We start from the raw sequence: 230,686 nt of genomic DNA, 5'->3' as shown, positions 1-230,686 counted from the left end.
TCTGAAGTCACAGGAATAATCAGGGCGCCACCCGGATGACGAATACATTCCCATTCTCCAACAGCGCCGTTAGGAATGCGAAGACGGTTGACTTCGTAGCTAAAGCGACGTCCCTGATAAAAAAGACGTCGTTGGAGAATTTCGGGGGGTTCAGATCCAAGTGTCATAGGATTGAAGATTAAAAATTTTAGATTGAACAGTGAGTCATCTCTAGAATATCCTACACGATTTGGAGAATTCACGATTTTTAGTTCTTCGCAAAATTTCATCTCTTAAAATTGTGTACGGGTTAGATTTCAAGCGATAGAATAAATTATTAGAGACTAATGAGCTGGAACTGATGAGACAATATCTGAATAAATTAACTTTAAACTGGGGTCAATCTTCTGGGGTTTTAGCTTTGCTTTTGGGTGTATTTTCCACTCTTATTACTGCTTTTCCCCTGAACGCCGCAGATGAAATTAATTTTGTGTTTGCGACAGCTCGGGTATCGGTTCCCGTTCGTTCTTTAGAAAACTTTGCTCGCACAGGAGAAATTGATCGTCATCTCAGAACTTATTTTAATTTAGCCAGTGCAACACCCGCAGAAAAAGCTGAATTTCAGGAAACTCTAAGTCGGCGAATCGATGTAAATACGATTCAACTCTCTCGCCTTTTAAACACAGCCATTGGTCAAGATATTCTGACCACTCTTGGGCGGTATATTACCGTTCAAAGTGGAAAAGATAAACAATCTGCTCTAAAGACAGCCCTAATTGAATCTGCATCGGATTCTCAAGGATTAACCGTATTAAATTTTCTCGATCATCTTCCCAGTAACCTACAGATTAATCTGGATCAAATTCTTAGGTTAAGAAATACTATCCAACTGGTCATTAATGCAACTCGTGTTCTTAATGAAGAAGTGGCAAATTTATCGAGGGAAGCAACTCTTTTAGATCAAACAGATTTTTCATCTTTACTCGATCTTCGTCAGCCCGGAACTTACGGCGTGAAGGAAGTTCAACGGTTATTTTTGTATGATGCTCAACGCAACCGCAAATTTTATGTCGATCTTTATCAACCGCAAATCTGGCGAACAGGCAAAACTCCGGTTGTGATTATCTCTCATGGTTTGGCTTCTCGGCCAGAAGATTTTGCGAGACGGGCTAGACATTTGACCTCTTACGGCTATGTGGTTGCGCTTCCTCAACATCCCGGTAGCGATCTCCGTCACGCGGAAGACTTGTTAGCAGGTCGAAATCAGGAAGTTTTTGAGGTGCAAGAATTTATTAATCGTCCTCAAGATATTAGTTTTGTTTTAGATGAGTTGGAACGAAGAAATTCCGCTGATTTTGAATCCCGACTTCAACTAGATCGCGTGGGAGTGTATGGTCATTCTTTTGGGGGATATACAGCTTTAGCAGTGGGAGGTGCAGAAATTGATTTAGAAAATTTACAGCAGGAATGTGAAGCAGAATTTAGCCACTTAAATACATCATTACTTTTGCAATGTCGCGCTCTTTCTTTACCCAATTTACCGACTCAATTTCGGGATTCGAGAGTTCAAGCGGTTCTTGGGGCTAATCCGGTTAATCGGAGTATTTTTGGTGAAAACGGTTTAGGGGCTGTCGATATTCCGGTTTTGTTGGGGGCGGGTCTTTATGATCCTGCTACTCCGGCGATTTTTGAACAGGCGGGTTCTTTTCTTTGGTTACAATCTCCGCAGAAGTATTTGATGATTATTGAAGGACAAGCCCATGTTGATTTTTCTCAACTCGATGCTGGAATCACCAATGCGGTTAATTCCGTTGAACGGTTGATACTTCCGAGTCCGGAGTTAATTGATAGTTATGCCAATGGTGCCGTTGTTGCCTTTTTTGAGATTTATATTGCTAACAATCGTGAGCTAATCCCTTATCTATCTTCGGCTTACTTTGACTATATTAGTCAAGGACAGATATTCAAAAGTTTTTTAATTGATGGTTCGGGGGCAGAACCGTTAAAACAAAAGTTGCTTCCTTTCAAACAAGAATTCCTCAGACTGCAATCGACTCCCGACTGAGCCAATGGCCAAAATGACTCGGCATCTGTCCCCATCGAGAGCCTTTTTTTTGAACCGGGAGACAGATTTTGTAAATTCGTGTAAAATACTGTAAAGTTATCTAAATTCCTTTCTGGTCTAGGATAGAAGCATATTCAAAAGGCTCTTGAGCTTGGGTTAATCACTCCTATCAGGACAACTAATGTAACATATCTTAATATTGCCGCTATAATGATTTGTGTGAGCAAGCGAGCAAAGGAATGGTACAAGCTTTGTTTGGAAGCACTCCTTTTCAGACCCAAGGTGGCGATCGCATCGTCAGCAAAGCTGTTGGTGCGGCAATCGCTGCACTATTCAAGCGTTCTGAAAAAGTTGAGGCAAACGTCCGTGCTGAACCCGTAGCCAAGCTGTTACAGGGCAGTGTAGATGGCTTTGACTTCATCGGCCAAGGAATGCTGATGTATAACGGGCTTCGTATTGCGGTGATGGAACTTTACCTAGAAGCGGTATCGATTGATTTCGGTGCAATCTTCGCAGGTAATGTGAAGTTACGGCAACCCACGCAAGCCACGATGCGAGTCGTTTTAACAGAGGAGGATTTAACGTCTTCGTTCAATACTCCTTTTATTATCGATAAGCTACAACGACTGCAATATCAAGGACAGCCGTTAAAGTTTAGCGATACCGAGATGCGGATTACGCCCGAGAAAAAGCTGCATCTGCAATCTCAGGTACGAGTTGGTGATTCTAATCAGCCCATTTCGCTTAACTTTACAAGTCAAGTTGACATTGAGGAACGTCGTAAGATTCAGTTTACCGATGTCTCCTACGAAGGGGACTCAGAAGCAGTGAGTCTCGGTAAAGCATTGATTGATCATGTTAACAACTTGCTGGACTTAGATAAATTCGCGCTCGATGGCACAAGTTTGCGGATAGACCGATTGCGAATCCAGAATGAATCTTTGATCTTTTATGGAGCAGCTCAAATCAACCGATTTCCGCAAATGAAAAAACGTTAGTTAAGGATTTTAACGGAATTGAAATTTATCGCTCTTACTCGGTTTCCTCGTTCAAGTGTAATTTTTTGCGGGTTATACTCGGCAGTACACATAATCCTCCTGCTATTGCCAAAGCGAGGAATATCGAGAAGCGATCACTTCCTTCTATTGCCTGTTTTCCGCTAACGCCTAGCCAAGTGTAAGTAAACGTTCCCGGAATAATTCCCAAAAAAGTTCCGACAGTATAAGATTTCAACTCAATTGCGGTGAGTCCAAACAAAAAGTTGGATAAGTTAAAAGGAAAAATCGGAGCCAACCGCACAAATAACACAAACTGTAAGGGTTTTTGAGCCGTAGCTCGATTAAATTTTCTGAATATTCGCTCGCTACCAAAGGTTTTTTGTGACCAATTTCGCAGTAAATATCGAGAGACTCCAAAGGCTGCGATCGCTCCAATTGTAGCAGCAATCACTGACCAAAATATTCCCCAAACTAGACCAAAAAAGATTCCTCCTGCCATTGTTAACGGAATTGCTGGAATGCCGACAATAGTGAGGAGGATGTAGAGTAGAACATATCCAAAAATTGCCCAATTTCCCCATTGTTTGATCGAATCAGTTAGCAAAACTGGATCGAGATGATTTAGTTTCCAAGGACTGAAATCAACCATCCAGAGAAGGCTAATCAGACTCAGAGTTAACCAAAAACGCCGACTTTTGAGTAACTGTTCGGGGAAAATAGGCATCATTTTTTAGCCTTGTTTTTCTGATATTTTTTCATTTAATGCTTGACGAGCAATTTTTGTGACATAAACGGTCACAGCAACAGTAGCGACTAAACCCACACCATAAAGAATCCATTCTCCTGTGGTTTTCGAGCGTTCTTCCAAGGCTAAAGTTGCCAATTCTCCGGCTAGAGAACCGATATAAACATACATAATTGTTCCCGGAATCATACCAATCCAAGACGCAACGACATAATCCCGGAGAGAAACTTTAGTTAATCCAAAAGAATAATTGAGTAAGTTAAAAGGGAAAATAGGAGACAGTCGGGTTAACCCCACAATTTTCCAACCTTCTCGGGCTACAGCTTCATCAATCGCCTTAAATTTCTGGTTTCCCGCAATTTTTTTAGCCACCCAACCTCGGGCTAAATATCGACCGACTAAAAAGGCACAAGTTGCCCCGGCGACAGAACCGATTGAAACATAAATTGAACCGCTAAAAACACCGAAGATTGCACCGCCTCCCAAAGTTAAAATGGAACCGGGAAGAAATAACACCGTTGCCAGAATATACACGACAATAAATGCGACTGGCCCCCAATATCCCAGATTAGCAATCCAGTCTAAAGTCTCTCGCAGATAATCTTGGATAGAGGCGAAAGAATCGGAGAGATTGAACAATTTTGCCGCTAAAATAACCAACATTGTGACTCCAATACCTAACAGTATTAATTTTAAAGGTTTGGAGGTTTTTTTTCGTGAGGTAAGAGATTTTTCTGAAGAATTCATCTGACAGGTTTTTACTCCGCAATTTTATATTCAGTCCTCTGAAATTAAGGCACCACCACAACTTGAACCACATCCCGCAGTACACCCATAACAAAAGGATGCGGTTTGGATTTCTCGAATCACATCTAAGCTATCAAACTCAAGTAATCTTTTGACGGTTAAAAGTTCACCTGTTGAGGTCTGAGCCGGAATATTTTCCATTTGATTGAAGTCACAATCATAAATATTTCCGAGATAATCAATCGAGAGTTGATCACGACACATTAAATGTTCAGTGGTCTTTGAGTTATAGTTTTCTTCGAGAAATTGAAGATAAGGTTGATGAATATTGTGATTTTTTAAATAAAACTTAGTGCGACCAATCGGTAAGTTAGTAATCGTAAAAAGTTGATTAAAATCCAGATCGAAATGTTGTTTGAGATAGTGTTTATAGGCTGGCTCAAGCTGTTGTTGTTCTGGGGGTAAAGAAAAAGATTGGGGCTGAGGCAAAGCAGGATTATACACCAAGTCGAGTACCAGATTTTGTTGTCTACCATACCCAAGCTGATTCAGCCTTTGAATAGCGGCAATGGAATCTTGATAAACACCTTTACCTCTCATTTTGTTAACGTTATCTTCCAAATAACAAGGCAAAGATGCTATAATTCTGAGCTGATGTCGAGCGCAATACTCTGGAATCTCTTGAAATCCATCAACAAAATAAATCGTGAGATTGGAGCGTACAATGACTTCTTTTTCCTGTAAACGAGCAGCTTCTACAAGAGGTTTAAACCCATAATTCATCTCGGGCGCACCTCCAGTCAAATCAACGGTTTTAATTTGGGGAAAACGATGAATGAGTTCGATCAATTGATCGCAGATTTCGGCAGAAAGTTCTTCTGTTCGTTTGGGGCTAGCTTCGACATGACAGTGGGTACAAGCCAAATTACATCGCTTACCCAAATTAATCTGTAAAACAGAGATGGGCTGCTTAGTTAGAGGAGAACCTAATTTATGATCAAAGGGTGTCAAAGTTGTTTTCAGCATGATTTATCCCGGTTTGGAGTTAGAAGTTATGAATGATGGTAACAATAAACTTCCATTAGCTTCAAGCTGAACGCTTTGATCTCGATTGCTTTTCAGGTAATGTTCGATCCTATAGGTGTTTCCCATTGCTATTGATCTTGTTTATGTCCTGTCTAGTTGTTTCTATTCTTATTCAAAGCCAGTCAACTGAATTTATCCTGAGAAAAAGCTGAGTATTCGATCATATAGAGTGAGATCAGATGTCAAAATCTAAAAATAATAAATTATAACAAGCATGGATAGTATTGACTTTTTTCAGTATTATGCTGCTTGTCATTGATTTTATATCTCTTTTGAATCTATGGCTTTTAAAATGATAGTAAATTTTTGTTATTAAGTGCCATTTGTTGTTGACTTTAAATATGAAAATTATCCATCCAGAATCAAAAGTTGTCATCATTTGGGAATCTCTAATTGTTTTAGTTACTCTCTACAATTATCTGGCGATTCCATTTCGGATTGCTTTTCAAACAAGTAGTGGTGGCGTTTGGCTGATCTTAGATATTTTAAGTGACTCTATATTAATTACTGATATTTTTCTGCGGTTTCATATGGGATATATTGATCAGGGAGCATTTATTAATGATAAACAAAAAATCCACCAACATTACCGTGCTAACGATTTTAAAATCAATTTAATTGCAAGTTTTCCCATTGATATCCTGATCAGATTTTTGTTTCCTAGTCTTCCTGGCTATGTCATTGGTATTGCCAGACTTATTCGACTTTTACGAGGTTTTCAATGTTTAGCAATCTTCAGACGATGGGAGAATAATGTTAACGTTAATCCGGTGGTAATTCGGATGATTAACTTAGTTCTGATTATTTTTCTCATCGATCATTGGGTGGCTTGCTTATGGTTTTTTATTGGAAAAACAACAAAAATTTCCAATGAATCTTGGTTAACCACTGCTTCTTTAGAAAATGTGCGGACTACGACTCAATATATGAAATCATTGTATTGGTCAATTACCACTTTAACAACGGTTGGCTATGGAGATATTACCCCAACCAATGACTTAGAAATCGCCTTTACTTTAGTTATTATGTTTTTAGGGGTGTCAATGTATGCGTTTATTATTGGTAACGTTGCTTCTTTAATTGCGAATTTAGATGCAAATCAAGGACGTTTTCGAGAAAAACTGGATCAAATTCAAGCCTATATGCGTGAACGCCGAATTCCTTCACACTTACAACAGCAAGTCCGAGATTATTATCAATATATGTGGGAATATAGCCATGATGCTTCTATGGAATTAGACTTTCTAGATGAACTTCCCCACTCGATCAAAACTCGTATTTATCTTCATCTCCATCAAGAACTTTTAGAAAAAGTTCCTCTATTTAAAGAAGCAGATAAAGGCTTTATTGAAGACTTAGTAATTAAATTAAGACCTCGAATCTTACCTCCAGAGGACTATATTATCCGCGAAGAACAGTTGGGCCATGAAATGTATTTTATCAAGCGAGGAGAAGTGATTGCATTTTCTGAAAAAACAGGTCGAGTTTATCGGACAATGACAGCAGGGATGTTTTTTGGTGAAATTGCACTTTTATATTCTAGTCGGCGAACGGCTTCGGTGAAAACACAAACCTACTGTGAACTTTTTGTGTTGTACAAAGATGACTTTGATCAAGTCTTAGAAAACTATCCTCGCTTTTGGGAAAAAGTCAAAGAAATTGCTGAACAACGCTTTCAAACCAAGTAACTGTGTTTTGTGTTTTGTGTTTGATTTTTGAGTTTTATTTGACTTGTTCTATAGGCGTTTGAGACGGTTGACCTGTCAGATCAAATCGATTCATAAGATAGATCACTCCAGTTGCAACAATCGCTCCCAATAGTAACCCTAAAACGATTAAAAATAGAAAAGAGCGCCGGAGAACTTTAATCGTCTCTGGATGGGGTTCTCGATTTTGTACATCATCAATCGAGTCTAGATCTGGATGATGATTATTAAGTGTATTTAAAGAATCATCAGAACGATGACCATTCTCTGAATCAGGATTTGAATTAGAAAATAAATTCATTGTGATTTACTGTTTGTAATTGAGATTAAAAAAACAATCGATTAATCTAATTTTTTAAATTAACCAATTGTTTTAGGTTTGAGAACGCTCTAAACGCTCATCTATTAACGGTTAAGACGCAGAAGATTGACTGGCTTGTTTTTGTTGGATTTGGGGAGACAGACGATTGATGGCTTGTTTCACAAAAGATTGCAATAACGAAAGCTGTTGGTTTTGCTGAAACACGGTTTTCAAAGTTTGATTGAGCGCGTTAAGATTGAGAGCAAACTGACCCGACTCCTGCTCATCTATCTCTAACGTTTGAAAATATTCAACTAAACTTAAACCCGCAATTCGAGTTAAATAGGCGGCACTCACCCCTTGCACAACACCACCCGCTACAAAGGTCATTGTATTACTTTTTAACATCGACGTTAACGTTTGACTTGTCAATTCTACAAACCCCAACTTTAACATCTGAGTTCCGATAGTTTTCGCTACTTCTTGGGCTTGTTCTAGAGAAAACTTTTGCTGATAAATTCCACCCAAATCAATCACCAATTGAGCATTAATTGCCGCAGTTGCTAACACATCCAACGCCGGAACCGGATTGGCAAACGCCGTCGCTGCTGCAAACCATTGATATTGTTCAATAATCGGTAAAGCCCGCTCACGTCTAACTTGATTTAAACTGATTTTGACTTGAGTTTGTAAGGCTTTGGCTTGTCGATAAGTCGTCGCCCAAACTAAAGATTGCTGCTCTTGTTGTAAAATCTGACTGAGCCGTTGGGTCAACGGTAAAATTTCCGGTTGTTGCACTTCCATCCATTCTTTGACTGAACCATCGGCTTGATGTTGACGGACTTTCACCGGACTCGGAGAAGCTGCAACTGCAATCACATCCTCGGGTTGTAGTAGCCCCTGCGTCGTCTCTCGCAGACGTTGGAGAATCACAGGTTGTTGTTCTTGGGAATGTTGGTCTTGCTTGTTCCAGACGAAGATCACTCGCTGACTTTGTAGTAAGAGTTGAGAAATGGTTTGATATTGCGGATTGGTGACATCCCCACTGGTGAGAAACAGAACCAAATCACAATCTGTTAATCCATTTTGCTGTCCTTCGGGAATTTCCACCCAGTTTAACGGTTGGCTGTATTGGGGGATTCCATCAGCCGATAAGACTTGCATTAACAGGGTTTTCCCCACCGATTTTCCCCCCATTACCCCGATAGATAGGTTTTGACGTTCGAGTTGAGGGGTGAGTTCGGTTAGCTGTTGTTGGAATTGAGCAATATTGGCGGTAAAATCCTGTGGAGAGCGGTTTTGTTGAGCAACGGTGGTCAACTTTTCGATCATCGTTCCCGTTTGAGCGAGTGCTTGATCTACAGTTTGACGATCAACAATTTTGGGAGTGAGTGCGGGGGTTGCTTTGGGAAACTGTCGCTGTAGCCACCAGAGTCCGGCTCCGAGGGCCATTGTCCCCACTAATGCGGTTTCGCCAAATTCAGCGGCCGAATGCGCCATACTGTTAACTAACCAGAGTAAAAAAGAGAGTCCGATTCCCCCAACTAGAATGGGGCGTTGCAATTTAGCCGTCATAATAAAAAATTGTGATAACTGATTGAAATAACGTTACATTCCAGCTTAGATCAAAACTGAAGCTATGCTTAAGATTGTACCGGGATCAACGTCATACGCTGATAAGACTATGAGCTTAAATTTTCGATTTGCCATTGTTAGTGATCTTCATATTGCCCTTTCTCACACGATTTGGGATCATCCGACACGGTTTCATCTGGTTGAAGCCAGTATTCCGGCGTTAGAACTTGTTCTTGAACATTTAGCCGAATCTGACTTAGACTTTTTACTCTTACCCGGTGATTTAACCCAAGACGGGGAGATTGATAATCATGTTTGGTTGAGTAAACGTTTGGCTAAACTTCCCTATCCGGTTTATGTTGTTCCGGGAAACCATGATGTACCGCTTGCGGTGGGAAATGACAAGGTAACAGGTTTGAGTGATTTTCCTCGGTATTATCATCAGTTTGGCTATGAAAACATTGATCAGTTGTACTATACCCATGAGATTCTACCGGGAGTGCGGTTGATCGGGTTGAATTCTAACATTTTTGATCAAACGGGAAGACAAATCGGTTATCTTGATCAACAGCAACTTGACTGGTTACAAGCAGTGTTAGCAACGACTGAGGATGAGTTGGTGATGGTGATGTTACATCATAATGTGATTGAACATCTTCCGGGTCAAGCGACTAATCCTTTAGGTCGTCGGTATATGTTAAAAAATGCACCGCAATTGTTAGAAATACTGGATCAAGCCGATGTAAAGCTGGTGTTTACGGGTCATTTGCACGTTCAAGATATTGCTCAATGGCAAAATATCTATGAGATTACAACAGGTTCTTTAGTGAGTTATCCTCACCCTTATCGGATTGTCAATTTCCGAACAGAATCGGATGGAAAACAGCAATTACAGATTGAGTCTCATCGTATCACTTCTGTTGCAGGTTGGCCGGATTTAACCGAACAGTCACGGGAGCGGATTGCCGATCACTCGTTTGCATTTATGACAAAATTGTTAACCAGTCCTCCTTTAAGTTTACCACAGGAACAAGCGGTTCAGTTTGCCCCGGATTTGCGTTATTTTTGGGCTGATGTTGCTGGAGGAGATGCGGAGTTACATTTTCCACAGTTACCGACTCCAGTTCGACATTATTTTGAGGCTTTTAGTAGTGAGTCTGCGATTGATAATCAGGCAACGTTATTGCTTAGTTAATGGGTTTGGCAACGAGATCTTCTGTAGCGGAGAAGATTGAATCGTTGGTGAATTGTTTGATCATACAGAGTGTACCGTCAAAAAACCAAGTGCGTGTCTCAACAGAATTATGGATGATGAATTATGGATGATGATCTGAAAGTTTGGACAAAATTATGAGTGATGAATGATCAAAGAGACAAACTCTTTTTTGAGCATTGATAATTTTAACAGTCATAAATTTCTTCCCCCATTCATAATTGAGTTCATAAATTTGTGAATGGTCTGGCTCTCTGACAGACTTCCCCTAACTTGCTTAAAATTCCTAATGAGCAACCCTAATTCTTTACTGGACAATTTACTCCCAAATTCTACACGAACAGACCTGCAAATCCAGGATTATTTTAAATCTTCTCTGACAGCTTTATCGCACGCGATCGAAGATTTAGTGTTAGCGAGATCAGATCAGCCTTTAGTGATTGCCAATTTTCAACAAGAGCGTTTTTATCGGCAAGAAATTCGTCGCTATCGTCAAATTGCTCAACAAAGTGATCAGGTTTATATTTTAGCAGTACCGGAAGTTTCATCTAATGTAAGTGTCAACACTGAGCCTTATGAAATCATTCCCCTAAAACCTGATGATCAACTCGCCCAAGAATGGCATTTAGTGATTGTTGCGGCAGATTACACCGCTTGTTTGATCTGTCGAGAACAACTGGAAGCCGGATATATTGTGGATCAAGCCCGACGATTTCAGGGATTGTGGACATTTGATCCTCAAGTCAGTCGCTCGGCGGCTCGCTGGCTCTTAGACTATATTGTGGCTGATTCTCCCCAACTGAAACCCAAAGTTGAACAGGCTTACCAACAATACCAACTGACAAGCGAGAAATCTGAATCTGTTTCTCTACAGAGCCAACAAGCCATTAATGCGGAAATCTTTGCAACTCGACTCGTCACCTATTTACAGACCAATCAGTATAAACTCCTCAAAGCTTACCGGGCGATCGCCGAAAAAGAACGTCGAGAACGTCTGATTAATGTGATGGCGACGGCAATTCGTAGTTCCCTCAACTCCAGTGAGATTTTCAGCATTGCAGTGCAGGAGATTGGCGAAACCTTTGAAAACTGTCGCTGTTTGCTCTATCGTCTCAGTCCTCGGGTGCGAGAAGCCGAAATTGAATATGAATTTCTCCCCTCGGGAATGGTGTCATTAAAAGGAGAATCTTGGTCTTTGATTGATAATCCCTTATTTGTGGCGGTTCAGTCTCAAGATCGGGCGTTAGCAGTCGATGATGTCTCCAAAAATTCCTACTTATTGGAAAATGAACTGTTGAGGACAAAGATCGAAAAAGCGAATATTCGGGCTTGGTTGCTGGTTCCCATTCGTTACCAAGGAACCTTGTTAGGGATGATCGAGTTGCATTATGGGGGATTAAAAGCCTATCATTGGCGGGTTCAAGATATTGCGTTACTCGAAGCGATCGCAACTCAAATCGGTGTGGCGCTTACTCAAGCCCAAGCCTATGCGAATTTGATCTCACTTAATGAACAACTCGAAGCCCTAGAACGGATTCAAAATAACTTAATTGCTATTGTCGGTCACGAATTGCGAACACCCCTTTCCACGATTCAAGTGTGTCTGGAAAGTCTAGCGAGTGAACCAGATATGCCGATTGAATTTCGCCAAACCATGCTGGATATGGCATTAACTGATTCGGAGCGACTGCGACGGTTGATCCAAGATATTCTCACTCTGTCTAAGTTGGAAAGTGGTCAAACTTCAAAACGTCCAGAACCGCTACAACTCCAAGAAGTGGTCGAGTTTGCTCTGGCGGGTTTGAGAACAATTTGGGGAAGTCAGGGCTTACCTACGATCAAGATCGAGTTATCCCCCCAATTGCCTTGTGTACGGGCAGATGGAGAAGGATTGGTGGAAGTGTTAACGAAATTGTTGGATAATGCCTGTAAGTTTACTGGAGCGGGTGGACAGGTGACGATTCAAGCGAGAATCATGCCGCCTATGGTTAATCAACAGCGTCCCCGACATTCACTCCCGATGTTAGAAGTGGTGGTTGCAGATACTGGGCGAGGCATTGAACCGAATCAGTTAGAAACAATTTTTGATCGCTTTTATCAAGAGGAAGATTCTCTTAAACGTTCGGTTGGGGGAACAGGTTTGGGTTTAGCAATTTGTCGTCAAATCGTCCAAGGCATGGGCGGACAGATCTGGGCAATTTCTGCTGGACGCGATCGCGGCAGTCAGTTTCATTTTACGGTTCCGGTTGAGTTATCAATCGGGGAGAAAGGCAGAGGAGAACGGGCGAGGAAGCCGAAGCGGGCTTAGGATTTGATGTGTTTGATCAAGAGTTGAGCGATCGCTTGCAATTGTTTTTTATTAAAGGTTTTCAGCAAGACTTTCACGACTTCTTTGGGATCGGCCGGAATCGTAATTTCTTGGGCCGTGGGGGTGGTTGCGGTTCGGCCCGTGAGTTGTAATAAGGCTGGACTGGGTGCGATTTCGTTTGCTTTTCCGACTTCGAGAAACTCCGATCCCTGCTTTAATTCTTTGATGACGGTGTTCGCTAAGTCTTTGTAGGAATTTTTGGGGTTCGCGATCGCTTGGTAAACTGTTTTCACCAGGGTTTGCCAAGGCTCTACACCGGGGCCAACTTTGGTCAGACGTCCACATAACCCCGCAATTTGTTTGCGAGAAGCGGGAGATTCCGGCTGTTTTAAGCCCTGTAACATGGGTTTGAGAACGGTCATAACTTGAGCGGCAGCCTTGGGAACCTTTTGAGCGGTTGCAGCCGGGGGTTGAGCCGCAGGAGCCGCTTTGCCGCTAACCAGGGCAAGTAGGTGAGCTTCGAGTTTCTCAAATAGCGGTGTCGAGGCGGTGACAATTTTTTCGCCCATTTGCGGGGACAATCCTGCCGGACTCTGAGCGCGGGTGATCAGATTTTTTAAGACTTCATAGGCTTTATTGGCCAGAGAGTGGGCAGTAGCATCGACTTTAAAGGGGGTGTCTTTGATGGGTTTAAAGCAGTCTTCGAGACTTTTGGCGACTTTGTTAATACTGACTAAATTGGGACTTTGATTCATGAGCATCGCCGCACCTCCCTTGATGGTATGAGCAGCACGGTAGATGGCGATCGCCTCTTCGCGATCCGGGTTTGCCATGACAGCGCTCAGGCGTTTTAGCCCTTGCTCCATGATTTCTAGGTGTTCTCCGGCTTCTTCCATGAAGGCGACGAAAATTTTCTGGTACTGCTGTTGATCTGGGGGCACGGCTATCCTCCTAATCTATTCAAATGCCAAGCCGAGTTGACTGTTCGAGCGAGGTGATCCCGCGACCAAAGAAAAGGGCTAGGCTTTTATCAAAACCGACATCACAGGCAACGGACTGATCATTCAAAACAACTTTAACGCATCAATTGTAGGTTGCCCAGATCTAAATCAATTCTTTTCAGTCACCCTCTCTGCTGCTTCCTGGTTTCCCTGCTTCCCCTATCTTCCGATCTCCGGCTCTCCTGAAATACTGATTTTATGCCAGGTTAAGGGGACTTTTAATCCTAAAGTTAATACTCGGGTTCCCATGAATAAGGATAAGGCTAGCCACAATAAATGAGAACTGTGAAACTGCCACGCATTGATCGCCATCGCAATACAACCAACGAGAGTGGCAATTAGAGCGCAATCTCGTAAAATTCGCCCTTCTGTTAATCCTAAGAAATAACCGTCGAGCATAAAGGCAATTGAACCCAAGCCTAACACGGGGAGTAACCAAAATACATAATGATCAATTCCAGAAATGACATCACTATGATTGGTTAATAAACCAAATACAAATCCGGGAATGAGTACGAAGATAATGGCAAGTCCGAGTCCAATACTTAAGCTTAAACTTCCTGACAATTTGACCAAACGAATTAATTGTTGTTTTGAACCTTCACCTTTATAACTTCCGGCTAAACTTTCAGTCGCAAACGCGAGTCCGTCTAGAAAGTAAACAGAAAGTGTTACCGCTTGCATTAATAAGGTATTGGTTGTCAGAACCATTATTCCAAAAGCTGAACTCAAGTTTGTAAATAAGGCAAAGGTAGAAATCAAGGCAAAAGTGCGGATTAAAATATTAGTATTGAGGAGAAAAGAGGCTTTTAAAGCTTCTCGGTTTAGAATTCTTCCCGCTAGAATTTTGATCTGTGGAAAGGGTTTTTCCCAAACGACTAATAATAAACCGATCAGTAGCATCAGGTATTGACTCAAAGCAGTTGCGGCACCCGCACCCGCACTTTCCCACCCCCATTGTCGAATAAAAAAATAGTCTAAAATTACGTTACTGCCATTGCTAACGGCTGAAAGTAAAAAGACTTTTCCGCCCTGTTCACGCCCTAAAAACCAACCCATTAATACAAAGTTTAACAGGGTCGCTGGCGCACTCCAGATTAAGGTATTATAGTAGTCTTGTCCAGCAATTTTGACCTCGTTTGTCGCACTGAGGAGAGTAAAACCGAGTTCACGGAGAGGATACTGCAAGAGAAGAATTGCGAGTCCAACGATTAAGGCAATTAAACCATTTCGGAGTAAGATTAACAAGGCTCCATCATAATCTTTTGCTCCTAATGCTTGAGCGGTGGTGCCTGTTGTTCCCATGCGGAGAAAACCGAATGTCCAATAGATATATTTGAACAGTACAGTCGATAAAGCAACCCCAGCTAAATGACGAATTTCGGTTAAATGTCCTAAGAAAGCAATATCGACTAAACTGGCGAGGGGAACCATTAAATTAGAGAGGATATTGACCGTTGCAAGCTGTAGGAAACGATGGTGTAACTGATCAAATTGAGGTTTGAACATTGAGAAGAATTTACTCTGAATGAGAGATAACTTAAAATCTCTTAACATTTTGATCAGTATAGCTTAACAACAGTTCCTCGATCAAGGGAGTTAGAATTTTGCGGGGAATGATTTTATTTTGAGATTATGAATTAAAATCAAACAGGGAAGTCTTCAAAATGATTATTTTTGGAGTCGAGGATTAATAGACAATTATCTAAACAAGATAGGAGGAGATTATGCCACTGGGAATGTTAGTGGATGGAAAATGGACAACAGAATGGAAAGAACAAGATAACCAGGGTAAGTTTAACCGAATGCCGACTCAGTTTCGCAACTGGATTAAACAAGACGGTTCGAGTGCATTTACAGTTGAACAAAGTCGTTATCATCTTTATGTGAGTTTAGCTTGTCCCTGGGCGCATCGAACGTTAATGATGCGGAATTTAAAAGGGTTACAAGATGTGATTTCGGTTTCAATTGTTGATCCTGAAATGGGGGAAAATGGCTGGAATTTTTCTGAAGAACCGGGATGTATTCCTGATATTGTTAATAGCTGTAACTATTTACGCGAATTGTATTTAAAAGCGAATCCTCAATATACGGGGCGGGTAACGGTTCCGGTACTCTGGGATAAACCGAATCAGCATATGATCAATAATGAGTCTCGGGAAATTATTCGGATGTTGGATGTTGAATTTGAAGCCTATTCCAAATCCGGTTTTAATCTATATCCCGAAGAACTGCAAGAACAAATTGATCAAACAATTGATGCCATTTATCAGCCCATTAATAACGGGGTTTATCGTTCAGGATTTGCTTCAACTCAAACCGCTTATGAAGAAGCTGTGACTGAATTATTTAAACATCTTGATCATTGGGAACAGGTGCTAGAAAGTCAACGATATTTGTGTGGAAATAAATTAACGGAAGCGGATGTTTGTATGTTTACAACGCTATTTCGTTTTGACCCAGTTTATCACGGCCATTTTAAATGTAATTTACGGCGAATTGTAGATTATCCAAATTTATGGAATTATGTCAAAGATATCTATCAAACACCAGGAGTTAAAGAAACGTGTAATTTAGACCATATCAAGCGTCACTACTACAAAAGTCACACTCAAATTAATCCGACGCGAGTGGTTCCAATCGGGCCAATGATTAACTTTGATGAACCTCATGATCGCGAAAAGTTAAGTTAGTGATCAGTGAGTCAGTTCTGAAATTTCTATCTAAAGAGAGGGGAAAATATCCCCTTTCTATGTTAGAAAATAATCAGTTCTAGGTAAAATTAGTCCTTTGTTATAGCATTCATCGAGTATTGATCATCATTTGAATTTTGCTCAGGAACAGAATAGAGTATAATGAATAACACTGGATTTAGAGTTGTTCGAGAGTAAACTTACTCAAAATAAAAATAAAAATACTAATTGATCATTCTAATTTAGTCGGTTTGTCGGTGATGTCTCTCGGCGAAAATAATAATGTTTAAGAGTCAAAAATTAAAAGATTGGTTGAAAAATCATCAATTGCCTGACTTGATTTTATCATTTGTTGCTTTAGTGTGGAGTCGGCGAGTGTTTCGTGGAATTGGATTAGTAGTTGTAACACTTTTCAGTATTGGGCTGTTCAGTCATTTTCCCTCTTTTTCTCAAGATCCTGTTACCGTCAGATTTTTAGTGCAAGCTGGAGAAGCAGCACAATTACAATCTTTTGCTGAAGATTTTAACCAAAAAAACCCGAATATTACCCTAGAAATTGTTAAAGGGCCGAATAATACAAACCTAGTAGAAGATCTTTATACTTCGGCTTTTTTATTAGGAGATTCACCCTATGATATTGTTTATATGGATATCGTTTGGGTGCAAAAATTTGCAGCAGCAGGTTGGTTAGCCGATTTATCCGAGTGGGTTGATGCAGATTTACTCACTCCCTATTTAGAAGGCATAACAGAGGGAGGACGTTATCAAGAAAAATTGTATAGAATGCCTTTGCGGGCTGATGGTGGAATGCTGTATTATCGTACAGATTTCTTAAAACAAGTGGGTGCTGAACCCCCAGAAACGTTTGAAGAATTAGTCAAAATTTCTCAAGAAATTCAAGACCAAGGATTAGCACAATGGGGATTTATTTGGCAGGGAAAACAATATGAAGGATTGTCTGCTTTATTTACCGAAATCTTAGCAGGATTTGGGGGATTTTGGGTTGATCCAGAAACAAATGAAGTCGGACTTGATCGCCCTGAAGCAATCGCCGCCGCCGAATTTTTGCGTCAAACGATTACAAAAGGGATTTCTCCCAAAGATGTAACCACTTATTCTGAAGAAGAAACTCGACTATTATTTCAAAGTGGAAATACAGCTTTTTTACGCAATTGGCCTTATGTTGTTCCGTTAGCAAATCAATCTAAAATAGCGAATCAATTTGAGATCAAACCGATGGTTCATGCTCCAAGTTTCAAGAGTGGATCGTGTTTAGGGGGTTGGGGATTTGGAATTTCTAGTCGTTCTCCTCATCAACAAGAAGCTTGGAAAGTGATTGAATATTTTAATAATATTGATGTGCAGCGTCAGTATTTTCTAAAAACAGGCTTTGTTCCCGGACGACGTTCGCTTTTTTTAGATCCAGAATTAGTCTCAAAATATCCTCATTATCCCCAACTTTTAGATGTTATTAAGAACTCAGTTCTACGTCCACCCATTGCTCAATATGCTCAAACGTCTGATATTTTGCAGCGTTATCTCAGTGCAGCATTAACAGGTTCCCAAACTCCCAAAGCGGCTCTAGAAGCTGCTGCTACAGAAACCCGTACTTTACTCGGAAGACAACAGCGCGTCAGAAGTTGGGAACGGTAGTTTCAACTATCAATGAATCAGTTAAAATTTAACCCTTTAGATGAATGAAACAAAAAGACATTGCACAACAAGAAAAACAGACAGGATGGTTACTGATTTTACCTGCTTTATTGGTTTTAGCATTGGTGTTTATTTATCCCATTGCGAGAGCCTTTTGGTTGAGTTTTTTCAGCGAAAACTTAGGAACTCAGTTGGAACCCATTTTTTCGGGATTTTATAATTATTATCGACTGTTAGGAGATGGTCGCTTTTGGCAAAGTTTGTGGAATACAAGCGTTTTTACAGTCATTTCAATTACCATCGAATTAGTTCTGGGAATGGGAATTGCTTTAGTTCTCAATCAAAGCTTTCGTGGACGGGGATTTGTGAGAACTTCGGCGTTAATTCCTTGGGCGTTACCAACGGCTGTGATGGGGTTAGCTTGGGCGTGGATTTTTAACGGTCAATATGGTGTCGTCAATGACCTTTTACAACGGTTAGGATTAATGGAAACCAGTATTACTTGGTTAGGTGATCCGACGCGAGCTATGTTTGCTTTAATTGTTGCAGAAGTTTGGAAAACAACGCCTTTTATTTCTATTCTTTTATTGGCAGGATTGCAATCAATTTCTGTTGATTTATATGAAGCTCATTCTATTGATGGAGCCACACCCATTCAGAGTTTTCGTCAAATTACTTTACCCTTATTAATGCCGCAAATTATTATCGCTTTACTGTTTAGATTTGCTCAGGCTTTTGGAGTATTTGACCTCATTCAAGTGATGACCGGAGGAGGGCCAGGCGGATCTACAGAAACCGTTTCTATCTATATTTATGCAACCGTTAGACGATACTTAGATTTTGGCTATGGGGCGGCGTTAGTTGTGGTCACTTTTTTGCTTTTAGTAACTGCTGTAGTGATTGCAGCATTTTTACTTTCAAAAAGTCGTGTTAATTTAACCGGAGGACAATAAATTATGGAAAATATTTCCAAAGTTAAAACCGCTCCCAAACAGACTTATAGAAGTTTAAAACCCATTTTTCTATTTATTGGTGTCTGTTTCACGATTATCTTTTGTTTAGCGCCCATTTTATGGCAAATTCTCACTTCATTTAAAACCAATGAAGCTATTGCTGCAATTCCGAGTATTTATTTTCCTAACTTCAATCAACTCACGCTCGAACATTATGTGAGTTTAGGTTTACCTTTTTTTGGGTATGTTCTCAATAGTGCTTTTGTTTCTTTGACTTCAACCCTGTTTTGTTTAGCGATTGGTGCGCCTGCGGCTTATACATTAGCACGACTCAGAATTCCAGGTGAGAATATTATTCTAGGTTTCATTTTAATTGTGACCTTATTTCCCTATGTCTTATTATTTTTAGGACTCCTCGAAGTCGTCAAATTTTTCGGACTGGGAAATAACTATCTCGCTTTGATTATTCCCTACACGGCGATTAACTTACCCTTAACAATTTTAGTTTTGCGGAGTTTCTTCCAACAACTCCCCAAAGATTTAGAAGACTCGGCCAAAGTTGATGGTTATAATACCGTATCGATGTTATTAAAAATTGTCCTGCCGATGACAACTCCCGCTTTAGTAACAACTGGAATTCTCACCTTTATTTTTGCATGGAATGAGTTTATTTTTGCCCTGACTTTTATTACCCGAGAAAACTTGTATACTATACCCGTTGCGGTGGCTCAACTTGGAGGTGCTTCTGTCTATGAAATCCCTTATGGGCCGATTGCTGCGGCAACCATTGCAGGAACATTACCCTTAATTATTTTAGTGTTGTTGTTTCAAAAACGCATTGTTCAAGGGATTACCGCAGGGGCTGTTAAAGGTTGATTGTTTAATTTCTGACTCAAATTATTACATTACTCAAAATAGGAGTTATTTAAACTATGGCTCAACTCGAACTTCAAAATCTCCGTAAACAATTTGCTCCCTCTGTTGTTCCGGTTAAAGATATTAGTTTAGAGGTTAAAGATGGTGAATTTCTTACCTTACTTGGCCCTTCTGGATGTGGAAAATCAACATTACTCAGATTAATTGCTGGACTCGAACAACCGACGCAAGGAAAAGTAACAATTGGGGGAAAAAATGTGACTTCTATTCCACCGGGAAAACGCAATATTTCAATGGTTTTTCAAAGTTATGCACTGTATCCTCATATGAGTGTCTTTGAAAATATTTCAGCCGCTTTGAAATTGCGTAAAACTCCCCGAGAGGAGATAGAAAAACGAGTTAATGATGTCACGCAACGACTAGGTTTAGAACAGTTGTTAAATCGTAAACCCGGTCAACTTTCCGGGGGTCAACGTCAACGAGTTGCATTGGCTCGTTCTTTAGTCAGAAATCCAGATATCTTTTTATTAGATGAACCTCTAAGTAATTTAGATGCGCTATTACGAGAACAGGTTCGGGCGGATTTAAAACAATTATTTGAATCACAAAATAAGCCTGTTGTTTATGTTACTCACGATCAAATTGAGGCGATGACATTATCCGATAAAATTGCCGTTTTATGTGAGGGTTATTTACAACAATTGGCTTCACCTCGGGAGATTTATACGGCTCCAGCTAATAAGTTTGTCGCTGGTTTTGTTGGCAGTCCTCAAATGAATTTACTAACCCTAGACTGTCAGGAAAACACTGCTATTTTAGGAGATTATAAAATCACTTTACCTCAGTTACAAACTCAAAAACCTAAGATTATTTTAGGGATTCGTCCTGAAGATATTAGTTTGAGAACCACTGAAATAGGTCAGATGATAGCAGGCTATATTTTTCTTGTTGAAGATTTTGGGAAAGAAAAATTGCTGAGTGTGCGGATCAATGGTTCGGATCAAACGTTACGGGTTATGATTCCTGCTGATCAGACTTGGGAAGGAGAAAATATCACACTTTCTCTGATTAAAAAACAACTGCACTGGTTTGATGTAGAAACAGGCGATCGCTTAAATTAATTGATTTTAACTAATAGTTATAAACTATTTTTTAAGATTGTCTGTTAAACGGTATTCAAAAACGAATCCTATGTCTACTCAAATTGTTCACTCTCAAGCTGAAATTCAACCATCCGAATCAATTTAGTTAATTCTACTATTTTGATCTGAACTCACTTGTTGCAAAAATTCGGCAACGATTTGATTAAAATTCTCTGGTTGAACCAGAAAAGGCCAGTGATTTCCGGGAACTTGTTGGATTTTGAGGTGAGTCAAATATTTCTGATAGGGCTTGAGTTGCCAGTCCATCCGGTTAACCCCTTTTTCTGGCTGTATAAATAATGTGGGAATTTTTATTTTTGTGGTTAAACCTGCGACTTTCATCACTTCTGAAAAAATCTGATTTCGGGCGGGGATTGTGAATTTACTCCCCCATTTTTGATCGGGTTTTTGTTCGATTCCGTCTTGAAAAATCTGCTGTTGTAGATCACTCCAGCCTTGATATTGACTAAGTTGACGGGCGAGTTCTTCGGCTTCTTCGTAACTGGAAAACGGCCCCATTCCTTTTAAACAGTCTAATTTACGATAGACAATGGGTAAGGTTAATTTAAAAATACTGGGCATTTTAGTAATAAAAATTGGGTCTACTAAAATCATGCTGCGAAAAAATTTAGGATTTTGTTTTGCCCAAATTGGCAGCAATTTACCTGTCCAAGAATGACCCAAAATATGAGCATTTGACCAATTTAGATGCTGCATTAAGGCTTCTAAATCTCTGATAACTTCAGAAAAGCTATAACCTTGATTGGGTTTGCTACTGTTGCCATGACCTCGCATATCAGGCGCAACAATATGATAGTGATCGGCTAAAAAGTTCCCTAAATTGTTCCAGACTAAAGCATGATCAGCTAACCCATGTAAAAGTAGTAAGGGTTGAGTATTCTCGAAAGTTTTAGGGGAGTTCCATTCTAAATAGGAAATTTTGATTTGATCAGATTCTAGTGTTTTGCGGATGGGATTCATAGAAAAATTTCAAATAAAAGTTCAGAAAATTATGACAAAAAATTAATCTTTGTTAGAATGATCATATAAAAAACCAGGGAACTCTGTCAACTCCAATGAATACAAAAGATTCTCACTCGCTCTCTTGGGAACGGGTCAAAGCGGAATTTCAGCGCATTTGGGGATATAAAGACTTTCGACCCCCGCAAGGAGAAATCATTCGCAGTTTACTCTCCCGACAAGATGCACTCGTTGTCATGCCGACGGGAGGGGGAAAGTCGATTTGTTTTCAACTTCCGGCATTGTTACAAACGGGTTTAACGCTAGTCGTTTCGCCATTAATTGCATTGATGGAAAACCAAGTCCAGGAACTCCGAGAAAAAAACCTTCCAGCGGCTTTATTACATAGTCAACTTCCTTCTCAACAGCAACGAAAAACTTTAAGATTACTGGAACAAAATCGCTTAAGATTGCTGTATCTTTCTCCCGAAACTTTACTGAGTTCCTCGGTGTGGAGTTTGGTTTCTCATCCTCGTATTTTAGTGAATGGTTTAATCTTAGATGAAGCACATTGTTTGGTACAGTGGGGAGATACTTTTAGACCTGCTTATCGGCGTTTAGGGATAGTTCGATCTACACTTTTGAAACTAAAACCCACTCAAAAAAAGTTTGCAATTGCTGCGTTTACAGCTACGGCAAATCCAGCGGCGCAACAAACGATTCAAACGGTTTTAAATCTAAACAATCCTCAATTTTTTGTCGTCAATCCCTATCGCCCTAACTTAAATTTAAACGTTAAAACTGTTTGGACACCTAAAGGAAGACAACAACAACTTTTAAAGTTTATTCAAACTCGTGCTAAACAAACAGGCTTAGTCTATGTTCGGACTCGTAAAGATAGCGAAGAATTAGCCAATAGCCTGAAACAACAGGGTTATCAAACCTCAGCTTATCATGCAGGTTTAAGCGGAGAGGAACGTCGAGAAATCGAACAAGCTTGGTTAAAAGGTGTGCTGAAGTTTGTGGTGTGTACTTCGGCTTTTGGGATGGGAATTAATAAACCAAATGTTCGCTGGATTTTGCATTTTCAAGCCCCATTTTTGCTGTCTGAATATCTTCAAGAAGTCGGACGGGCGGGGCGAGATGGGAAGCCTGCAATGGCTTTAACATTAGTGAGTGAACCGACAGGTTGGCTGTATCCCGAAGATAAAAAACGCCGTGAATATTTGCAAGAAAATTGGCGAAAACAATATCAACAAGCCAATCAACTGATCAAAAAATTACCGAAACAGGGAGAGATAAAAGAGATATCAGATCAGTTTCGTAATGGTGCTATCACGCTTTCTTTGTTACATAGTTCGGGACAGTTGACTTGGCAAGATCCATTTCATTATGTGATTAATTCAAGTTCTGTTTCTTTCCCAGATCATAATACTCAAGCGATTCAAAAAATGACTCAATATCTGAATACTAATCAATGTCGTTGGCGGTTTTTATTAGAGGCGTTTGGTTTTAATCAAGCAGCTAATTCAATGCGTTGTGGTCATTGTGATAATTGTCTTAAATAGGCTTAACTTCAACTTTTTGTATGGTGTTTAGAGGATTCTAATTTACGAGCAATGGAGAGAATTAAACGCGGAATTTTAATAATAAATTCAGTTCCTTGATTGGGTTCTGAAGAACACCAGATTTTTCCTTTGTGCTTTTCGATAATAATTTTATAACTAATTGATAATCCTAAACCTGTACCTTTCCCAACAGGTTTTGTGGTAAAGAACGGATCAAAGAGCTTTGATTTTACTTCTTTTGACATTCCTGGCCCATTATCAGCAATATGAATTTCAACCCACTGATTATCGACTAATAAAGTCTGAATTTTAATTTGGTACTGTTGAGATTTAATTCCTTTAGAAATTTGCTTAAAGCTGTATTCTTCCAGAGCATCAATTGCATTACTAATAATATTCATAAAAACTTGATTAAGCTGACTCGGATAACATTCAACTAGAGGAAGTTTATCAAAGTCTTTTACAATTTTAATTTCAGGATGATCACCGCTAGGTTTGAGGCGACTTTGTAATATTAACAGGGTACTTTCTATTCCTTCATGGAGATCAACCGCTTTAATCTCAGCTTCGTCTAAACGTGAAAAATTTCGCAAACTACTCACAATATCTCGAATGCGTTCAGCCCCAACACCCATTGACTTTAAGAGTTGCAGATAATCAGATTTCAAAAATTCAATATCAATTTCATCAGCATAATCAGTAATTTCGGCTTGAGGTTGAGGATAATGATTTTGATAAAGTTCGAGAAGTTGGAGTAAATCTTGAGTATAACTTAAAGCGGGTTGAATATTTCCATAAATAAAACTCACCGGATTATTAATTTCATGGGCAATTCCTGCAACCATTTGTCCTAAACTAGACATTTTTTCGGATTGAATTAAGTGGCTTTGTGCCTGTTGTAGTTCTTGTAATGCCTGTTCAAGTTCTTGATTTTTTTGCTTGAGTCGGGTTTTTGATTGTCGTAATGCTTCTTCTGCCTGTTTGCGCTGACTAATATCTTGAAAAGTTGCGGTATAAAAGGAAAGTGATCCTGACTTGGCTTGGGTAACGGTTGCTTCTAGGGCAAATTGGGAACCATCTCCTCGACATCCAACTAACTCATGTCGTCCAGTTTTTAATAATTCGTGTAAAATTTTATCTTGATCTTCAATTTTATCGTCCTGCAATTTCCAAAGATCATGAATAGACATCCCGATTAACTGCTCTGTTTTATAACTAAAAATAGTCGCGGCTGAAGGATTGGCGGTTGTAATTTCTAAATTTTTTCCGTTAAAGGTTACAATGCCATTCATTGCCGTTTTAACAATCGCTTCGGTGCGAGTTACAGCTTCTTCTAAAGCATCCATCACTGCATTGTAACGTTCTGCAATTAAACCCACTTCGGTAAAGGGTTCTATCGGAGCGCGTAAACTCAAGTCATAGACTTGGGCTTGTTTTTCCATCACTTGAAATAAGTCATAAATCTCGGTTTTTGCTCGATGTTCGGAAATATTTAGACCGATCTTTTCTTCTGAGATAGAAACCCGCAATGGCAAGATCCGATTGACTAAAAAGAGCAGTAAATAAGCCAAGCCAAATCCCCAGCCAAATCCCACAAAAATTCCGAGTAATTGCACACCAATTTGGGCGTATCGCTCCAACCCTGTTCCTAATAATTCTAGTTGACCGAACAATCCTACCGCCAAGGTTCCCCACACTCCCGCTCCCCCATGTACCGCCACCGCTCCGACTGCATCATCAATGCGTAAGTTTTCTAAAAGTATTTCAGTTAAAAGCATCACAGCCGCTCCAGTCGCCCCAATAATCACAGCAATCGGTGTTGTGACAGCATGACAAGAGGCTGTAATTGCCACAAGTCCGGCGAGTGTACCATTAATCAAAGTTTCGACTTCGGGCGCTTTGCGTTTTCTCCAATTGAGGCCACCTGCTAACACCATTCCCCCTGCTCCTGCGAGTACAGTATTGGCCATAATATGGGGAACTTGTTCGTTGAAAGCGAGGGTACTTCCTCCGTTAAAGCCGAGCCACCCAAACCAGAGCAACATGGTTCCTAAAACAGAAAATTGTAGGTTAGAACTATGAATTTTTTGGGGAGGTTTGGTTTTGGGGAAGCGGCCAGAACGAGAGCCAATGAGTAATAAGGCGGCCAAGGACACCCAGGCACCAATGCTGTGAACAACAGTTGAACCTGCAAAATCAACAAAGCCGAGAAAGCCTAAACGACCGGCCAGGACACCATGGTCAACTCCATTCCATGCCCAATGACCAAAAATCGGGTAAATCAAACCAGAGACTAGGGCGACCAGTACCAGGTATGCACTGAATTTCATGCGTTCGGCGACGGCTCCCGAGACAATGGTTGTTGCGGTACTACAAAACATCACTTGAAACAGGAAAAAAGCCGTGAGCTTTGCTTTGTCTAGGTTGAGCCAAAAATCAGTGATGCCAAACCAACCGAGATGAGATGAACCAAACATTAAACCGAAACCAATTCCCCAAAATAAAAGGGCTGAAATAGCAAAGTCTCCTAAGTTTTTTGCCGCAACATTAATACTGTTTTTTGAACGGGTTAGTCCTGATTCTAAGCACATAAATCCAGCTTGCATTAGGAAAACTAAGCAAGAGCAGAGTAAGAGCCAGAGTGTATCAATCATTACTTGTTATCAATGGAAATAAAGGTTTATCAGGAAATGCTTGTAACAATTATTCAACTTAAGAATATAAAAATCCGAAAAATTACGGAGATTTTAAATTTTATATGTTACAAGCTTGGCATTCACTTATATTCTGCGTCAAGTATTAATTTTTTTTGTTGAATTTAAACTAAACGTTTGTATAAGTTAAAATTTTAGGTAATCTAGAAAATTATACATTGATTATATTTTAGTTTTAACCCGGTCAATCAAAAGTTTACTTTTGAACTAAACTTGATCGGAATTGTAATGATAAATTCGGTTCCTTTGCCCAGGGGAGAATCACATTCTAATTCTCCTTTGTGCTTTTCTACAATAATTTGATAACTGACTGCTAGTCCGAGTCCGGTTCCCTTACCAACCGGTTTAGTGGTGAAAAAGGGATCAAAAATTTTATTCTGAATGACTTCACTAATACCGGGGCCGTTATCTAGGATGTGAATTGAAACCCAATGTCGATCTTTAACTCTAGTTTTGATTTCAATCCGAGGATATTCTGGGTTTTCATCAGTGGCTTTTTTTTGATAAAAATACTCGTGTAAAGCATCAATAGCGTTGTTAATAATATTCATCAAGACCTGATTGATTTGACCCGAATAACACTCGACTAAAGGCAAGTTTTCATGGATTGTAATGATCTCAATATCTGGATATCCAGGTTGTCCTTTTAATCGGTGTTGTAGAAGCATTAATGTGCTATCAATTCCGGTTTTAAGATCTACAGGCTTGAGTTCGGATTCATCAAGGCGAGAAAAAATACGCAATGATTGTACAATTTCTCGAATTCGACTACTTCCTCCGTGCATGGATTTGAGTAATTTATCAAGATCTTCTTTGATAAAGTCAAGTTCAATATCTTCTATTTTTTGTATAATTTCAATTGGGGATTGAGTTTCATTTTTTTGATAAAGTTCAATGAGTTCGAGTAAATCTTGGGTGTATCGTCTCAGATGAACTAAGTTTCCATGAATAAAGTTAACGGGATTATTAATTTCGTGAGCAACTCCAGCAACCATTTGACCTAAACTAGACATTTTTTCAGTTTGGATCAATTGACTTTGTGCTTGTTGTAATTTTTGGAGAGATTGTTCTAAAGCAATGGCTTTTTCACGTTCTCTTATTTCTGAGGCTTGTAAATTCTCATTCATTTCAGTTAAACGAGAAAAAGATTCTTTTAAGGCTTTTGCCATCCGGTTAAAAGTTTGCGCTAAAATTGCTAATTCATCTTGACCTCGAACCTGAACTTTTCGATGCCATTTTCCCTGGCTAATTTGAGCTACAGCTTCGGTTAAATCACTGATCGGTTGAATTAGGTGATGAGCAAGTAACGCCATTACAATTACAATTACAACTGTCGAAAATATCGCAATTGTGATCGCAAGTTGCCAAAACTCTCGAACTTGCAGAAATACTTCTGATTGCTTCTTGAGTACAATAGCTCCCCATTTATTGTCTAGGTGAATACTATAAGATAGCCAGCGGACTCCCTGATCATCGGTAAAATAGAAAAGACCTTGATGATGATTTAAAAGATGTTTTACAGGAGGATATAAACTGAGATCTTTGAGTTTTTCTCCCGAGGTTAGTTGAGAATTTGGATGAGCGATTAATTGACCTTGATGATCGACTAAAATTGCAAATCCTGTCTCTCCTATTGTTTTTGCGCCGACCGCTTCAGCAAGTTCATTGAGAAGTATTCCTAGACGGATAACACCAATGATTTTTTCCGAGGAAGAAGCAGAGGATTGTTCAGAAGATATGAGGGAGTTTTGCTCTCGAATCGGTGCAGAAAAAATAGCTGCGGGTTCTCCTGTTCGACGAGAAATAATGATTTCACGAGTGATATAATTTCCTGATATTGCCCCTTGAAACCATTCGCGATCGCTGTAGTTTATGGGTTCAATTTTATCACTTTCACTGAGAGCAATAAAGTTTCCTTCTAGGTTAGCAACTCCTACACTCCACAAGTAATCTTGATAACTATTTTGCAGAATCACTAAACTTGATTTAAGCTGAGTCGAGTTGGTGTTGATTAGACTCAGATTTTTGCTGAGGTTTTGTAAAACTAAAGTATTCATTTTATCCCATTGGGAAACTTGCATTGCCAACGCTTGAGCTTGTGAGGCTAAATCTTTTTCTGCTTCCTTATGAAGAATAATAGCCGCTCGATAGCTAGTCAATCCCATTGCGGTGAGCATTGCAGGAATTACACCTAATAATACAAGTAGCGGAATTTTAAACTTGAGGCTGTTTAATCCAGGTTTATTCATTCATATTCCTTCCTGTTATTAAGCTCAGTTAATTTATGAAAATCTCCTTAATATTTAGAGGCTTGAACTGGAATTGCAATTACAAATTCTGTTCCTTGTCCATCTCTAGAATAGCACTCTAGTTTTCCCTGATGTTTGTCTACAACAATTTGATAACTAATCGATAATCCCAGTCCAGTCCCTTTTCCCACAGGCTTAGTTGTAAAAAAGGGATTGAACAATTGAGAACAAATTTCTTCAGGGATTCCCGTACCGTTATCTGCAATCCGAATTAAAACTTGAGTTTGATCGGGTGTTAGTTCAGTAGAAATGGTAATTTGATTAGGACTAGCTATAATTTCTGCATAGGTTTTACCTTGGTTTGATTCTTCTAAGGCATCGATAGCATTAGCAATAATATTCATAAAAACCTGATTTAGCTGTCCAGGAAAACATTCAATTTCTGGTATTTTTCCATACTTTTTAATCACTTGAATTTCTGGATAATTTTCATTAGCTTTAAGTCGATGGTTTAAAATCAATAAAGTGCTATTTATACCATCGTGAATATTGAATGAAACTTGATTTTTACCATCAATTCTAGCAATGATTCGCATTGAAGTGCTAATCTCTCTAATTAGCATTGATCCCTGTTTAATGGATGCTATCATTTCGGGTAAATCCGCTATTAAAAAGCCAATATCAATTTCTTCAGCATGATTTTGAATAGGTAAAGCAGGATTTGGATAAAATTTTTGGTAAAGTTGTAAATGAGTTAATAGGTCTTGCAGAAATTCCTCAACTTGGTTGGCATTCCCAATCACAAAACTTAAAGGATTATTAATCTCGTGGGTAATTCCTGCCATCATTTGACCCATTGACGACAACTTATCTGCTTCTTGAAGCTGAATATCTTTTTCAAGGACTAAATGCTTGAGTTTATGATTGAGCTGATCGAGTAAAAGATTTTTTTCAAGTAAGGATTGAGTTAAATCTTTGATCTGAAGGTGTACTTTTATCCGTGCTAAAACTTCTTCTTGTTGAAAAGGTTTTGTTAAATAGTCAACAGCACCCGCTTTCAATCCTTTAATTTTACTGGATGTATCCGCGAGAGCTGTCATAAAAATAATAGGAACAGCTTGAGTTGAAGGATGGGCTTTTAATTGGTGACAAGTTTCAAATCCATCCATTCCTGGCATTTGAATATCAAGTAAAATTAGGTCAGGAGGATCGTAAAGAGCTTGTTTTAGTGCTGTTTCACCATTAATCGCGACGGCGACTTCATATCCGGCATTCACTAAACTCTCAGATAGCACTTTCAGATGAACTGGGCTATCATCAACAATCAAAATAACATTGGTATTGGGAGTATTTATGGACATTTTATTCGGTTATACGATTTGTCAATGTTTTTAATCATCGAAGTCGTTTTTTAGTTCATTGAGTAATGATTTAAGTATAATAGGGATAGAAAATTTTGTGATCAGGAAATTATTCACTCCAGCTTGATGTTCTCTAACCCAGTCTATCAACTTGAGATGATCTCCACAGTTAACACCTCTCGGGTACAGAGGATAACGAGTTTCATCAATTAACCTTGCCATTCTCAACATCATTCATCGATCTCTCTTTTATCTTAAATTTAGTTAAAACTTGCAAAAAAATGCGTGATAGAAATCACACTGATGAAAATTTTAAAAATATCTTAGTGATTAGCGAATCGGAATCTGGATTCTAAATTCCGTTCCCTGTCCTAAAATAGAGTCACATTCAATGTTTCCTTTATGTTTTTCAATAATAACTTGATAGCTAATTGACAGTCCTAATCCTGTTCCTTTACCAATGGGTTTTGTTGTGAAGAATGGATCGAATAAACGAGTGCGAACTTCTTCACTCATTCCTTGCCCATTATCAGCAATCAAAATTTGTATCCAGTTTGGTGCTATTTGTTGAGTTTTGATGCGAATACAGCCAGGATTATGCTGAATTTCTTCAGGAGATTGAAAAGATTGAGCATCTTCAATTGCATCAATTGCATTACTGAGAATATTCATAAAGACTTGATTGAGATGTCCAGAATAACAGGTTATACGAGGGATTTTATCATATTCTTTGATGACTTTTATCCCTGGGTAAATGGATTTAGCTTTAAAGCGATTATGTAAAATCATTAACGTGCTTTCCAGTCCTTCATGCAGATCAACTTCTTTGATTTCAGATTCATCCAAACGAGAAAAGATTCGTAGCGATTTGACAATTTCTCGGATACGTTCTGTGCCAACCTGCATAGACTTGAGGAGTTTTTTAATATCTTCTTGGAGAAAATCAAGTTCAATCGCTTCAATTTCTATTTCAATGTCTGGATGGGGATGGGGATAATACTGTTGATAGAGTTGAATTAAACTAAGCAAGTCGCGAATATAATCTGCGGCGTGAACGATATTTCCATGAATAAAGTTAACCGGATTGTTAATTTCATGAGCAATTCCAGCGACCATTTGACCTAAGCTCGACATTTTTTCATTTTGAATCATCTGAGCTTGAGTTCGTTGAAGTTCTTTTAAAGTTTGCTGAAGCTGTTGTTTTTGTTCTCTTAATTGAGCTTCTGATTCTCGGAGAGCGTTTTCAGCTTGTTTGCGTTCGGTAATATCAGTTGCAATTCCAGTCACTCGATCTATTTTTCCTTGATCATTTTTAATAGGAAAACCCCGATCATAAATCCAGCGAATTTCACCATTCGGTTTAACAATTCGATATTCTTCTTCATATCCACCAGATACCTGTTTAGTCAAAGCCAAAATTACTCCTTCGCGATCTTCTGAATGAATTGATTCAAGAAAAGATTGGGGTTGCTCATAAACTTGACGACAAGGACGACCCCAAACTCTTTCATAAGCAGGAGAAACATAGTATATTTCTTTTCCATCAGGATCACTAATCCAAAATACACTATCAATGCTTTCTGCTAGCTGACGAAACATTCTTTCACTTTCTTGCAATGCAATTTCAGCTTTTTGGTGATTTCTCGCTTCAATTGCTAAAGAGATAATATTTCCAATTGAACGCACAAAAATTTCATCTTCTGGAGTCCAATTTTGAATTTGATTACACTGCTCTATACAGATCACACCGACTATTTTTCCACCAATCCGAATTGTGCTATCAAGCAAGGAAAAAATATTATTAGGAATGAAGTAGTTCGAGAGAAATTCACACGTTCTTGGATCATTTCGTGCATCCGATGCTGCAATACTATCTTGTATATTAATTGCGTCAAAATAAGCGGGATAATCATTGTGTCTAATCACTCCTTCTCTCTCATGTTTATTGAGTTTTTTTTGGTACAAATCAAAACATTTAAGATGTGTTTTATCTTCATTATACAACCAAACTCCGACCCGATCTACCTCTAATATTTTTGCTGTAGCTTCGGTAATTGCTTGCGCTGCGGTTAACAAATCTCCTTGATTTACAGCTCGCTGTTGAGCAATTCCTATTAAAACAGTATTATGATTTCGCAGTTGTTCAGCTCGTTTTTGGAGTTCGGTTTGGGCGAATTTGCGATCACGAATTTCTAAGAGTAGTTGTTCTTGAGTATAATTTAACTCACGTAAAGTCAGGCTTTTTTCTTGAAGTTGTTTTTCAAGTTCATCGGTTTGAATAATGGCTCTACCTGCTAAGGGACGCAATAGCAAAACCATTCCGCCTGCACCTAAAAGGCTAAAAATAATTGTGACCATTCCAATGGTCATAAGCTGACGATTTACTGGCGCATACAATTCTTGACGATCTATTTTAATAACAAGTCCCCAATTAAATTCTGATAGGGGTTCAAAGATAATAACTTGAGCATGATTCCAGAACTTACCTTTGACAACAGTGAATCCAGACTCTTGAGAAACTACTGTTTTTTCTAGAGCTTCTATAATGGGTTTTAATAAGGTTTCATTTTCATTATTTGAGGACAATAATAACTTGACTTTTTGATCTTCTAATGTCCCTAAAAAAACTTGTTCAGCCTTGCCTAAACCCGTATAATCTGTTACTATAATTTCTTTTAAACGATCCATTTCAAACAAAACCAAATCCGTACCAATTTGCTCCTGTTTCAAGTCAAAAATTGGTTGGATAACAATTAGATAAAATTTATCATTAAGGCGAATTGGATTACTAATTTGGGTGTCTTGAGAGTTGACAGCAGAAAATTTCCAAAAACTTTTCGGAATAGATAAACCGACTTGAGCCATGAATTGATTGTTTTGATCAAGGCGAGTAATTCCCGCTAAATATTCAGTTTGATTGAGAGCATCAGTTAGAAAAAGTGTGACATTAGTAGCGGCAGATTTACGATCATTTGGATTCTGATTATAAATTTCTAATAGTTGTTTTGCTTGGGTACTACTAGCAATTTGTGCTGTGATATCTTTTACACCTGAAAGAAATTCTTCAACGGCTAACTTGCGAGTTTTTAAAGCTGATTGCAAGTTGCGTTCTTCGCTTTTTCTAAGTTGTTGATAGAGGGGGAATATACTTAATACTGCCACCAATACACTAATCGTAAAGATTCCTATCGCAGAATAAAAAATTAATAATCGTTGTAATTGTTTAGAATTCATAGGTGATTCATTTTAGAGATTAAGTAGGTTTTATGAGATCAGATAGCAGTTTTGACTAAGCAGTTCACCCTTATCCTAAAATCAAATAAAATACAAGAGAATCCGTACTTTTAGATTCTTGATCGCTATCTAATCTAGCATTGAAATCAATAGCGTAGTTGACAATCAGTGAATGTAAACATAATTATCGTTTTCAGATAATCGAATAGATGTACCATATCAATACACTCTTTTCATCCGAGTAGCTATATCTAAGTTACTCTATAATATCGGGGAAATGATAGCAGTAGAATTAAATTGTACAAACCCAAGTATCATTTGATTGCGATAGTGATGCTCAAGTTCCATCACTGATATTTCCCGAGGCTATTATCGGATACTATTTGCTGCTTCTTAACTGGGTTCTCAATTCTTGGGTTTGTGACATTGGAATGGGCGTTTGTTGATCACTTGTGCTACAAGCAGGGGTGATAGTAGCTTTTTTTGAGCAATGCTGTAGTATCAATTTCGCAAGGATCGAACTAAAATTTACTAAAGCTTTACATAGATATTACATAACCCTCTTTTTTTCCGGCTGACCACCCGGATAGAATGAACCTATGAAAGATGAGAGAAGACTCATCTGATGAAGTAACCGGAGAAAAAAGCGAATATATTGTCAAGAAGAATAGTTAGCTCGATGATTTCGGTTTGATTATCAGATGTAAATCTCTAATAAAATTAACAAAAGTTTACATTTTAGACTTTTGAATTTGTAAAAAAAGATCAGGTTGACATTCTAGTTCATCTCTGAATACGGAAACTGTCCCTCACACTCTGACTCTCACTGAAATCACCACCTTCTATTGCGATTCACAGTCTGAATTTCCAAACCTGTAGCCAAAAAAAATTATACATTTGTAGAGAAATCAGGAATCATGCGCTTAACAATTGAGAAAGTTTCAAATTCCGTTATTATCTCATCCCAAGTCAAAGACAATAGCAATAATCTTCCCCCTGTATGGATCAAGCAAGTTGGATTAGAGTGGTTTTATTTTGCAGTTTGTAAAATTCTTTTTACTTTAGAATGACAAGATATTGTTAAATAGGTTGGGCTGAATTTTGATCAAACCCAACCTCTGATTTTAGAGTTGCTGAGATTGAGATTCTAACCAGTTATACCAAGTTTCTAAACCCTCTCCTGTAGAAGCAGAAACTTGAAAAATCTGCATTTGAGGATTAACTTGATGAGCGTAGTCTAGACAGCGCTGAACATCAAACTGAACGTAGGGGAGTAAGTCAATTTTTGTAAGAATCATCACTTGACTCGCTCGGAACATATGAGGGTATTTTATCGGTTTATCTTCTCCTTCAGTAACTGAAAGAATAGCAACTTTTGCTTGTTCACCTAAATCAAATAAGGCGGGACAGACTAAATTTCCAACGTTTTCAATCATCACAATCGAGTTGAGAGGCGGATTCAGTTCGCTACAGCCTCTTTCAATCATTGCAGCTTCCAGGTGACATCCGGTTCCAGTGTTAATTTGAACAACATTGCAGCCAGTAGATCGAATTTTTTCAGCATCATTGACGGTTTCTTGATCACCTTCAATTACGCTAAAGGTTAACTTAGATTTTAAATCATTAATCGTGCGGGTTAATAATGTCGTTTTTCCCGAACCTGGCGAACTGACTAGATTTAAGGCTAAAATATTTCGCCCTTTAAACCAACCCCGATTTTGAGCAGCAATTAAATTATTTTTTCCTAAAATTGCCTGTTCTAATTCTATCGTATTGCCGTGTATTTTAGCATGAATTTCAGAGTCTTTGGTTTCAACCTCAGAAACTGTAGAAGTGTTTTGATGAGAATGAGTCACAACTGTTCCATCTGCTAAGGTATGGGTATGAGTCTGTTGTTCAGAGGAAGAATTCGGATGTTCGTGATGATGAGAATGAGGGTGAGAATGTTCAACAACCGTTCTATCTGCTAAGGTATGAGTATGATCATGGGGTTGATGAACATGGGTTTTTATCTGGGTTTTTTCTCCGGTTTGAGAATTGGTGATCGTGGTTTCACTCTCATCAGAACAGCCACAAGTTACACACATAATTGTTCAACCTCCATTTCTTTAATTTTAAGTTCTTCGCCTTGAATAATATCGAGTTCAAGACTATTACAAGTGTGACAAACTCCAAAAGGTTGATCGAGAGGAACTTCAGTTCCACATTGACGACATTTTCCCAAACCCGCCACTTCAATAATTTCTAAAGTTGCCTCTTCTAAAGCAGTTCCTTGAGTACAAACATCAAAACAAAATTGAATCGCATCCGGCATAATTGCCGAAAGTTTACCAATTTCTAACGTAACTCGTTTAACGGGTGCGCCTCTAGCGTGTTCGTTGACAATTGCGACAATATTTTGAGTAATTCCGAGTTCGTGCATAATTTTAAATCCTCTTAATGTTTGTAAAAAAATTAACAAATTCGGGGTAATTGATCCCCAACTAACATATCAACAATACGTTCAGTTCCAAACGCCGTTTGCAGCAAAACAACCCCAGGCGGAGAAGCAATTACCTCCCCAACAATACAACTATTTTCACCCGCAGGATGAGATTTCATCGCCTCTAAAACCGTTTCTGCATCCTCTTTCGGAACAACCACAACCAACTTACCTTCATTGGCTAAATATAGCGGATCAAGCCCTAAAATTTCACACACCCCCTGCACTTCTTCTCGCAGGGGTAATTCTGGTTCAAACAGGCGAATTCCCACTTCTGAACTCATCGCAAATTCATTAACGACTGTTGCGACTCCGCCTCGGGTTGCATCTCGTAAAGCCCGAACTTCTGGACAAATTTCTATGATTTTATCGATTAAATCATTCAACGGTTGACAGTCACTTTCGATAGTTGTTTCTAAGGCTAATTCACCTCTGGCAATCAAAATTGCAGTTCCATGATCGCCGAGATAACCATTCACTAAAATAACATCTCCGGGTTGTAAATTTTGAGCGGAAATATTAATTCCCGAACGAATAACACCGACACCTGCTGTATTAATAAACACTTTGTCTGCACAGCCCCGATGAACAACTTTCGTGTCTCCCGTCACAATTTTTACGCCCGCGTGATCGGCAGCTATTTTCATACTTTGAACAATTTGCCGCAACGTCTCTATCGGTAGCCCTTCTTCGAGGATAAAACCACAGGAAAGATAAAGTGGTTTTGCACCACTAACCGCCAAATCATTAACGGTTCCATTAACAGCAAGTTCCCCAATATTACTCCCTGGAAAAAAGATCGGATCAACAACATAAGAGTCTGTTGTAAAGGCTAACCGATCTCCGAGTGTTGCTAATTCAGCTATGTTAAAACTGGCTTGATCTTCGAGTTGAGAAAGAATCGGATTATCAAAAGTTTTAACAAAAATATCATCAATTAAATCCCGCATCGCTTTCCCGCCACTTCCATGGGCGAGTGTTACGGTTGTATCTCGAACTTTGGCGGGGCGACGACGAACTTTTTCGAGTTTTTGAAAGAGGGGATGTTGTTCTGCTTTTTGATCTAAAGAATGAGTCATGTATTTTAACCTTGATTTGTTGTTAATAACTGTGTTTCAAATTCTTCTAAAGTTTGACTTATTCCTATCTTATTTGCTCGTTTTATGGCTTGGGGAATTATTTCACAAATGGGTAAGTCTGGAAAGACTAAACTGGTTTGAGATTCAATATATTGACTCCCTTGAAATAGATGAATAGTTAAAACATCCTGGGCATAAATCCAAACTTCGGAAACTTTTAAAGCTTCATAGGCACTAATTTCTGTAAATGAGGTAACATCGGTTTCAATAGCTAAGTCTGGAGGCGGATCGATATCCAAGTCTAACCTATCTTTACCAATAACAGCTTGATAGTTTTTGATATAAAAACAGTCATCAGGTTCAACTCCAACCGCCATTGTTTTGCGCTTTAATGTTGTCGAACGGAGTGACTCCCAAGGCTGTTTTTGAACTCTCAAAATGACTTTCACCAAGTCAGAAATCACGACAGTTGAACGTTCATGTTCGGGCAGGGGTGACATGATTTCTAAGGTTCCCTGATAGTAAGCTATGCGAATATCTCGCCGTTCTCCAAACTCATCGATCAGCCCTTCAAACTCCTGCCAGTTTATATCATAAACTTTTATTTTACTACCGGGATTGAGTTCTATTTTACTAAGCGGTTTAGCAACCAATGGCTGAGTCATGGTTCATTCATCATTTAATAAAAATTAGTCAGGAAGTAATAGTTTAAATCGTTCGATTATTTTAACAATTCAATCCTATTACTCCCCAAAAATAAAGCTTATTTCTCAGCGTGACGTCCGGGATGTTTGTCGGAGTGTAATTCACCACCCACAGCCCAATTATCGCGGTTAAATTCATCAATATGAATTGTCACCCATTCCCGTTTAGTTCCCAAAGTTTCAACTAAAGTATCGGTTATTGCTTTCGCCAATTCCCGTTTCTTCTCAATAGAATGACCTTCTCCAATTTGAATTGTGACAAATGGCATACAGTTTTCCTCCTCATTTTTTGCTATAAAAAAGATAGAAAGCTTTAGACTTTTGCTTTAGAACGTTGGGGTTTGTTAGCTTTTATAACGGTTGAAAGGCGACCATATTTGTAATAAGCTGCACAAGCCCCTTCTGAAGAAACCATGCAAGTTCCGATGGGTGTTTCTGGCGTGCAAGCGGTTCCGAATACTTTACATTGCCAGGGTTTTAATACTCCTTTGAGAATTTCTCCACATTGACAAGCTGCCGCATCAGGAACTTTCACATCAGAAACATCAAATTTTATTTCTGCATCAAATTGGGCATAATTTGAATTAATTTTAAGTCCAGATTGGGCAATATCTCCGAGTCCTCGCCATTCAAATTCTTCTCGCACTTCAAACACTTTAGAAATCGCCTCTAACGCCATCGGATTTCCGTCCGGTTGAACAAGGCGTTTATATTGATTTTCGACCTCACAACGTCGGTCTACTAACTGTTGCAGTAACATCCATACTGACTGCACAATATCTAAAGGTTCAAAGCCGGAAACAACGACAGGTTTGTAATATTTTTCAGCGATAATTTGATAGGGATTTGAACCAATAACCATGCTAACATGACCAGGGCCAATAAATCCATCTAGTTCTAAATCTGGGTTATCTAGTAATGCTTCTAATGCCGGAACTACAATCACATGATTGCAAAAAATGCTGAAGTTTGTGATATTTTCTGCTTCAGCTTGTAGAATAGTAAAGGCGGTACTTGGGGCTGTAGTTTCAAAGCCCAAACCAAAGAAAATTACTTCTTTATCTGGGTTTTGTTTGGCAATGGGTAAGGCATCCAAGGGTGAATAAACCATGCGAATATCTGCACCTTGGGCTTTGGCTTGTAGCAAACTTTTTTGTGAACCTGGCACCCGCATCGCATCGCCAAAGGTGGTAAAAATAACATTAGGAATGTCGGCTAAAGCAATAGCAGCATCGAGTCTTCCTCGTGGCATGACACAAACGGGACAACCGGGGCCATGAATCAGTTCAATACTATCAGGAAGAAGTTCTTCAATGCCATATTTAAAGATAGAATGGGTGTGACCTCCGCAAACTTCCATGATTTTTAACGGGTGTTCGGGTGTCCGTTCTAGGATTAACGTTAAGCGGTTAATTTCTCCCATTAAGGCTTGCAATTTTTGCGGATCTCTAAATTCATCAACATATTTCATTGGTTGTGTTCTCCTGGCTTAAATTCAGGTTTAAATTCTCTTTGAATGATCGTTAAATTATTCTTCGTCTTCTTCCGGTACTCGCGTTAACACTTCAAAAACAGTCGTCGCACTTGATTCTCGCTTGGTATCTATTTCTTGAACTCGTTCAGTGATTTGTTTGGCTTGTTCAATTTCACCTAAACGTGCGAGAATATAACCCGTTGCTGCATAAGCATTCAAGTATAATCTGATTTTGGGCTGTTCTTTGTCTTGAATTAATCGAGGTTTTTGGTCTTCCCAACGTTCGGGTAATTGTTCCTCTATTTTAATTTTATCTAGAACAATTTGGGCAATTTTTAACGCCATTTTTTGCTGATTTTTGTAGAAAAAATAACGATAAACCCCAATTAAAACCTCATAATTGTCCCCGGCTTTTTCTAAGGCTTGATGAATATACTGTTCTGATTTTGCCGTATCTTCCCACTGTTCGACCGCTTGCATTAACAAATCTTTAACCTCGGTGGGAATATCAGACCAAGACAGTTTTTCGGGGGCGGTTTGCATCCGGCTTTCTCCTAAATGGGAAATGGCTGGTTAATTATTTACTGAATGGCGGCTAATTGCTGTAAAATTTCTAACGTTTCTGCTGCTTCTGCTTCATCAATTCGGTTCATGGCAAAACCTACATGAACTAATACCCAATCTCCGACACAAGACTTAATCGGATGAGTTTCATCAACGATACAAGCAATATTAACCTGTCGTTTTACACCCGCAATATTAACCATTGCTAACTTGTTGGTGATATCGGTAATTTCAGTAATCTGACCGGGAATTCCTAAACACATTTTTTTGGTAATCTCTACAATAGGGTTAAAAAACGTTTATTCTTTTTCTAGTTTAGCAGCCGCAATCACCGCTTGTCCGAGAGAGAGTCCGCCATCATTCGCCGGAACTTGGCTATGAGTTAAAACTTCTAGATTTTTTCTCAGAAGATGATCACGAACTTGAGTGAGTAAAATTTGATTTTGAAATACACCTCCTGTTAGAATAACTTGATGAAATTTTGTTTCAAAACTTAACCGTTCAACCATTGTTGATATTGCTTCAGCCAGCCCAAAATGAAACTTCGCCGCCATTATATCCGTAGGGAGATTTTGTCGCAAATCTGCTAACAAAGCTAACCACATCGGACGAGGTTCGATAGATAATAACGAGCATTCTAATTGTCTCACAATAAATGGATAAGGCTCAATTTCTTCAGAGTGATTTAACAGATAGTTTTCAGCGATGGCTTCTAGGGTAATCGCAGCTTGTCCTTCATAACTGCAACTTTCGCGACAAATTCCGATTGCACCCGCCACCGCATCAAACAACCGCCCACAAGAAGAAGCCAGAGGAGAATTAATCTGTTTCTCAATTAATTGATCGAGTAGTTTTAAGGGTTGTTGGGCTAAAAACTCACCTAATCTTAAACCCATAATTTGTGAGGATAAATCTTTTCCAAATGCCGCTTTTAAATGGGCATAAGTATTCCGCCAGGGTTGATAAATTGCCTGTTCTCCTCCAATCATTTCTACGGGTTTAAAAGTTCCTAAGCGTTGAAAGCCGCGATAATTTGCTAACAAAAATTCCCCACCCCAAATCGTTCCATCTTCCCCATATCCCAAGCCATCTAAGGCAATTCCCAAAACGGGTTCTGTATCTATAGACAACCCATTTTCAGCCATACAAGCAGCAATATGGGCGTGATGATGTTGAATAGAATAAACGGGGATATTATTACTTTCTGCTAGTTCTTTACCCAGCTTTGTTGATAAATATTCGGGATGTAAATCTAGGGCGATCGCATTCGGTTGATGTTCGAGTAAACCCAAATAAAGATTCAGTGTTTTTTGATAAGCTTCAGCAGCTAAAGCATTTTCTAAATCCCCGATATGTTGCGATAAAATCGCCTGACCTTCTCGCAACAAACAGAAAGTATTTTTGAGTTCACTCCCCATTGCTAAAATAGCAGGTTGATCTTGAAATCCTGGTGGTAAATTAATCGGGGTTGGGGCGTATCCTCTCGCCCGACGCAGAATTTGTAAACGGTGATTATTGATTCTTACAACCGAATCATCAACCCGGTTGACAATCTCTCGATTATGGAATATAAAATAATCAGCAACATTAGAAAGTTTGCTTCTCACTTCTGCGTTATCAATACATTGCGGATCATCGGAAAAATTAGCACTGGTCAGAACAATTGGAACTTCTAATCTTCTCAACGCTAAATGATGTAAAGGCGTGTAGGGTAACATAAACCCTAAATAGTTTTGAGCCGGTGCAATAGAAGGGGCAATTTGATTTTTACTTAAAGAAATATCGCTTTGTTTGAAACTTGTTTTCCGACGCAATAAGACAATGGGTGCGGCTGAACTTTCCAACAATTCTCGTTCTTCCGGTGTCACAAAACAATATTTTTCAATAATATTAATATCTGCCATCAACGCCAAAGGTTTATCGGGGCGATGCTTGCGTTGACGTAATTTCTGCACGATTTCTTCGTTAGTTGCATCACAAGCCAGATGAAATCCACCTAACCCTTTAATCGCGATAATTTGTCCTCGTTGAAGTAGCGTACAAACCGCATCAACTTCATCTAACATCGAGAACATATGGGCGGTGACAGCATTACCATCTGCCCGTTCTAATATTACTTTGGGGCCACAAATATGACAAGCTACAGGTTGGGCGTGAAAGCGTCTATTGAGAGGATCTTCGTAGTTTTGTTGACATTCTATACACAATTCAAACCCTGCCATACTGGTATTTTCTCGGTCATAGGGCAACTTTTTGATAATACTTAAACGAGGGCCACAGTGAGTACAATTGGTAAAGGGATAGCGATAAAAGCGACTTAACGGATCAAAAATATCTTGTTTACACGCTGGACAAGTTGCCGCATCCGGCGCTATTTTTGTTCTAATTTTGTTGCTTTTACTGGAAACAATGGTAAAATTAGAAAAAGACTGTTCACCTGTGTAGGGATAGCGATGAATGGACTCAATTTTTGCTAAAGGAGGCGGTTCAGTTTCCAAACGATGAACAAATGTATTGATAGCATTGTGATCACCCACCACTCGAATTAAAACGCCTTCACCGTCATTACAAACTTCTCCACACAAGCCACAGTCTAGGGCGAGGTGGTAAACGGTTGGACGAAACCCCACCCCTTGAACGATACCGCAGACGCGAATTTCTTCAGCTATGTGATCCGTGATCGTCGCCATTATTCACTCATTTAGATCCTATACCTTTATTGTGAAACTTAATTATGCGATCGTGGGAATTTCTTTGGTCTTTCTTCAGGCTTTTTCGATTATCCTCGTGTTATCCTGGGTTGCAAATTTTCCCCAACAATCAATCTCGTGAAAACAGATACTCTATTTTATCGCTTATTTGAAGCCTTTCCGGGGATTTTCTTTGAACTAATTAACCGTTCACCCGAAGAAGCAGAATCCTATCAATTTTCATCAGTAGAAGTTAAACAACTGTCTTTTAGAATTGATGGTGTTTTTGTCTCCAATATTAATGCAATTCATCCGCCAATTTATTTTGCTGAAGTTCAGTTTCAGTCTGATTCTCGCTTTTATTCCCGTTTTTTTGCCGAAATTTTCCTTTATCTTAATAAAACAGAACTCATTAACGACTGGCGAGGCGTTGTTCTTTATCCTAGCCGCAATATTGATCCCGGTGAAACTCCTCGATATCAGGAATTACTTCATTCTGGGCGAGTGAGTCGAATTTATCTAGATGAGTTGGGAGAAATTGCGGAAAACTCTGTCGGGATTGCCACCATTCAACTAATTGTAGCACAGCAAGAACAAGCCATTCCCCTAGCCCAGAATTTAATCGAACGGGTGAGGGCAGAAACTTTTCAGCAACAATCTCAAGCAGATCTTCTACAATTGATAGAAGCCATCTTAGTCTACAAGTTACCTCAACTCAGTCGGGAGGAAATCGAAGCCATGTTTAGTTTAGATGATTTGAAACAAACCCGTGTTTATCAAGAAGCGTTAGAAGAAGGGCGACAAGAAGGGCGACAAGAAGGGCGACAAGAAGGGCGACAAGAAGGGCGACAAGAAGGGCGACAAGAAGCAAAATTAGAATTAATTCCTTTTCTAATTAGTGTGGGAATTAGTTTAGAAGAAATAGCCGTCAGATTAGGACTAGAATTAGAACAAGTCCAACAAGCCGCCCAATCCTCAACCGAAAATCAAAATGAGGGATAATTTATGTTATTTATGATTAGTTTAATGATCGATTTAACTCATTGACCACAATAACACCCGATTATTCCCAGAATCTGCAATCATCGCCGTATTTCCATAAACTTGAATTCCATAGGGCCAACACAAACTATTGCGAGTTGCATTCCCATAAGAACGGTTTTCACTTTTACTCTTAAAGTTAGATTGACCTGTTAACATTTCCGCAGATTTTCCCGTTGAAACTTCACCTTTCCATCCAATTAACCTTGAGTTTGCAGTATCAGCAGCAATCAACCATTCTGATGTTGCAGCGACCCCATAGGGCATACTTAAACAGGAGTCAGACGGGAAATAAACCCCTTGATTCAATTCAACCGTATCAAAACCCTTTTGACCCAAAACTAACGCACAAGGTTGATTCATTTCTGTGGGAATATTATCCCAAATCATTATCCGATTATTCCCCGCATCGCTAACAACAAAACGATGATTCCAAACCGTTAACGCATGAGGCCAACGCAGACTAGAAGCCGTTGGACTTCCGCCACCATTTTCATCCCGAGAAACCAAATCAGACTGTCCTAAAACAAAGTCCGCAGGTTGACCATTTTCTATCGGAAATTCTCGCCAAACTAACACCCGTCTATTTCCCGTATCCGCCACAAAAAACTGCCCATTATAATACAAAACACCATAGGGCCAGTGCATTCGATTCGCAGCCGTTTCAAACTCACCTCGGTTCGGTTCATTGGCGTTAAAATTTGCTTGTCCGAGAACAATATCTGCCGGAATATTGCTATCTTGAGGAACTTTTTTCCAAATTAAAACCCGATGATTCCACGCATCCGCCACCGCCAAACTTTCGCCACAAACACATATTCCTGTGGGAACACTCACCGTTGCAGCCGTTGGGGAACCGTTGGCGTTTTGTCCTTCTTGGTTAAAGTTCGGTTGTCCAATCACCCAGTCCGCCGCCTGTCCGTCAACTTCTGGACGTTGGCGCCATCCCAACAAACGATGATGTCCGGTATCCGCAACCCACAATGGCCCATTTTCCACCCAACACAAGCCACGCGGCCCAAACATGGTTGTAGCAGTGGGTTCGAGGGGAACTGCCAAAATATCAGAGGGTTGCTGTCCGAGAATAATTTCAGCGCCTTTTGGGGCAAAAATATCTTGAATAGAAGAAGATTGAGAATTAATTGGGGTATTCATTCAACTATTAATTAAATTCGGACTAACACTCGTTCCCCAACTCGTTTAATGGGATAGGGTTGTAAGGGCATTTCGGGGGCGGTGAGACATTCTCCTGTTGTTAAATTGTATTGGAAATGATGAAACGGACAGGTGAGAATTCCGTCTTGAATTTTGCCTTTATCTAATGGCATTGCCAGATGAGTACAACTATTACGATAGGCTTGAATTTTATCCGCAAATTGGGTTATAATTAACTTTAACCCATCCAGTTCTACCGCTAAAATTCCCCCATCTGGAATTTCTTCTATTGTTGTTATCGCCACCCAACCGACTTCCTGATTTGCCGCAAAAGGGCTAGTAATTGAATCAGAATTGTTAGCCGAAACGGGAGTATTAACCGAGATAACGTGGTTGATTTCAGGACAATGATTTTTAATTGCTTGTTCAACGCCTTGTTTTAGAGTTAACGTAGAAGCCGGACAATTGCTACAAGTTCCAACTAATTTAACTTCTACTGTATCGGGGAGTTTAATCGCAACTAATTCCACATCACCGCTATGACTTTTTAACCCCGGACGCACTTCTTCTAACGCTTGTTGAATGCGGTTTTCTAAGGGAGGTTGGGGCGGTTTGATGAGTTCGTGATAGCGTAGCAGTCCATAAACAACTTCATCTTCAACCGCATGACGTAACGCCGAGAGAGACTCTTGTTTAACACTGCGAATTAAACGAGTTAGGGCTTCTTTGTGTAATGCTTCAATTGATTGTTTTAAGCCTTCGACAACCAATAACTTTTCCGGGTCATGCCATTCTAAAACAGTATTTTCAAAAAACTTTATTTCTTTAACCAAATCTTCTAACGTTACCCCATCTTCGGGAGAAATCTGGGTTGAAGTCATAATATTTTATTTTTTATTGTTATTTTTATTTTAAATTAACTGTAGGGGCGCAAGGCTTGCGCCCATTTTTGCTTGCGCCCATTTTTACTTATCCCCAAAATTGGGGGTTATTTCATTTTGATATCTTTCAACAGAAACGGCATGGCAATTCCTGTTAACAAACTCGATAAAACAATCGGCAACCACAAAGTCACACCCACTTTATCCAAGCCCACAAACAAGAGTAAACCCAAACCCAAGCCGATAGAACTTTGACGAATAAAATAGCCCGGATTTCGCAACAATTTACCTTTTAACAGTAACTTGGTACTGAACCAACCGACCTCTAACATAAAAATTTCTCCTCAATTCTAAACAAACTTCAAGACAATCAATCCAATTGCAATTGCAGGTAAAACACCCACTGGCCCAAACAAACCCCCAATGGAGGCTGCTAGACCAAAACCTAAATCTTTTCTAGCTAATAAAACGCCCCCAATTGCACCGCCCAAAATAGACACTGAACCTGCAACAGCCAACCAAACAATCCCTGTTAATAGTGTGATTTCACCCGTAATAAAATTCGCCCAAAACGTCTGTATTACTGGAGTATTCAACACTTCTAACAGTTCTTGATTTAACTCATTCATGCCTTTCTCCTTGTTTAATTTACAGAAGACAACGCTTGTAATTCGACATCCAAATCTTGCAACGCCTGACCGACCATTTCCGCCCGTTCTGACTCCCCATATTGAGTAAAAATTAATTGGGCTTCTTCGTAGAGAGTCTTTGCAGTTTTGAGATGATTGGGATTTCCAGCTTCTGGATTTTCGACATCATCTGGAAGATTAAATAAAATATTAGCTTTGTTGGCAATTGTATTAGCATACTCAACTGGCGTATCTTTAGCTGTCCGCACTTTTAACGCTTCGTTATAAGCCTCTAAAGCCCGCAAATTATTCTCAACCGGATGAACACTCGGCAGATATTGCAACGCATTTCCCAGATTATTTTGTAACATCGCATATTCAGACGGATGATCGGTTAAAATAATCCAATTCAACGCTTCTTCAAACGACTGAACCGCCAACGCCTGACGCATATCTTCGCCATCTCCTGACATCGACATTGACAAATAAGCGATCGCAATATTATTGTGTAGGATAGCGTATTCTTGGGGATATTCCTTCGGCGTAAATACTTCTAACGCCTGTTGATACGCTTGTACCGCATCTTTAGTTTGGGCGAGATTAAACGGAACCAACGCCTGAAAAACTAGCCCCAAATTCATCTGCAATTCGGCAACTTCTTCCGGGGAAGCTTGTTGTTGTAAAATCGGTAATGCCGTTTCAAAAACTTTTTTGGCTGCAACTAACCCGTCTGAACTTTCACCAGGATAAGTTCGCAGAGCAATACCTAAACCAACAGTCGCCCGTGCTTTTAAAAGAGGATATTCGGTACCGCACAACTCAATCGCTTGACGGTATAATAACACCGCCGCTTCAATCTGTTCAATGCCTTTTGGCTTTTGCAGCAACCCCCGTGAAATTTCACTCAACATTTGCACTTTTTCAGCAACGGTAGCGGCTTCAGACTCAACCGCAGCAGTAGCGGCTTTAACAGCAGAATCAGTAAAACTTTGTGTCACAACTATTCTAGGGGTGAAGGGTTTAACAAATGGTTTTTGAGGTTGACGCGATTAGCAAATACTCAACACAATCGTTAACGTCAATCTCAGCAATTAACAACAATTTAAGCAAAAATAGTCACTCTTGTTGCCTTAAACTAATCCTTATTTGCCGGAAATAACTGTATTATCTGATACCGTTGCTTAGTTGAATTGCATCTCTGTCAAGATAAGCTCAATTTAAGGCTTTTTTAAGGTTCTTGAATCTCGCTATGTTCGTGCTTTTGAGCAATTTTTCGTCAAAAAACCCCTCAAAAAAATTTCTGCAAATCTAACGATAAACTCAAACTTTGTCAATTTTGTTTCATCAATAACAATCAACGACTCAAAACTTTTGTTAATCTAATCCTCATAAATCTAAAAAAATTCGCCATGATGATCAAAATCTAAAGTTTTGCACTACATAATTGTTAAAAGTCATCATCTAATATCCAAACTGTTTGTCCGAATTGCAAAAGGAGAATTATTGTGGCTAACGTCCTCTGGCTACAAGGTGGCGCCTGTTCAGGAAACACCATGTCATTTCTCAACGCCGAAGAACCAAGCGTCTGTGACCTAATAACCGACTTTAACATCAACCTCCTCTGGCATCCCTCCCTGGGACTCGAACTCGGAGAAAGCCTGAAAAAACTACTGCGAGACTGCATCAACGGAATTATCCCGGTTGATATCCTCGTCTTTGAAGGTAGCGTCGTCAACGCCCCCAAAGGCACAGGAGAATGGAACCGTTTCGCAGACCGTCCAATGAAAGACTGGTTATCCGACCTCTCCCAAGTCGCTAAATTCGTCGTCGCTATCGGAGACTGTGCCACCTATGGCGGTATTCCCGCGATGTCACCCAACCCTAGCGAGTCCGAAGGGTTACAATTTCTCAAACGGCAAAAAGGCGGCTTTCTCGGCCCCGACTACCTCAGTCAAGCTGGATTTCCCGTTATCAATATTCCCGGTTGTCCCGCCCATCCCGACTGGATAACTCAAATTTTAGTCGCCGTTTCCACCGGAAGGCTAGATGATATCACCCTAGACGAATTTCATCGCCCCGAAACCTTCTTCAAGAGTTTCACCCAAACCGGATGTACTCGCAACATTCACTTTGCCTACAAAGCCTCAACCTCCGACTTCGGACAACGGGGCGGTTGTCTCTTTTACGACTTAGGGTGTCGCGGACCGATGACTCATTCTTCCTGTAACCGGATTTTGTGGAACCGCGTTTCTTCTAAAACCCGCGCTGGAATGCCTTGTCTGGGCTGTACCGAACCTGAATTTCCGTTCCATGACCTGCAACCCGGCACCGTCTTTAAAACCCAAACCGTGATGGGAGTTCCCAAAGAATTACCCACAGGTGTCAACCGCAAAGACTACGCCCTATTAACCGTTGTCGCCAAAGATTCAACCCCGAAATGGGCAGAAGAAGACATTTTCACTGTTTAACAAACGGCTTTGAAATAGATACCAATAAAGAGGAAACACAGGTAACAGGGAAGATTCATCATTCATCTTTGTCCTCTGTTACCTGTCCTCTATCCCCTAAATTAATAGAGAAAACAACATGGTTGCACAACGAACATCTGTCGAAACTTTAGATATATCTCCCGTTGGCCGAGTCGAAGGAGACTTAGATGTCCGAGTCGATATCCAAGACGGCCAGGTCGTTAATGCTTGGACACAAGCCCAACTATTTCGCGGGTTTGAAGTCATCCTCCGAGGCAAAGACCCCCAAGCCGGATTAATTGTTACGCCCAGAATTTGTGGAATTTGTGGAGCCTCTCACCTGACTTGTGCATCTTGGGCGTTGGATACCGCTTGGGAAACCGAAGTTCCTCGCAATGCGATTTTAGCAAGAAATTTAGGTCAGTTAGTCGAAACCATTCAAAGCCATCCTCGTTATTTTTACGGCTTGTTTGCTATCGACCTAACCAATAAAAAATATCAAAATAGCCCTTTTTACGAAGAAGCTTGTCGTCGGTTTTCAGCTTATACCGGAAAATCCTATGAAATTGGCGTCACCATTTCCGCAAAACCCGTTGAAATTTATGCGTTGTTTGGCGGGCAATGGCCCCATTCTAGCTTTATGGTTCCCGGTGGCGTGATGTGTGCGCCCACTTTAACCGATATTACTCGGGCTTGGTCGATTTTAGAATATTTCCGCACGAACTGGTTAGAACCCGTTTGGTTAGGGTGTTCGTTGGAACGTTATGAAGAAATTCAGTCCTATGATGATTTTATGGACTGGTTGAATGAAAGTCCCAATCATCTCAACTCCGACTTAGGCTTTTATTGGCGAATGGGGTTAGATATTGGTTTGGATAAATTCGGGATGGGAACGGGTAAATACATGACTTGGGGTTATCTTCCCCACGAAGATAAATATCAACGCCCAACAATTGCCGGACGCAATGGGGCGGTGATTATGAAAAGTGGGGTTTATGATAGTTTTAGCGACACCCATCAACTGATGGAACATCATTTCACTCGCGAGAATACCACCCATGCTTGGTACGAGGAAGGCAACGAAGATGTGCATCCTTTTGACCGTTTTACGGTTCCCCAACAAAATAACGATGTCAATTTCCAAGACGGGGCCTATACCTGGGGAACTGCGGTTAAACATCAAGATTTTGGACGGATGGAAGTCGGTTCACTTTCTCGTCAACTCGTTGCAGGCGGACGTCATGGTGAGAGTTGGCAGCATTATGATGGCTTTATTCTCGATATGTTCAAGAAAATGGGAGGGCCGAGTGTGCATCTACGTCAGTTAGCCCGAATGCACGAACAAGTGAAATTATATCGAGAAGTCGAACGCTGTCTGCGCGAGTTTAAACTGCGTGACCCTTGGTATATCAAACCCACCCAAAAAGACGGACGGGGTTGGGGGGCGACAGAAGCCAGTCGCGGCGCCTTGTGTCATTGGGTGGAAGTCGAAGACGGTAAAATTAAGAACTATCAAGTTATCGCCCCTTCGACTTGGAATATCGGCCCTCGTGACGGTGAAGGAATTCGTGGCCCTATCGAAGAAGCGTTAATTGGGACTCCTATTGCTGATAAAAATGACCCTGTAGAAGTGGGTCATGTTGCCCGTTCTTTTGACTCTTGTTTAGTCTGTACTGTTCACGCCCATGATGCGAAAACAGGTGAAGAATTAGCCCGGTTCCGTACTGCTTAAAACGATTTGTAGGGTGGGCTATGCCCACTCTCTTAACTGAAACTATAATTGTCATCTTGGAACAAATTTTCCTGTCTTTCAAGTTTGTATGACTGCACCCACTCGTTTGGACTTTCCCCTTGCAAAAGCCCAATACCTGCTTAACCGTGCTAGTCAACCGGGTGTCGGTGGTGACAAACAAAAATTCTGGCGTCAAATCATGGGGTTTGAGTCTCCAGAAGTGCTTCGAGAGGTAATTCTTGCTCAACTCTCGTTGGAACAGTTACAATTAGTCGGACAGAATGATTATGGCGATCGCTATCAAGCTGTTATCCTAGTAACAGGTATATCTGGAGTATCTTGGCAAATCCGTACAATTTGGATTGTACGCTTTGGCGAAGACGTTGCTCGATTTGTCACCGCATTTCCAGAACGATATGGGAGGCAGCAATGAAACAATTTCAGTTATTTGATGCGGTTAGTTTAACAGAAGCGATTTCTCTTTCCGATGGCGGGATTGCACCCAAAGGAACAGCCGGAACTATTGTTGAGGTTTTCAATCACAATGAAGCCTATCTTGTTGAGTTATTTGGCGGATGGGTTAAAGCAGAAGCCGAAGGAAATTTTATTCCGGCGACAGAGAATGAACCCGATGTATTTATGGAAACAATTGGCGTGGAAACTGTTTATCCTCATCAGTTAAAGTTGGTCAAATCAGGTTCAGAAATAATGGCAGTTTGACCCGATAATTTTTTCCTGACTTTCGAGAATTTCAGCGAATTGTTGAAATTTAGATTCATTTTAAACAATACCTGCTTGTTGAAAAATTTGTTGGGGGTTAAATGTTATTCCTTCTAATAAATTATCATTCAAACTTGCTTCATTTCGTTTCGTTTGCGGGGGTGCGTCGGGATAAAAAATGGTAATCGTTTTTGCTTTCGCGTCAACCACCCAAACCCTCAATACTCCCGCATTGAGATAATCAATTGCTTTTTCGCTAATCTCCCCAAATGTTTGGTCGGGTGATATAATTTCAATGGCTAATTCTGGAGGAACCGGACAAGCTTCATCCTCAAATCGTTCTAACGGAAGACGAGTGTAGGAAATATAAAGTAAGTCGGGAATCGTCACCCAATCTCGATTATTTCTTTTGAGAACAACAGCCCATTCTATCCCCACTTCTCCTTGGTTTTTACACCATTCGGTTAGGAGGATATACAAAGTACCTGTCAGTCGAGAATGAAAACGTTTGGGTGCCATTTTAGGAACTGCTTCTCCATTCACTAATTCATAGTTTAAGTCGGTTTCGGTCAGGGCGAGAAATTCTTCTAGAGTGAGTTGAGATTTGGTTGTGATCATGTTGTACAACTATCGGTTACAATAATATTTAACGAATCAATGCTAACGATTATAGGATGTGGAAATCTCAATCGCTGTGATGATGCAGTCGGAGTAATTGTCGCTCAACGTTTACAACAATATCTCAGCCAAAACCCTCATCCAAACATACGAATATTTGACTGTGGAACGGCGGGAATGGAAGTCATGTTCCAAGCCAGAGGAAGCCAACAATTAATCATTATTGATGCGAGTTCAAGCGGTTCAGAAGCAGGTGCAGTTTTTGAAGTTCCCGGTACAGAACTTGAACAATTACCCGAAGCCAGTTACAATTTACATGATTTTCGATGGGATCATGCTTTAGCTGCGGGTCGTCGTATTTTTCAAGACAACTTCCCGCAGGATGTTAGCGTTTATTTAATCGAAGCTGAATGTTTAGAGTTTGGTTGGGAACTAAGTCCATCCGTTGAACAAGCAGCAGAAAAAGTCTTTCAAATGCTGTTAAATACGATTAATTCTACCGAGGTTCATCCGTCTCAGTTTCCGCCTGCAACTCCAAATCCAAATCCGTAAACTGTTCCGGTGGGTTCAGACAAATATTTAATAAGTCATCAACCGGAACATCTCGATTAACTTCTGCTAATCCCAGAACACAAAAAGAATGACGTTCGGGTAATAGACTTAATGCACAACTATTTAACACATTCAACGGTTCAACGCCGCGACCTTCTGTAACAATATCACTAACACAAATTCCTAATTCTTTCGGACGCCGCACACTCACACAACCCACCAGCGCTTCTTCACTGCTAATTTGTCCAGTATTGCCAATGCTGACGACACATTCCGATAAATCTCGAGGACGAATTACCCCCGCACAGGCTTGAGAGGAGAGTAGAGGGGTAATTCCGGCATCGCGTAAACCCTCAGCACACCTTCTGTAATCTTTATCATTGACTAAATTAAACGAGGGAAACGCAGTCACAGGAGCAGCCAGCAAACTCACCGTACCCATTGATAATACTATTCTCGACAACCAGCGCCAACCCTGCTGTCTATTGTCGGAAAATCTAAAAAAAGTCCAACGGGATAACAAAGAAGAAATCATAGCAAATTATAAATAAAAGGCGATCGAGAAGATTTTGCAGCAGTTATAGAATACTCAGCCTTCATTGCGGTCTGACCCCGCAAGTTGCAAGGGAACACGCACCACCACAGAACAGATTTTACTATAACCGTTAGTCAAAGTTCCCGATTATCATATCATTACTTTTTCGCTTCTGGCTCGACTTCAAATTAGGAGTTGATTGTTGGTGTGGTAGAAGACTAAAATAGAGGTTTGGTAATAAATATTATGGAGAGAGGAAGTTAAATGTCTCGATATAGAGGCCCCCGTCTAAGGATTGTTCGTCGTTTAGGAGACTTACCCGGATTAACTCGGAAAGTCGCTAGACGCGCTTATCCCCCAGGTCAACACGGTCAAGCCCGTCGCAAACGCTCTGAATATGCGATTCGTTTGGAAGAAAAGCAGAAACTCCGGTTCAACTACGGTCTTTCTGAAAAGCAATTGCTGCGTTATGTCAAAAAAGCACGTCGAGCCACAGGTTCAACGGGTCAAGTTTTGCTACAAATGTTAGAGATGCGTCTGGATAACACCATCTTCCGGTTAGGGATGGCTCCGACAATTCCCGGCGCTCGTCAGTTAGTCAATCATGGTCATGTTACCGTTAATGATCGGGTGGTCGATGTGGCTAGCTATCAGTGTCGTCCTGGAGATGTAGTTGGGATCAGAAACAAGGAAAAATCTCGCGAAATGGTGAAAGCCAACCTCCAGTATCCGGGTTTAGCGAATGTTCCCTCTCACCTGGAGTTAGACAAAGAAAAACTGCTCGCTAAGGTGAATAGTGTTATTGATCGCGAATGGGTCGCACTCCAAGTTAACGAACTGTTGGTGGTTGAGTATTACTCACGTCAAGCTTAATTATGGTTTGTGGGTTGGTTGTTAGCGGAGGAAGGAAGAATTTGAGAAGGGAATCAAAACAATAACGCTGCTTTCTTCTCCTCTCCCCTCTCAACAACTAACCACCAATTTGTGACATGGTGCGACTATAACCGTCGGTTGTCCCTGCTTCTCGTTGTTTGAAGTTGATATCGGGTTTGATGCGAAGTAGGTATTCTACCCGTTCTCGCAACTCCTCAAAGGAAACACCTTGACGAAGCGGGGTTTTAAGGTCTATCTGACCCGTTTCATTGAGGAGACAGGGACGCAACCAACCATCAGCCGAGAACCGCATCCGGTTACAGCGATCGCAAAAACACTCCGACATCTGACTAATAAAGCCCAGTGTTCCTTTGGCGCCCGGAATTTGAAACACATCCGCAGGGCCGTTTCCCCGTACATCAGATTCGGTTAACCCCCAGCGATCGCGAATTTGTTGTCTGAGGTCAACTGATGCGATCCAACCGCAATCATCAAATAATTGACCATTCCCAATTGGCATAAACTCAATGAAACGAACGTGCCAATGTCGATCTATCGTTAAAGCAGCCAGGTCTAACACTTCTTGATCGTTTACCCCTGGAATTACCACCACATTCAACTTCAGGGGATCGAACCCAACTCGATAAGCGGCTTGAATACCGTCCCAAACCTGTTGCCAGCGATCGCGTCCTCGATTACCAATAATCTGATTAAACGTATCAGGATCGAGAGAATCTAAGCTAATATTAATCCGTCTTAACCCTGCATCATACAACGATTGCGCCCTGTTTGCAAGTAAAAAGGCGTTGGTGGTCATCGCCAAATCTTGAGTTTCGGGAAAAGCCGCAATTTCTTTGACTAAGTTTACCACCCCCGGACGCAACAACGGTTCACCGCCTGTTAGCCGAAAGCGAGTAAACCCCACCGGAATAAATACCTCTCGCAGCAGCGTTAACAGTTCATCGTTGGTGAGGAGGTTCTGCTGCAAAATATAGTCGATTTCCGCCCCTTCCGGCATACAATATTGACATCGGAAGTTACAACGGTCTATTAGGCTAATGCGGAGATAATCGACTGTATTCATAGAGAATTTGTGACCCTGGCTTCGTCTATTCTCCTATTATGTCGAATTTATGTGCGATCGTCACAAACTGAGTGAATTGCTATTTTCATTCATCAATTCACTTTTTTAATCCTTTAGCCCTTCATTCCCTAAGTCGAAATTTGGAATTGATAATTCTGTTGCTTGGGAAGTTGGAATTTTCAAGCTAAAAACAACAACTAACTGATGATTGTCAATATGAATATTATTAACATTAACAACGCTTTTTTCCGGTAATAAACTCTCCAGTGAAACTTCAGAAGGAGGTTGACATTTATATCCTGCATCATCCAACCATTCTGCAACATTTCTCCAGTTTTCGATCCGCTCATCACACTTATCGAGTAAACTTTTCACGTATCTATATAAAGTCGCACATAGGTCAGTCTCAACCCCTTTAGGATTTTTACCGAGTTTTTCAGCAATTTCGCTAGGACTATAACCACACAACAACCCTCGCAGATGTAGCTTCTCCATCGGAGTTAGACGTTTACCCTTCGCAGAGGCGAGGTCAATATACAAAGTTTCTAAGTCCCAATCTCGTGCAGCCTGGTTGAACTGTTCGTCAGTGGACATCGGAAAGTCCTATTAAATTCCTGATGTAATCCTACCATGTTTCCTGACCTTCATCAGACAAACATTCAAGAAACCTGAAATATGATCGGAATATAGCAAGCTTACCAGGGTCAGAAATTAATCAGGCTATTGATAAGCGAACTCAAAGAACTTAACAAAACTCATGTTGGATATTGTACTGCAAGTTGCTGTTTCAGCGATCGCAGGTACTGTTGTTGGTGTTGCTGCAATCATTGAGGCTTTGTCAAAACCCTTTTCTAAGTTATGGAAAAGCTTAGTTGCAACAGGTAATTTTAGTAAGCTAAGTTTGTAGTAATTACATCTGGAGGAAATATTAATGGGATTTTTAAAAAAATCAGGTCGTTTATTCAATCAGTTAGTAAATTGGTTAGGAAAAGTTTTTAAAAAATTTATTCATAATCTGATCAATAATCTCAATAAAGTTTGGAAACAAGTAGAAACTGCTTTAATAAAAGCCTATGGCTTTGTACATGGATTGTATGTAATCTTCTACAAAGGTTATGAGACGATCATGGAAGTTTGGGATTCCAAGTTTCGTGGTAAGCCATCCCAAGTTTTTACAATCAAGGAAGCACCTCAAGATTCTCCACTACCAACTCGAGAGAATTCAAAACCCATGGTATTAGAAACCACCAAATAAGTTCTATAATCATTAATTAAAACAGCAGTAAAAAATGGAAATAAATTTAGAAAATAAAGTATATCTACAAATCGGTTTTCGTTCACCTGAACCTTCTAGTCAATTGAAAACTATTGAGTTATTCGGAGTGCCTGGTCAAAAAAACAAGAATGGTAATTGTACAATAAATGAGAAAATACAGCAATTTTTTGATGATTTAATAGTCAGAGATTTATTTCGCAGAAGTAGTCGTTTATCTAACTGTAGTTTTACAGATCTAAAAATATGGCTTTATGACGAAGATAATAAGATTAGACAAGAAAATGTTGGGTACAGAATTCCAACGATTGATCATTGTGATGTCCTGATCCCATCTCACAGTCCAGCTTCTAAGTTGAAAAAAATTTATGTATTGGATAATGAGCTAAAGGGTGAAGAACGTGAGGAGTGGCTGGACAATTCTAACAAACTCTTTAAGCCCTTATTTGGTAATTTTATCGTTCCACCGGAGAAGCTAGAAATAGTGACAAATGTAATTAAATCTGATCGCCCATTCAGTCAAGTTTTGGGTTCTTTTGTAGGTTTTGTAGATAAAGTAAGTAAAGCTGGAGATCCTTATGTAAAAATGAAGAAAGAATTGTTCTTTAATGCTTTGATTATCCAGATAGATTAATCCTTTGATGTAGTTAAAATTGTAAAGAGGAAAGACTAATGCCAAGACCCGATAAGCTAGAAGCATTTCGTCAGGCAGCAGGAGAAAATCGTTCTAGCTCTCAGAAAGACGATGCTCAAAAAACTGAAAATTCCAATAAAGAACAAGAATCAAAGATAGATTTTAGCCTTTATATCCGAGAGCCAAAGTACACACTCCAAGATGTCATTCTAACCGCAGAAACTCGACATCAGGTAGATTTAATGATGGCTGAACTTAAGCATCAGAAATTAATCTATGAAACATGGGGGATAGGAGAAAAGCATAAACTTGATAAATCTCTTTCCATTAACTTTTATGGCCCCCCTGGAACTGGAAAAACTCTTACAGCCGAAGTAATAGCTCATGCACTTAACCGAAAGATTCTCGTTGTTCCTTATCAGCAACTTGAATCAAAGTATGTTGGTGAAACACCGAAGAATATTTCAGATGTCTTTAAGTTTGCAACTGAAAAGAATGCTATCTTATTCTTTGACGAAGCTGATTCTTTTTTAGGTAAGCGTTTAGAGAATGTTACGCAAGCTGTTGATACAGCAGTGAACTTAACTCGTAGTGTAATGCTGACTGAGCTTTCTAAGTACGAAGGAGTTGTCATTTTTGCAACCAATTTATACAGTAACTACGATCCAGCTTTTGTCAGTCGAATTCGACGAACAATTAAGTTTGAGTTACCGGATGAAGAAGGACGTGTTAAAATTTGGGAAGCTCAAATTCCAGAAAAACTGCCGTTAGATAGTTCAGTAGATTTTAAATACCTTGCAAAACAGTTTGATCAAATCTCCGGGCGAGATATCAAAAATGCTGTTTTTCAAGCTGTTGTAGCTGCGGCGCATGAAGATAAACCCGACTCCGAAAAGAAGGTTACTCAGGAGCATTTTGATAAAGCAATTACTGAAATTATTGATGCGAACAAAGCAGCAGAAAAACCTCAACCTCAGTTAGTTCCTGTAAATGAGAAGGTAGACTTACCAAAAGAACAACCGAATGCACTATCTGAATCTACAAATGGGAAGGTAGAGAACCCCTCAGAACCGCTAGATACAGCATCTAACAATTAAATTTGCTGTTTTTAAACAAATAAGGCGATCGCATACCCTTTTCCCTTCAAAGTTGAGTGCGATCGCTTTTTTTATTAATTTTTAGAGATTACACTTTGTCTTCACTGATGTATAATAATAGCATTGCGACTCATCTCAATCAATGAATTTTGTTCAAAGAGTTCGACTATTTCAGATAGATGATTTGTAAATAAATTCATCAGTTCGTTATTGCTAATGTTACCTGTTGTAATCAGCAAAAGCTTATAAGGTTGTTGTCGAATTAAAAACGAATCCATAAAATCTCTATCTTTGGTGATAACAACTCGGCTTTCGTCGATTTAAATCAAATTAATTTCTGTATCTGGTGTTGCATTTTTTTGAGGTAAATCCAGGGTATGAACTGTATCATAACCTGCAATTTGTAAAATACGTGCAAGACGCATCGGTAATTGTGCATCAATTAAAAATTTCATTACACTATCTGATATATCCCCTTGATTTGAGTGAGTCGAGTTGCAAATTGTAAAGCAGCTAAGATATCATCGCGTTCTAAATCTTCATAATCTTCTAAAATTTCCTCCGGACTCATACCCGAACTCAATAACTCTAAAATAAACTCTACAGGATAACGCAATCCTCGAATACAGGGTTTACCATGACATATATCTGGATTTAAGGTAATTCTTTGAGAAATTAGATTTTCCATTTTTGAGTAATAATTAATGATTTGTGATGATTTGACATTCTAAATTGTAACATTTGATGTATAATATAACCTCTAAAGCTTGACAAAATCATAGAGGCTAAAGATGCAGGTTGAAACCGTTACCCTTCAAATACCAGAACCTCTGTATCAGCGTTTAGTGAATACCGCTCGTGCGACAGGACAGTCTATTGAACAAGTAATGCTTCATGCTTTACAAGTGGGTAGTCCTCCAACTTATGAGGATGTACCCGCAGAGTTTCAAACTGAACTAGCTGCTTTAGATCAATTAGATAATAATACACTTTTGCAAATTGCTAACAACCGAAAAACAACAGCAGAAATGGAGCGATACAATATTTTACTTGAGCGGAACCAAAGTAACAGTCTTACGGATACTGAACAACTTGAACTGATAAAATTACGACAAGAAGCAGACCTTTTTATGCTGCGAAAAGCTCAAGCATCAGCCTTACTTCGCTGGCGAGGATATAACCTAACTCTATCTTAAATCATGTCTGCTTATATTCCTAAAAATTTACGCACTCAAATTGAGCAAAGCGATCGTTGTCGTTGCTGTTACTGCCAAACGAGTGAAGCTAATAGCGGTATTCCCATGACATATGACCATATTTTACCTCGTTCTAAAGGGGGAGAAACAATCTTTGATAATGTTTGTTTAGCTTGTCGTACCTGTAATGAATTTAAAAGTGATATAACAGAAGCTATCGATCCTTTAACAGGAGAAACCGTTTTTTTGTTTAACCCCAGAAAACAACAATGGTCAGAGCATTTTCAATGGAGTTATGACGGAATTAGAGTAGAAGGTTTAACTAGCAGGGGTCGAGGTACAATTATTGCTCTACGGATGAATAATTCTGTAATTTTAGTCGCTCGAAGACGTTGGGTAATGAATGGCTGGCATCCTCCAAATGATAATTGAAAATTAATTTCTTATCCATTAAACAAGCTTTTAATTGTTAAAATAAATAATATTACTTCATGCTAAAATTAAATCAATGACCCCTTCTCAACCTCGTTCTGGATATACTTTACCCGTGTTTGCTTGTGCAGGAGCGATCGCAGCCTTGAAGTATTTACAGCAGTTTTCAATGAATGACTATGAAGGTTCTCCCCAAATTTGGGGGGTTAGGGGGGCAAAACTTCCTACATCTCAACAAAAGCATCCTCTCAATACTGTTGAAATTGATTTAATTGAACCCGCTCAAACGGTTGAAATTACCATCGAACAAATTGCTAAAATTAAACCCAACACCGCTTTAGCTATTACCCGTTCTGATCCGGGAGATAACATCGATTTAACTCGCAATACTCCGATTTGGGCGATGGTAGAACTCATCGAAAATACTGTTGAAATTCCCGATAATAAAACCAATATTATCGGAGAACAAAACGAACAAATCACCTTAATCGGAGGTGAAGGAATTGGTTATAATAAAAATAGTGGAAATCCAGCAATTTATAGTTATGCTCAACGGTTATTTCAAACAAACTTAGAACGACTCCTCAAACCCACAGACAGAATACAAATTACCATCATTTTACCCGAAGGTCGGCAACTGGCAAAACGAACCTCAAACGAAGCCTTTGGAGTCGTAGAAGGCTTATCCCTACTCGGTACAACAGGTATCTCCCAACCCCTCAGCGCACCCGGACAATTAGAAGCCTATTGCGAGGAACTCAACCAAAAAGCCACTCAGTATAAATCCTTAGTATTTTGTGTGGGAGAAAATGGTTTAGATCTCGCCCAAAAATTAGGAATTTCCCCCGAACAAACCGTCAAAACCGCCAATTGGTTAGGGCCAATGTTAGCCGCAGCCGGACTTGCTGGAATCGAGTCTATTCTATTATTTGGTTATCATGGAAAATTAATCAAGTTAGCCGGGGGAATCTTTCACACCCATCATCATCTCGCCGATGGACGTCTAGAAATATTAACCGCTCATTGCGCTAACTTAGGCTTATCCACCGAGCATTTACAGACAATTTTTCACTGCGAAACCACCGAAGCTGCATTAAACCACCTGCGAAGCCTCGATGAAAATTCCGAATCACAAAATTTGAGTTGGGTCAAGCAAATTTATGAATCGATCGCATCTACAATTGACCAAAGATCACAAGCGTATATCCGCGATCGTATACAGCGTCAGGTTATCGTGGGTTCAGTATTGTTTGATCGTAAGCGTAAAATAGTTATAAAAAGTGCAGCAGGCGATACACTTTTAACAGAAATTTGCTATTCTAGTCAAAATAATCACTTGCTCTAATCAGTCGGGAAATAGAGTTGTCACCCCAGCTCGAATCAGTCGGAAAAAAGTATTTGATTTTATCCCCAAACCCCGATGAAAGAGCAACTCGCAACTGGTCTTCTGGGATATTCCCAGACAAAGGTTTTGAATCTGTTCCTCACCTAGTCAGTAACAGAAAAAAACCCTCTCTATTGGCTAAATTCGGCAGAGATAGAGAGGGTCTGGTTATAGTTATCCAAGTTCTTATTTATTCATTAATCCCAACCTCGATATGGCTCCCCAGACCGAGACAGTAACTCAACCCCAATCAGACACCCCTATTGTTGGGTCCGTCAACCGACAAATGATTGTCATTATGGATTTCGGCTCACAATACTCAGAGCTAATTGCTCGCCGGATTCGAGAAACAGAAGTCTATTCAGAAGTTATTTCCTATCGCACCACTGCTGAACAACTTGCAACCTTAAATCCCCAAGGCATTATACTCTCTGGCGGCCCGAATTCAGTTTACGATCAAGGTGCGCCCCATTGCGATCCCAATATTTGGAATCTGGGTATTCCGATTTTAGGAGTCTGTTATGGGATGCAATTGATGGTACAACAGCTTGGCGGTCAAGTCGAACGCGCTCAACGGGCTGAATACGGAAAAGCCTCTCTACTCATTGATGATCCGACTGACTTACTCACCAACGTTGAAAATGGTTCAACCATGTGGATGAGTCACGCCGACTCTTGTACTCAGTTACCGACAGGCTTTGAAATTCTCGCCCATACTGAGAATACTCCTTGTGCGGCGATCGCAGAACACGAACGGAAACTCTACGGCGTTCAATTTCACCCCGAAGTCGTTCACTCAGTCGGGGGTTTAGCCCTAATTAGAAATTTCGTTTATCACATTTGTAACTGTCAACCCACCTGGACAACCGAAGCCTTTGTGGAAGAAGCAATTCGAGAAGTTCGGGCGAAAGTCGGTGACAAACGAGTTTTACTAGCGCTTTCCGGTGGTGTAGACTCCTCAACCCTGGCGTTTTTAATGCACCGAGCCATTGGTGATAATCTCACTTGTATGTTTATCGATCAAGGCTTCATGCGGAAATATGAACCCGAACGCCTGGTCAAGCTATTTGAGGAACAGTTTCACATTCCCGTACAATACGTTAACGCCCGCGAACGTTTTCTGACCAAACTCAATGGCGTAACTGATCCCGAAGAAAAACGTAAAATAATCGGTCACGAATTTATTGGAGTATTTGAAGAAGAATCGAGCCGACTCGGGCCATTTGATTATCTCGCTCAAGGCACCCTTTACCCAGATGTGATCGAGTCTGCTGATACCAACGTTGATCCGCAAACCGGGGAACGAGTCGCCGTAAAAATTAAAAGTCATCACAATGTCGGGGGTTTACCCAAAGATTTACGCTTTAAACTGATTGAACCTCTGCGAAAGTTGTTTAAAGATGAAGTTCGTAAAGTCGGACGTTCGATTGGTTTACCAGAAGAAATTGTTCGCCGTCATCCTTTCCCCGGGCCTGGACTCGCCATTCGGATTATCGGGGAAGTGACTCCTGAACGTCTACGAATTTTGCGAGATGCAGATTTTGTGGTTCGCGATGAAATTAGTAAACAGGGAATTTACCACGATTTTTGGCAAGCTTTTGCGGTGTTGCTTCCGGTTCGTAGTGTTGGAGTAATGGGAGATCAACGCACCTATGCTCATCCGGTCGTTCTGCGGTTTGTATCGAGTGAAGATGGGATGACAGCCGATTGGTCACGGGTTCCCTATGATTTATTGGAAATCATCTCAAACCGGATGGTCAATGAGGTCGAAGGGGTTAATCGGGTGGTTTATGACATTACCTCTAAGCCGCCTGGAACCATCGAATGGGAATAGATATCAGTGATTAGTGATCAGCGCGAACTGCGATCTTGGGGTCTCCTCCAGTAGAGCAACTTCGCGCTGAGAGTAACCAGTTAACAGTAAATAGTAGATAGAGAATATTGATAACTGATCACTGTAAAAGCTGGTTACTGGTTACTGTAAATTAGTTAGCCAGCAAGCGTCTTACTTGCAACACTGTTGTCATTACAGATGAAAACCCTTGAGAATTTCTACACCGATTTCAACTTCCCGGAAAATGTTAAGGAAAATTCACTAATAGCTTAAGAACAGGTTATATTTTGTGGAAAAGCTCAAAAAGTTTGTGGAAAAGTGGAAAAGTTTTGTGGAAAACCTAGTTCTAGTCTAGAGAATCAAGAGCTTAATGACTGACTAATTCGTGATCAAGTATTGAGAGTTCTATGGATTATAAAACAGCCCGCAACTTCGTGATCACTCAAGGAAAAGCCCTAGAAACCCAAAAAAACCCCGATGCTTTTCTGTTCCGCCTGAAACAAGGTCAGCCTCCGATACCCGGTCAACTCACGTCAATTTTGTTAGCGTTAAAAATAGTCTTTGATGCGGCGAAAGACAGTTCAGCCCTAGAACGAGAATTAGTTTCTGCCTTGTATCAATTATCAATAGAAAGTCACCTGCTATTTGAAGAAGGTCGGAGTCAGGGGGTTGAATGGCCACCGTTGTTAAAAGAAGATATCAAGCGAGTTCGTCTGGCGGTTGGAAGTATTTTTTCGGGTCAATGGTCTTGAAACTGGAAAATAGAGATCAAGAGGACTGAGTTTCAAATGACGGGTGCTTTTCAGCCCTCCAAGCTGTAAGTCGTTTTCAGTTTGTACAATAGGGCGTAATATCTTCCCCACAGACATCAGCTAGATAACACAATGCTCGAAACCGTAGGCTAACAACTTCTTCGTAAACCGGATTGAGTTTGCACAAGGGAGGAATATTGACAATGACTCGACCTCTAAACTGAATTGTACGCTCAAAAGGACATTGGGCTGGGATCAGTTGACATAAAAGTTTAGCAAATTTAGGATCTTTGACCTCAATTCCCTCAAGCGACTGTCGCAAGGGTTTTAGAGGAGCAAACTGAGGTTTTGAACCCAAGAACTGCTTTAAGCTTTTAGAGATGCCTTCAGAGGCATTTTGTCCGTGAGACTTGACCCAACTAGCAAGGGCTAGATGGGGCATTGTATAATATGCAATATTCATTAGTTAACTCATTCTATGCCGACAAAATGCAAAAGCATCCTACTATTAGGGTCTACAGCACTTTGTCGATCAGATCCGAATAGCTACGCAAAATCAACTGAGGAGTGAACTATCCAATTCTTGAGTCTGCTGAAGTTCCCGACCGAAAAACTGAGGTGGTGAACTAATAGCATGACAACTCCCATCAACCATCTTGCCCTATTTGAGAATAATTATGTCGAAATTTGAATCAGAACTATAAATAAAATATATATATTCCATAATTTATTTATATATTCTTGGGATTGACAGCGTGTTTAAAACGTGATATTTGCTATCTGCTCAAACAGACAATTTCAGAAACCAAAAGCTGCGGGAAAGTCTAAGTCGGGTGTGTGAGCGCAGCACAACGCACAGAGGAAACTCCATTCAAAAAAGAACGAAACCTTGTTCAGTCGGCAATTAAAATAGAAAAATAAAAAGTCAGCACTCAGAACTCAGAGGTGGCAAATGCCAGAAGAATTGACCTCCCTAGCTCTCCCCTTAAAATCTTCATCTCCTGCAAAACCAACTGCAACATCCCAGTCTGGACTGTTTGGTATCTTTAAAGCCTACCCCGAGTTTAGGCGTGGAAATCGCTTATACGCACTTGATCGCTTTGAAGCCGCATTTTATCACTATGACCAAGCCATTCAATACAAGTCAGACTGGTATGCAGGCTGGTTGCGACGGGGAAATTCCCTCAGAAAGTTACAACGCTACAAAGAAGCCTTAGCCTCCTACGATCGCGCCATCAAAATCAAACCCAAAGACTATTGGGGATGGACATTTCGGGGGATTACCCTATCCAAACTGGAACGATACCCAGAAGCGATCGCCTCCTTTGACAAAGCCATTAAAATCGAACCCAATAACTTTGAAGCCTGGTACGAAAGAGGACTTGCTTTAGAATCAACTTTTAAATTTTCCGCCGCCGCCGCCTCCTACAAAAGAGCCATTGAAATTAAACCCGATATGTCAGCCATTTGGTACCATCAAGGCAATGCGCTGATGAACGAAGAACGCTACGAGTCGGCTGTAGAATCTTACGATCGCGCCGTACAGTTGCAACCCGATAACTTTGAAGCCTGGTTTAATCGGGGTGAAATGCTGATGAATCAATATAAATATTCTGAAGCAGTAGCCTCCTATGATCGCGCCCTACAACTCCAACCCAAAAGTTACCAAGGTTGGTTTAATCGCGGGATCGCCCTGCAAAAACAACACAAATATGCTGAAGCCGTCGCTTCCTACGAACAGGTGATTCAGCTTCAACCCCAAGACTATGAAGCCTGGTTTTATAAGGGTATGGCGTTAAAGTCCCAATGGCCGGAAGCCGCTTTAAGCAGTATCGATCAAACCCTACAAATGAATCCTGACTCTCCGGCGGTTTGGATCAGTCGGGGTCAAATTCTCCTCGATCTCCAACAATATCATTCTGCGATCGCCGCATTTGATAAAGCCACCCAAATTAACACCAATTTTCCCGAAGCTTGGTTAGGTCGAGGGATTGCCTTGTGTGAATTGGGACAATACCAAGAAGCCATCATCGCCTATGATAACGCCTTACAAATTGAACCCGATTTTCTCGAAGTGTGGAACTGTCGAGGTGAAGCCTTAGAACAGTTAGATCGCTATGAAGAAGCGGTGATCGCTTACGATAAAGTGTTACTTCTGACGTCAGAAAATCAAACCCTAGCAACACAAGCCGGATTACAACGAGGTGAAGCGTTAGAAAAGCTAGAGCGATATTCTGAAGCGATCGTTGCGTATAAAAAAGTTGTTCGACTCCGACCCGATAATTTTGAAGCTTGGATCAAACTCGGACAAGCTTGTGAACAGGTGCAGCAGTATTCTAGTGCATTTGAAGCCTACAGCCAAGCCATTCAAATTTGGCCCGATAATTATACTGTTCGGTTGATGTTGGGGAGAGTGTTAGAAGCGACTCACCAATATCAGCAAGCGATCAATACTTATGATCGGATCATCCAACGTCAGCCCGATTGTTGTGAAGCCTGGATCAGACGAGGACAAACCTTTGAACAGTTGCAGCGCTATCCAGAGGCGTTTGCTTCCTATGGAGTCGCCCTAGAACTCAAACCGAATCATTCCGAAGCGATCGCCAAGCGAAATCAACTCTTAGTTAAGTTGCAAGCAGGTAACGGTGCTTAAGAGATTCGCCATCTTCTGAGGCTCCTTTATGCAACAATATGGGGTTAGTATTTGGAACGCATGACTCCGCAACAGAAGGCTCGATTCTTCTCAAAGTTCGCGACTTTGCTCAACTCTGGCTTTAGTATCCAAGAGATCATCGACTTATTGGTTCAACAAAGTGATGATCGATTGGCTCGTTATCTCAATAAAGTCAGTACAGCCGTTGCTTTGGGAGACGATCTCGCCTCAGCACTTGCTCATGCGCCTCGGTACTTTGATCGCTGGACGATTAGCCTGATTCAAATTGCTGACTATAGTGGTGCATTGCCAGAAATGTGCTACCGTTTGTCACAAATCGCTCAACGGGAACATGATTGTCAGAGTCTTTACCGTTCTGTCAAAGTGGCTGCGATTACAACGATAGTGAGTGTTTCGGGGTTAATTATTACTCTGCTTTATACATCCAAAAGTCCGATTTGGGTTTGGGTATTGGTGGGAATTTTTCTTATGGCTTTGGGTTTTGTTGCTCCTAAAATTGCACCTCGTTTACCTTTAGTTCGACGAATTTTTACTGCCCGTTCGATGCTTGATCTCGCAGAACTGGAACTTCCTCTCAATTGTGGTATTCCAGTTTTAACCGCGATTGAACTGGTTCGCGATCGCATTCCTAAGTCTTCCAAAATGTCTGGAACACTGACAATTGCTTTAGGTCAAATTCCAGCCGGGTATACTTTTAGCCAAAGTGTGGAAGGTCGTTTACCCTCTATGGCTATTCAAATTCTGCGAACTGGAGAAGAAACAGGTCATCTCAATATTGCTCTACATAAACTCGCTAATTATTATAATAAACAGTTTGAGCAAACGATGTATTTATTGCAAGCTATTTTAATTCCGTTGAGTCTTTTGGCTGCGGGTGGTTTAGTGGCTGTTTTAGCAATGGAAGCCGTTAAATCTTTGTTTATTTTACTGCCCGATTACTAATTACAGCAATCTGTGAACAGCTAAAAAAACGGATCACTGATCACTGTAAATTGTAAACGATTTAATGTCCGGTTGCTGAACGTCCTTGTCTTCCGAGTTTGACCACGACAAAATAGCCAAAACAAATCAGATAAACCACTAAACCCGATAATCCAAAAAAGCCTAAGAATTGCGGTGTCAAATTGGGATGAAACATCTCTTTATACATCCAAGGAGTATCTAACCAAATGCGACAAGTTTGATCAGAAATCAACCCATTCGTATCCAAAAATGCACACCGTAAAAAAGGAATAAACAGCAATGCACCCAAGCCATTATAAACTGATACCGCCCATCGCCAGGATGTAAAGCTCAACTTCAATAGAGAAGGTTGTAGATCCTCAAGTTCTTCATTGAGATCAACCCAAAACCATAAACTGACCACAATCAAAATTCGAGCGAGGATCGAAGTGATAAAGCTAATCGGAAAAGCAGCAATCATCAAGTACAGCGTAATCACCAGTAAACTAGACACCCGCCAATAAATCACGAGTAAACGTTGGATCGCATCAATTTTTTGCAGAAAAGCCCAAAAGAGCAAAATTAACGGAGCAATAACTGTAAATAAAACAGCTAGTCTATAGTCCATCCAAACAAAAGATTCCAATACCGGAATGTTAGCGAATGGTAAGATATGCAACATTTTCTAACATTTAGAGCAACAGATTAAACATCAATCAAAAGGGAAGCAACTGGCTCGACACTCGTCAAGTCTCAGTTGCTCACATATACTACAGCCTTTAGTTAACTCGAAGACGTTTCAGCCTCAACAGCCTCTAGTCTTCGTAAACGCGACACTCAGCCGCATCAGGATTATCATCACAATAAACTTCAAAAGAAGACTTGGATTTCTTCTGTTTTTGATGAGCAGATTCAGCTTGTAACTCCTCAACAGCATCCCAAGCGGCTGCACATTCGGCAGAAGTAGAGCCTTGAGTATCGCAAGCAGAGCGAGCCTGTTGACGCTCCTGCTCAATCATTTCATCAATATTATTATTGGTCATTGTGGGTTCGCCTCAACTACATATTTCCTTACAAAGAATCAGCCTAACTGAAAACTAATGAGCTATCAAGTTCGGCTATTTCGCTAGACTGCCTTGCTTAATACTCTAACCACTACTGATCAGTGATAACTCAATCCCCAGCTTGAGCTAGGTATTCCTCTTGATTTTTTAAGGTTTGCCCCTTCACAACTGCGACAAATACAGCTTAAGCCACCAATCGTATATATTTTATCTAAACAAAGCGATCATGTCTCCCACCATAAGCGTGATTGATCAGTATCGGGAGATGGGGAGGTGGGAAGATAGGGAGATCTTGCCTTCTCACTTCTAACTTCTGCGGGACAAGCATGAATTTCTAGATAAGATGAGGCAATTGTGAGCAACTGAATCAATTCAATATCGGAGAGTTTAAGATGGTAGAACCAGCAACAGACCAAATTCAGTGGGTTAATGCCCTCTCAAAACGCCCTTCCCTAGAAGCTGCTATCGATGAAGTTGTAGAGCAAATTCAACAAGCACTACCCGCCTCGCCCAATTTTGGCTTAGTCTTTATCTCCTCTGCCTTTGCCAGTGAATATTCTCGACTGATGCCTCTTTTGCAAGAGCGACTCAACCTTTCAGCAATCATCGGCTGTGGTGGTGGGGGTATTGTCGGGGTCAATTCTAACCGTCAAGCCGAAGAAATCGAAGGAGAACCCGCCCTCAGTCTAAGTTTGGCTCATTTACCTGGTGTTCAAGTTCACCCCTTTCATTTGACGGCTGAAGGCTTACCTGATCTCGATAGTCCTCCCCAAGCGTGGATTGATTTGATCGGAGTTGATCCGAGCCAACAGCCTCAGTTTATTCTGCTAGTTGACCCGATGTACAATCGGATTAACGATTTACTCCAAGGACTCGATTATGCTTATCCCGGTTCAGTCAAGGTTGGAGGTTTAGCCAGTGGGGGTTTGAACAATATCACCGCCGTTTTTTACGATTCCCAACATTATCAAGGAGAAGTCGTAGGTATGGCTCTGTGCGGTAACATTGTCTTAGAAACTATCGTGGCTCAAGGTTGTCGTCCGGTAGGTCTGCCTTATCGAGTTACCAAAGGAGAGCGTAATATTATTCTCGCACTTGAGGAAGAGTTGAGCAGCGATGAGTTATCCTACGGTGGATCGGGAGAATCACTCTCACCCTTAGAAGCTTTGCAAGAATTGGTACAAGATTTGAGCGAACCTGATCGGCAACTTGCTCAAAATGCTCTCTTTGTGGGTGTTGTTCGAGATGAATTTAAACAAAAATTAGAACCCGGAGATTTTCTCATTCGCAACTTATTGGGGGTAGATCCGCGTATTGGGGCGATTGCTATTGGGGATCGGGTTCGCCCTGGACAACGAATTCAATTTCACCTCCGGGATGCTGAAACCTCCAAAGAAGACTTGCAAGCATTACTGACTCGTTATCAACAGCAACATCCAAATTCATCTCAACTGAGTGCAAATGCAGGGGCTTTGATGTTTTCCTGTTTAGGACGGGGAGAAGGTCTCTACGGCGAACCCAACTTTGACTCTAGCCAATTTCAACGTTATCTCAATATTCCGGTCAGTGGTTTATTCTGCAATGGGGAAATCGGCCCGGTAGGAGAAGGGACGTTTCTACACGGTTATACTTCTGTTTTTGGAATTGTCCGCCAACCCTGACTATTTTTTGAGTGAGGCTCAAAAGTCCTCTGTTTCTTTGTTTGGGTAGCAGTTAGCAATGGGGATCGGGTTGACAGACTGTATTCGCTAACTGCTCATTGCTCTAAAATTAACGTTAAGAACAATCTGTCGATTTATTCAAGCTAGAGCTGTTACTTGAGAACTTATGAACCCAAATGCCGAGTCACTTGCTCAACTCCAGCAAATTTTTAAAGTGGGCTTGGAAAGATCCGAGATGATGTTAGAAACAATTGCCAAGTCTCCGATTGAGTTAAAACTCAAAACTTTAGAGATTATTCCTCGTGAACAATTACTATCTCAACTCAAGTCTTCCCTAACTTTGACCGAAATTAGTGCGATGGAACTGATTTTTTCAGGAAATTATGAGGGCATGGCGCAATTGGTTTTTCCGGCTGAAAGTGCTAAATCATTAATTTATCTCATTGAAACACAAGAACGACGAAAATTGGATCAAGACCAAGTTGATCAGGGAATCTTAAGTGAGGTGGGTAATATTTTTTTTAATGGGGTTATGGGAGTGATGAGTACGCTCAGTAACTACGGCATTACTTACATGATTCCTAAATATAAAGTGGGCAATATTGGACAACTTCTATTGTCGAGTTGGTCGAAAAACTATTCTTCTGCCGTGATCGGTAGCATTGAATTTTCGAGTCAAAGAGAACTCTGGTTTTGGTTCCAGGTGAGTAGCTTAGAACCGTTGTTAGAACAAAGTCAAAAAATTTCCGATTATTTTGAAATATAACTCCCAAATTGAACAGCTTTTGCTCAGTTCGCTCTTGATTCGCTCAGATAAACGGGGCGAGGACTGGATAATGAAAGAGGAAGACCTGAAGAATTTCACAAGTCTTTGTACTCTTTGAATTAACTTCTAATTCAGAATTTATAATTGATCATTCATAATTATAACAGAAACCGGGGATTTGCACCTTCACTTTCCAATCATCAATTTATAATTGATCATTCATAATTCTGTTAAAATTATAATTTTGGTGACATCTCCAAGCTGAGATACTATTGATTACTAATCGCATCATAGCAGTTTAACCCACCCCCCATGATCGAAGTCGAAAATCTGTGTAAGATCTATGGTTCAACTCCCGCCCTTCAGGATGTCTCATTTTCAGTGGAAGCCGGAGAAATCTTAGGATTCTTGGGGCCAAACGGAGCCGGAAAAACCACCACACTGCGAATCCTCTCTGGCTACCTTCCCGCCACCAGTGGTACCGCCAAAATCGCAGGTTATGATGTCCATGAACAGTCAATAGCCGTTCGTCAACGCATTGGTTATCTGCCCGAAAACCCGCCATTGTACCCCGAAATGAGCGTGGAGAGCTTTTTGTACTTTGTAGCACGGATCAAACGAGTCGTTGCTGGCGATCGCAGACAAAACGTAGAAGCCGCCCTGAAAAAATGTGGACTGTGGGAACGGCGAAAATCCCTAATTCGCAAACTCTCCAAAGGCTACCGTCAACGGGTTGGCATTGCTCAAGCGTTGGTTCATGATCCCCCTGTAATTGTCCTTGATGAACCCACCGTCGGTTTAGATCCTCGTCAAATCATCGAAGTCCGTAACCTGATTAAAAGCCTTGCCGGAGACCATACAATTGTGTTGTCTACTCATATTCTGCCAGAAGTGAGCATGACCTGTAATCGGGTGACGATTATTAACCGAGGTCAAGTGGTGGCGACGGGAACCCCAGAAACCCTAATGGAAGAACTCACCGCCGGATCAGGATATGAACTCGAACTCGACAGCACGATAGACCCCGAAAAATTAACCCGATTTGAACACATTCCGGGCGTGCGATCGCTACAATATCTTCCAGAGAGTCTAGAAGATCGCCGAAAAATTCAAATCTTCTGTGAACCCAACACCGAACCCGGGCCTGAAATCGTCGCCGCCTGTGTCTCTTGCGGGTTTAACCTCTATGAAATGCGCCGGACTCGCGCTAGTCTAGAAGATGTCTTCCTCGAACTCACCACTCAACAAGTGACTCCAGAAGCTACAGAGATTGTCGAAGTCGAAGAAACTCAACCCGAAGTCCCCGAACCTCTAGACGAAAAACTCGATCCCGTAGACAATAATCAACAAGACATCGACGAACCCGACTCATCGCCAACCCCTTAACAAATTATTATGCTTGTCACCCTCAGCAGCCTTGTTGCGATTTATCGTAAAGAACTCCAAAGTTACTTTGCCTCTCCGCTGGCCTATGCGATCGCCGGAGTCTTTTGGGTGTTGACGGGATATTTCTTTGTTGCCGTTTTGTTAGGGCCAGATGGTTTAATTCAACAAGTCGCCCTTCTTGATCAGTCGGGAATTACTGACCCCCCCATTGACTTACCCTACGAATTTCTACAAGTCTTTTTGCGACTCATGGGTTCGATGTCGTTGTTTGTTTTGCCCATGCTGTCGATGGGACTCTACGCTGAAGAACGCAAACGGGGAACCCTAGAATTGCTCGCCACATCTCCGGTGACAAACTGGGTCGTCGCCACGGGTAAATTACTCGGCGTTCTCACGTTTTACGCCACAATGATTTTACCGTTAATGGCATTAGAAGCAGTTGCCCTGAGTGCGGCTGAACCCCCCATGTCTCCCGCAATTTTCCTAACTGCCCATGCCGGGTTAATATTACTCGCAGGTGGGGTTCTCTCACTGGGAATGTTCATCTCCTCTCTGACCGAAAGTACAATCTTATCGGCTATTTTGACCTTTGCCTTAGTTTTATTTTTGTGGGTGATCGATATCATCGGCAATAGCGTCGGGGGCAACTTTGGAAGTGCTTTAGCTCATCTATCGTTGATTTCCAACTATACCAACTTAATCAGAGGGGTTTTAGATACCAGTAGCCTAATTCTATTTGGGAGTTATATTATTTTAGGAGTATTTCTCACCGCCCAGTCCATTGATGCCCTGCGCTTCCAGCGTTACTAAATTTTATGAAACAGAAAACAGCACCCAGTTGGAAGTTTTTAAAGTATACCTTTTGGCTAGGCCCAGTTTTAATTATTATGGGCTTGTCCGCCGGGTTTGTTTCCGGTAGTTGGGAACCTGTTCCACTGGGGTTAATGATTGCTGGGGTGGTAATTATTGGGTTGTGGTTTTTGTTTCGAGTCTATTTTCGTCAAGGCGATAGTCTCAAACATCCTTATTGGAGTCGTCGTTCCACTCAAGCCGGAACAAATGCTTTTGCGGCGACGGTTTCTGTTTTTTTAATTGTGGGGTTGATTAACTTTTTGGCGGTTCGTCATGTAGTTCGTCTTGACTTAACTGAAAACCAACAATTTACCCTGGCACCTCAAACTCAAACGCTTTTAACCAATTTAGAACAACCGATTAAAGTTCTGGTTTTTGATCGGTCTGGAAACCCCCAAGCCAAAGAACTTTTAGATCAGTATCGTCGCATTGCTCCCGAACAGTTTAACTATGAATTTGTCGATCCGCAAGCCCAACCGGGAGTTGCTCAAGAGTACGGAGTGAGTGAATTTGGTGCAGTCTATTTGGAGTCAGGAGATCAACGCCAATCACTGCAAAAGGAAAGTTCACAAGCACTCACCGAAGCCCAACTGACTAACGGGATTGAACAACTTCTGAGTAACCGTATTCCCAAAATCTACTTTCTACAAGGTCACGGTGAACGTCCGTTAACTGATGGACAAGGCGGTTTACAAAATGCGGTTAATGCTTTAGGCGAGAAGAACTTTGTGATTGAACCTCTGACTCTAACTCAACAGTCTACGATTCCTGAAGATGCCGATGTGATTGTTGTTGCCGGGCCACAACGTCCGTTATTTGAAGGAGAAGTCGAAGCGTTAGACGAGTATTTGGAACAAGGCGGAAGTTTGTTTGTGATGATTGACCCCAAAACTGAACCGGGGTTAAATGAGTTATTAGACAAATGGGGTGTAAAAATTGATGATCGCCTGGCGATTGATGCAACTGGAAGCGGTCGGTTAGTTGGACTTGGGCCGACTGTTCCTATTGTACGAGAATATGGTGAACATCCGATTACTCAAGAGTTTAATAATGGCATTTCTTTTTATCCTTTAGCTCGTCCGGTGGAAACTCGCACTGTTGAGGGGATCACAGAAAGTCCTCTGATTTGGACAGAAGCAGAGAGTTGGGCGGAAACGAATTTAGCCAGTCGGGAGTTAGAGTTTAATCCAGATAGCGATCGCAAAGGGCCGTTATCATTAGGAGTGGCGTTAACAAAACCTGTAGAGGTAGAGGTTTCTCAAACTTCTTCTCCAACGTCTGAAGCCGCAGAAAACACCGCAGAAACTTCAGAAGAAGCAACCGCAGAAACTCCAGAAACTTCAGAAGAAACAACCGCAGAAACAACTGAAGCAACCCCAGAAACTCCAGAAAATTCAGAAGAAACAACCGCAGAAACAACCGCAGAAACTCCAGAAAATTCAGAAGAAACAACAGCAGAAACAACTGAAGAAACTCCAGAAAATTCAGAAGAAACAACAGCAGAAACAACCGCAGAAACTCCAGAAGAAACAACCGCAGAAACAACAGAAGAAACCCCAGAAACCACAGAAGCAAGGTTAGTGGTATTGGGAAATTCTCAATTTGCGACAAATGGTTGGTTTGAACAACAACTCAATGGAGATATGTTCATCAACACCGTGAGTTGGTTAAGTAAACCAGATCAAGCCACACTCTCTATCCGTCCGAAACCTGTGACTAACCGTCGCATCGCCATGACTCCAGTTTTAGGACGATCAATCAGTTGGGCTGCTTTAGTGATTTTACCCTTATTTGGATTCATCACCGCAGCAATTTTGTGGTGGCGACGAAGATAATCTTATTCTTCGGTGAGGATGTTCTATAATCACGCTTAGACACAACAAAATCATCAACAAATTAGCCGCTATAAACACACTCACACTCGTTCTGAAAAAAATTGATATTGATTTTTACCCTGTTGTTTAGCTAAATACATAGCTTTATCTGCATTTTTTAGCAGTTGGTGAGGATATTTCCCATCTTGAGGAATCAAAGCAATTCCCATACTGACTCCGACGTTAACTGTTGTGCCAAATAAGTTTATGGAAGCATTGATCGTCTCAACAATTCTATCAGCAATCTGTTGAACTGTATCGGTATCACTGAGATTGTGCAACAAAACCACAAATTCGTCACCCCCCAGTCGAGCAACAGTATCGACTTCCCTGACACAAGATCTCAGACGTTTCGCAACTTCGATCAAAACAAAATCCCCGGCTTCATGTCCGAATGTATCGTTAATGGGTTTAAAGCCATCGAGATCTAGATAAATGATCGCACTTTGAGTATTATAACGCTGAACGGTCGCTAAACTCTCCGCTAATTTTTCCATCAATAATAGACGGTTATCAAGTCCAGTTAATGAGTCATGTAAAGCCAGTTGTTCGAGGTAATGTTTAGCTGTTTTGAGTTCACCAATAGAAGCGGCTAAGACTAAACTAACAATTGCAGCAACGTTGACAAATAACCAGACTAAAATTAAAGTATTCAGCAGTGAAGGGGAGATAAAAGGGCCAACCTGATGAGTAACCCCAAACAAAGCAAATCCAGAAATGATAAAAATAGCCGTAGAAGCACCCCGAGTCTCGAACCGCAACGGCGCCCAAACTAAAAAAGGATAGACGAGAAAAGCAGGTAAAACGATACTCCGAGACAAAAACCAACCGTTAAAAACAATTCCACAACTCAAAGTTAGAGAAGAAAATAGAATTATCGCTTCGGTTTTGCGTTGAAAAGATAACTTGTGGTTACGCAGGGAAGCCCAAGTAATACAAACGGGAGTCATGACTAATACCCCCATAGCATCTCCCATAATAAACTGTAACCAAAATAAAGCCAGTTCTCCCTGTGGTGTGACTCCACTTAACCATAAACTCGGAACATCAATGAGTGAACTCAGGATGGGACTGAACCCGGCTCCGTATATAATTAGATTTAAAGCATCTTTGATGCGGTTAAGTTCGGGGTGAAAGTGTTGCTTTTTTAGCAAATAAGCCCCTACAACTCCTCCCAGTGATGAACCTGTCGCCATCGCCAGTATTGTCAAAATAGGTAAGGAAAAAGAGAGATTAGCAAGAATGACACCGCAGAAAATACCCAGCCATACACGATAACCATAAATTAATAAAGCTGCTAACCCAATACCCGCAGGAAGCCAAACAAGAGTAACACTTCCCCCAACAACCGAAAAAATCTGCCCAAACTTAGCAGCACTGGTGTAAAGTAGGGAGAGAACAATAATTCGGATAAGATCAATCCTGAGCTGAGAGTTGAGCATTGCACAAAAAAATGGTATTGCTCTTTAAAGAATGAGTTTAAACCCATCAGGGAATATTTAGATGATTTTTCTTCCCTTTGTTGACAAATTGTTATAACCTCTGCAATATAGATGAGATTAGTGGCTCAATTATGAATGAAAAGTAGTAACTTTATTTATATGATTCTAGCTCAACTGTCAATTCTGCAAATTCGGTTAAATAATCATCTGTATTGTCATCTATATTGGACAGACTAGAGGATTTAACTCATTCTTTGATTGACCTGATGATTTTAAATCTTGTAAAAATCCCATGAAGTTTCAGCGTTCTACTCTGATTTTAATGCTTGTTGCGCTCGGTTTAGCCGGATATGTTTATGTTTTTGAGGTTCAGCGAACATCTCAACAGCAAGAAATTCAAGCAATAGAGAAACAGATTTTTTCCTTCTCCCGAGATGATGTTCAGTCAGTCACCGTACAAACACCAGAACAAACGATAATAGTTGAACGGATTTCCAAAGAAGACAACCCAGAACAATCTCCCTGGAAACTGACTCAACCTGTTCAAACCTTAGCAAATCAAGCAACTGTAGACTTTTTATTAAATCAATTAGTCACTGATCAAAGTATCCCTGAAGAACCCAGTTTAGGTTTGCGTCGCCTCACTGTTTCCCCAGAAGAATTATCTCAATATGGTTTAGAGAATTCTCAACAAACTGTCGAAGTTAAACTCAAAAACGAAGAAACATATAAGCTAACAATAGGAACAAAAGACTTTAGTGGTCGTTCAGTTTATGGTCAAACAAACACACCCAAAACCGAAGAAGAACTCTCAATATTAGTCATTCCAGAAGGAATTATCTCAGCGATTAACCGCCCGTTAGAGGAGTGGGAACTTCCCCAAGCTGAACCCGAACAAGCCGAGACAGAAACTCCTCCTCAGCCCTCAGAAACAGTACCCGAAACTGAAAGTTCTGAACCTAATACTCAAAACCTACCTGAAACGGAAAATTCTCCTTCAGAACCCAGTATTGAACCGCCTCAAAATCCTGAACCTTCAGAACCCGAAAATACACCTTAATTAAGTCATTAATTAAACAATTCCACACATTGATTAAACCAATCTTGTGCGCCTTCACTGATTTGATTCGCCGTAAAAGTATGAGAATAGTCTTCTACATCTAAACTCTGATTAGACACATTCATTTCCCAACCCTTCACTTGTTCATCTCCCATAACCGGATAAGCATAGGTGAGATTTTCAATTTGACGAGTTGCTGACTGATAATTCCCTTGAAAACAAGCGCCAATATCAGAATTTTGGATATAAACCAAACCCCGAACTTGGTCATTTTTGTCCTGCATATAAACAATATATTCGGCTCCTGCTTCAGTTGCTGAGGGGGTTTGACCCCGAAAATTCACTTGGGAAGTTTCTCGTTGAAGGAGAGGCGTTTTTACAGGAGTAGCCAAAGACATCTCAGGAACAACAATCAAACTTAAGAGAGTTGTCGCCAGAGTCGCAAAGATGCTAGGAGAATAGAATTTTAACTTCATATTAATGTCCCCGATTAGTGGTGACCTCTCTATAACCACAACTCCGGAAAGTTCAATTCCTGAGAGTAATCAAAAAAGACTGTAAATCTATCCCTTCTGAGAGAGAGAGTATCTGTAACGTTTCACCTGTCCAACTCAGTCCAACTTAGTCCACGTCACTCAATATCCAGAAAAACCCATCTATCTAGATCAAGATTGAGATCTGATATTACCTGATATTTTCTCAACCCTCTGATTTTTTATCGACTTCCTATAGTGACTATCTTTGAGTCAATATGTTCTCAATGAAACCTCTAAAGTTCTGGGAATTCCCCTAAGTTTAACAACCCTATCTAAGCCTCAAATAAATAGTGAAAGGTCTTTTCAGGTGTTTGAAATAGTCGCTTGCTTCGGGGATGTTATTGGATCTACTTTGGAGATCAATAGACATCTAAAAATAAAGAGTTAATGAGATTCGTCTTGAACTCACTTGACATCCCTTAATATTGGAGTAAAAATCGAGTTACACCTGCACTTAGCAATGTCTGTCCTCAGCCCTCTATTTGACTCTGTGCATCTAACCTATGAAAACTATCTTAATTCTTTCGGCTAATCCCGCAGATACAACTCGTTTACGTTTGGATAAAGAAGTCAGGGAGATTCAACAAACTCTCAGAAAATCAAATCACAGAGACGAATTTACTGTGATTCAGGTGGGAGCAGTTCAGATTGATGATTTACAACAAACCCTCTATGATTATCATCCCACAATTGTACACTTTTCCGGTCATGGTTCGGGAAATGATGGGTTAATTTTAGAAGACAATTCGGGGCGAAGTGTATTGGTAAGCGAAGATGCGTTAGCCCGATTATTTCAAGCATTTCAAACGGAAGTTGAATGTGTATTACTAAACGCTTGTTATAGTGAAATTCAAGCGAAAGCCATTCATCAACATATTGATTGTGTTGTCGGGATGAATCAAGCCATAGGAGACGAAGCCGCGATTAAATTCGCAGTTGGGTTTTATCGGGCGTTAGGGGCGGGAGAACCCTACAACAATTGTTTTGAATCGGGTCGAACTTTAATTGATTTAAACGCTATTTCTGAAGTTGATAAACCCCAAATTAAATATAGACCGAGAAGTAAAACGTCAGCTATGAATTCGACCAACGAACCTAATAAAGCCATGACATCTCCTCAAGAAAATCCTCAATCGATCAATAAATCACAATCTATCGGCGACTTTAATTTTAGCGGTAGTAATAATTATGTTGCTCCGGCTAATGCTGGCGGTGATGTTAATATTGATCAAAGTCAGAACACGCAAACTCTCGGACAAAATCCCGAATTAGAAGCAGCATTAAATGAACTTAAAAAACTGAAACAGGAAATTTCTGCAACCAATGCGCTCAACTCAATTCAGAAAAAACAAGCAGAGTTTCCTGTTGAAATGATTGAAACAGAACTCAAAAAACCTCAACCTGACAAAAGTTTAATAGATGAAGCTGTTGAAGCACTTAAAAAAGGATTAGAAGGTGTTGAAACTCTTGCCGAACCCGTGATGAAAGTTGCGGCAATTTTAGCGAAAGTTTGGATTTAATGCCCCCCAACCCCCAACTTTAGGATAGCCCCCCAACCCCCAACTTTAGGATAGCCCCCCAACCCCCAACTTTGGGGGAGTATTAACTCAAAGTCCCCCAGAATTGGGGGATTTAGGGGGCTGATATTTAGGTTGAACAATAAACTGTATATCTGGAGTAAGTTATGAGTGAAGAAACTAACGATCAATCTTTATCTAATCAAAGTCAGGGTATTGGAAATAAGAATGTTTCGGGAGATGACAATGCCATAGCATCAGTGAATGCGATGGGGAATGCAAATATTAATCAATCTCGTATCATTACCATCTACAACTATCATTATCAACAACAAACCGTTACAACACTCACCGAAGACAATACCGAGGATAACTTAATCTGTCCCTATCAAGGATTATATCATTTTAGTTACGAGAATTCAGAATACTTCTTTGGGCGAGATGTCTTTGTCGAAGAACTGTACCAATATACCGAAACCCGCAATTTTATTCCGGTGTTGGGTGCGTCTGGGAGTGGGAAATCTTCGGTAATTTTAGCGGGATTGGTGCCGAAATTGGTTCAAGCTGGAAATTGGCAATTTACCCATTTTCGGCCGGGAAATGATCCATTTCATGCGCTTGCACAAGCATTAGTTCCCCTCTACGAACCCGATCTTGATAAAACAGACGGCATCGCACAAGCTCGTAAATTAGCGGGATATTTTCAAGATAATACGGTTCCTTTATCGGATGTTTTTTCAACCATTCAACGCAATCATCCCCATAACAGAATTTTACTGATAGCCGACCAATTTGAGGAACTTTACACCCTTTGTAACGATGAAAAAATCCGACGTCAATTTCTCGATACGCTCTTAAATACTTTTAAATCTTTCGCGGAACAATCTTCTTTATCAACCGTATTAGTCGGCACCATGCGGGCAGATTTTCTCGGAAATGCGCTTTCTTATCGACCTTTAGCTGATGTCTTGCAAAAAGGTAATATTATGCTGGGGCCGATGAATGAAAATGAACTGCGAGATATTATTGAAAAACCCGCGCAAAAATTAGGCGTGAGTTTTGAAAGCGGACTGGTTGAACGCATTCTTGATGATGTGGATAAACAACCGGGAAATTTACCGTTATTAGAATTTGCCTTAACGGAACTCTGGAAAGAACGAAAGGGTAAACAGTTAACCCATAACGCTTATAAAAACATTGGGGAAGTTTCCGGCGCATTAACTTGTTATGCTGACGACAAATTTAGTAAACTTAATGAACAGGAAAAACAACAAGTTCGGCGAATCTTTGTGCAGTTAGTTCGTCCCGGTGCGGGAACCGAAGACACCCGACGAGTCGCCACCAAAGCCGAATTAAACGACAGCAATTGGGATTTAGTTAAAAAATTAGCAGATTCGCGGTTAGTTGTCACCAGTCGGACTGTTATTACCCGTGAAATAACAGACAATTCCCAACCCCAACCGGACAATATAAAAGAACAGGAAACCGTCGAAGTCGTCCACGAAGCATTAATTAGAAACTGGGGTCAACTGAGGGAATGGATGGCAACAGACCGAGAATTTAGAACCTGGCAAGAACGACTGCGGGCTTCTATGGGTTATTGGCAGGAAAAAAACCGAGATAACGGACTATTATTGCGGGGGGCGGCACTGAGTCAAGCAGAGGAACAACTGAAAAATCGTCGGGATGAACTGTCTCCAGACGAACGAGAATTTATTCAAAAAAGTCAGCAATATAAACAGCGTAAACGTCAGCGCAACACAGGCTTTTTGACCGCAAGTTTTGTCGCAATTTCTGGAGTGGCAGCAGTAGCAGTATGGCAGTGGAACAATGCTCTTATGGGAGAACTAAAAGCAGAGATAAACCTTTTAGATACTCGCTTAGTTTCTGGAGAGGAAAACTTAGACGTACAGTTAGAAGTTATCAAACACGAAAAACGAGCAAATGGAACAATAGCACAGATACAGGCTACCAACGTCCTCGAAAAAATTGTTAACTGGTCAGGAGAGAAACAAATTAATAGCTTAGAGGGGCATGAAAAAGACATCTTCGGTATAGCATTCAGCCCCAAAGGGGATTTGCTCGCAACGGCTAGTGGTGACAAAACAGTGAAATTGTGGAAACCCGATGGCACTTTTGTTAAGACTTTGGAGGGGCATAAAGATTTTGTTCTCAATGTGGCATTCAGCCCCAAAGGGGATTTGCTCGCAACGGCTAGTTCTGACAAAACAGTGAAATTGTGGAAACCCGATGGCACTTTAATTACGACCCTCAAAGACCATGAGGGTGGGGTAAGGGGTGTGGCATTCCATCCTTTGGGGAATTTAATTGCAACAGCTAGTCATGACAAAACGGTGAAATTGTGGAAACCCGATGGCACTCTAATTACCACGCTCACAGAGCATGAGGGTGATGTCTTGAGTGTGGCATTCAGCCCCAAGGGGGATTTGCTTGCAACCGCCAGTGCTGACTATACAGTGAAACTGTGGAAATCAGATGGCACTTTAATTACAACTTTAAAGGGGCATGAAAATTGGGTCAGGGGTGTAACGTTCAGCCCAAAAGGGGACTTGCTCGCAACGGCTAGTTATGACAGTACAGTGAAACTGTGGAAACCTGATGGCACTTTAATTAGCACTTTAAAGGGGCATCAGAGTAAAGTCAACAGTGTGGCATTTAGCCCCAAAGGGGATTTGCTCGCAAGCGCTAGTTCTGACAACACGGTGAAACTGTGGGAAACTGATGGCACTCTAATTAGGATTTTAGAGGGGCATGAGGATTCGGTCTTAGATGTGGCATTCAGCCCCAAAGGGGATATGATTGCAAGCGCTAGTTCTGACAAGACGGTAAAACTGTGGAAACCCGATGACACTTTTATTAAAACGCTCAAAGGGCATAAAGAGGATGTCTTGAGTGTGGCATTCAGTCCAAAAGAAGATTTGCTTGCAACCGCCAGTGCTGACAATACAGTGAAACTGTGGAAATCAGATGGCACTTTAGTTAATACTTTGGAGGGGCATGAAAATTGGGTCAGGGGTGTAACGTTCAGCCCAAAAGGGGATTTGCTCGCAACCGCTAGTCGGGACAAGACCGTAAAACTGTGGAAAGCCGATGGCACTTTAATTACGACGCTCAGAGGGCATGAGGATCGGGTTATCAATGTCTCATTCAGCCAGAATGGGAATTTGCTCGCAACCGCGAGTGTTGACAAAACGGTGAAACTGTGGAAAGCCGATGGCACTCTAATTACAACGCTCACAGAGCATGAGGATGATGTCTTGGATGTGGCATTCAGCCCAAAAGAGGATTTGCTTGCAACCGCGAGTGTTGACAAGACGGTGAAACTCTGGAAATCTGATGGTACTCTAATTACGACGCTCAGAGGGCATGAAGAGGATGTCAACAGTGTGGCATTCAGCCCCGACGGGAAATTGATCGCTTCGGCGGATAAGACAGTAAAACTGTGGAAAGCCGATGGCACTTTGGTGGAGACTTTCGATGAGGAGCATAAGGGCATGGTTAAAGATGTTGCATTTAGCCCAGACGGGAAATTGATCGCAACCGCGAGTGTTGACGACACGGTAAAATTGTGGAAAGTTGATGGCACTCTAGTTTCAACTTTCAAAGGGCATGAGGGTGATGTCTGGGGTGTGGCATTCAGCCCCGATGGTAAATTGCTCGCTTCAGCGAGTCGTGACAACACGGTGAAATTGCGGCGCTTTAACCGAGATCAACTCCTCGATCACGCTTGCAATTGGATGAGTGATTACCTGAAGAATAACCCCAACCTCGAAGAAAAGGAACGAAATATTTGTGGTGAAGTAGAACCTTTGGCAACGGCTTTGTTTTTGCAGGGCGAACAGTCAGCAGCACAGGGGAAAATTGAGGAAGCGGTTTCTAAGTTTAAACAAGCCGTTAAACTTGACTCGAACTTCAGTTCTCTGTCAGCAGTAAGTTTAGTGAGGATTGGAAAGTCGTTCGTACAAGGCGATCAAATTGAAGAAGCAATTGCAGTTTTTAATCAAGCTCAAAATTTTGATTCTGATTTAGAAATTCAAGCCTCGGATTGGAATAAACTGTGTTGGCAAGGTAGCGTTAATAAACAGGCGGAGAAGGTAATGTTTGCTTGCAATAAAGCCGTTGAACTCGCGCCTGATAATGGATGGATTTATAATAGTCGGGGTGTTGCCCGTGCGTTAACGGGTAATTTTGACGGGGCTGTTAAGGATTTTGAAACGTTCGTTAAGTTGGCGGGAAATGAGGAGGAAAAAGCACAGCGAAACGGTTGGATAGAGTCTCTGAAAAAGGGTGAAAATCCGTTTCCTGAGGAGATGTTTGAGGGGAGGCGTTGACCTCTCCCCCAACCCCTCTCCTACGAGGCGAGGGGAGTTCAAAAGTGGCCTCCTCCTGCCTCCCTTTCTAAGGGAGGTGCCGCAGGGGTCGGGATGGGAGAGGTTGGTGGGGGTAATTGATCATCTCCTACAAAGCGAAGCGCTATAGAGAACGGGTCACTGGTGAGTGTTGACTGAAATATGGTATCCTCCAGTTCAGATTGCAAATTTGCTAACAACTATCCTTTTCCAGAAGATTTTAGATGAAACGCAAACATTTGATTTGGCAGGGAATGACCTTGTTAGTTGGTACAATGTTCTTCGGAACAGCGATCGCCCGAGAACTTTCTGAACAAGAAAAAACCGTCGTTTGCAGACTCAATGAGGTGGTGGCTGAAGCCGGGAGAGACGGTTATGAGTTGATCTTCTGGCCGGTTGTTCGCAAAGGGCCTCCTAGAATTAGTGCGCCTCTAACGATTAAACTCGATCCGTCGGTGGAGTATCTGTTTGTGGGGTATTGCGATGAAAATTGCAGTGATGTTCAACTCCGCATCGCCAACTTGTCTGGAGAGGAACTCGGCGCCGAAGAAGATGTTTTATCGGTGCTAACCTTTGAACCGCCCTACACCGATGACTATGAGTTAAGCTTGCGAATGGCAGACTGTACCAACGAAGAAGGATGTTTCTACGGTTTGGGTATTTTAGCCCCCAAAGGTGCGGCTGTTCCCTATGCGTCTCGTTTACCGAAAGAGTTGGCTCAGTTTGAGGTTTGTGACTCCTAGTTTCACGATCCTTGAAACAATAATACTATCCCTGCGATCGCAATGATTGCCCCGAAAATCGCTCTAAGGCTAACTCGATCTCCCAGACTCGCTGCAATGGGTAATACAAACAACGGACTGGTGGAATTAAGCGCCTGAGCAATACCCGCAGCCGTGAATTTCAAAGCCGTTTGTTGCAACAAAATTCCCAAGTATGTGCCTAAAAATGTTGCCAGTCCCAGCAGTGCAAATGTGCGTTTAGACTGCAAAGGTTTTAACAACAAATTCACATTTTCACGTTTAACAAACAGCCACAATAATAATACCACAGTTCCACCGGATAAGCGCAATAATGTACTCCATAACGGGCTAATTTCGGTTTGGGTGAGGGCAAGGTGAGATAAAAGAATTCCGACGGCCTGACACACTTCTGCAAGCAACCCAAAGAATAATCCTCGTCGTAAATGGGTTGAACCGAAGACACCCTCTCCGACTCGTTCTGTTACCACCCAAGCGACTCCCAAAACCGTTAAAATAATCCCCAACCAAGCTGAAAGCGGAAGTCGTTCTTGGAGGAAAATAAACGCTAATATTGCCGTCAGAGGGGGCGCTAAGGTTTCCATCAATAAGGCTCGTCTTGGCCCCAAACATTTCAACGTTGTCAAATAAGCACTATCTCCGATGGCAATTCCAATAATACCACTTAGCAGTAATAATCCGATGATTGTTAATTCGATATCGGGGAATATACTCCCTCGCAAAACAACCGTTAACAGTAATAAAGCGATCGCAATAATGCCTTTAATTAAGTTTAATCCAATGGCAGGAATTTTCTCTCCAACTTGACTATAAACTACCGAAGCCAGCGACCAAAAAAAAGCGGCGAGTAATGCTGCAAATTCACCCCGAAAGTTTGTTAGGATAGAAAGTTGCATGATGTTAAATACTCAAATCTCTGAATACAATCACCGCATGATAACAGGTTCAAAGAAAACTTGTGTTATAATTTAGAGCAAAGTTAATCAAAGCTTATGATCTCTGTCTTTTTATAGATGAGTTTAAAAAAAACTGAGTTCAGACTTAAAGTGTACTATTATTTTAGATTAAAAAAGGATGGTAAACTCGACCGAATTCAAACAGAAAGAAAACGTTGAACAGTTTCAAAAAACCTTAAAAGACATTTATTTTATTAGTGGTTTAGGTGCGGATAGACGGGTATTCAAACGATTACAAATTAAAGGATATCAGCCTGTTTATATTGATTGGTTAGATCCAGAAAAAGGAGAGTCAATCGAAGATTATGCCAAACGTTTAACCGCTCAAATTAAATCAGATCATCCGATTGTGGTTGGGCTTTCGTTTGGGGGAATTGTGGCGGTAGAAATTGCCAAACAGATTGAAGTCGAGAAAGTTATCCTGATTTCTAGCACCAAAAATCAGTTAGAAATTCCGCCTTATTTTAAGTTTTTTAGACGATTTCCGATTCATCGCATCTTTCCATTTAAAAGCTTGCTTTGGGCGGTTTATTGGATACTATTTTGGTTATTTAGTTTAGAAACAATTGATGAACGTCGGTTACTCAGAGCGATTTTGCGAGATACTGATGCGGGTTTTATTAAGTGGGCGATTGACAAAGTTGTGATGTGGAAAAATGATTCTATCCCAGACAAATTATATCATATTCATGGGTTGAATGATCGAATTTTCCCCGTTCGTTTCCTCAAATCTGACTTTTGGAGTGAACACGGGGGGCATTTTATTGTGTTAAATAAAGCGGAACAAATCTCCAAACAGTTAGACAGTCTGATTCACCCTAACAATATTCCAAAAGTTAAAATAGAGAGTCAAAATAGCTAGAATTAAAGGGGCTGAATTTCAATCCAAACTCCTGTTTCTTTTGTTCCCGAAACATATTCAACGGTTAACCGAGGAAGACAACTCAACCGATCATCCATTAACACTCCCGCCCCATTTAATGTCAGTGCATCTAAACACGCTCCCGCCATATTATCTAAGTCAGAATTAGTGCGATGGTTGCCAAAGAAACGAAGGGAAACTGCGACTTTTTGTAAGGGGAATTTATGAGTTGAGTGAAACTGAGACATTTGACGATAGAGTTCAATTTCTGCCCGATTTCGCCATTCTCGATAACGATTGGGCATATAAGTTCCATTGGAAGTCACGCGAGGACGTGCTTTGGGAACGACTGTTCCAGGAATACAAAATCTAACTAAATTTTCCGTAGAATTAGGTTCATAATTAGATTCAGACTTCCCAGAAATCGGCGTAAAATCAACATCAATAATGGGTTCTATAACCGATTCCTTGGGGGGATAAACAGGGCTAGGTTGCTGTTTTAGCGGCTCTGGAGAAGGTTTAGACTGAGGTTGAGTAGGTGGTGATGAAGTTGTTGTTTCTGCAACGACTTTAGATTCGGTTAACAAGCGAGGAGAATCCGGTTGACTCGGGTTTGGGGAAGGTAAGATTGAACGTTCAATATTGTCTTGAACTTGAGGATATTTCCCCGCCATCCGCATATACATTTGAGCGGTTTGTAAGGTGAGATTACACTGCGTTTTCAACCAATTTTCCCAGGCTTGAGTGAAAACCAAAGGTTGAGCTTTGAGTAACCACGCTCCCGCATTGCAAGCATGAATCAGGGAAGTTTTGGGAGATTTAATGCAAAGTTGATGTTCTTGATGAATGCGAATAGCAAGTTGATCAAGTTGCTCGTTTTCGAGTTTGGGGAGAGTAAAAATGGAATCTGTGATCACGTTTAGGGGGCTGTTCACATCTATCAACTTTGAGTTTTTGAATCGTTCATCCAATATTGCAACTTTTTAGTTTGGAGATCCGACTTCACCAAAACCCCCGGTTCACTTTGAATCGGTAGAATATCTAGCGTATCGGTTTGAGCGCAATATTTCAAGTCATCATAGCATTTTAATCCGACTAAACGTTGACCATGACTTGCACAGTTCATCAGTTGATAGAGTTGAGATTGCCACTGCAAATACAGTGAAATCGCCCCATAAACTTCATCATTCCCCGCCACATCCGCCAAAGGATAACCCATTTCCGTGACAAAACTCTCGGCAATGGCCCCTGCACAAACGGTATCTTCGAGAGAATAGCTTCCTTGCCAACCGGAACCCACTATCCAAACGGTTTCCGGCTGTTTAGTAATCAAATATTCGACTACAGCCTGTCGATTAACCAAAGCTGAAGTAATCACCACCGGCGCAGTTTGAACCCGTTGTAAAGCCCGAGTTCCGTTGGTGGTGGTCATAAATAACCGTTTTCCCTCGACAATATCAGAGGTGACGTTGAGGGGAGAATTGCCTAAGTCGCAGCCTTCAACCTTATTCCCGCCTCGTTCCCCAATTCGTACTCGTTTGTCAGCCGGCCATTTTTCGCTGACTTCCATCAATTCTTGAACATCGCTAAAAACTTGCACCGCTTCAGCCCCGGCGTTGAGTGCAGTGGCGATAGTGGTTGTTGCCCGCAGCACATCGACGACAATGGCGCATTCAGGCATATCAGTGGGGGTTAGTTCGGGAGTGTGATAAACAAACAGCTTCACAGTTAAGACCGTCGTAAGTAGCTTGGCGACTTTCTATCTTACACGAATTTCAGACCGAAAATCATAAGACTTTTTGCGCCAGCCTTTGCCCAAATTTTTCCCGGTTGCAATCACAATCTCCATCAGACTCAATAAACTGCTGGGATGAGCAATCGCCCAAATATTAGTTGCTAAACAAAATCCACCCAAAGACAGTAAAATATAGGTGGGCATCATCACGATCCCAACAGTAAACCAAGTATAAATGTGTAGCAGCATTAACACCGCATAAAAACTCGCAAATCCCACCATTAACTGTAATTTAACGGGAGAAGATTTCGCCTTCGTAAAAATGAGAGTTTGCAAAGTTGCTAGAATATTAGCCGGAACTAGAAACGCACAAATTGTTCCACAATTCGCACGGGAAAACTCTGCAATTGTATTGAAATCTAGCATTTTGTGGTTCTCACTGAAAGAGTGTACAGATATTTGACATTACAGATATTTGAGATTGAGTTCCGACTAGATGAAGTCAATATTTAGGCTTATTTGTCTTTGTGCAAACCACTTGTCCAGATATTGGTTAACATCATCAACATTCCGCCAATAAAAATGACAATCGCCAGTCCACCAACAATCACATTTTCCCAATCTATTGTTTCCATCGGACTCCTGTGAGATCTACACCGATTTACCGTAACACAAATACTTGGAATTTGTGACCGTCTCCTGGTGTAACTCAGTCTCAGGGATGAGAAGGGCGAAGGTTCTCAGAAATCAGCATTTCGACTAACTCACCCCGATCTCTCAACCGTCAGTTTGTAACGTATCTTAATATAGAAGACAGTAGAATTAACACAAGAGGCAGGGTAATCCAAATGTCAGAACAAACAAAAGCAAATTGGGATGCGGGGCGGCTTTTAAAAACCTTAAGTTACTTTGGTGTGGTTCCCTTTATTGGTAGTATAAGCTGGATTCAGGAGCTATTCGGTAACAAGAAAAACAAACCCCAACCGAAGCCAGAAGTGGTATTAGTCGCAGGTGCCACCGGAGGTGTAGGAAAACGAGTGGTGAAGCGGTTACAGCAACAGGGGATGAACGTTCGGGCTTTAGTTCGAGATGCAAAAAGAGCGAAAAAAGTCCTCGGAAATACAGTAGAAATAATTGAAGCTGACATTACCATTCCTGAAACATTAACCCCTCAAGTGATGAAAGATGTGACGGCAATTATTTGTTGTACCGGAACTAAAGTTCAACCGATAGAAGGAGATACCCCAACTCGGGAAAAATACTATCAAGGCATTAAATTTTATATGCCAGAAGTAGTTGATATTCCCGAAAAAGTGGAATATGAAGGAATGCAAAATTTAACCAATGTTGCGTTTCCCTATCTCAAAAATAGTAGTGAGAAACTCCTCTTTGATTTTAGCAAACCAACAGAAGATTTAAAAGAAACTTGGGGTGCGTTGGATGATGTCGTCATGGGGGGTGTAAGTGAAAGTTCTATTCGTTTAATTGGTGATGCGGCTTTCTTTACCGGGAATGTTTCGACGGCGAATTCGGGAGGGTTTGCTTCAGTGCGAACTCGCAATTTTGATCCCCCGATGAATTTGTCCGGTTATCAAGGCATTGAGATGCGGATTAAAGGAGATGGAAAGCGCTATAAATTTATTCTGCGGAATGATCCTAAATGGGATAGTATTGCCTACTGTTATTCGTTTGATACAGTATATAATATTCCCATAACTATTCGGATTCCGTTTGATCAATTAATTCCTGTATTTCGGGCAAAAACTGTTGAAAACGGTGATCCATTTGACTCCAATACGGTTTATTCTATTCAATTAATGTTGAGTAAGTTTGAATATGATAAAGCACTCAATCCTAAGTTTTCTCCCGGAAGTTTTCAACTTCAAATTGAAACAATCAAAGCTTATGGGGGTCAAAAATATCCTCGGTTTATTCAGATTAGTTCAGCCGGAGTCACTCGCCCCGGAAAACCCGGTTTAAACCTAGAAGAAGAACCGCCAGCCGTGCGTATGAATGATCAATTAGGGGGGATTTTAACCTGGAAACTAAAAGGAGAAGATGTCATTCGTTCTAGTGGAATTCCCTACACTATTATTCGACCTTGTGCGTTAACAGAAGAAGCGGGAGGTAAAGCATTAACCTTTGAACAAGGAGATACAATTAAAGGTAAAGTGAGTCGAGACGATATTGCTGAACTTTGTATTCAAGCATTAAATGAATCTCAAGCTTGTAATGTAACCTTTGAGGTCAAAGCCGAACAAAATAGTCAGCAAGCAGGAGACTGGAGGGGGTTATTTTCAAGTATCAAACCTGACTCTCAAAATTAAATCCCGCAGAGGTGAGTTCGACTAGATTTATTAATACCCGCCCTACCCTCAAAATTCTCCTAGAGGCGGGTTTATTTAAAGAGATAAATTTGGGTAGAATTCGCCCCAACAATATTCAATGAATTATGATCCTTTTTGATTTTTTTAAACCTATTGATGAAACTACAAATTAATCCAAAATTTACACCGTATTTATTTTTACTTCCCGCCCTTTTGATATTGGGCTTAACGGTATTTTGGCCAGCGTTACAGGCTTTTTATCTAAGTTTATTTAGTTATGATTTATTGCAACCTCCAGAATGGATAGGATTAAAAAACTTTCAACGGTTGTGGAGTGACGAGGTATTTTGGCAAACGATAAAAAATACATTTCTTTATATTACTTTTGTTGTCCCAATTTTAGCAATTTTTCCGTTAGGATTAGCGATTTTAGTCAATCAAAAAATCCGGGGGATTAATTGGTTTAGAACCGCTTATTATGTTCCGGTTATCATTTCAATGGTTGTCGCAGGATTAGCATGGAAATGGTTATATTCAGAAACAGGTTTACTCAATCAACTCCTCCAATACAGTTTATCTTTTGTTCTTCCTGAGTCTAAATTACCCACGATTCCTTGGTTAACCAGCCCTAATTTAGCCTTGTTTAGTGTGATGGCGGTAACGATTTGGAAAGGGTTAGGATATTATATGGTTATTTATTTAGCCGGATTACAATCTATTCCCGTAGAATTATATGAAGCAGCAAGTTTAGAGGGGTCTGAGGGTTGGCAAAAACATTGGGATATTACCCTTCCGTTGATGCGTCCTTATATTGTTTTAGTTGCGGTTATTTCGGCAATTTCAGCGACCAAAGTATTTGAAGAAGTTTATATTATGACTCAAGGTGGCCCGCTTAATAGTTCCAAAACAATTGTCTATTATCTCTATGAACAAGCGTTTCAAAATTTAGAGATTGGTTATGCTTGTACGATTGGATTAATGTTGTTTTTAATTGTTCTCGGATTATCGATTTTACGATTAGTTGTTACTCAATTTACCTCTAGTGATACTCCAACTTTATAACCATTTCCATGAATTGCCCTTAACAACAATGACAGACTTAATAACGCTTTTGTTGCTAATCTTTACCACTTTTTTGATTAGCTTTATTCTTTTCTATTGGTGGGCAAGTTCCAAGAGTTATTCTCAAGCAAAATATGCGGAAATTTTAACTTCTGATTTGCCACTACAACGCAAACCAAAAGAAACCTATACCGTCATTACTTATAATATTGGTTATCTTTCGGGTTTAACGAATAATCAAGCAGTCAAACGGGAAAAAGTGTTATTCGATGAAAATTTAGAACTAGCAATTGCAGCTTTAAAACCGTTCAATGCTGATTTTATTGCTTTGCAAGAAGTAGATTTTGCCTCTCAACGTTCTTATGATGTTAATCAAGTTCAAGAGTTAGCAACGGCGTTAAAGTTTCCTGTACAAGCAACTGCTATTAATTGGGATAATAATTATGTTCCTTTTCCAACATTTCCTATTTATGCACATTTTGGTAAAATGTTGTCAGGACAAGCCATTTTGAGTCGATATCCGATAGAGTTAAATGAACGCATTGTGTTAGAACAAGTTACGAATAAGCCTTTTTATGAAAATGCGTTTTATTTGGATAGACTCGCCCAAGTTAGCCGAATTAAAATTGCTAACCATATTCTGATTTTAATTAATGTTCATTTAGAAGCTTTTGATCAACCCACTCGCCTCAAACAATCTCAATTTGTACTAGAACTCTTTCTCAGTTTTTCTCAAAAATATCCTGTTCTTTTAATTGGTGATTTTAACAGCGAACCGCCTTCAGAAATAAATCTAGAACCCACTATTAATCTATTTCTCAATACACCCGGAATTCAGTCTGCTTTTCCCCCAAAAACTCTAAATCATCCCGAAAATGGGACTTATCCTTCTGATCAACCTCATCGAACTATTGATTATATCTTCTATAATCAAAATAAAATTGAAGCAATAGAATGGCAAGTCGTGACAGACATTTTAGCTTCCGATCATTTGCCTGTAGTGATGAAATTTAGATTCCGTTAATTTGTGATTCAATCATTAATTTTTGTGAAACTAGAGATGCAATAAACTCAAAAATGTTTCAAATAACGTTTGAAGTTCAACGCTCTCAACTGTTAGCTGGATGCCATGTCAAGCTTAGATAGCTATCAGGGAACCCAAATGGAACCCGAGAAAATTAAAGAAGTTTATTCCCACTTTTTAGACTTAGATTATTTTAAAAAAGTGGGATTATTAACTCTCTTTTAAGATTTTCAGCTTTTTTTGCTAAGTAACTTTTGCATTCATTTTCAATGGGCAAAAAGCATCTTCTTGAGAGAGTAAACGCTGCCCAACTTGTTTAAGAATCGCGATCACAGGTTGCAGTTCCCGCCCTTTTTCCGTGAGAGAATATTCAACGTGAGGCGGAATCTCAGGATATACCTTACGTTGAATTATACCATGCTTTTCTAGGGTTCTCAAGCGCAAAGTTAAGATTTTTGAGCTAATCCCCGGTAAGGCTTTAGTCAGTTGATGTGTACGGCGATTACCATTTAAAAGTTCTCGCAAAATACCAATCGACCACTTACTCCCGATCAGATCGATCGTATACTCAATCGGATAGTTTTGATCAAATTGTTGTTTCGGATGATTTGAATCGTGATTGCTGCAAGATTTGTTAATATTCATTTGCAAAAATTAGTAATTTTTATTAAACGTCTCCATCTCCAGGATTCATCTTTTTTAATAATACCCTCAACGGACGAATTGACGCTATTTCTTTACTTTTGGTAACTAAGGGAAAATAATGTATCTATATTGTAAATGATATCAAAAGTAATACTCTATGAGTAGAGGAGAATCAAATCTCCAAATCCAACAAAAGAGAAGGCACATAGAAGAATCAAGAGAATTCAATTGAGTATAGCTGACCAGAGATCGATAAAATTTGTATATTTATCAACCCATCTCGGTTAGTTAGACTGTTATTGAATAGTGACGACATTCTCAAGCACAAACCGTTAAAACTCAAACAATAAATCGAACTTGTACGAGACTATTTATAAAGTTTGGAGGACTTTAATATGGTTGCGACAACCCCATTGACCCTATCGACCGAAACCCCCAAAGAAAAAGCATTTGTTCTCTGGTTTGAAGAGGTCAGAATTTCTGATATTCCCTTAGTGGGCGGGAAAAACGCATCTTTGGGAGAAATGATTCAACAACTTAGTCCCAAAGGCGTGAACGTTCCTACTGGTTTCGCCACAACCGCTTATGCTTACCGTCACTTTATAGAATCAGCCGGATTGGAAATAAAACTACGCAAATTATTTGCAGATTTAGACGTAGAAGATGTTAAAAACTTACGGAAACGAGGTAAACAAGCCCGTTCATTAATTCTCGATACACCTTTCCCACCTGAAATCGAAACAGCAATCATTAATGCTTATCGTCAACTTTGTAAAAATCATACAAAATCAACCGAATTTACCGATCAATTTAGCCCCGAATATACAGCAGAATCTAAACGTTATATTGCTGATGTAGATGTTGCAGTTCGTTCTAGTGCAACCGCAGAAGATTTACCCGATGCTAGCTTTGCAGGTCAACAAGAAACCTACCTCAATGTTTATGGTGAAGAAGCTGTTTTAGAATCTTGTCATAAATGTTTTGCATCAATTTTCACTGACCGGGCTATTTCTTATCGTACCATCAAAAACTTCGATCATTTTACCGTTGCCTTGTCGGTTGGCGTACAGAAAATGGTGCGTTCTGACCTCGCTTCTTCTGGGGTAATGTTCTCCATTGATACGGAAACAGGCTTTAAAAATGCCGCCCTAGTTACCGCAGCTTATGGCTTAGGTGAAAACGTCGTTCAAGGTGCCGTTAACCCCGATGAATACTTTGTTTTTAAACCGACATTAAAACAAGGATTTCGCCCGATTCTCGAAAAACGTCTCGGCACCAAAGAAATGAAAATGGTGTACGATATTGGCGGTTCCAAACTGACCAAAAACGTCTCTGTTCCTGTTTATGAACGGGAAAGATACTGCTTAAGTGATGATGAAATTCTGCAACTGGCAGACTGGGCTTGTACCATTGAAAATCATTATTCACAAGTGCGGGGAACTTATACCCCGATGGATATTGAATGGGCAAAAGACGGTTTAACCGATCAATTATTCATTGTTCAAGCCCGTCCGGAAACCGTACAATCTCAAAAATCCGCCAGCATTTTAAGGAGTTATAAACTAACAGGAACAAGCGAAATTATCTCACGGGGTCGCGCCGTTGGCGAAATGATTGGTCAAGGAAAAGCACGGGTAATTTTAGATGTTCATCGCATCGATGAATTCCAAGCCGGAGAAGTTTTAGTAACCAATAAAACTGACCCTGACTGGGAACCGATTATGAAAAGATCCAGTGCAATTGTAACCAACCAAGGCGGGCGAACTTGTCACGCTGCAATTATTGCGCGAGAAATGGGAATTCCGGCAATTGTGGGCTGTGGCGATGCAACACAAGTAGTAAAAACAGGTGAAAATATTACTGTTTGTTGTGCAGAAGGCGAAGAAGGTCGGGTTTATCAAGGATTAGTTCCGTTTGAAGTTGAAGAAACCGTACTTGATAATTTACCACAAACTAAAACCCAAATTTTAATGAATGTGGGAAACCCTGAAGAAGCCTTTGGGTTGGCGTCTATTCCCTGCGATGGTGTGGGTTTAGCCCGGTTAGAATTTATTATCGCCAACCATATTAAAGCCCACCCATTAGCGTTGATTCATTACGATGAATTAGAAGATGAATTAACCAAACGAGAAGTTGCTGAATTGACCAAAATTTACGACTATAAACCCGATTTCTTTGTAGATAAATTGGCGCATGGTATTGGCATGATTGCGGCTGCGTTTTATCCCAATCCTGTGATTGTGCGGATGTCGGACTTCAAGAGTAATGAATACGCCAATTTGTTAGGGGGGCGTCAGTTTGAACCGAAAGAAGAAAACCCGATGATTGGTTGGCGGGGTGCATCTCGATATTATGACCCGAAATATCGCGAAGCTTACGCACTTGAATGTCAAGCTTTGAAGCGAGTTCGAGATGAAATGGGATTGACAAATGTGGTGCCAATGATTCCTTTCTGTCGAACTCCTGATGAGGGTCGAAAAGTGTTAGCTGAGATGGAGAAAAATGGCTTAAAACGAGGCGAAAATGGCTTACAAGTTTATGTGATGTGTGAGTTACCTAGTAACGTTATTTTTGCCGATGAATTTGCTCAAGTGTTTGATGGATTTTCGATTGGTTCTAATGATTTAACTCAGTTAACATTAGGATTAGATCGAGATTCAGCCTTAGTTGCTCATCTCTTTGATGAACGGAATGAAGCAGTGCGTCGGATGGTCAAAATTGCAATTAAAGCAGCGAAAAAATATGATCGCAAGATTGGAATTTGTGGTCAAGCCCCGAGTGATTATCCTGAATTTGCTCGTTTCCTCGTAGAGTTGGGAATTGATTCAATTAGTTTAAACCCAGACTCTGTAATTAAGACAATTCTCGATATTGGCAAGCTGGAAGAATCAGGAACTCTTTTAGATGACATTATGGAGGTTTCTAAAGCTCGATAGTTCTTGAAACACTCGGTAACTTTATCGAAACTGGGTTTTTTCAAAAAACGGGATTTTTGATGTTTAAGTAAAATTTATCTAAAGAAATAGCCAGATCTCAAACTAGGTGCTACCATGTAGACTGCTCACAATCTATTGTTAAATCTTTGACAACAGGGTGAGTAGCATTGAATTCCATTGAGATAGTTGCGCTGCTTTAGTCAGGTTTCAGGGCTAGAGCAGTTTATTTTAGGAGCAAATTGAGATTAATGAGAAACTCCGACTTGACGCGCTGCGACAAGATAACGGAAAATATATTCAGTTAACTCAATATAATTTTCGGCATCCCCAGGCGAGTTCGCCCAAACCGTAACACCATGATTTTTAATCAATAACGCCGGAACGTCAGGTTTTGATTGTTTAAAGCGATGGCTAATTTCTTTTGCTATTTTAGAGACATCTAAATGATTCTTAAACACGGGCATCACCACTTTCGGATGTTCCTCCCAAACCCCTAAACCTTTTAACATTTCAATTGGAGGTAAATTCAAGTGATCGCCTTCGGTAAAGTTCGTCACCAGTTTTGCTTCTACAGAGTGAACATGATAACAAGCATTTGCATCGGGAAATAGCGAATAAATGGCTTGATGAATACTCGTTTCAGCAGAGGGGCGATGAGCTAAATTGGGATTTTCTATCACTTCTCCTTGCAGAGAAATTCTCACAAAATCTTCTTCGCTTAACTTGCCTTTTTGTTTCCCACTCGCCGTAATCCAAAAACTCCCATCAGCGAGTCTAGCTGACAAATTGCCTGCCGTTCCCGCCATCCAACCGAGTTGATAAAATTGACGAGAAGCGGTGATTAAATCTTGACGTGGATCGGTATTCATCTCTGTTTTGATCTGATTAAATTCCCCATTTTTCCAGGGCTTGACGTAACGCTCCGGTTGGCACTTTTTCTAACTCAAAAGATTGTTGATTTTGATATCGCTCTAACGCCTCAAAAAAGGCTTTTACACCCGCCCCCGGATTCTCTGGATGATCCATAATTCCCGTTCCCGCATTTAAAATCACATCATTCCCATAATCTCTTAATGCTTGGGGAACAATACCCGGATGAATTCCCGCAGAAGGCACCGGAAAAACATTTCGCGATCGCAAAATATCTCTAATTCTACCTTCTTCTACCGCATCAAATGGTAAACTTCCATAATGCGCCGGATAAAGCACCGCATCCGCCCCACCATGCGCCATTAATGTTCCTAAAACCACTGAATAAGCTAACCCCGTATCTGCTGAAGCACACATCGCCCCCGCCAAAGCTGGATGAGCAAAAATCGGCACATTAATATCTGGATCTGCGGCTAAAGCTTCCAACACTGAAAACCCATAAGTGAGTACATTTAATAATAGAGCATTTGCCCCATTTTGAACTAAAGTTTTAGCTTTTTTTATTAATTTTTCGGCTGAACCTGTAACATTCACTGCATACAAAACGGTTCGCCCGGTTTCTTGTTTGACTCGTTCTAAAACCGGATAACAAGCTTCTAACCGTTTCAACGTCGGGGCGACATCTAAATCTGCCATAATTTCATCATCTTTAATGATATCCAACCCGGCAAAAGCCACCTGTTCTAAAATATTAGCATGATCGGCTGCTGATAACCCCAAAGCTGGCTTATAAATTGCCATAATTAAGGGGCGATCAAAGACATTCAATAGTTTTCTAATTCCCTGGATTCCAAAGCGGGGAAACTTGCCATAATTTTCATCTAAACGTAATCCGACAACCTTACCCACACCCGCCATTGAATACTTCCCAAAAATCATCGTCAGCAGGCTAGCAATATCATTTTCAACGTTGATTTCAGGAAAGCGAACTGTTGCAATATTATCGCCGTTTTCATGGGGTTGAATCCCGATCACTTCGCCCAAATGCGATCGGATAATTTCCTCCCGGTGGCTAAACCGTGCATCCCAAGTTCCGGCAGTTTGTCCAATCGCAATCACTTTTGCTTGACGTTCCGCATCAACACCCGCAGGAAAACGATAATCTACTTCTATTGTCATTCTTTTTCTAAAAAAAATCAATAAATAATCCCCCAATCTTTGAGAGAAGGGAGGATATTATTTTAACCGATTAATAACGAGTTTTTTTGAGAATCTATGCGAATTTTTGTTTCCGTATATTCAGGAACCCAACCCGCTGTAGTGATAAAGTAACGCACAGCTTTAATGCGTTTTTTATCGGTTAAATGAAACCAATGTTCTGTTCCAGCCGGGACATTAATATATTCTTCGGGTTGAATGGTTAATTCCATCTGTGAACCATCGGGACAAACAAACCCAAACACCCCTTCCCCTTCAATAATATAACGAACTTCATCATCCGCATGAGTGTGACAACTTTCAAACTTTGTCATTAATGAATCAAGATTGGGAATATCAGGATGTAACGCAATTAAATCTCGAGATTGATAACCATCCGTTTGTTTTAACTGTTCAAAATAATGATCTAATCCCTGAAGAACTTGTTCTTTTTCGGCATCATTTAAAGCGGGTTGATTTAACAACGCTTGAAATTCAGAATCTTCTCTAACAGGCCAATGATTTAAACGAACATTTAACGGTTCTAGTTGGCGAGAAATATCCTCGATTTGGGTGTAAGTTATGCCGTCTTCCAATTGTAAAATTGCCATAGTTCAAATCCTGATTTAAACAATACCTGATTAATAATTTAGCACTAAGGAACAGCAATGACATAATATCGTTCTCGTACCGATGGCCCCCGCACTGTCACCTGTAAACGCCGACTGACTGGTAAATGTCCGATAAAGTCAAAATTGCCCTCAGCATCCGTCTGAATGGGTTGACTATTAATATACACCAAATCCATCGGATCGACTTTTCCTCGTAATTGTACCGTTTCTAAACCCAATCTTGTTAAACTTCTCACCCGCAGTTGAGATATCGGGGGAATATTGTCAATTGGTGTCGGTTTTTCGGCGGGGTTAACGATAGCAACCTGACCCTTTTCTAGTCTGACTTCTTCCCCAGCGTTGACAACTCCAACTGTTCCTTCAATGGTGTGAATTGCTGTTTTTCCATCTGGGGAAACATTGACTCCAAAAGTTGTTCCTCTAACTCCGATTATTGTCGTTGGTGTTTCGATTCTAAAGGGAGAATTAGTAACTGAAGTTTGACGTTGATTTTCAGGAATTGTTTCACTCCAAAAAGGCGAACTGACAAACCGAGAAACAGATAATCTGACTTGTCCTGCTGTTACCGATAAAACGGTGATTTGATTGGGATTAATTCCCGCCTCACCGGAAAGTATTTTAACTTCAACGGTTGTATTTTCAGCAAGTTCAACCAACCCAATATAACTATCGACTCGTAAGTTTACAATAGTATTTTGACCTGTATTAATTTGATCACCAACTTGTAAAATATCCCCAACTTGGGCAGGTTTTCCATTCAGAGTAACAGAGTATCCGTTAATTTCTTCTATCGTTAATCCCCGACTTTGTAAGCGTTGAACGGTTTCTGTTATCGGATCAGCAACGGCGATATCTAAGCCCAAGAAAGGAATCAGTAATGCCAAGACTCCTCCAGTTATGCTTCTGTGTCGTCTGTTAGATAATAAATTCATTCTCAATCCTCAACACAATCCTTTTCAAATATTATAAACTAGGGTGACAGCTTACTGATGATTTTAAACTCTGTGAAAAATCTCTAATACCCTGCGTTTTACTTAAGATAATCAAAAAAAGTACAATAGGAGTTGAAAAACACTTGAGAATGAAAAAATGAAGATTAAACATCCTCAAACTTGGCCAGAAACCGTAGAAGAAGCAATCCCCATTCAAAACCAGTTAAAATCTCTTGTTGTCACCACAGATCAATTTGAATCTATCCAATATGTAGCCGGAGTTGATGTCGGATTTCTAGACAATTATACCATTTCTCAGGCGGCTGTAGCGGTGTTGAGTTTTCCCGATTTACAACTGCAAGAACAAGCGATTTCTCAACGTCAGACGACCTTTCCTTATATTCCCGGTTTTTTATCCTTTCGGGAAGTTCCAGTGATTTTAGATGCGTTAGAAAAACTGACGATAATTCCTGATATAATCATCTGTGATGGTCAAGGAATTGCTCATCCTCAACGTTTTGGTTTAGCTTGTCATTTAGGAGTATTAATTAATCTTCCCACAATTGGGGTAGCCAAATCAATATTTATCGGAACCCATCAAGAATTAGCCACAGAAAAGGGAAGTTGGGAACCGTTAATAGATCGGGGAGAAGTAATTGGGGCTGTGGTGCGATCGCGAACCAATGTCAAGCCATTGTATGTCTCTCCTGGTCATCGAATTAGCTTAGAAACGGCGATTGATTTTGTCTTGCAATGTACACCTAAATATCGTTTACCTGAAACCACTCGTTGGGCGGATTATTTAGCTTCAAAACCGGACTAAAAAAGTCTGATTTTAGCCTTTATAATTAAGACGAATACTATTCTTTGTTGATCAGATGTCAATTCAATCAAAAAAAGATCTAATCACCCATTTAAGTCAGTTTGTGACCGAGACACGTTCCCAAAAAATCGAGGCTGTTGTGCAGCAGCGAACCCGACAATTGACCGTGATTTTAGAAGATATTTATCAGCCTCACAATGCAAGTGCTTGTTTGAGAAACTGTGATAGTTTTGGAGTTCAGGATGTTCATATTATTGAAAACCGGAATGATTTTGATCTCAATCGCGAGGTGAGTTTAGGTTCACATCGATGGTTAACGATATCTCGCTACAATGAACCGAAGATTAACAATACCAAAATTTGTTTAGAAAAGCTGAAAAGTCAGGGCTATAAAATTGTCGCGACAACACCTCACGAAGAAGAAATAACTATCGAACAGATATCAGTCGAAGAAAAGTTAGGGTTAATGTTTGGAACCGAGTTAAATGGTTTATCCGATGATGCTGTGTCCCAAGCCGATTATTTAGTCAGAATTCCGATGGTTGGATTTAGTGAAAGTTTTAATATTTCCGTGAGTGTAGCCCTGTGTTTGTATGAAATCACGACAAAATTGAGAGCATCCAATCTAGATTGGAAACTCAGTGAATTAGAGCAAGCCGAAATTCAGCTTCAGTGGTTGCGTCAATCCATTCGTGGGGGTCAATTTATTGATAATCAGTTCATCAATCAATCCCCGGCTATTTAGAGAAATTGACTCGAACTGAACTCAATTCAATCCAATCATTCAATCTAATTTTGAAGACGAAGAAGAATAGGGATTTGAGCCAGGCGGAGCATTAACCGCATCCAATTCTCGCCGCAAAATTTCCTCATAAATTTTAGGTAAATAGGGAGTCATCACATTATCTTCAATCCCATAACCCAAACTGGTCCAAGTATCGGAGAGAGAACGTAAGACCTCACTGAGTTGACCCTCTCGCAAATCTTGAGCAATATCCATCTCCCAAAATTCAACATCGGTTAACCAACGGTAAATCACAATATCTTGATATTGGGCATCAAAATTGTAAGATTGACGAAACCAAGACTGATTAGGTTCAGGATGATAGCGATAAGCGATTTGTTCCCAAGTGTTAGTCAGGAGTTGATAACGACCTGCGGCCGTTGTACAGCGTCCTGTATTCGGGCCAACAACAATGGTTACACAACGGTCAGGATGATGACTCAGATCAGAAATATGACGCCCACCGTAGAGGACATGATAGGGCTTAGAGGAATTGGACTCACTGGCGGAGATCGTTCGCATCAAGGCACGCACAAAGGGATCACCGCCTTCCATGACCAAAGGCGGCCACTTGCGATCAATATCTCGATTGATTTCTTCGAGAACAATATCAAGCTGATCCCCTACATATTCGTCTAACTGAGCTTCCGGCCAATAAACGACAATTCCCGCCAAGACCAGACTCATCAAAATCAAGCGTTGGAAAACACGACCTCGGCCGACCGTCCGTCTTTGACGACGTTCTCTCAAAGCTAGGGCTGTCCTCTTTTGGGAAGCAGACGAAAAATTTTGAGGGTTCATAGGAGTTCCCGACGGAATATTCTGCGGTTGAACTCGGTTTTTTGTTCTTCTTGTTCGACTCATCAAAATGTTGGGTCTGAAACCCCGTCCTTTAGGACGGCTTTACGTGGTATAATTGAATTGGTCAATGACCCACCCGAGACGATGGATCAGACAGCCGAGCGCGAGCGAAGTCCAGGAAAAAGACTGGCGGCGCAGCAAAATCGGTAGACTCAGGAATTGAGGACGGGGCAATGGACAAGCACATCCCTTGAATCACAACAACAAGAGAATTCCTTTGAGGTTCTCGACACATAGAACCGCAGGGCTTGCGGGGATAGTCTGTGGAGCGAACGTAAGACCATAAAACTCAGAATCGGGTAGAGGCTGTTGCTATGAAGCAGAAACAGGGCATTGTGAAGTTTAGGAATCTTCTCCCTAAAGGGAGGAGAGGATGTCAAGAAGTTTTAAACGACACTAGCGAACAACTGCTCAAAAGAAGGTTGAGTTCCTTCCGGTTTGGCAATAATCTCAACAATTTTATTACGAGCCGCCGGGATAGACAACGCTTCAACACAAACCTCAGCCACCTTAGTCCGGGGAATACTCCCGTCAAACAGGGTATCGGCGGACTTCATCACAATCGCATCTTGATTGTCTTCATTCTTGAGACCTCCCGGACGAACAATGGTGTAGGTTAAACCACTTTGACGGATGTAGTCTTCAGCTTGCTTCTTCCAAACCAGAATCAACCAAAACAGATTGAGAGGGTGAAACAACTGCGAGACACACAACGAAGAAACCAAAACAAAATGTTCTATGCCCTGTTGTTTGGCCACGTCTACGAGATTTTTCGTACCTTCATAATCTATTTTATACGGCCCGGTCGGATCAAAGCTCGGGCTAGCTCCTGTGGCACAGAATAACACCGTACTGTCTGCGATCGCCGCTTTTAAACTTTGAGGCTGAAGAACGTCTCCTGTAACCAATTCAGCCTCACTCGGAAGAATTTTTCGAGCCGTTTCTAGGTCGCGAACTAAGGCTCGCACGGGAACATTTTGTTCCACCAGTTGTCTGACAATTCGGCGACCTGTTTGACCTGTTGCACCCGCTACAAATGCTTTCATCATTCGTTATCCTGTTCGGTAGATGAATATGCTGAGTATAGAAGTTAAACTGTATCAGGGTCAATTTCAAAAGTTCAGTATATTCATGGTAGCGGTCAGACGTTAACAAGAGGCATCCTAGAGTTAGGCAGATTAAATGGCAGGAGAACCCACGATGCACCAAAATTCAGTTAACCTACAATCTCACGCGATCTCTGAGGAATTTTTGAGTTTTCCTCAAGCTGAACCCATCGATAGAGTAGGATTAGAGCAAGTAGAACCGACATGGTTCTACACCCGCTTTGAAGATTGTATGGAAATGTATGCCAACCTAGATACGGTTGCGGAATATCTCAGCAATCATCGGGGTTGGTTTTGTCGCTGTGCGGAACCCATGCAAACTCAGCCCATTGGAGAGAATGCTTATGACTTACTCATTGGTCGTTTTGGCTCCTTTGGCTATCAGGTTGAGGCTCGGATTGGCTTAGAGTTACTTCCCCCTGATGAACAGGGAATCTATCGCATTCGCAGTGTTCCTGTTCCGGGCTATACTGCTCCAGGATATGAAATTGATTTTCAAGCCACAATGAAATTAGTGGAATTGCCGATTGATGAATTTTGTCGAGAACAGAAAATCAAGCCAAATCAACGTCCATCCGCAATTACTGGGGCGCAATGGACGCTAGATTTATATGTTGGGGTGAAGTTTCCCAAATTTGTTCGAGCAATGTCTGAGTCTCTGATTCAAAAAACAGGCGATGGACTTCTCGCTCAAATTGTTAAGCAAGTCTCCAGACGCTTAAGTTACAAAACCCAGATGGATTTTCATACGACTGAGAATATTCCCTTTCTAACTCAAGGAAAGCGTAAAAAAGGCGTAGGTTGAGATCCAGTGACAATCACACAGAAGAAGGCAAAAGGTAAAAGGCTCTTGAAACGTAGATTGTTCTTCGGTGTTCCTTTCCCTCTTTGCCTCTTACTGAAGATTAGCCGCAGTTTCAGTCAAAAATCAAAATCTACATTTTGCTGATAATCCGTTGAAGAATTTCAATTCCAGTTAGGGCTTGCCAGCTAAATAAAGCAAGTAATGTCACATTGAGAGCAATATGAGTATATCTGGCCCAATCAAATCCTTTTTGCATCCAGGGGGTTAGAGAGGCTGAAATGGCAATCATACCTGTCATTCCTAGCCCAGCGAGTAGATGAGGGCCGACGAATAATTTCTGATTGTTGATATAGGTAACTGCCATTCCTCCAATCGTACCGGACACCATAAATGCCAGTAACAGAGAGCCAACCTGATGGTGTTTGAGATTAAATTTACCTTTGATTAATTCTTTTTTGACCTCACCTTCGGCACTGCGGGTGCGGCGAATTTGAATCCCCAGATACAGCGCATAAACGGTCAGGGCGAGCAAAATAAACATTAAAACGGGATGAAAAAAGTTAAGCCAAGGTTTGACAGACTCGGGAATGGGTAACTCCATAGTATTATCTAGTTGCGTTAAGAAACTTCATAAAAGTTAGCATAACAGTCTTTACCGTGACCAGTCACCAGTGTTAAGGGGATTGACGGTTTTTGAGAGTTCCTGGGAATATGCAAGGTGTATATTAAATTGCGTAACTCTGCGATCGCGAGGGTATTTGTGCAGTCGGTCTTTAACGACGAGTGGGATGAGAGACATTCATGGGTTCTACAACACAAGACAGTACACTAATTCGAGCCGTTAAGACGGGAAACCTGATTCATACTCGCGCCTTACTCGCCAAAGGAGTCAACGCCAATGCTAAAGATCAAGATGGTGTTACGGTTTTGATGCTTGCGGCTCGTCAGGGTTATACCGACATCGTAGAAATTTTATTAGACAAAGGAGCATCTGTTAACTACACCAGCAAACGCTATGGCTTAACGGCTTTGATGTTGGCTGTTGCTCATGGCAAACTGGACACTGTGGAGTTGTTGTTAGCGCATGGCGCCAATGTGAATGCGACGAACCCCACCGGAAGTACACCGCTGATGGTGGCTTGCTTAAAGGGAAATGTCAACGTGATCCGGTTGCTCTTAAATGCGGGTGCTGATGTTCATCTGCGGGATAATCAACACCAAACTGCTTTTTCTCTGGCGTTGTCAGGCCAACATTGGCAGGGAATTAAAGCTTTACTCGAAAGCGGAGTCGGGAGTCGAGAATTTGTTTCTACTTTGTTGAGCGAAGCGATACAACAGCAAAATCTGCAACTTATTCAAGTGATTGCTAGTGTCGGGATTGATCTGAACCTCCCGAATGATCGCGGTGAAACTCCCCTGATGCAAGCGGTAGACTTGAATCATCTCGAAATTGTCAAAACTTTAATTCAATTGGGTGCAGAGGTCAACACCAGTACAGAGGAGGGATTTACAGCACTGATGGCTGCCGCTGCTTCGGGAAATGTGGCGATCGCTTCTCAACTTTTAGATGCGGGTGCTGATGTCGCAGCTCACGATCAAGATGGAGAAACGGCTTTACATTTAGCAGTAGTCGAAGAATATGCCTCGATGGTTGAGCTTCTCCTGAGTCGAGGAGCGGATGTTACGGTTGCTAATAAACTCGGGGATACGCCTGTTATGGTGGCGTTATTACAGGGTTATCGCTTGATTTGTACTGCTCTTTTACAACGGGTTTCCCCTGAAAATCTTTCCTCTCTCCTGACGACTAAAATTTTAGGGGAAACGGCTCTGACTCTGGCGACGCTGCACAATGATCTCGATACGGTGAAGGCGTTATTAAAGGCGGGTGCGGATGTGAATGTTTCGGGTGAGGGAGGAAAAACAGCATTGATGAAAGCAGCAGAACGGGGATATACTCAGGTTTTACGGGAGTTTGTGGCTTCAGGAGCGCTGGTTAACCAGCAAGATGAGGTGGGAGCAACGGCATTGATGTGGGCGGCTCACCGAGGGCATTTAGAGGCTGTACAGGCTTTAATTGAGGCGGGCGCTGAGGTGAATCTGAAAAATCAAGGCGGATGTACGGCTTTGATGTTGGCAGAATTTCAAGGTGATCAAGCGATCGCAAAACTGCTCAGAAAAGCAAAGGCTATAGACTAATTTTTATGATTTTAAGAGTGAATTAGGAGATGATCTGCGGATTTTTGCAGAAGAATTGGTTTTAAATAAACCTATAAAATCCGTAAATTTCCTGAGGGCATTTCTCCCCGGTATCGGTTATTAATAGAGATAGGACTCAAAAAGACAACCTAAACTCAGTTTAGGTGTTGATGGTGCACTTCTATGGTCAATCATTGAGTCGTGTAGGATTGACACTTTCTGATGGTGGCTGGGTGAAAGTGTCAACCTACTTATTTCTTAATTATTGCTCAGGGCGATCAAACGTTAGAACTTAATTTTCAGGGTTTCCAAGGGTGTATCTACCTTCAATTTGACTCTTGGAGACTTTTGAATGATGATTATTTGCTCTAAATTTAACTTCAAACCAAAGTAGATATTTTGTTTCTCTCTGCTGGAGGAGCGACAATAAGGTTGATCTTACCTGACTATTTACTGCTTAGGCTTATTTGTGTTTTTTTGTCAGAAAATTTATCTAAAAAATGGCTAAAATTTTAGCCTGAATTGATTACTCCAGGGACGTATCTACCAATACAAACCCTCTTGGAGTATCAACAATGTTCTCTTCATTTTGTGTTGATAAAATTGCCGACAACTATGACAATTATCAATCTGTAACACTGGTCTTTATCGATGCTAGTTTAGAATCTTATCACGATTTGGTAGCTGGAGTAAATAAAAATGCAACTGTTATTATTCTCGACTCTCAGCAAGATGGTATTCAGCAAATTACTGAAACACTAAAAAACCATCAACTTCAGTATCAGACAGAAATTGATGCCATACATATTCTATCTCATGGTCATCCGGGTTGCTTATTACTCGGTAACACCGAACTCAAACTTGAAACTATTACTCGGTATCAAAATCAGTTAAAAAATTGGCACATTTATCTTTCTAAAACCGCCAATATTCTACTTTACGGGTGTCAAGTCGCGGCGGGAATAGGTTCAGTTTTTGTTCAAAAACTCAGCCAACTGACTGGCGTTAATATTGCAGCTTCAACAGATATTATTGGTGATTTTAAGCAAGGAGGAAGCTGGAATTTAGACTATAAAATCGGAGAAATTCAGGCAAATTTACCGATTAACTCTGATACTTTAACCGCTTATCAGGGGATTTTAATCTCAACCGTTTTCACCGTTGACAATATTAATGATAGCGGAGTTGGTTCATTAAGGCAAGTCATTTCCCTCGCTCAACCCGGAGATATTATTCAATTTGACCCAAGTTTAGCTAACCAAAAAATCACGTTAACTAGCGGTGAATTAGAAATCAATAAAAATCTTATCATTGATGGTGTAAATGCTACAGGTTTAACTCTAAGTGGAAACAATATCTCCCGCATTTTTCATCAACAGCCTGACACCACATTTACCTTAAAAAATATCAAAATAGCCGATGGCAATGCAAATGACCAGAACGAACTTTTAGGCGACAGAGGGGGTGGTATTTTTGCAGAAAAACGGACAAATATTACCATTGAAAATGTTGAATTTGAAAATAATACAGCCGGAGAAGGGGGTGCATTAACCGTTTATCACTTAAGTAAAGCTATTGTTAAAAATAGTCGTTTTACCAATAATGATGGAACTCTCAGTTTAAGTGAACAGGGAGGCGGCGCTATTCATGTTCGAGATGTAGAACTAATTGTAGAAGACAGTATTTTTGAGAACAATAAAGGTATTAATGGTGGTGGAATTAACAGCCTCGCCAGTTGGTTAACGGTCAAAAATTCTCAATTTATTAATAATGATACTACAGCAGGAGGCCCAATTGGCCCCAACACAATGGGTTATGGAGGAGGTATCTATACCGATGGTTTAAAAGTGACCTATCCCGACGGAAGTCAAACAGGAGGTACAGCCTTAATTCAAAATAGTTACTTTCAGGGAAATATTGGTGCGGGTAGTGGTGGTGGTGCATTTTTGTTTGGTTATGATAATGACCAAATTTTGATTGACAATAGTCGTTTCTCTCAAAATACTGTTATCGCCGATAGTCGAGGAATTGGTAATGGTGGTGGACTGAGAACAGGAAATGTTGCTTTAGCTACGATTAAAAACACCACCTTTGATGACAATTTAGCTATTAGTGGAGGTGGGGTTTGGATTGATGTTAGGTCAACTCAATCTAACATTATTAATAGCACATTTTCAGGAAACAAAGCCGAACACCCGACTGGAGATGCTTATGGGGGTGCAATGACCATTCAGTCCCCGACTAATATTACCAATACCACCCTTGTCAATAATACATCACAAGGAATAGGCGGCGGAATTTTTAGTTGGGACCCCGATAATATTATTCCAATTACCGTTAGCAATACTATTTTTGTCGATAATTCTGCTAACGGAAATGATTTTACTCATCATAGCAGTCGTCAGCTAATTGATGGTGGAAATAACTTACAATTTCCAGGCTTAACAACTCATCCAAAATCAGAATTTGTTACACCAAATATTCTAGTTGCTGACCCTCAATTAGATACATTACAAGAAATTAATGGAATATGGGTTCATCCTTTACTGGCTGGAAGTTCAGCGATAGATGCGGGAACAAATACAAATGCACCAACCACAGACCAACTGGGTCAAACTCGTCCGTTAGATGGAGATAATAACGGTGTAGCAACTGTTGATATTGGGTCTTATGAATATCTGTTTCCCACTCCTGAAATAGACGTTGTTCAAAATACGACTAATATAATAGATAACACCTCGTTTGACTTCGGAACTTCGACGGTTGGAACTGCTGTTAGTAAAATATTCACTATCGAAAATAACGGAACTGCTGAGTTAACCCTTTCCGACTTAACACTTCCCACCGTGTTAACTTTAGTTGGAACTTTTCCAACAACTATTGCTGCGGGTTCTCAAGGAAGTTTTGAAGTTCAACTTGATACAACTATCGCTAATACTTTCAACGGAGAACTTTCTTTTACAACTAACGACACCGATGAAAACCCGTTTAACTTTATGGTTTCTGCGGTGGTTGCTCCCAACCCAATTCCTGAAATAGACGTTGTTCAAAATACGACTAATATAATAGATAACACCTCGTTTGACTTCGGAACTTCGACGGTTGGAACTGCTGTTAGTAAAATATTCACTATCGAAAATAACGGAACTGCTGAGTTAACCCTTTCCGACTTAACACTTCCCACCGTGTTAACTTTAGTTGGAACTTTTCCAACAACTATTGCTGCGGGTTCTCAAGGAAGTTTTGAAGTTCAACTTGATACAACTATCGCTAATACTTTCAACGGAGAACTTTCTTTTACAACTAACGACACCGATGAAAACCCGTTTAACTTTATGGTTTCTGCGGTGGTTGCTCCCAACCCAATTCCTGAAATAGACGTTGTTCAAAATACGACTAATATAATAGATAACACCTCGTTTGACTTCGGAACTTCGACGGTTGGAACTGCTGTTAGCAAAACCTTTACTATCCAAAATAACGGAACTGCGGAATTAACCTTTTCTAATTTAACACTTCCTACCGGGTTAACTTTACTGGGAAGTTTCCCAACAGTTATCGCTGCGGGTTCTCAAGGAACTTTTGAAGTTCAACTCGATACAACAGTTGCTAATAGCTTGAATGGTGAACTTTCTTTTACAACTAACGACACCGATGAAAACCCGTTTAACTTTGCGGTTGCTGGTGTTGTTGCTGTTAACCCAATTCCTGAAATAGACGTTGTTCAAAATACGACTAATATAATAGATAACACCTCGTTTGACTTCGGAACTTCGACGGTTGGAACTGCTGTTAGCAAAACGTTCACTGTACAAAATAACGGAACTGCGGAATTAACCTTTTCTAATTTAACACTTCCTACTGGGTTAAGTTTAGTGGGAACTTTCCCAACCGTTATTGCTGCGAGTTCTCAAGGAACTTTTGAAGTTCAACTTGATACAACTATCGCTAATACTTTCAACGGAGAACTTTCTTTTACAACTAACGACACCGATGAAAACCCATTTAACTTCTCAATTTCTGGTGTAGTTAACTCAGAACCTGTTCCTACACCTGTTCCCACACCCGAACCTGTTCCTACTCCTCAACCAACCCCAACACCTCAACCAACCCCAACACCAACACCCGAACCTGTTCCTACTCCTCAACCAACCCCAACACCAACACCCGAACCTCAACCAACCCCAACACCAACACCCGAACCTCAACCAACACCCGAACCTCAACCAACACCTGACGACATAAATATTGACTGGGAATGTCGAACCATTCCAGAAATTACACCTAACCCAAATTCCGTTGTTCAAACCATCAATACTGCTGATAGTGAACCGACATTAGGAACAGTTGAAAATGACGAAATTAGAGGAGATATAAATGTCAATACTCTCTTTGGAATGGAGGGAAATGATAATATTTATAGTCAAGATGGCGATGATTTAATCTTTGGAAATCAAGGCAATGACCACATCGATACAGGTTTAGGAAATGATAGCATTTATGGCGGTAAAAATAATGATGCTGTTTGGGGTCAAGATGGAAATGATATGATTTGGGGGAATTTAGATTCAGATTCTCTCATGGGAAGTTCTGGAAATGATAGCATTTATGGCGGTCAAGAAGATGATTATCTTTGGGGTGGACTAGGAGAAGATTGGCTGTTTGGTGATATCGGAAATGATGTCGTTAGTGGGGGTGATGGCAATGATAACGTGTTTGGAAATAAAGGAAATGACGAATTATTTGGTAACTCGGGAAATGACACCATTTTTGCAGGTAAAGATAATGATAGCATCTGTGGAGGTAATGATCAAGATTTACTGTTTGGAAATTTGGGTGCGGATTTAATTCGGGGTGGTGAAGGAAACGATAGTTTATATGGAGGTCAAGAAAATGATACGTTAACTGGGGGAAATGGGAATGATTTAATTAGTGGTGATTTGGGAAATGATTTGTTAATTGGGGGTGAGGGAGAGGATACATTTTTAATAAGTTCGACAACAGAAAAGGATAGAATTGCTGATTTTGTTATCGGTCAAGATAAAATTGCACTAACAGGTAATTTAACCTTCGACCAACTGAGTCTAAATTTAACACAAAACTCCACTGTTATTACTCTAGAAAGTACCGGAGAGGAGTTGGCAATATTAACCGGAATTTTACCCGCTCAAATCAGTTCTAGTGATTTCACTCAATTTAGTTTCTAATTCTAGAATCTGTTCAAGTCTTGACGACTAAAATTCATCCAAGGGTGTATCTACTTATCTCTCTACTTGAATTGAGGTTTCAGAAACTGGATAAAAAGTTGCATAAATCCGCATGGTTCCCAAGTTTTGTAAAGACTTTATAAAGTTTATAAAAATCATCCAGCCAAATTTTAATTCAATAAATTTTGATGAATATTATCTCCGGAAACTGTTTGATTTGATAGAAATATGAAATAGAAATTAAAGGGAGTTAATCAATAAAAAGTAGATGAAACTCTTTTTTATTTATTCTTTTGGACAACTCAGGACAAGTAAAAATGGCTGAACTTATTGTTATCAATAATAATGACTCTGGAATCGGCTCACTGCGAGATACAATAATTAATGCACAAGCTGGAGATATCATTACTTTTTCTCCGAACTTACAAGGGGGAAATACGGTCACTCTCACAACAGGTGAAATAGAAGTTATTGTCGGAAAAGATCTAATTATTGATGGTTCAGCGAATCCTAACCTCGTCATTAACGGAAACAACACCTCTCGGATTTTTAACCTCCAATCTACTTCGGTTAACCCAACTGAACTAACTCTAAAAAATCTAACTCTAAGCAATGGTTATACCAATGAAAGAGGGGGAGCAATTATAACCGAACATCAAGGTATTTTAAATATTGATAATGTTACCTTTAACGATAACGTTGCCGATACAGGTGGCGGCGCAATTTTTAGTGCTTTTGAAGGCAATCTCACCGTTAATAATAGCCAATTCAATCGTAATAAAGCGGTTGCAGGAAATGACGAACGGGGAGCAGGAGCGATTGCGTTTTGGGGGCCGAATAATATCACCGTTACCAATAGTGATTTTATTGATAACGAAGGAATTAATGGTGCTGCAATCAACAGTTTAAATGGTAAACTTACCATTGATAACTCTAACTTTGTCAATAACAAAACAACCGCAGCTTTTTATGATACTGATAAAGCTAGACCATTTTTAAGAGGATTTGGGGGTGCCATCTATACTGACAGAGCAAGTACCGGAAGTGATGCAACTTCAGGAACAATTCGCATTACTAACAGTGTATTTGAAGGAAATCAAGGACGAGGCGAAGGTGGTGCAGCCTATCTTTATACCGGAACTCAAGACAACGTAATTATCCAAGATAGCATTTTCAAAGACAATAAAATTATTGAACTTCCTAACGGAGGTAATAAAGGAAATGGTGGTGCAATTGTTCAGATGAATAATGGATTAAATAAAGGCTTTGATGTCATTAATACTGCCTTTATTAATAACACCGCTAGTAGTCAAGGAGGAGCCATCTGGATGATGAAAGCTCCTACTACTATTACAAATAGTACCTTTTCAGGAAACCAAGCCGAATCTTTAACGGTTCAAGGAAATGGGGGAGGATTAGCATTATACGGCCCTACTGATATCACAAACTCAACTTTTGCTAATAATTATGCAGGTTGGGTTGGTGGTGGAATAACTGCGTCTTCAGATGCAGAAGTTAAAGTTAAAAACACTATTTTCTACAATAATACTGCTGACAATGGGTTAAATGATTGGGATATTAAACAACAAACAGGAAGTGAATTAATCGACCTCGGTGGTAATATTCAATGGCCATTACATAAAGATAAAGCGACCACAAATGTCACATTTACTGATGCCAAACTCGATACTCTACAAAACATTAACGGCACTTTTATTCATCCTCTCTTAGAAGGAAGTTCCGCGATAGATGCAGGTGCTTCTGTTACCTTAACCACTGACCAACGAGGTCAAACTCGTCCCGTTGATGGCGATAATAATGGGACTTCAGAGGTTGATAGTGGTGCTTTTGAATTTGTTAGTATTCTTCCCCTTCCTGAAATAGACGTTGTTCAAAATACGACTAATATTGCCGATAACACAGGAACTTTTGATTTTGGAACAACAACCGTTGGAACCGCTGTTAGCAAAACCTTCACTATCGAAAATACCGGAACTGCTGACTTAACTCTTTCCGACTTAACGCTTCCAACCGGGTTAACTTTAGCGGGAACTTTCCCAACCGTTATTGCTGCGGGTTCTCAAGGAACTTTTGAAGTTCAACTTGATACAACAGTTGCTAATAGCTTGAATGGTGAACTTTCTTTTACCACGAATGATAGCGATGAAAACCCGTTTAACTTTGCTGTTTCTGGTGAAGTGACAACCAACCCTGTTCCCGAAATATCCGTTGTTCAAAACACGACTAATATAATAGATAACACCTCGTTTGACTTCGGAACTTCGACGGTTGGAAGCGTAGTTAGCAAAACCTTCACTATCGAAAATACCGGAACTGCTGACTTAACTCTTTCCGACTTAACGCTTCCAACCGGGTTAACTTTAGCGGGAACTTTCCCAACCGTTATTGCTGCGGGTTCTCAAGGAACTTTTGATGTTCAACTTGATACAACTGCTGCGAATACTTTTAACGGAGAACTTTCTTTTACCACGAATGATAGCGATGAAAACCCGTTTAACTTTGCTGTTTCTGGTGAAGTGACAACCAACCCTGTTCCCGAAATATCCGTTGTTCAAAACACGACTAATATAATAGATAACACCTCGTTTGACTTCGGAACTTCGACGGTTGGAAGCGTAGTTAGCAAAACCTTCACTATCGAAAATACCGGAACTGCTGACTTAACTCTTTCCGACTTAACGCTTCCAACCGGGTTAACTTTAGCGGGAACTTTCCCAACCGTTATTGCTGCGGGTTCTCAAGGAACTTTTGATGTTCAACTTGATACAACTGCTGTTAATAACGTTACGGGAGAACTTTCTTTTACAACTAACGACACGGATGAAAACCCATTTAACTTTGCGGTTGCTGGTGTTGTTGCTGTTAACCCAATTCCTGAAATAGACGTTGTTCAAAATACGACTAATATAATAGATAACACCTCGTTTGACTTCGGAACTTCGACGGTTGGAACTGCTGTTAGCAAAACGTTCACTGTACAAAATAATGGAACTGCGGAATTAACGCTTTCAGACTTAACACTTCCCACCGGGTTAACTTTAGTCGGAAACTTCCCAACAACAATTGCTGTGGGTTCTCAAGGAACTTTTGATGTTCAACTTGATACAACTGCTGTTAATAACGTCACGGGTGAACTTTCATTTACAACCAACGATAGCGATGAAAATCTATTTAACTTTGCTGTTGCTGGTGTAGTTAACTCCGAACCTGTTCCCACACCCGAACCTGTTCCCACACCTGAACCTACACCTGAACCTGTTCCCACACCCGAACCCGAACCTACACCCGAACCTACACCCGAACCTATTCCCACACCCGAACCTACACCTGAAGATGACTGTAATTGTGAACCCTTCCCCAGTTTTGATATTGAAACCAGTTTCCAAGTCAACACAATTCAAAATATTCAAAATGGTACTCTAGGGTCAGAAACCCTAATGGGAAGCGCCGATAACGACGAACTTCATGGTTTTGGGAGTAATGATACCCTGTTTGGAATGGGAGGTGATGACAACCTCGAAGGAGAAGCAGGTAATGATGTGTTATTCGGTTCCCAGGGAAATGATGTTATCAACGGTAACTTTGGTTTAGATACCCTTTACGCGGGAAAAGACAACGACATCTTATTTGGTGGAGATAACGCCGACCATATTTGGGGAGATATTGGCGCCGATAGTATTAGTGGTGGAAACGGAAACGACTTGTTATTTGGAAATACCGAAGATGACTTAGTATTTGGTGATGCGGGTGAAGATACTCTTTTTGGTGGTGTTGGAAATGATAGCCTTGATGGAGGAGATGGCGACGACGAACTTTATGGAAATATTGATAATGACTCCGTTAATGGGGGGACTGGAAACGACACAATTTTTGGCGGAAAACAAAATGATACGCTTTGCGGTGGTGAAGGAAATGACCAACTATTCGGTAATTTAGAGGCTGATATTCTTACGGGTTGCGAAGGAAATGATAGCCTGTTTGGAGGGAAAGATAATGATAGTCTTTCCGGCGGAAGTGGCGATGATTTTGTTAGCGGAGACTTGGGAGATAATACCCTCACCGGAGGAAGCGGAAATGATACTTTTGTCATTGGTTCGGGAAGCGACTTTTTGCTTGACTTTGCTAACGGAACTGATAAACTGTTATTAGTAGAAGGATTAACTTTTGAACAGTTAGCGATCGCGCAAGATACCGATTCAACTGTTATTCGGATTGCCGACACTAATGAATTAATTGCCACGTTAAACGGGGTTGATGCTGCCGTTATCAGTGCAGATGATTTCGTAACTCTGTGATAAGTTAAACTCGGTTCAATAACTTCAAATAGTAGGTTGGGTTGAATGAAGTGAAACCTCAAAATTCTCTCAGAGTCTTGGGTCTCGTTAACTCGACACCAACCTACAGATAAATAAGTTTCAGTTTTTATCACTTTGATACGGTAGAGGGAAGGGGAATTTCATCGCCCAATTCATAAGCGGTTTCTATCCATAAACGCTTCGCATCTGCAATATTTTCCATAATTTCCTCAATCGTTTCGCCTTGAGTCAGACATCCCGAAAGATCTTTAATTTCTGCTACATATCCTCCCTCTGGTTCAGGATAAAGGGTAATTGGATAGGGTAAATTCAGATAATAATCCAGTGATTCACGTTTCGTCTTGATGTTCTGCATACCATTTCTCTAGCTCTAGAAAATATACAATTTGTTTAATGTATGTTCTTTTAACCATTTTACCACCTGTTTTAGGGACAACTAAATTCTGACCCTGAGCATTCCTGAAAATATGATGGCTACCACTAGAGCGAATTTCTTGATATCCGAATGCGTTTAGTAAAGAGTATACTTCAGAAAATCTAAGCTCTGATGGCTCAGATAAAAAACGTTTGACCAGCTTAGTTAACTTTGTCATCAGCTTTGCTCTGTAAGAACAAACAATAACTTTTAATCAGGACTCCAACTCAATAATCCTTTACCTCTTGGAATTTCTGCTTCGGGTTTATCTAGCCACTCAAAATATATAGAAATTGGAATCTCTAATTTTTTGGCTATTGCTAATATTCCTTCCCAAGATGTATTGGCATCAACATTTTGTATAGAAATACCGATTTCTGGAACGTAGTAGAAACCTTTATCGTTATGTTCACCTTGTTTTATATTAAAGGTGGTAATCATTTGTAGCGCGTCAAATTTTCTAGCTTTTTTCATGCCTAACAAATGTATTTCGCGCACTATTTTATTCCAGTTTGGTTTCGACAAAGCAGAATTTCCTATGATAGCTTTATTAACCCTAGAAAATTTTAGATTGGGCGGTGTTTCTGGGTCAAATCTCTTTATATTGAAATCTTCTTCTATGAAGGTTTCTGGTTGTTGAAATATACTATCACTTTGATAGTTTTCTTCATAAAAATCTAGTAACCGTTCAATAACACTAGCAGGAGTATCCGTCAACGGTTCTGCAATTTCCTGTAACCTCGTAAAAATTTGATTAGATATCCGAATCACTTTACTCATACTCCATCCGTAAATACTATGTAACATAGTAACAAAGTAACATAAATACTGTCAAGATGGACTGTGCTGCATCCCTTGATATCATTGCAATAGACCTGAAAGATCTAACTTCGAGTCATCGACCTGATATTTATTGACAAAATAATCAATACAGGTCGTAGGTTGGGTTAAACAAAGTGAAACCCAATAATCCTCTCAGAATATTGAGTTAACTAAACTCAACACCAACCTACAAATAAATTAGTTCCGTTTTTTAGAACTCAGAGTTACAAATTGCATCCCCATCATTAAAATAATGATTTTGTAAACATTCTAATTCTTGAATCTTCTCATCTTTAGTTCGGATAAGCATTTCCAAATGTTTAATCTGTTCTTTCAATTCTTTAAATTCCTGACTAGAAATGAGAACAAGTTGACCGAATTCAGACAAAAACTGCTTGAAGTCATCAATGTTCATTGGAATTAACACCAACGGAACCAAAGCAAACGAATCCGATTGCTCGACATTTCCAGCAAAATTTGGTAGACTCATAATACTCCCTTCCAGCTTAACTGGATATAAGTTAGATATCTGTCTAACCTCTGCTAATTCTGCATATACAGATAGTTAAGCTATTGAGATTAGGCTTGATTCTTCCAACTTAGTACGGACTTATAGACGATAGAATAAGTGTGATCCAGATGTGAAGTTTTGTTAAGGCTTGCAATAAGTTCCACCTTTCTCACAGCCATAAAGTCTTTCTCCGTTCATCCATTGATAGGAGTGAAGTTTTTTCCATGTTGGTGACTCACGTTTACGAAAAGCAGTGAAACTGATAGAACTTAGTTCAATTACAGATTTACCATATTCTATTAACTTCTTAATCAGATTTCTGTTTCTCCAATTGGGTTCAAATATCATTAAAATGCAGCATGAGAAAATAGTTAATTCTTTCCAAGAATAGGTCATTTGTTGATTTTTGATATAATGCGTAAAATCTTTTAAGTTCTGTTCCGAATTTTTAGGGGGATCTTCAAAATTGAATGGTGTTTTATTTAGCGGATTATAGTTAATAAACAATTTTTTGAGTATGTTTATGATTTTTTTGGATTCATAAATTGAGACATCATAGTATGGTTTTAGACAGTCTTTGAATAATAAATCTGTGTCTTCGATTAAGATTTCACAAAATAAATCTTCGGGAGAATTAAAGGTATATTCTTTCTGAGATATTTCCCAAATAAATCTTTGAAGTAAGACAGCTTTTTTGTTGGATTTATCTTGACTCCATAACTCTAAAATACAAGGGAGTAAAAAGTGAAAAACCATAACATAGTCTTCCCCAAGTTGTACAACTTCCCACAATATTTTATAATGTTTAGCAACTGCTATAAGAGATTTTTGCTTAATTGGATCAAGACCTTGCTGTTCACAAAACTGCTCAAATCGAGACGCTTCTAGAGATTCTTTAGGACTAAACTGAGTTCTAAAAGCTTTTGCAACAAAAATAGAACTTTTTCTCATTTGATGCCAATACTGCTTTTGATCTTCAGTTAAATCAATGCTGAGAAAGGAATCACTCGGTAAATTTTCTATCAGTTGAGCAAATTTATCTACCGTCTCATTATCTGTTTTAACCACGTTAAATTCCTCTGAATGTCAATTTAAAACGTTAAATACAGCTTTCCTTACACTATAAAGGCTGATAACAGATAAGTGTTAAGGATAGTTACTAATTTTTCGGCAAACACCAACCGACGTCCCCCGTTGCGGTACGCTAAAGAATGGACAAAAAACCAACGATAACAAGCGATCGCACACAGCATGACAACCGTATCTGCCCCCACTCGAACCGTTCGGATCGGTTCACGCAAAAGTCAACTCGCACTCGTCCAAACCTATTGGGTGCAAGCCGAACTCAAAAAGCACTTCCCGGATATCGAATTTGAAGTGCATACCATGTCTACTCAAGGCGATAAAATCTTAGATGTCGCCCTCGCTAAAATTGGGGATAAAGGACTGTTTACCAAAGAACTCGAAGTCGGAATGCTCAACCATGACACCGACATCGCCGTTCACTCCCTCAAAGATCTTCCGACAAATCTCCCCGAAGGATTAATGTTAGGATGCGTCACCGAACGGGAAAACCCCGCAGATGCCTTAGTTGTTCACGAAAGACACAAAGACAAACAACTAGAAACCCTTCCCCAAGGTGCGGTTATCGGGACATCTTCTCTACGGAGACTCGCCCAACTGCGTCACCATTTTCCCCATTTAGAATTTAAAGATATTCGCGGCAACCTCAACACTCGCCTCGAAAAACTCGATGAAGGCGGCTATGATGCCATTATTCTCGCAGTAGCTGGACTCAAACGCTTGGGAATGGGCGATCGCATTCATCAAACCATTTCCCCTGATGTCTCCCTACACGCAGTCGGACAAGGGGCTTTAGGAATAGAATGTCGGGATGGGGATGAAAATATATTAGAAATCCTCAAAGTCTTAGAACATACCCCCACAGCCCAACGTTGTCACGCTGAACGTGCTTTTTTACGCGAATTAGAAGGCGGTTGTCAGGTTCCCATCGGGGTGAATAGCGAAGTCGAAAACAACCAACTGACGCTGATTGGAATGGTTGCCAGTTTAGATGGAAAACGCCTAATTCGAGATACGGTTAGTGGTGAAACAACCAACGCCGAACAGTTAGGAATTGATCTCGCTCATCGTTTGAGAGAACAAGGCGCTAAAGAAATTTTAGATCAAATCTTCGCTGAGATTCAACGGCAGTAATTAGGGAACAGGGAACAGGGAACAGCGCTTGCCTTGCGGCCCGGCGCGGTTTCCGGCGAGAGCAAAGTTTGCAATCTTAGGGAACAGGGAACAGTATTTACTTTTGCATGAGCACCTTTTGCATGAGCGCCTTTTGCATGAGCGCCTTCGGTGTAAACTGTTTTATAAGGATTAGGAGGGAAAAATGAGGAATTAGAAAGAACGATAACAATATCTTTTCTAACTCCTCACCCAACATGACTGAAAAACTTGATCCGTTTTTGACAGCCCTCCAGTTTACCCTGAAGTGGGAAGGCGGGGGCGGACATCCCCAAGATTTGGGCGGTATTGTTCAATATGGCATTACCCAAGCCACGTTTGACACCTATCTTCGCCGTCAAGGTTTACCTTTAAAATCAGTTATAGATATTACTGCTGAGGAAGTCGAACAAGTCTACTTAGAGATGTATTGGAAACCCTCAAAAGCCGACTTAATGATTTTACCTCTGGCTGTGGTTCATTTTGATACTGCCGTTAATTTTAGTGTTAGAGGAAGCCTTGAATTTTTACAAGAAGCCTTGGGGGGATTAGTAATTGATGGACGTTTTGGCCCCAATACCCAAGCCACTTTAGAACAGAATAACAGCTTAGAAACAGCCCAACGTTATTGTCAAGCTCGGATTAATTATCGCTACCAACGAGTTCAAGTCAACGCTTCTCAGGAAATCTTTCTAGAAGGATGGCTAAAACGAGATCGGGATCTACTCAGTTATATCTCGCAACTGCAAGAAAATCCAGAAACTCAAACCCCTACTCCCAGTCAACCGATTTCAGGCAATTGCCCAACTCCTGAAATTGTAGACAAACTAGAGCAAGCGATCAACTTACTCCAAGACGTATTAGATCAACTCAAGGAGTCGAAAGTTATAGCGCAACGCGGGCGGGAACAGGGAACAGGGAACAGGGAACAGGGAACAGAAGAGATAAATGCCTATAGTGCAAGGCTTTGAGCAATTTCTTACAATGGCGATCTGTAAATAGACGACTCGCGACTTGCTATAAATCGTCCTCCTCAGAAATCCGATCCGGCTATTGAGAAGAAAAAGTAACAAATGTCAGAAAATCTAGAAAAATATACAGATTCAGGAAAAAGTCTCCCCAATTTCTCAAACCCTCTCCTCATGGGAGGTTTACAGCCTAATTTCCCGCTTTTCTTTGACTTAAATCTGATTTACAAGTCTCTAAAATTTGACGATCCGCTTGACTTACAGATTCAATCGGGTAAAATCCCTCTAGTGAAACACGCATATCGGCTCCCCCGGAAGTGGAAGCAGCCACAACTGAGGGATTAAAGCCAATCTCATAAGGATGCGTTTCCTGAGTGTAAGTATCGACAACAGTTAAAGCTAACCCATTGCCTTGAGGAGTTCCCCAAAAACAATCAAACGAAGAATGCGGCATATAAAAAGCACCCATCATCCGACCCTGGTTGATCTCAAACACCATGTAAGCTTGGCCTATTTGATCCCGTTGGGGAGATTGACCATAGAGGTAAACCCCATTGTCAAGAAAACCTGTTCCTTGTTCAAAAGACTGAGCAACTACAGTCGTGGGTTGGAACCCATTCGTCAGATTAGCTCGCGCCATCTGCATCTGCAATGGACTATTCAAAAAACTAATTATTAAAAGAAATAAAAAATTGATAGGATTGCAGTTATTGAATAAATTGCGATGACACACCCTTTGAAACCCAGATTTAAGTAATTGGTCTCGTTGCATTTTGATAATCCTCAAACATGATGGTCAATAGGGCAGAAAAAACAATATTGCTATTCGTTGATCTGATCCCAAAATTAATCGACCCTATTTCCAACATACAATAAGAAATAGAGGGCGCCTATAATCCGTCTAGCCTAACTGACTTGAATTGTCCTCGACTGTATCAAAATATTCAAACAGTCCGCTTTCTGAGGCGATTAAAACCAATCATTAGAAATGTTAAGAAATACGGTAGAATCGTTGAGAATCTCCAACAGACCACAATCGTTGATTGAGGGGTAGAGTCTGTCTTCTCACAGGTGACTGCTGCTAAGGCTGAATTTTGATCGAACCCCTCAGTTTGATCGCTGTTGTTGAAGGACAACGGTGAGTAGGTAATCAACTCAACAGAGTGAGCCTGCCCATTATTGAAGAAGCGAACCGATTGGGTCAGGAGATCGAGGGTGTATAGTTTGCCCAGATAGAAATCAAAACTCTATCCAAACCAAGTTTTAGTCTCAACAACAGAGCCGACTTGGAACTATGGTGATATTACGAAGCATAGTACGGGAACGCAAAGTCAATCATGCGAATTCTATTTGTAGCTGCTGAAGCCTCACCTTTGGCTAAAGTGGGTGGCATGGGAGATGTCGTCGGCGCTTTACCAAAAGTGCTGCGGGCAATGGGACACGATGTACGGGTATTCATGCCCTATTACGGTTTTCTCCCCGATAAACTGGAAATTCCCTCCGAACCGATTTGGTGGGGAACAGCCATGTATCAAAAGTTTGCAGTCTATGAAACCCGGCTGCCTAAGTCTGATGTACCACTCTACCTGTTTGGACATCCTTCCTTTATGCCCCGTCGTGTCTACTACGGAGAAGATGAGGAGTGGCGTTTCACCTTATTTTCCAATGGTGCGGCTGAATTTACCTGGAATTATTGGAAGCCGAATGTGATTCACTGCCATGACTGGCACACTGCCATGATTCCGGTTTGGATGAACGAGACGACCGATGTTAAAACCATTTTCACCGTTCACAATTTAGCTTATCAAGGGCCTTGGCGGTGGTTCCTAGAACGGATTACCTGGTGTCCTTGGTATATGGAAGGTCATAACGTGATGGCGGCCGCAATCCAGTTTGCCGATGAAGTCACAACTGTTTCTCCCACCTACGCCGAACAAATTCAAACTGCCGCTTACGGTGAAAGCCTAGAAGGGTTACTTTCCTTTGTCAGTGGTAAGCTCTCAGGTGTTCTCAACGGCATTGATGTCGAAAGCTACAACCCGGAAACGGATCGCTTTATTGTCGAAAACTATAATGCCGATACCGTCGAACGACGTAAAGCCAATAAGGTAGCGTTGCAAGAAGAACTGGGGTTAGTCGTAGACTCGGGTGTGTTTTTGGTGGGGATGGTCAGCCGACTGGTTGAACAAAAAGGACTCGATCTGGTCATTCAAATTATGGATCAGTTCCTGTCTTATACCGATGCCCAACTTGTGGTTTTGGGAACAGGCGATCGCTATTATGAAACCCAAATGTGGCAGATGGCATCTCGCTATCCGGGTCGTATGTCGAGTCATATTCTGTTTAATGAAGCCTTGTCTCGACGCATCTATTCCGGTTGTGATACTTTGATCATGCCCAGTCGCTTTGAACCTTGCGGGATTAGCCAAATGTTAGCGATGCGTTATGGCTGTGTTCCGATTGTTCGTCGGACAGGTGGACTTGTGGATACGGTGTTCTATAACGATCCCATGAATGAGGCGGGTACGGGTTACTGTTTTGATCGTTATGAACCGATGGACTTCCTAACGGCAATGATCCGAGCGTTAGAAGCTTATCGCTACAAAGACTACTGGCGGAAGCTACAACAACGAGGAATGTGGCAAAACTTTAGTTGGGAAAAGTCAGCCTACGAGTACATTAAAATCTATAACCGAGTTCTGGGAAACCCTGAGGAGGGAAAACCCACAGAACCATCCCAGACTTCTGGTGTAAAGGTTTAGTTTTGAGGAGTTCAAAGTTCAAACTTTTAAATCTCTGATTTTAGGGTTGAATTTTGAACTCTCGTTATCCGTAATTTCACGGGTTTTTCTGAATATCACACAGATTAATTTCCGTAATTCTACGGTTACACTTCGCAACTCTCAATGACTAAACTAGAAGTAGAAACAGTTTAGTCAGATTCGCAAGCGTAACTTATGAAATTCCTGATATTGTCTGCATTCATCCTTTTAGTCACAACCGTTGGAATTCTCCGAGCTGGATTTTTAACGTTCCGTCCTTCCCCGTCTAACCCCTTACCATCAACTTCTAAAAATCGTTTTTTCTCTGTTTTAAAAGCCCTAATTTTCTTCCTTATTATTCTTCCTTTATCTTATCTAGAAATGCTCGTCGAAGTTTGTTTATATTCTCCTAAAAATTCCTCAAACAAGGATTCTTCTCTTTTAAATAGAACAGATTATCAATCTAAATCTAAAGTTTCTCTATAAAATCACGATTCAATCTCAATAATTGCATAACCATTTCGTCCAGCATCTTTTGCTTGATAAAGTGCTTTATCGGCTTGATTAATTAAATCATACCTCGAAGACCTCGAAGCCGGATAAACACAAGCAATCCCAAAACTGAGGGTAATTTGTTTCGTGGTAAGTGAGGTTGAATGGGGTAAATTTAATGCTAGAATTTCATTTTGAATGCAATGAACAACTTCAATAGCACCCTCCATATTTGTATTCGGTAAAATCACCACAAATTCCTCTCCGCCATAACGAGCCACTAAATCTGCTGGGCGTTTAACTCCCCGAGAAATCGCTTCAGCCACTTGTACTAAACACTGATCACCCGCCAGATGACCATAGGTATCATTGTAATGTTTAAAATAATCAACATCACAAAGAATTAACGATAAAGCCACCTGTTCTCGCCTGATTCGAGACCATTCTTGCTCAAAATATTCATCAAAATAACGACGGTTAGCAATTTGAGTTAATTGATCATAATGAGCCATATAGCTGAGTTCTTGATTAACATTTTGGAGTTTTTCATAAAGGGCTGATTGTTGAATCGCAATCGCTAATTTTCCGGTTAAACGTTTCAGGAATTCAATATCATGGGTTTGCCAATGACGGGGTTCAACACAGCTATGAATTCCCAATAAACCCCAAACGTTTTGCTGAACGACTTCAGACTGAGTAGGAGTGGGAAAAATTAAGATCGGTAATAGCAAAGACGCTCGAATTTGAAGCTGAATGAGTAATTCTTGATGACAAGGAGTTAAGTTAGCAGTATAAATATCATTCATAACTTGAATATTCCCCTGGCTAAAAGCTTCTCCTTGGGTTTGAACCAGATAGGAATCTTGGCAACTTTTGTTTAAAATTGAGTTAAAACCTGCCACAACTGATTCAGTAATAATTGTACCACTCCAATCAGGATTAAACCGATAAATTAATACCCGATCCACTTGCAAAATTTGCTGTACTTCTGTTACAGCAGTTGCTAAAATTTGATCGAGTTCCAAAGATTGACGAATACGATCATTAATTTCTCCTAATAATTTTTCATGTTGAACGCATTGATTCAGTGCTTCTTCTGCAATTTTTTCCTCGGTAATTTCTCGGCTTGCCGTTAACACTGACTCAACCATTCCTTGAGCGTTAAATTCAGGAACTATTCGACATTGCCAATATTTGAATATTCCATCAGAGGTGGGAAATTTTGTTTCGTATAAATGCTCTTTACCCGTCTCAAACACTTGCTGAATCACTTGATGCCAAGGAAGAACAATGTCTTCAGAAAATCCCAATTCTAGCTCGGTTTTCCCTATCCAATCTGAAGCCTGAATTCCTGTTTCTCGTTCAACTTGAGGGTTAACATAACAAAAGCGATATTGACGATCTACCCGAGAAATAATATCCGGTGAATTTTCTACCAATACTCTAAAATCTTGCTCTTGCTGCTGAAGTGCAGCGATCATTTGTTGATAATCACGACATTCAATCACTTGATCTTCAACAGTTTGATGTAAAGTTTGTAAGGTTTGACGAGTGTATTTAAGTTGTTTTTTTGAGCGTTTAAAACGAATATTAACGGCAGAGAAGCGATTGTTCGTCCAGTAAACCAATCCTAAGATTACTGAAATTTCTAGAACTGTTTTTAGTCCTAATAAAAATGCTTGTTCTTGTTGTAAATTTTGCGGTAAGTCGAGTACAATCCTATCAAATAATACTAGAAAAATGATTCCTATAAATAAAGAATAGGGTCTGATCCCAAAAACAGAACGATGAGTAAAAGTTCTCATTAAACCGCGATGGGGATAGATCCAAAGTAGACCCAAACAGAGTATAATAAAGCTAATCGTTTTTAGAGGTATTCCTCTGTTAGAGAAAACTATTCCAAAGTCCAAGCAGGGAATGTCCAAGAAAAATGTGATTAAGTTTGTTGTTTCAATGGCTAAAACTAGACTTGTTATTATTTGAGCAACTTTAATTCGACTCGGGGTTTTATGAATGAGTAGTAATAGCACAATGGCCAAGAAAATCAACACGAAACTTGACTGTTCAAAGAGAGGTAAAAAAACACGTAAAATGAATAAGGAGGGATGATCCTGAATTAAGCCCGGTTCAAAATAAAAATTCCAGTTTCGCACCTCTTCACTCAATGTAAAGAATCCAATTGCAATAATTAGGACACTACACAATTGAGTGATAGATTTAAACCCTTGTCGCTGTTGTCTATTCTGAAGCAATTTCAGAACAAGACTGAACAGGACAAAAGAGAATAAAATCGGGAGGTGGAGTGATAAAGATGTCTGCAAAAATTCACTCGAAAATAGAGAAAAATTTAACCAGAAGCTGACTAAAGCTAGAAGTCCAACTCCACCCACCCAAATCGTAACAATCGAAGAAATAGACCAATTCATCAATTTAAAAAAATATGACATGGATTCTTTCTCTATTTTATGGCTTCGTACCGAGAGATGAAACAGTAGTTTCACGGAACATTCCTGGAGACTAACGATAAAATTTAACAAAGGTGACAAATCTATTTTTCAAGACTCATGTTGAGAGAAGGAAGTAGAAAACTCTCCAAGTATGAGACAGTAGAAATATTCGTAAAAATGACAATAGCTTGTATCTGTGTTGATGCATCTACCCCTTAGGAGGCGGCAACAATGAAAATCCTTAAAACTCAAACTCTCTATGGCCCAAACTTCTGGAGTATTAATCACCCTCATCTAATTGTCCTGCAACTCGATCTCGAAGAACACGAACATCGCCTCTCCAACGAGATGTCTGACTTTTGTGATGAACTCGTCAAGGTGCTTCCCGGATTGAGGGAACATCATGGATCTCGGGGTTGTCGAGGTGGCTTTTTGCAGCAGATGCAAGAAGGAATCTCCATCGCCAAAATTATCCAACACGTCGCTCTAGAGTTACAAAACTTGGCTGGAATGCCTGTTGATTTTGGTCGGATTCGTCTGGCTGCTACACCGGGAATGTGTCGGGTTGTGTTTGAATATCAAAATCCTGAAGCGGGACGTTATGCAGGGCGAGGGGCTGTCCGGATCTGTCAAAGTTTAATGAATCGAGGCTATTATCCACAAGCCGAACTGGAAATTGATCTCGAAGATTTACAAGAAATCAAAGCCGAAGATTCCCTCGGGCCAACAACAGAAGCAATTGTTAATGAAGCCCAAAAACGAGGAATTCCTTGGCAAGAATTACCCGTTCGTCATGTCGTCCAACTGGGCTACGGTAAATATCAACGTCGGATTCAAACCGCTCAAACCGACAAAACAAATATTCTCGGTATTGAATTTGCTGGAGATAAGCAAGCCACAAAAATATTATTGGAAGCAGCCAGTTTACCAACACCTCTCGGAGAAGTCATCTATTATTTTGATGAACTCGAAGATGCAATTGATCAAGTCGGTGGTTTTCCGATTGTGATTAAGCCCCTAGATGGAAATCATGGTCGGGGAATCACTTTAAATATTAACAGTTGGCAAGATGCAGAAAATGCCTATGATGTTGCTAAGGAAGAATCCAAAGCAGGCGGAATTTTAGTCGAACGGTATTATCGGGGCAAAGATTATCGCGTCTTAGTCATTAATGGTAAAGTAGAAGCCGTTGCTGAACGAGTTCCCGCTCATGTCACGGGCGATGGTTACTTAACAATTGAGGAATTAATCGAAGATATCAATCGTCATCCCAGTCGAGGAAGTGGTCACGAAAATATTCTAACTCGCATTGAAATTGACCGTCATACCGATGATGTTCTCGCTCAACAAGGCTACGATCTCGATAGTGTTTTAGAAAAAGATGAAATTTGTTTTCTCAAAGCCACAGCAAACCTGAGTACAGGTGGAATTGCCATTGATAGCACAGATATTATTCACCCCGAAACCGTTTGGATGGCTGAACGGGCTGCCCAAATTATTGGTTTAGATATTGCTGGAATTGATATCACTTGTACCGATATTAGTCGTCCTCTCCAAGAAGTGGATGGAGTCATTATCGAAGTCAATGCCGCCCCTGGTTTACGAATGCACCTACAGCCCAGTCAAGGACAACCTCGCAATGTAACAGCACCAATTTTAGAGATGCTTTATCCGCCAGGAGTTCCCTATCGAGTCCCGATTATTGCAGTCACAGGAACCAATGGAAAAACCACAACAACTCGTCTGATTGCCCATATTTTTAAACAGACTAAACAGGTGATTGGTTACACCACCACAGACGGCACTTATATCGGTGACTTTTTGTTAGAATCAGGCGATAATACCGGGCGTCAAAGCGCTCAACTGATTCTCAATGATCCCACCGTTGAAGTGGCAGTTTTAGAAACGGCAAGAGGGGGAATATTAAGGTCAGGCTTAGGATTTAATCGCTGTGATGTGGGCGTGGTTTTAAATGTTGCTGCCGATCATTTAGGGTTAGAAGATATTAATACCCTTGAAGATATGGCACAGGTGAAAACTGTAGTTGCAGAAGCAACCGATGACAAGGGTTATGCCGTGTTGAATGCTGACGATCCGTTAGTCGCGGATATGGCAAAATGGGTTAAAGGAAAAGTCGCTTATTTTTCGATTAATCCTCACAATCCAATTGTACAAGAACATCTGCGAAAAGGGGGAATTGCAGCCATTTATGACGGGGATTTTCTCACCTTTTGTAATGGACAAGATACCCTTCAAGTTGAACAAATGGTAAATGTTCCTTCAACGTTGCGGGGTTTGGTTTCCTTTATGATTGCTAATGTTTTAGCAGCCAGTTTAGCCGCTTATGTGCAAGGGGTGAGTATCGAAAATATTAGTACAGGATTACGAACCTTTCAAGCCTCTTTAGAACACACTCCCGGCCGGATGAATTTGATTGAATTGGGCAAATTTCATGTTTTAATTGATTATGCTCACAATCCGGCTGGTTATAAAGCGATTGGAGAGTTTGTTTGTCAGTGGTCTGAGGGTGAACGAATTGGGGTTATTGGGGGTCCTGGCGATCGCCGTGATCAAGACTTAAAAGAGTTAGGACGGTTATCGACTCAGATGTTTGATTGGGTGATTATCAAAGAAGATGATAATACTCGTGATCGCCCGCGTGGAGAAGCAGCGAGTTTAATTCGAGAAGGAATTTGTCAGGAAAAACCCCAGTTTAATTATCAAGAGATTTGGGATGAAACAGAAGCTATTCAGAGTGCTTTAGCCTCGGCTTCAGAAGGAAGTTTAGTCGTGATTTTTCCCGAGAGTGTTAAACGAGCGATCGCGTTGTTGAAGTAAAGTGTTTTGGTGGGGGTTTATAGCCCCCTCAATTCTATTTTCAGAGATGTGCCGACTCCACTCAATTCTTTTAAAATCGCAGTTTCCGCAGCAGTTAACCCTAGAACTCTTGTGAGATTTCCCAGAATTTAATTCGACTCTCGAGTTTTAGGTCACAATTATGTAAAAATATTAGAAAGGATCTAAATTTTATAGAAAAAGTACCATGACCGCAACATCTAAAAATATTGACTGGGATAGAATTTGTCGCGAACTCTCTGGACTAGAATTAATTCGCGATCGCAGCCAACTCAGCAAACTCTCTCAAGACTATTATCACTTTAGCCCCATTTTACAACCCTTATTACAGGATAAAACGGCTGATTTAGTTGTTCGCCCTGTTAACGAAGCCGAAGTCCTAAAAGTTGCTAAAATTTGCGTTCAACATCAAATTCCCCTCACGGTTCGAGGAGCAGGAACCGGAAATTATGGACAGTGTGTTCCCCTAGAAGGTGGAATTGTTTTAGACTTATCCAAAATGAATAAAATCAACTGGATAAAACCCGGACTCACTGCGGTTGAACCGGGCGTTAAATTAGCTGCTTTTGACAAACAAGCCCGTGAACAAGGTTGGGAATTACGCATGGTTCCTTCCACCTATAGAACTGCAACAATTGGCGGGTTTATTGGGGGTGGAAGTGGGGGAATTGGTTCGATTAATTATGGACAACTTCGCGATCGCGGTAATCTGCAAGCGGTGCGTGTGGTGACATTGGAAGATGAACCTCGTGTGTTAGAATTGCGAGGAGATGATGTGCAGAAAGTCAATCATGCTTATGGTACAAATGGCATTATTACCCAATTAGAAATTCCCCTCGCACCTGCTTATCCTTGGGCGGAACTCATTGTTGTTTTTGATGATTTTATGAGTTCAGCACAGTTTGGTCAAGCGTTAGGAAACTCTGATGGCATTATCAAGAAATTAATTTGTATTTGTGCATCGCCTATTCCCTCTTACTTTGCAGCATTTCGAGAAGTCATTCCTGAAGGAAAGCATTGTGCATTATTAATCATTGCTGAACCGAGTTTAGAACCCTTTCAAGATTTAGTACAAGAATTTAACGGTAAAGTTTGCTATCAAAAATCATCCAAAGACGCGAATAAAGGGACAACTGTTATTGAATATACTTGGAATCATACCACGTTACACGCTCGCAGTGCTGATTCCTCTTTAACCTATTTGCAAGCCCTCTTTCCACTTGATCCTGATTTAAACTTAATCCAACATTGTTATGATTATTTTGGGGATGAAGTGATGCTGCATTTAGAGTTTTTAAGAACTCAAGGACAAATGCTTCCCGCCGCCTTACAAGTCGTTCGGTTTACCACAGAAGAACGGTTAAATGAGATTATTCGCTATCACGAAGACAAGGGAATCTTAATTTTTAATCCTCACACCTATATTTTAGAAGATGGTGGGATGAAAACGATTAATCTTGAACAATTGGAGTTTAAAAAACAAGTTGATCCTCATGGTTTATTAAACCCTGGAAAAATGCGGGCTTGGCTTGAACAGTAACAGTCAGGTAGAGTCTGATTACAAAAATTTATAATTGCGACATTTGCTCGTTCGATTATGAGATAATTGAAGTTAGTAGAGTTAACATCCGATTATGCCGATAAATCTAAGCAAAGGTGAAAGAATTAATCTGTCAAAAGAAGCGCCCGGATTAAAAACAGCCGGGATAGGTTTGGGATGGGATATCAACGCCACCGACACAGGTGCAGCGTTTGACTTAGATACTTCAGTCTTTATGTTAGGAGAAAATGGGAAAATTCCCAACGAAAAATACTTCGTTTTCTACAACAACTTACAATCACCCGATGGTTCGGTCAAACATCAAGGAGATAGTCGAACAGGAGAGGGTTCAGGAGATGATGAAACCATTCAAATTGATTTAACTCAAGTTGAAGCTGCCGTTGAGGAAATCATCTTTATTGTGACGATACATGAAGCAGAAACAAGACGACAAAACTTTGGACAAGTTCGTAATTCTTTTATTAGAATTTATGACCAAACCACAAACCAAGAAATTATTAGATATGAACTAGAGGAAGACTTTTCGCGAGAGACTGCAATTGAGTTTGGTCGCCTCTATAAAAAAGACGGTGAGTGGAGATTTCAGGCGGTAGGAGAAGGCTACAACTCAGGCTTACAAAGCTTTGTAGATAAATACGCTTCTTAGAGACTTTCTAAGCCAACAAAATTACACCAAAGAGGGGCTTCTAACATGGAATCAAAGAATGTTCCCTCTTAAACCTCAAAGCATTGATTTAGAAAGGCTTTAAACCGTTGACCAGTATAAAATAACGAGGGCATTAACAATGGCTATCTCACTCGAAAAACTGGAAAAAGAAGCACCGAAGCTAATCGATCTAACCAAAAAAGCACGGATTTCTCTTGAAAAGAAAAACCTCACAAATCATCATGCAAAGGTTGCACTTTGCCTTGATATTTCTGGATCAATGAGTTCTCTGTATTCATCGGGTAAAATTCAACGGTTGGCGGAAAAAATACTGGCTTTAGGATGTCAGTTTGATGATAATGGAGCGATTGATATTTTCTTATTTGGACAGAAAGCTCATACCGTCGGTGAAATGAGCATTTATAACTTCAAAACCTTTATCGCCGATATACAGAAAGAATATCCACTCGAAGGGGGAACTAACTATGGAAAAGTCATTCAGATAATCAGAAAATTCTATTTTCCCCGGGGAAAAGGGGGAAGTTGCAGTCAACCTTGTACAGCTAATGAACCAGTTTATGTGATGTTTGTCACGGATGGGGCGACGATGGATGAAGCGGAGACAAAACAACAAATTCAGTGGTCTTCGTTTGAACCGATTTTCTGGCAATTTCTGGCAATTGGGAAGTCGCGAAAAGATGTAAAAGGAGAGGGTTTCTTCGGTTGGTTATCTAAAGCGTTTGTGAGTGATTTTATCTTTCTAGAAGAACTGGATAATATGAGTGATCGCTATATTGATAATGCCGACTTTTTCAGTTTAGAAGATCCCGAGTCGATTAGCGATCAACAACTTTATGATTTATTGATGACTGAATATCCCAGTTGGGTAAAATTGGCGAAAACTAAACAACTATTAACTCACAACAGTTAAGAATTCGGGAGGAGCATCAAAACTGTTAAACTAGAGTTAGAGAGCAAGTTATCAGGCGTTTCCAATTACAAAAATCTTGATTTCATTGCTTCTCAAGCACCCTACTATTTCTGAAATTATGTCGCGCCCAAAGAAAGAATCAAGTGGATGTGGATGTGGAAGTATTCCTTTTTCTGTAATTCTCCTGATCTTAGGTGGGGGGTATTGGTTATTTACGCAGCGAGAAAATATAGAAATTAGTCAGTTTTTACCCAATGATTTATACACGCATATTCCGTTTTTAAAGTCTTCTCCAACTGAGGAACTACAGCCCAAATCTACCCCGACGTCTCTGCCTTTTCCTCCAATTCCTAATTCTAAAAACAACCCGCAGCAAGACTTACCAAAACCAACACCCAGCCCAACCCCATCACCTCCTCAAACCGAGACATTAAAGCCAAATCCTACCCCTTCTCCCCCAATACCTAATCCTGAAATTAACGCCCATAAAAATGTACCAACAACACCAACAGTAACACCATCACCCCCTCAAACACCGTGGAATAAAAAAGTGATTCGAGGTATTTATTTGAGTCGCTACCAAGTTACAAATAATGCGAGTGAACAAATGATTCGTGAAAGGGTGCGTTATTATCATTCCCAAGGAATTAATACGATTATTCATGGGGTTTGGGGTAATGCTTGTACCATGTACAACAGTGAAGTTATGCAAGCAAAACTGGGCTATAAAAGTTGTCCAAATGAGTTTCAAGATCAATGGCTGAATTGGTTAATTGATGAAGCCCATAAACAAGGAATGGAAGTTCATGCTTACTTTGAGAAAGGGATTAAAATAGACGAAGATAGTCCGATGTTTGATTTAGCAGTTGAACGAGGTTGGATTGTTGCTGGAGTTGATCGAACTCATCCGGGAGTTGATCATTATGTTTTAAATGTTGGTATTCCTGAAGTGGCTGACTTTTTTACTAAAATTGTTGTAGAATTCGTCACAAAATATCCGACGATTGATGCAGTTCAATGGGATGATTATTTAGGATATCATGCGGAGTTACCAGGTAAAGTTGATCGCACGTTAAAATTAACCAATTTTGTCCAGAATACAATTAAGGAGATGAAAGCAGCCAATCCTAATGTTAGTTTTGATATTTGTCATCATAACCCCTATTGGGCGAAACGATATTTTGCAGCGGACTGGGAAACCTGGGGAGTTGATCGAGTATTTATTCAGGTTTATGGAGAAGAAAACTTTAATGACGAACTCAAATATGTAGAAGCGAATGATGGAATTTCGATTAGTGAGCGACAATTTGATCGCCTAGAAGAATTAGTAAATAATCCTAATGTCAAGAGTATTTTGTTTTTTCCACTTTCTGGAAAACCGGAAGAAATGGCGAATACGGTGAAAAACTTAACAACCAAAATTAACTAACTTGATCACTCATTTTAAAGAAAACAGATGCGTTGCACAGGGCTAACACATCCGTTTATCTTCTACAATTTTATAGGTTTACCCATTCTAAAGCTTGTTGTTTTTGGTCAAAACTAAAAGATTTAACCTCGATACTGGAAAACAGTTTATTACTGAAGTTACTCCATTTTTCTAACCACCGTTGATCAGAGACAACCGCTTCTCGTTCAAAGTCGCGGAAATGTTGAAAAGTGAATTTGAGATCTTTCCAAAGTGCTTCAGGTGACATTCCTTCGAGACTTTCAATTTCAGCGTAAATTCTTAATTTCGGATGGAGTTTTAACTTGTCTTCGATTTCTCGAATCACTTTTTCCAAATCTGCGGTTTCTATTTTTCCCTGAACGTGTAAACCTACGACTTGATCGCTTCCGGTCGGGATAAGTTTTAGCATAATTAGCCTCCTGCTTGATTTTCGGTTAGGCTACTCTTATATTATATAATATCTTGCGGTTAGTGATTTTTTTCTGCGGATCATTCGGTTTATTCATTTAGGAGACAGAAAAAGCGCGCTCAGCGCATACAATAAAAAAGAGAGAGCTATATTGGACGAGTCAAAATCCTGGAAATATTTTCCAAACAACTGAGATTCGTCAGAGGTTCATCATTCGTGACAAACAATGACAGATCCTTGATCCGATTAACAACTAACAATAAACTTGAAAAAATCTACCGAACTAGAGATGACAAAAACTTCTACAAACACAACTCAAACCCATTCCCCCATTGATAATGCAGCCATTATCGCGACAGATGTTAACAAATGGTATGGAAACCATTTCCATGTTTTACGTGGAGTCAGTCTCAGTGTTAAACAGGGAGAAGTGGTTGTGATTATGGGGCCAAGTGGTTCTGGAAAATCAACTTTTATTCGTACATTCAACGCTTTAGAAGAATTTCAGCAAGGAAGTATTATCATTGATGGGATTAACCTTTCTCACGACTTGAAAAATATTGAAGAAATTCGTAGAGAAGTGGGGATGGTATTTCAGCAGTTTAATTTATTTCCCCATCTGACCATTTTACAAAATGTTACCCTCGCTCCAATCTGGGTGCGTCGATGGCCAAAAGCCAAAGCTGAAGAAGTTGCTTTACAATTATTAGAACGGGTTGGTATTCTCGAACAGGCGAAAAAGTTTCCCGGACAGTTATCAGGAGGTCAACAGCAACGGGTAGCGATTGCACGGGCGTTAGCGATGCAGCCGAAAATTATGCTATTTGATGAACCTACATCTGCTTTAGATCCCGAAATGGTGCGAGAAGTTTTGGATGTAATGCGAACCCTAGCGAGTGAAGGAATGACGATGGTTTGTGTCACCCATGAAGTGGGATTTGCGCGAGAAGTTGCGGATCGAGTGGTGTTAATGTCAGATGGGGTATTAGTGGAAGAAGGCACTCCTGAAGTCTTTTTTAGTAATCCAAAAGAGGAACGCACGAAGAAGTTTTTATCTCAAATTCTTTAAAGAAAATATCGAGGGGCTTTTGGGTTTAAGGAAAGGGATAAACTTGCTAGAGTAATAGCAAAGCTGATTGCTAACTCATGCAAAATATTGATTTTAAATCCCCTTTTCCTGATTTTTTCTAAACGATAGAAGCTGATCTCAAAATAATCTGCGTAAATTTTTATTGCAGAATTTATTTATCATGATTTTTGATAATTATAATAAAATCAAAAATTATAATCCTTGCAAAAGTTAAACCAACTTTGTCTAAAAATGCCTTTACCTACTTTATTAATTGCGGGTTTCCAAAAAGCCGGAACAAGTTCTGTTTATAAGTATCTAGAACAGCATCCCCAGGTGTGTTTAGGAACTGTTAAAGAGCCTAATTTTTTAGTGAGTGAGTTAACTCCAGAAAAGATTGCTAATAATCAAGCTTACTATGAAAAACGGACTTGGCGCTGTTCTTATGAAAATTACCTTGAGAACTTCTTAGAATGTACTAATGAATCAGCAATTGGAGATGGTTCTGTCAATTGTTTATTTCATTATCAAACATCTATCCCTCGGATTCAAAAATATATTCCAAATACCAAAATTTTTGTCATTTTGCGTCATCCGGTTGAACGAGCATTTTCAGATTATCTCATGCACTTACGAGATGAAATTGACAGTAAACAAACTCTCCCTTTAGTTCAGCAATCTCCTTCCTCTTTTCAGCTTCAGAAAGGATTATATTATGAATCTATAAAAAGTTTTCAAGATACCTTTGGAACTGAGCAATTTCGAGTTTATTTATACAACGATTTATGTCAAGATTCAATTAAAATGATGAAAGATATATACAACTTTATTGAAGTTTCAACCGATTTTGAACCCGACACATCTCAGAAGTATCAAACTGCATCAATTCCTAAAAATAGTTTTATCAATCGTTTACTCCGAAAACAAAACCCCTTGAAAACCGTTTTTAGCTCAACTTTAGGAATATTATTACCTGAGGAAAAACGACAAAAAATTCGTTCTTGGTTAATTTCTGCAAACTCCCAATCTAAGCAATCTGTTTCCCTTTCTCCTGAAGAACGTCAGGTTTTGTTAGACTACTACCGTGAAGATGTTCTGAAGTTACAAGATTATCTGGATCGAGATTTATCTGCTTGGTTAAAGTAATTGAAATGAGTTAATGATAAATACTTAAAATTTTAAACTAACTTTGATACCAATGCGTTAAGTCTCGTTCAAGTAACTGGCTAAGTCGTTTGATCTCAGGAGTAAATTCTTTTTGAAGCGTTTTCTTTAGTTCAGGATCTAAAGATGAGCGAGGTTTAAACTGAGTATTTGCTCTTTTTACTTTTTCTTTAATTCCTTCTAAAATGGCTCGTCTAGTCGCTTGAGGTAAAGGAATAAAATATTTACCAATTTCTAGCAGTTTTGAGGGTGGATATTTGACTAAATTTAATAAAAATCTACTTTTAACTGTTTTATTAGAATTCACTCGCACAAATTCCGGTTGAAAGTCAGGAGTAACTTCTAAAAAATTTAAAATTTCTTGAAAAGTTTTTGATGTATCTTGATTAAAATCCTCATAAAAAATCACTAAAACTTGTTCTTTTCCAAAAAGATCAAAATAACGTTCTATCTGTTCTGAAAATTTAACCACATCTCGATAGGTAAAAAATTCTTTATTTCGATGTTCTCTAATGATCACATTATGATCGCTGTCGAGTTCTGCTGCTAAAACCTGTTTAAAGTCTTGAATCGTTTCATTTCCATCATACAAGCGTTGACTATGAAGGGAATACAGTAGGGAAACAGGTTCTCTCAACATAATAATAATTTTAGCATCAGGATTAAAATCATAAATCGCTTTTGGTGCTTCCTGACTTCTGAGATAACTCGTAGAACCTTCTCCACAAATTTTTCCCTTTCCCGGTTCAAAAAAGCTTAAATATTGCTCAAAGCTTTCTAATTTGGGCTGTGAATGTAAATCAAAATCAAAATAATAAAGTTCTTTTTGAGGAGGAATAAACAGTTCAGGATGTTGAGCTAGATATCTACAAGTTGCTGTTGTTCCACACTTCGGCGCTCCGACAATAAAGAAAGAAGGTTGTTTTGTACTTTTCATTTTCGTCTATTCAAATTAATGACAAGTCTATTTCTATTTTACTTTGACTGATTTGGCTATTTTGAAAGTGCTGCTTCAGGATATTTAATCCCATTCATAGGATTTATTCAAACTATTAGTCAAGCTATAAAATTGTTCAATTTTTTCAGAGTCTAGTTCATTTTTCCATCGTAAATCTAACTTGATTTTAAATCCTTGTTTCTCGTAGTAATTACCATGAACTTTTTCAACTTTACTCTCTGTTTCTTGACCTTTATATTTAGCAATGAGCGAACGAGTCCCAAAGTTTCCCGTAATTCCTAAATGATCGTATTTCCAATATTCGAGCATCTCCGCTTGGAATTCTATCCCTAGCATTTTACAGATTTTTTGAATTGTAGCTTCCGGTTCACTCGCAAGTTCTTCATAGCGAACAAGCATTTTACGTTCGGATGGGAACTGTTCAAAATACTTTTGATCCTCTTTCATTAAAGTAGACCATCTTTTGCTAAAATCTTCGACAGTCATATTTTTATCCCATCGTAGATAAGAGTTTAGAACCGCGCGACCATCTCGAATTAAATGAATTAAATAGCCGTCTATTTGTCCCGAACGAAATTCTTTAGCTTGCAGTTTCTTAGACACCCAATCTACATATTTTGAGGAGTCTATCAATACTTGTTTATCAAGCTTTGAAAACATTAATGAATAGGGATTGAGAATCTGATCGTTTCCCACCGTTTCTCGAACCAATCTCTCAATTTTCAACGGAATAGAAGGATTAATTCGATGATTACTTAATCCTGCTATCAGCATTTTTATTTCTTCGGGATTAAACTTTTCTTCCCAAAATTTTCCGGGTCCTTCCCAGAAATCTTGATGACGTTGGCGGTTCTGATAAATTTCGGGAAGTTTACTAATTTCATTTAAGTCAAAGCAGTCGGGATGGCTTCCTAAGATATAGTTCAGTAGTGTAGAACCTGAACGACCAATGCCTAAAACAAATACAACTTTTTTGTTCATCGAAAATTTCCCTGAATAAAGGTATAAACTGACAAGACTATGACTTAAAAACTTTTTTGATTTTGTTGACGATGTTTCCTTTCCAGTCTGTTTTTGGTTCGTTTTTTATCACTGAAGGTGGTTTGGGTTCATCAAGATAGCGGTAATCTTCCCAAATATCCCAATAGGGACATCCGGGTTCTATTTTAATTCCCGCCCAGTGAAGATATTGCAGTGTTTGATTCAATTTTGGATCAAAAAGTTGATTACCCTGTCGTTGAAAATGTGGGCTTCCCCCCCAACTTCCCGGTGCTTTTCCGGGTCGATTCACAATATTAAATCGTCGAGGAATTCGCTTTAAAATGAGATAATTAAAGATCGGTTGATCAGTGGTTTTTTGGGAAAAGTCAAAATATTCGGGATGGGATGAACATTCCTCAAAAGTTTGATATAAATCCTCTAGAGAAAACAAACCTTTTTTAGAAGCCCATAGCCCACTATTAAAGATATCTTTGCATTCATCTTCGGTAAAAATTCCATCTTCTAAAACTTTAGGGGTGAAGACATTTTCAATTCCACCTTTGTGCTGATAGTCACAACAGAGAAAGTCATAATGATTAAAATAGTTCAGGTTGTCAATAATTTTTTCAAAAACCACGATATCAGTATCAAGATACAGAAATTCATCGAATGGCCCAAACCAACACGCTTGTTTGCGATGTTTATTCGGATTATTGAAAAAATCTTGACCAAAAATACTATGCAAACGGTTACAGAGTTGACTTAAAAATTCTAGATCTTCAAAGGTTTTAACATTATATTTCTCAGTAATTGCTTCAGCAACCTGCTGATGATTTTCATCAAAAGGAATCAAAATAATCGGAGTTTCTGAGTCATAAAAACGAACACTATTGAGAAGTGCTATCGTCTGTTCAATTACCCGATCATTAGCGACAATATAAATACCGCGAATCATAAAAGTATCCTCAGTTAACGGGTGAACTTTAACTTCTTCAAAGCTCGTTGGAAGAAGCTGGGGGGTTGGTTGTACGGTTGGGGTTTTGAATTAAATTGCGGTTGTTTTTCGGGTTCGTGTAAATAGCGATAATGTAAAAAGACATCTCGATAGGGAAAATCTAAATTTTCTCCGTCACAAACTCGCGCAAAAACTTTAGAAGATATCCCAATATAATGCAGATAGGTTAAACGTTTACCGTGATCATAAATAAGATGATCTTTTTCTTGGAAATGAGAAGAAGTAACGCTATTTCCTGTAATATCACCTGGGGGTAAATTCAAAGCCAAATTATAGACTTTTAAACCGGATCTCATTACCATATAATTAAGAATTGGTTGATCAGCTGCCCAAATATACAAAACCTCTGCTTCTCCTTCCCGCAACTGTTTAAGCAAGTGATCGGTTTTTTCAGAATCAAATATCCCTTTTCTAGAAGCATAAAGCCCTGAACAAAAGATCGAAGATTGAATCTGTTCGGGAGAAAATAATTGATTCAGTTGAGCAGAATCGACATCATAAACATGACCGATATCCTTGTATTGAAAGTCATAAACAACCCAGTCATTCTGATTGAGTTGCTCAAAAATCGGATCAGCAGGTGCCATGAGTAGAGCGTCTGCATCGATGTAAAGAAACCGATCAAACGGCCCATCAAAGGCACAAAAAGGGCGATGATGACCAAACCTATAATAGGGAACAAATCCCCGTTCTTGTCGGCGTTGATGAGCGTTAGGGTGAGCATCCCAAACATCCCGAAAAAACTGATCCCATCGTTCGATTGAATCAGAATCATTGTAAATTTGGACTTGAGGCCGATGAGCAATTTCAGCCGTTATTTGCTCTATATTGTCGTCGTAGGGATAAATACAAACGGGTATATCAGCTCCATGATTTGCCTCAATACTATTTAAAAGGGCAAGGAGCTGATCATAAACTTTGTCGTTAGCAAGTGTACAAATTCCATCCATCTTTTTTAAGATTTATTAACAGACTTTGATTATTAGTGCAAACACCGAAGTCAATTACGTTGAAGATTATGAAAGAGAGTCAATATAGATTTAGTATAAATCTCTTTCAAAAAACTTAATCTTTTCAAATCAAACTATTTCCTATCAATTCGTAGTTTAACACTGTCTTCTATAAATTCCAAACTTTCAAGAATATGACTTGCGGAGCGATAGGACTCATTGATCAATTCAGAGCGTTCATCGGGATCATCCAACAAATCATCAGCAAGTAGCTGAAGAAAGCCAATCAAAGGATTTAAGCGGGATCGGACTTCATAGGAACTGCGGATAATGGCTCGATCTCGTTCCGCCTCATCCGCAAATTGCATTGAATATAGACGAGCATATTGACCTCCTTTTGACAATAATTCATTATGACTCCCTAGCTCTACAACTTGTCCTTTTTCTAATACTGCGATTTGATCAGCTTTTTGTACAGTGGAGAGGCGGTGAGCAATTACAATTGTTGTCCGATCATGACTAAGATCTTCGATAGCTTCTTGTACCAATCGTTCGGAGACTGTATCCAATGCACTAGTTGCCTCATCCAAGATTAAGATTTCTGGATTTCGGAGTAAAGCTCGTGCGATCGAAATTCGCTGTCGTTGTCCTCCTGAAAGTAGCACGCCGCGATCGCCTATTTTCGTCTCAAATCCCTCAGATAACTGGATAATAAACTCGTAGGCATTGGCTTGTTCTACAGCTTTAATAACTTGTTCTTCTGTCGCATCGGGCTTTACATAGGCAATGTTGTTATAAACTGAGGCATTAAAGAGGAAAGTATCTTGACTCACAATTCCCATCGCTGTTCTCAAGCTTCTGAGATCGAATTGCCGCTGATCAACCCCATCGATTGTAATGTTGCCTTGAGTTGGGTCATAAAATCGAGGAATTAGATCGGCTAAGGTTGATTTTCCTGCACCCGATCCGCCCACTAAAGCTAATGTCGTTCCCCGGGGAATAAAAATATCAATATTTTTCAACACAAGAGTATCATGGTCTGGATAAGCGAAGGAAATATTCTGCAAATGAATTCCCTCTTTAATCCCGTTGTAGGCTATTGTTCCATTACTCATAATCGGTTTATTTTTCCGATTTAGGAAGTCTTTAACCAATTCAACACCTGCATAAGAATTAGCAAATCTGCTGCGAACTCCATTCAAATTTGTCAGTAAGGGAAGAGAGCGAAAGAGAATAAAAAGATAAGTTAAAATAATTGTAGAAAGAGCTTCAATTCGATCTGCAAAAAATACCCGACCAATGGCTACAATGGCTAGAATAGCAATAATACTTGTGACTTCGTTGAGAGGAGCGATCGCTGATTCATTGACTTGATTTCTAAAAGCAATTTTCTCCCGATCTCGAATCAACTTCTTGATACGAGTATATTCCTGCTCCTCACTTGCTGCTGATTTCACAAAACGAATTCCACTCAAAATCTCAATCATGGCAATTGAATATGCCCGAGAAGCTTCACTGAGTAGTTCCCCCAGGCGTTTAGAGTATCGGATAAAAAACTGATTTGAGATCGTGACCAATCCAATTAAAATCGTAGAAGCCAAAGTTAATTCCCAGGAAATAGAAATTAGAATAATTCCATAAATTAAGAGGGTACTTGAAACGGTAAAAAATTGAATTAACGTACTAATTGCCGATGAAGTTCTCGCCACTTCATTAGACAGACGACTCATTATATCTCCAAGCTGTGATTTCGAGTGGTAGTCGATATCGACATCTAACAGCAACCGCACACCATCTTCTTTGAGATCGCAGACGAGACTTCGGCTCAGAGAATTAGACGTCAAATTTCCCACATAGGTCATCAAATTTTTTAAGACAATTGCGAGTACAATTGCTCCCGCCATTACCCCCAAGCGATATTGTTCTGGTACGGCATCAAATGGTGATACAATCGCCTTAATTAAGGGAGCTTCTGTGGTCAGTTGGATATCTTGTTCTAAGAAGGTGAGAACCACAGGAACAATTAGCGTTGTACTCACCCCATTAAAAATTGCTCCGGAAAATCCCAGGATAATCGTCACCAGAATTCTGAGGGGATAGCGTTTTGCATATTCAAGAAGAAATCTAAGATTGGGTGACATATAGCGATTATCCTTTTTGATCTAGAAAAAACTCTAATCATTTTCTCATTTTAACCGTAAGAGCTAGCCTCTATTGACTTGAGACTTTGGCAATTACATCTGATAGGATAGCTGACATTGCTTCCAAGCTATACTGGGCTGTGCATTTTAGTCGGGCTTGTTTTCCTTTAGCTTCAGCTTCTTCCCAGTGAGTGAAGATAGATTGAATACTTTCAGCTAGTTGCTCAGGAGACTCCGGATCAACGATGTAACCTGTATCTCCTAAAATTTCGGGAATATCTCCCACTCGCGTGGACAAAATGGGTTTAGCCATTGCCATGCCATCGGTTAACTTTAATGGAAATTGAGCTTGAGCCGCAGGACTATCTCGCTGCGGAATGACAATAATATGAGCTGCTGCCACAATTCCTGGCATTTCTGTAGACGGTGACTTGGGTATTTTAATGATCCAACGTCCCCATTTATCCGTCAACTCTTGGTCGTAATTATCGTATGGACTGCCACCGACGATAACAAGTCTCAAGTCAGGTTGATCGAGGCGATCTAAAGCCATTAAAACATCTTCAACGCCTTTGTAAGGTCGGGGCGCGCCGGGAAACATCAGAATGCGATATTCACTCAAACCATAACGTGATCGACTGTCTTGGGGGTTGTATTTTGCCGGATCAAAAAGGTGAACATCTTTACCATTCGGCACATAAACCCCACCAAAGCGTTTTTGCAGAAATTGGTTGTGAGTGGTAATCACATCTGCTTTTGAGACTAGACTCTCCATCCACTTTAGATAAAAAGGATAATCCGGTTGTCTTAACGCTCCATCGGGTTTCAGCACATCTCGGGCTAGTTGTCTGAAAGTGGGGCTATATTTCCACTGATCTCCTCCATGCCAACTTAACTCCCAGTCATCAATATCTAAAATTACCGGACGATGAGTTTGCCATTTTTTGATTAAAGATAAACCCCAACTCGTGGGTTTGGGCTTATAAGCATAAATGATATCGCCTGTAATTTGACGAAGCAACTGCTGGGCTGAAATGAAGAATTGCGGATAAAAGTTGTGTTTTCTCGGAACTGAAATAATCGGAATTTGGGTATTCGTAGTGACTGGCTGATCCTCGTTCTGCACAAAGCCAACCATTTCTACCTCAAGGTTAAGTTGCTGAAGGGCTTGAGATAATAAAAAGGGGCGTACTGCTCCTCCCCATCGCCCTGCACCGCTGCTAGAGAGATCTCCGACTACAACTGAAATCTTCACGAAGTACGCATCCTCCTTTCTCGGTTTTGGATGGGCTAGTTGGGTAGACGAGCGATTGACAGAAGCTTGAGTTTACCGCTAGTCACTGATTACTTTGATTCAATGCAGACCCGCCGATGCCAACTCGATGTTAACTAAATTTACCGGCTTGCACATCCTGCTTAAATCGTTCCAGGCGAGTCTCCAACTCAATCGTGAGTCCCTCAATATGAGCATCATCGCTGAGATTAGGTTGCACTCTCTGAGTCAAATCTATCATTTTCTCGGCCGTTTTTTGTTTGTTGTGGTGGTGAGTCAGAGATGTCATAATTGCCGCTCGACTGCCCCGAATTTTCCAGATTCCCTGTTGAGGCTTTAGATCTCGTAACTCCATTAATCCATAGGGTCGGTAGGCGACTTGTATCGACTCACACCAATCTTGCCATTTAAAGGGTAACAGCCTTTCTAAAGCCGTTTGAATGCAAATCCAAGGGACTCGCAAACTATCGGCGATGATCGCACCGTGTAAGGCTTCTGTGAGCAGAACTTCGGTTTGGCTAATTTGGGTGAGAACTTTCTCGATCGGCCAGCGAGCATCAATGTAGTTGACTCCCGCTAGCTGACAAACTTCGCTCCAGCTTTGTCCCCCATGTATCGATTGGGTAAAGTGGGGCATATAGCTATATTTGTAGCGTTTGGGTTCTGTGGGTTTAAATACTCGTCTGACCAAAACCGCCCCGTCTGTAACTGCGTATTCGGGAGGAAGACCTAATTTATAAGCCGAGAATGGGCCGCGAACACAATAAATTGTCCAAGAATCATCTATTTTTGGCATTCCTTCTTTATAGCTGGCTCCACTGTAGCCCACATATCCCACTCCGGTACTGAAAACGACTATCTGACGAGCATTCGGAACTCGTTCGGAGACGAGATGATTGAGTAAACTTCCAATACCTAGAAAGGCAGTTGTTTCATTATCGTCAAATACACCTGGAAGCAGTTTCTCCCACAACCAATCATTGAGTTCATCTCCGAAATTGGGTTGTTGTTCGCTTCTTCTATAAAAATAAATTTGCATTTTGCATTCTCCTAATCACATTGAAGCCTTCTCTATCGAACTCTGAATTTCGCAAAAATATATTAAATTTCCAGAAAATTCAGTATCAATTTGATTCAAAGTAACCTTCAACAAACGCTTGCACGTCCTCCATAAACTTTTGAGTTGAAAAAAGCTTTTTTCGATTTTCTAGGTCTGTCCTGAGCTTTTCTTGTTTTTCAGGATGACTTAAAACCTCAATAATTTTCTCGATAGCATCATTATCCTTTTGAAATAATAAATCGACATTTTCTTGACCGACAATTTCAACTTGCCCCCCCTGACTTTTCACAAAGGGAATCGAACCTGCTTTCACCATCTCGGCGATTGAAATGCCAAACGGTTCTCGCTTACAATGAATTCCATATCGACACCGACGCACAATATTAACATAGTCTTTATAAGGCAAATTTTCATAAAGTTCTACCCAATCTTTATTTTCAGCAACCATCTTTTTCAGAAATCGCATATACTGCCAGCCATAGATTCCGCCGCCACCGCCTGTCAAATATAGCTTAACATCAAATCCTTTTTTACGAACTTGGCTGAGGATTTGTATAGCTTTGTGTGGTTGTTTGGGTTGAGTTAATCGACCGCTACAAATAAAGGCATTTTCTTTTTCTTCCCAAGGAATCTGCTGCACATCTAACACAACGGGTGGATACACAACTGTTGAATCAATTCCATACTCTTTTTTTACCCGATCAGCAACATAGTAAGAATTTGACATTGACCAGTTGCTTTTTAATTGTTTCTCGGAAAATTTAGAAATATTTTGATAAAGCTTTCGATCCGTATCAAAAACTTTAATCCAGTGAAGATACTGAATCCCAGTACGACCCATATCTACAGCATTATAAGCGGATAAAACCAAGTCATATTCAGACGTATTTTCTTTGAAATATTTAATAAAAAGATGAGCAAATAGCATCCGAAACTCATCATTATTTGCCCTTAATAATTTTAGTGTAGGTGCAATCGATTCCGGCCACATATAGCGAATTTTGACACGCTGCTCGGATAATTGAGTGCCATACATTGAATTGAGAGAGTTGAGGTTTAAATTCGCTGTAGTAAATAAGGTGATATCATATTTATTTTTCAGTGCTTCTAAGATCCATAAAGCAACAGATTCAGCCCCTCCTCCAGCAAAACTGGGATAAAAAACAGCGATTGATTTTTGAGTTACATTTGTTTCAGATTGATCCGGAATCATAACCATAATAAACTTTTCACCCGACACCTAAAACTTATCTCTAAAGTTCCCATTACAACCGATCAAAACAGAGGAGTCTGCGAGAATAATATCATAAATCTGGATATGACTTATCCACTTGCGTGACTCGCCAACTCAACTTTAGATTAACCCAGAAATTCCAGAACGTCACTAGAGCGATCGCAATCAGTTTGGCAAGATATTCATTCATCCCCAAACCCCGAGACAGTAGATTAACAATTATTGCATTTAAGACCAACCCCGTTAAGCAAATGATATTAAACTTTAAGAACCTTTTAAACCCCTTTGTCCAACTCCGTTGTTGATGGGTCAGATCGGCAAAAGTCCATCGGTCATTCCAGAGAAAATTATTAACAATTGCAATCTCACCCGACAAAATCACACTCAAGGTCAATCCCAAACCCAGATGACGAAAGAGGTAAAACATCGTCAGATCCACAAACACCCCGCTTAACCCCACGACTCCAAACCGCAGAAATCGTTTAACAGGCCATAGAGTTAACCGCAATCGGATCAAGTGTTGTAGATATTCAATATACTGCTTCCAAGTAACCTTACTCGCCCCTTCTAGGCGTTCTTGAAATACATAACCCACTTCAGCAATCCAGCGACTATGACCTTGAGCTAATACCTCAATTAAAATCTTATACCCAATCGGACTCAGAGGTTTCTCTGCGATCGCCTCTCGTCTCACCAAAAAATAACCACTCATCGGATCAGACACCCGACTGACAACCCCCGGTAAAATTACCAGTCCGAGAACCTGCGCCCCCCGAGACAGAAACCGTCGCCCCAAACTCCAGTCACTCACCCCACCATTGTCTACATGACGACTCGCAACCGCTAAATCAGCGCCTTTGTGAATTTCAGCCCAAAGCTGGAGAAGTGTTTCCGGGGGATGTTGCAAATCAGCATCAATCACCCCTAAAATCTCACCATTAGCCACCTGCCAACCCCGAATCACCGCCGTTGAGAGTCCTCGTTGATATTGACGACGCATCACCCGCAACTGGGGATAAACCCAACAGAGATCATTTGCCGTTTTCCAGGTCAAGTCCGGGCTATCATCATCAACAACAATCAGTTCATACTCATCTCGTAGAACCCGATCCAGCATTTGACTCAACCCGGCGATCATTTGCTGAATATTTTCACTTTCGCAATAAGTGGGAATCACTAACGACAGTCGAATATTACGATGATCAGGTGTAGATTGTGTGACCGGGTTCCCAATGACCAATAAACCTGTCGGTTCACAGACAAGACTAGGAGATTGACTGGGACTCGGAAGATCAGGATGGATCTGGGACATTCACTTTAGAAGTCAATAACAGTGAAGCGACTGGTTTGAATATAGTCAAAAATGCGGTTAATCTGATTGCGTTGAGCATCAGTAATCTGACTATCTGAAAGGATCACCGACATCAGCTTTAGATACTCACTGCGATCAAGCTGTCCCGATGTCAGGATACGATCTAGCATTTGAGTCAGAGTCGGATTAGATTGATTTTGATTTAACCAACGCATAAGTTACCATTCCTGGGCTATTCCCTTAAGAGGAGTTCGCTACAATATCGGAAGTTGCTCATCATTGAGCCAAGATTGAGTAAACAGAGCAATTGTACTCGAAACTTAGAAATTTTGGATGCTTAACTCTAAGTGTCCCCGATCACGAGACTTCAAAATATCAAACCAGGAGACTATTTTTTATGCAGGTTGAGCGACTACCCGTATTATCAGACAATTATATTTTTTTACTACATGATCCCACTCACAATATAGCCGCCGTGGTTGATCCGGCTGAAGCTGCTCCAGTTGTTCATCGTCTGCGAGAACTCAATGCTGAGTTAGTGACCATTTTCAATACTCACCATCATAGCGATCATGTCGGGGGAAATCGTCAACTGCTTCAACATTTCCCTCAAGCTACAGTTTACGGGGGAGCCGAAGATCAAGATCGCATTCCAGGACAACAAGTATTTCTCTCCGAAGGCGATCAAGTCAAATTTAGCGATCGCTCCGGTGAAGTCTTTTTTGTTCCCGGACACACCCGGGCGCATATCGCTTATTATTTTCCGGCTCAAACTGAAGGTGAAACCGGAGAACTATTCTGTGGGGATACTCTGTTTGCGGGGGGTTGTGGTCGTTTATTTGAGGGGACACCGCAACAAATGGTGAGTTCTCTAACGAAATTGCGGTCTTTACCGGATAATACCCGTGTTTGGTGCGCTCACGAATATACCTTAAAAAATCTCAAATTTGCCCTCACGGTTGATGAAAATAACGCTGATTTAAAACACCGTTTTGAGCAGGTGAAAGTGGATCGTAGTCGAGATCAAGCAACCGTTCCTTCTACAATTGGATTAGAAAAGTTGACCAATCCGTTTATGCGTTGGGATGATGTGGCTCTCCAGTCAAAGGTCAAGAGTCAAGATCCGGTTCAAACTTTTGCACGTTTGCGAGGAATGAAAGATCAATTTTAAGGATTCAAATTTTGAAAACTAATTATTTTGAGAACTAGGAGACTAACTCTAAAGACACAAAGAATTTTCTCTGTGTCTTGTTGTATTTATTGTTAATTTTCGTGGAGGAATGAATCCTTCGTGAAGATCATCCTGGGGTTAGATTAGAGGGCGGAAGGATAAATTTCGTCAGCGACAAATACAGGTTTATTCTCATACTCAGCTTCAATTTCTTGTTTGAAGTCTAAATCCCAAGTCAGATCATAATCACGCTCAAATTCCGCTTCGACAAACGGACGCAAAGTTCCAACAATGGTCACACTTTCATCTTCATTCACTCTAGGATCAGGGTTAGCTGTAATGACTAATAAATCTTCACCCCCAAAAAGTTGTTCTTCATCAACGGTAAAGACACCCGTGCTTCTGATTTCTTCAACCTCTCCTTGTACCGCAATCCGCTGATAATAGTAATTTTCGGGGTTGGCGGTGATGTCACCTGGATCGGGCGACAACGCAATAGACTGAGCAATTACCGCAGGTTTTTGTTCATATTCTGCATAGAGATTCGGATCGAAGTCCAAACCGTACTCAGTTTCAAGATCTGCGATCACAAAGTTCCGCACTTCTCCTGTAATTTGAACTTGGTTTTCTGTTCCTTCTGGAAGAGTTATTCCTTCGCCGGAAGCATTGACCACTAATATTTCTTCGCCGCCCAAGAGTTGTTCATCATCCATTAGAAATGATGCCTCACCCACAACTTCATTAACATCTCCTCGAATGGTGACGGTTTGACCTGCATAATTAGAGGTTTCATCTGCAACTTCTTCTGCGGTGATATTTTCGGTTGTATCATCTGTTGTTGCGACTTCTGATGATGTACAAGCGGGTAGAAAAGTAGCAGCCATCAAGGATAATGCGATCGCTCCTAAACGAATATTTTTAGGATTTTCTGATTTAGAATTGTGTAACATATTAATCATTTTTTCCACTTTACTTAACTAAATTCACTAAATCTCCGTCTGTCAATATTCTCTACACTCTGCTTTAGAATATAGATCTCACACTTCATGCGTGGTTTTTAGAGATTCAGTAAGACTAAATATATCAGTTACATCTAGAGGGGCGATTCTCTCAGAAGAAGGATTTCGCTCAATCTAAAGGATGAGATGAGAATCTGTAGGGATCTTAATGATTTGAAATAATCTTTGATATTTGCTCAATTCTGCAATTGATCAATGGTTTCAGACTCAGGAAAAATACTTTAAATCCAATCGCGACTATACAAGGCGACCAGTAACATATAGAGAGCATAAGCCATAAAGCCAAAGGCAATCACGCCTAGCCACAGCGAGCCAAAAGGTTGATTTTGAAGTTGTTTTAATGCGTTGGCGAGTCCACCTGCGGGATCAGATCCAACCAGAAACGTCGCTTGCAGTAAGAAAATACCAATCATCATAAAACCAATCCCTCGGGCTGCTATTCCGACTTTCCCGATACCAATTGCCCACCTTTTCACCTGATGATTGAGAGTAGAATTAAACTCCCGAATATGACTCCCGCTATAAGCCCCATATAGGTAAGAACATCCCACACCTATTGTCGCGATTCCGCCGATAATCATCAGCCACAGTCCAAAAGGTTGCTCAAATAATTCTGCCGCTAAGTCCTCAATCGTATCATCATTGTCTACATCTAAACCCATGAATAACTGACTGGCTGTATAAACAACACCGCTATAAGTTAATCCACTTATGAAGTAGCCACATCGATGAATCAGACGTTTGAGATTGAATTCACCCGGATGTTTGGGGTCAAATAGAGCTTGAATTAATCGTCGTAAAACATAACCCGTTAAGCCAATGATTAAAATACCAATCAGCAGTTGTCCCCAGGGCTGTGCGGCAATTTTTAGCAATAGACCGTGAGTCCCTACAATCTCTTGATTACTTTCAAATATGGCGATTGTGGCCAGTAACCCAATGGTTCCATAAATGCTACCTTTCGCGACAAAACCCAAGCGAATCAAACCTTCAATCCATTGATGAACGGTGGTGGGTGCGGTGTGCTGAAATCGTTGTTTCACTTGAGGAATCGGATGAATATTTTTTGACATAAAATCGGGAGGTAGAGATATAGGGATATGGGGAGGTAGAGAGACGGGGAGAGAGAAAAAACTTCTGACTTTACGACTTCTGCTAGGTAGGGCGATGGGCTACTCAATCAAATTTCCTCTCATGTCTCTTGCGATCGCATCACTCAGGTCGCTATTATAGAGTGTTTGGGTTAAAAGATTATTAGGAACGATCATGGCAAAACGTGTTCAAGTTGTCCTCAGACAGGACATTAGCAAACTGGGTCGAAATGGGGACTTAGTAGAAGTGGCTCCCGGTTATGCTCGTAACTACCTCCTCCCGAAAAGTTTAGCAGTTCGAGCGACTGCGGGTATCCTCAAACAGGTTGAACGTCGTCGGGAAGAAGAACGTCAACGACAAATCGAACATAAACAAGAAGCGCAAGCGAACAAAACCGCTCTGGAAACCATTGGTCGCTTTACCATTGCTAAACAGATGGGTGAAAATGAAGCGATTTTTGGTACAGTAACAGCGGCCGAACTTGCAGAAGCGATTCAAGCCGCGACCAATAAAGAAATTGATCGTCGTGTTATTACATTACCCGATATCAATCACATTGGTTTTTATAAGGCAGAAATTAAGCTGCATCCTGAAGTTACAGCAGAAATCGAAGTTCACGTTGTCCCGAGTTAGGATAAGCCGTTATCAGTATGAATTTATAACGACTCATCACGCCGGAGTTTCTTTTGAGTAAACTTAAACTGAGAGCAAAGTTGTAAACAGACGTTCTCTGTGAGCGTCTGAAACTACTGATAACGGATTATTTTTATTCATCCTTAACTATGAAAAATCGATCTAACTTTCAACTCCCCAGCGATCGCTTATCTCCCCAAAATATTGAAGCAGAGGAGGCGATTTTAGGGGGAATTTTACTCGATCCCGAAGCGATTAGTCGAGTTGCTGAATTGTTAGATCCGAGTTGTTTTGCCATTCAAGCCCATCAAGCGATTTATCGCACAACGCTAAATTTACATTTACAAGGAAAACCGACTGATCTAATGACTGTTACCACTTGGCTTGCTGATCACGATCAGTTAGAAAAAGTGGGCGGACAAATGAAGCTAGCACAACTGGTTGATCGAACTGTTTCTGCGGTGAATATTGATCAATATGCTTTGTTGGTGATTGAAAAAGCCATGCGCCGCAATTTGATTCAAGCCGGACATGAAACAATTAATTTGGGTTATGATACAGCAGTTGATATTGAAGAAGTCTTAGATCAAGCAGAACAACAGATTTTTAATATTACTCAAGTTCGTCCGCAACAAAATTTAGTTTCAATTGCTGAGACGCTGATTAATACATTTCAAGATATTGAAGATCGTCACGAAGGTGTTGCCCTTCCGGGTTTAAATTGTGATTTTTATGATTTAGATGCGATGACGGGCGGGTTTCAGCGCTCTGATTTGATTATTGTTGCCGGTCGTCCCTCGATGGGAAAAACGGCACTTTGTACGAATATTTCCTATAGTATTGCTAAAATTCATAAGCTACCTGTGGCGATTTTTAGCTTGGAAATGTCGAAGGAACAGTTAGTTCAAAGACTGCTTTCTAGTGAGGCAAAAATTGAAAGTAATCGCCTACGTTCTGGGCGAATTAGTCAGAGTGAATGGGAACCGTTAACAATCGCGATTGGGACGTTATCAGAATTACCTGTTTTTATTGATGATACCCCTAATATTACGGTAACAGAAATGCGATCAAAGGTACGCCGTTTACAAGCAGAACAGGGCGGCGCAATGGGATTGGTTTTAATTGATTATTTGCAATTAATGGAGGGCGGGAGCGATAATCGGGTACAAGAATTATCTCGAATTACGCGATCGCTGAAAGGATTAGCGAGGGAATTAAATGTTCCGGTGATTGCGCTTTCACAGTTGAGTCGGAGTGTGGAATCTCGCACGAATAAACGCCCGATGATGTCGGATTTGAGAGAATCTGGTTGTTTAACAGGTGATAGCTTAATCACATTAGCAGATACCGGATTACAAGTACCAATTAAAGAATTAGTAGGGGAATCAGGCTTTTCAGTTTCGGCCTTAAATACAAAAACCATGAAGCTAGAAACAGCAATTGTTAGTAATGCTTTTTCAACAGGAACTAAGCCAGTTTTTAGATTAACAACTCGTTTGGGTCGTACTATTCAAGCCACAGGAAATCATCAATTTTTAACCGTTCACGGTTGGCAACGTTTAGATGAGTTAAGTTGTGGTTGTCCGATTGCTGTACCCAAATGTTTACCGAGTTCTAATTTACAATTGATGAGTGATGCTGAGTTAGGTTTTATAGATGAACGAACCGGAAAATTAGCTCAAGTTGTTAAATCAAAAACAGTAGCCTTGCTTGCTAACAGTGATGTATATTGGGATGAAATTGTGGCAATCACACCAGCAGGGAAAGAAGAAGTATTTGACTTGACTGTTCCTAGTTTACATAATTTTATTGCTAATAATATCGTTGTTCATAATTCCATTGAACAAGACGCCGATTTAGTGATTATGTTATACCGAGATGACTACTATAACCCGGATTCACCTGATCGCGGAATTGCTGAAGTGATTATTACCAAACACCGTAACGGGCCGACTGGAACCATTAAATTACTCTTTGATCCTCAGTTTACCAAATTCCGAAACCTAGCAGGAGGCGATCGCTATTTTCCGGCGGCTCAATCTAACACCCTTCCTCCGGCTCATTAGGATTAGACAAACAGAGGAGGAAATGAGGTCAGGGTTTGATCTCCCGATCTCCTCATTCCCAGAAGCAGAAAAGCGATTATTTAATATCCAACAATTCCACATCAAAAAGCAAAGTGGCATTCGGAGGAATGACGCCACCCGCACCACGGGCACCATAACCCAAATCAGAAGGGATAACCAGTTTACGTTGTCCGCCGACCTTCATCGAACCAACACCTTCATCCCAACCTTTGATCACCTGACCGACACCAATTTTAAATGAAAACGGCTGACCGCGATCGCGAGAACTGTCAAATTTTGTGCCATCTTCTAAAGTTCCAGTGTAGTGAACTACAACCGTTTGACCTTTTTGAGGAGAGGCACCATCTCCTACTTTTACGTCTTCGTACTGTAAACCGGAGTCAGTTGTCACCATCTTTTCTTCACTATCCATATTTTGAGCTAAAGTGACATTGGCTTTGGAAGCAATGCCTTGGGTTAACAGAGGATTACTCGAAGTTTTCACCTCTGAAGTGGAAGTCTGTTGAGTCGTTTGGATATTTGATGCTGTTGCTTCTTCGGTGGTCGTCACTTGAGCAACCAACAAAGCGAAAGCACAAACAATCACAATACCCAGGCTAACTAATATTTCTCTCACGGTTAACTTTCCTCAGTCTGCATCAGAATCAACCCGTTTCTTACTTTACCGCGTTGCGAGTCCCTAACGCCAGAGACGATTTTCTAAATCCCGAATTTGACGTTCTAAACGATCAAGGCGTCCCCGCAACTCATCGAGTTCAGTCTGACGGGGAACCCCAACATCTTGCATGACATTTCGCATTTGTCGCTGAAGTAGTTCCTCAAAGTTTCCTTGTTCAAGCTTGAGTCGCTGCATCATATCGTCCATAAAGACGCTTGCTTGTTCTGGGTTGAGGGTACCATCTTTAACCCACTGATCGGTAACTTCTTGGAGTTTCTCCGCAACGAGAGAGGTGGTTCCAATGCCAAGCATCAGGAGTTGCTTGAGTATGTTGTTACTATTATTGTCCATTTTCTTAGATTGAGATTTGGCTAAAATGGTCTAGTTAGAGTAAAACGATTAAACTCAACACTTTAATTGATCCTGGCTTACATTCTATCTATTGTGCGATCTTTCGCTTTGATCTCTTTCAACAACAACATTTTATTCAAAATGCCAGAATGTCCCCGTTGTCATCAACCCGTTGATTCTCAGGCGCTCGCTTGTCCCCATTGCAAGTTTCAGCTTAAGGCTTTTGGTCATCCCGGTATCCCGTTGCATCGAGCGACTCAAGAGACTTATCTGTGTAGTAGTTGTCTCTACCATGAGGATGATACTTGTAATTTTCCTCAACGTCCCTATGCCAAAGAATGCACTTTGTACCATGATCGTTCTGAACCGATTTTACCGCCTCCCCCAGTCAAATCTTCTCCTCAAGGGTTAGGAGCAATCAAATATTGGGTAAAAAATAATGGGGTTTGGTTAGTCTTGTTGGGTTTATTAGCAGTCAGTTTATTGTTGTCTGTTTTGTAACTCTACAATCTAACTCACTCTACGGTTAAATCAAAAAAATAAGCCGATAAAATCCGACATTCTTGTTAAATAGCCCCCTAAACAAGAATTAATTCAATTTTGTTTTTTCTCCCGATAAAATACTGAAAAAGAATGAGCGGCTAACTGTAGCGTAAAGGTGCTACCTCGATTAACTTGGCTTTCAACGCTTAACTGACCCCTATGAACTTGGGTGATCGCTTGGACAATTGCCAATCCTAAACCAGTTCCCCCCGTTTTGCGGGAGCGATCGCTATCAACCCGATAAAACCGTTCAAAAATGCGAGTTTGTTCGCCGGATGGAATCCCAATTCCAGTATCTTTTACCGCGATAATTGCAGTGAAATCATGTTGTTTTAAATCAATCCTCACCGAACCGCCCGAGGAAGTATATTGAATCGCATTTGCTATTAAATTGGAGACTAATCGATAGAGTTGCTGTTCGTTTCCGAGAACATAGATTAGATGTTCAGGAACAGAACTATAAAGCTGAATATCCGAGGCGATCGCCAGTTCTAAAAATTCTTCCGATAAGTCACCAACCAAGTCGTTGAGACAGCAAACTTGAAACGGTTTGGAAACGGTATTTTGTTCGAGACTACTGAGTAATAATAAATCCGAAATTAAATTGCTCAACCGTCTTCCTTGGCGCTCGATAGTATCCAACATCATATTAATATTTTGTCGGTCGGACGGTGGAACCCGCAAGATCGCTTCTACCGTTGCTAAAAGACTCGCCAGGGGCGATCGCAATTCGTGGGCTGCATTAGCTGTAAACTGTTGCTGCTGTTGATAAGATTGATAAATAGGCTGCATTGCCAACCCGGAAAGCCACCAACTAGAAGCCACAACCAAACCCAATGCTATCGGAAATCCAATCACTAAAATTAAGTTAATTCTTCTCGTTTCCGCGTCAAAAGATGCCAGCGTTCGCCCAATTTGTAGATAACCCCAGGAGGTCGAATTATCCTTGGCAAAATTGGCATCGGCTCCGTGCAGAATTGTGGTAAATTGGCGGTAACGTGTGCCATCGGCGGCATGAATTGTTTGCCAGGAAGTCGATGTTAAACGGTTGGAAATTTGGGCGGGTTGATTGGGCGAAAACGCCAAAAGATTTCCCCGATAATCAAACAGTCGAATATAATAGGTACTGCGATCGCTAATCCCGATTGTATGACGCTGAATTAAACTCTGGCTCACATTACAAGATTGCTCGGATAGACACAATTCTGGAAAAATTTGCTGTAAAATTACAACCGGATCACCAGAAGCGGGTAACATGGGTTCAAGACTATCATGGAGGGTTCCAGCAATTGATTCAATTTCCCGTTCTAAAGCATTCCAATTCGACTGAATTAATGCCCGATACATTCCCAACCCAGATAGACTTAAAATAACTCCCATCACAACCGCATACCAAAGCGCCAACCTAATCCGACTGCGGCGAAAAAGTTTGTGAGTATTCATAGGAAAAAGGGAACAGGGAACAGGGAACAGCGGTGCGACCCTGCGGATTCTCAATCCGCTCTGCGTAACGCGCACCAAGAGAGGGAACAGGGAATGGATAATGGATAATGGATAATGGATAATGGATAATGGATAATGGATAATGGATAATGGATAATGAATAATTGATAATGGATAATGAATAATTGATAATTGATAATTCAATATTCAATTAATGACGTATTAAATCGATAACCCTGACCGGGAATCGTTTCAATCGGACAATCGCACCCGTAACTGGCTAATTTTCGTCTCAATAACCGCATTTGTGCCGCAACAACATTACTGATCGGTTCCTCATTAAAATCCCAAAGTTGATGGCGAATTTTGCTTCCGGGAATAATGCGATCGCGATTTTGCATTAAATAAGCCAGAATTTGAAACTCTTTAATTGTCAGAGGAATAACGGTAGGAGAAACCTCACTTCCCTTAACACAGAGGGCATTATTGGCATAATCGAGGCTAAATGTACCAATAGTCAGCGAAGGCGGTTGCAACTGGGGCGATCGCCTTTGAAGCGCCCGCAACCGGGCTAGCAATTCCTCCATCACAAACGGTTTAACGAGGTAATCATCCGCCCCCGCATCCAGCCCTTTAACGCGGTTTTCCGATTGTCCCAAAGCCGTCAACATCAATATCGGCAAAGGATTCTGATGCACTCTCAGACGCTGACACAACTCCAACCCGGACAAACCCGGAAGCAACCAGTCAAAGATCGCCACAGTGTAATCTGTCCACTGACTTTCCAGATAGTCCCAGGCTTGAGTGCCATCAATTACCCAATCAACCACATATTTTTCACTGACCAAAACTTGTTTAACAGCTAGTCCCAAATCGGTTTCATCTTCGGCTAACAAAATTCGCATTATCCTAAACAAACCCTCACGAGCTAGATTTTATCGAACAGTCTGCGATTTCACCTGAATTTCATCCGTCCTTTGGCACACTATGGATGATCTTTGTTTAACCTGCATTTTTGTGAGGAGGCAGTATGAAACCCATTTCTATTATTAGCTCTATTTTGACTATCGGTTTAACCCTGAGTACGCCTAACCTTGTACTAGCCCACGTTGGACACGGAGACGAATTTCAAGCCGAAGGCGGAATCGAACGGGTGCAAGTTAATCCCGAAACCGATTCAATGTTAGGTATCGTTGTCACCCCCATCGAACAAGCTACAACCGATGGAAACGGGGTGATGGTTCCCGCAACGGCATTAGTTGATTCCGATGGCAAACAGCTTGTTTTTGTGCAGTATGAAAGTTTCTATGAACCGGTTCCCGTGACAACTGGCGCCAGCGAAGGCGAATTAATTGAAGTGACTCAAGGATTGTCTGTTGGGGAAAATCTAGTCACTCAGGGTAGCTTATCCCTTTACGCCGAATCCCGCAAAACCCAAACCGTCGATGTAGCAGCCAGTCCAGCCCCAACATCTTCTCCCCAAACCGATATTACTCATGCTCAAGCAGATACTCAAGGAATCCCTCATAGCCACGATACTGCGGGAAATCTGGTTGAGTCGGATGCTGTTGCTCAACAAACCAGTGAAATAGCTGAAGAATCTGGAGGTTTCCCGATGGGAATTTTAGCAGCCCTGGCTGGGGGAGTAGTGCTGTTAGTTGGGGGATTTGTTGTTATGGGCAACCGCAAGTAAAGGGGACTTCTGATTTAGAATGTTTAACTCAATCCTCAATAATACGCTCAAAACTTCGATCGCCCATCGTTGGCTAATCGTTGCGGGTGCGATATTCGTTACCGTTTGGGGGGTTTTCAGTATCAGCCAAATGCCCCTAGATGTCTTTCCCGAATTTGCTCCTCCTCAAGTTGATATTCAAACCGAAGCGGTGGGATTGGCACCCGAAGAAGTCGAAACCCAAATTACCGTACCGATTGAAAGTGCGGTGAATGGCTTGCCGGGAGTAACGACGGTGCGATCGTCTTCCAAAGTAGGGCTGTCGATGGTGCAAGTGGTGTTTGACCAAAATGCCGACATTTACAAAGCACGGCAATCGGTAACAGAGCGCCTCCAACAAGTCACCAACCAGCTACCAGAGGGCGCACATCCCCCAGAAATTTCGCCTTTGGTATCCCCCCTCGGCACGATATTACAGTATGCTTTCACGGTCAATGAACAGGGGCAAACTTCCCTGATGGATCTGCGCGGCCTGGTGGAAGTCACCCTCAGCAATCAAATTCTCTCGGTGCCGGGAGTCTCTCAAGTGACCATTTACGGGGGCGACGAACGCCAAGAACAGGTTTTGGTTGATCCGGCAAAATTGCGATCGCTCGATGTTTCCCTAACTGATGTTACCAATGCCGCCAGAGGCGCAAATTCTAACGCTCCGGGCGGTTTCCTCATTGGCGGGGGTCAAGAACTTTTGGTGCGGGGAATTGGACAGGTTAACTCGATCGAAGACTTGCAGCAGTCGGTGGTGAAGGTACAAAACGGCATCCCCATTTTGCTACAAGACGTGGCGGAGGTGAAAATCGGTGTCGCCCTCAAGCGGGGTGATGCGAGTTTTAACGGGCAACCTGCGGTTGTCTTGATGATTAATAAACAGCCCGATGTGGATACTCCAACTGTTACCAAAGCAGTCGAAGCGGTGATGGCATCGTTGCGGCCAACGTTTCCCCCCGACGTGGAAATCGTTCGCACTTTTCGCCAGTCTAATTTTATTGATTCTGCCATTCGGAATGTTAGCGGTTCTCTGATTCAAGGGATCATTATCGTGTCGGTAATTCTGCTGCTATTTTTGATGAATTGGCGGACTGCTGCTATTACTTTGAGCGCCATTCCCCTTTCTTTATTGGTCGGGTTAATGTTTATGAAAGCCTTCGGTTTGGGCATTAACACGATGACTTTGGGCGGTTTAGTTGTTGCGATCGGATCGGTGGTTGATGATGCGATCGTAGACATGGAAAATTGTTATCGGGGACTGAGAAACAATCAAGCTCAGGATAATCCTAAACATCCTTTTCTGGTGGTTTATGATACCTCTGTTGAAGTGCGTTTGGCGGTGATTTTTTCGACGGTAATTATTGTGGTTGTTTTCGCCCCGATTTTTAGTTTAACGGGTGTGGAAGGGCGAATTTTTGCGCCGATGGGGTTGGCTTATTTGCTGTCGATCTGTGCGTCTACTTTGGTGGCGATGACGCTTTCTCCGGCGCTTTGTGCGATTTTATTGGCTAACCAAACTTTGCCCCAAGAAGGCACGTTTATTTCCCGTTGGGCGGAACGTTTGTATCGTCCTTGGTTGAATGTGTCGTTGCGATCGCCTCAAATTATATTAACAATGGCGCTCGCTGCGTTGGTTGGAACTTGTGCGATCGTTCCGTCTTTGGGGCGGGTATTTTTGCCCGAATTTCAAGAGAAATCGTTGGTAAATTCAATGGTATTGTATCCGGGAGTTTCTCTGGATATGACGAACCGGGCGGGGATGACGTTATCGAATTTACTTCAGGATAATCCCCGTTATGAATGGGTGCAAGTGCGGGCGGGGCGAACTCCCGGCGATGCGGATGGGGCGGGGGTAAATATGGCTCATGTTGATGTGGAACTCAGCGATATTGCGCTCAAAAATCGCGAAGCCAGTGTTAAGGAATTGCGAGAAACTTTTTTAAAATTACCGGGGGTTGCTCCTAATATTGGCGGGTTTATTTCTCACCGCATGGATGAGGTTTTATCAGGGGTGAGAAGTGCGATCGCGATTAAAATTTTTGGGCCTGATTTGGGAGAACTGCGTACAATTGGCGAACGGGTTCGAGATGTGATCAAGCCGATTTATGGGGTTGTAGATTTGCAGCTTGAACCGCAATTACCTATCCGCCAGGTGCAAATTAAATATAATCGTAGATCGGCAGCAATTTATGGGTTGAGTATGGAACAATTATCAGAGATAGTGGAAACGGCGCTTAATGGTCGGGTGGTATCCCAGGTGGCGGAAAATCAGCAACTGATCGATATTTCTGTTTCGTTAACCAAGAATGCTCGCAATAGTTTGGATGCCATTCGTGGGATTACGATTTCTACTCCGACGGGTCAAATTATTCCTCTGAGTGAGGTTGCTGAGGTTGAATATGGCATGGGAGCAAATGTTGTAAATCGCGAGGATGTTTCGCGGTTAATTGTGGTTTCTGCCAATGTTGCCGAGCGGGATTTGGGGAGTGTGGTTGGCGATATTCAAGCCACAATTAAACAGAATATTCAACTGCCCAACGGTTATTTTATTCAGTATGGGGGTCAGTTTGAAGCCGAACAAAATGCGACCAATAACTTGCTAATTTACAGCATTTTGGCGGCGTTTGTGATTGGGGTGTTGATGTTTTTTTCGGTTAAATCACTCCCGGCTACAATTGCGATTATGATGAATTTACCGTTGGCGTTGGTTGGCGGTATTGTCTCGATTTTAGTGACGGGCGGCGTGATTTCTGTTGCTTCTCTGATCGGTTTTATTACGTTGTTTGGGGTGGCGGTTCGTAATGGTTTGTTGTTGGTGGATAACTATAACAAAAAGTTTGCTCGGGGAATGTTTCTTAAAGATGTAATTGTTAACGGTTCTTTGGAACGGGTAAATGCGATCTTGATGACGGCTTTAACTTCGGCTTTGGGTATGTTACCTTTGGCGATCGCTAGTGGTGCTGGAAATGAGATTTTACAACCTTTGGCGATTGTAGTTTTGGGCGGTTTATTTACGTCTACGGCGTTAACGTTGTTGGTTATTCCCGCTCTTTACGCTCAGTTTGGTAAGCGGTTAATACCCAAATAAAAAAACAATGCCGTTGAGAGCAATTTTCCGGTTAATACCGCACCGCCATCATCATTAGACTCGCCATTTTAGCGGATTTACAGGGCGATCAAGGGGATTAGCTATCTTCTGATCGCTGTTTTAAAAAACAAAAAAGGTAAGATAAAATCCAAGATGATCGCCCCCCTTTAGTTGTTGTTGCTCGGTAAAGACTTATTAATATATTCTATATCTTGTGTGTGAGCCTGAAAATCTTGAACATCTTGGTAGACAGCTAAATCAAACCAAAATGTGGTACCGATACCCAATTCACTGATCAAGTGTACTTGACTGCGATGTTTTTCCATAATATGGCGAACAATGGATAGTCCTAACCCAGTTCCTTCTAAGGTATGAACTCGATTTTCAACTCTGTAAAATCGGGTAAATACAGCTTCTTGATCTTCGGGTGCAATTCCACTTCCCGTATCAGAAACTTCGATTCGCACATATTGAGGTGTATAAGGAATTTCTAACGCGATTTTGTCATCTAATGGACGAGGGGGGGGTGGTGAAATAATCCAGCCCCCTTTTTCGATTTCTTCGGCTTCTTTGCTAAGAACTTTGGGTTGCTCATCATCTAAAAGATAGGCGCGAATAATCACCCGTCCTCCGGCTTCAGTAAATTTGAGGGAATTCCCGACTAAATTTGCAAAGACTTGTAGCAATAGATCATAATGACCTAAGACAGCCGGTAAGTCGGGTTCAAAATCCTGACTCAATTCTATTCCTTTGTCTTTGGCGTTGAGTTGGTAGGTGCGTAAAGTTTGTTCAATTGGTTGAGCAATATCGATACCTTCAAAGTGATAAATTCGACAAGATTCTAACCGGGATAAATCTAATACATCATTCACTAAACGAGTCAAACGATCCGTTTCATAATTAGCAGTTTCTAAAAATTCTCGTCGTTCAGCTTCGGTTAAATCCTCACCATAATCATGAAGGGTTTCTATAAAGGATTTAATATTAAATAGTGGGGTTCTCAGTTCGTGAGAGACGTTACTAATAAACTGACTTTTGGCTTCATTTAATTCAACTTCTCGGGTAATATCCTGAATGGTCATCGCAATTCCTTTCAGACTATCCCGATATTGATCTTCGAGTTTTAAGTGATCGTTGTGTTGATACAAATTACATTCATTAGCTTGGGGATATTCGGGAGAATTACACGTCTTATTGGTATGGCTAAAACAACTTCCACAAAGGGGATCTAATCCCGGTGCTTTATGTAATAGAACTGTATTGAGGAGAATTCTGAGAGTGCGATTTGTGGGTTCGCCTAAAGAACAGCGAAATTCTCCTCCTTCTTGATTTCCACTCGCGATTTGTTGTAAGGGTAGAGAGATTTCTTGTAATAACGGTAAAGGGAAATGATTGATCACATTTTCCCCAATGATGCTTTTTCCATCCCAGTTTAATAGACGTCGAGCGGTGGGATTCACTAAGATTAAATTCAACTGAGCATCTAATAATATTGCTCCGTCTGCTATCGTTAAAACGAGGGTTTCTAGTTTGGCTTTTTCGGCGGTTAACTCCTCAATATTTTGGGCTTCATAGCTTTCGAGTTGTTCAGCCATTTTATTAAAGCTAATGATTAATTCCCCCAGTTCTCCACCAAAGGGTAAATCAACTCGTTGCTGAAAATTCCCAACTGTAATATTTTGAACTCCTCTTAATAGTTCTTTAATCGGTTGAGTAATGGTTAACGCATTAAAGACCGCCCCTAAAATCACCATAACCCAAATTGATACAAACACCGCCAGAGTTACATCCCGTGTTAAATTTGAGGAGACAACAACGGTGGGATTCGGGTTAATTCCAATGGCTAAAATTCCCCAATATTGTCCTTCATCCATTAAGGGAACAAACACATCTGTCACCTGTCCACCGGGAGTCATGTGTTGGCGTACCATCGGAATAGAAGTAAAATCTCCGGCTTTGATACTGGTAATAAAATCATCGGGGAGTTGCATCCGCCGTCTGAGCGTGAGAGAATTTTGAACGGCAGAATCAGAAAAGGGTAAACCGAGAAAGATCTCCCCATCTGGGTCAGCGTACAACATATACCGGACACTGGAGGTACTGGTATAAAATTGTCGAGAAAAACGGGCAACTTCATCGCGTCGGTTTTCGGCGATCAAGGGAGCAACATTGGCGGCTAACAGTAAGCCTAAATCTCGACCGTAGCGGGTATCATTGAGACGTGCATCTTCTTGAATGGCATTAACCGCCCAGAAGGTTAAACCACTCATCAATAAGGAAACAACCAGAGTGGCTCCGGCCATTAATCGGGTCTGGAGGGTAAACTCCGACCACCAGTTTGCGATAATTTCACCAATTTTTTTCAGAATTGCTATCATCTCCCGACGGTTTGAGATCTGAGATTTTTGCAGTTGGGATGAAGCCATGAACCATAGGGTTAGTTTACCGAACTATTCACTATCATGCCCACTGCTGATTCTAAGTTAAGTTTTGTTAAACAGGCAAATTCTCTATTTCCAGAACTCCTCATAAATGACGAGTCATGGGGTGAGATCTCTGCTAAAGCGAGGCTATCCGAAAGCCAATATCGCGCCGACAATACATCTGCTCAAACTGGATACAGTCTAACGCTTCATAGGAATTTGTGATGGCTTGTTCAAAAGTCGAACCGACAGCAGTAACGCCTAGAACTCGCCCCCCATCGGTAATCACTTGATCCCCTTGCAGTTTTGTTCCGGCGTGAAATACTGTTGCACCTTTGGCTTCTGCCTGTTCTAGTCCAGTAATAGCGTAACCTTTTTGATAAGATCCCGGATAGCCACCACTCGCCAAAACCACACAGACCGCGACTCCAGGTTTCCAGGATAGGGGCGGAAATTGAGCTAACCGTTGTTGACAGCAAGCCAGTATGAGTTCATCGAGAGGAGTGTCTAACAACGTGAGAACCGCTTGGGTTTCGGGATCACCAAACCGACAGTTAAATTCTAAAACTTTGGGTTCTCCATCTGGGGTAATCATTAACCCGGCATAAATCACCCCTCGATAGTCAATTCCCCACTTTTGCAAAGTCGCAAGCGTAGGTTCGAGAACTTCAGTTTGAATCCGTTGTTGTAAGGAATCTGTCAAAATGGGTGTCGGAGCATAAGCCCCCATTCCCCCTGTATTTGGGCCTGTATCCCCTTCACCAATCGCTTTATGATCTTGGGCGGGAATTAACGAACGAATGGTTTGACCGTCTGTGAGGGCGAGTACAGAGACTTCTTGACCGATTAAATATTCTTCGACCACCACCGTCTGATTTTCCTGGCCAAATACGCCAGCAAAAATCTCATCAATCGCAGCATGGGCGAGTTCGACCCGATCAGCAACCGTCACCCCTTTTCCGGCGGCTAAACCATCGGCTTTAATGACTATCGGCGCTGTTTTGACATAGGCTTTGGCTGTCTCTGCATCAGTAAATACTGCGGTTTGGGCGGTGGGAATCTGGGCTTGCTGCATGAGGTTTTTCGCCCAAGCTTTACTGGCTTCGAGTTGCGCCCCGGCTTGGTTGGGGCCAAATACAGGAATATTGTCTTGTTGTAAATAATCGGTAATCCCTAACGCGAGTGGCACTTCCGGGCCAACAACGACGAGAGAAACGTTATACTTTTGAACAATACGTTTGATTCCCTCAAAGTCATCTACAGCAATCGGATGATTCTGACAGCCTTTGAGAGTAGCGGTTCCTCCGTTTCCTGGGGTGCAGATCACTTGTTTAACATTGGGCGATCGCAGTAATGTCCAGGCGAGGGCGTGTTCACGGCCCCCATTTCCAATAACTAAAACATTCACGGGAAATAGTCCGGTAGAGTGGAAGCCCCGTGTCTTTAGACCGGGGAGGAAACTCGACACGAGCGGTTTTAACCGCCTGTAAAAAAATTAATGGGGGTATGGTTGCCCCCAACACCCATTTCTGGGGTAATGTTTGCCTCGCATAAGTTATCGGTCGGTACTTTCCACAACACACTGTCTTACCCCTCGTAGGACTGTTTAATGCTGTGGTTCTAGAGCCGGAGACTGGCCACGCATCTCCGGGTAGGAACGTTAACTCTTGCCGATAACGTAGCCCTCAAGGGACTTAGGCTGGTCAGCTACCTAAAAAGAGAAGCATGATGCCCCGTCTCTTTAGAGCGGGGTGCTGACGTTTCGTAGCTCGACAGTTGATCGATTGTAGTTTGATTATTTTATCAAAACTTGGGAGTTGGGATGTTTGATAAGATTTGCAACTTTTTAGACAATTGATCAAGAGGTTCACTGGGTTCATCCTATCCAAGTGAGAAGGAGAAACGTTAAAATCGATCAGGTGAACTTCGATCTCTTTGCATCTTACTTTTTTTCTGCATCTTACTTTTTTGCCTGAATTTATTGATTTTTAGAGTACAGATACACACAGATTGAAGCTTTGTGAACAGGATCAGCGACTTTAACAATCAATTTGGCAATTGATCAAACACGATGGGGTTCATCCTATTGGGGCAATGTTTAAATTCAGTATTTATAGAAATTTGAGAGGTTGGGCGTGGAAATTTCAAAACCACAGACGATCAAAGTTAACTTAGAGTATGGTAGTGTACTGCATCGAATTACTAATCGCATTCGACAGTCCCTAGAACTGACCGAGATTTTAGCCGCAACAGCCGCAGAAGTTCGTTTACTGTTAGGAACAGATCGCGTCAAAATTTACAAGTTTCATCCAGATGCGAGCGGTCAAGTGGTGGCTGAATCGATTTTTGAAAACCGTTTACCCTCACTTTTGGGGTTGAATTTTCCAGCCGGAGATATTCCACCAGAAGCCCGAGATTTATATATTAAATCACGAGTTCGTTCTGTGATCAATACTGAAACTCAGGAAATTGGTCATAGTCACTTTCAAGAACTTGATGATGGGACAACTCACGGTGAAGATATTCGCTATCGTCCTCTGAATCCTTGTCATTTGGAATATTTGACTGCAATGGGGGTAAAATCTTCAGTCTCTGTTCCGATTATGAATCAAGATCATCTTTGGGGATTGCTTGTTTCTCATCATAGTGAATCTAGAACAACTCCAGATGAGGAATTGCAATTATTACAAACAGTGGTTGATCAGCTTTCGGTAGCGATCACTCATTCAGAATTATTAACTCAAGCCGAAGAAAGAGCTAACTTACAAACTTGTATTAATCGCATTAATAGTTTTCTCCATTCAAGTTCGACTATCGAGTTGCAACCTGCTTTAGAAGAAATTATTACCACTTTAGCAGGATCAGGCGGGCGACTGTGTATTAAAGCGAATCCTTTTAATCTCAAAGATAACACGATTAAAAGCTTTGAGGATTGTCTAAAAAGTCAGAGTGTACAGATTTATATACAAGGGGAACAGCCTCAGATTGCTGAAAATGCTCTCTATCCGTTGATGGAACAATATAGTGTTTGGTCAGAGCATTATCAATCAGAAAATTATGAGATTTGGGCGATTTCAGATATCTTTAAAGAAGACAAACTTCGGAACTTACAATCTGCTTTTTATCAGACAAAAATCCGCAGTTTATTAATGATTCCGCTTCATTATCGACAAGAATTATTAGGATATCTCAGTATTTTTCGAGATGAACTGGAAACCGAAAAGTTGTGGGCAGGACGAGTTGAAGACGACAAAAGACAGCTTTATCCGCAGATTTCGTTTGAAGTCTGGCGCGAACAAAAACGGAGAGAAAGGCCGAAATGGACGGAAAATGAACTGGAATTAGCGCGATCACTCGGACATCAGTTTTCCTCAGCGATTTATCAATATCAAATGCGTCAACAGATGCACGTTCTCAATGCGAGTTTAGAAATAAAGGTTCAGGAACGAACTTTAAAACTAGAAGAAACAGCCCATAACCTTCGGAAAGCAACAGAACAACAGCGAGTGTTGTTTGATGTAGTGACAAAGATGCGAAACTCACTCAATTTAGAGATAATTTTTCGCACAACCACAAAAGAATTATGTAAATTTCTCAAAACAGAACGAGTTTCAGTCTATCGCTTTAATAGTGACTGGGGCGGTGAATTTGTTGGAGATTATGAGTTTGTTGATTCGCAATGGTCTAACCTAGAAATTGGTGTAAATACGGTTTGGGATGATACTTATTTACAAGAAACTCAAGGGGGACGTTATCGCAATGGTGAAACGTTTGTTGTGAATGATGTTGAACAAGCGGGATTAACAGATTGTCATCTTGATATTCTTCATCAATTTCAGATCCAAGCATTTGCTACTGCACCTATTTTTGTCGGACAAAAGTTGTGGGGAATTTTAGCCGTTTATCAACATACTTGTTCTCGGAAATGGGAAACTTCAGAGGTTCAGTTTATTTCTCAAGTCGCCACTCAATTAGGTGTAGCTATTCAGCAAGCTCAACTCTTAATTCAAACTCGTAAACAAGCCCTAAAACTCAGACAAGCCGCAGTCGATAGTCAACGAACGGTAAAACAACAACAGGTTTTGTTTGATGTCGTCGCAAAAATGCGCGATTCTCTCAATATTCAGAAAATTTTTCAAACCACAACTCAAGAAACAGGACGTGTCTTACAAGCAGATCGGGTGGTTGTTTATCAGTTTAATGAAGACTGGAGTGGGGAGTTTATTCATGATTATGAATTTGTGCTTCCTCAATGGAAAAGTTTAGTCGATTTAGGGGTAACAAGTTGGGAAGATAGTTGTTTACAAGAAACTGAGGGCGGACGTTTTCGAGAGGGTAAAACACTAGCGATTAATGATATTTATAAGGCTAAATATTCTCCGTGTCATCTAGAGATTTTAGAGAAACTACAGGTCAAGTCCTACTTGATTACTCCTATCTTTTTTGGACATAAACTCTGGGGTTTATTAGTGGCTTATCAACATTCAACGACAAGACGTTGGCAAGCGCGAGAAGTGGGTTTTTTCTCTCAGGTTGCTGCTCAACTTGGAGTCGCGATTCAGCAAGCTAATTTATTAAATAGAACCCAAAATCAAACTGAAAAGTTAACCCAAACATTACATCAGTTGCAGAAAACCCAAACTCAACTCATTCAAACTGAAAAAATGTCCAGCTTGGGACAACTGATTGCAGGTGTTGCCCATGAAATCAATAATCCTGTTAACTTTATTTATGCTAATCTTTCGCCGATTTCTGAATATGCGGAGAATTTGTTAACGTTGTTTTCTTTGTCTCAAAAAAACTGCGATCAAACTGATCCAGAAATGGTCAAATATGCTGAAGATGTGGATCTTGATTTTGTCGCCGAAGATTTACCAAAAGTCATCGATTCTATGAAAATAGGTGTAGATCGAATTCGTCAGATTGTACGATCACTTCAAAATTTCTCTCGTCTTGATCAATCAGAAGTTGAAGCGGTGAATATTCATGATGGGATTGACAGTACATTGATGATTTTACAACACCGTTTGAAAGCAAATGGAGAGATAACTGAGATTAAGGTGATTAAAGAATATGGACATTTACCGATGATCGAGTGTTATCCCGGACAACTAAATCAGGTGTTTATGAATCTTTTAAGTAATGCTATTGATGCGATTAGAGACAGAAACAAACAAAAATCTATTGAAGAACAAAAGGTTGATTCAGGAATAATTCGGATTTCTACAGAACTGATGATTAATAATCGGGTTCTCATCCGTATTATTGATAATGGAATTGGGATGTCTGAAATGGTTAAAAATCGCATTTTTGATTCTTTCTTTACTACGAAATCACTAGGAAAAGGAACAGGTTTAGGGTTGTCAATTAGTTATCAAGTGGTGACTGAACAGCATAAAGGTGAACTGAAATGTCATTCTGTTGTTGGAGAGGGAACAGAGTTTTCTATAGAAATTCCAATTCGTCAGTAATAATTTAGTTTTGTATATTCACCTCAACTTCAACCTCTCTCCTACCCTCTCCAATTCTCCCTGCGCCATTTTGAAAGGCCAGGGTTATTTCATTCTAAACAAAAAATTTCGGGGTTGATGGGGTTAGTAGGACAATTGTATCTCTCCTTGTAGGGGAAATTATAGATAGGATGAGCGATATTTATGAAAATTATAATGACATTTTAAGTGAATGAATTGTTTTTATAAAAAAAGTATTCGAGTTTAACCGAAAAATAACTTAAGCATAATTTATATTTAATCTCAATGAAATAATCTACTTTGAGAGTAAAGTTTTTTAAAGATTTTCACTCTGTGCATCTGGGTGTACCAGTAAGTTTTTGCCGGAAGTTCGTCTCTTGAATTGAGCTTTGAAGTCTGAACAAATTCACTTCAAGCTCGATGAGGTTTTTACGTCAACAAAATCAACATCTACCTGACAACACAGCAAAATGTCTAACAGCGTTATCTTCATTCATCCCGATGGAACCAGTCCATCTCACTTTGCTGCGGGTCGTTTTGTCCAAGAAGGGCCGGATGGTCGCCTCAACTGGGACGAAATGACCAATGCCGGGGTTTATCTCGGACACATGGAAGACCGACTCGTGGGAACCTCCAACGGTGGGGCGGTGGTTCATGCGATGGGCGTTAAACCCTTTGCCGGATCTTACGGTTTGGATGAAAACGGCGATCCGATTGTTTCCCTGTCTAGCCTCAGCCCCGAACTCGGTGGCCCCGACCTGGGCATTGACCCCGGAATGACGATCATGGAAGAAGCGATCGCCGCCGGAAAAGCCACTGCCGTGATCAACTCCGGCTTTATCGCTGAACCCGGAACAGGCGTATTTTTAGCCGATGTGGTCAACCGAGGCGAAACCGAAGAAATCACCGCCGAAATCGTCGAATCCGGCGTTAACGTTATCTTGGGTGGAGGCGAAACCGACTATCTCCCCGTCGGAACCTTCGGTTTTTTTGGCGAAGAAGGGACTCGCGAAGATGGCCGCAACTTAGTTGAAGAAGCGGAAGATATCGGTTATACCATCGTTTATACTCGCGAACAGCTAGAAAGTTTGCCGGAAGATACCCAAAAAGTTCTGGGGATTTTTGCTGCTGAAGACACCTACAACGACACTACCGAAGAAGCCAACGTTGAAGCGGGTTTGGAAAACTACGGTCAACCCGGAAACGAAAATCCGCCCACCATCGCCGAGATGTTAGAAGTAACATTAGGCTTGGATCTGTTCTCCCCGGAAAACGAAAACGGCTTCTTTGTGGTGATGGAAGAAGAAGCCACCGACAACTTTGCCAACAATAATAACGCTCGGGGTACAATCGAAGCGGTTTTGCGGGCCGATGATGCCATTGGTGTTGCTCAAGACTACATCGAAAACGTTAAACCCAATACCCTGTTAATTACCGCAGCAGACAGCGATGGAGGCGGTTTAGAAGTTGCTGACCGTCGAGGTGAAACCGTTGGCAGCGTTGGTGTTAACCCCACTTTACCCGATCGTTCTGATGCCGTTCAAGTTCCCTACGATGGGGCTAGCGGCCGCGACACCGAACCGTTTGTTTCTGCACCCGATGCCAATGGTAACCAGTACACCTTCGGAGTCGGTTTTGCCGGAACCCCCGACTTTGCGGGGAGTATTGTTTCTAAGACCTTCGGTTACAACGCCGATCTGTTACCCAGTACATTGGATAACACCGACATTTACCGGGTGATGTACCAAACGCTGTTCGATGTGGAACTGCCCTCGCCCGTTCCCGCCGAACCGCCCCAACCCGCACCGGAACCGACCAAAGACACCGGAAACGTCATCTTTATTCACCCGGACGGTACCAGCCCCTCCCATTTTGCCGCCGCCCGTTTTGTGGAGGAAGGGCCGGATGGTCGCTTGAATTGGGATATGATGTCCAACGCCGGGGTTTATCTCGGACACATGGAAGACCAACTGGTGGGGACTTCCAACTCTGGGGCGGTAACACACGCCACCGGAACCAAAGCACCTGCGCCTTCTTTTGGGTTCGATGAAAACGGCGTTCCCGTTATTTCTCGTTCCGGGGAGCGGGGAATGACCATCATGGAAGAAGCGATCGCCGACGGCAAAGCCACCGCTATTATTAATTCCGGTATTATCGCCGAACCCGGAACCGGGGCATTTTTAGCCGATGTGGTCAACCGAGGCGAAACCGAAGAAATCACCGCAGAAATTTTAGAATCTGGTGTTGATATTATTTTCGGAGGCGGTGAAATTGATTATCTGCCAGAGGGAGAAGTGGGTTTCTTTGGGGAAGTTGGAAGACGCGAAGATGGTCGCAACCTGATCGAAGAAGCCGAGGAAATGGGCTACACGGTCATTTACACCCACGAACAACTGCAAAGTCTGCCGGAAGATGCTCAAAAAGTTCTGGGGATTTTTGCAGCAACTGACACCTACAACGACACCACCGAAGAAGCGAACTTTGCGGAAGGTTTAGAAAACTACGGTCAACCCGGAAACGAAAATCCGCCCACCATTGCCGAGATGTTAGAAGCGGCATTGCCGATCTTATCCACAGATCCCGATGGCTTCTTTGTGGTCATGGAAGAAGAAGGCACCGATAATTTCCCCAACAATAATAACGCTCGTGGCTTTGTGGAAGCGATGCAACGGGCTGATGATGCGATCGGTGTGGCGATGGACTTCGTTGACAACCAAGACCCCAACACCTTGATTATTACCGCAGCAGATAGCGATGCGGGGGGTTTGGAAGTTGACGATCGCAGTGGGGAAACGGTGGGAACTGTTGGTGTGAACCCCACATTAGCGGATCGTTCCGATGCCATTGAGGTTCCTTTTGATGGGGCGGAAGGACGCGACAGCGAACCGTTTATTTCTGCACCCGATGCCAATGGCGATCAGTATCCCTTTGGTATTGCTTATGTGGGAACGCCGGACTTTGCGGGTAGTATTGTTTCCAAAACCTACGGTCTGAATGCGGATTTATTGCCGAGTACCGTTGATAATACCGAAATCTACGAGGTCATGTACCGGACGCTGTTTGGTGATGTTCTCCCCAACTTAATTGATGGTACACCCGCCGATGAAACGTTGGTCGGAGAGGATGCCAATGACCTGATCCGGGCGGATATCGGTAACGATGTGGCCGCAGGCGGTTTGGGCGATGATATCATCTACGGTGAAGAAGGGGATGATACCCTGCGAGGTGACGAAAATAGCCGTTCTCCGGGCGGTACGGTTGGCGGTGATGATATCATTTATGGCGGTTTGGGCGATGACCAAATTGGCGGTAAAGCGGGGAATGACCAACTGTTCGGCGATGAAGGTAACGATCTCATCTGGGGCGATGATGGCGATGACCTGATTGATGGCGGTTTAGGAAATGATACCTTAACTGGGGATGATTTCTCAGGCGGTCAGGGTGCTGATACCTTTGTTTTGGCCGTTGGTGAAGGTATTGATACGATTGTTGATTTTGAAGTTGGAATTGATTTGTTAGGGTTAAAAGGTGAACTCAGTGCGGATCAACTCTCGATTTCTCAAGTCGGAAGTGATACTGAAATGAGTTTCAATGGCGAGATTTTAGCGATTTTAACAGGTGTAAACGCGGCTGATTTAACGGCTGATGATCCCTTTACTCTGATCGCCTAATTCTGGGATATCAAAAATCTGAGTTCTGACTCGGTAAAGTTGTTTATGAATAGGGGTGGTTTTTAACCGCCCTATTTTTTTGGGAAAATTCATAGAGATTTTCTCGGGTTAGGCTTGAGAACACGCGAAGAAGCTAAAATTTAATTACAGCAAGCATTTCACTTTTACCTCTTAATCCATATGGCAATTTAAGGAATTTCAGCAAATGAGTCAAAATTATTGTAAGATGTTATGGCGATCGCTGTTAATTTTTCCGATAATTGGATTAATCAATTTATCCGAAATTCCTAAAACCTTTGCTCAAAGTTTACCCAGTCCCCTTGAGACTGCGGTGGTTGAAGCTGTTCAACAACCAGGACTTCCCACACCTGAAGTAACCAAAGTAACAGTAGAAGGTTTATTTGGTTTAGCAACTTGGGTGATGGGAGAAGCAGGGGGAATGGTCGCATTAATTAATAATGGTAGAAATTGGGAAGTTACTCGTCTTCCCGGTGGTGTACCCGACGCCGAAGAATTGAGTCGTTTGTCAGGAATTCCCGTTGAGATTTGTGAGGAATTATTATCTCAACATTTGGGAAAATCCTCAAAAAATTGATTCCAAGTTGTTCATAGTTGGCTGCATTGGAATTGTTATGCTGCGCCGCTATAATCGCAGAAAACTCAATATCAGACCCAGAATAAATATTGAAAACCTCAATTGTAAGACGGGGACTTAATTCATGTTTAAACAAGTGCTGATAGTTATTTGCAATAAGTGTGATAAAACCAGACTTATTTATTCCATAAATATCACCAGTAAATTTGTCTAAAATTGTATCTTTCAAATCCTCAATATTATTACTTTCTTAGGGTTTATTGAATCTCTTAAACAGCAAGAGTGGGGGTTGGGGAAGATGTTCGTGATCACAAGATTTTTCCTGAGTGCTGGAATAAATTCTATAGATATCTTTGACAACAGTATATATAAGTGTATTTATCACAACTCTCAAAGGTAAAAGTTAGGAGCCTTGTTTAATTAGATCATGTCTTAGGATGGTTATAATTTGGCTCAAAAAGAACTAAAATAAACTCAAGCTATTTCCTAACGTCGTTTCTTTATTTCTCATGCACCTAATTTTATGTCATACCACCGCAGATTTTGATGCTTTGGGCGCCGCTGTTGGACTGTCGCGTTTGTATCCGGGAAGTAAAATCGTTTTAACAGGCGGTTCTCATCCAGCCGTGCGAGATTTTTTAGCCTTACATCGGGATGAATTTCCCCTCATTGAACGGCGTTCTGTTAACCCTGAAAATATTCGCTATTTGACTGTTGTTGATACTCAAAATCGCGAACGTTTGGGAAAAGCATCGGAATGGTTTGATTTACCCAATTTATATGAAATAACAGTCTGTGATCATCATCCCGATAGTGAGTTAAATATTCCCGCAACCAGCACTCAAATAGAATCCATTGGTGCGACAACAACTTTAATCGTTGAAAAACTACAAAATGCTGAAAAACAACGCCAAACTGAAGACACAAAATGGCTGCTAACCGCCGCCGAAGCAACGGTAATGGCATTAGGAATTCATGTGGATACGGGTTCACTAACGTTTGAAGGAAGTACAGCCAGAGATGCCTTGGCGTTGGCGTGGTTGATGGAAAATGGCGCGAGTTTACAGGTAATAGCAGAATATATTCAACCCGGATTTTCCAACCAATTACAAGATTTATTAACAGTTGCATTAGAACAACTCAATCAAGTCACTGTTCATGGTTATCAAGTGGCTTGGGTTTTACTCGAAACAGAAGATTATGTTCCGGGTTTATCGAGTTTAGCTTCCCAACTGCTAGAAATTACCGAAAGTGATGCGTTATTACTGGGAAATTGTCAGCAAAATAAGAAGAAAGAAACCGAACGTTTAACGGTTATCGGACGTTCTCGCATCGAAGAAACAAACCTCAATCAATTATTTAAACCGTTCGGAGGTGGGGGTCATGCTCAAGCCGCTTCTGTCGTGATTAAAGATACCAATCCTCAAGAAAAGTTAGCTGAAATTGTCGAAGAATTTAAAACACAAATTCCCCATCCTCCTGTTGCTCGTGAGTTGATGTCTTCTCCCGTTAGAACGATTCGTCCAGAAACAACAATTGCAGAAGCACATCGAATTTTACTGCGTTATGGTCATTCGGGTTTATCAGTAGTAGATGAACAAGATCAATTAGTCGGAATTATTTCCAGACGTGACCTTGATATTGCACTGCATCATGGCTTTAGTCATGCTCCTGTAAAAGGGTATATGACTCCCCAATTAAAAACGATTACACCCCATACAACGTTACACGAAATTGAGTCTTTAATGGTCACGTATGATATCGGACGTTTGCCTGTTTTAGACGGGAATAATTTAGTGGGAATTGTCACTCGAACTGATGTTTTGCGACTCCTACACCAACAACAACGTCCGCAAAAAAAAGCAGGTCAAGGTTGTATTCCCGGTTCAACGTGTAATTCTATTCAAGAGTTACTTGAACAGCGTTTGGCACCGCCATTATTAGAACTGTTGAACCGACTGGCTAAACTCACCCAACAACGGGGTTGGCAACTTTATTTAGTGGGGGGAGCGGTACGAGATTTGTTGTTAGCTGACCCCGAAAAAACGCTATTATTAACGGATATTGATTTGGTGGTTGATGGCTGTCATCAAAGTTATGAAAATGCAGAAAATAATCAACAAAACAGTACAAATCCCCCGGCTGTTGAATTAGCCTCTGCGTTACAAAAATCCTATGCTAATGCTCGTTTAGATGTTCATGGTCAGTTTCAAACGGCTGCTTTATTGTGGCATAATGATCCGGTTTTAGATTCATTGTGGATTGATATTGCAACGGCGAGAACAGAGTTTTATCCCTATCCCGCAGCGAACCCGGAAGTCGAAGCGAGTTCAATTCGTCAAGATTTGTACCGACGAGATTTTACAATTAATGCTTTAGCGTTGCGTTTGACTCAACCCTATGAAGGTGAATTATTAGACTTTTTTGGGGGAATGAATGATTTACAAACGCGAAATATTAGAGTTTTACACGCGAATAGTTTTATTGAAGATCCAACCCGAATTTATCGAGCGGTACGGTTTGCAGTACGGTTAGGATTTGAAATCGAGTTTCAAACTAAAGATTATATTCTGTATGCGATTAATAGCGGGATTTATGAAAAAGTCCAATCCGAAAATTACTCGACTCGCCAACGAGTTCCGGCTTTGGAAACTCGGCTGAAAAGTGAGTTAAAATATATTTTGCAAGCGCCTTACTGGAAACCTGCTTTACAACTTTTGGGAGAATTAAAAGCGTTGCGGTGTATTCACCCGACGTTAGAATTAAACCCGGAGTTGTGGCGACAAATTCGATTGGTAGATCGGGGTTTGCGTCGTTTTGATCCTGAGAAAACTTTAACTCATTGGCAAATGCGACTAGAGGTTTTAATTGCTCATTTAGCACCGCAATATCGAGGTGATGTGGCGGAAACGTTACAATTTTCTCTAGACAGCATTGAACGACTTCAACAGTTAGATTCGGCTTTAGCCGAGGTGGTGAAATTCATGCCAGAATGCCAATTAGCCAGTCAATTTTATCGACTATTAGTGCCTTATGATTTGCCAACATTAATCCTAATCGCAGTTCAAAGTCCGCGATGGGTTCGACATCGAATTTGGCAATATTTAACCCAGTGGTGGAATATTAAACCGTTGCTCAATGGTAATGATTTGAAAGAACTAGGGTATAAGCCGAGTCCTCAGTTTAAGCAGATGCTTGATGACCTATTGGTTGCAACAATAGATAAAGAGATATGCGATCGCAAATCAGCAGAAGCCTTTATTCAGGCGAAATATTCGTTGCTAGAGGACTGTTGAGCTGAATATGCTCAGGTTGGCATCCCATACAATATTGGTGTTGGGTTGTGCCTAAAAACTGGAGAAGTTTTCCCAAATTAGTTATGACCATAGGGGTCGCGGCATCCCAAGTATGTAACATCAAAGCTTTCTCCAGAGTCAACAGCTTCAGTTTCTAGACCGGAGAGAATTTGGGTACGGCTGAGACGAGCATTTTGACGAGTTGTGCCGCCGATGCTGCCGTTTGTCCAACCACTGTCACCGACTTTGTACTTGTAGCCACAAACGATGTCTTGTCCTGTGGTACCGATTGCTTGAGCAGGTAGACCTACGTTTAGTCCGACGAAAGCAACGCTGATGATTCCAATAAGCTTCTTCATCCAAAACCTCCTAGTATATACTGTACTTACTTGGCTTTAATTATTACTTTATAGCTTCTTCCACTTTGAATCCGTATCTGTTTGCACTGATCGAAAAAACTTAAAATGTTATCCTAAGAACAAGCCTTAAATCCAAATTTAACTCTCTATTTTTCCTTTTGAAAAGTTATTTAATTTTATTTTATAAAGAAAAAATAGGCTGAATTAATCTCCTCTATCCCGTTATCAAACTCTCTTAATTTGAAATTTTTAATATTCTCTCAATGCTAAAAATAAATTAAGTCTTGACTTGAGACTCTACAGCAGTCGGTTGACGACTTTTCAGCCAATAGGTGATCATTTCGCCGCGACCCTTGACTTGAACGATACCGCGTTTTTCTAATACATATTTATGCTTTAATAATTCATAGGTGCTGCTGCTGACCTGGATTTCACCGATTTTTCCGTGAGATTCCATCCGGCTAGCGATATTAACTGCATCCCCCCAGAGATCGTAGGAAAACTTCTTCAACCCAATCACACCCGCCACCACGGGTCCTGTATTAATCCCGATCCGGATATTGAGAATTTTATTATCTTCTCGTTTAAATCGATAAATTTCTTGCTGCATATCTAACGCCATATCTGCGATCGCTTCGGCATGATCTGTTCTGGGTTTGGGTAGTCCTCCGACAACCATGTAAGCATCTCCGATGGTTTTGATTTTCTCTAAACCGTGTCGTTCCGCCAGGCGATCAAAACTGGAAAAAATTTGATTGAGTAAACTCACCAATTCTGTCGGAGAAATTTGAGAGGCGAGTCCGGTAAAATCAGTAATATCAGCAAATAAAATCGTGGCTTGTTCAAAGCGATCAGCAATTAAACCGGGTTGTTTTTTAAGCTGTTCGGCAATAGCTTGAGGTAAAATATTCAGTAAAAGCTGTTCTGATTTTTCCTTTTCGACTCGCAAGGCATCTTCGGCTTGTTGACGTTCGGTAATCGCTTGATGAATTTGAGTAAACATTTGTATAAAAGCGGAAATCACATCTCCTAACTCATCGTGACGTTGAGTTGAAGCCGAATAAAATTTGGGAGGTTCTTGATTTTTGTAAATCGATTTTCCAGCGGCAATTAAATCAAGCCGAAGGTTTAAAATCGGTGTAATTACCATTTTTTCTAAGACAATCATTGTCCCGATCACCACAAAAATAGAAATAATCAGAACTAATCCAGCAATTCGGATAATAAAAAAATGAACTTCTTGTTTTATTTGATCAGCATCATGGCGAATGACGACTAAATACTCATCTTTTAAAGAGAGGAGATTACAAGCAACGTCATAGCGATCGCGGCTATGGAGTGTTGAGATAAACATCCTCCCCAAGTTTGGCTTGAGAAAAAGAGAGTTGAGGGGGTTCACCAAATTCGCCGATGCGTTTTCCGTCTGGAAGCTTGTAAACCAAACCCCCCTTAATATTGGCATCAAGCTGTTCGAGATACATTAATTGTTTTAAAAGTTCGGCTTCGGATTGATAAGGATAAGTCTTAATAATCCAAGCAACCTTACCTGAAGATATCATGGTAAGTTGTTGTAAAAGTTCCTGCTTTCGGCGAGAAACAGAAGGCACTAAAATAATGAACTCAATTAAAAAAATACTGGCTAAAATCCAGACTGAGATTCGTTTAGATAAACGTGCGTTTAAAAATCTCAGCAATAGTCTCAAACGAGATGACATTGCTACAACCTCCTGTCGTGGGTAAACAGAAATAGGATTCGAACAAATTGGGTAGAAAGAACAGAAGCTTTTTCCCCTTATTAATATATTTATTGTGGCTCGGTATCCGCACTAGACCCTGGAATGTATGCCACAATTAAAGACCATCAGCAGATTAGGGATTTTATGCTCTCAAGTTCGAGCTTAACATACACCTCCGTTCGCGAACGCTAGTCAGCTTGGGATCAGTTTCGGTACAATCGACATAAGGATTGCATCCTAGAATTAATCGCTATTTAAACCCAGTTCCCCTAACCTATGACCGAGCAACCTAACTCCCAATCGCCGAATCCTACAGAATCCGATAGAAATATAGAGAGTTCAAATGGAATACCTGCAAACAATGGAGTGATCATCAATACTGGGGAAGCGCAAATCTCGACAACCCGCGAAGAATTTGAACAAGCGGTTTCGGCGCCGGCGAGTCAATACACCTTAACCGGAAATCTAGAAGTAAAGTCTCCCAGCAACTTCCTGGCATCTGTGATTACTTTAGCTGCCGTTGCGGTGATGATTTTGGGGTTGGCACTGGATAATATTTGGGTGGGATATCTCTGTGCTTTCGTGGCTTTGTTTGCATCCCTGCGGATGATCTGGCCGAGTTGGGGTAATATTTGGACTTCGCTGATTCCCCCGGTATGGCGCAGCTTGATTATTGCCAGCTTTGGGATTTTAGCGGCGATCGCAGGTTTGCTGATGTTGAGCGGCTCAAACAAAGATTTTGGCAGTCGTAATATAGTAATTAACTGGGATGCGATTGGTGCGTTAGGAGAACTGATCGGCGCGTTAGGTCAGATTTTAATTGCGATTTTGGCGGTTTATGTGGCGTGGCGTCAATATGTGATTTCTAGAGATTTAACGATTCAACAAAACCTGATTACTCAACAGCAAACGATTGATGCTTATTTTCAAGGTGTTTCTGATCTGGCGTTAGGAGACCAAGGACTCCTCGAAGACTGGCCCCAAGAACGGGTAATTGCGGAGGGACGAACGGCAGCTATTATTCGCAGTGTGAATGCAGAAGGAAAAGCTAAGATTTTACGGTTTCTCTCCCAAGCTAAACTGATTACTCCTCTAAAACGCGATCGCCATCTGGGTCGGCCTATTCTCGATGGGAATGGTAGTTATGCTGAAGATCGTTTAGAAGGAATTCGGGTGATCGACTTGGGTGCAATGTTGGCTTGTGCAGATTTAGCCAGAACGGATTTACGCCGAACCGATTTAGCAGAAGCTAATTTAGTCAAAGCGGATCTCAGTGGTTGTGATTTAGTACGAGCGAACTTATCCCGTGCGATCCTTTATGAAGCCAATCTCTCTGACGCAACTCTCAGAGCAACAAAATTATTTTACGGTTCATCAGAAACCGCAACTCCTCGCAGTCGCACAAAAATGCCGGACTATAAAACAGGTCAGTATACAGGGGTTGTGATCGAAAATGCCAATTTTACGGGGGTTGATGGCTTGTCTGATGAAAATCGTTACTATTGTTGTACTTGGTGTGGAGAGCAGTCAAGAAAAACAATTCCTGGTGGTTGTGAAGGGATTCCTAATAAGTTAGGACGGTAAATTAGGCAATCGTTTGACTCTGTTCCCAAGCCGACTGAAAAAATTCTTGTTCACATAACATCGCATAACGGTAGATTGTATGAGCTTGGGATTCATCAACACTGTAGCGATTCGTTAGGTCTTCGAGTTTTTGGGTCAGTTGTTCAAATTCATCGCCGCTATAGGTTTTAATCCAGTCCGTATATTGATGATTGGGAATCTCAGGTTGAGCAAGTTTTTGACCTAAAAAAGCATACAATCGCATACAGGGGGTCATCGCCGCTGCGATCGCACCGATATCTCGACTCCAAGCTGTAGTTAATAAAAATTCGGTATAACGACGGGTAGCGACTCCGGGTTGAGTGGTTTGTAAGTTAATCTCCCACATTTGGGCATAATTTTGATGGAGTTGTAGTTCTTCTAGGACTCCGTTGGCGAGATAGTGAAATAGCTGAAAGCCTTCCCAGTCAGGAGCTTTAGCCGCAGCAATACTATAGGCGCGAGCAAAGGATCTGAGAAAAAAGGCATCCTGACCCACATAAAAAGCAAAGCTATTTCGCGGCAAAGTTCCCTGAGCAATACCTTGGACAAAGGGATGTTCAAGGCAGGCAATGATTAGGTCTTGGTTGGCTTGCCATAAATCACTCGATATCATAGAAGTAGAAGGTTTTCTGACACTTCAATTAATAAGTTTATCTTAAAAGCCCGGCTGAATCTACCCTAATCCCTAAACGCTCTTACCCTAAAAATCCCGATGAATGATACTCGTGTTTTTCATACCATTAATCGCTTAACTTTTGGATCTACCGCTGGACTGATTCCACAAGTTAAAAAGATGGGAATTGAGGCTTATATTCAATCTCAACTCAAACCCACATCAATTGCGGTTCCCGAGGCTTTAACTCAAAAAATTAAAACTCTAGATACTTTTGTGTTAACGCCGGGTCAACTCTATAAGCAACACCAGCGTTTGATCGAAGAAGCCAAAAAACTAAAGCTAGAGTCTAAAAAAATTAGAAAAATAAGAGGAGATTTTGAACGAGAAATTCGTCAACACGCTGAAGAAGGACGTTTAATTCGAGCCTATCAAAGTCCCCGACAGCTTGAAGAAGTGATGGTTGATTTTTGGTACAATCACTTTAATGTGAATGGTTTGCAAGGTGGACAACTTAAGCTATATTTTAGTTCCTACGAGCAACACGCAATTCGACCTCATGTTCTGGGAAAATTTCGCCAGCTTTTGGGTGCTACAGCCAAGCATCCAGCGATGTTAGTTTATTTGGATAATTGGCAAAATACAGCCCCCGGAAGTCCAAAAGCGAAAGGAAGATTTAAAGGGCTAAATGAGAACTATGCACGGGAGTTGTTGGAACTTCATACTTTAGGAGTTGATGGGGGATATTCTCAAGCAGATATTATTGCCTTAGCTCGAATTTTAACAGGTTGGGGGGTTCCTCATCCTTCGGCGAAACGGATAGAAGATGAAGATGGTTTTTACTTTGAAAGCGATCGCCATGATTTTGAGGATAAAGTATTTTTAGGTCAAAAAATTGCAGCTAAAGGCATAGAAGAAGGTGAAAAAGCTTTAGATATTTTAGCACGTCATCCCTCTACGGCTCGATATATTAGCTATAAATTAGCGCAAGCTTTTGTGGCGGATAATCCGACTGAATCTTTAGTCAAAAAAATGGCGAATAAGTTCTTAGAAACTGACGGGGAAATTCGTCTTGTTCTCAATACTTTGTTTACCAGTTCAGAATTTTGGAATTCAGATTTTTATCAAGGGAAATTTAAAACCCCCTATCGTTATATTATATCAGTCATGCGAGCAGTGGGTGAGGTGAGTAATTTTAACTCTGCGAATGGTTTATTAAAACAGTTGGGAATGCCTTTGTATGGTTGTTCTTCACCCGATGGCTATAAAAATACTCAGGATGCTTGGTTAAATCCAGATACCATGATTCGTCGCAGTAGTTTAGCGGTACAGCTTTCTAAAGGTATACTCCATGATAAAAAACCTGTAGATACTCAAAAGTTAATTGAAACTTTAGGCGATAATTTTTCTGCAAATACCCGAGAAGTGATTGCTCAAAGTTCGCCAGATATTAAAGCAGCTTTGATTTTAGGAAGTCCTGATTTTATGAAGTATTAGGACAGAAATCAGGTTCGATATCACTCCCCAAAAAAAACAATTTTGGGGGTAAATTCGTTTAATTACGACTCAATTTTTAATAGTTATAACTTATTGTTTGTAACCAGGAAGGTAAAGCCGAAAGTCCTGGAATTTGTAATCGTTCTAGAGGAGAATAAAACTTTAAAGCTAAGACATAATTCACAAATTTTTGAGTATTTAATCTCGAACTCAACTCAGTGGTTAATTGGTGGTAAATTTGCTGTTCTGCTTCGGTGAGGGGTTCGTGAATAAACTCACTTTTATAAAACAATTGAGAACATTGTCCGATAGAACTCTGATAAACTGATTCTAAATCTGTTTCTGCCAAATTCAACCAAAAATCTGCAAGTTGTCGCCGAATTTGACGTAATTCTTCTACAACTGATTGAGTTGACGGATCAATATGATACAAGTTTAGACAACCTTGAAGACGATTTTGAAATTGTTGAGTGGTGAGAGTAGAAGTGTTTGTGGTTAAGATTTCGGGTGTTGTTTTGATCTGTGCTGCGGCTAATTTTTGTTCAACGTTCTGTAAAGCTTGTTGATTTTCAAATACGGTTTTATAGTCTTTAATTAACCAACTGGGTAAACGTTTTTCTGCATCTCGAACTAACATTTTTCCGGGGACATAATACAACATCGCCGCAATCAAACAGTTCAGTGCTTTTGGATGTGTTAAACCCGTCGCGACTTGCGTGAGTTCATCAACAAATTGACGTTCAGCTTCGATTAAAGGTTCATGTTGAATTCCTCGACTCAGTAAAACTTGATAGCCACTTCCCATATGTCCTTTATAAACTTCCTCTAACTGTTCCAGAGAAATTTTTAACCAATATTCCGCCATTGCTTTACGAAGTTGGCGTAAGCGTGTGATAACGGCTTGATCAGAGGGATTGAGGGCGTAAAGATTTACATAATGAACTAACTCCGATAAATAGTCTCGTCTATGAATCGGAGTATTGAGGGGAATTTCAGGAAATTGTTGATTTTGTTTCCAAGTATTGAATAGTTGTTTAAATAGTGACTCCATTTTTTTAGAATAACTAAAGCTATCTAAAAATGAAGGATTTTGCTGCATTTTTTGTTGAATTTGATGGCTATATTGCTGTCTAAGTTGCGGGTTAGTTGCTAACTGAACTGCTAAGTTAATATAAGCATCTTCGCTGTCAACAATTAAGTCATTTAAAGCCAGCGATCGCAACAGAGAAGCACCCATCCGCGAACGGAAAGAATCCCCCTCTTGAGTAATAGTGACTAAACTCACTTCCAACGGATCAACCAAAGAATTCACCCCAGAAAAGGGATAGGAATCGAGATAAACATCCGCTAATTTTAAATATTGTTTAATATCCGTTCGACTGGGTTGAGTGTCTAAAATCAGTAGACGACTGGGTTGAACGTTGTAGCGTTCAAAAGATGTTTTCAAGTGATTTAAGAACGGAATCCGAGCATAACTTGATGTCCAGTTGGGGTTAAAAGGATAAAGAATTAAAACAGAATTAGGAACTTTAGCGAGAATTTTTGCCCAAGTTTCTCTCAATTCGGGTATAATTTTATAAAAGTTCGCACCGGAGATAAACACAACCGTATTCTCATCGAGTTTTAAATCCGAACGTTGGGGGTTAACCGTCGGTTGTTCGGGTGCGATCGCATAGTAATTAAAACAATGTGCGGTTCCTTCAATCACCGCCAATTTTTCACTATATTGTTGGGGTGCTTGGGGAGATTCCGTTAAATTTCCCGAGATATAATAATCAATATTTCGCATTCCCGTTGTCACACAGGAAGACGTAGAAGTGACTTGAATTCTTGCGAGTCGATGTAACGCAAGCAGGGTAATAGAATTAGTAACTGCGGTTACATTCGTACCAATTAAAAGGATATCTAAATCATCCTGTCGAATGGTTTGAACTTGATCGCTTAATTTTTTGGGAAGTTTTAACCAGCGATCAGCACGACTCTGACAATATTTTTCTAAAGGATGATTGTTGATCTGACAAGTGTAGAGAATAATCTCAAATTGATTTTGATCGAGATGTTCAAAAACGGGTAAAGTTGAATAGGTTTCCGTTTGTGGGTTAAAGTGGTTGCTCAGAATTCCCAAGCGAATTTTATCTCGGTTTTCGGAGCGTTTCGGAAAAATATAATTGAGTTTATTTCCCTGACTTAAGATCGCAAACTCCATAATTTCCGCTCGTTTGATGTAGAGTTCTTTGAGATTTTCCGAACTAAAATAAAGCGGAATCCCGTTCATTCTCAGCAAAAATACATTGGCGATATCTTTCCAAATTTTTGAGCTTTTATCGCTAAAAATCCGACTATGAAGATAGTCAACCCATCCTTGAATATAAGAATAATAACGCTCAACTTCTCCCTTTTCCTGAAAGAAATGAGGTGCTGTCAGCATAAATGTCAGATAATCATTCACAAACCAGTTAGGAATCGGAGCGTTTTTGTACCATTGAGAAGGAAGTTGATGGGGATAGCCATATAACATTGTGGCGAGGAGATGTTGAATCGCATTTTGTTGATTTAAACCCTGAGAAAAATAGGCTATCCACTGATTAACAGTTAACTGTTCTGCTTCGGTTAGCGGTTCATTTTTAATCCCGCTATTGAGTAAAGTTTGGTGAATTTTTCCGCCATCTTCTGAATAAAGACTATCCAATTGATTTAAGGAGGTGTTCAACCAGAGTTGTGCTAAAGTTTGGCGAATTTTTCGCAGGTTTTCAATAATCGTTGAATTTTTGGGGTTTTGACGATATTGTTCTGATAAGCTGGTTACTTCTGCTAAAATCTCGTTTAAGCTTAAATTTTCATCTACCAATTTTTCAGAACTGAATAACTGAATAATCGCCTTTTTCACCGACTGAGATTGACTGCATTTCAGCGCGGCTTTAATTTGTGCGATCGCTGCTTTTTCGTCTTCGACTCCCAACATTTGTTTGGCTGTATTCAGCGCATAAAAAGCATAATGTTCTCGCGCTTGTTTGGAGAGAGTTTCTGCTTTCTCCGGAGGAAGATAAGAATGAGAAATTTCAATGGATTTCAAAGTATCTAAAATATTCCCTCCCGTTTGCAATAAACGAGATGTCCAAGAGGTAGAATGCAAGCGATAACAAGCGAGTGTTTGAGGTTCATACCAAAGCGGAAAATAAGCTGCAATTCGCTTCCACATTTCCCAATCCGCCGCCGATCCAGCTTCTTTACAGAAACCTCCTAAACGTTCGTAGGTACTTCGTTTAACGACAATTGCAGAGGGTTGAATGCGTTGAGAAGTTGCAATTTTTTCTAACCAATTGTCCAACCAACCCGGTGTTTCTCGTTCCAAAACCGAGAGAGAACGTTGACGACTATTTTCATCAACATAAAAGTGACGACAAAATGCAGCGCCAATATTTGGATCTTGTTCAATTCCATTTCGCAAACTTTGATAAAATCCGGGTAATACAAAGTCATCATCATGTAATAGATGAATCCAATAGCCTTGAGCGCGTTGTAAACACAAGTTAAAGATTGCGGTTTGACCAATATTTTGTTCGGGATGACGATAAAATTTTACTCGATTTTTTCCCACTTTATTAACAATTGCTTCTAGTTCTGCTTGTACTGAGGAATCTGGACAATCATTAATGACTTCAATTTGAATTTCCTCTGGATCAAATGTTTGATTTAAAACACTTTTCAGCGTTTCTTCTAAATACTTCACTTTATTAAATGTGGGAATAATCACCGAAAATAAAGGTCGTTTTAAATCAGTATTTAAAGGTTCAATACTCGGAAATTGTTTATTGTTTTTTTCAGCAATTATCATATTTTGGGGTTCTACAGATCGTAACGGGTTGTCTTGCTGACTGCTATGACTGACATCAGATTGACTCACAAAAGGCTGATATTCTAGAGTTATAGATTTTTTCTGAACTTCTGCTAGAAACTGATTGGCAATTTGAATTAAATTTCCTTGCAACTGAACGGGATTGATTTTCTGCTGTTCTCGAAGTTGGTTTGATAATTCACGATTAAAAAACTCAACAAACAAAATACCATATTTTTGCCAATTTTCATTACTGTAATTCACAGAATGTTTTACATGATAAGCAATTGGTGTCACCACATATTTTAACGTCCATCCTCGTTGTACAGCAATTAAAGGAATTAAAAAATCCCACCAAGGTAAACCCAAGCAAAATGAAGTTTTGGGAAATGCTGTTAAAAATTGCTGGTGAAAGAAGAAGAAATCAAACCCTTTATCATAAATTTCTCCTGGCAATTTATTAGAAGACTCAATCTCGATGCGAGAACCAAACACAACGGCATTTTTAGCCTGTTCTAGAACCCAAGAATAAAACTTATTATCGGCTTTAAGCTGTACATCAGAATTAACAATTCCACAAATTTTAGAGTTTTGCTGTTGTAAGAAACTGAGAATATCATCGAGATAGATTAAGGGTTTTCCAACTTCGGCTTCAGCATCGCGAGTAACGGGATAAAAAGTTATATTTTCATATAAAGTTTGAAGCTGTTGAATTTCCGAAGTAGTATTGAGGGATACGACAGAAAAGCCTAGAGATGTCCAACTGGCGATCGCTGTTTTTTGTTTTTCTAAGTTGTTGGGTGCGATACTGGTAACAATTGTTATTTTTTCTTTGATATTTTGAGCAATATTTAAAAGAGATGAACTCATAGGATCAGCCCTGTGAGATGACTGTAATGATTTGGCTTTCTCTTTCAAATTAATGATTTTTTCTTCATTGATGGTTAAGATTTCCGGTGCTGGATTTTCAGTTTTATACAATCCTTGTTGAATCAATTGTAATTCGGATGTTGTCACCTGTTCAACTTCTTTAAAATACTGTTCTTTATAGAGTTGTGAACGTTGATTATCGTAAACACGAAAACCACCAATCAAGGCTTGAAATCGGTATAAAGGAGCATAGCGAGAAAAACGTAACCACAGTTCAAAATCTCCCGCATATTGCAGATCTATTTCTAGTTTTGCTCCGGCTTTTTCCCATAATGATCTTTTCCATAATGTACTTTCTTGTTGAATCCATAAATGTTGAAGTTGAGGATTATCTCGAACATTTTGCTTTTCTAATAAGAGTTTTCTTGACCAAGGAAGCTGATAATTTTGCCGTTCAATCGCTTCTCCTTGTCGGTTCCATTCTGTCGGAATTCCTGTGATCCATTCCACCTGTTGATGTTCAGTAAAAATAGCCGCTACTTTGAACAAAGCATCTGGATGATATTTGTCATCTGAGTTTAACCAAGCCATTATATCGCCTGTAGCTCGGCTAAATGCCGTATTTATTGCAGTATAATGACCCCCATCGGGTTGACTTTGCCAATAAGTTAAATACTTTTCATATTTTTTGAGAATTTCCACCGAACCATCTACACTTCCACCATCCATAATAATGTATTCTAAATTCGGGTAGTTCTGGCTTAACACCGAGTCAATACAAGCTTCTAAGAACTCAGCTTGATTAAGAGAAGGAGTCACAATGGAAATTTTAGGGAGAGACTGACGCACCCTAATTTCTGGAGAATAAGCTGTTTTTGGTGAGGATTGTTTTTGCCAAAAAATATTATAAGAAGTAGGTTGACCAAATTCCTGATAGGATTTTTTCGTTATATGTTTCCAGTAGCGATTATAAGCTAACTCTGACATTACATATAAATCTGAATCTTCCTGCATTTGTTCAAAGGGAATTCGAGAATGCAAGGTGTATATATTATTATATAAATAGGTTAAAAATTTATTCGTCCAAACTTCTTGAGGTTTGATGACAATATCAAAGCAATGAAAAGACCATCCTTTTGGCTTTAAGACTCTATCTATATCTTCACAAATTTTTTGATATTCGGTTTCATCTTCGGGAATATGTTCTAAAGTAGAAATACTAAAGACACAATCAAAATATTGCGAAGGAAGTTCTGAGTTAAAATTCCCAATATAGTCTTTAATCAAACGATAACCTAACCGATCCTCAATTTGAGTCGGGCCATTCCCTGCGCCTTCTAATTTATCCAGATTCCAACACTCATAATTCTGTTTTAACGCTTGAATTACCCGCGAATTTCCACCCCCAATTTCTAAGAGTTTAGATCCGGGGGGGAGATGTTCAATAATCAAATTATAAATTAATAAATCCTGATAGGCTTTCAGATCGCACTGATCGGGATTGAGATTTGCATAATATCCAAAGCGTCTAAATTGATTAAAATGACTATATTTGGAATAGGTAAAGTTCTGCCAGTTCCAGTTTTGCTTTAGATCAGATTGCTTTAAATTTTGAGCGGTTTTCATCAAACTAGAACTAACAATATTTGCCATTTTTGACCAAGAAAAACCTGGGGATTGGGTTAAACCTGTCGAGATTAAATACTGACGAATTTCTGAGTTTTGAACAGTCTCTAAAGCTCGAACCAATTCTTCAACATGATCATCTTTGACATAAATTGCAGCCGTTCCTGCTACTTCGGGAATCGCACCATTTCTACAAGTAATTACAGGACAACCACAAGCCATCGCCTCAACAATTGGAATCCCAAAGCCTTCATATTTTGAGGGATAAACTAAAGCGATCGCACCAGAATAGGCAACTTTTAACTCCTCATCACTGAGCCGCAGTTGATGAACCTGACAATCTTGAACATAAGCTTTTAACTCGGGTTCTAATTCAGCACTTCCACCCACACAAACAATTTCTCTGTCAAATTTATTTGGAAGTTGAACAAAGGCTTGAAAAAATAAGATTGTATTTTTATATCCTCCTACTCCCACTCGTTCTCCAACTAAAATAAAGTAAGGTTTTGCTATCCCATATTTTGATTGAAAGTTTTGAATTTCTTCCGTTGATGCCGGAGTAAAGATGGGTTTCGTTCCACAATGAGCCACAGTAATTTGATCAGAGGAAAATTGAGGAAAATAATGGGTTAAATCACGAGCAGTATTTTCAGAAATAGAAATTGCAGCACAAGCCTGTCGAATTGCATAATGTTTTTCTCGCCACATCGGGTCATTGAGATTTAATCCCAAACGCTCAGGAATCATGTCATAAGCCATGAATACTGATGGGTTTGTTAGGGGCGTTGTATAATAGGTTGAGATGAATAAATCAGCTTTTTCTTGCTCGCAAACTTGCTGAAGTCTTTGTCGGTCTGCATCAGTTTTATTGTAGTCATAAGCGGGAATCGTTCGATACTTGATACCGGGAATTTTTGGAGCCGTTCCCGCCCGATCTAAAATGAGAAGGTGTTGAGCAAATCCACTATTGACCCATTCTTTAAATAATGATATCCAAACCTGATAAATTCCCGTTTTTGTAATTTGAAAAAACACACCGTCAATAATAATTTTTATGGCTGTTTTAGTTTTATAGCTTTCCACTGCTTTTAAAAAATCTTTTTCAGTTAAAGAGGAAATCTGAGATTTTAATTGTTGAATGGATAAAGAATTTTTCCAAGAATATTCAGATATTTTTTTCTCGGTTAATAAATGTAAACTGTTACCGTCTGAGTATAGGTTAATATCAAATCGTTTGGCAATTTCAGCCAGTGATTTTTGAGTATAGATAGCAATATGTTGACCCTCGTGAAGCGCGTAATACCACCAGTCCTTTGGTTGGGGATTATGTGAAGGTAATAGCTGCGTACTAAAGAAGATATTTCTAGAGAATTTTAGCAATTCTTCAATTTCTTGAATTGGATCAACAAAATGTTCAAAAACTTCAAAAGCAGTGACTAATTCATAACGGTCTGTCTGTTCGGCTTCAAACCCTTGATAAAATAGATTTTGGCAATATTTATCATCACCATAAAAATCCAATCCTAAATCTCGCATCAGCCGCACTAACAAGCCATAACCACAACCATAGTCCAAAAACTTTCCCTGGGGGTTAAAATTCGATAAGATTAACTTTTCAGTAACTTGAGAAAGTTGTAAGTTTCGAGAAACCAATCCAACATCACTAATTGCAATGGCACTAGAATAAGCTTCTTGCAGCCAAAAGGGATCTTCTGTTTGTACAAATCCACAAACTGAACACTGAAAGTAACTAATATTGTAGCGATTTAAAATCGTAGCTTGAGAAAATAATGAAGAAGTGTTTCCACAAATCTTGCAAGACATAGTAATTTTTAAACTTGAGATAAAATATTTTCAGCTTGATATTGATACTTGCCTGAAAGCCCAATTCTGAGGTAAATCTCTGTGGTAGCATCGATTGGCGACGAACCTCAAACTTCGAGATCCTGATCATTATTAATCTTTATCGCGATCAATGACAAGCAGATCTCACAGAGGAGACAGGAATAGAGAGGAAACAGGAATATTGAGTATATCACCCGCGAATCTGCGATCGCGATCCCCAGGATTGATGAAAAATACGTTAAGATTAGTAAACATAATAAAAAAGATACCAGAGTCCACAGGACTCGGAGCAACATTAGGAGGATAGACCCCGGTGAACAAACGCTGGAGAAACGCAGGCTTATACGCACTTTTAGCAATTGTTGTCATCGCTCTGGCAACAGCCTTTTTTGATAAACAACCTCAAACACGGGAAACTTGGAAATATAGCACCTTTATTCAAGAAGTCGAGAATAATCAGGTTGAGCGCGTCAGCCTGAGCGCTGATCGATCCAAGGCTCTCGTGACCGCCGAGGATGGTGCCAAAATCATGGTTAACCTTCCTCCCGATCCCGGCTTGATCGATATTCTCAGTCAGAATAACGTTGACATTTCCGTAATGCCCCAAAGTGATGAGGGTTTCTGGTTCAAAGCTCTCAGCAGCTTATTCTTCCCTATTTTACTTTTAGTTGGCTTATTTTTCTTATTGCGTCGCGCCCAAAGCGGCCCTGGAAGCCAAGCGATGAACTTCGGCAAGTCTAAAGCCCGAGTTCAAATGGAACCCCAAACTCAAGTCACCTTTGGGGATGTAGCCGGAATTGAACAGGCTAAACTCGAACTGAGTGAAGTAGTAGACTTCCTGAAAAACGCCGATCGGTTTACGGCCGTTGGTGCGAAAATTCCTAAAGGCGTGCTGTTAGTTGGCCCTCCGGGAACAGGTAAAACCCTTCTGGCTAAGGCTGTCGCCGGGGAAGCAGGTGTTCCTTTCTTCAGTATCTCCGGTTCAGAATTTGTAGAAATGTTCGTCGGTGTCGGTGCTTCTCGGGTACGTGACCTGTTTGAACAAGCCAAAGCCAACGCCCCTTGTATCGTCTTCATCGATGAAATTGATGCTGTTGGTCGTCAACGGGGTGCAGGTTTAGGTGGCGGTAACGATGAACGGGAACAAACCCTCAACCAGTTACTCACCGAGATGGATGGTTTTGAAGGCAATACCGGAATTATCATTATTGCTGCAACTAACCGTCCCGATGTCTTGGATGCGGCGTTAATGCGTCCGGGTCGTTTTGACCGTCAAGTGGTTGTTGATCGTCCGGACTTCGCTGGTCGTCTAGAAATTATGCAGGTTCATGCTCGCGGCAAAACTCTTGCCAAAGACGTAGATCTCGAAAAAATTGCCCGTCGGACTCCTGGGTTTACGGGGGCTGACCTGTCTAACTTGCTCAACGAGGCTGCAATTTTAGCCGCTCGTCGTAATTTAACTGAAATTTCGATGGATGAGGTGAACGACGCCATTGACCGGGTGTTAGCTGGCCCTGAGAAGAAAGATCGGGTGATGAGCGAAAAGCGCAAAACCCTAGTTGCTTTCCACGAAGCGGGTCATGCTTTGGTCGGTGCGTTGATGCCGGACTATGACCCCGTACAAAAAATCAGCATTATCCCTCGCGGTCGTGCGGGTGGGTTAACCTGGTTTATGCCCAGTGAAGATCGGATGGACTCAGGTTTGTTCAGTCGTTCTTATCTACAAAATCAGATGGCTGTCGCTTTGGGAGGTCGTCTGGCTGAGGAAATTGTTTTTGGACATGAAGAAGTCACAACTGGCGCTTCTAATGACTTGCAACAGGTGACTCGGGTTGCTCGTCAGATGATTACTCGTTACGGGATGAGCGAACGCTTGGGGCCTGTAGCTTTAGGTCGTCAACAGGGGAATGTTTTCCTCGGTCGTGATATCATGTCTGAGCGCGATTTCTCGGAAGAAACAGCAGCGACAATTGATGAAGAAGTTCGTAGCTTAGTTGATGAAGCTTATGTTCGCGCTAAAAATGTGTTAGAAGAAAATCGTCAGATTCTCAATAAGTTAGCAGATATGTTGATTGAGAAAGAGACGGTTGACTCTGAGGAGTTGCAAGATTTGTTAGCGAATAATGATGTTCGGGTTGCGGCGATCGCATAGTTGATTTCTGTTTTCTGATCTACAACTCAATAATATTTAAGCTACTCTAGCAGATTCTAGGGTAGCTTTTTTAGATTTTGAAATCGGAACTGATTTGTTGATACTTGAAGGGGGTTTGACTCCAGAAACTTTATCGATAACTCAGAGTAATCGTGATACCATCATCAATTTTGAGAGTGAAACTTTAGCTGTATTAAGGGTGTAGATTCGTCGGATTTAATGGCGGCAAATCCATTTCTAGTGGCTTAACAATTGAATGATAACAGTTGGATAGACAGATCAAATTTCCTTTCTGTCTACCCAAAACCCAAACTTAAGCGTCCGCAGGTTCAAAACCGAATACCTGGGCATAGAAGCGAAACTCATCTGTGATCGCCCGTTTAATATTCTCCGCTTTCCGAAACCCATGTTGTTCGTCGGGGAACACCACATATTCAACGGTTAACCCCTTGGCTTTCAACACTTCCACCATAGTTTCAGCTTGGTTGGGCGGCACCACTTTGTCTTCTAAACCTTGAAAGAAAATCACCGGACAGGACAACCCTTCAGTATGATGAATGGGCGATCGCTGAATGTAGATTTCCTTGCATTCAGGATAAGGGCCAATTAAATTATCCAAATAGCGCGACTCAAATTTGTGTGTATCTCTAACCAATGCTTCTAAGTCGCTAACCCCGTAGTAACTCGCCCCGGCTTTAAACACATCTGTAAACGTCAGGGCGCATAATGTGGTGTAACCTCCCGCACTTCCGCCTGTAATTGCCATGCGATCGCGATCGACTAAACCTTTTTTAGCCAAGTATTTCGCCCCATTTGCACAGTCATTGACATCAACAATTCCCCAATTGTCTTTTAGCCGTTGACGATATTCACGGCCATAGCCTGTACTTCCGCCATAGTTGACATCCAAGACAGCAAACCCTCGACTCGTCCAATATTGAATCTTTAAACTGAGGTTACTCGATGTCGCTGCCGTCGGGCCACCATGACTTTTGACTAATAAAGGTGGTTTTTCGCCTGTTGGGGCGGTGTAGTCTTTATTTGTGGGCGGATAGAAAAAGCCGTAAGCGGTTTGACCGTTATCAGTGGGAAATTCAATCGATTCAGCAACAGACAGATAGTTGGTGTCGATCTCAAGATCGGTTGAACGTTTTAATTCCGTCATTTCCCCATCGGAAAAGTTGAGGCGGACAACTGCACTCGGTTCAGTCGAAGATCCCCCTATAAAAAGGATACGGCCTCCAGAAACTTTGATTCCAGAAATCGTTGTGTAGGGAATATCAAACTGTTGTAGTTGGTGAGACTGGGTGTTTAAGGTGGCGAGATAGCAGTTACCTTTTTCAGTGTAGGCACAGATAATCCCGTCGGGAGTGGCAAAACCGTAGGTAGACATTCCGAAAACCCATTGCGGTAAGCCAAACTCAGCCGGGATGGGATAGAGAGGTTCGATCTCACCGGATCGATAACGGTAAAAGTTCCACCAATTAGAACGATCACTGACAAAATAGAGTACACCTCTCAGCGACCATTGAGGCTGAAAAATTGATTCTTCTTGACCACCAGCGATCTTTTTGGGGTTAATGAGAGAACCATCGGCTTCGACGGAGGCTAACCACAGTTCGGTACCATCCCACGGCATATTCGGATGATTCCAGCTAATCCAACACAGTTGGGAATGATCAGCGTTGAGGCGAGGGGAAGCATAGAAGTCCATCCCCGATGCTAAGATTTTGACATCTTCGGGGTTATTCAGGTTGATACTGACAATGGTGTTAACCGCTTCGCCTTCGCCTGTGTGGTCTTCGCGGACACAAATTAACCGTTGACGTTGGGTATCGATCACCGCATCGGCGTAACGGTAGTTTCCATCAAGTGTCAGGGGTTCAGGAGTGACTTCGTGAGGAGTAGCGCTGTTGTGAATGACCTGGCGATAGAGACGTTGATCGATGAAGTTAGAGAAATAGACAATGCCTTGATAAACAGTATATGATCCGCCCCCATATTCGTGAACCCGAGTCCGCACGTTAAAGGGTTTTGGGGTAACGTCTTGTTGTTTACCATCGGGAGTCAGTCGAACTAATACATTGCGTCCTCCTTCTGAAGGACGTCCTTCCAGCCAGTAGATATCTTCCCCATCCCAAGCAACACTTCCGAGTCCAACCGTTCCCGCTACAATTAGATCGGCAGTAATGGGAGATTTCCAAGATCCATAGGGGGCTACAGTTCGATCCGTCATTAGTCTCTAATTTTAATGCAGGTCACAAGGCATTTTAGCTTAGATTGCCACAGAAGGTTGATTCAAAAGTTGACATACTCCCACCGTTAAGCTCCTATGTCGCTATAACGGGGGATTCTTAAATTTACATTTAAGATTTCCTGTTTCACAGATTCTTGACTAAGCCTTACGACCCCCGTCAGACCATCTCCACAGGCATTTTCAGATACGCTATGCTAAGAGCGCATATTCTTCTACACCACGATTTCTGATTATTTGGGCTGCTGCTACATCTCTGTGAGTTTTATATCCACATTCAGGACAATTATGTTCTCTTTCAGATAACAGTTTTTTACCTGCATAAAAACCACAATTAGGACAAATTTGAGATGTATAATTTTTGTCAACTTTGGCAACAAAAACATCTCGTTTCCAAGCTACCCAGTTGAGAAGGGTTACAAATTGTCCAAAAGAAGCATCTAAAGTATGTTTCCCAAACATCCCTTTTGCCCAAGAGATAAAATTAATATCCTCAATAAATATCGATTGAGCTTGGTCACAAAGGTGATGAGCTAACTTAAAATGCCAGTCTTTACGAGTGTCAGAAATTCGTTGATGTAATCTAGCTATTTTTTGATTTAACTTCTGTCGATTGTTAGAGCCTTTCTTCTTATTCCTTAACCTACGTTGCAGCAACTTCCGCTTGCGTTGTAGCTGGTTTAAGAATCTTGGTCTATCCACAAGTTCACCATCGCTTGTAGCCAGAAATTTGTCTAAGCCTAAGTCAATTCCTAATGGATGTCCGTGAAACGGAACGTCAGGAATACTGATATCTAATTGCAGAGAAAGCATCACAAAGTAGCCTGATGCTCTCCTAACAATGCGAGCTTGTTTTAATTCAAACCCATCAGGTATTTCTCTGGACTTCCTGAACTTCACCCACCCTAGTTGTGGTAACTTAATTTGATTGCCTTTGACACAGTTTTTAAGCATTTGAGGATACGCATAAGACCGCATCCTGTACTTGTTTTTAAAGCGAGGAAAGCCTAACTTTTTAGACTGCATATCAGCAAAAGCCCTATCTAAAGTTCTTAAAACTTGCTGTAGAACTTGAGCATTAACTGATTTGAGAACTTCGTTAATCTTCTTAGCTTTTGTTAATGATTTAGCTTGATTGTGATAATTGGGATAAGGAGCATCAGGAGAAATAATATACTCCTGTTTTAATGAACAAGCGTTAACAGGGGATTTTCGAGAAGCCAACCAATCTTTACGCTCACGTAAAGCATAATTCCAGACCGAAGGGCCTTCACTCAAGGTATGCTCTATTACCTCAATTTGCTGTCTGTCTGGGATTAGCTTGTACTCGTAAGTCAAGGTAAGCATTAGTTCGACCACTGTTAATACTTCTCTTACTTTAGTTTAATCTACACAATATGTAAACTTGTGTAAGCTGTCTCCCGTAGGTCGGTTTATTTGTTGGCAAAAAGACGAGCGAACTTGGCGAGGTTTCCTCGCCTAAAGCACGCGCGAGTCATCTCCCGTTAATTTCTATGAGTCTTTTTCGGGAGAAATATAACGGGAGTCCTCTTTTTGCATTTTAGATAGAGTCTGAGTTGTCTTCCGGTTTAATTTGGCGTTTCCGCACGGGGTAAAATGCGATCGCCTCCTCATTCTAGCTAGCTCTCTAGAGATAGAAAGTTACCGAAGTTGAGCGGAAAGCGAGGGCGTGACTTCCGCCTCTGTTGACGAGGAGATATCCGACTTAATAAGTGGTGTTGATGAACCAAGAATTAGCAATAGCTAAGAATCCCCTTTCTTTAGAAATGGGGAGTATGTCAATGCGTCAATTGCAAGCAAAATCCATTGTTTTTTTTGCTTTTGACCAAGAAAAGCGGGACACAAGCTCCGTCCGTGACTGACGGTTAACTTAAATTGATGCGCCCGCGCCTTGGCAAAACAGTGTCAAGAAACTCCAGTTACCCGAGCAATCGCAGCTAACGACATCCTCAAATTTTCACCACTTGATTTCCACCAATGTAAAGCTTTGATGAAGGTAGTGGTATTTTTTGAGTTGTTCAAAGAAAGTTTAACTTGTATGTTTTAAACAGCAGGTAAGCAACCCCATAAATGACAACAATCATAAATTTCGATGAGTTAGCCGGAAATACAGTCGTCAGCGATCAATATTCTGGAGTCACATTTTCAACCGATCCGGGGTCTGTTGTAGCAATTCCAATTGCAGCATTATTCGGAACCTCTGCACCCAACATAATCGGTACATTCGAAAATGGCGGGTTGAATGGAAACCTAACCCTTGACGTTGCTTTCGAGTCACCCGTCAATAATTTTTCGTTTTTCACGATTGGCGATAACACCAATGGTACAGCCGCACTCATCGATGTTTATACCGCCGATGGATTGACTACAACTGTCGATCTGATCACGGATGGTAACATTTTTACCCCAGAGCTTGTGGATTTATCATCATTCACAAACGTTACCCGCATTAATGTTAATACCATCACAGATGTGGGTGGGATTGGTTATGATGACTTTGCATTTGAGTTCGCACCACTGAACATTGCACCAGTTGCCGTTGATGATAGTGCAACTGCCGCTCAAAACAGTTCCCAGACAATCCTTGCTGCCGACCTACTCGCCAACGACACCGACGAAGATGGCGACCCTCTCACCCTGACCGAAGTCAGTAATCCCCTCAACGGTACTGTTGCCTTGGATGCTAATGGGGATGTGGTGTTCACTCCGACCTCCGGATTCAGCGGTACTGCCAGTTTTGAGTATACCGTTTCCGATGGTACTGACACAGATATTGGTTCTGTGGCAGTCGAAGTCGGAGGTATGTTCAATGGCGGAAATGGGAAAGATACCCTCATCGGTACTGGGGGTAACGATTGGATGTCCGGCGGTAACGGCGCCGATGAACTCTACGGAGGTGACGGCGATGACACTTTGGGCGGTGACGGTAGCGATAACGGCCCAGATCTCCTCGATGGCGGTCTTGGCAACGACATCTTAACGGGTGGTTCGGGACCAGATGTATTTGTCCTCGCCCCCGGCAATGGAACTGATACCATTACCGACTTCGATACTCCTGACAGCATCGGTTTGTCCGGTGGCATCGGATTTGGCGACCTGTCTTTCTCGGGTAGTAATATTATCTTGACTTCAACTTCAGAGGTGTTGGCAACCTTAGTTAGTGTGGATGCGACAAGTTTAACAGCAAATGACTTTGTAGGTATTTAAATTCTTCGAGCCTCAGAAGTCCTAGCGCCAGATATATCCCCCCTCAAATTTTCACTGGAGAGGAGGGATATTTCAAGGTTTTTTTGAAGTAATGAGTTCTGATTGCTAAAGTGTCCTAATATTAACTCATATTTTACTTTTGAGCTTTGAAGACGTGATTAATTGTCGGGGCGTCGTAACCAACCGTTGAGGGTAAAACGTCCATCTTCAAAGCGCTGAGACGGACAACGAACGGGCATAACTTCATGTTTGCAGCGACTATCAAATAAGACAATACTATTATTGCGGGGTTCTATGGTTTTATATTGACCTTGACTAATGGCTGAACCGTTTTTGAGTTCGGTTTCATAGAGTCTTAATTCTCCCCCAGAAAATTGTTTGGGTTCTTGATGGAAATAATAGACATAGGTGAGGGTGCGAGTGTAGGTTTTTTCGCTTCCCGAGTCGTTATGAATTTTATAAAAGCAACCGTCATTGTGGGCGGTGAGTTGCATTTCGACTTGAGAAACGTTAAAAGGTTGATGATTGAGTTGGGGTAAAATGTCGGGTAAAGCGTTTAAGATTTTGTTTCTCATCAAGTTATAAAATTCGGGAAATAGAGTCGCATACAAAATCGAAGACTGACGATAGTTTACAGCTTGAGTTGTGGTGGTAGAACCGATAAATTGATCGCTTTTACTGAGGGCAATTTTTAAGATTTCTTGGTTTTCTTCCGGAGATAAAAAGTTTTCAATAAAAACATGATCACCCGCTAAAAATAGCGATTCTTTCTGGATAACTGATTGATAGTCAGGGGCGGGAATAGGATCGGCTTGGGGTGTCGGTTGGGGTGAAAATCCGTTTGTTTTCGGAGAAACAGCAGGAGAGATCAAAGTTTCTGGAGACACACCCACCAGTTCTAAGATTTTAAAGGCTATCTCTGCTTTTTGTTGGGAAGAAACATCGGGACTTTTGAGCAGAGATTCTAGAGTTTCTATCGATAGATTAGTTAGCTGTCTGAGTCGATCAACAGAAACGAGATTTTGAGCCATCTTTCCACCAAGTTCTGACTTATTCTCTATCATGGCATATAGGGTTCAACTCGGCAATAGAATAAACATTTTCTTGTTGTTGATTCAGGTTAAGTTGAGGAAGTTCAGGACAATTATTCTTAAAAACCTGGGCAATCACATCTTGAGTAATCGCAGTAATTACATTAATACTCACTGAGTTTCCCAGTTGATAAAAGGCTTTGGTTAGGTTAGGATGGAGTTGAAAGTCATCTGGAAATCCCTGTAAACGGGCGGCTTCTCTGGGGGTAATTCTCCGAACTCTATTCTGATGATAAACACCTATTCGGTTAGCATCACTGGCAACTAATGTAACAGATACTTTCTCCGGATCAAGAAATTTATAGACTTCAAAAGAAAAGTTACCTGAAACGGGTTTATACTGTCCGTTAATTACTTTTAAATAACGTTTACTGACGAGAGATTCTAAAAGATGAGTTAATTTTGGATGTTCAAAAAAACTGGCAATTTGTTCGCGGGTGAGTTGTTTCCCATCTTGATGTTTACCAAATTTTTTCTTGCGTCTTTCGGTAATCAATAAATTCATTAATTTGATTTCGTCTTCGCTGCATTTTCCTCGCAACCCCAACTCCCAAGAATGAATAGAATTTCCACCCCGATAGTCTATTAACCGCACGCCATGTAACTTGTTAAGATCTCCCTGAACAACTTTGTTTAAAGCTTGTGAAAATTCGGGTGAACAATCAAAGGATGAATCGGGATTTTCTTCAAGAATATCTTTGACTTTTGGCGGAAAATGTTGTAAGCTAAAAAGGTTAAGCTGAACTGCATTATAACTGTGGGAATCTTTCGGCCCTAAGTCAGAAATTAGGTTAAATTGAGGAGAGGCGTTTAAGACTCCAATCATGTAAACTCTGACTCGATTTTGAGGTAAACCAAAATTAACACTATTGAGAATAAATTGATAAAAACTGTAGCCTCTTAATTGTATCTCATGTTTAATTGTTGCGAAGGTTTTGCCGTGATCATGGGTAGTTAAACCCCGGACATTTTCTAGGATTAAAACTTTAGGCTGATTGGTGTCAATTAGCCGCATGATTTCAAAAAATAGCGTTCCGCGAATCTCCCCAAAACCTTGTTTTTTTCCGGCATAAGAAAAGGACTGACAAGGAAAACCAGCCAGTAAAACATCATGTTTCGGTAAAGACTTGATCTGACGAATATCTCCTTCAGGAACGTGTAGAAAATTTTGAGAATAGACTTGACTGGCTTCCGCATCAATTTCACTAGCAAGCAAGCATTCACCTCTCAACCCCAGAGATGCTATTCCCCGTTCAAATCCTAATCTTAACCCCCCTATTCCAGCAAATAAGTCAATAAACTTCAGCACGTTTTGATCAAAAATTCATTCGATCAAAATTTTAGCATGAGTTAGAGATAGTATCACTGATCTTTTCTAATCAACAATAAAACAAAGATACGTTAGGCTCATCTAACTCACGCAATAAATGACTAGATTGAATCGATTTTTTGTCCAATATTTTTTAAATTTTCTCTTAACTTTTGTCCAATTTTTTGCTGTTGATCAATTAGTTTTCGTTTTTGAATTTGTTCGGACTTCGGTTGAGAAATTGGCTGTTTATTCTTCGGAACTTCTATCCAACTTCCTCGAACATCAGACCAGCGTAACCATTGCCGTTCAATCCCCTGATAAACACCTTCCCATAACCCTAATCCTAACTCTAAACCCGGTATCCAAATTCGTTGTTGATCAGTGGGTTCGAGTTGTTCGTAGCGACTTCCCACCAAATGAAATGCTTCTAATTTATTGTTTTCAGGATCAAACAAAATATAATAGGGAATCCGAAGAAACTGTTCATAAACATCCCATTTTGTCGGAATAGTATCTATACCAACCGGAGTTTGACCTAAATCTTCTGTGGCGGTTTCATCAGCCAGAAATTCAATCACAATAAAAGGATTAAAAGATTCTTGCCAACTTACATAGGATCGGCGAATATTTTTACCTTGATAAAGTTTATCGACTCCAACAACACCAAACCAATCCGGACGTTTAAACTGTCGGGGATGACGCGGATCAAAAAAAAGATTGATAGAACTTCCCACAAAAAATTGATTAGAAGAATAACTTGAAGGAGTAAAAGTTGACTCTAATAAATGAGATTGAAACTGTTGAAATTGTTCAGAAGTTAAAGGATTTTGAGTTAAATTCAAAGTTTGAGTAGGGGAAGTATCAATAGATTTTGTGAAAGGCATTCAGGTAAATCTCCGGGTTGGTTTAATCTCTGTTTAGACCATCCTACGCAACAATAAAGCGATTGCACTTTTATTCTGCTGTAATGGGTTCGCTAAAATGAACAAAAGAGAGGTTAGGTTAATCATAGCTAGAATCTCCAGAGAAATGCTAGAGTGATTTTCCCCCTCAGTATCCTACCCCTAATTCTCTCTTTGACGACAAGATTAATTAGAAAGTTCGATTTTTTTATTCGATTTTTGAGTTCATTTCTGACTCTTCAGAAGAAGGTGAACAAATACCGGAGTTGCGCGGTTGACGTCGAATTCCGCGACGAGTGGGGTCATAACTGACTAAAATAATCTCACCGTTAGCCGTGCGAATCCATCCTCTAGCGGGAATAATATTAGCACTAGAAACCTTTTCTTCAATCGGTTGCTGAACTGCTCCGGAATCTTCTATTAAATCTTTTTCAAAACTCGGATTAACTAATTCTACCCGCACATTTTCACCTGTAAACCGATTATCAGGTGTCGTTGGTATTCCTCCTCGTCCGGTAATAATAAACTCACTTTCTGAGCCTTGTTTGCAGGGATATTCAGCAATTAATGCGGCGGGATCGATAACTTTTGACTTGTCCATCTTCTCCAATTCCGCCATTATCAACTTCGGTAGTAATTTTAGTTTGCTGGGCGGGATATACAGTAGTTCCTAGTCCTTCTAAATTCAGGTGAGCGCGAATATTTAATCGGACTTCTCCCGCTTGTGAGGGTTGCTCAAAACTGCCTCCTGAAGTATTAGAATTGAGTTGAGAACCTCCCCTCATTAACAAGGAACCCGATTGAATTTCTATGAAGCCACTATTTCCTAAAACATTATTACCAATATTAGCATTAATATAGGCTTCATTCAAGGTCATTGACTCCGTAATATTGAAGGTAATACTCCCTGCATTTCCCTGTCCGGCGATGCGTTCATTGTTTGCACCTGAGCCTTGAACTCGACTGTCAATTGTTCCTTTGCTTTGCGTCAAGCGATGATTGAAACCATAAAAAAACATCCTAAACCTCTTGAATGGGCGGGATTTATTTTGATGGGACAATCATAATTTTAATACAATTAATCAAGTTTACTCAAAAACCACAGTTCGATTGTTATAAACTAATACCCGATTTTGTAAGTGTAGTCTAACTGCTCTTGCTAATACTAATCGTTCTAAATCTTTACCTTTACGAATCAAATCTGCGATCGCATCTCGATGACTCACTCGGACAACATCTTGCTCAATGATCGGGCCTTCATCTAAATCTTCAGTCACATAATGAGCGGTTGCCCCAATAATTTTAACGCCTCTCGTGTAAGCCCGTTGATAGGGATTTGCACCGGGAAATGCAGGTAAAAATGAGTGATGAATGTTAATAATATTTGGAAATTGAGCGACAAAGGTTGAACTCAAAATTTGCATATATTTGGCTAAAACAACCAGATCAATTTGATATTGTTTTAAAATCTCTAACTGTTTAATTTCTTGTTCTTTTTTATTGGTTTTAGTAATAGGAATGTGATAAAAATCAATCCCAAATTGTTCAGCTAAAGACTTTAAATCAGTATGATTGCTAATAATCACTGGAATTTCTACAGCCATTTCTTTAGCTTGCCATCGCCACAATAAATCTAATAAACAATGATCTTGTTTCGTGATCCAAATTGCAATTCGAGGAATTTTATCCGAAAAATGTAGTTGCCAATTAGCCGCTAACGGTTTAGCAATTGCCCCAAATGCCGGGTTAATTACTTCTCGCGGTAAGTTAAATCCTTCTAATTGCCATTCTATGCGAGTTAGAAAGACTCCTGACGCAAAATCTGTATGCTGATCAGCATGAATAATATTTCCGCCATTAGAATAAATAAAATTCGCAATTTTTGCTACTAATCCCTGTTGATCGGGACAAGATAATAATATTGTTGCAGTCGGTGAATTCATGTTAATAGACAAAAATATAGATGATGATCAATTATCTATGATTTTTACCTCTGAATCAATAGAAAAAATAAATTAGATTCAATCTAACTTGATTTGTACCTCATTCAAAACTTCAGCTTCTTGGGTACGGGATCAGACTAAAGTTTTTATGAAAAAATTAATAAGTATACTTTAGACTTAAAAATTATTGATTTTTTAAGCTTTAGTTTATTATTGATCCGTTCAACTCTAGTCTGAATTCTGATTAATCTGTGATCGGAAGTTTAGCTTTTGAGTTTTTAGACTTAGAAGAACGTTTAGCTTTCCGTTTTTTGCCTGTAAATAGATTCTGAAGTCGATGTTGAAAGCCGTCAACGTAAGTAAACCAAACCGGAACAATAACCAAAGTTAACAGTGTAGAAGTTGTCATTCCGCCAATTACTGCAATTGCCATCGGACTACGAGTTTGAGAACCTGCGCCCAATTCTAACGCAATCGGAATCATTCCCGCTATCGTCGAAAGTGTGGTCATCAAAATGGGTCTTAGACGAGAGACTCCGGCTTCAATCACTGCATAAAATTGAGGCTTTCCGTCTCGTTCATTAGCGAGGGAACAATCTACCAATAAAATCGCATTTTTGGTGACTAATCCCATTAACAATACAATCCCAATTAAAGCAAATAATCCTAACTCTTTCTGCGTCAACAACAACCCTAATAATGCACCCCCAATTGATAGCGGTAACGCCATTAAAATCGAAAAGGGTAGTAAAAAATTGTTGTATAACAATACCAAAATCGCATAAATTCCTAATACCGCTAAACCCAACGCACTCAAAAATCGAGTGAAGATATCAATCATAATTTTGGCATCTCCATCTGACTTTTCTTCGACATCAGAGGGAAGGGGATTCATCGCAGGTAAAGCTTGAACTTTCGCTAACGCATCGCCTAAAGAAATCCCTTGTAAATTTGCTTCTATCGAAACCTGACGCGCCCGATCAAATCGATCAACTGTTGCTGGCCCACTACCAATTGTCAGTTCAGCAACAGCAGATAAGGGGACTAAATTACCCGTTTGACTGGGAATTTGTAGATTCCGAATCATATCAAAATCATTTCTAAATTCTTCTGCTAATTGAACTCGAATCGGAATTTGACGATCGGCTAAATCAAACTTTGCTAAATTGGATTCATTGTCGCCTAACGTTGCGAGTCTGGCAGTACGAGCGATTGATTGTACTGAAACACCCAAATCTCCCGCCCTTTCTAAATCAGGTTTAATCAGAATTTCTGGCTTGACTAAACTTGCACTAGATGTCACTTCTACTAAACCCGAAATTTCTCGCATTTGACGTTCTAAATCATTCGCCACTTGAGTCAAAGCTTGAGGGTTTTCACTCGTTAAAACAATTGACAGATCTTTACCTCCACCACCAGCACCTTCAGCCATAAAACTAATTCTTGCGCCGGGAACTTGTTCAAACTTTAGGCGCATTTGCTGTTCAAATTCTTGTTGGGAAATATCCCGTTCTTCCCGAGATTTAAGATTAACATAAAGCGTTCCTTTATTCACCCCAGAATCACTATCACCCCCGCTACCCACTACGGCTAATACATTTACAACTGCTGAATTTTCTCCAATTAACGCTGTTGTTTGTTGGGCGGTTTTATCGAGTTCCTGCAACGTAGAACCAGGCGGAAGTTCAATGGATACTTTGCTTAACCCAGTATCCCCGCTATCAAATAATCCCTTGGGAATCATTGGAACTAACTGCAAGCTACCGATAAAAAATACAACGGCAACTGCTAACGTTAAAACTTTATTTCTTAATGAAAAACGTAATAAATTTCGATAAGGATGAATCCGATTTTGGGCTAATTGATAATCAGAAACCGTTAACTCTTTTGACTTTTTGGGCTTTAATAACCTCGCGCCTAACATCGGGGTCATGGTACAGGCGACTAGGGTTGAAAACATTGTTGAAACGGCAACTGTTACGCCAAAAGGCTGAAAGAATTGACCCGGAACACCCCCCATAAAGGCAACGGGTATAAACACAGCGACAATGGTTGCTGTCGTTGCGACCACCGCTAACCCAATTTCTTCAGAAGCATCAAGGGCAGCTTGAAAGGGTGTTTTACCCATTTCAACGTGTTGGTCGATATTTTCCATCATACAGATCGCATCATCAACCAAGTTTCCCATTGCCAAAGCTAAGGCTAATAAGGTCATACTATTGAGGGTATATCCCAATAGCTTCATGACCATAAATGTGGGTAAAATTGAGAGAGGTAAAGCAATCGCTGTAATTAATGTAGGTCGCCAATTCCGCAAAAATACACCGACGACAATCACGGTTAAAAATGATCCCAAAACTAACGCATCAATTGAGGCTTGATAGGAATCTCGAATTGAATCAGCATCCGTGAGAATAAGTTCTAAATTGATATCATCAGGTAGAGTTTTCTTTAACTCAGAAACCGCTTCTCGCACTCCTTCTTCAACCGTAACTAAAGTGCTACCTGTACTTCTAAACACCGAAAAAGCAACCACAGGTTCTCCAACTTCTGTAGAATCTGAAGCCCCAGAATTTTCGACCTCAAAATAACGGGCAATCTGACGAACTTCGCTAAATCCATCAACCACATTAGCGAGACTTGAAAGCGGAATTGAACCCCCTGACGGCAGAACAATCGGAGAATCTCTTAAGGCTTCAACTGTTTTAGCACTTCCTAAAGTACGAATACTCTTTTCTGTGCCGCCAAACCGGGATCGCCCTCCAGGTAAGTTAATATTAAAAGCCCGAATTTGATCATTAACTTGCGTCGCCGTAATTCCCAAACTTTGCAGTCGATCTGGGTTTAACTCAATGCGAATTTCGCGATCAACTCCTCCTTCCCGTTGAATTTGCGCCACCCCCGGAACATTGAGTAACTCTCGGCTAATAGTTCGATCTACTAAATCACTCAATTCTTCGACAGATCTTTGAGGAGATGTCACCGCATAGGTGATCACAACTCCCCCCGCAAACCGCAACCGTTGGACAACCGGATCGTTAATATCTAGGGGTAAATCTTGACGAATTTGGGCGATCGCATTGCGGACATCATTCGTGGCGCGATCGCTATCTGTCCCCAAAATAAAGCTAACCGTTGTGGTTGAAATTCCATCTTGAACGGTTGAGGTTAAACGATCAATATTGCCTAAACTCGCAACCGAATCTTCGACTTTTTTTGTAACTTGAGTTTCTAATTCTGTCGGCCCGGCCCCGGGTTGAGTAACGGTAATATTTACAGCCGGAATATCAACATTAGGAGTGTCATCAATTCCCAACTGTGGAAAAGACATCAACCCAACTAAGGTCAGGATTAAAAATAAAACTAAAGTGGGAACAGGTCTTTTAATCGACCAAGCGGATAAACTAAATTGAGACATTTTTAAATAATCAGAAGTAAGTGAATCTAAAATTTACTGAGTTCAGGACTAACCACGTTAACTACATCACCATCTTTGAGATAGGCAGCGCCGGAAACTACAACCTGATCACCCAGATTTAAACCGCTTTTAATTTCTACTTTTGCCTGAGTTAAATCTTCTCCGAAATTTCCGCGAATTTCACCGACTTGAATGGTCGTTGCTTCTACGGTTTCGGTATCGGTTAACCGATAAACAATTGAACTTCCGTCGGCTTGGGGAACAACAGCTTTAGCTGGAATTTTTAACCCTTGAGTGCTGCTGGAGGCGATCGCTGCCCTTAAAAACATTCCGGGACGCAAGAAAGACCCTGAAATAGCCCCGAGAGGTGGGAGGTCAATTTTAACGGTTGCTTTACGACTTTCAGGATCAATTAACGGCGCAATTTCTCGCACAGTTCCCTGGACTTTTAAGTTGGAGTCGGCATCAGAAGTGATCGTGACAGGCGATCCGATTTTGACTTGAGAAAGTTGAGTTTCGGGGACTTTGGCGTGGAGTTCTAACTGATTTTCGGCAATGATTGTAAATAGTTCTTTGGTGCCGTTGGTGACATCCCCAATTCGGGCGACTCGGTTGGCAATTATACCAGTTGCCGGGGCGCGAACAGTGGTATTTTCTAACTGGGCTTCGTAGTAACGAACTTGTGCCTGGGCTTCGGCAACTTCGGCGATCGCTACTGCTATTTCTTCGGAGCGGGTTCCATTGATTAACTCATTCAAATTGCTGCGAACTTCTGCAACTTCGGCCCTTGCTGCGGCAATTTCCTCAAGACGGGCGCCATTTTGCAACTGTCGTAGGGCTTGGCGTTCCATGTCAACTGTTGCTTCTAAGCGATCAACTTGCGATCGCTGACTTTGTTCAAGCTGTTGAATGCGTCTTTGAGCCTCATCGACTAATGCCCGGAGTCGGCGTTCATTTTGCAAGTATTCCTCCAAACTGTCTTCGGAAACTGCCCCCTGATCTTTTAACTTTTGATAACGGTTTACCCGTTCGCTAGCCAGTTGCAGATCGGCTTTGTTGGCTTCGAGTCTGGCGACCGCTTGGGCAATTTCATCTTGCAAACTCCCTGAACGTGCATCGGCGAGTCTGGCTTCGGCTTCATTGAGTTTAGCTTGAGCAACGGCAATTTCCTCCGGACGGGTTCCGGCTTCGAGTTCGGCTAACTGGGCATTAGCCCGATCTAACTTGGCTTGGGCGGCAGCAATTTGTTCGGGACGGCTACCCGTTTGCAGTTTGCTAAGGTTGGCTTGGGTTCGGGCTAACCCCGCTTCGGCTTGATCGATTTGCGATCGCAGAATGGAGTTATCTAAGACTGCTAGAACTTCCCCGGCTTCGACGAGATCTCCTTCGTCGGCGAGAACCTTTTGAATTTGCAGCCCACTGGCTTGTGGAAGGATAGGTAAGAGATCATAGGCTTCGACGGTTCCCGTGACTTCTAACTGGCGGGTAACGGTGGCTAACTCCACAGGGGCGACGGTGACGGTTTGCCCAGAAGCTGGACTGGTGGAAACTTCAATGACTTGGTTTTCCGGGTTGGTGGGTTCTGGGGTTTGAGTTTTGGGGTTAACATAGAAGTGCATCACCGCTATTGTCCCGAGAATACCTAGTCCTAAACCGGATATCATCCCTCCCCATCGGCCTGAGTTGGGGTCAGAGGTCGGGGTCTGATTTTCGTCTTTGAGTTCGCTTTTATTGTCTATGGGTTGATTGTTCTGATCGTTTTCATCCTCAACAGAGGGTGATTCTCTCTGGGACGGGAGATCTTGATCATTGAGTTTAGACATGATATCTTGATAAGCCACTAAGGAGTCCTCCGGGTTAGGGTTCTGTGATTTTGTAAATATATGTTTAACATTACGGACTTTTATTAATATTCTTAATTGTAGCGTGTTGTTACCGTCGTCGTTCATTCTCAAGTCAATCAACTGAAACTGATATCTATCAAGTATTTGAGTTGATTTGATCACAATTGAGATGAGATTAATTTTATGTAAAGTTATAAAAAGTTAAATTAAAATTGAAAAGGACTTGAGATTCTAGCGATCGCCGAGATTATTCCCTGGGGACTGAACTAGAGAAAGTTTAACAGTTTTAGGGGAATGATTCTCCATCAAAACGATCCTCATCGGGTCTTCTATCGTCTAATTTAGAAATAGCCACTTGTCCGATCAGATACGTTAAACTCTGTGAACTTTCCGGATGAGTTGCCTCTACAACCTGGGTGTAACTTGATGGGAGATATCGCCCGATCAGGGCGGCTAACAGTTGACAGTTCATCGTTGATCAGGGTCAGAATTCAATCACTGTTTGTATTTCCGAAATTGTTGTGATGGGCTGTAACGCCGCTGATCAATCTCGCTAACCCTTATACAACCGACTGCAAAAAGTCAATACCTCGTATGTTTTTCAACGCAACTGAATTATTGATTGATACCTTTGTTCGACAAATTCGAGAGGGCTATCGCCGCACCTATGGAGGCTATAAGTCAGACTACGAAGATATTGTGGGTTGGGCAGGTAACATGGCCTTAGAAAATATTGCCAATAGTGATGCTTTGTACCACGATGTTGAACATACTATCCTCGTCACTCTGGTCGGTCAGGAAATCCTACGCGGTAGACATATCCGAGAAGGGGGTGTTTCCTGTGAAGACTGGCTCCATTTTTTGATCTCGCTGGTTTGTCACGATATTGGTTATGTTAAGGGGGTTTGTCGGCAAGATCGAGAAGGGTTGTATGCCACCGGACACAATGGGGATATGGTGAATTTGCCTGAAGGATGCACTGATGCTAGTTTAACCCCTTATCATGTAGATCGAGCTAAACTCTTTATTGATGAACGGTTTGGAGGTCACAAACTGATTGATGCACAAGTTATCAAGCGCAATATCGAGCTAACCCGCTTTCCGATCCCCAAAGAATCCGATCATCAAGATACCATCAATTATCCCGGTTTAGTCCGAGGGGCTGATTTAATCGGTCAACTCAGCGATCCTCGCTACTTGAAAAAGGTGAGTGCTTTGTTTTATGAATTTGAGGAAACTCGCTTTAACGAAAAAGTGGGCTATAAAAGTCCAGGAGATTTACGAAAAAATTACCACAAATTTTACTGGAATGGCGTTTACCCTTATATTAAAGATGCCTTGCGTTATCTGACCCTCACACAACAAGGAAAGCAGATCGTTGCCAACCTTTATTCTAATGTGTTTGTGGTCGAGCATGACGACATCGCTGAACAAGTTGCGAAGGCTTAGAAACGGTCTGTCTCTCAAGAATATTCTGATTAAAAACGTTAGACTTTAGAATTATGAACAGAATGTTTTCCCCTGTTCAAAACTCTTTGATCACATGGGTGCTGGTTTTAGTGGCGAGTGGACTCACCATTAGTGCATTTGAGTATATCGGTGAACTGATTAGTATTTTAGTGACAGCGGGATTAATTGCTTTTATCCTCAATTATGCAGTCGCTAAATTACAACGATTAATTCCCCGAGGTTTAGCCGCAGCATTGGTTTATTTAGTTGCTGCTTTAGTCGTGATTGTGATTGCTGTAACGGTTGTTCCTCCTGTGATTATGCAAGGACGACAACTGATTACCCGCTTACCCGATTTGATCGAGTCTGGAAAGCAACAGTTAGCTGAATTTCAGGCTTGGGGTTTAGAACGAAGTTTACCGATTGATGTAGGAATTTTACAACAAAAACTGCTCGTTAATTTGCAAGGAAAAGCCGAAGCGATCGCCGCAACCAGTTTAGGATTAGTTGTAGGTACATTTAACTGGTTTATTGATTTTATTCTGATTCTGGTGATTGCTTTTTATATGTTACTCGATGGTGAACGGTTATGGGATGGAATTACCAGTTTTTTATCGCCAAAAGTTCGCTATATTTTTACAGATTGTCTCGCCCGTAACCTCCAAGGATTTGTAGTCGGTCAGTTTATCCTGGGGTTATTTATGGCGGTGAGTTTAACGATTTCTTTTTTCCTGCTGAAAGTTCCCTTCTTTCTATTATTTGCCGTATTTATTGGCATTTTAGAAGTGATTCCCTTTGTCGGGGCGACATTAGGAATTGGAACTGTGACCATTATTGTCGCTTTTATTGATTGGTGGTTAGCATTGCAAGTTTTGCTTGTGGCGATCATCTTTCAGCAAATCAAAGATAATCTTGTTACCCCTCGAATTATGGGAAATATTACCGGACTTAGCCCAGTGATTATTTTCTCGTCTCTCCTACTTGGGGGTAGAATTGGTGGATTATTAGGTATCATTCTCGCAATTCCATTAACAGGTGTGGTCAAAAGTATTTTTGAAGTGATTCTCGATCCAGCTTCACCTCCCCAGACGGGTTCATTTTTTACCAATCCTTTAGATGAAGTTGAAGGGGAAAATAATAACAGTCAGAAAACTGAAGACAAATCCTCCCTGATTGTCAATAATTAGATCACTTGTAGATTATAATTGGTGTTAATCGTACTCTGAAACTCAATCTAAAATTAATATGAAATGGTGGCATCGGCTCAAGAAAAATCCCTTAGCTCGACTCGGAGCAATTATTTTAATTGTATTTTATCTCTGTGCGATTTTTGCAGATTTTGTCGCCCCCTACAGTGCCTATGAGACTAAAATTGATGGGGCGTTACTTCCACCAACGACCATTTATTGGCAAAATCAACAAGGAGAATTTATTGGGCCGCACGTTTATCCCAATACTCAGGGGCCAGTCGAAATTGAAACCGGAAAACGTCAGTTAAGAGTTGATAGAGATAACCCTTGTCCGCTCCGGTTATTTGTCTCCGGAACCCCCTATAAACTTTGGGGAATTATTCCCGGAGATCGACATTTATTCGGAGTAACTGGAGAGTGTAAAATTCATATTCTAGGAACCGATGAACAAGCTCGCGATCAGTTTAGTCGCTTAATTTTTGGAAGTCAAATTAGTTTGAGTATTGGCTTTGTGGGAATTGCAATTTACTTCCCCATTGGTCTGATTTTGGGTGGAATTTCAGGTTACTTTGGGGGATGGACTGATACGCTGATTATGCGTGTAGTGGAAGTCTTAATGACGATTCCTGGCATTTATTTGTTAGTGGCTTTAGCCGCTATATTACCTCGTGAACTGAGTAGCGCTCAACGTTATTTATTAATTGTTGTAATTATTTCTTTTATTAGTTGGGCTGGTTTAGCTAGGGTGATTCGTGGGCAAGTTTTATCGATTAAAGAGCGACAATTTGTACAAGCAACTCAAGCTATGGGTGCAAATCCGCTCTATATTATTTGGCGTCATATTCTGCCTCAAACGGCTACTTATGTGATTATCTCTGCAACATTAGCAATTCCCGGATTTATTGTATCTGAGTCAGTTTTAAGTTTAATTGGCTTAGGTATTCAAGAACCCGATCCCTCTTGGGGAAATTTACTTTCATCGGCAACAAATGCTTCTATTTTAGTCTTACAACCCTGGTTGATTTTACCTCCTGCTCTACTGATTATTTTGACCGTACTGGCGTTTAATTTACTTGGCGATGGACTACGAGATGCTCTTGATCCTCGAAGTTTACAACGATAGTCTGTTTTGCGATCGCTGTTCAAAATCACTTTTTTTATTCCGTATTTTTTCGGATGAAGTTAATTTGATTTCCGTTTATGATAGAGAAGTATAGACTGTTCGTGATAATGGATCAGCTTAACCATGAATACTTCTCCACTCAGTCCCAATCATCATCAATCTTTCATCGCCGTCGTTAACCACGAACTGCGTACCCCTTTGACGACAATTTTAATTTCAGCCGAATTATTGAGTCGGTACAATAATAGTTGGTCTGAGGAGAAAAAGTTGGAATATATTCAGCGAGTCCAAAAAGCGGCCAGTCAACTGACTCAACTGATTAACAGCGATGAGTTTGCCAATAAACTCAAAGATTATGCTGAACAGGTACAAGATTCTGTATAGTTTCATGTATAGTTTTCTGTATAATCAGAGAACAATAAACTTCTCTCCGTAAATTTACTGAGCAGTACAGTTGACTCCACGTTGAATACTACTTTTTATCTCAGAATATATGAGATTCTTTCCATCCTTCTCTCAGAAAAATTTATCTCAAACTAAATATACTCGATTATTAGGTGTTCTAATTTTCTTGTTGATTAGTTCTCCATTTTTAGAAAGCAGTACATGGGGATCAGTCATTATCTCAATTACATTTCTTTCGACTCTGCTCCTAATTATTAATACATTTAATCTTAATAAAGTAACCTTTTTGGTTTATGTATCGCTGGCGTTTTTAGCTTTTCTCTGTGGAATTATCGCTCAATATAATTTCATTCCAAGCTGGATTGAAAGCTTAATTTTAGTCAATCGGATTATTGAGATTATTTTTATAAGTTTAGCTATTCTGGTAATTGGTAAGCGAATTTCCTCCGCTCAAAAAGTAGGAAGCGATACGATTCGAGGGGGAATTTGTATTTATCTTTTAATTGGGATTTTATGGGCATTCTTTTATGATCTTCTCTTTTTATTAAATAGCGATTCTTTTTCAGCAGCTATTAACTTACAAAAAACAAATATTTTTAATATCTTCCTCTACTATAGTTTTACAACGTTAACAACATTAGGATATGGCGATATTTTACCACAAAATTATCAAGTAATGATGTTTTCCAATTTAGAAGCACTGATCGGACAAATGTATACAGCGATTTTTTTAGCTCGATTAGTGGGTTTATATACGGCTGAACAAATGAATAAAACGGATGATTAAACTCCAATTATAATTAAGAATATTATTTAATTTACTAAAATAAAATAACTTTATTTCTTGAATCTCTGATCGAGATGCTGATCCGCCCAGAAACCGTTATAATCTTCAAGAATAAGTGCAATAATTCAAAAAATCGTTATGGATCACACCAGTCAGCAGCTTCAAAAATCAATGCGGAGAGTCCGAATTCCCTACAATGACGCACCGGACTACACCAGACCGACCTTAGAAATTGCGCCCGAATTATATCAACAAATGTTCCAGCGATTTTGCTTTCTTTATAGTGAAGAACAGGCTAAAAATTTTATGCCTGAATTAGAAAGAATTCTGAAAGTTCATTATGCTCATAAACCTTCCGAACTCATAGAAGAAGAACAAGATTTTGATCCCAATAATCGCTTTACTGAATGGGATTTGATCTTGATTACTTACGGTGATTTACTCAAGGGAGATGGACAATCTCCACTCTCAACGTTAGCTCATTTTTTAAATCATTATTTGGGGTTAAGTATCAACACCCTGCATATTCTGCCGTTCTTTCCCTATTCTTCTGATCGCGGTTTTTCTGTGATAGATTTTGATAGCGTTGATCCCAATTTAGGATCATGGAAAGATATTGAGGAAATGGGAAACTATTATCAACTGATGTTTGATGGTGTTTTTAACCATGTTTCCTCCAAAAGTCCTTTATTTCAACGGATGCTCAATGGCAACCCCGACTACAAAGATTACTTTACGACTTATCATTCCCCCGATGAACTAACACCCGAAGAAAGGCGAATAATTGTTCGTCCTCGAACTTCCGATATTTTAACAGAATTTCAATCGATTAACGGCCCGACTTGGGTATGGACAACCTTTTCACCGGATCAAATTGACCTCAATTATAAAAATCCTAAAGTTTTATTAGGTGTAATAGAAACTCTCCTGCTTTATATTCGACGGGGAGCCAATTTAGTGCGCTTAGATGCGGTGACTTATCTTTGGGAAGAACCGGGAACGCCCTGTGCAAATTTAGAAGAAACTCACCAAGTTATTAAACTCTTTCGTGATATTGTCAAAGCTGTCGCTCCCACTGTGGGATTAATTACCGAAACTAATGTACCTCACGAACAAAATATTTCCTATTTTGGTCAGGGTGATGATGAGGCACAAATGGTTTATAACTTTGCCTTACCACCGCTAGTGCTTTACACCTTTTATCGAGAAGATACAACCGCTTTATCTAATTGGGCAAAAGAACTCAAATACTTGTCCAAAATGACGACATTTTTGAATATGCTAGATACCCATGATGGCATAGGATTGATGGGAATTAAGAGTATTTTACCTAAAGAAGAAATTAATTTTATTATCCAAAAAGCGAGAGAACATGGAGCATTTGTTTCCTACAAAACCGGAGAGAATGGCGAAGAACCCTATGAAATTAATACAACTTGGTATAGCGCTCTCAACCTGGATAATAATGGGGAAGATATTAGTTTTCAAGTGAAACGTTTTGTAGCTTCCCGCAGTATTGCTTTAGTCTTACGAGGGGTTCCGGGGATTTATTTTCATGGTTTAATTGGGACTCGCAATGATATTGATGCCGTGTTGCGAACTAAATCTAAGCGAGATATTAACCGCAAAGTGATTGATGTTAACCGTTTAATTGAAGATGTGCAGGATCGCAAATCCCGGCTTTCTTTTATTCTTAAGAAACTCGGACATTTACTCGATCTTCGGGTACGTTATACCGCTTTTCATCCCAATGGAGAACAAAAGATTTTGATGATTTCTCCCGAAGTATTTGCTGTATTACGAACCTCTCCAAAACAGGATCAATCTATCCTGACATTAACCAATGTTGCGAATAAAATTTGTCAAGTTGAAATTCCTTTATCGGAACTTGAAGCAGCAGAAACTCACTGGTATGATCTCGTCGGTCAACGGGGTTGGACGACAACAAACGATAAAATGGTCATTACTCTGCAACCCTATGATGTTAAGTGGTTGATTCCGTTTGTACAACTTGAGCGGAGTATCGAGTCTTAAGCAGAGGGCAAGGAGACAGGTAGACAGAAAGAGGAAAGGAAAATTGCCGATCAAAAATGCAAAATTTCCGGCAAATCACTGAAGACCAAAGAAAAACTTTTTAGGCTTCAAAATATTCTTAATCTCAGAAGCCGATTTTAACAATCCTCTTTCTGATTTCTCAGTCTTTTGATTTGGGAGAATACCATTATGTTTCAATGTATACCTCGACTAAACCCCCGATTACATCAACTATTTTTTGAGCGTCAACGGAGGTTCTCTCGTCTCAATTCTCGTTTAGTTGCGCTGAGTATGGGAATTGTTTCTAGCGTGCTAACTGCAATTCCTGCTTTAGGTGCAGAACAAATTACCATTTCTTATGGCCCGGCGGAATCCTCTGTTTCCATTAATGAAATTCAACAGTTTGCAAAACAAGGTAAAGTTACCCCGATCTTGTCATTGTATGGAACACTGCTGAAATTAAAAGATGGGGAGAAGCTCAGAAAAATTTTACAGACTCCTTTAGAAGCTAGTCCTTGGAGTGTTGGACAGTTTCTTGATACACCAACCGGAAGCGTACTTTTGACTCGGATCGGAAAAGTGTTGAAAACAGACAAAAATGAGAATGGTTATGCAGCATTAAGAATAGCAATTGGTCAAGCCTCAGCTCATCCAGAAGGTTTAACAATATTGCGTATTTTAGAAGAATTTCCCGGCGAAAGTATTCGAGTTGATTTGAATTTTAGTTTAGAACTCTTAGAAGATGTTCTTCAAATTTTGGTTGAAGATGAGTTAGTTATTCAATCAGTTGAACAGCAAGCACAACAGGCTAAAATTAATGAAAACTATACTTTTAATTTACCCGATCCGAGAAAAAAAGGTTTAATTCCCTGGACAGAGGAAGAATTGACCTTTCGCAATCCCAATCGTGATCAGCCTTCGCCTTTGAGACTTTATTTACCTCAAGTCAAAAAGCCTGTTCCTTTAATCGTTATTTCTCATGGTTTGGGTTCCGATCCCCAAACATTTAGTTATATTGCTGAACATTTAGCCTCTCATGGTTTTGCAGTCGCAGTTCCAGAACATATTGATACCAGTGCCAACACATTTGCTCGATTTTTTGAGGGGTTTGAACGTCCTCCGAATCCCTCTGTATTTGCCAATCGACCTTTAGATATTACTTCTTTACTCGATGAATTAGAGGCAAAATATCAATCGAATCCAGTCTGGAAAAGGAAAATTGATTTTAATAATGTGGGGATTTTAGGTCAGTCTTTTGGAGGGTATACAGCACTCGCTGTTGCCGGAGCAGAAATGAATCCAGAGAATTTAACCGAGGGTTGTCGAAAGTCTGAAGATCGACGAATTACCTTAAATATTTCTACATTACTACAATGTCGTTCTTTGGAAGTTGCATCACAGCAGAAAAATTTTGAAGATCCACGAATTAAAGCTGTCATTGCGATTAATCCTCTCACCAGTTTGATTTTTGGAGAGGAAGGAATGAGTCAAATTCGTATTCCAACTATGATCATTGGGGGAACAAAAGATTATGTGACTCCGGCAGTTACAGAGCAAATTAAACCCTATAGTTGGTTAAAAACTTCTAGAAAACATCTGGTTTTAGTTGAGCCAGGAACTCATTTTTCTTTTTTGCGAGAAAGTGGCGGACGGTTAACTGTTCCTCCGAAATTAATTGGCCCAGATCCTAATTTTGCCTATCCTTATTTAAAAGCATTAAGCTTGACTTTTTTTGATACTTATCTTCAGAAAAACTCGGATTATTATCCCTATCTTTCTCAAACCTATATTAGTAGCATTGAGAGTCAACCTTTTAGTCTGAGTTTAATCGAAGATTTGAGTTCTGAACAAGTTAGACAAGTGGTTAAAGATTCTCAAATGAGTGGCCTTGAGAGTCAACCTCTTAGTCTGAGTTTAATCGAAGATTTGAGTGTTGAACAAGTTAAGTTAAACAGTGATTAACCGTGAGTTCAAAAAGTTAATCAGAAGCCAGTTGAGTTAAATTTGCTGTAGAGATGGGTGTCTCTATATACTTTTTGCTGTCTTCGTTCCAATAACTCAACTTTGCTTTATAGGGTATAATCTTGCAAATACCTTATTTTTTGTGCTATAAACTTTATAAACTTAATAAAATAAGGTTAATTGTCTTGGATACAATAGATATAAAAGTTATTCAGCATCTGATGGTGCAGGGTCGTATCACCTGGTCTGAACTGGCTTCCGTGTTAGGGTTGTCGGCCCCAGCAACAGCAGAACGAGTCAAACGGCTAGAAGAACGAGGTGTCATTCAAGGGTACAACGCCCGTATAAACCCTGAAGCAGTCGGTTGTGAACTCACGGCTTTTATTGCAGTTACTTTGCAACAACCCCAATATCGCGCCGCTTTTTTGCAGCGTATTGAGGAAATGTCCGCAGTCATGGAGTGTCACCACATCACCGGAGACGATGATTATTTATTGAAGGTTCGCTGTCAAAATACTCGCCATTTAGAACGAATTGTCAGTGAAGAAATTAAAGGGATTTCAGGGATTTTAAAAACTCGCACAACGGTTGTTTTATCAACAGCGAAAGAAACTTCAGCAATTCCGTTACCTCCCTTTTGAAAGAAAAGTTGAGTAAATTGATGGAAATGAGTTTTTTCTTAAAAGGTTTATTAATCGGTTTTTCCATTGCTGCTCCCGTTGGGCCGATTGGAGTTTTATGTATTCGTCGTTCTTTAACCTACGGAAAAATGACCGGGTTTATCTCAGGTTTGGGTGCAGCAACAGCGGATGCTCTGTATGGTTGTATTGCGGGATTTGGACTCAGTTTAGTTGCTAATTTTTTAGTCAATCAACAAATTTGGTTTAAAAGTATTGGCGGATTATTTCTTTGTTATTTGGGTCTTAAAACCTTTTTAGAAAAACCTGCTAAAGAAGCAGCTACCTCAACACAATCTGTAGGAGTTTTTGCTTCAACATTTTTCTTGACGATTACTAATCCCATGACTATTTTATCCTTTTTAGCCATCTTTGCAGGATTAGGACTCGCCACAACAAGCACTAATTTTGATGCTGTTCTTTTAGTTTTGGGTGTATTTATGGGTTCAGCATTTTGGTGGTTATTGTTAGCCAGTGGGGTGAGTCTATTCCGAGAAAAATTTAGCGATCGCATTCTCAAAATTATTAACCGAATTTCTGGTATAATTATCTTAGCATTTGGTATTATTGCTCTAGTCACAGGCTTTAAAAGTTAGCGTATTAATCAAGCTAACAGCTAATTTAACCCTTTAAACTCGATCATGTTTCCTAGTTTTCTCCCTGCTCCAGTCCAAAAACTCACTGAATCTACTTCTATTAATCTCGCCCAAAAAATTGAATATCAACCTATTTCTACGCCTCTAAGAAAAAAACCTATTCTCACCAGTTATATTCATCAAGGAAGTGAAGGAACACCAATTTTACTCTTGCATGGTTTTGATAGTTCTGTGTTAGAGTTTAGACGATTATTGCCCAGATTAGCACCTCAAAATGAGACTTGGGCAGTTGATTTATTAGGATTTGGGTTTACAGAACGAGATGTTAATATCCAGATTAGTCCTCGGACAATATCCACTCATTTATACTGTTTTTGGCAGAGTTTAATTCAGCAACCTGTAATATTAGTTGGTACTTCTATGGGTGGTGCTGCTGCTCTTGATTTTACCTTAAATCATCCTGAAGCTGTTAAATCATTAGTTTTAATTGGCAGTGCTGGAATGAGTCCTGGCCCCATTTTAGGGAAGTTTCTCTTTCCTCCGCTTGATACTTTAGCGACTGGATTTTTACGCAACCCTAAAATTAGACAAGGAATTAGTGAAACGGCTTACTTTGACAAAACTTTTGCTTCTCGTGATGCTCAAATTTGTGCAGCATTACATTTAGAAATGCCCTTGTGGAATCGGGCTTTAATTAGTTTTACTAAAAATGGAGGATATGGATCTTTTCGGAAAATGTTACATAAAATTCAGCAGCAAACCTTAATTTTATGGGGGGAAAATGATCGGATTTTAGGAACAGCAGATGCCCAAAAATTTCAGCAAGCTATCGTCAATTCTCAGTTAATCTGGATTAAAAACTGTGGTCATGTCCCTCATTTAGAACAACCTCAACTCACTGCACAATATATTTTAAACTTTCTACAATCAAATTAGGTTGCTATTGACTCTCAATGTTTTAGATCAAAGTTGTAGGTACAATTTGTACCATTAGTGACAACAATATTGGTCAAACTGGGTAAACTAATCACAAGAGTTGATTATTTGTGCCTATCTTTATCCTGTCCTTGCACCCATGAACACCATTTTAATTGTTGAAGATTCTCACACTCAGCGAGAATGTATTTCCTACCAGTTAGCCTGGAATGGCATGAATGTAATTCAAGCGTGTGATGGAATTGATGCTTTAAATAAACTGCAAGCTACCTGTCCAGATTTAATTTTGTTAGACGTTGTTATGCCTCGAATTGATGGCTATCGAGTTTGTCGTTTAATTAAAGCTAACCCCAAAACACAGAATATTCCGGTTGTTTTTATCACGGGAAAAGAACAACATCTAGCAATTTATGAAGGCATAAAACACGCCGAAGCCTATGTCAGTAAGCCTTGGAAAACTCGTGAACTTTTACAGACGATTAAACGAGTATTACTCAAGACTAAAAAATCGACTCATCAAGTTTCATCTGACGATTGGTTTCGCTATGGTATTTTAACTCTAAAACTGATTAAGTTCTATGAAAATCGAACTTCAGCTTTGCAAACATCAGAACATCAAATTATTAAGCTATACAAAAGTGCTGTAAATGCCTTTCAGCAAACGTTAGCAATTGACCCCAATCATTTATTAGCAGGTCAAACGCTAAAAATTACCGACAATAAATGGAAAAAATTACAGCAAGAACTGAATCAAATCCGACCTTGCCAAGTGTGTTTATATTATCATGGTCAGAATGGAATTAACTGTGCTATTCATCCCAACGGGCCTGTTGATGATCTCTGTTTAGACTGGGATTTAAACGAATGAATTAATAATTTTAATTTAGATTTTAATTTAGATTTTCATCTCTGCTATCATTTTTGCTTCTAGTTTTTCTGATAAACTTGAAATATTTTGACCTAAAGTTTGAAAACATTCAGGGGGAGTTAATTCAGGTTCAAAATAGATCAGTTTCACACCATTATTCGCAAAGCCAATCATTAATACTTCTTGTTCAGGTTGATAGCCATCTACTAACCCTAAAATTTCTTGCAGTTTGTTATTTACACTTTTATTTAATTTTTCCAAAGCATCTCGCGAACAAGAAATAAAATGAGGAGTCGGTAAGAGATCAATTCCTAATGTATTGTCATGTTCAGTTTGTTCTTGATAAAATCCCCAAGCTAATGCGGCTAACTCTTGCTGATTATTTTCAACAAATCGATCTAACTGATATTGCCAACTCTTTTCATCTGGTTCCGGTTGAATGCTACCCAAAATTGTCATTTTTATCCTATGATCATTGACCTTAATCTATTTTAAAACAAAGGTGATCAGATGAAAAGCACTCTCACATTACCCTTGACTAGAGTAGTCTCCAGAAGCCGGATTTTTCCTGTGTCTTACTTCTTCAAGCAATGAGAGATGAAAACCGTTTATAAATCTTCAAAATTGATTCGAGAGGAATATAGCAGTGTGAAATGATCCGTAAAAATTCGATCCGCTTAAAGCCCCCAGAATTGGGGGTTTGGGGGCGAGATCTTTTTTATCAGCATTTCCGATTGTTATATATTTTTGTCTTAGTATTTTAAATCACATATTGTTCTCGTTAATTTTACTTAAAATCACAGTTTCCGATGATCTTATATTCGGTTTTTATGTAAGTAATAACATCAATAAAACTTAAATTAATTCAATTTAAAAAAACTCAAAACTCCGGATGAATCAACGAATTCTAGAAGAAGAAGTTAGAAGCAAAAATTCTTCTTCTTTTAGGAGACAACTTTATATGATTATCAATAACTATGATACAGAGGCTTTAGCGATTAACAGCCTTGATAATTTTCTGACCAATAATGATTTACAAACTTTCAACACAGCTAATATTCCCTCCTCTGATGATACGGACTTAATATTGAGTCTAAATTCTTTCGTTCCTAGTCTAGGATCAGATAGCATTTTAGGAACCGAAGGAAATGATATGATATTCAGTTTAGCCGGAAACGATACAATTTTTGGCTTAAGTGGAAATGATGTTTTAGGAGGAAATCAAGATAATGATTTCTTGTTAGGAAATAAAGGAGACGATACCCTTTATGCAGGAAAAGGCGATGATACACTCACCGGAGGTCAAAATAATGATATCCTATTTGGTGATATTGGAAACGATATTGTATTTGGCGATCGCGGTTCAGATGAGGTACTAGGAAACAGTGGAGATGATGTTCTTTATGGAGGAAAAGAAAACGATCTTGTTGCAGGAGGAGTAGGAGATGATATCCTATTTGGTGACTTAGGAAATGATACTTTACTTGGGGATCTCGGTTCAGATACAATTACAGGTGGAGACGGAAATGATACATTTTTTCTAGGTGCAGGAACTGGAGGATTTAGTCTCGCTGAAGCAGATATTATTAACGACTTCAATGTTGAACAAGATGAAATAGGGTTACTCAATCTTCTCACCTTTGATGAGTTGAATATTTATCAAGGTACAGACGAGTTTGTGAGTGATACTATCATTCAAAATAAAAATACAAATGAATTCCTCGCAATTCTCAAAAATGTTAACAGTAATATCCTGAATTCTGATGATTTTACATTACCAGATTCAGATAATGAACCGACGCCAACACCCGAACCTTTACCTGAACCTACTCCTGAACCCACACCCGAACCTTTACCTGAACCCATACCAACACCTTTACCCGAACCCATACCAACACCTTTACCTGAACCTATTCCCGAACCTATCCCCGAACCTTTACCTGAACCTATTCCCGAACCTTTACCTGAACCTATCCCCGAACCTATTCCTGTTGCGGGAACATTAGGCTTTTCTGTCGCCAATATTGATGTCAATGAGAATGCAACAACCGCCACAATTACGGTGAATAGAACGGGTGGAACTGATGGAATTGTTACGGTTAATTATGCTACCAATGATAACACGGCGATAGCTGGAAATGACTACACTACTACCTCTGGAACTCTCACATTTGCGGATACAGAAACGACTCAATCTTTGACGGTTCCAATTTTAGAAGATACCACAGTTGAAGGGAATGAGTTGTTTGATTTAGTTCTCACTAATATCACAGGAGGTGCAACTTTAGGAACCGCAACTTCTAGCGTTAATATTGTTGATAATGATGTCGTTACCAATCCCGGAACATTAGGCTTTTCTGTCGCCAATATTGATGTCAATGAGAATGCAACAACCGCCACAATTACGGTGAATAGAACGGGTGGAACTGATGGAATTGTTACCGTTAATTATGCTACCAATGATAACACGGCGATAGCTGGAAATGACTACACTACTACCTCTGGAACTCTCACATTTGCGGATACAGAAACGACTCAATCTTTGACGGTTCCAATTTTAGAAGATACCACAGTTGAAGGGAATGAGTTGTTTGATTTAGTTCTCACTAATATCACAGGAGGTGCAACTTTAGGAACCGCAACTTCTAGCGTTAATATTGTTGATAATGATGTCGTTACCAATCCCGGAACATTAGGCTTTTCTGTCGCCAATATTGATGTCAATGAGAATGCAGGAACCGCCACAATTACGGTGAATAGAACGGGTGGAACTGATGGAATTGTTACGGTTAATTATGCTACCAATGATAACACGGCGATAGCTGGAAATGACTACACTACTACCTCTGGAACTCTCACATTTGCGGATACAGAAACGACTCAATCTTTGACGGTTCCAATTTTAGAAGATACCACAGTTGAAGGGAATGAGTTGTTTGATTTAGTTCTCACTAATATCACAGGAGGTGCAACTTTAGGAACCGCAACTTCTAGCGTTAATATTGTTGATAATGATGTCGTTACCAATCCCGGAACATTAGGCTTTTCTGTCGCCAATATTGATGTCAATGAGAATGCAACAACCGCCACAATTACGGTGAATAGAACGGGTGGAACTGATGGAATTGTTACCGTTAATTATGCTACCACTGATAACACGGCGATAGCTGGAACTGACTACACTACTACCTCTGGAACTCTCACATTTGCGGATACAGAAACGACTCAATCTTTGACGGTTCCAATTTTAGAAGATACCACAGTTGAAGGGAATGAGTTGTTTGATTTAGTTCTCACTAATATCACAGGAGGTGCAACTTTAGGAACCGCAACTTCTAGCGTTAATATTGTTGATAATGATGTCGTTACCAATCCCGGAACATTAGGCTTTTCTGTCGCCAATATTGATGTCAATGAGAATGCAACAACCGCCACAATTACGGTGAATAGAACGGGTGGAACTGATGGAATTGTTACCGTTAATTATGCTACCAATGATAACACGGCGATAGCTGGAAATGACTACACTGCTACCTCTGGAACTCTCACATTTGCGGATACAGAAACGACTCAATTTTTGACGGTTCCAATTTTGGAAGATACCACAGTTGAAGGGAATGAGTTGTTTGATTTAGTTCTGACTAATATCACAGGAGGTGCAACTTTAGGAACCGCAACTTCTAGCGTTAATATTGTTGATAATGATGTCGTTACCAATCCCGGAACATTAGGCTTTTCTGTCGCCAATATTGATGTCAATGAGAATGCAACAACCGCCACAATTACGGTGAATAGAACGGGTGGAACTGATGGAATTGTTACCGTTAATTATGCTACCAATGATAACACGGCGATAGCTGGAACTGACTACACTGCTACCTCTGGAACTCTCACATTTGCGGATACAGAAACGACTCAATCTTTGACGGTTCCAATTTTAGAAGATACCACAGTTGAAGGGAATGAGTTGTTTGATTTAGTTCTCACTAATATCACAGGAGGTGCAACTTTAGGAACCGCAACTTCTAGCGTTAATATTGTTGATAATGATGTGTTGATGCCGGGAACAATTAACTTTAGTGCGGCTACATTTAGCGTCAATGAAGATGGTACACCAATTACAGAAATTACTGTTACCCGGACTGGAGGAAGTCAGGGTGCTGTTAGTGTTAATTTGACTCAAACAAATGGAAGCGCAACTTCTCCAGCAGATTATACCAACGCACCCATAATAGTTAACTTTGCGGATGGAGATAGTACACCGAAAAGCGTTACAATTCCCATTATCAATGATACCACATTTGAACCGACAGAAACCCTAAACTTAGTCTTAGGAACACCAACTGGTGGGGCAACTTTGGGAACACAAAATACAGCTTCATTGCAAATTGTTGATAATGATCCAAGTAGTAATCTTCAACTTACCAGTGCAACTTACTTAGGAACTGCAAGTGATGATTTAGCCAGTGCGGTTGAAATTTCTCCTATCGATCAAGCGATTATTGTAGCAGGAAACTTTAATGGTGCGGGTGAAATTCGTCGCCTAACTGATGCCAATACAGCACCCCTTTCAACAACAGCTTTAGGCGGTGTTGTTAACGATATGGATGTTGATCGCGATAGTGGTGAAATTGTTACAGTTGGTAGCTTTGGAATCAAAGTTTATAATCAAAATGCTGGAACCGTTTTATGGTCACAAACCGGAACATTTGACCGAGTTGCAGTTGCAAATGATGGTACTGTTGCCACACTAACAAATAGCAATGATACAGTTACATTGTGGAGTCCAACCGGAACTCAATTAGCCACTCAAACCTTAACTGGAACCGATATTCGTCCGGCGGATATTACCATTAATCCCACCACAAAACAAGTGTATGTAACCGGATTTAATCAAGTCACTGCCAACTTACAAACGCCCTTTATCCGAGGATTTGATACTAATCTCGCACAAATTTGGAACACTTGGGATTATAGCGCAGCACAAGTAACCGGACAAAATTTAGGGGCAGATACACGGGGAGAACGAATTACTTTCGGACAAAATGGTGGACTCTATTTCCTGGGTAAAACAGATGGCGGAAATAACGTATTTCAACGAGATGGTGAAGATATTACCCAACAATTAGCCACCAAAGTTACCGTTGATCAATTCAATAATTTTGCGGGTGCAGGTGCAGGTTCATTCACCTTCCATTCTCAAATTAATCCAACGAATGGTAATATCGAACGAGGTCAATTTATCTTAACTAACGATGGAACGAAACCCAATAGTTTTAACCCACATTCCATCACCGCAGATGAGTTTGGAAATGTCTATATTGGTGGTTCCTCTGCGTTCCAACTCCAAAACCGAAATAGCCAACAAATAAACGGTGAAACGGTTGGAAATTACACTTTGGGTGAAATTGCAGTCATCGGATTAACACCTGATTATACAGTGCGAAAATTCTGGACTCCTTTAACTCAAACAGGTGATACAGATGGTTCCAAAGGGAATGTCAATGGATTTGCAGTTCGTAATGGTCAAGCAGCGATTTTTGCAACGATTAATCAACCCGCAGTCGCGACAACTCCCGGTGCAATTAACCCCAATCCTCTAGGTGCAAAGGATGCTTATTTAGCTCTTTGGAATATCTAGATAAAAAGTAGGGTGCATCAAAGTACACATCTTTTTTCAACAATTACCAAATCAACCAGTTTAATGCACCTTACCCTAAATATAGTAGGGTGCATCAAGTTTTTAATGTTGTTCAATCATCAGCAAATCAACCAGTTTGATGCACCTTACATCTTACAATCGAATATTTACCGTTTTAATTTCGGTGTATTGTTGCAAACCATACTCACCCAATTCACGGCCAATTCCTGACTGTTTAAAGCCACCAAAAGGCGCTGCTACATCAAAAGCATGATAAGTATTAACCCAAACTGTTCCTGCCCGAACACTGTGAGCAACTTTATGGGCTTTACTGAGATCTTTTGTCCAAATTCCTGCGGCTAAACCATATATTGTATCGTTCGCCCGTTGAATGACTTCCTCAACATCTTTGAACTTAATAATACTCATTACCGGGCCAAAAATTTCTTCACGGGCAATTTTCATGTGGTCTTGAACATCAGCAAAAACAGTTGGTTCAATAAAATAACCGCGATCGCCTACACGCTTTCCACCACATAAAACTTTAGCGCCTTCACGCATTCCCGACTCAATATAACTCATCACTCTTTCAAACTGAACATCATCAACTTGGGGGCCTTGTTGAGTCTGTTCATCAAAGGGATCTCCGACTCGGCGTTGTTGAGCTTTTTCCGCACATTTCTGCACAAATTCATCGTAACAACTTTCTTCAACAAACACCCGTGAACCTGCGTTACAACATTGCCCTTGATTAAAGAATAAACCCAGATGAACCCCTGCAATTGCTGCATCAAAATCGGCATCCGCAAACACAATATTCGGACTCTTTCCACCCAACTCTAAAGTCACCCGTTTTAGGTTCGTTTTAGCAGCCGCTTCCATAATTAAATGTCCGACTTCTGTTGAACCTGTAAACGCAACTTTGTCAATATCCATGTGATGAGAAATAGCCGCACCCGCAGTAGGCCCGTAACCTGATAAAATATTAACGACTCCCGGCGGAAACCCTGCTTCTAATATTAATTCCCCAATTCGTAAAGCAGAAAGCGGCGTTTGTTCTGCCGTTTTTAGAATCACAGTATTTCCCGCAGCCAACGCAGGGCCGAGTTTCCAGGCTTGCATAACAAGGGGAAAATTCCAGGGAATAATTTGACCGACAACGCCTACAGGTTCATGGCGAGTGTAACATAAATGGGGGCCGTCAACGGGAATCGTTTTACCTTGAATTTTATCCGCCCAACCTGCATAATACCGATAACAAGCGATCGCAAACGGTAAATCTATTGTCATAGACTCGCCGATAGGTTTCCCATTATCAAGGGTTTCTAAAAGGGCAAGTTCTTCTTTGTTTTGTTCGATTAAATCCGCTAATTTATACAGAAGTTCACCCCGTTTTCGGGCAGAAATATTCGGCCAATCTCCCGAATTAAACGCTTTCCGGGCGGCTGTTACCGCTTTTTCTACATCCGCAGCATCGGCTTCTGCAACATCACAAATCACTTCTCCTGTTGCGGGGTTTATGGTTTCAAAACGCTTCCCAGAAACGCTATCTACCCATTCATTATTAATCAACAGTTTCGTCTGACTGATTTTAACTTTTTCTTGAGGTTGTGCTGTGGTTACCATAACTTTATCCTAAATTGAGTTTCAATTTGAGAGCTAGTTGTATTGTGATGATCAAATGGAACAATTTGAGTAAATTTTATATTTTTTTTAGACTTGGATTGAGTTTCCTAAATCCCTTAAAATGATAAGTAATTATACTGGGTTTGACTTCAAAAATTGAACGTATAGTTTGATGAATGAACCAACTCGGTTAAAATCTACATTACAGCAAACATTTAAAGCCAATATTAAGACTTAGCAACCAACATGATGACTTCCAACTCTCTAACCGATCTCGCCCAACAAACTCGTCAAGCCGCCCAAAAATTAGCCGTTGTTTCTACAGAAGCTAAAAATCAAGCTTTAGAAGCAATCGCCCAAGCCTTAGAAGCCGCGACTGCTGATATTATCGCCGCCAACAAAACCGACTGTCAACAAGCCGAAAAAGATAGCATTCCCAAGCCGTTATATAATCGGCTAAAGATGGATGAAACCAAGTTAAAAAGTGCAATCACGGGTTTAAGAAATGTTGGTAAATTACCCGATCCAGTCGGTAAAATTCAAATTCATCGAGAACTAGATGAAGGGTTAATTCTCCAGCGTTTAACTTGTCCGTTAGGCGTTTTAGGAGTTGTTTTTGAAGCCCGTCCCGATGCGGTCATACAAATTTCGGCTTTGGCAATAAAATCGGGTAATGGAGTGATTTTAAAAGGCGGAAAAGAGGCAACAAATACCTGTCAAGTTTTGGTAAAAGCCATTCAAACCGGACTCTCCAAAACGGCGATTAATCCCAACGCCGTCCAACTGTTAACCACCCGAGAAGAAATTATCGAACTGTTAAAACTCGATGAATATGTTGACCTGATTATTCCTAGAGGGTCTAACGCTTTTGTGAGATTTATTCAGGAAAATACGCGAATTCCGGTGTTAGGTCATGCGGATGGAATTTGTCACGTTTACATCGATAAATTAGCCGATATTCAGAAAGCGGTTAACATCACGGTTGACGCGAAAACAAACTATCCCGCAGCCTGTAACGCTGTAGAAACATTGTTAGTTCATTCTGATATTGCGGCTGAATTTTTGCCGAAAGTTGTGGGCGAATTAAAACAGCATAAGGTTGAATTGCGGGGCGATGAACGCACTCAAAATATTACCCCAATGCAAGCGGCGACTGTCGAAGATTGGTCTACAGAATATTGTGATTTAATCTTATCTATTAAAATTGTAGACTCCTTAGAAGATGCGATCACTCATATCAACACCTACGGTTCCAAACATACAGAAGCGATCGTAACGGAAGACACAGAAACCGCCCAAACGTTTCTTGATTTTGTTGATGCTGCGGGCGTTTTTCACAACTGTTCAACTCGGTTTGCTGATGGTTTTCGCTATGGGTTTGGGGCGGAAGTTGGTATTAGTACCCAACAAATGCCTCCGCGTGGGCCAGTGGGTTTAGAAGGGTTAGTAACCTATAAGTATAAAGTGGTCGGAAATGGTCATATTGCGGCGACTTATTCGGGTGAAAATGCCAAACCTTTTACCCATAAAGACCTCTAATTTTGTTAACCTCCTCGCCTCCCTCCGTCCCTCAAATTTAGCCTCTGCCCCCCTCCGCCCCCCAAGTTTAGCCTCTGCCCCCCTCCGCCCCCCAAATTTGGGGGGAACTAAGTTTTTCCAAGTCCCCATCTTTCCAAGTCCCCCATCTTTCCAAGTCCCCCAGAATTGGGGGATTTAGGGGGCAGGGGATTTAGGGGGAGTGTAAAACGGTATCTAGAAAGCGAGGGGAGTAACAGGTTTGAGAAAATAACTCAACTCATCTCAAGAGGGCTAAATCCCTGCTATAAAAGGATTTCAGCCAATTCCATCCGACGGGGGCTATTAGCCAAAATGTCCATTTTCTGGTCAATTCGGCGAAATCTAAAAATCTTAGCCAAGATTATTGACACTTTTAGGAAGGGTGATCTATACTAATTTCTATAAACCTTAGCCAAGATTCATGGAAATTAGCCTATGTGTCCACAGGAGTTTGACTTAATTCAACGCATCAGGATAGAGGATGGCGTTCCTCGCGTCATTTCAACCCGCATCCAGGTGATCGAAGGTGGAGAAGATTTGATGTCTTTAGCGATCAATTTGTTAAAAGAACTTGGTTTCTATGACAAATTTGAGGAGAAACGCACTTCTCAATATATTGGTTATAAACTCAAAAATCCGAGGAAAGGTGCAAAACGTTATCAGTTAATTTTGCAAGAAAGAAAAGGAGAGTTATGTATTTCAATACCGGAAAATTTATTAGAAAAAAATACTTTAAAAATTTTCAACTGTGAACAAACTGGTGAAGAATTTCCTGATACAGTAGATGTTTTGATAGAACAAATCTGGGTTGTACCTAGTAAAGAGGATATATTTTTAAAGACTATACAATCAAAGTATGGAAAATTAGGTTTAGAGCAGCTAAATAGCGAAGTCGTTGGTTCTTTTTATCCTTTTTGTCGTGAATACGAATTTTCTGGTTTTTGTGGTGAATACGAAGGTTATGTAGCAGGGATGGAGGTCGAGTATTTGGCTGGTGATTTTGACATGGCTAGTTTAGGAGATCCCGATACTTACCTAACATTTCAGGAAGATAAGCTTTTTCCATATACAAAGCAATTTTGTATCAAATCTCCAGAGGTTGTTCAAGAATTTCTTAACACTTTTGGTAAAATTATTATGGAGCAAAACTAATGTCTGTCAAAGCCAAACGACTGATTAATTACCACGCCGAAGCCATGCTGGATTTTTTACAGACTTGTGTGGGAACAGAATATAAAATCTTTCCAGAAGTGTCACTGGCGAGAATTTGTGAACAGGTGAATAATTTAGAGTATGAATTGAGACGATTTTTATTTAGTTCCAGTTCGGTAGATGCACTAATTATTGACTCGGACTACAATCCTTGCTTAGTCGTTGAGTTTCAATCGTTCTATCACGATTCTGCTAAAGCAAAAGAACGCGATCGCAAAAAAGCCGCTTTACTTAAACTTGCGGGTGTTCCCCTCATTTATTCTCGGATTGATAACGTTAAGTTACTGCATCTGTATTCAGAGGATGAAGCAATTATTCATAATCTATTTACCGGGGAAAGACGAGAAGATGCTCAAGCTTT

Annotated in this window: 181 protein-coding genes and 2 pseudogenes (1 of these 183 cut by a window edge); 89 read left to right on the top strand and 94 right to left on the bottom strand. The window is 40.6% G+C overall.

All coding sequences use genetic code 11. The features are described from left to right. On the bottom strand, positions 1-167 hold the beginning of the coding sequence (locus L8106_RS02120; protein WP_009782519.1) for an NUDIX hydrolase. Its footprint begins 385 nt before the window's first position; the window shows 167 of its 552 coding nt (coding positions 1-167); its start codon is at positions 165-167; its stop codon lies off the left edge, out of view. A 173-nt stretch (positions 168-340) separates the two neighbouring features. Here L8106_RS02120 and L8106_RS02115 point away from each other — a divergent pair, with 173 nt between their 5' ends. Together L8106_RS02115 and L8106_RS02110 are read left to right on the top strand one after the other, a co-directional pair. Further along, a complete protein-coding gene (locus L8106_RS02115) occupies positions 341-2,044 on the top strand; it encodes an alpha/beta hydrolase (RefSeq protein ID WP_009782518.1) in 1,704 nt (567 codons plus the stop codon). 239 nt (positions 2,045-2,283) lie between these two features. After that, on the top strand, positions 2,284-3,042 hold the full coding sequence (locus L8106_RS02110; protein ID WP_009782517.1) for a DUF2993 domain-containing protein: 759 nt from the start codon (positions 2,284-2,286) through the stop codon (positions 3,040-3,042). 34 nt (positions 3,043-3,076) lie between these two features. On the opposite strand, the gene L8106_RS02105 is transcribed toward L8106_RS02110, so the two are convergent. Genes L8106_RS02105 through arsS form a run of 3 tightly spaced genes read right to left on the bottom strand, consistent with a single transcriptional unit; the run spans position 3,077 to position 5,560 of the window. Then, positions 3,077-3,769, bottom strand: a complete 693-nt coding sequence (locus L8106_RS02105) for a TVP38/TMEM64 family protein (RefSeq protein WP_232228415.1) — start codon at positions 3,767-3,769, stop codon at positions 3,077-3,079. 3 nt (positions 3,770-3,772) lie between these two features. Beyond that, a complete protein-coding gene (locus L8106_RS02100; RefSeq protein WP_009782515.1) occupies positions 3,773-4,534 on the bottom strand; it encodes a TVP38/TMEM64 family protein in 762 nt (253 codons plus the stop codon). A 30-nt stretch (positions 4,535-4,564) separates the two neighbouring features. Beyond that, a complete protein-coding gene (gene arsS, locus L8106_RS02095) occupies positions 4,565-5,560 on the bottom strand; it encodes an arsenosugar biosynthesis radical SAM (seleno)protein ArsS (protein WP_009782514.1) in 996 nt (331 codons plus the stop codon). A gap of 401 nt (positions 5,561-5,961) precedes the next feature. On the opposite strand from arsS, the gene L8106_RS02090 reads away from it, so the two are divergent. Continuing rightward, a complete protein-coding gene (locus L8106_RS02090; RefSeq protein ID WP_009782512.1) occupies positions 5,962-7,308 on the top strand; it encodes an ion transporter in 1,347 nt (448 codons plus the stop codon). A gap of 34 nt (positions 7,309-7,342) precedes the next feature. Here the strand turns inward: L8106_RS02090 and L8106_RS02085 are convergent, their stop codons facing one another. Together L8106_RS02085 and L8106_RS02080 are read right to left on the bottom strand one after the other, a co-directional pair. Then, complete coding sequence (locus L8106_RS02085; protein ID WP_009782511.1) at positions 7,343-7,627, bottom strand: hypothetical protein; 285 nt, start codon at positions 7,625-7,627, stop codon at positions 7,343-7,345. A 111-nt stretch (positions 7,628-7,738) separates the two neighbouring features. Next, the gene (locus tag L8106_RS02080; RefSeq protein WP_009782510.1) at positions 7,739-9,202 is read right to left on the bottom strand and encodes a DUF697 domain-containing protein; all 1,464 of its coding nucleotides are present in this window, start codon (positions 9,200-9,202) and stop codon (positions 7,739-7,741) included. Positions 9,203-9,311: 109 nt separating this feature from the next. Between L8106_RS02080 and L8106_RS02075 the strand changes: the two genes are divergently transcribed. Both L8106_RS02075 and L8106_RS02070 read left to right on the top strand, forming a co-directional pair. Continuing rightward, positions 9,312-10,397 carry a metallophosphoesterase gene (locus L8106_RS02075; RefSeq protein ID WP_009782509.1) on the top strand — a complete coding sequence of 362 codons (1,086 nt, stop codon included), beginning with the start codon at positions 9,312-9,314 and terminating at the stop codon, positions 10,395-10,397. A 307-nt stretch (positions 10,398-10,704) separates the two neighbouring features. Then, on the top strand, positions 10,705-12,723 hold the full coding sequence (locus L8106_RS02070; protein WP_009782508.1) for a DICT sensory domain-containing protein: 2,019 nt from the start codon (positions 10,705-10,707) through the stop codon (positions 12,721-12,723). Here the strand turns inward: L8106_RS02070 and L8106_RS02065 are convergent. Together L8106_RS02065 and gntT are read right to left on the bottom strand one after the other, a co-directional pair. Next, the gene (locus tag L8106_RS02065) at positions 12,720-13,664 is read right to left on the bottom strand and encodes an Hpt domain-containing protein (RefSeq protein WP_009782507.1); all 945 of its coding nucleotides are present in this window, start codon (positions 13,662-13,664) and stop codon (positions 12,720-12,722) included. The two genes, L8106_RS02070 and L8106_RS02065, sit on opposite strands and share 4 nt — an antisense overlap. Before the next feature lie 219 nt (positions 13,665-13,883). Next, a complete protein-coding gene (gntT, locus tag L8106_RS02060; protein ID WP_009782506.1) occupies positions 13,884-15,233 on the bottom strand; it encodes a guanitoxin biosynthesis MATE family efflux transporter GntT in 1,350 nt (449 codons plus the stop codon). A gap of 218 nt (positions 15,234-15,451) precedes the next feature. Here gntT and L8106_RS02055 point away from each other — a divergent pair, with 218 nt between their 5' ends. The 5 genes from L8106_RS02055 to L8106_RS02035 all read left to right on the top strand — a co-directional run bounded on the left by L8106_RS02055 (position 15,452) and on the right by L8106_RS02035 (position 21,020). Continuing rightward, positions 15,452-16,417, top strand: a complete 966-nt coding sequence (locus L8106_RS02055) for a glutathione S-transferase family protein (protein ID WP_009782505.1) — start codon at positions 15,452-15,454, stop codon at positions 16,415-16,417. Positions 16,418-16,699: 282 nt separating this feature from the next. Beyond that, positions 16,700-18,070: an ABC transporter substrate-binding protein gene (locus L8106_RS02050; protein ID WP_009782504.1), complete on the top strand. Its 1,371-nt coding sequence runs from the start codon at positions 16,700-16,702 to the stop codon at positions 18,068-18,070. Positions 18,071-18,114: 44 nt separating this feature from the next. Continuing rightward, positions 18,115-19,023: a carbohydrate ABC transporter permease gene (locus L8106_RS02045; RefSeq protein WP_009782503.1), complete on the top strand. Its 909-nt coding sequence runs from the start codon at positions 18,115-18,117 to the stop codon at positions 19,021-19,023. Between the two features lie 3 nt (positions 19,024-19,026). Continuing rightward, complete coding sequence (locus L8106_RS02040; RefSeq protein WP_009782502.1) at positions 19,027-19,899, top strand: carbohydrate ABC transporter permease; 873 nt, start codon at positions 19,027-19,029, stop codon at positions 19,897-19,899. A 56-nt stretch (positions 19,900-19,955) separates the two neighbouring features. Then, on the top strand, positions 19,956-21,020 hold the full coding sequence (locus L8106_RS02035) for an ABC transporter ATP-binding protein (protein ID WP_009782501.1): 1,065 nt from the start codon (positions 19,956-19,958) through the stop codon (positions 21,018-21,020). Between the two features lie 123 nt (positions 21,021-21,143). Here L8106_RS02035 and L8106_RS02030 read toward each other — a convergent pair whose 3' ends face one another. Further along, positions 21,144-22,022, bottom strand: coding sequence for an alpha/beta fold hydrolase (locus L8106_RS02030; protein ID WP_009782500.1), 879 nt, complete (start codon positions 22,020-22,022; stop codon positions 21,144-21,146). Between the two features lie 95 nt (positions 22,023-22,117). Between L8106_RS02030 and L8106_RS02025 the strand changes: the two genes are divergently transcribed. Then, a complete protein-coding gene (locus L8106_RS02025; protein WP_009782499.1) occupies positions 22,118-23,569 on the top strand; it encodes an ATP-dependent DNA helicase RecQ in 1,452 nt (483 codons plus the stop codon). 8 nt (positions 23,570-23,577) lie between these two features. On the opposite strand, the gene amt is transcribed toward L8106_RS02025, so the two are convergent. From amt to hypF, 13 genes are all read right to left on the bottom strand, one after another. Continuing rightward, a complete protein-coding gene (amt, locus tag L8106_RS02020; protein ID WP_009782498.1) occupies positions 23,578-26,223 on the bottom strand; it encodes an ammonium transporter in 2,646 nt (881 codons plus the stop codon). A 248-nt stretch (positions 26,224-26,471) separates the two neighbouring features. After that, a complete protein-coding gene (locus L8106_RS02015; protein ID WP_009782497.1) occupies positions 26,472-28,532 on the bottom strand; it encodes an ATP-binding protein in 2,061 nt (686 codons plus the stop codon). A 47-nt stretch (positions 28,533-28,579) separates the two neighbouring features. After that, positions 28,580-29,893: a response regulator gene (locus L8106_RS02010; protein ID WP_009782496.1), complete on the bottom strand. Its 1,314-nt coding sequence runs from the start codon at positions 29,891-29,893 to the stop codon at positions 28,580-28,582. 330 nt (positions 29,894-30,223) lie between these two features. Then, positions 30,224-33,127: an ATP-binding protein gene (locus L8106_RS29270; RefSeq protein WP_009782494.1), complete on the bottom strand. Its 2,904-nt coding sequence runs from the start codon at positions 33,125-33,127 to the stop codon at positions 30,224-30,226. A gap of 1,124 nt (positions 33,128-34,251) precedes the next feature. Then, positions 34,252-35,214: a hydrogenase nickel incorporation protein HypB gene (gene hypB, locus L8106_RS01995; RefSeq protein ID WP_009782492.1), complete on the bottom strand. Its 963-nt coding sequence runs from the start codon at positions 35,212-35,214 to the stop codon at positions 34,252-34,254. Further along, positions 35,205-35,549: a hydrogenase maturation nickel metallochaperone HypA gene (hypA, locus tag L8106_RS01990; RefSeq protein ID WP_039895334.1), complete on the bottom strand. Its 345-nt coding sequence runs from the start codon at positions 35,547-35,549 to the stop codon at positions 35,205-35,207. Before hypA ends, hypB begins: the two co-directional genes overlap by 10 nt. Before the next feature lie 32 nt (positions 35,550-35,581). Beyond that, complete coding sequence (gene hypE, locus L8106_RS01985) at positions 35,582-36,688, bottom strand: hydrogenase expression/formation protein HypE (protein ID WP_009782490.1); 1,107 nt, start codon at positions 36,686-36,688, stop codon at positions 35,582-35,584. Between the two features lie 5 nt (positions 36,689-36,693). Next, on the bottom strand, positions 36,694-37,353 hold the full coding sequence (locus L8106_RS01980) for a Uma2 family endonuclease (protein ID WP_009782489.1): 660 nt from the start codon (positions 37,351-37,353) through the stop codon (positions 36,694-36,696). Positions 37,354-37,451: 98 nt separating this feature from the next. Further along, the gene (locus tag L8106_RS01975) at positions 37,452-37,661 is read right to left on the bottom strand and encodes a 4-oxalocrotonate tautomerase family protein (RefSeq protein ID WP_009782488.1); all 210 of its coding nucleotides are present in this window, start codon (positions 37,659-37,661) and stop codon (positions 37,452-37,454) included. A 44-nt stretch (positions 37,662-37,705) separates the two neighbouring features. After that, the gene (gene hypD, locus L8106_RS01970; RefSeq protein ID WP_009782487.1) at positions 37,706-38,863 is read right to left on the bottom strand and encodes a hydrogenase formation protein HypD; all 1,158 of its coding nucleotides are present in this window, start codon (positions 38,861-38,863) and stop codon (positions 37,706-37,708) included. Positions 38,864-38,920: 57 nt separating this feature from the next. Next, positions 38,921-39,409, bottom strand: a complete 489-nt coding sequence (locus tag L8106_RS01965) for a hypothetical protein (protein WP_009782486.1) — start codon at positions 39,407-39,409, stop codon at positions 38,921-38,923. A 38-nt stretch (positions 39,410-39,447) separates the two neighbouring features. After that, entirely contained in the window at positions 39,448-39,693 is a 246-nt protein-coding gene (locus L8106_RS01960) for a HypC/HybG/HupF family hydrogenase formation chaperone (protein WP_009782485.1), read from the bottom strand. Positions 39,694-39,729: 36 nt separating this feature from the next. Continuing rightward, positions 39,730-42,120: a carbamoyltransferase HypF gene (hypF, locus tag L8106_RS01955; RefSeq protein WP_009782484.1), complete on the bottom strand. Its 2,391-nt coding sequence runs from the start codon at positions 42,118-42,120 to the stop codon at positions 39,730-39,732. A gap of 138 nt (positions 42,121-42,258) precedes the next feature. On the opposite strand from hypF, the gene L8106_RS01950 reads away from it, so the two are divergent. Next, positions 42,259-43,122: an Rpn family recombination-promoting nuclease/putative transposase gene (locus L8106_RS01950; RefSeq protein WP_009782483.1), complete on the top strand. Its 864-nt coding sequence runs from the start codon at positions 42,259-42,261 to the stop codon at positions 43,120-43,122. A 33-nt stretch (positions 43,123-43,155) separates the two neighbouring features. Here the strand turns inward: L8106_RS01950 and L8106_RS01945 are convergent, their stop codons facing one another. The 5 genes from L8106_RS01945 to L8106_RS01925 all read right to left on the bottom strand — a co-directional run bounded on the left by L8106_RS01945 (position 43,156) and on the right by L8106_RS01925 (position 46,824). Next, positions 43,156-44,316 carry a hypothetical protein gene (locus tag L8106_RS01945; protein ID WP_009782482.1) on the bottom strand — a complete coding sequence of 387 codons (1,161 nt, stop codon included), beginning with the start codon at positions 44,314-44,316 and terminating at the stop codon, positions 43,156-43,158. An 11-nt stretch (positions 44,317-44,327) separates the two neighbouring features. Further along, positions 44,328-45,197: a NifU family protein gene (locus L8106_RS01940; protein ID WP_009782481.1), complete on the bottom strand. Its 870-nt coding sequence runs from the start codon at positions 45,195-45,197 to the stop codon at positions 44,328-44,330. 107 nt (positions 45,198-45,304) lie between these two features. Further along, on the bottom strand, positions 45,305-45,529 hold the full coding sequence (locus L8106_RS01935; protein WP_009782480.1) for a hypothetical protein: 225 nt from the start codon (positions 45,527-45,529) through the stop codon (positions 45,305-45,307). Positions 45,530-45,547: 18 nt separating this feature from the next. After that, entirely contained in the window at positions 45,548-45,826 is a 279-nt protein-coding gene (locus tag L8106_RS01930; RefSeq protein WP_009782479.1) for a hypothetical protein, read from the bottom strand. Between the two features lie 14 nt (positions 45,827-45,840). Next, on the bottom strand, positions 45,841-46,824 hold the full coding sequence (locus tag L8106_RS01925; protein WP_009782478.1) for a hypothetical protein: 984 nt from the start codon (positions 46,822-46,824) through the stop codon (positions 45,841-45,843). A gap of 507 nt (positions 46,825-47,331) precedes the next feature. Here L8106_RS01925 and L8106_RS01920 point away from each other — a divergent pair. From L8106_RS01920 to L8106_RS01905, 4 genes are all read left to right on the top strand, one after another. Further along, positions 47,332-48,294 (top strand): hydrogenase small subunit, encoded by a 963-nt coding sequence (locus L8106_RS01920; RefSeq protein ID WP_009782477.1) that lies wholly within the window; start codon positions 47,332-47,334, stop codon positions 48,292-48,294. 118 nt (positions 48,295-48,412) lie between these two features. Continuing rightward, a complete protein-coding gene (locus L8106_RS01915) occupies positions 48,413-50,026 on the top strand; it encodes a nickel-dependent hydrogenase large subunit (protein ID WP_009782476.1) in 1,614 nt (537 codons plus the stop codon). Positions 50,027-50,114: 88 nt separating this feature from the next. Continuing rightward, positions 50,115-50,459 carry a DUF6883 domain-containing protein gene (locus tag L8106_RS01910; protein WP_009782475.1) on the top strand — a complete coding sequence of 115 codons (345 nt, stop codon included), beginning with the start codon at positions 50,115-50,117 and terminating at the stop codon, positions 50,457-50,459. Further along, positions 50,456-50,746, top strand: coding sequence for a hypothetical protein (locus L8106_RS01905; RefSeq protein WP_009782474.1), 291 nt, complete (start codon positions 50,456-50,458; stop codon positions 50,744-50,746). Before L8106_RS01910 ends, L8106_RS01905 begins: the two co-directional genes overlap by 4 nt. A 60-nt stretch (positions 50,747-50,806) precedes the next feature. Here L8106_RS01905 and L8106_RS01900 read toward each other — a convergent pair whose 3' ends face one another. Continuing rightward, entirely contained in the window at positions 50,807-51,364 is a 558-nt protein-coding gene (locus L8106_RS01900) for a Uma2 family endonuclease (protein WP_009782473.1), read from the bottom strand. 39 nt (positions 51,365-51,403) lie between these two features. Here L8106_RS01900 and L8106_RS01895 point away from each other — a divergent pair, with 39 nt between their 5' ends. Next, positions 51,404-51,916, top strand: coding sequence for a hydrogenase maturation protease (locus tag L8106_RS01895; protein ID WP_009782472.1), 513 nt, complete (start codon positions 51,404-51,406; stop codon positions 51,914-51,916). On the opposite strand, the gene L8106_RS01890 is transcribed toward L8106_RS01895, so the two are convergent. Further along, positions 51,861-52,451: a hypothetical protein gene (locus L8106_RS01890; protein ID WP_156803555.1), complete on the bottom strand. Its 591-nt coding sequence runs from the start codon at positions 52,449-52,451 to the stop codon at positions 51,861-51,863. The two genes, L8106_RS01895 and L8106_RS01890, sit on opposite strands and share 56 nt — an antisense overlap. A 264-nt stretch (positions 52,452-52,715) precedes the next feature. Here L8106_RS01890 and rpsD point away from each other — a divergent pair, with 264 nt between their 5' ends. Beyond that, entirely contained in the window at positions 52,716-53,324 is a 609-nt protein-coding gene (gene rpsD / locus L8106_RS01885) for a 30S ribosomal protein S4 (RefSeq protein ID WP_009782470.1), read from the top strand. A gap of 97 nt (positions 53,325-53,421) precedes the next feature. Here rpsD and moaA read toward each other — a convergent pair whose 3' ends face one another. Then, complete coding sequence (moaA, locus tag L8106_RS01880; protein ID WP_039895278.1) at positions 53,422-54,408, bottom strand: GTP 3',8-cyclase MoaA; 987 nt, start codon at positions 54,406-54,408, stop codon at positions 53,422-53,424. 105 nt (positions 54,409-54,513) lie between these two features. Next, positions 54,514-55,002, bottom strand: a complete 489-nt coding sequence (locus L8106_RS01875; protein WP_009782468.1) for a hypothetical protein — start codon at positions 55,000-55,002, stop codon at positions 54,514-54,516. 163 nt (positions 55,003-55,165) lie between these two features. On the opposite strand from L8106_RS01875, the gene L8106_RS31885 reads away from it, so the two are divergent. From L8106_RS31885 to L8106_RS01860, 4 genes are read left to right on the top strand one after another with little or no spacing between them, the layout of a single operon-like run. Then, positions 55,166-55,315 carry a hypothetical protein gene (locus L8106_RS31885; RefSeq protein ID WP_009782467.1) on the top strand — a complete coding sequence of 50 codons (150 nt, stop codon included), beginning with the start codon at positions 55,166-55,168 and terminating at the stop codon, positions 55,313-55,315. A gap of 24 nt (positions 55,316-55,339) precedes the next feature. Further along, the gene (locus L8106_RS01870) at positions 55,340-55,663 is read left to right on the top strand and encodes a hypothetical protein (protein WP_009782466.1); all 324 of its coding nucleotides are present in this window, start codon (positions 55,340-55,342) and stop codon (positions 55,661-55,663) included. A gap of 34 nt (positions 55,664-55,697) precedes the next feature. After that, positions 55,698-56,315: a hypothetical protein gene (locus L8106_RS01865; protein WP_009782465.1), complete on the top strand. Its 618-nt coding sequence runs from the start codon at positions 55,698-55,700 to the stop codon at positions 56,313-56,315. 38 nt (positions 56,316-56,353) lie between these two features. Continuing rightward, complete coding sequence (locus L8106_RS01860; protein ID WP_009782464.1) at positions 56,354-57,412, top strand: ATP-binding protein; 1,059 nt, start codon at positions 56,354-56,356, stop codon at positions 57,410-57,412. Between the two features lie 101 nt (positions 57,413-57,513). Here the strand turns inward: L8106_RS01860 and L8106_RS34390 are convergent. Further along, positions 57,514-57,867, bottom strand: a pseudogene (locus L8106_RS34390) (DUF5615 family PIN-like protein). After that, positions 57,867-58,100, bottom strand: coding sequence for a DUF433 domain-containing protein (locus L8106_RS01850; protein WP_009782461.1), 234 nt, complete (start codon positions 58,098-58,100; stop codon positions 57,867-57,869). The pseudogene L8106_RS34390 and the gene L8106_RS01850 overlap by 1 nt, the downstream one beginning before the upstream one ends. A 103-nt stretch (positions 58,101-58,203) precedes the next feature. Between L8106_RS01850 and L8106_RS01845 the strand changes: the two genes are divergently transcribed. The 5 genes from L8106_RS01845 (at position 58,204) to L8106_RS01825 (ending at position 63,010) form a co-directional block, all read left to right on the top strand. Further along, positions 58,204-58,608 carry a hypothetical protein gene (locus tag L8106_RS01845; protein WP_009782460.1) on the top strand — a complete coding sequence of 135 codons (405 nt, stop codon included), beginning with the start codon at positions 58,204-58,206 and terminating at the stop codon, positions 58,606-58,608. 3 nt (positions 58,609-58,611) lie between these two features. Next, positions 58,612-59,040, top strand: a complete 429-nt coding sequence (locus tag L8106_RS01840) for an HNH endonuclease (RefSeq protein WP_009782459.1) — start codon at positions 58,612-58,614, stop codon at positions 59,038-59,040. Between the two features lie 76 nt (positions 59,041-59,116). Next, on the top strand, positions 59,117-60,385 hold the full coding sequence (gene cbiD / locus L8106_RS01835) for a cobalt-precorrin-5B (C(1))-methyltransferase CbiD (protein WP_009782458.1): 1,269 nt from the start codon (positions 59,117-59,119) through the stop codon (positions 60,383-60,385). 253 nt (positions 60,386-60,638) lie between these two features. Next, a complete protein-coding gene (guaA, locus tag L8106_RS01830; RefSeq protein WP_009782457.1) occupies positions 60,639-62,258 on the top strand; it encodes a glutamine-hydrolyzing GMP synthase in 1,620 nt (539 codons plus the stop codon). A gap of 407 nt (positions 62,259-62,665) precedes the next feature. Continuing rightward, on the top strand, positions 62,666-63,010 hold the full coding sequence (locus L8106_RS01825) for a hypothetical protein (protein ID WP_009782456.1): 345 nt from the start codon (positions 62,666-62,668) through the stop codon (positions 63,008-63,010). A 76-nt stretch (positions 63,011-63,086) separates the two neighbouring features. Here L8106_RS01825 and L8106_RS01820 read toward each other — a convergent pair whose 3' ends face one another. Further along, positions 63,087-63,473: a Mo-dependent nitrogenase C-terminal domain-containing protein gene (locus tag L8106_RS01820; protein WP_009782455.1), complete on the bottom strand. Its 387-nt coding sequence runs from the start codon at positions 63,471-63,473 to the stop codon at positions 63,087-63,089. Between the two features lie 489 nt (positions 63,474-63,962). Between L8106_RS01820 and L8106_RS01815 the strand changes: the two genes are divergently transcribed. Both L8106_RS01815 and L8106_RS01810 read left to right on the top strand, forming a co-directional pair. After that, entirely contained in the window at positions 63,963-65,663 is a 1,701-nt protein-coding gene (locus tag L8106_RS01815) for a tetratricopeptide repeat protein (protein WP_009782454.1), read from the top strand. Between the two features lie 60 nt (positions 65,664-65,723). After that, on the top strand, positions 65,724-66,626 hold the full coding sequence (locus tag L8106_RS01810; RefSeq protein ID WP_009782453.1) for a type II secretion system F family protein: 903 nt from the start codon (positions 65,724-65,726) through the stop codon (positions 66,624-66,626). Positions 66,627-66,687: 61 nt separating this feature from the next. Here the strand turns inward: L8106_RS01810 and L8106_RS01805 are convergent, their stop codons facing one another. Further along, positions 66,688-67,308, bottom strand: coding sequence for a DUF3177 family protein (locus tag L8106_RS01805; protein WP_039895275.1), 621 nt, complete (start codon positions 67,306-67,308; stop codon positions 66,688-66,690). A 133-nt stretch (positions 67,309-67,441) separates the two neighbouring features. After that, a complete protein-coding gene (locus L8106_RS01800; protein WP_009782451.1) occupies positions 67,442-67,669 on the bottom strand; it encodes a Calvin cycle protein CP12 in 228 nt (75 codons plus the stop codon). A gap of 413 nt (positions 67,670-68,082) precedes the next feature. Here L8106_RS01800 and L8106_RS01795 point away from each other — a divergent pair, with 413 nt between their 5' ends. The 5 genes from L8106_RS01795 to L8106_RS01775 all read left to right on the top strand — a co-directional run bounded on the left by L8106_RS01795 (position 68,083) and on the right by L8106_RS01775 (position 74,190). Continuing rightward, positions 68,083-69,351 carry an FIST N-terminal domain-containing protein gene (locus L8106_RS01795; RefSeq protein ID WP_009782450.1) on the top strand — a complete coding sequence of 423 codons (1,269 nt, stop codon included), beginning with the start codon at positions 68,083-68,085 and terminating at the stop codon, positions 69,349-69,351. 166 nt (positions 69,352-69,517) lie between these two features. After that, positions 69,518-70,117, top strand: coding sequence for a hypothetical protein (locus tag L8106_RS01790; protein ID WP_009782449.1), 600 nt, complete (start codon positions 69,518-69,520; stop codon positions 70,115-70,117). Between the two features lie 312 nt (positions 70,118-70,429). Further along, on the top strand, positions 70,430-71,503 hold the full coding sequence (locus L8106_RS01785; RefSeq protein WP_009782448.1) for an ABC transporter ATP-binding protein: 1,074 nt from the start codon (positions 70,430-70,432) through the stop codon (positions 71,501-71,503). Between the two features lie 9 nt (positions 71,504-71,512). Continuing rightward, on the top strand, positions 71,513-72,313 hold the full coding sequence (locus L8106_RS01780) for an ABC transporter permease (protein ID WP_009782447.1): 801 nt from the start codon (positions 71,513-71,515) through the stop codon (positions 72,311-72,313). 5 nt (positions 72,314-72,318) lie between these two features. Then, positions 72,319-74,190 (top strand): Gldg family protein, encoded by a 1,872-nt coding sequence (locus tag L8106_RS01775; RefSeq protein WP_009782446.1) that lies wholly within the window; start codon positions 72,319-72,321, stop codon positions 74,188-74,190. Positions 74,191-74,270: 80 nt separating this feature from the next. Here L8106_RS01775 and L8106_RS01770 read toward each other — a convergent pair whose 3' ends face one another. Beyond that, positions 74,271-75,671, bottom strand: a complete 1,401-nt coding sequence (locus tag L8106_RS01770) for a diguanylate cyclase domain-containing protein (protein WP_009782445.1) — start codon at positions 75,669-75,671, stop codon at positions 74,271-74,273. 292 nt (positions 75,672-75,963) lie between these two features. Between L8106_RS01770 and L8106_RS01765 the strand changes: the two genes are divergently transcribed. After that, entirely contained in the window at positions 75,964-76,731 is a 768-nt protein-coding gene (locus L8106_RS01765; RefSeq protein ID WP_009782444.1) for a DUF4340 domain-containing protein, read from the top strand. A gap of 8 nt (positions 76,732-76,739) precedes the next feature. Here the strand turns inward: L8106_RS01765 and L8106_RS32725 are convergent, their stop codons facing one another. Beyond that, the gene (locus tag L8106_RS32725) at positions 76,740-77,207 is read right to left on the bottom strand and encodes a hypothetical protein (RefSeq protein WP_009782443.1); all 468 of its coding nucleotides are present in this window, start codon (positions 77,205-77,207) and stop codon (positions 76,740-76,742) included. Between the two features lie 563 nt (positions 77,208-77,770). Between L8106_RS32725 and L8106_RS01755 the strand changes: the two genes are divergently transcribed. The 3 genes from L8106_RS01755 to L8106_RS01745 all read left to right on the top strand — a co-directional run bounded on the left by L8106_RS01755 (position 77,771) and on the right by L8106_RS01745 (position 83,897). After that, the gene (locus tag L8106_RS01755) at positions 77,771-78,787 is read left to right on the top strand and encodes a CHAT domain-containing protein (RefSeq protein ID WP_009782442.1); all 1,017 of its coding nucleotides are present in this window, start codon (positions 77,771-77,773) and stop codon (positions 78,785-78,787) included. Positions 78,788-78,951: 164 nt separating this feature from the next. Then, a complete protein-coding gene (locus tag L8106_RS01750) occupies positions 78,952-83,136 on the top strand; it encodes a WD-40 repeat protein (RefSeq protein ID WP_009782440.1) in 4,185 nt (1,394 codons plus the stop codon). Between the two features lie 242 nt (positions 83,137-83,378). Further along, on the top strand, positions 83,379-83,897 hold the full coding sequence (locus tag L8106_RS01745) for a hypothetical protein (protein WP_009782439.1): 519 nt from the start codon (positions 83,379-83,381) through the stop codon (positions 83,895-83,897). Between the two features lie 2 nt (positions 83,898-83,899). On the opposite strand, the gene L8106_RS01740 is transcribed toward L8106_RS01745, so the two are convergent. Further along, positions 83,900-84,811 (bottom strand): DMT family transporter, encoded by a 912-nt coding sequence (locus L8106_RS01740; RefSeq protein ID WP_009782438.1) that lies wholly within the window; start codon positions 84,809-84,811, stop codon positions 83,900-83,902. A gap of 178 nt (positions 84,812-84,989) precedes the next feature. Between L8106_RS01740 and L8106_RS01735 the strand changes: the two genes are divergently transcribed. Next, a complete protein-coding gene (locus tag L8106_RS01735) occupies positions 84,990-85,733 on the top strand; it encodes an alpha/beta hydrolase (RefSeq protein ID WP_009782437.1) in 744 nt (247 codons plus the stop codon). A 2-nt stretch (positions 85,734-85,735) separates the two neighbouring features. Here the strand turns inward: L8106_RS01735 and L8106_RS01730 are convergent, their stop codons facing one another. From L8106_RS01730 to L8106_RS01720, 3 genes are read right to left on the bottom strand one after another with little or no spacing between them, the layout of a single operon-like run. Continuing rightward, on the bottom strand, positions 85,736-86,668 hold the full coding sequence (locus tag L8106_RS01730; RefSeq protein ID WP_232228412.1) for a RusA family crossover junction endodeoxyribonuclease: 933 nt from the start codon (positions 86,666-86,668) through the stop codon (positions 85,736-85,738). Positions 86,669-86,673: 5 nt separating this feature from the next. Beyond that, positions 86,674-87,459, bottom strand: a complete 786-nt coding sequence (locus L8106_RS01725) for a 2-phosphosulfolactate phosphatase family protein (RefSeq protein WP_009782435.1) — start codon at positions 87,457-87,459, stop codon at positions 86,674-86,676. 33 nt (positions 87,460-87,492) lie between these two features. Continuing rightward, entirely contained in the window at positions 87,493-87,894 is a 402-nt protein-coding gene (locus L8106_RS01720; protein WP_009782434.1) for a hypothetical protein, read from the bottom strand. 422 nt (positions 87,895-88,316) lie between these two features. Here L8106_RS01720 and L8106_RS01715 point away from each other — a divergent pair, with 422 nt between their 5' ends. The 3 genes from L8106_RS01715 to L8106_RS01705 all read left to right on the top strand — a co-directional run bounded on the left by L8106_RS01715 (position 88,317) and on the right by L8106_RS01705 (position 91,881). Next, positions 88,317-89,795 (top strand): CIA30 family protein, encoded by a 1,479-nt coding sequence (locus L8106_RS01715; RefSeq protein ID WP_009782432.1) that lies wholly within the window; start codon positions 88,317-88,319, stop codon positions 89,793-89,795. A gap of 156 nt (positions 89,796-89,951) precedes the next feature. Next, positions 89,952-90,857 (top strand): carbohydrate ABC transporter permease, encoded by a 906-nt coding sequence (locus L8106_RS01710; RefSeq protein WP_009782431.1) that lies wholly within the window; start codon positions 89,952-89,954, stop codon positions 90,855-90,857. Between the two features lie 28 nt (positions 90,858-90,885). Next, positions 90,886-91,881 (top strand): endonuclease/exonuclease/phosphatase family protein, encoded by a 996-nt coding sequence (locus tag L8106_RS01705; RefSeq protein WP_009782430.1) that lies wholly within the window; start codon positions 90,886-90,888, stop codon positions 91,879-91,881. A 243-nt stretch (positions 91,882-92,124) separates the two neighbouring features. Here L8106_RS01705 and L8106_RS01700 read toward each other — a convergent pair whose 3' ends face one another. Then, positions 92,125-92,526 (bottom strand): helix-turn-helix domain-containing protein, encoded by a 402-nt coding sequence (locus L8106_RS01700; RefSeq protein WP_009782428.1) that lies wholly within the window; start codon positions 92,524-92,526, stop codon positions 92,125-92,127. Positions 92,527-92,921: 395 nt separating this feature from the next. Between L8106_RS01700 and ppsA the strand changes: the two genes are divergently transcribed. Beyond that, positions 92,922-95,462 (top strand): phosphoenolpyruvate synthase, encoded by a 2,541-nt coding sequence (gene ppsA / locus L8106_RS01695; protein ID WP_009782427.1) that lies wholly within the window; start codon positions 92,922-92,924, stop codon positions 95,460-95,462. A gap of 245 nt (positions 95,463-95,707) precedes the next feature. Here ppsA and mtnB read toward each other — a convergent pair whose 3' ends face one another. From mtnB to L8106_RS01675, 4 genes are all read right to left on the bottom strand, one after another. Then, entirely contained in the window at positions 95,708-96,331 is a 624-nt protein-coding gene (gene mtnB / locus L8106_RS01690) for a methylthioribulose 1-phosphate dehydratase (RefSeq protein ID WP_009782426.1), read from the bottom strand. A gap of 16 nt (positions 96,332-96,347) precedes the next feature. After that, positions 96,348-97,511 carry a RuBisCO large subunit C-terminal-like domain-containing protein gene (locus tag L8106_RS01685; RefSeq protein WP_009782425.1) on the bottom strand — a complete coding sequence of 388 codons (1,164 nt, stop codon included), beginning with the start codon at positions 97,509-97,511 and terminating at the stop codon, positions 96,348-96,350. A 62-nt stretch (positions 97,512-97,573) separates the two neighbouring features. Further along, positions 97,574-98,140: an acireductone dioxygenase gene (locus L8106_RS01680; RefSeq protein WP_009782424.1), complete on the bottom strand. Its 567-nt coding sequence runs from the start codon at positions 98,138-98,140 to the stop codon at positions 97,574-97,576. Positions 98,141-98,184: 44 nt separating this feature from the next. Continuing rightward, positions 98,185-99,093: a FecR domain-containing protein gene (locus L8106_RS01675; RefSeq protein ID WP_050779059.1), complete on the bottom strand. Its 909-nt coding sequence runs from the start codon at positions 99,091-99,093 to the stop codon at positions 98,185-98,187. A gap of 157 nt (positions 99,094-99,250) precedes the next feature. Between L8106_RS01675 and nfi the strand changes: the two genes are divergently transcribed. Then, complete coding sequence (gene nfi / locus L8106_RS01670) at positions 99,251-99,916, top strand: deoxyribonuclease V (RefSeq protein ID WP_009782422.1); 666 nt, start codon at positions 99,251-99,253, stop codon at positions 99,914-99,916. 55 nt (positions 99,917-99,971) lie between these two features. After that, positions 99,972-100,661: an RNA methyltransferase gene (locus L8106_RS01665; protein ID WP_009782421.1), complete on the top strand. Its 690-nt coding sequence runs from the start codon at positions 99,972-99,974 to the stop codon at positions 100,659-100,661. Positions 100,662-100,700: 39 nt separating this feature from the next. On the opposite strand, the gene L8106_RS29260 is transcribed toward L8106_RS01665, so the two are convergent. Next, a complete protein-coding gene (locus L8106_RS29260; protein ID WP_009782420.1) occupies positions 100,701-101,564 on the bottom strand; it encodes a glycoside hydrolase family protein in 864 nt (287 codons plus the stop codon). A gap of 383 nt (positions 101,565-101,947) precedes the next feature. Further along, entirely contained in the window at positions 101,948-102,607 is a 660-nt protein-coding gene (locus tag L8106_RS01655; protein WP_009782419.1) for an SDR family oxidoreductase, read from the bottom strand. A 136-nt stretch (positions 102,608-102,743) separates the two neighbouring features. Between L8106_RS01655 and L8106_RS01650 the strand changes: the two genes are divergently transcribed. Beyond that, on the top strand, positions 102,744-103,472 hold the full coding sequence (locus L8106_RS01650) for a DUF1997 domain-containing protein (RefSeq protein WP_009782418.1): 729 nt from the start codon (positions 102,744-102,746) through the stop codon (positions 103,470-103,472). A gap of 130 nt (positions 103,473-103,602) precedes the next feature. On the opposite strand, the gene L8106_RS01645 is transcribed toward L8106_RS01650, so the two are convergent. Next, the gene (locus L8106_RS01645) at positions 103,603-104,073 is read right to left on the bottom strand and encodes a DUF4079 domain-containing protein (RefSeq protein ID WP_009782417.1); all 471 of its coding nucleotides are present in this window, start codon (positions 104,071-104,073) and stop codon (positions 103,603-103,605) included. Between the two features lie 200 nt (positions 104,074-104,273). On the opposite strand from L8106_RS01645, the gene L8106_RS01640 reads away from it, so the two are divergent. The 3 genes and pseudogenes from L8106_RS01640 to L8106_RS29250 form a co-directional block, all read left to right on the top strand. Then, complete coding sequence (locus tag L8106_RS01640; RefSeq protein WP_009782416.1) at positions 104,274-105,668, top strand: ankyrin repeat domain-containing protein; 1,395 nt, start codon at positions 104,274-104,276, stop codon at positions 105,666-105,668. Between the two features lie 575 nt (positions 105,669-106,243). Continuing rightward, positions 106,244-110,875, top strand: a complete 4,632-nt coding sequence (locus tag L8106_RS29255) for a choice-of-anchor D domain-containing protein (protein WP_009782415.1) — start codon at positions 106,244-106,246, stop codon at positions 110,873-110,875. A 326-nt stretch (positions 110,876-111,201) separates the two neighbouring features. After that, positions 111,202-115,191 (top strand): annotated as a pseudogene (locus tag L8106_RS29250) (choice-of-anchor D domain-containing protein); the annotation flags it as partial. A gap of 130 nt (positions 115,192-115,321) precedes the next feature. Here L8106_RS29250 and L8106_RS01620 read toward each other — a convergent pair. The 5 genes from L8106_RS01620 to L8106_RS01600 all read right to left on the bottom strand — a co-directional run bounded on the left by L8106_RS01620 (position 115,322) and on the right by L8106_RS01600 (position 118,028). Then, entirely contained in the window at positions 115,322-115,567 is a 246-nt protein-coding gene (locus L8106_RS01620; RefSeq protein ID WP_009782413.1) for a type II toxin-antitoxin system HicB family antitoxin, read from the bottom strand. Beyond that, entirely contained in the window at positions 115,542-115,805 is a 264-nt protein-coding gene (locus tag L8106_RS01615; protein WP_009782412.1) for a type II toxin-antitoxin system HicA family toxin, read from the bottom strand. The genes L8106_RS01620 and L8106_RS01615 overlap by 26 nt, the downstream gene beginning before the upstream one ends. 32 nt (positions 115,806-115,837) lie before the next feature. Beyond that, on the bottom strand, positions 115,838-116,407 hold the full coding sequence (locus tag L8106_RS01610) for a T4SS efffector SepA family protein (protein WP_039895314.1): 570 nt from the start codon (positions 116,405-116,407) through the stop codon (positions 115,838-115,840). A 253-nt stretch (positions 116,408-116,660) separates the two neighbouring features. After that, entirely contained in the window at positions 116,661-116,939 is a 279-nt protein-coding gene (locus L8106_RS01605) for a hypothetical protein (protein WP_009782410.1), read from the bottom strand. Positions 116,940-117,101: 162 nt separating this feature from the next. Then, entirely contained in the window at positions 117,102-118,028 is a 927-nt protein-coding gene (locus tag L8106_RS01600) for a hypothetical protein (RefSeq protein ID WP_009782409.1), read from the bottom strand. A gap of 183 nt (positions 118,029-118,211) precedes the next feature. Between L8106_RS01600 and hemC the strand changes: the two genes are divergently transcribed. Both hemC and L8106_RS01590 read left to right on the top strand, forming a co-directional pair. Further along, positions 118,212-119,177: a hydroxymethylbilane synthase gene (gene hemC, locus L8106_RS01595; protein WP_009782407.1), complete on the top strand. Its 966-nt coding sequence runs from the start codon at positions 118,212-118,214 to the stop codon at positions 119,175-119,177. A gap of 236 nt (positions 119,178-119,413) precedes the next feature. Continuing rightward, the gene (locus L8106_RS01590) at positions 119,414-120,166 is read left to right on the top strand and encodes a glycoside hydrolase family 108 protein (protein WP_009782405.1); all 753 of its coding nucleotides are present in this window, start codon (positions 119,414-119,416) and stop codon (positions 120,164-120,166) included. Positions 120,167-120,353: 187 nt separating this feature from the next. On the opposite strand, the gene L8106_RS29245 is transcribed toward L8106_RS01590, so the two are convergent. Further along, positions 120,354-120,803, bottom strand: coding sequence for a hypothetical protein (locus tag L8106_RS29245; protein ID WP_156803554.1), 450 nt, complete (start codon positions 120,801-120,803; stop codon positions 120,354-120,356). Positions 120,804-121,500: 697 nt separating this feature from the next. On the opposite strand from L8106_RS29245, the gene glgA reads away from it, so the two are divergent. Together glgA and L8106_RS32720 are read left to right on the top strand one after the other, a co-directional pair. Beyond that, on the top strand, positions 121,501-122,925 hold the full coding sequence (gene glgA / locus L8106_RS01580; protein WP_009782403.1) for a glycogen synthase GlgA: 1,425 nt from the start codon (positions 121,501-121,503) through the stop codon (positions 122,923-122,925). Between the two features lie 195 nt (positions 122,926-123,120). Next, the gene (locus L8106_RS32720) at positions 123,121-123,411 is read left to right on the top strand and encodes a hypothetical protein (protein WP_039895272.1); all 291 of its coding nucleotides are present in this window, start codon (positions 123,121-123,123) and stop codon (positions 123,409-123,411) included. A gap of 2 nt (positions 123,412-123,413) precedes the next feature. On the opposite strand, the gene L8106_RS29240 is transcribed toward L8106_RS32720, so the two are convergent. Next, entirely contained in the window at positions 123,414-125,843 is a 2,430-nt protein-coding gene (locus L8106_RS29240; protein ID WP_198012878.1) for a diguanylate cyclase domain-containing protein, read from the bottom strand. 252 nt (positions 125,844-126,095) lie between these two features. On the opposite strand from L8106_RS29240, the gene cphA reads away from it, so the two are divergent. The 5 genes from cphA (at position 126,096) to L8106_RS01545 (ending at position 133,287) form a co-directional block, all read left to right on the top strand. Then, the gene (gene cphA / locus L8106_RS01565; RefSeq protein WP_009782401.1) at positions 126,096-128,702 is read left to right on the top strand and encodes a cyanophycin synthetase; all 2,607 of its coding nucleotides are present in this window, start codon (positions 126,096-126,098) and stop codon (positions 128,700-128,702) included. Between the two features lie 205 nt (positions 128,703-128,907). Next, a complete protein-coding gene (locus L8106_RS01560) occupies positions 128,908-130,260 on the top strand; it encodes an FAD-binding oxidoreductase (protein WP_009782400.1) in 1,353 nt (450 codons plus the stop codon). A 94-nt stretch (positions 130,261-130,354) separates the two neighbouring features. After that, complete coding sequence (locus L8106_RS01555; RefSeq protein ID WP_009782399.1) at positions 130,355-130,927, top strand: TerD family protein; 573 nt, start codon at positions 130,355-130,357, stop codon at positions 130,925-130,927. 139 nt (positions 130,928-131,066) lie between these two features. Then, entirely contained in the window at positions 131,067-131,858 is a 792-nt protein-coding gene (locus tag L8106_RS01550) for a VWA domain-containing protein (protein WP_009782398.1), read from the top strand. A gap of 118 nt (positions 131,859-131,976) precedes the next feature. Beyond that, the gene (locus tag L8106_RS01545; protein WP_009782397.1) at positions 131,977-133,287 is read left to right on the top strand and encodes a family 10 glycosylhydrolase; all 1,311 of its coding nucleotides are present in this window, start codon (positions 131,977-131,979) and stop codon (positions 133,285-133,287) included. 70 nt (positions 133,288-133,357) lie between these two features. Here the strand turns inward: L8106_RS01545 and L8106_RS01540 are convergent, their stop codons facing one another. Continuing rightward, positions 133,358-133,717, bottom strand: a complete 360-nt coding sequence (locus L8106_RS01540) for an STAS/SEC14 domain-containing protein (RefSeq protein ID WP_009782396.1) — start codon at positions 133,715-133,717, stop codon at positions 133,358-133,360. A gap of 289 nt (positions 133,718-134,006) precedes the next feature. Between L8106_RS01540 and L8106_RS01535 the strand changes: the two genes are divergently transcribed. Both L8106_RS01535 and L8106_RS01530 read left to right on the top strand, forming a co-directional pair. Then, positions 134,007-134,786, top strand: a complete 780-nt coding sequence (locus L8106_RS01535; RefSeq protein WP_009782395.1) for an amino acid ABC transporter ATP-binding protein — start codon at positions 134,007-134,009, stop codon at positions 134,784-134,786. Positions 134,787-135,038: 252 nt separating this feature from the next. Continuing rightward, positions 135,039-135,932: a sulfotransferase gene (locus tag L8106_RS01530; RefSeq protein ID WP_009782394.1), complete on the top strand. Its 894-nt coding sequence runs from the start codon at positions 135,039-135,041 to the stop codon at positions 135,930-135,932. 37 nt (positions 135,933-135,969) lie between these two features. On the opposite strand, the gene L8106_RS01525 is transcribed toward L8106_RS01530, so the two are convergent. The 10 genes from L8106_RS01525 to L8106_RS01480 form a co-directional block, all read right to left on the bottom strand. Beyond that, complete coding sequence (locus L8106_RS01525) at positions 135,970-136,887, bottom strand: sulfotransferase (protein WP_009782393.1); 918 nt, start codon at positions 136,885-136,887, stop codon at positions 135,970-135,972. An 84-nt stretch (positions 136,888-136,971) separates the two neighbouring features. Beyond that, positions 136,972-137,889 (bottom strand): sulfotransferase, encoded by a 918-nt coding sequence (locus L8106_RS01520; protein ID WP_009782392.1) that lies wholly within the window; start codon positions 137,887-137,889, stop codon positions 136,972-136,974. A 37-nt stretch (positions 137,890-137,926) separates the two neighbouring features. Beyond that, complete coding sequence (locus tag L8106_RS01515; RefSeq protein ID WP_009782391.1) at positions 137,927-138,844, bottom strand: Npun_R2821/Npun_R2822 family protein; 918 nt, start codon at positions 138,842-138,844, stop codon at positions 137,927-137,929. Positions 138,845-138,858: 14 nt separating this feature from the next. Then, entirely contained in the window at positions 138,859-139,854 is a 996-nt protein-coding gene (locus L8106_RS01510) for an Npun_R2821/Npun_R2822 family protein (RefSeq protein ID WP_009782390.1), read from the bottom strand. Positions 139,855-139,988: 134 nt separating this feature from the next. Beyond that, positions 139,989-141,995: an ABC transporter ATP-binding protein gene (locus L8106_RS01505; protein ID WP_009782389.1), complete on the bottom strand. Its 2,007-nt coding sequence runs from the start codon at positions 141,993-141,995 to the stop codon at positions 139,989-139,991. A 70-nt stretch (positions 141,996-142,065) separates the two neighbouring features. Continuing rightward, entirely contained in the window at positions 142,066-143,250 is a 1,185-nt protein-coding gene (locus tag L8106_RS01500; RefSeq protein ID WP_009782388.1) for a glycosyltransferase family 4 protein, read from the bottom strand. 130 nt (positions 143,251-143,380) lie between these two features. Further along, positions 143,381-144,307: a polysaccharide pyruvyl transferase family protein gene (locus L8106_RS01495; RefSeq protein ID WP_009782387.1), complete on the bottom strand. Its 927-nt coding sequence runs from the start codon at positions 144,305-144,307 to the stop codon at positions 143,381-143,383. Between the two features lie 85 nt (positions 144,308-144,392). Further along, positions 144,393-145,547 (bottom strand): glycosyltransferase, encoded by a 1,155-nt coding sequence (locus L8106_RS01490; RefSeq protein ID WP_009782386.1) that lies wholly within the window; start codon positions 145,545-145,547, stop codon positions 144,393-144,395. An 85-nt stretch (positions 145,548-145,632) separates the two neighbouring features. Further along, positions 145,633-146,874 (bottom strand): glycosyltransferase family 2 protein, encoded by a 1,242-nt coding sequence (locus tag L8106_RS01485; RefSeq protein ID WP_009782385.1) that lies wholly within the window; start codon positions 146,872-146,874, stop codon positions 145,633-145,635. 5 nt (positions 146,875-146,879) lie between these two features. After that, positions 146,880-147,089: a hypothetical protein gene (locus tag L8106_RS01480; protein WP_009782384.1), complete on the bottom strand. Its 210-nt coding sequence runs from the start codon at positions 147,087-147,089 to the stop codon at positions 146,880-146,882. A 182-nt stretch (positions 147,090-147,271) separates the two neighbouring features. Here L8106_RS01480 and gloB point away from each other — a divergent pair, with 182 nt between their 5' ends. Beyond that, positions 147,272-148,045, top strand: coding sequence for a hydroxyacylglutathione hydrolase (gloB, locus tag L8106_RS01475; RefSeq protein ID WP_009782383.1), 774 nt, complete (start codon positions 147,272-147,274; stop codon positions 148,043-148,045). A gap of 143 nt (positions 148,046-148,188) precedes the next feature. On the opposite strand, the gene L8106_RS01470 is transcribed toward gloB, so the two are convergent. Both L8106_RS01470 and L8106_RS01465 read right to left on the bottom strand, forming a co-directional pair. Then, positions 148,189-149,004: a hypothetical protein gene (locus L8106_RS01470; RefSeq protein ID WP_009782382.1), complete on the bottom strand. Its 816-nt coding sequence runs from the start codon at positions 149,002-149,004 to the stop codon at positions 148,189-148,191. Between the two features lie 281 nt (positions 149,005-149,285). After that, positions 149,286-150,137, bottom strand: coding sequence for a DUF1206 domain-containing protein (locus L8106_RS01465; protein ID WP_009782381.1), 852 nt, complete (start codon positions 150,135-150,137; stop codon positions 149,286-149,288). A gap of 193 nt (positions 150,138-150,330) precedes the next feature. On the opposite strand from L8106_RS01465, the gene rplI reads away from it, so the two are divergent. Together rplI and dnaB are read left to right on the top strand one after the other, a co-directional pair. Continuing rightward, positions 150,331-150,789 carry a 50S ribosomal protein L9 gene (gene rplI, locus L8106_RS01460; protein ID WP_009782380.1) on the top strand — a complete coding sequence of 153 codons (459 nt, stop codon included), beginning with the start codon at positions 150,331-150,333 and terminating at the stop codon, positions 150,787-150,789. 149 nt (positions 150,790-150,938) lie between these two features. Continuing rightward, complete coding sequence (gene dnaB, locus L8106_RS01455; RefSeq protein WP_009782379.1) at positions 150,939-152,855, top strand: replicative DNA helicase; 1,917 nt, start codon at positions 150,939-150,941, stop codon at positions 152,853-152,855. Positions 152,856-152,931: 76 nt separating this feature from the next. On the opposite strand, the gene L8106_RS01450 is transcribed toward dnaB, so the two are convergent. Both L8106_RS01450 and L8106_RS01445 read right to left on the bottom strand, forming a co-directional pair. Continuing rightward, on the bottom strand, positions 152,932-153,492 hold the full coding sequence (locus tag L8106_RS01450; protein WP_009782378.1) for an FKBP-type peptidyl-prolyl cis-trans isomerase: 561 nt from the start codon (positions 153,490-153,492) through the stop codon (positions 152,932-152,934). A gap of 63 nt (positions 153,493-153,555) precedes the next feature. Further along, positions 153,556-153,885: a phasin family protein gene (locus L8106_RS01445; RefSeq protein WP_039895268.1), complete on the bottom strand. Its 330-nt coding sequence runs from the start codon at positions 153,883-153,885 to the stop codon at positions 153,556-153,558. 141 nt (positions 153,886-154,026) lie between these two features. On the opposite strand from L8106_RS01445, the gene L8106_RS01440 reads away from it, so the two are divergent. Next, complete coding sequence (locus L8106_RS01440) at positions 154,027-154,386, top strand: hypothetical protein (protein WP_009782376.1); 360 nt, start codon at positions 154,027-154,029, stop codon at positions 154,384-154,386. A 93-nt stretch (positions 154,387-154,479) separates the two neighbouring features. On the opposite strand, the gene rppB is transcribed toward L8106_RS01440, so the two are convergent. Both rppB and rppA read right to left on the bottom strand, forming a co-directional pair. Beyond that, complete coding sequence (gene rppB / locus L8106_RS01435) at positions 154,480-155,871, bottom strand: two-component system sensor histidine kinase RppB (protein WP_039895267.1); 1,392 nt, start codon at positions 155,869-155,871, stop codon at positions 154,480-154,482. Between the two features lie 200 nt (positions 155,872-156,071). Continuing rightward, on the bottom strand, positions 156,072-156,776 hold the full coding sequence (gene rppA, locus L8106_RS01430; RefSeq protein WP_009782374.1) for a two-component system response regulator RppA: 705 nt from the start codon (positions 156,774-156,776) through the stop codon (positions 156,072-156,074). Between the two features lie 125 nt (positions 156,777-156,901). On the opposite strand from rppA, the gene L8106_RS01425 reads away from it, so the two are divergent. After that, the gene (locus L8106_RS01425; RefSeq protein WP_009782373.1) at positions 156,902-157,564 is read left to right on the top strand and encodes a cobalt transporter; all 663 of its coding nucleotides are present in this window, start codon (positions 156,902-156,904) and stop codon (positions 157,562-157,564) included. Positions 157,565-157,583: 19 nt separating this feature from the next. Beyond that, positions 157,584-160,676: a CusA/CzcA family heavy metal efflux RND transporter gene (locus L8106_RS01420; protein WP_009782372.1), complete on the top strand. Its 3,093-nt coding sequence runs from the start codon at positions 157,584-157,586 to the stop codon at positions 160,674-160,676. 167 nt (positions 160,677-160,843) lie between these two features. On the opposite strand, the gene L8106_RS01415 is transcribed toward L8106_RS01420, so the two are convergent. After that, positions 160,844-163,054: an ATP-binding protein gene (locus L8106_RS01415; protein ID WP_039895305.1), complete on the bottom strand. Its 2,211-nt coding sequence runs from the start codon at positions 163,052-163,054 to the stop codon at positions 160,844-160,846. A gap of 181 nt (positions 163,055-163,235) precedes the next feature. Next, positions 163,236-164,507: a phosphoribosylamine--glycine ligase gene (purD, locus tag L8106_RS01410; protein WP_009782370.1), complete on the bottom strand. Its 1,272-nt coding sequence runs from the start codon at positions 164,505-164,507 to the stop codon at positions 163,236-163,238. Positions 164,508-165,234: 727 nt separating this feature from the next. Between purD and L8106_RS01405 the strand changes: the two genes are divergently transcribed. From L8106_RS01405 to L8106_RS01390, 4 genes are all read left to right on the top strand, one after another. Beyond that, entirely contained in the window at positions 165,235-168,570 is a 3,336-nt protein-coding gene (locus L8106_RS01405) for a GAF domain-containing protein (RefSeq protein ID WP_009782369.1), read from the top strand. Positions 168,571-169,040: 470 nt separating this feature from the next. Then, entirely contained in the window at positions 169,041-172,241 is a 3,201-nt protein-coding gene (locus tag L8106_RS01400) for an alkaline phosphatase (protein WP_009782368.1), read from the top strand. A 205-nt stretch (positions 172,242-172,446) separates the two neighbouring features. Further along, the gene (locus L8106_RS01395) at positions 172,447-172,836 is read left to right on the top strand and encodes a hypothetical protein (protein ID WP_009782367.1); all 390 of its coding nucleotides are present in this window, start codon (positions 172,447-172,449) and stop codon (positions 172,834-172,836) included. A 509-nt stretch (positions 172,837-173,345) separates the two neighbouring features. Continuing rightward, entirely contained in the window at positions 173,346-176,132 is a 2,787-nt protein-coding gene (locus L8106_RS01390; protein ID WP_009782366.1) for a CBS domain-containing protein, read from the top strand. A gap of 77 nt (positions 176,133-176,209) precedes the next feature. On the opposite strand, the gene L8106_RS01385 is transcribed toward L8106_RS01390, so the two are convergent. The 3 genes from L8106_RS01385 to L8106_RS33370 all read right to left on the bottom strand — a co-directional run bounded on the left by L8106_RS01385 (position 176,210) and on the right by L8106_RS33370 (position 178,206). Then, on the bottom strand, positions 176,210-176,491 hold the full coding sequence (locus L8106_RS01385) for a hypothetical protein (protein WP_009782365.1): 282 nt from the start codon (positions 176,489-176,491) through the stop codon (positions 176,210-176,212). A gap of 277 nt (positions 176,492-176,768) precedes the next feature. Then, positions 176,769-177,845: an adenylate/guanylate cyclase domain-containing protein gene (locus L8106_RS01380; protein WP_009782364.1), complete on the bottom strand. Its 1,077-nt coding sequence runs from the start codon at positions 177,843-177,845 to the stop codon at positions 176,769-176,771. Then, positions 177,823-178,206 carry a hypothetical protein gene (locus L8106_RS33370; protein WP_009782363.1) on the bottom strand — a complete coding sequence of 128 codons (384 nt, stop codon included), beginning with the start codon at positions 178,204-178,206 and terminating at the stop codon, positions 177,823-177,825. The genes L8106_RS01380 and L8106_RS33370 overlap by 23 nt, the downstream gene beginning before the upstream one ends. 297 nt (positions 178,207-178,503) lie before the next feature. Between L8106_RS33370 and L8106_RS01370 the strand changes: the two genes are divergently transcribed. Further along, the gene (locus tag L8106_RS01370; protein WP_009782362.1) at positions 178,504-179,811 is read left to right on the top strand and encodes a pentapeptide repeat-containing protein; all 1,308 of its coding nucleotides are present in this window, start codon (positions 178,504-178,506) and stop codon (positions 179,809-179,811) included. A 1-nt stretch (position 179,812) separates the two neighbouring features. Here the strand turns inward: L8106_RS01370 and L8106_RS01365 are convergent, their stop codons facing one another. Then, on the bottom strand, positions 179,813-180,445 hold the full coding sequence (locus tag L8106_RS01365) for a TenA family protein (RefSeq protein WP_009782361.1): 633 nt from the start codon (positions 180,443-180,445) through the stop codon (positions 179,813-179,815). A 99-nt stretch (positions 180,446-180,544) separates the two neighbouring features. Between L8106_RS01365 and L8106_RS01360 the strand changes: the two genes are divergently transcribed. Beyond that, on the top strand, positions 180,545-181,942 hold the full coding sequence (locus tag L8106_RS01360) for a DUF1800 domain-containing protein (RefSeq protein ID WP_009782360.1): 1,398 nt from the start codon (positions 180,545-180,547) through the stop codon (positions 181,940-181,942). 76 nt (positions 181,943-182,018) lie between these two features. Here L8106_RS01360 and L8106_RS29235 read toward each other — a convergent pair whose 3' ends face one another. Continuing rightward, positions 182,019-190,097, bottom strand: a complete 8,079-nt coding sequence (locus L8106_RS29235; RefSeq protein ID WP_009782359.1) for a glycosyltransferase — start codon at positions 190,095-190,097, stop codon at positions 182,019-182,021. A 334-nt stretch (positions 190,098-190,431) separates the two neighbouring features. Between L8106_RS29235 and ftsH3 the strand changes: the two genes are divergently transcribed. Continuing rightward, positions 190,432-192,270: an ATP-dependent zinc metalloprotease FtsH3 gene (ftsH3, locus tag L8106_RS01345; RefSeq protein ID WP_009782358.1), complete on the top strand. Its 1,839-nt coding sequence runs from the start codon at positions 190,432-190,434 to the stop codon at positions 192,268-192,270. Between the two features lie 313 nt (positions 192,271-192,583). Here the strand turns inward: ftsH3 and L8106_RS01340 are convergent, their stop codons facing one another. After that, positions 192,584-194,506, bottom strand: a complete 1,923-nt coding sequence (locus L8106_RS01340) for a S9 family peptidase (protein WP_009782357.1) — start codon at positions 194,504-194,506, stop codon at positions 192,584-192,586. 210 nt (positions 194,507-194,716) lie between these two features. After that, entirely contained in the window at positions 194,717-195,871 is a 1,155-nt protein-coding gene (locus L8106_RS01335; RefSeq protein ID WP_039895301.1) for an RNA-guided endonuclease TnpB family protein, read from the bottom strand. 744 nt (positions 195,872-196,615) lie between these two features. Between L8106_RS01335 and L8106_RS34330 the strand changes: the two genes are divergently transcribed. Continuing rightward, positions 196,616-197,752: an Ig-like domain-containing protein gene (locus L8106_RS34330; protein WP_009782354.1), complete on the top strand. Its 1,137-nt coding sequence runs from the start codon at positions 196,616-196,618 to the stop codon at positions 197,750-197,752. Positions 197,753-197,910: 158 nt separating this feature from the next. On the opposite strand, the gene L8106_RS01325 is transcribed toward L8106_RS34330, so the two are convergent. The 9 genes from L8106_RS01325 to L8106_RS01285 form a co-directional block, all read right to left on the bottom strand. Continuing rightward, positions 197,911-198,816 carry a 2OG-Fe(II) oxygenase gene (locus L8106_RS01325; RefSeq protein WP_009782353.1) on the bottom strand — a complete coding sequence of 302 codons (906 nt, stop codon included), beginning with the start codon at positions 198,814-198,816 and terminating at the stop codon, positions 197,911-197,913. Then, complete coding sequence (gene dcm / locus L8106_RS01320) at positions 198,803-200,152, bottom strand: DNA (cytosine-5-)-methyltransferase (RefSeq protein ID WP_009782352.1); 1,350 nt, start codon at positions 200,150-200,152, stop codon at positions 198,803-198,805. Before dcm ends, L8106_RS01325 begins: the two co-directional genes overlap by 14 nt. A gap of 122 nt (positions 200,153-200,274) precedes the next feature. After that, the gene (locus L8106_RS01315) at positions 200,275-201,039 is read right to left on the bottom strand and encodes a Uma2 family endonuclease (protein WP_009782351.1); all 765 of its coding nucleotides are present in this window, start codon (positions 201,037-201,039) and stop codon (positions 200,275-200,277) included. Between the two features lie 226 nt (positions 201,040-201,265). Further along, positions 201,266-201,658 (bottom strand): hypothetical protein, encoded by a 393-nt coding sequence (locus L8106_RS01310; RefSeq protein WP_009782350.1) that lies wholly within the window; start codon positions 201,656-201,658, stop codon positions 201,266-201,268. Then, the gene (locus tag L8106_RS01305) at positions 201,615-202,076 is read right to left on the bottom strand and encodes a hypothetical protein (RefSeq protein ID WP_009782349.1); all 462 of its coding nucleotides are present in this window, start codon (positions 202,074-202,076) and stop codon (positions 201,615-201,617) included. Before L8106_RS01305 ends, L8106_RS01310 begins: the two co-directional genes overlap by 44 nt. Before the next feature lie 69 nt (positions 202,077-202,145). After that, the gene (gene purU / locus L8106_RS01300; RefSeq protein WP_009782348.1) at positions 202,146-203,000 is read right to left on the bottom strand and encodes a formyltetrahydrofolate deformylase; all 855 of its coding nucleotides are present in this window, start codon (positions 202,998-203,000) and stop codon (positions 202,146-202,148) included. Between the two features lie 244 nt (positions 203,001-203,244). Continuing rightward, on the bottom strand, positions 203,245-206,418 hold the full coding sequence (locus L8106_RS01295) for an efflux RND transporter permease subunit (RefSeq protein ID WP_009782347.1): 3,174 nt from the start codon (positions 206,416-206,418) through the stop codon (positions 203,245-203,247). Between the two features lie 26 nt (positions 206,419-206,444). Continuing rightward, positions 206,445-208,259 (bottom strand): efflux RND transporter periplasmic adaptor subunit, encoded by a 1,815-nt coding sequence (locus L8106_RS01290; RefSeq protein WP_009782346.1) that lies wholly within the window; start codon positions 208,257-208,259, stop codon positions 206,445-206,447. A 289-nt stretch (positions 208,260-208,548) separates the two neighbouring features. Then, positions 208,549-208,734 carry a hypothetical protein gene (locus L8106_RS01285; RefSeq protein ID WP_009782345.1) on the bottom strand — a complete coding sequence of 62 codons (186 nt, stop codon included), beginning with the start codon at positions 208,732-208,734 and terminating at the stop codon, positions 208,549-208,551. Positions 208,735-208,856: 122 nt separating this feature from the next. On the opposite strand from L8106_RS01285, the gene L8106_RS01280 reads away from it, so the two are divergent. The 11 genes from L8106_RS01280 to L8106_RS01230 all read left to right on the top strand — a co-directional run bounded on the left by L8106_RS01280 (position 208,857) and on the right by L8106_RS01230 (position 220,289). Further along, the gene (locus L8106_RS01280; protein ID WP_009782344.1) at positions 208,857-209,711 is read left to right on the top strand and encodes an Npun_R2479 family HD domain-containing metalloprotein; all 855 of its coding nucleotides are present in this window, start codon (positions 208,857-208,859) and stop codon (positions 209,709-209,711) included. Positions 209,712-209,764: 53 nt separating this feature from the next. Next, a complete protein-coding gene (locus tag L8106_RS01275; protein WP_039895263.1) occupies positions 209,765-210,898 on the top strand; it encodes an AI-2E family transporter in 1,134 nt (377 codons plus the stop codon). 58 nt (positions 210,899-210,956) lie between these two features. Further along, entirely contained in the window at positions 210,957-212,024 is a 1,068-nt protein-coding gene (locus L8106_RS01270; RefSeq protein ID WP_009782342.1) for an ABC transporter permease, read from the top strand. A 123-nt stretch (positions 212,025-212,147) separates the two neighbouring features. After that, positions 212,148-212,408 (top strand): histidine kinase dimerization/phospho-acceptor domain-containing protein, encoded by a 261-nt coding sequence (locus L8106_RS01265; protein ID WP_009782341.1) that lies wholly within the window; start codon positions 212,148-212,150, stop codon positions 212,406-212,408. Between the two features lie 109 nt (positions 212,409-212,517). Continuing rightward, a complete protein-coding gene (locus L8106_RS01260) occupies positions 212,518-213,216 on the top strand; it encodes a potassium channel family protein (RefSeq protein WP_009782340.1) in 699 nt (232 codons plus the stop codon). 138 nt (positions 213,217-213,354) lie between these two features. Next, a complete protein-coding gene (locus L8106_RS01255; protein ID WP_009782339.1) occupies positions 213,355-215,250 on the top strand; it encodes an alpha-amylase family glycosyl hydrolase in 1,896 nt (631 codons plus the stop codon). A 189-nt stretch (positions 215,251-215,439) separates the two neighbouring features. Then, positions 215,440-217,212 carry an alpha/beta hydrolase gene (locus L8106_RS01250; RefSeq protein WP_009782338.1) on the top strand — a complete coding sequence of 591 codons (1,773 nt, stop codon included), beginning with the start codon at positions 215,440-215,442 and terminating at the stop codon, positions 217,210-217,212. A gap of 185 nt (positions 217,213-217,397) precedes the next feature. Beyond that, complete coding sequence (locus L8106_RS01245) at positions 217,398-217,853, top strand: Lrp/AsnC family transcriptional regulator (RefSeq protein WP_071941358.1); 456 nt, start codon at positions 217,398-217,400, stop codon at positions 217,851-217,853. 20 nt (positions 217,854-217,873) lie between these two features. Continuing rightward, positions 217,874-218,485 carry a LysE family translocator gene (locus tag L8106_RS01240; protein ID WP_009782336.1) on the top strand — a complete coding sequence of 204 codons (612 nt, stop codon included), beginning with the start codon at positions 217,874-217,876 and terminating at the stop codon, positions 218,483-218,485. Positions 218,486-218,530: 45 nt separating this feature from the next. After that, a complete protein-coding gene (locus L8106_RS01235) occupies positions 218,531-219,421 on the top strand; it encodes an alpha/beta fold hydrolase (RefSeq protein ID WP_009782335.1) in 891 nt (296 codons plus the stop codon). 139 nt (positions 219,422-219,560) lie between these two features. Beyond that, positions 219,561-220,289, top strand: coding sequence for a PleD family two-component system response regulator (locus L8106_RS01230; RefSeq protein ID WP_009782334.1), 729 nt, complete (start codon positions 219,561-219,563; stop codon positions 220,287-220,289). A 27-nt stretch (positions 220,290-220,316) separates the two neighbouring features. Here L8106_RS01230 and L8106_RS01225 read toward each other — a convergent pair whose 3' ends face one another. Beyond that, positions 220,317-220,748 carry a hypothetical protein gene (locus L8106_RS01225; protein WP_009782333.1) on the bottom strand — a complete coding sequence of 144 codons (432 nt, stop codon included), beginning with the start codon at positions 220,746-220,748 and terminating at the stop codon, positions 220,317-220,319. 433 nt (positions 220,749-221,181) lie between these two features. On the opposite strand from L8106_RS01225, the gene L8106_RS01220 reads away from it, so the two are divergent. After that, positions 221,182-225,930: a calcium-binding protein gene (locus tag L8106_RS01220; protein ID WP_009782332.1), complete on the top strand. Its 4,749-nt coding sequence runs from the start codon at positions 221,182-221,184 to the stop codon at positions 225,928-225,930. Positions 225,931-226,083: 153 nt separating this feature from the next. Here L8106_RS01220 and L8106_RS01215 read toward each other — a convergent pair whose 3' ends face one another. After that, positions 226,084-227,556, bottom strand: coding sequence for an aldehyde dehydrogenase family protein (locus tag L8106_RS01215; protein ID WP_009782331.1), 1,473 nt, complete (start codon positions 227,554-227,556; stop codon positions 226,084-226,086). Positions 227,557-227,802: 246 nt separating this feature from the next. On the opposite strand from L8106_RS01215, the gene L8106_RS01210 reads away from it, so the two are divergent. The 3 genes from L8106_RS01210 to L8106_RS01200 all read left to right on the top strand — a co-directional run. Beyond that, positions 227,803-229,095: a glutamate-5-semialdehyde dehydrogenase gene (locus tag L8106_RS01210; RefSeq protein WP_039895259.1), complete on the top strand. Its 1,293-nt coding sequence runs from the start codon at positions 227,803-227,805 to the stop codon at positions 229,093-229,095. Between the two features lie 453 nt (positions 229,096-229,548). Further along, positions 229,549-230,265, top strand: a complete 717-nt coding sequence (locus tag L8106_RS01205) for a hypothetical protein (protein ID WP_009782329.1) — start codon at positions 229,549-229,551, stop codon at positions 230,263-230,265. Then, on the top strand, positions 230,265-230,686 hold a 422-nt coding region (locus L8106_RS01200; protein ID WP_009782328.1), incomplete at its 3' end, for a DUF2726 domain-containing protein. The genes L8106_RS01205 and L8106_RS01200, both read left to right, overlap by 1 nt.

It is taken from the genome of Lyngbya sp. PCC 8106 (assembly GCF_000169095.1).
Classification (GTDB): Bacteria; Cyanobacteriota; Cyanobacteriia; order Cyanobacteriales; family Microcoleaceae; genus Capilliphycus.
The sequence above is the reverse complement of the archived record's forward strand: the minus strand, read 5'-3'. Positions and strand labels throughout refer to the sequence as shown.

Coding starts and splice junctions, on each gene's coding strand:
- L8106_RS02110 (WP_009782517.1), top strand. CDS start 2,284: ATGGTACAAGCTTTGTTTGGAAGCACTCCTTTTCAGACCCAAGGTGGC.
- mtnB (WP_009782426.1), bottom strand. CDS start 96,331: ATGAATACCGATCCACGTCAAGATTTAATCACCGCTTCTCGTCAATTT.
- L8106_RS01780 (WP_009782447.1), top strand. CDS start 71,513: ATGCTTGTCACCCTCAGCAGCCTTGTTGCGATTTATCGTAAAGAACTC.
- rppB (WP_039895267.1), bottom strand. CDS start 155,871: ATGAATACTCACAAACTTTTTCGCCGCAGTCGGATTAGGTTGGCGCTT.
- L8106_RS01815 (WP_009782454.1), top strand. CDS start 63,963: ATGCCAGAAGAATTGACCTCCCTAGCTCTCCCCTTAAAATCTTCATCT.
- L8106_RS01205 (WP_009782329.1), top strand. CDS start 229,549: ATGTGTCCACAGGAGTTTGACTTAATTCAACGCATCAGGATAGAGGAT.
- L8106_RS01775 (WP_009782446.1), top strand. CDS start 72,319: ATGAAACAGAAAACAGCACCCAGTTGGAAGTTTTTAAAGTATACCTTT.
- L8106_RS01275 (WP_039895263.1), top strand. CDS start 209,765: ATGAACAGAATGTTTTCCCCTGTTCAAAACTCTTTGATCACATGGGTG.
- ppsA (WP_009782427.1), top strand. CDS start 92,922: ATGGTTGCGACAACCCCATTGACCCTATCGACCGAAACCCCCAAAGAA.
- L8106_RS01850 (WP_009782461.1), bottom strand. CDS start 58,100: ATGGAAAATCTAATTTCTCAAAGAATTACCTTAAATCCAGATATATGT.
- L8106_RS01225 (WP_009782333.1), bottom strand. CDS start 220,748: ATGACAATTTTGGGTAGCATTCAACCGGAACCAGATGAAAAGAGTTGG.
- guaA (WP_009782457.1), top strand. CDS start 60,639: ATGGCTCCCCAGACCGAGACAGTAACTCAACCCCAATCAGACACCCCT.
- gloB (WP_009782383.1), top strand. CDS start 147,272: ATGCAGGTTGAGCGACTACCCGTATTATCAGACAATTATATTTTTTTA.
- L8106_RS02080 (WP_009782510.1), bottom strand. CDS start 9,202: ATGACGGCTAAATTGCAACGCCCCATTCTAGTTGGGGGAATCGGACTC.
- L8106_RS01400 (WP_009782368.1), top strand. CDS start 169,041: ATGTCTAACAGCGTTATCTTCATTCATCCCGATGGAACCAGTCCATCT.
- L8106_RS01915 (WP_009782476.1), top strand. CDS start 48,413: ATGGTTGCACAACGAACATCTGTCGAAACTTTAGATATATCTCCCGTT.
- L8106_RS01310 (WP_009782350.1), bottom strand. CDS start 201,658: ATGGACAAGTCAAAAGTTATCGATCCCGCCGCATTAATTGCTGAATAT.
- L8106_RS32725 (WP_009782443.1), bottom strand. CDS start 77,207: ATGAAGTTAAAATTCTATTCTCCTAGCATCTTTGCGACTCTGGCGACA.
- L8106_RS01860 (WP_009782464.1), top strand. CDS start 56,354: ATGCCAAGACCCGATAAGCTAGAAGCATTTCGTCAGGCAGCAGGAGAA.
- L8106_RS01540 (WP_009782396.1), bottom strand. CDS start 133,717: ATGCTAAAACTTATCCCGACCGGAAGCGATCAAGTCGTAGGTTTACAC.
- L8106_RS01980 (WP_009782489.1), bottom strand. CDS start 37,353: ATGACTCAGCCATTGGTTGCTAAACCGCTTAGTAAAATAGAACTCAAT.
- L8106_RS33370 (WP_009782363.1), bottom strand. CDS start 178,206: ATGTCATCTCGTTTGAGACTATTGCTGAGATTTTTAAACGCACGTTTA.
- L8106_RS01705 (WP_009782430.1), top strand. CDS start 90,886: ATGACAGACTTAATAACGCTTTTGTTGCTAATCTTTACCACTTTTTTG.
- L8106_RS01550 (WP_009782398.1), top strand. CDS start 131,067: ATGGCTATCTCACTCGAAAAACTGGAAAAAGAAGCACCGAAGCTAATC.
- L8106_RS02045 (WP_009782503.1), top strand. CDS start 18,115: ATGAAACAAAAAGACATTGCACAACAAGAAAAACAGACAGGATGGTTA.
- hemC (WP_009782407.1), top strand. CDS start 118,212: ATGACAACCGTATCTGCCCCCACTCGAACCGTTCGGATCGGTTCACGC.
- L8106_RS01340 (WP_009782357.1), bottom strand. CDS start 194,506: ATGACGGATCGAACTGTAGCCCCCTATGGATCTTGGAAATCTCCCATT.
- L8106_RS01615 (WP_009782412.1), bottom strand. CDS start 115,805: ATGACAAAGTTAACTAAGCTGGTCAAACGTTTTTTATCTGAGCCATCA.
- L8106_RS01645 (WP_009782417.1), bottom strand. CDS start 104,073: ATGGAGTTACCCATTCCCGAGTCTGTCAAACCTTGGCTTAACTTTTTT.
- L8106_RS01380 (WP_009782364.1), bottom strand. CDS start 177,845: ATGTTTATCTCAACACTCCATAGCCGCGATCGCTATGACGTTGCTTGT.
- L8106_RS02100 (WP_009782515.1), bottom strand. CDS start 4,534: ATGAATTCTTCAGAAAAATCTCTTACCTCACGAAAAAAAACCTCCAAA.
- L8106_RS01325 (WP_009782353.1), bottom strand. CDS start 198,816: ATGATAGAGAATAAGTCAGAACTTGGTGGAAAGATGGCTCAAAATCTC.
- L8106_RS01535 (WP_009782395.1), top strand. CDS start 134,007: ATGACAAAAACTTCTACAAACACAACTCAAACCCATTCCCCCATTGAT.
- L8106_RS01545 (WP_009782397.1), top strand. CDS start 131,977: ATGTCGCGCCCAAAGAAAGAATCAAGTGGATGTGGATGTGGAAGTATT.
- L8106_RS01590 (WP_009782405.1), top strand. CDS start 119,414: ATGACTGAAAAACTTGATCCGTTTTTGACAGCCCTCCAGTTTACCCTG.
- L8106_RS01470 (WP_009782382.1), bottom strand. CDS start 149,004: ATGATTAATATGTTACACAATTCTAAATCAGAAAATCCTAAAAATATT.
- L8106_RS02075 (WP_009782509.1), top strand. CDS start 9,312: ATGAGCTTAAATTTTCGATTTGCCATTGTTAGTGATCTTCATATTGCC.
- L8106_RS01605 (WP_009782410.1), bottom strand. CDS start 116,939: ATGAGTCTACCAAATTTTGCTGGAAATGTCGAGCAATCGGATTCGTTT.
- L8106_RS01945 (WP_009782482.1), bottom strand. CDS start 44,316: ATGAATACCCCAATTAATTCTCAATCTTCTTCTATTCAAGATATTTTT.
- L8106_RS01755 (WP_009782442.1), top strand. CDS start 77,771: ATGAAAACTATCTTAATTCTTTCGGCTAATCCCGCAGATACAACTCGT.
- L8106_RS01365 (WP_009782361.1), bottom strand. CDS start 180,445: ATGATATCGAGTGATTTATGGCAAGCCAACCAAGACCTAATCATTGCC.
- L8106_RS02025 (WP_009782499.1), top strand. CDS start 22,118: ATGAATACAAAAGATTCTCACTCGCTCTCTTGGGAACGGGTCAAAGCG.
- L8106_RS01795 (WP_009782450.1), top strand. CDS start 68,083: ATGGTAGAACCAGCAACAGACCAAATTCAGTGGGTTAATGCCCTCTCA.
- hypD (WP_009782487.1), bottom strand. CDS start 38,863: ATGAAATATGTTGATGAATTTAGAGATCCGCAAAAATTGCAAGCCTTA.
- L8106_RS01525 (WP_009782393.1), bottom strand. CDS start 136,887: ATGAAAAGTACAAAACAACCTTCTTTCTTTATTGTCGGAGCGCCGAAG.
- L8106_RS01750 (WP_009782440.1), top strand. CDS start 78,952: ATGAGTGAAGAAACTAACGATCAATCTTTATCTAATCAAAGTCAGGGT.
- L8106_RS02115 (WP_009782518.1), top strand. CDS start 341: ATGAGACAATATCTGAATAAATTAACTTTAAACTGGGGTCAATCTTCT.
- L8106_RS01445 (WP_039895268.1), bottom strand. CDS start 153,885: ATGGACAATAATAGTAACAACATACTCAAGCAACTCCTGATGCTTGGC.
- L8106_RS02040 (WP_009782502.1), top strand. CDS start 19,027: ATGGAAAATATTTCCAAAGTTAAAACCGCTCCCAAACAGACTTATAGA.
- L8106_RS02105 (WP_232228415.1), bottom strand. CDS start 3,769: ATGATGCCTATTTTCCCCGAACAGTTACTCAAAAGTCGGCGTTTTTGG.
- L8106_RS01700 (WP_009782428.1), bottom strand. CDS start 92,526: ATGAATATTAACAAATCTTGCAGCAATCACGATTCAAATCATCCGAAA.
- L8106_RS02010 (WP_009782496.1), bottom strand. CDS start 29,893: ATGTCCATAAATACTCCCAATACCAATGTTATTTTGATTGTTGATGAT.
- L8106_RS01675 (WP_050779059.1), bottom strand. CDS start 99,093: ATGAATTTATTATCTAACAGACGACACAGAAGCATAACTGGAGGAGTC.
- L8106_RS01520 (WP_009782392.1), bottom strand. CDS start 137,889: ATGAACAAAAAAGTTGTATTTGTTTTAGGCATTGGTCGTTCAGGTTCT.
- L8106_RS29260 (WP_009782420.1), bottom strand. CDS start 101,564: ATGAGTCGAACAAGAAGAACAAAAAACCGAGTTCAACCGCAGAATATT.
- L8106_RS01425 (WP_009782373.1), top strand. CDS start 156,902: ATGAAACCCATTTCTATTATTAGCTCTATTTTGACTATCGGTTTAACC.
- L8106_RS01390 (WP_009782366.1), top strand. CDS start 173,346: ATGCACCTAATTTTATGTCATACCACCGCAGATTTTGATGCTTTGGGC.
- L8106_RS01280 (WP_009782344.1), top strand. CDS start 208,857: ATGTTTTTCAACGCAACTGAATTATTGATTGATACCTTTGTTCGACAA.
- L8106_RS01385 (WP_009782365.1), bottom strand. CDS start 176,491: ATGAAGAAGCTTATTGGAATCATCAGCGTTGCTTTCGTCGGACTAAAC.
- cphA (WP_009782401.1), top strand. CDS start 126,096: ATGAAAATCCTTAAAACTCAAACTCTCTATGGCCCAAACTTCTGGAGT.
- L8106_RS01510 (WP_009782390.1), bottom strand. CDS start 139,854: ATGGATGGAATTTGTACACTTGCTAACGACAAAGTTTATGATCAGCTC.
- L8106_RS01785 (WP_009782448.1), top strand. CDS start 70,430: ATGATCGAAGTCGAAAATCTGTGTAAGATCTATGGTTCAACTCCCGCC.
- L8106_RS01655 (WP_009782419.1), bottom strand. CDS start 102,607: ATGAAAGCATTTGTAGCGGGTGCAACAGGTCAAACAGGTCGCCGAATT.
- L8106_RS01790 (WP_009782449.1), top strand. CDS start 69,518: ATGAACCCAAATGCCGAGTCACTTGCTCAACTCCAGCAAATTTTTAAA.
- L8106_RS01935 (WP_009782480.1), bottom strand. CDS start 45,529: ATGTTAGAGGTCGGTTGGTTCAGTACCAAGTTACTGTTAAAAGGTAAA.
- L8106_RS01210 (WP_039895259.1), top strand. CDS start 227,803: ATGATGACTTCCAACTCTCTAACCGATCTCGCCCAACAAACTCGTCAA.
- L8106_RS01715 (WP_009782432.1), top strand. CDS start 88,317: ATGTCAGAACAAACAAAAGCAAATTGGGATGCGGGGCGGCTTTTAAAA.
- L8106_RS01940 (WP_009782481.1), bottom strand. CDS start 45,197: ATGACTTCAACCCAGATTTCTCCCGAAGATGGGGTAACGTTAGAAGAT.
- rppA (WP_009782374.1), bottom strand. CDS start 156,776: ATGCGAATTTTGTTAGCCGAAGATGAAACCGATTTGGGACTAGCTGTT.
- nfi (WP_009782422.1), top strand. CDS start 99,251: ATGAAGATTAAACATCCTCAAACTTGGCCAGAAACCGTAGAAGAAGCA.
- L8106_RS02085 (WP_009782511.1), bottom strand. CDS start 7,627: ATGAATTTATTTTCTAATTCAAATCCTGATTCAGAGAATGGTCATCGT.
- L8106_RS01930 (WP_009782479.1), bottom strand. CDS start 45,826: ATGAATGAGTTAAATCAAGAACTGTTAGAAGTGTTGAATACTCCAGTA.
- rplI (WP_009782380.1), top strand. CDS start 150,331: ATGGCAAAACGTGTTCAAGTTGTCCTCAGACAGGACATTAGCAAACTG.
- purU (WP_009782348.1), bottom strand. CDS start 203,000: ATGAATTCACCGACTGCAACAATATTATTATCTTGTCCCGATCAACAG.
- L8106_RS01220 (WP_009782332.1), top strand. CDS start 221,182: ATGAATCAACGAATTCTAGAAGAAGAAGTTAGAAGCAAAAATTCTTCT.
- L8106_RS01960 (WP_009782485.1), bottom strand. CDS start 39,693: ATGTGTTTAGGAATTCCCGGTCAGATTACTGAAATTACCGATATCACC.
- L8106_RS01680 (WP_009782424.1), bottom strand. CDS start 98,140: ATGGCAATTTTACAATTGGAAGACGGCATAACTTACACCCAAATCGAG.
- gntT (WP_009782506.1), bottom strand. CDS start 15,233: ATGTTCAAACCTCAATTTGATCAGTTACACCATCGTTTCCTACAGCTT.
- arsS (WP_009782514.1), bottom strand. CDS start 5,560: ATGCTGAAAACAACTTTGACACCCTTTGATCATAAATTAGGTTCTCCT.
- L8106_RS31885 (WP_009782467.1), top strand. CDS start 55,166: ATGTTGGATATTGTACTGCAAGTTGCTGTTTCAGCGATCGCAGGTACT.
- L8106_RS01800 (WP_009782451.1), bottom strand. CDS start 67,669: ATGACCAATAATAATATTGATGAAATGATTGAGCAGGAGCGTCAACAG.
- L8106_RS01710 (WP_009782431.1), top strand. CDS start 89,952: ATGAAACTACAAATTAATCCAAAATTTACACCGTATTTATTTTTACTT.
- L8106_RS01255 (WP_009782339.1), top strand. CDS start 213,355: ATGGATCACACCAGTCAGCAGCTTCAAAAATCAATGCGGAGAGTCCGA.
- L8106_RS02070 (WP_009782508.1), top strand. CDS start 10,705: ATGAGCAACCCTAATTCTTTACTGGACAATTTACTCCCAAATTCTACA.
- L8106_RS29240 (WP_198012878.1), bottom strand. CDS start 125,843: ATGAATTGGTCTATTTCTTCGATTGTTACGATTTGGGTGGGTGGAGTT.
- hypB (WP_009782492.1), bottom strand. CDS start 35,214: ATGTGTGTAACTTGTGGCTGTTCTGATGAGAGTGAAACCACGATCACC.
- L8106_RS01975 (WP_009782488.1), bottom strand. CDS start 37,661: ATGCCATTTGTCACAATTCAAATTGGAGAAGGTCATTCTATTGAGAAG.
- L8106_RS01745 (WP_009782439.1), top strand. CDS start 83,379: ATGAAACGCAAACATTTGATTTGGCAGGGAATGACCTTGTTAGTTGGT.
- L8106_RS29270 (WP_009782494.1), bottom strand. CDS start 33,127: ATGAATTCTAAACAATTACAACGATTATTAATTTTTTATTCTGCGATA.
- L8106_RS01235 (WP_009782335.1), top strand. CDS start 218,531: ATGTTTCCTAGTTTTCTCCCTGCTCCAGTCCAAAAACTCACTGAATCT.
- L8106_RS01765 (WP_009782444.1), top strand. CDS start 75,964: ATGAAGTTTCAGCGTTCTACTCTGATTTTAATGCTTGTTGCGCTCGGT.
- L8106_RS01230 (WP_009782334.1), top strand. CDS start 219,561: ATGAACACCATTTTAATTGTTGAAGATTCTCACACTCAGCGAGAATGT.
- L8106_RS02050 (WP_009782504.1), top strand. CDS start 16,700: ATGTTTAAGAGTCAAAAATTAAAAGATTGGTTGAAAAATCATCAATTG.
- L8106_RS01890 (WP_156803555.1), bottom strand. CDS start 52,451: ATGATTTCTTCTTTGTTATCCCGTTGGACTTTTTTTAGATTTTCCGAC.
- L8106_RS01965 (WP_009782486.1), bottom strand. CDS start 39,409: ATGCAAACCGCCCCCGAAAAACTGTCTTGGTCTGATATTCCCACCGAG.
- L8106_RS01250 (WP_009782338.1), top strand. CDS start 215,440: ATGTTTCAATGTATACCTCGACTAAACCCCCGATTACATCAACTATTT.
- L8106_RS01360 (WP_009782360.1), top strand. CDS start 180,545: ATGAATGATACTCGTGTTTTTCATACCATTAATCGCTTAACTTTTGGA.
- L8106_RS01440 (WP_009782376.1), top strand. CDS start 154,027: ATGCCAGAATGTCCCCGTTGTCATCAACCCGTTGATTCTCAGGCGCTC.
- L8106_RS01335 (WP_039895301.1), bottom strand. CDS start 195,871: ATGCTTACCTTGACTTACGAGTACAAGCTAATCCCAGACAGACAGCAA.
- hypF (WP_009782484.1), bottom strand. CDS start 42,120: ATGGCGACGATCACGGATCACATAGCTGAAGAAATTCGCGTCTGCGGT.
- L8106_RS01215 (WP_009782331.1), bottom strand. CDS start 227,556: ATGGTAACCACAGCACAACCTCAAGAAAAAGTTAAAATCAGTCAGACG.
- L8106_RS01845 (WP_009782460.1), top strand. CDS start 58,204: ATGCAGGTTGAAACCGTTACCCTTCAAATACCAGAACCTCTGTATCAG.
- L8106_RS34330 (WP_009782354.1), top strand. CDS start 196,616: ATGACAACAATCATAAATTTCGATGAGTTAGCCGGAAATACAGTCGTC.
- L8106_RS01805 (WP_039895275.1), bottom strand. CDS start 67,308: ATGTTGCATATCTTACCATTCGCTAACATTCCGGTATTGGAATCTTTT.
- L8106_RS01490 (WP_009782386.1), bottom strand. CDS start 145,547: ATGGTTATGATTCCGGATCAATCTGAAACAAATGTAACTCAAAAATCA.
- L8106_RS01665 (WP_009782421.1), top strand. CDS start 99,972: ATGTCAATTCAATCAAAAAAAGATCTAATCACCCATTTAAGTCAGTTT.
- L8106_RS01640 (WP_009782416.1), top strand. CDS start 104,274: ATGGGTTCTACAACACAAGACAGTACACTAATTCGAGCCGTTAAGACG.
- L8106_RS01315 (WP_009782351.1), bottom strand. CDS start 201,039: ATGCCTTTCACAAAATCTATTGATACTTCCCCTACTCAAACTTTGAAT.
- L8106_RS01415 (WP_039895305.1), bottom strand. CDS start 163,054: ATGATAGCAATTCTGAAAAAAATTGGTGAAATTATCGCAAACTGGTGG.
- L8106_RS29255 (WP_009782415.1), top strand. CDS start 106,244: ATGTTCTCTTCATTTTGTGTTGATAAAATTGCCGACAACTATGACAAT.
- L8106_RS01840 (WP_009782459.1), top strand. CDS start 58,612: ATGTCTGCTTATATTCCTAAAAATTTACGCACTCAAATTGAGCAAAGC.
- cbiD (WP_009782458.1), top strand. CDS start 59,117: ATGACCCCTTCTCAACCTCGTTCTGGATATACTTTACCCGTGTTTGCT.
- L8106_RS01480 (WP_009782384.1), bottom strand. CDS start 147,089: ATGCGTTGGTTAAATCAAAATCAATCTAATCCGACTCTGACTCAAATG.
- L8106_RS01685 (WP_009782425.1), bottom strand. CDS start 97,511: ATGACAATAGAAGTAGATTATCGTTTTCCTGCGGGTGTTGATGCGGAA.
- L8106_RS01895 (WP_009782472.1), top strand. CDS start 51,404: ATGCTAACGATTATAGGATGTGGAAATCTCAATCGCTGTGATGATGCA.
- L8106_RS01295 (WP_009782347.1), bottom strand. CDS start 206,418: ATGTCTCAATTTAGTTTATCCGCTTGGTCGATTAAAAGACCTGTTCCC.
- dnaB (WP_009782379.1), top strand. CDS start 150,939: ATGAAAAATCGATCTAACTTTCAACTCCCCAGCGATCGCTTATCTCCC.
- L8106_RS01370 (WP_009782362.1), top strand. CDS start 178,504: ATGACCGAGCAACCTAACTCCCAATCGCCGAATCCTACAGAATCCGAT.
- L8106_RS01395 (WP_009782367.1), top strand. CDS start 172,447: ATGAGTCAAAATTATTGTAAGATGTTATGGCGATCGCTGTTAATTTTT.
- L8106_RS01305 (WP_009782349.1), bottom strand. CDS start 202,076: ATGTTTTTTTATGGTTTCAATCATCGCTTGACGCAAAGCAAAGGAACA.
- L8106_RS01910 (WP_009782475.1), top strand. CDS start 50,115: ATGACTGCACCCACTCGTTTGGACTTTCCCCTTGCAAAAGCCCAATAC.
- L8106_RS01285 (WP_009782345.1), bottom strand. CDS start 208,734: ATGAACTGTCAACTGTTAGCCGCCCTGATCGGGCGATATCTCCCATCA.
- L8106_RS01515 (WP_009782391.1), bottom strand. CDS start 138,844: ATGATTCGCGGTATTTATATTGTCGCTAATGATCGGGTAATTGAACAG.
- L8106_RS01905 (WP_009782474.1), top strand. CDS start 50,456: ATGAAACAATTTCAGTTATTTGATGCGGTTAGTTTAACAGAAGCGATT.
- L8106_RS02015 (WP_009782497.1), bottom strand. CDS start 28,532: ATGAATAAACCTGGATTAAACAGCCTCAAGTTTAAAATTCCGCTACTT.
- moaA (WP_039895278.1), bottom strand. CDS start 54,408: ATGAATACAGTCGATTATCTCCGCATTAGCCTAATAGACCGTTGTAAC.
- rpsD (WP_009782470.1), top strand. CDS start 52,716: ATGTCTCGATATAGAGGCCCCCGTCTAAGGATTGTTCGTCGTTTAGGA.
- L8106_RS01620 (WP_009782413.1), bottom strand. CDS start 115,567: ATGCAGAACATCAAGACGAAACGTGAATCACTGGATTATTATCTGAAT.
- L8106_RS01560 (WP_009782400.1), top strand. CDS start 128,908: ATGACCGCAACATCTAAAAATATTGACTGGGATAGAATTTGTCGCGAA.
- L8106_RS01240 (WP_009782336.1), top strand. CDS start 217,874: ATGGAAATGAGTTTTTTCTTAAAAGGTTTATTAATCGGTTTTTCCATT.
- L8106_RS02035 (WP_009782501.1), top strand. CDS start 19,956: ATGGCTCAACTCGAACTTCAAAATCTCCGTAAACAATTTGCTCCCTCT.
- L8106_RS01770 (WP_009782445.1), bottom strand. CDS start 75,671: ATGCTCAACTCTCAGCTCAGGATTGATCTTATCCGAATTATTGTTCTC.
- hypA (WP_039895334.1), bottom strand. CDS start 35,549: ATGCACGAACTCGGAATTACTCAAAATATTGTCGCAATTGTCAACGAA.
- L8106_RS01865 (WP_009782465.1), top strand. CDS start 55,698: ATGGAAATAAATTTAGAAAATAAAGTATATCTACAAATCGGTTTTCGT.
- L8106_RS01735 (WP_009782437.1), top strand. CDS start 84,990: ATGGTAAACTCGACCGAATTCAAACAGAAAGAAAACGTTGAACAGTTT.
- L8106_RS01810 (WP_009782453.1), top strand. CDS start 65,724: ATGACTCCGCAACAGAAGGCTCGATTCTTCTCAAAGTTCGCGACTTTG.
- L8106_RS29245 (WP_156803554.1), bottom strand. CDS start 120,803: ATGGCGCGAGCTAATCTGACGAATGGGTTCCAACCCACGACTGTAGTT.
- L8106_RS01420 (WP_009782372.1), top strand. CDS start 157,584: ATGTTTAACTCAATCCTCAATAATACGCTCAAAACTTCGATCGCCCAT.
- L8106_RS01740 (WP_009782438.1), bottom strand. CDS start 84,811: ATGCAACTTTCTATCCTAACAAACTTTCGGGGTGAATTTGCAGCATTA.
- L8106_RS01875 (WP_009782468.1), bottom strand. CDS start 55,002: ATGTCCACTGACGAACAGTTCAACCAGGCTGCACGAGATTGGGACTTA.
- L8106_RS01505 (WP_009782389.1), bottom strand. CDS start 141,995: ATGTCACCCAATCTTAGATTTCTTCTTGAATATGCAAAACGCTATCCC.
- L8106_RS01820 (WP_009782455.1), bottom strand. CDS start 63,473: ATGAATATTGCATATTATACAATGCCCCATCTAGCCCTTGCTAGTTGG.
- L8106_RS01530 (WP_009782394.1), top strand. CDS start 135,039: ATGCCTTTACCTACTTTATTAATTGCGGGTTTCCAAAAAGCCGGAACA.
- L8106_RS01720 (WP_009782434.1), bottom strand. CDS start 87,894: ATGCTAGATTTCAATACAATTGCAGAGTTTTCCCGTGCGAATTGTGGA.
- L8106_RS29235 (WP_009782359.1), bottom strand. CDS start 190,097: ATGTCTTGCAAGATTTGTGGAAACACTTCTTCATTATTTTCTCAAGCT.
- L8106_RS01270 (WP_009782342.1), top strand. CDS start 210,957: ATGAAATGGTGGCATCGGCTCAAGAAAAATCCCTTAGCTCGACTCGGA.
- hypE (WP_009782490.1), bottom strand. CDS start 36,688: ATGACTCATTCTTTAGATCAAAAAGCAGAACAACATCCCCTCTTTCAA.
- L8106_RS01825 (WP_009782456.1), top strand. CDS start 62,666: ATGGATTATAAAACAGCCCGCAACTTCGTGATCACTCAAGGAAAAGCC.
- L8106_RS01900 (WP_009782473.1), bottom strand. CDS start 51,364: ATGATCACAACCAAATCTCAACTCACTCTAGAAGAATTTCTCGCCCTG.
- L8106_RS01260 (WP_009782340.1), top strand. CDS start 212,518: ATGAGATTCTTTCCATCCTTCTCTCAGAAAAATTTATCTCAAACTAAA.
- L8106_RS01610 (WP_039895314.1), bottom strand. CDS start 116,407: ATGAGTAAAGTGATTCGGATATCTAATCAAATTTTTACGAGGTTACAG.
- glgA (WP_009782403.1), top strand. CDS start 121,501: ATGCGAATTCTATTTGTAGCTGCTGAAGCCTCACCTTTGGCTAAAGTG.
- L8106_RS01870 (WP_009782466.1), top strand. CDS start 55,340: ATGGGATTTTTAAAAAAATCAGGTCGTTTATTCAATCAGTTAGTAAAT.
- L8106_RS02090 (WP_009782512.1), top strand. CDS start 5,962: ATGAAAATTATCCATCCAGAATCAAAAGTTGTCATCATTTGGGAATCT.
- L8106_RS01265 (WP_009782341.1), top strand. CDS start 212,148: ATGAATACTTCTCCACTCAGTCCCAATCATCATCAATCTTTCATCGCC.
- L8106_RS02055 (WP_009782505.1), top strand. CDS start 15,452: ATGCCACTGGGAATGTTAGTGGATGGAAAATGGACAACAGAATGGAAA.
- L8106_RS01495 (WP_009782387.1), bottom strand. CDS start 144,307: ATGCAAATTTATTTTTATAGAAGAAGCGAACAACAACCCAATTTCGGA.
- L8106_RS02030 (WP_009782500.1), bottom strand. CDS start 22,022: ATGAATCCCATCCGCAAAACACTAGAATCTGATCAAATCAAAATTTCC.
- amt (WP_009782498.1), bottom strand. CDS start 26,223: ATGATTGATACACTCTGGCTCTTACTCTGCTCTTGCTTAGTTTTCCTA.
- L8106_RS01650 (WP_009782418.1), top strand. CDS start 102,744: ATGGCAGGAGAACCCACGATGCACCAAAATTCAGTTAACCTACAATCT.
- L8106_RS32720 (WP_039895272.1), top strand. CDS start 123,121: ATGAAATTCCTGATATTGTCTGCATTCATCCTTTTAGTCACAACCGTT.
- L8106_RS01485 (WP_009782385.1), bottom strand. CDS start 146,874: ATGTCCCAGATCCATCCTGATCTTCCGAGTCCCAGTCAATCTCCTAGT.
- L8106_RS01555 (WP_009782399.1), top strand. CDS start 130,355: ATGCCGATAAATCTAAGCAAAGGTGAAAGAATTAATCTGTCAAAAGAA.
- L8106_RS01465 (WP_009782381.1), bottom strand. CDS start 150,137: ATGTCAAAAAATATTCATCCGATTCCTCAAGTGAAACAACGATTTCAG.